Annotated in this window: 222 protein-coding genes and 1 tRNA gene (2 of these 223 only partly in view); 94 read left to right on the forward strand and 129 right to left on the reverse strand. The window is 70.9% G+C overall.

Features of this window, described 5'->3' with window-relative positions; all coding sequences use genetic code 11:
* Both EV186_RS12835 and EV186_RS12840 read right to left on the reverse strand, forming a co-directional pair.
* Positions 1–1835, reverse strand: the 5' portion of a protein-coding gene (locus EV186_RS12835; protein ID WP_133849444.1) for an ATP-binding protein. Its footprint begins 496 nt before the window's first position; the window shows 1835 of its 2331 coding nt (coding positions 1–1835); its start codon is at positions 1833–1835; the stop codon falls past the left edge of the window.
* Between the two features lie 208 nt (positions 1836–2043).
* A complete protein-coding gene (locus EV186_RS12840; protein WP_133849445.1) occupies positions 2044–4896 on the reverse strand; it encodes a helix-turn-helix transcriptional regulator in 2853 nt (950 codons plus the stop codon).
* Between the two features lie 489 nt (positions 4897–5385).
* Here EV186_RS12840 and EV186_RS12845 point away from each other — a divergent pair, with 489 nt between their 5' ends.
* Positions 5386–8103: an AfsR/SARP family transcriptional regulator gene (locus tag EV186_RS12845; RefSeq protein ID WP_133849446.1), complete on the forward strand. Its 2718-nt coding sequence runs from the start codon at positions 5386–5388 to the stop codon at positions 8101–8103.
* A 75-nt stretch (positions 8104–8178) separates the two neighbouring features.
* Here EV186_RS12845 and EV186_RS12850 read toward each other — a convergent pair whose 3' ends face one another.
* From EV186_RS12850 to EV186_RS12915, 14 genes are all read right to left on the reverse strand, one after another.
* Positions 8179–9444 carry a COG1470 family protein gene (locus tag EV186_RS12850; RefSeq protein WP_133849447.1) on the reverse strand — a complete coding sequence of 422 codons (1266 nt, stop codon included), beginning with the start codon at positions 9442–9444 and terminating at the stop codon, positions 8179–8181.
* A gap of 112 nt (positions 9445–9556) precedes the next feature.
* Positions 9557–11188: an NADase-type glycan-binding domain-containing protein gene (locus EV186_RS12855; protein ID WP_133849448.1), complete on the reverse strand. Its 1632-nt coding sequence runs from the start codon at positions 11186–11188 to the stop codon at positions 9557–9559.
* On the reverse strand, positions 11185–11751 hold the full coding sequence (locus EV186_RS12860) for a phage tail protein (RefSeq protein ID WP_133849449.1): 567 nt from the start codon (positions 11749–11751) through the stop codon (positions 11185–11187). Before EV186_RS12860 ends, EV186_RS12855 begins: the two co-directional genes overlap by 4 nt.
* Positions 11748–13700 carry a putative baseplate assembly protein gene (locus EV186_RS12865; RefSeq protein WP_133849450.1) on the reverse strand — a complete coding sequence of 651 codons (1953 nt, stop codon included), beginning with the start codon at positions 13698–13700 and terminating at the stop codon, positions 11748–11750. The genes EV186_RS12860 and EV186_RS12865 overlap by 4 nt, the downstream gene beginning before the upstream one ends.
* The gene (locus EV186_RS12870; RefSeq protein ID WP_133849451.1) at positions 13700–14107 is read right to left on the reverse strand and encodes a GPW/gp25 family protein; all 408 of its coding nucleotides are present in this window, start codon (positions 14105–14107) and stop codon (positions 13700–13702) included. Before EV186_RS12870 ends, EV186_RS12865 begins: the two co-directional genes overlap by 1 nt.
* Positions 14108–14115: 8 nt before the next feature.
* Positions 14116–16458 (reverse strand): phage baseplate assembly protein V, encoded by a 2343-nt coding sequence (locus EV186_RS12875; protein WP_133849452.1) that lies wholly within the window; start codon positions 16456–16458, stop codon positions 14116–14118.
* On the reverse strand, positions 16455–17360 hold the full coding sequence (locus EV186_RS12880; protein ID WP_133849453.1) for a LysM peptidoglycan-binding domain-containing protein: 906 nt from the start codon (positions 17358–17360) through the stop codon (positions 16455–16457). Before EV186_RS12880 ends, EV186_RS12875 begins: the two co-directional genes overlap by 4 nt.
* A complete protein-coding gene (locus EV186_RS40480; protein WP_133849454.1) occupies positions 17357–18679 on the reverse strand; it encodes a phage tail protein in 1323 nt (440 codons plus the stop codon). Before EV186_RS40480 ends, EV186_RS12880 begins: the two co-directional genes overlap by 4 nt.
* A 25-nt stretch (positions 18680–18704) precedes the next feature.
* The gene (locus EV186_RS12890; protein WP_133849455.1) at positions 18705–19178 is read right to left on the reverse strand and encodes a phage tail protein; all 474 of its coding nucleotides are present in this window, start codon (positions 19176–19178) and stop codon (positions 18705–18707) included.
* Positions 19179–19187: 9 nt separating this feature from the next.
* Entirely contained in the window at positions 19188–22877 is a 3690-nt protein-coding gene (locus tag EV186_RS12895) for an eCIS core domain-containing protein (protein ID WP_133849456.1), read from the reverse strand.
* Positions 22874–23062 (reverse strand): DUF6760 family protein, encoded by a 189-nt coding sequence (locus EV186_RS12900; protein ID WP_243754004.1) that lies wholly within the window; start codon positions 23060–23062, stop codon positions 22874–22876. Before EV186_RS12900 ends, EV186_RS12895 begins: the two co-directional genes overlap by 4 nt.
* Positions 23059–23451: a phage tail assembly protein gene (locus EV186_RS12905; protein WP_133849457.1), complete on the reverse strand. Its 393-nt coding sequence runs from the start codon at positions 23449–23451 to the stop codon at positions 23059–23061. The genes EV186_RS12900 and EV186_RS12905 overlap by 4 nt, the downstream gene beginning before the upstream one ends.
* Positions 23448–23954 (reverse strand): phage tail protein, encoded by a 507-nt coding sequence (locus EV186_RS12910; RefSeq protein WP_133849458.1) that lies wholly within the window; start codon positions 23952–23954, stop codon positions 23448–23450. The genes EV186_RS12905 and EV186_RS12910 overlap by 4 nt, the downstream gene beginning before the upstream one ends.
* A gap of 31 nt (positions 23955–23985) precedes the next feature.
* A complete protein-coding gene (locus EV186_RS12915) occupies positions 23986–25521 on the reverse strand; it encodes a phage tail sheath family protein (protein WP_133849459.1) in 1536 nt (511 codons plus the stop codon).
* Between the two features lie 56 nt (positions 25522–25577).
* Between EV186_RS12915 and EV186_RS12920 the strand changes: the two genes are divergently transcribed.
* The 4 genes from EV186_RS12920 to EV186_RS12935 all read left to right on the forward strand — a co-directional run bounded on the left by EV186_RS12920 (position 25578) and on the right by EV186_RS12935 (position 31171).
* Entirely contained in the window at positions 25578–26339 is a 762-nt protein-coding gene (locus EV186_RS12920; RefSeq protein WP_166659154.1) for a Pvc16 family protein, read from the forward strand.
* Positions 26340–26356: 17 nt separating this feature from the next.
* Positions 26357–29578: a CARDB domain-containing protein gene (locus tag EV186_RS12925; protein WP_133849461.1), complete on the forward strand. Its 3222-nt coding sequence runs from the start codon at positions 26357–26359 to the stop codon at positions 29576–29578.
* 102 nt (positions 29579–29680) lie between these two features.
* Positions 29681–30307: a helix-turn-helix transcriptional regulator gene (locus tag EV186_RS12930; RefSeq protein WP_133849462.1), complete on the forward strand. Its 627-nt coding sequence runs from the start codon at positions 29681–29683 to the stop codon at positions 30305–30307.
* Between the two features lie 141 nt (positions 30308–30448).
* On the forward strand, positions 30449–31171 hold the full coding sequence (locus EV186_RS12935) for a hypothetical protein (RefSeq protein WP_133849463.1): 723 nt from the start codon (positions 30449–30451) through the stop codon (positions 31169–31171).
* On the opposite strand, the gene EV186_RS12940 is transcribed toward EV186_RS12935, so the two are convergent.
* Together EV186_RS12940 and EV186_RS12945 are read right to left on the reverse strand one after the other, a co-directional pair.
* Positions 31146–32090, reverse strand: coding sequence for an alpha/beta hydrolase (locus tag EV186_RS12940; protein ID WP_133849464.1), 945 nt, complete (start codon positions 32088–32090; stop codon positions 31146–31148). The two genes, EV186_RS12935 and EV186_RS12940, sit on opposite strands and share 26 nt — an antisense overlap.
* Positions 32091–32143: 53 nt before the next feature.
* Positions 32144–34666 carry an ATP-binding protein gene (locus EV186_RS12945; RefSeq protein ID WP_166659155.1) on the reverse strand — a complete coding sequence of 841 codons (2523 nt, stop codon included), beginning with the start codon at positions 34664–34666 and terminating at the stop codon, positions 32144–32146.
* 277 nt (positions 34667–34943) lie between these two features.
* Here EV186_RS12945 and EV186_RS12950 point away from each other — a divergent pair, with 277 nt between their 5' ends.
* On the forward strand, positions 34944–35402 hold the full coding sequence (locus EV186_RS12950) for an HNH endonuclease (protein ID WP_133849466.1): 459 nt from the start codon (positions 34944–34946) through the stop codon (positions 35400–35402).
* 48 nt (positions 35403–35450) lie between these two features.
* Here EV186_RS12950 and EV186_RS12955 read toward each other — a convergent pair whose 3' ends face one another.
* Positions 35451–35834, reverse strand: a complete 384-nt coding sequence (locus EV186_RS12955) for a VOC family protein (protein WP_133849467.1) — start codon at positions 35832–35834, stop codon at positions 35451–35453.
* Between the two features lie 106 nt (positions 35835–35940).
* Between EV186_RS12955 and EV186_RS12960 the strand changes: the two genes are divergently transcribed.
* From EV186_RS12960 to EV186_RS12980, 5 genes are all read left to right on the forward strand, one after another.
* Positions 35941–36522, forward strand: a complete 582-nt coding sequence (locus tag EV186_RS12960; RefSeq protein WP_133849468.1) for a TIGR03086 family metal-binding protein — start codon at positions 35941–35943, stop codon at positions 36520–36522.
* A gap of 14 nt (positions 36523–36536) precedes the next feature.
* On the forward strand, positions 36537–38204 hold the full coding sequence (locus EV186_RS12965) for a DUF885 domain-containing protein (RefSeq protein ID WP_208115585.1): 1668 nt from the start codon (positions 36537–36539) through the stop codon (positions 38202–38204).
* A 241-nt stretch (positions 38205–38445) separates the two neighbouring features.
* Positions 38446–39744 carry an extracellular solute-binding protein gene (locus EV186_RS12970; RefSeq protein ID WP_133849470.1) on the forward strand — a complete coding sequence of 433 codons (1299 nt, stop codon included), beginning with the start codon at positions 38446–38448 and terminating at the stop codon, positions 39742–39744.
* A 7-nt stretch (positions 39745–39751) separates the two neighbouring features.
* A complete protein-coding gene (locus tag EV186_RS12975; RefSeq protein ID WP_133849471.1) occupies positions 39752–40771 on the forward strand; it encodes a carbohydrate ABC transporter permease in 1020 nt (339 codons plus the stop codon).
* Complete coding sequence (locus EV186_RS12980; protein ID WP_208115586.1) at positions 40768–41631, forward strand: sugar ABC transporter permease; 864 nt, start codon at positions 40768–40770, stop codon at positions 41629–41631. Before EV186_RS12975 ends, EV186_RS12980 begins: the two co-directional genes overlap by 4 nt.
* A gap of 51 nt (positions 41632–41682) precedes the next feature.
* Here EV186_RS12980 and EV186_RS12985 read toward each other — a convergent pair whose 3' ends face one another.
* Both EV186_RS12985 and EV186_RS12990 read right to left on the reverse strand, forming a co-directional pair.
* Positions 41683–42894, reverse strand: a complete 1212-nt coding sequence (locus EV186_RS12985; RefSeq protein WP_243754005.1) for an FAD-dependent monooxygenase — start codon at positions 42892–42894, stop codon at positions 41683–41685.
* Between the two features lie 113 nt (positions 42895–43007).
* Entirely contained in the window at positions 43008–44027 is a 1020-nt protein-coding gene (locus EV186_RS12990; protein ID WP_133849473.1) for a LacI family DNA-binding transcriptional regulator, read from the reverse strand.
* Positions 44028–44236: 209 nt separating this feature from the next.
* Here EV186_RS12990 and EV186_RS12995 point away from each other — a divergent pair, with 209 nt between their 5' ends.
* Positions 44237–44635 (forward strand): VOC family protein, encoded by a 399-nt coding sequence (locus EV186_RS12995; RefSeq protein ID WP_133849474.1) that lies wholly within the window; start codon positions 44237–44239, stop codon positions 44633–44635.
* Positions 44636–44637: 2 nt separating this feature from the next.
* Positions 44638–45507: a sigma-70 family RNA polymerase sigma factor gene (locus tag EV186_RS13000; RefSeq protein WP_133849475.1), complete on the forward strand. Its 870-nt coding sequence runs from the start codon at positions 44638–44640 to the stop codon at positions 45505–45507.
* Position 45508: 1 nt separating this feature from the next.
* On the opposite strand, the gene EV186_RS13005 is transcribed toward EV186_RS13000, so the two are convergent.
* Together EV186_RS13005 and EV186_RS13010 are read right to left on the reverse strand one after the other, a co-directional pair.
* Positions 45509–45991 carry an RrF2 family transcriptional regulator gene (locus EV186_RS13005; protein ID WP_133849476.1) on the reverse strand — a complete coding sequence of 161 codons (483 nt, stop codon included), beginning with the start codon at positions 45989–45991 and terminating at the stop codon, positions 45509–45511.
* A gap of 43 nt (positions 45992–46034) precedes the next feature.
* Entirely contained in the window at positions 46035–47252 is a 1218-nt protein-coding gene (locus EV186_RS13010) for an NAD(P)/FAD-dependent oxidoreductase (RefSeq protein WP_133849477.1), read from the reverse strand.
* Positions 47253–47424: 172 nt separating this feature from the next.
* On the opposite strand from EV186_RS13010, the gene EV186_RS13015 reads away from it, so the two are divergent.
* On the forward strand, positions 47425–47961 hold the full coding sequence (locus tag EV186_RS13015) for a phosphoribosyltransferase family protein (protein ID WP_133849478.1): 537 nt from the start codon (positions 47425–47427) through the stop codon (positions 47959–47961).
* A 19-nt stretch (positions 47962–47980) separates the two neighbouring features.
* Here the strand turns inward: EV186_RS13015 and EV186_RS13020 are convergent, their stop codons facing one another.
* Both EV186_RS13020 and EV186_RS13025 read right to left on the reverse strand, forming a co-directional pair.
* Positions 47981–48871 carry an NAD(P)H-binding protein gene (locus EV186_RS13020; protein WP_133849479.1) on the reverse strand — a complete coding sequence of 297 codons (891 nt, stop codon included), beginning with the start codon at positions 48869–48871 and terminating at the stop codon, positions 47981–47983.
* Between the two features lies 1 nt (position 48872).
* Positions 48873–49868 carry an NAD-dependent epimerase/dehydratase family protein gene (locus tag EV186_RS13025; RefSeq protein ID WP_166659156.1) on the reverse strand — a complete coding sequence of 332 codons (996 nt, stop codon included), beginning with the start codon at positions 49866–49868 and terminating at the stop codon, positions 48873–48875.
* Positions 49869–50191: 323 nt separating this feature from the next.
* On the opposite strand from EV186_RS13025, the gene EV186_RS13030 reads away from it, so the two are divergent.
* Complete coding sequence (locus EV186_RS13030) at positions 50192–51313, forward strand: HNH endonuclease signature motif containing protein (RefSeq protein WP_166659157.1); 1122 nt, start codon at positions 50192–50194, stop codon at positions 51311–51313.
* A 694-nt stretch (positions 51314–52007) separates the two neighbouring features.
* On the opposite strand, the gene surE is transcribed toward EV186_RS13030, so the two are convergent.
* The 3 genes from surE to EV186_RS13045 are packed head-to-tail and all read right to left on the reverse strand — an operon-like array spanning position 52008 to position 53567.
* Positions 52008–52760, reverse strand: a complete 753-nt coding sequence (gene surE, locus EV186_RS13035; RefSeq protein WP_133849482.1) for a 5'/3'-nucleotidase SurE — start codon at positions 52758–52760, stop codon at positions 52008–52010.
* 5 nt (positions 52761–52765) lie between these two features.
* Positions 52766–53401, reverse strand: coding sequence for a phosphoribosyltransferase (locus tag EV186_RS13040; RefSeq protein ID WP_133849483.1), 636 nt, complete (start codon positions 53399–53401; stop codon positions 52766–52768).
* 7 nt (positions 53402–53408) lie between these two features.
* The gene (locus EV186_RS13045; RefSeq protein ID WP_243754006.1) at positions 53409–53567 is read right to left on the reverse strand and encodes a DUF2795 domain-containing protein; all 159 of its coding nucleotides are present in this window, start codon (positions 53565–53567) and stop codon (positions 53409–53411) included.
* A 122-nt stretch (positions 53568–53689) separates the two neighbouring features.
* On the opposite strand from EV186_RS13045, the gene EV186_RS13050 reads away from it, so the two are divergent.
* The gene (locus EV186_RS13050) at positions 53690–54415 is read left to right on the forward strand and encodes an IclR family transcriptional regulator (protein ID WP_133849485.1); all 726 of its coding nucleotides are present in this window, start codon (positions 53690–53692) and stop codon (positions 54413–54415) included.
* Between the two features lie 182 nt (positions 54416–54597).
* Here EV186_RS13050 and EV186_RS13055 read toward each other — a convergent pair whose 3' ends face one another.
* From EV186_RS13055 to EV186_RS13065, 3 genes are read right to left on the reverse strand one after another with little or no spacing between them, the layout of a single operon-like run.
* Complete coding sequence (locus EV186_RS13055; protein WP_243754007.1) at positions 54598–55203, reverse strand: maleylpyruvate isomerase N-terminal domain-containing protein; 606 nt, start codon at positions 55201–55203, stop codon at positions 54598–54600.
* Between the two features lie 10 nt (positions 55204–55213).
* The gene (locus EV186_RS13060) at positions 55214–55885 is read right to left on the reverse strand and encodes an RraA family protein (RefSeq protein ID WP_133849487.1); all 672 of its coding nucleotides are present in this window, start codon (positions 55883–55885) and stop codon (positions 55214–55216) included.
* Positions 55882–56271 carry a cupin domain-containing protein gene (locus tag EV186_RS13065; protein ID WP_133849488.1) on the reverse strand — a complete coding sequence of 130 codons (390 nt, stop codon included), beginning with the start codon at positions 56269–56271 and terminating at the stop codon, positions 55882–55884. Before EV186_RS13065 ends, EV186_RS13060 begins: the two co-directional genes overlap by 4 nt.
* Before the next feature lie 53 nt (positions 56272–56324).
* Between EV186_RS13065 and EV186_RS13070 the strand changes: the two genes are divergently transcribed.
* Positions 56325–57299 carry a GlxA family transcriptional regulator gene (locus EV186_RS13070; RefSeq protein WP_133849489.1) on the forward strand — a complete coding sequence of 325 codons (975 nt, stop codon included), beginning with the start codon at positions 56325–56327 and terminating at the stop codon, positions 57297–57299.
* On the opposite strand, the gene EV186_RS13075 is transcribed toward EV186_RS13070, so the two are convergent.
* From EV186_RS13075 to EV186_RS13090, 4 genes are all read right to left on the reverse strand, one after another.
* A complete protein-coding gene (locus tag EV186_RS13075; protein WP_133849490.1) occupies positions 57286–58560 on the reverse strand; it encodes an alginate lyase family protein in 1275 nt (424 codons plus the stop codon). The two genes, EV186_RS13070 and EV186_RS13075, sit on opposite strands and share 14 nt — an antisense overlap.
* 78 nt (positions 58561–58638) lie before the next feature.
* Positions 58639–59904: a hypothetical protein gene (locus tag EV186_RS13080; protein ID WP_133849491.1), complete on the reverse strand. Its 1266-nt coding sequence runs from the start codon at positions 59902–59904 to the stop codon at positions 58639–58641.
* 21 nt (positions 59905–59925) lie between these two features.
* Entirely contained in the window at positions 59926–60984 is a 1059-nt protein-coding gene (locus tag EV186_RS13085) for a hypothetical protein (protein WP_133849492.1), read from the reverse strand.
* 83 nt (positions 60985–61067) lie between these two features.
* Positions 61068–61772 carry an SDR family NAD(P)-dependent oxidoreductase gene (locus tag EV186_RS13090; RefSeq protein WP_133849493.1) on the reverse strand — a complete coding sequence of 235 codons (705 nt, stop codon included), beginning with the start codon at positions 61770–61772 and terminating at the stop codon, positions 61068–61070.
* A 71-nt stretch (positions 61773–61843) separates the two neighbouring features.
* Between EV186_RS13090 and EV186_RS13095 the strand changes: the two genes are divergently transcribed.
* Together EV186_RS13095 and EV186_RS13100 are read left to right on the forward strand one after the other, a co-directional pair.
* The gene (locus EV186_RS13095; RefSeq protein ID WP_133849494.1) at positions 61844–62419 is read left to right on the forward strand and encodes a TetR/AcrR family transcriptional regulator; all 576 of its coding nucleotides are present in this window, start codon (positions 61844–61846) and stop codon (positions 62417–62419) included.
* A 194-nt stretch (positions 62420–62613) separates the two neighbouring features.
* Positions 62614–63237, forward strand: coding sequence for a cyclase (locus tag EV186_RS13100; protein WP_133849495.1), 624 nt, complete (start codon positions 62614–62616; stop codon positions 63235–63237).
* Between the two features lie 44 nt (positions 63238–63281).
* Here EV186_RS13100 and EV186_RS13105 read toward each other — a convergent pair whose 3' ends face one another.
* Entirely contained in the window at positions 63282–65546 is a 2265-nt protein-coding gene (locus EV186_RS13105) for a glycoside hydrolase family 3 N-terminal domain-containing protein (RefSeq protein ID WP_243754008.1), read from the reverse strand.
* 94 nt (positions 65547–65640) lie between these two features.
* Here EV186_RS13105 and EV186_RS13110 point away from each other — a divergent pair, with 94 nt between their 5' ends.
* Together EV186_RS13110 and EV186_RS13115 are read left to right on the forward strand one after the other, a co-directional pair.
* Entirely contained in the window at positions 65641–66063 is a 423-nt protein-coding gene (locus EV186_RS13110; RefSeq protein ID WP_133849496.1) for a hypothetical protein, read from the forward strand.
* The gene (locus EV186_RS13115) at positions 66060–66665 is read left to right on the forward strand and encodes an alpha/beta fold hydrolase (RefSeq protein ID WP_133849497.1); all 606 of its coding nucleotides are present in this window, start codon (positions 66060–66062) and stop codon (positions 66663–66665) included. The genes EV186_RS13110 and EV186_RS13115 overlap by 4 nt, the downstream gene beginning before the upstream one ends.
* On the opposite strand, the gene EV186_RS13120 is transcribed toward EV186_RS13115, so the two are convergent.
* Positions 66666–67289, reverse strand: coding sequence for a winged helix-turn-helix transcriptional regulator (locus tag EV186_RS13120; protein WP_133849498.1), 624 nt, complete (start codon positions 67287–67289; stop codon positions 66666–66668). It abuts the gene before it with no gap.
* A gap of 69 nt (positions 67290–67358) precedes the next feature.
* On the opposite strand from EV186_RS13120, the gene EV186_RS13125 reads away from it, so the two are divergent.
* Positions 67359–68279, forward strand: coding sequence for an SDR family oxidoreductase (locus EV186_RS13125; protein ID WP_208115587.1), 921 nt, complete (start codon positions 67359–67361; stop codon positions 68277–68279).
* Between the two features lie 13 nt (positions 68280–68292).
* Here EV186_RS13125 and EV186_RS13130 read toward each other — a convergent pair whose 3' ends face one another.
* From EV186_RS13130 to EV186_RS13155, 6 genes are all read right to left on the reverse strand, one after another.
* Positions 68293–69522: an MFS transporter gene (locus tag EV186_RS13130; RefSeq protein ID WP_243754009.1), complete on the reverse strand. Its 1230-nt coding sequence runs from the start codon at positions 69520–69522 to the stop codon at positions 68293–68295.
* Positions 69523–69550: 28 nt separating this feature from the next.
* The gene (locus EV186_RS13135; RefSeq protein ID WP_133849499.1) at positions 69551–70378 is read right to left on the reverse strand and encodes an SMP-30/gluconolactonase/LRE family protein; all 828 of its coding nucleotides are present in this window, start codon (positions 70376–70378) and stop codon (positions 69551–69553) included.
* Between the two features lie 9 nt (positions 70379–70387).
* Positions 70388–71839 (reverse strand): arabinofuranosidase catalytic domain-containing protein, encoded by a 1452-nt coding sequence (locus EV186_RS13140; protein ID WP_208115588.1) that lies wholly within the window; start codon positions 71837–71839, stop codon positions 70388–70390.
* 158 nt (positions 71840–71997) lie between these two features.
* On the reverse strand, positions 71998–72729 hold the full coding sequence (locus EV186_RS13145) for a hypothetical protein (protein WP_133849500.1): 732 nt from the start codon (positions 72727–72729) through the stop codon (positions 71998–72000).
* A 21-nt stretch (positions 72730–72750) separates the two neighbouring features.
* Positions 72751–74286: a D-alanyl-D-alanine carboxypeptidase/D-alanyl-D-alanine endopeptidase gene (gene dacB, locus EV186_RS13150; protein ID WP_133849501.1), complete on the reverse strand. Its 1536-nt coding sequence runs from the start codon at positions 74284–74286 to the stop codon at positions 72751–72753.
* A gap of 80 nt (positions 74287–74366) precedes the next feature.
* Positions 74367–77039, reverse strand: a complete 2673-nt coding sequence (locus EV186_RS13155; RefSeq protein ID WP_133849502.1) for a helix-turn-helix transcriptional regulator — start codon at positions 77037–77039, stop codon at positions 74367–74369.
* Between the two features lie 132 nt (positions 77040–77171).
* On the opposite strand from EV186_RS13155, the gene EV186_RS13160 reads away from it, so the two are divergent.
* Positions 77172–77834 (forward strand): esterase/lipase family protein, encoded by a 663-nt coding sequence (locus EV186_RS13160; protein WP_133849503.1) that lies wholly within the window; start codon positions 77172–77174, stop codon positions 77832–77834.
* Between the two features lie 42 nt (positions 77835–77876).
* Here the strand turns inward: EV186_RS13160 and EV186_RS13165 are convergent, their stop codons facing one another.
* From EV186_RS13165 to EV186_RS13190, 6 genes are read right to left on the reverse strand one after another with little or no spacing between them, the layout of a single operon-like run.
* On the reverse strand, positions 77877–79844 hold the full coding sequence (locus tag EV186_RS13165; RefSeq protein WP_133849504.1) for a hypothetical protein: 1968 nt from the start codon (positions 79842–79844) through the stop codon (positions 77877–77879).
* Positions 79841–80902 (reverse strand): glycoside hydrolase family 130 protein, encoded by a 1062-nt coding sequence (locus EV186_RS13170; protein WP_208115589.1) that lies wholly within the window; start codon positions 80900–80902, stop codon positions 79841–79843. Before EV186_RS13170 ends, EV186_RS13165 begins: the two co-directional genes overlap by 4 nt.
* Positions 80903–80908: 6 nt before the next feature.
* Complete coding sequence (locus EV186_RS13175) at positions 80909–81739, reverse strand: carbohydrate ABC transporter permease (RefSeq protein ID WP_208115590.1); 831 nt, start codon at positions 81737–81739, stop codon at positions 80909–80911.
* Positions 81732–82607 (reverse strand): carbohydrate ABC transporter permease, encoded by an 876-nt coding sequence (locus EV186_RS13180; protein ID WP_133849505.1) that lies wholly within the window; start codon positions 82605–82607, stop codon positions 81732–81734. Before EV186_RS13180 ends, EV186_RS13175 begins: the two co-directional genes overlap by 8 nt.
* Before the next feature lie 4 nt (positions 82608–82611).
* Complete coding sequence (locus tag EV186_RS13185; protein ID WP_133849506.1) at positions 82612–83913, reverse strand: extracellular solute-binding protein; 1302 nt, start codon at positions 83911–83913, stop codon at positions 82612–82614.
* On the reverse strand, positions 83910–84956 hold the full coding sequence (locus EV186_RS13190; RefSeq protein ID WP_133849507.1) for a LacI family DNA-binding transcriptional regulator: 1047 nt from the start codon (positions 84954–84956) through the stop codon (positions 83910–83912). The genes EV186_RS13185 and EV186_RS13190 overlap by 4 nt, the downstream gene beginning before the upstream one ends.
* Positions 84957–85105: 149 nt before the next feature.
* On the opposite strand from EV186_RS13190, the gene EV186_RS13195 reads away from it, so the two are divergent.
* A complete protein-coding gene (locus EV186_RS13195) occupies positions 85106–85573 on the forward strand; it encodes an SRPBCC domain-containing protein (protein ID WP_133849508.1) in 468 nt (155 codons plus the stop codon).
* 4 nt (positions 85574–85577) lie between these two features.
* Here EV186_RS13195 and EV186_RS13200 read toward each other — a convergent pair whose 3' ends face one another.
* Positions 85578–86750, reverse strand: a complete 1173-nt coding sequence (locus EV186_RS13200; RefSeq protein WP_133849509.1) for an LLM class flavin-dependent oxidoreductase — start codon at positions 86748–86750, stop codon at positions 85578–85580.
* Positions 86751–86944: 194 nt separating this feature from the next.
* Here EV186_RS13200 and EV186_RS13205 point away from each other — a divergent pair, with 194 nt between their 5' ends.
* Positions 86945–87598 (forward strand): putative Ig domain-containing protein, encoded by a 654-nt coding sequence (locus EV186_RS13205; protein ID WP_133849510.1) that lies wholly within the window; start codon positions 86945–86947, stop codon positions 87596–87598.
* A 57-nt stretch (positions 87599–87655) separates the two neighbouring features.
* Here the strand turns inward: EV186_RS13205 and EV186_RS13210 are convergent, their stop codons facing one another.
* Positions 87656–88534, reverse strand: coding sequence for a helix-turn-helix domain-containing protein (locus EV186_RS13210; protein WP_166659158.1), 879 nt, complete (start codon positions 88532–88534; stop codon positions 87656–87658).
* 264 nt (positions 88535–88798) lie between these two features.
* On the opposite strand from EV186_RS13210, the gene EV186_RS13215 reads away from it, so the two are divergent.
* Positions 88799–89194, forward strand: a complete 396-nt coding sequence (locus tag EV186_RS13215; RefSeq protein WP_133849512.1) for a hypothetical protein — start codon at positions 88799–88801, stop codon at positions 89192–89194.
* Here the strand turns inward: EV186_RS13215 and EV186_RS13220 are convergent.
* Entirely contained in the window at positions 89191–89421 is a 231-nt protein-coding gene (locus EV186_RS13220; protein ID WP_133849513.1) for a hypothetical protein, read from the reverse strand. The genes EV186_RS13215 and EV186_RS13220 overlap by 4 nt on opposite strands.
* Positions 89422–89655: 234 nt before the next feature.
* Between EV186_RS13220 and EV186_RS13225 the strand changes: the two genes are divergently transcribed.
* Positions 89656–89838 carry a DUF397 domain-containing protein gene (locus tag EV186_RS13225; protein ID WP_133849514.1) on the forward strand — a complete coding sequence of 61 codons (183 nt, stop codon included), beginning with the start codon at positions 89656–89658 and terminating at the stop codon, positions 89836–89838.
* A gap of 96 nt (positions 89839–89934) precedes the next feature.
* Here the strand turns inward: EV186_RS13225 and EV186_RS13230 are convergent, their stop codons facing one another.
* The 3 genes from EV186_RS13230 to EV186_RS13240 are packed head-to-tail and all read right to left on the reverse strand — an operon-like array spanning position 89935 to position 91677.
* On the reverse strand, positions 89935–90333 hold the full coding sequence (locus EV186_RS13230) for an ester cyclase (RefSeq protein WP_133849515.1): 399 nt from the start codon (positions 90331–90333) through the stop codon (positions 89935–89937).
* Positions 90320–90970, reverse strand: coding sequence for a sterol desaturase family protein (locus EV186_RS13235; protein ID WP_133849516.1), 651 nt, complete (start codon positions 90968–90970; stop codon positions 90320–90322). Before EV186_RS13235 ends, EV186_RS13230 begins: the two co-directional genes overlap by 14 nt.
* Positions 90967–91677 carry a FadR/GntR family transcriptional regulator gene (locus tag EV186_RS13240; RefSeq protein WP_133849517.1) on the reverse strand — a complete coding sequence of 237 codons (711 nt, stop codon included), beginning with the start codon at positions 91675–91677 and terminating at the stop codon, positions 90967–90969. The genes EV186_RS13235 and EV186_RS13240 overlap by 4 nt, the downstream gene beginning before the upstream one ends.
* Positions 91678–91768: 91 nt before the next feature.
* On the opposite strand from EV186_RS13240, the gene EV186_RS13245 reads away from it, so the two are divergent.
* Entirely contained in the window at positions 91769–92329 is a 561-nt protein-coding gene (locus tag EV186_RS13245) for a YceI family protein (RefSeq protein WP_133849518.1), read from the forward strand.
* Positions 92330–92347: 18 nt separating this feature from the next.
* On the forward strand, positions 92348–92665 hold the full coding sequence (locus tag EV186_RS13250) for a nuclear transport factor 2-like protein (protein WP_133849519.1): 318 nt from the start codon (positions 92348–92350) through the stop codon (positions 92663–92665).
* Positions 92666–92667: 2 nt separating this feature from the next.
* Here the strand turns inward: EV186_RS13250 and EV186_RS13255 are convergent, their stop codons facing one another.
* Both EV186_RS13255 and EV186_RS13260 read right to left on the reverse strand, forming a co-directional pair.
* Positions 92668–93018 (reverse strand): hypothetical protein, encoded by a 351-nt coding sequence (locus EV186_RS13255; protein ID WP_133849520.1) that lies wholly within the window; start codon positions 93016–93018, stop codon positions 92668–92670.
* Between the two features lie 82 nt (positions 93019–93100).
* A complete protein-coding gene (locus tag EV186_RS13260; RefSeq protein WP_133849521.1) occupies positions 93101–94234 on the reverse strand; it encodes an MFS transporter in 1134 nt (377 codons plus the stop codon).
* A 60-nt stretch (positions 94235–94294) separates the two neighbouring features.
* On the opposite strand from EV186_RS13260, the gene EV186_RS13265 reads away from it, so the two are divergent.
* The 6 genes from EV186_RS13265 (at position 94295) to EV186_RS13285 (ending at position 98575) form a co-directional block, all read left to right on the forward strand.
* Positions 94295–94885, forward strand: a complete 591-nt coding sequence (locus EV186_RS13265) for a CGNR zinc finger domain-containing protein (RefSeq protein WP_208115591.1) — start codon at positions 94295–94297, stop codon at positions 94883–94885.
* A gap of 189 nt (positions 94886–95074) precedes the next feature.
* Entirely contained in the window at positions 95075–95245 is a 171-nt protein-coding gene (locus tag EV186_RS38880; RefSeq protein WP_166659159.1) for a hypothetical protein, read from the forward strand.
* Positions 95246–95308: 63 nt separating this feature from the next.
* Entirely contained in the window at positions 95309–95815 is a 507-nt protein-coding gene (locus tag EV186_RS13270; RefSeq protein WP_133849523.1) for a MauE/DoxX family redox-associated membrane protein, read from the forward strand.
* Positions 95815–96345: a peroxiredoxin family protein gene (locus EV186_RS13275; RefSeq protein WP_133849524.1), complete on the forward strand. Its 531-nt coding sequence runs from the start codon at positions 95815–95817 to the stop codon at positions 96343–96345. Before EV186_RS13270 ends, EV186_RS13275 begins: the two co-directional genes overlap by 1 nt.
* A 2-nt stretch (positions 96346–96347) precedes the next feature.
* On the forward strand, positions 96348–98165 hold the full coding sequence (locus tag EV186_RS13280) for an ABC transporter ATP-binding protein (protein WP_243754010.1): 1818 nt from the start codon (positions 96348–96350) through the stop codon (positions 98163–98165).
* The gene (locus EV186_RS13285; protein WP_243754011.1) at positions 98162–98575 is read left to right on the forward strand and encodes a S26 family signal peptidase; all 414 of its coding nucleotides are present in this window, start codon (positions 98162–98164) and stop codon (positions 98573–98575) included. Before EV186_RS13280 ends, EV186_RS13285 begins: the two co-directional genes overlap by 4 nt.
* On the opposite strand, the gene EV186_RS13290 is transcribed toward EV186_RS13285, so the two are convergent.
* The 12 genes from EV186_RS13290 to ctaD form a co-directional block, all read right to left on the reverse strand.
* Positions 98521–99336 carry an isocitrate lyase/PEP mutase family protein gene (locus tag EV186_RS13290; protein WP_208115592.1) on the reverse strand — a complete coding sequence of 272 codons (816 nt, stop codon included), beginning with the start codon at positions 99334–99336 and terminating at the stop codon, positions 98521–98523. The genes EV186_RS13285 and EV186_RS13290 overlap by 55 nt on opposite strands.
* A gap of 53 nt (positions 99337–99389) precedes the next feature.
* Entirely contained in the window at positions 99390–100622 is a 1233-nt protein-coding gene (locus tag EV186_RS13295; protein ID WP_133849526.1) for a glycoside hydrolase family 16 protein, read from the reverse strand.
* Between the two features lie 83 nt (positions 100623–100705).
* Complete coding sequence (locus tag EV186_RS13300; protein WP_133849527.1) at positions 100706–101104, reverse strand: SRPBCC family protein; 399 nt, start codon at positions 101102–101104, stop codon at positions 100706–100708.
* Positions 101105–101108: 4 nt separating this feature from the next.
* Positions 101109–101438, reverse strand: a complete 330-nt coding sequence (locus tag EV186_RS13305; protein WP_133849528.1) for a DUF5313 family protein — start codon at positions 101436–101438, stop codon at positions 101109–101111.
* Between the two features lie 29 nt (positions 101439–101467).
* Positions 101468–103243: a complex I subunit 5 family protein gene (locus EV186_RS13310; RefSeq protein ID WP_243754012.1), complete on the reverse strand. Its 1776-nt coding sequence runs from the start codon at positions 103241–103243 to the stop codon at positions 101468–101470.
* 2 nt (positions 103244–103245) lie between these two features.
* Positions 103246–103596, reverse strand: coding sequence for a sodium:proton antiporter (locus tag EV186_RS13315; RefSeq protein ID WP_133849530.1), 351 nt, complete (start codon positions 103594–103596; stop codon positions 103246–103248).
* Complete coding sequence (locus EV186_RS13320) at positions 103593–104315, reverse strand: MnhB domain-containing protein (protein ID WP_133849531.1); 723 nt, start codon at positions 104313–104315, stop codon at positions 103593–103595. The genes EV186_RS13315 and EV186_RS13320 overlap by 4 nt, the downstream gene beginning before the upstream one ends.
* Positions 104312–104569: a DUF4040 domain-containing protein gene (locus EV186_RS13325; protein WP_133849532.1), complete on the reverse strand. Its 258-nt coding sequence runs from the start codon at positions 104567–104569 to the stop codon at positions 104312–104314. The genes EV186_RS13320 and EV186_RS13325 overlap by 4 nt, the downstream gene beginning before the upstream one ends.
* Positions 104566–104850 (reverse strand): monovalent cation/H(+) antiporter subunit G, encoded by a 285-nt coding sequence (locus EV186_RS13330; protein ID WP_133849533.1) that lies wholly within the window; start codon positions 104848–104850, stop codon positions 104566–104568. The genes EV186_RS13325 and EV186_RS13330 overlap by 4 nt, the downstream gene beginning before the upstream one ends.
* Entirely contained in the window at positions 104847–105101 is a 255-nt protein-coding gene (locus tag EV186_RS13335) for a monovalent cation/H+ antiporter complex subunit F (protein WP_133849534.1), read from the reverse strand. The genes EV186_RS13330 and EV186_RS13335 overlap by 4 nt, the downstream gene beginning before the upstream one ends.
* Complete coding sequence (locus EV186_RS13340) at positions 105098–105517, reverse strand: Na+/H+ antiporter subunit E (protein WP_166659160.1); 420 nt, start codon at positions 105515–105517, stop codon at positions 105098–105100. Before EV186_RS13340 ends, EV186_RS13335 begins: the two co-directional genes overlap by 4 nt.
* Positions 105507–107168 carry an aa3-type cytochrome oxidase subunit I gene (gene ctaD / locus EV186_RS13345; RefSeq protein ID WP_133849536.1) on the reverse strand — a complete coding sequence of 554 codons (1662 nt, stop codon included), beginning with the start codon at positions 107166–107168 and terminating at the stop codon, positions 105507–105509. Before ctaD ends, EV186_RS13340 begins: the two co-directional genes overlap by 11 nt.
* A gap of 109 nt (positions 107169–107277) precedes the next feature.
* On the opposite strand from ctaD, the gene EV186_RS13350 reads away from it, so the two are divergent.
* The gene (locus EV186_RS13350; RefSeq protein ID WP_208115593.1) at positions 107278–107673 is read left to right on the forward strand and encodes a hypothetical protein; all 396 of its coding nucleotides are present in this window, start codon (positions 107278–107280) and stop codon (positions 107671–107673) included.
* 64 nt (positions 107674–107737) lie between these two features.
* On the opposite strand, the gene EV186_RS13355 is transcribed toward EV186_RS13350, so the two are convergent.
* From EV186_RS13355 to EV186_RS13365, 3 genes are read right to left on the reverse strand one after another with little or no spacing between them, the layout of a single operon-like run.
* Positions 107738–108190, reverse strand: a complete 453-nt coding sequence (locus EV186_RS13355; protein WP_133849537.1) for a hypothetical protein — start codon at positions 108188–108190, stop codon at positions 107738–107740.
* 36 nt (positions 108191–108226) lie between these two features.
* Positions 108227–109237 (reverse strand): SDR family oxidoreductase, encoded by a 1011-nt coding sequence (locus tag EV186_RS13360; RefSeq protein WP_133849538.1) that lies wholly within the window; start codon positions 109235–109237, stop codon positions 108227–108229.
* A complete protein-coding gene (locus EV186_RS13365) occupies positions 109234–111036 on the reverse strand; it encodes a thiamine pyrophosphate-requiring protein (protein ID WP_133849539.1) in 1803 nt (600 codons plus the stop codon). The genes EV186_RS13360 and EV186_RS13365 overlap by 4 nt, the downstream gene beginning before the upstream one ends.
* A gap of 182 nt (positions 111037–111218) precedes the next feature.
* On the opposite strand from EV186_RS13365, the gene EV186_RS13370 reads away from it, so the two are divergent.
* Together EV186_RS13370 and EV186_RS13375 are read left to right on the forward strand one after the other, a co-directional pair.
* Positions 111219–111800 (forward strand): type 1 glutamine amidotransferase domain-containing protein, encoded by a 582-nt coding sequence (locus tag EV186_RS13370; RefSeq protein WP_133849540.1) that lies wholly within the window; start codon positions 111219–111221, stop codon positions 111798–111800.
* 19 nt (positions 111801–111819) lie between these two features.
* The gene (locus EV186_RS13375) at positions 111820–112368 is read left to right on the forward strand and encodes an SRPBCC family protein (RefSeq protein ID WP_133849541.1); all 549 of its coding nucleotides are present in this window, start codon (positions 111820–111822) and stop codon (positions 112366–112368) included.
* A 10-nt stretch (positions 112369–112378) separates the two neighbouring features.
* Here EV186_RS13375 and EV186_RS13380 read toward each other — a convergent pair whose 3' ends face one another.
* A complete protein-coding gene (locus EV186_RS13380) occupies positions 112379–113026 on the reverse strand; it encodes a UdgX family uracil-DNA binding protein (protein ID WP_133849542.1) in 648 nt (215 codons plus the stop codon).
* 96 nt (positions 113027–113122) lie between these two features.
* Here EV186_RS13380 and EV186_RS13385 point away from each other — a divergent pair, with 96 nt between their 5' ends.
* A complete protein-coding gene (locus tag EV186_RS13385; RefSeq protein ID WP_133849543.1) occupies positions 113123–113455 on the forward strand; it encodes a plasmid stabilization protein in 333 nt (110 codons plus the stop codon).
* A 14-nt stretch (positions 113456–113469) separates the two neighbouring features.
* Here the strand turns inward: EV186_RS13385 and EV186_RS13390 are convergent, their stop codons facing one another.
* The 3 genes from EV186_RS13390 to EV186_RS13400 form a co-directional block, all read right to left on the reverse strand.
* Positions 113470–113811, reverse strand: a complete 342-nt coding sequence (locus tag EV186_RS13390) for an STAS domain-containing protein (RefSeq protein WP_166659161.1) — start codon at positions 113809–113811, stop codon at positions 113470–113472.
* A 184-nt stretch (positions 113812–113995) separates the two neighbouring features.
* Entirely contained in the window at positions 113996–114694 is a 699-nt protein-coding gene (locus tag EV186_RS13395; RefSeq protein ID WP_133849545.1) for an SDR family oxidoreductase, read from the reverse strand.
* A 23-nt stretch (positions 114695–114717) separates the two neighbouring features.
* Positions 114718–115554, reverse strand: coding sequence for a helix-turn-helix domain-containing protein (locus EV186_RS13400; RefSeq protein WP_133849546.1), 837 nt, complete (start codon positions 115552–115554; stop codon positions 114718–114720).
* 101 nt (positions 115555–115655) lie between these two features.
* Here EV186_RS13400 and EV186_RS13405 point away from each other — a divergent pair, with 101 nt between their 5' ends.
* Positions 115656–116243, forward strand: coding sequence for an NADPH-dependent FMN reductase (locus tag EV186_RS13405; RefSeq protein WP_133849547.1), 588 nt, complete (start codon positions 115656–115658; stop codon positions 116241–116243).
* A gap of 1 nt (position 116244) precedes the next feature.
* Here EV186_RS13405 and EV186_RS13410 read toward each other — a convergent pair whose 3' ends face one another.
* Positions 116245–118092 (reverse strand): transketolase, encoded by a 1848-nt coding sequence (locus EV186_RS13410; RefSeq protein WP_133849548.1) that lies wholly within the window; start codon positions 118090–118092, stop codon positions 116245–116247.
* Between the two features lie 142 nt (positions 118093–118234).
* On the opposite strand from EV186_RS13410, the gene EV186_RS13415 reads away from it, so the two are divergent.
* Entirely contained in the window at positions 118235–118405 is a 171-nt protein-coding gene (locus EV186_RS13415) for a hydrophobic protein (RefSeq protein ID WP_133849549.1), read from the forward strand.
* Positions 118406–118425: 20 nt separating this feature from the next.
* Positions 118426–119433, forward strand: coding sequence for a cation diffusion facilitator family transporter (locus tag EV186_RS13420; RefSeq protein ID WP_133849550.1), 1008 nt, complete (start codon positions 118426–118428; stop codon positions 119431–119433).
* A gap of 18 nt (positions 119434–119451) precedes the next feature.
* On the opposite strand, the gene EV186_RS13425 is transcribed toward EV186_RS13420, so the two are convergent.
* Both EV186_RS13425 and EV186_RS13430 read right to left on the reverse strand, forming a co-directional pair.
* Positions 119452–121824 (reverse strand): ATP-binding protein, encoded by a 2373-nt coding sequence (locus tag EV186_RS13425; protein WP_133849551.1) that lies wholly within the window; start codon positions 121822–121824, stop codon positions 119452–119454.
* Between the two features lie 172 nt (positions 121825–121996).
* A complete protein-coding gene (locus EV186_RS13430) occupies positions 121997–123457 on the reverse strand; it encodes an MFS transporter (protein ID WP_133849552.1) in 1461 nt (486 codons plus the stop codon).
* 70 nt (positions 123458–123527) lie between these two features.
* On the opposite strand from EV186_RS13430, the gene EV186_RS13435 reads away from it, so the two are divergent.
* The 3 genes from EV186_RS13435 to EV186_RS13445 all read left to right on the forward strand — a co-directional run bounded on the left by EV186_RS13435 (position 123528) and on the right by EV186_RS13445 (position 124843).
* Positions 123528–123731: a hypothetical protein gene (locus tag EV186_RS13435; protein WP_133849553.1), complete on the forward strand. Its 204-nt coding sequence runs from the start codon at positions 123528–123530 to the stop codon at positions 123729–123731.
* Positions 123724–124251, forward strand: coding sequence for a DUF6328 family protein (locus tag EV186_RS13440; RefSeq protein ID WP_243754013.1), 528 nt, complete (start codon positions 123724–123726; stop codon positions 124249–124251). Before EV186_RS13435 ends, EV186_RS13440 begins: the two co-directional genes overlap by 8 nt.
* Positions 124252–124315: 64 nt before the next feature.
* Positions 124316–124843: a hypothetical protein gene (locus EV186_RS13445; RefSeq protein WP_133849554.1), complete on the forward strand. Its 528-nt coding sequence runs from the start codon at positions 124316–124318 to the stop codon at positions 124841–124843.
* Here EV186_RS13445 and EV186_RS13450 read toward each other — a convergent pair.
* Positions 124830–125657: an endonuclease/exonuclease/phosphatase family protein gene (locus tag EV186_RS13450; RefSeq protein WP_166659162.1), complete on the reverse strand. Its 828-nt coding sequence runs from the start codon at positions 125655–125657 to the stop codon at positions 124830–124832. The two genes, EV186_RS13445 and EV186_RS13450, sit on opposite strands and share 14 nt — an antisense overlap.
* Before the next feature lie 67 nt (positions 125658–125724).
* Here EV186_RS13450 and EV186_RS13455 point away from each other — a divergent pair, with 67 nt between their 5' ends.
* From EV186_RS13455 to EV186_RS13465, 3 genes are all read left to right on the forward strand, one after another.
* On the forward strand, positions 125725–126324 hold the full coding sequence (locus EV186_RS13455) for a flavodoxin family protein (RefSeq protein ID WP_133849556.1): 600 nt from the start codon (positions 125725–125727) through the stop codon (positions 126322–126324).
* Between the two features lie 21 nt (positions 126325–126345).
* Positions 126346–126759, forward strand: coding sequence for a CBS domain-containing protein (locus EV186_RS13460; RefSeq protein WP_133849557.1), 414 nt, complete (start codon positions 126346–126348; stop codon positions 126757–126759).
* Positions 126760–126838: 79 nt separating this feature from the next.
* Entirely contained in the window at positions 126839–127933 is a 1095-nt protein-coding gene (locus EV186_RS13465) for an FUSC family protein (RefSeq protein ID WP_133849558.1), read from the forward strand.
* Here the strand turns inward: EV186_RS13465 and EV186_RS13470 are convergent.
* The 3 genes from EV186_RS13470 to EV186_RS13480 are packed head-to-tail and all read right to left on the reverse strand — an operon-like array spanning position 127930 to position 131052.
* On the reverse strand, positions 127930–129114 hold the full coding sequence (locus EV186_RS13470) for a zinc-dependent alcohol dehydrogenase (RefSeq protein WP_133849559.1): 1185 nt from the start codon (positions 129112–129114) through the stop codon (positions 127930–127932). The two genes, EV186_RS13465 and EV186_RS13470, sit on opposite strands and share 4 nt — an antisense overlap.
* Before the next feature lie 17 nt (positions 129115–129131).
* Positions 129132–129935, reverse strand: a complete 804-nt coding sequence (locus tag EV186_RS13475; protein WP_133849560.1) for an SDR family NAD(P)-dependent oxidoreductase — start codon at positions 129933–129935, stop codon at positions 129132–129134.
* Positions 129936–129963: 28 nt separating this feature from the next.
* The gene (locus EV186_RS13480) at positions 129964–131052 is read right to left on the reverse strand and encodes a baeRF2 domain-containing protein (RefSeq protein ID WP_133849561.1); all 1089 of its coding nucleotides are present in this window, start codon (positions 131050–131052) and stop codon (positions 129964–129966) included.
* A 131-nt stretch (positions 131053–131183) separates the two neighbouring features.
* Here EV186_RS13480 and EV186_RS13485 point away from each other — a divergent pair, with 131 nt between their 5' ends.
* The 3 genes from EV186_RS13485 to ligD (EV186_RS13495) are packed head-to-tail and all read left to right on the forward strand — an operon-like array spanning position 131184 to position 133590.
* A complete protein-coding gene (locus EV186_RS13485) occupies positions 131184–131765 on the forward strand; it encodes a DNA polymerase ligase N-terminal domain-containing protein (RefSeq protein ID WP_133849562.1) in 582 nt (193 codons plus the stop codon).
* Complete coding sequence (ligD, locus tag EV186_RS13490) at positions 131762–132706, forward strand: non-homologous end-joining DNA ligase (protein ID WP_133849563.1); 945 nt, start codon at positions 131762–131764, stop codon at positions 132704–132706. Before EV186_RS13485 ends, ligD (EV186_RS13490) begins: the two co-directional genes overlap by 4 nt.
* A complete protein-coding gene (gene ligD, locus EV186_RS13495) occupies positions 132703–133590 on the forward strand; it encodes a non-homologous end-joining DNA ligase (RefSeq protein ID WP_133849564.1) in 888 nt (295 codons plus the stop codon). Before ligD (EV186_RS13490) ends, ligD (EV186_RS13495) begins: the two co-directional genes overlap by 4 nt.
* Here ligD (EV186_RS13495) and EV186_RS13500 read toward each other — a convergent pair.
* From EV186_RS13500 to EV186_RS13510, 3 genes are read right to left on the reverse strand one after another with little or no spacing between them, the layout of a single operon-like run.
* On the reverse strand, positions 133587–134699 hold the full coding sequence (locus tag EV186_RS13500) for an ANTAR domain-containing protein (protein ID WP_133849565.1): 1113 nt from the start codon (positions 134697–134699) through the stop codon (positions 133587–133589). The genes ligD (EV186_RS13495) and EV186_RS13500 overlap by 4 nt on opposite strands.
* A gap of 55 nt (positions 134700–134754) precedes the next feature.
* The gene (locus EV186_RS13505; protein ID WP_243754014.1) at positions 134755–136128 is read right to left on the reverse strand and encodes a cytochrome P450; all 1374 of its coding nucleotides are present in this window, start codon (positions 136126–136128) and stop codon (positions 134755–134757) included.
* Positions 136125–136409, reverse strand: a complete 285-nt coding sequence (locus tag EV186_RS13510) for a hypothetical protein (protein ID WP_243754015.1) — start codon at positions 136407–136409, stop codon at positions 136125–136127. Before EV186_RS13510 ends, EV186_RS13505 begins: the two co-directional genes overlap by 4 nt.
* Before the next feature lie 99 nt (positions 136410–136508).
* Here EV186_RS13510 and EV186_RS13515 point away from each other — a divergent pair, with 99 nt between their 5' ends.
* Together EV186_RS13515 and EV186_RS40705 are read left to right on the forward strand one after the other, a co-directional pair.
* Positions 136509–137003, forward strand: a complete 495-nt coding sequence (locus EV186_RS13515; RefSeq protein ID WP_133849566.1) for a hemerythrin domain-containing protein — start codon at positions 136509–136511, stop codon at positions 137001–137003.
* Positions 137004–137053: 50 nt separating this feature from the next.
* A complete protein-coding gene (locus EV186_RS40705; RefSeq protein ID WP_133849567.1) occupies positions 137054–137974 on the forward strand; it encodes a cob(I)yrinic acid a,c-diamide adenosyltransferase in 921 nt (306 codons plus the stop codon).
* A gap of 23 nt (positions 137975–137997) precedes the next feature.
* Here EV186_RS40705 and EV186_RS13525 read toward each other — a convergent pair whose 3' ends face one another.
* Positions 137998–138654 carry a hypothetical protein gene (locus tag EV186_RS13525; RefSeq protein WP_133849568.1) on the reverse strand — a complete coding sequence of 219 codons (657 nt, stop codon included), beginning with the start codon at positions 138652–138654 and terminating at the stop codon, positions 137998–138000.
* Between the two features lie 170 nt (positions 138655–138824).
* Here EV186_RS13525 and EV186_RS13530 point away from each other — a divergent pair, with 170 nt between their 5' ends.
* The gene (locus EV186_RS13530; protein WP_133849569.1) at positions 138825–139814 is read left to right on the forward strand and encodes a hypothetical protein; all 990 of its coding nucleotides are present in this window, start codon (positions 138825–138827) and stop codon (positions 139812–139814) included.
* On the opposite strand, the gene EV186_RS13535 is transcribed toward EV186_RS13530, so the two are convergent.
* Complete coding sequence (locus tag EV186_RS13535; protein WP_243754016.1) at positions 139771–141219, reverse strand: amino acid permease; 1449 nt, start codon at positions 141217–141219, stop codon at positions 139771–139773. The genes EV186_RS13530 and EV186_RS13535 overlap by 44 nt on opposite strands.
* A gap of 303 nt (positions 141220–141522) precedes the next feature.
* Between EV186_RS13535 and gad the strand changes: the two genes are divergently transcribed.
* Positions 141523–142932, forward strand: coding sequence for a glutamate decarboxylase (gad, locus tag EV186_RS13540; RefSeq protein ID WP_133849571.1), 1410 nt, complete (start codon positions 141523–141525; stop codon positions 142930–142932).
* A gap of 6 nt (positions 142933–142938) precedes the next feature.
* Here the strand turns inward: gad and EV186_RS13545 are convergent, their stop codons facing one another.
* Genes EV186_RS13545 through EV186_RS13565 form a run of 5 tightly spaced genes read right to left on the reverse strand, consistent with a single transcriptional unit; the run spans position 142939 to position 148583 of the window.
* The gene (locus tag EV186_RS13545) at positions 142939–143436 is read right to left on the reverse strand and encodes a GNAT family N-acetyltransferase (RefSeq protein WP_133849572.1); all 498 of its coding nucleotides are present in this window, start codon (positions 143434–143436) and stop codon (positions 142939–142941) included.
* On the reverse strand, positions 143433–143999 hold the full coding sequence (locus tag EV186_RS13550) for a dihydrofolate reductase family protein (protein ID WP_133849573.1): 567 nt from the start codon (positions 143997–143999) through the stop codon (positions 143433–143435). Before EV186_RS13550 ends, EV186_RS13545 begins: the two co-directional genes overlap by 4 nt.
* 14 nt (positions 144000–144013) lie before the next feature.
* Positions 144014–145360 (reverse strand): ATP-grasp domain-containing protein, encoded by a 1347-nt coding sequence (locus EV186_RS13555; protein WP_133849574.1) that lies wholly within the window; start codon positions 145358–145360, stop codon positions 144014–144016.
* Entirely contained in the window at positions 145357–146589 is a 1233-nt protein-coding gene (locus tag EV186_RS13560; protein WP_133849575.1) for an MFS transporter, read from the reverse strand. Before EV186_RS13560 ends, EV186_RS13555 begins: the two co-directional genes overlap by 4 nt.
* Positions 146586–148583: a PEP/pyruvate-binding domain-containing protein gene (locus EV186_RS13565; RefSeq protein WP_133849576.1), complete on the reverse strand. Its 1998-nt coding sequence runs from the start codon at positions 148581–148583 to the stop codon at positions 146586–146588. The genes EV186_RS13560 and EV186_RS13565 overlap by 4 nt, the downstream gene beginning before the upstream one ends.
* Before the next feature lie 215 nt (positions 148584–148798).
* On the opposite strand from EV186_RS13565, the gene EV186_RS13570 reads away from it, so the two are divergent.
* Positions 148799–149296, forward strand: a complete 498-nt coding sequence (locus tag EV186_RS13570; RefSeq protein ID WP_133849577.1) for a SigE family RNA polymerase sigma factor — start codon at positions 148799–148801, stop codon at positions 149294–149296.
* Positions 149293–150027, forward strand: coding sequence for a hypothetical protein (locus EV186_RS13575; RefSeq protein ID WP_133849578.1), 735 nt, complete (start codon positions 149293–149295; stop codon positions 150025–150027). The genes EV186_RS13570 and EV186_RS13575 overlap by 4 nt, the downstream gene beginning before the upstream one ends.
* On the opposite strand, the gene EV186_RS13580 is transcribed toward EV186_RS13575, so the two are convergent.
* Positions 149999–150904 (reverse strand): alpha/beta fold hydrolase, encoded by a 906-nt coding sequence (locus tag EV186_RS13580; protein WP_133849579.1) that lies wholly within the window; start codon positions 150902–150904, stop codon positions 149999–150001. The genes EV186_RS13575 and EV186_RS13580 overlap by 29 nt on opposite strands.
* 25 nt (positions 150905–150929) lie before the next feature.
* On the opposite strand from EV186_RS13580, the gene EV186_RS13585 reads away from it, so the two are divergent.
* Both EV186_RS13585 and EV186_RS13590 read left to right on the forward strand, forming a co-directional pair.
* The gene (locus tag EV186_RS13585; protein ID WP_243754017.1) at positions 150930–151577 is read left to right on the forward strand and encodes a GntR family transcriptional regulator; all 648 of its coding nucleotides are present in this window, start codon (positions 150930–150932) and stop codon (positions 151575–151577) included.
* Between the two features lie 144 nt (positions 151578–151721).
* Positions 151722–152885, forward strand: a complete 1164-nt coding sequence (locus tag EV186_RS13590; protein WP_243754018.1) for an amidohydrolase family protein — start codon at positions 151722–151724, stop codon at positions 152883–152885.
* Here the strand turns inward: EV186_RS13590 and EV186_RS13595 are convergent.
* Genes EV186_RS13595 through EV186_RS13605 form a run of 3 tightly spaced genes read right to left on the reverse strand, consistent with a single transcriptional unit; the run spans position 152882 to position 155169 of the window.
* On the reverse strand, positions 152882–153322 hold the full coding sequence (locus EV186_RS13595) for a cytidine deaminase (RefSeq protein WP_133849580.1): 441 nt from the start codon (positions 153320–153322) through the stop codon (positions 152882–152884). The genes EV186_RS13590 and EV186_RS13595 overlap by 4 nt on opposite strands.
* 9 nt (positions 153323–153331) lie before the next feature.
* Positions 153332–154003 carry a response regulator transcription factor gene (locus EV186_RS13600; protein WP_133849581.1) on the reverse strand — a complete coding sequence of 224 codons (672 nt, stop codon included), beginning with the start codon at positions 154001–154003 and terminating at the stop codon, positions 153332–153334.
* The gene (locus EV186_RS13605) at positions 154000–155169 is read right to left on the reverse strand and encodes a sensor histidine kinase (protein ID WP_133849582.1); all 1170 of its coding nucleotides are present in this window, start codon (positions 155167–155169) and stop codon (positions 154000–154002) included. Before EV186_RS13605 ends, EV186_RS13600 begins: the two co-directional genes overlap by 4 nt.
* Before the next feature lie 162 nt (positions 155170–155331).
* Between EV186_RS13605 and EV186_RS13610 the strand changes: the two genes are divergently transcribed.
* The 3 genes from EV186_RS13610 to EV186_RS13620 are packed head-to-tail and all read left to right on the forward strand — an operon-like array spanning position 155332 to position 157816.
* Positions 155332–155640 (forward strand): hypothetical protein, encoded by a 309-nt coding sequence (locus tag EV186_RS13610; RefSeq protein ID WP_133849583.1) that lies wholly within the window; start codon positions 155332–155334, stop codon positions 155638–155640.
* Positions 155637–156935, forward strand: coding sequence for a cytochrome P450 (locus tag EV186_RS13615; RefSeq protein WP_133849584.1), 1299 nt, complete (start codon positions 155637–155639; stop codon positions 156933–156935). Before EV186_RS13610 ends, EV186_RS13615 begins: the two co-directional genes overlap by 4 nt.
* 53 nt (positions 156936–156988) lie before the next feature.
* Complete coding sequence (locus EV186_RS13620) at positions 156989–157816, forward strand: endonuclease/exonuclease/phosphatase family protein (protein WP_133849585.1); 828 nt, start codon at positions 156989–156991, stop codon at positions 157814–157816.
* A gap of 260 nt (positions 157817–158076) precedes the next feature.
* On the opposite strand, the gene EV186_RS13625 is transcribed toward EV186_RS13620, so the two are convergent.
* Positions 158077–159198, reverse strand: coding sequence for an HNH endonuclease signature motif containing protein (locus EV186_RS13625; RefSeq protein ID WP_166659163.1), 1122 nt, complete (start codon positions 159196–159198; stop codon positions 158077–158079).
* 312 nt (positions 159199–159510) lie between these two features.
* Here EV186_RS13625 and EV186_RS38885 point away from each other — a divergent pair, with 312 nt between their 5' ends.
* Together EV186_RS38885 and EV186_RS13630 are read left to right on the forward strand one after the other, a co-directional pair.
* Entirely contained in the window at positions 159511–159666 is a 156-nt protein-coding gene (locus tag EV186_RS38885) for a hypothetical protein (RefSeq protein ID WP_166659092.1), read from the forward strand.
* Positions 159667–159704: 38 nt separating this feature from the next.
* Entirely contained in the window at positions 159705–160085 is a 381-nt protein-coding gene (locus EV186_RS13630) for a hypothetical protein (protein ID WP_133850237.1), read from the forward strand.
* Positions 160086–160093: 8 nt separating this feature from the next.
* Here EV186_RS13630 and EV186_RS13635 read toward each other — a convergent pair whose 3' ends face one another.
* From EV186_RS13635 to EV186_RS13655, 5 genes are all read right to left on the reverse strand, one after another.
* Positions 160094–164272: a SpoIIE family protein phosphatase gene (locus EV186_RS13635; RefSeq protein WP_133849587.1), complete on the reverse strand. Its 4179-nt coding sequence runs from the start codon at positions 164270–164272 to the stop codon at positions 160094–160096.
* A gap of 120 nt (positions 164273–164392) precedes the next feature.
* The gene (locus tag EV186_RS13640; RefSeq protein ID WP_133849588.1) at positions 164393–164668 is read right to left on the reverse strand and encodes a hypothetical protein; all 276 of its coding nucleotides are present in this window, start codon (positions 164666–164668) and stop codon (positions 164393–164395) included.
* An 83-nt stretch (positions 164669–164751) separates the two neighbouring features.
* The gene (locus EV186_RS13645) at positions 164752–166971 is read right to left on the reverse strand and encodes a heavy metal translocating P-type ATPase (protein ID WP_133849589.1); all 2220 of its coding nucleotides are present in this window, start codon (positions 166969–166971) and stop codon (positions 164752–164754) included.
* Positions 166968–167873, reverse strand: a complete 906-nt coding sequence (locus tag EV186_RS13650; protein WP_133849590.1) for a hypothetical protein — start codon at positions 167871–167873, stop codon at positions 166968–166970. The genes EV186_RS13645 and EV186_RS13650 overlap by 4 nt, the downstream gene beginning before the upstream one ends.
* 8 nt (positions 167874–167881) lie before the next feature.
* Positions 167882–168826 (reverse strand): LysR family transcriptional regulator, encoded by a 945-nt coding sequence (locus EV186_RS13655; RefSeq protein ID WP_133849591.1) that lies wholly within the window; start codon positions 168824–168826, stop codon positions 167882–167884.
* A 92-nt stretch (positions 168827–168918) separates the two neighbouring features.
* On the opposite strand from EV186_RS13655, the gene EV186_RS13660 reads away from it, so the two are divergent.
* Genes EV186_RS13660 through ligD (EV186_RS13670) form a run of 3 tightly spaced genes read left to right on the forward strand, consistent with a single transcriptional unit; the run spans position 168919 to position 173083 of the window.
* A complete protein-coding gene (locus EV186_RS13660; RefSeq protein ID WP_243754019.1) occupies positions 168919–170208 on the forward strand; it encodes an MFS transporter in 1290 nt (429 codons plus the stop codon).
* Positions 170153–171064, forward strand: coding sequence for a quinone oxidoreductase family protein (locus EV186_RS13665; RefSeq protein ID WP_133849593.1), 912 nt, complete (start codon positions 170153–170155; stop codon positions 171062–171064). The genes EV186_RS13660 and EV186_RS13665 overlap by 56 nt, the downstream gene beginning before the upstream one ends.
* Before the next feature lie 30 nt (positions 171065–171094).
* Entirely contained in the window at positions 171095–173083 is a 1989-nt protein-coding gene (gene ligD, locus EV186_RS13670) for a DNA ligase D (RefSeq protein WP_133849594.1), read from the forward strand.
* Here ligD (EV186_RS13670) and EV186_RS13675 read toward each other — a convergent pair.
* Together EV186_RS13675 and EV186_RS13680 are read right to left on the reverse strand one after the other, a co-directional pair.
* Entirely contained in the window at positions 173080–173601 is a 522-nt protein-coding gene (locus tag EV186_RS13675) for a DUF1360 domain-containing protein (protein ID WP_133849595.1), read from the reverse strand. The two genes, ligD (EV186_RS13670) and EV186_RS13675, sit on opposite strands and share 4 nt — an antisense overlap.
* Before the next feature lie 29 nt (positions 173602–173630).
* Positions 173631–174074 (reverse strand): MarR family winged helix-turn-helix transcriptional regulator, encoded by a 444-nt coding sequence (locus EV186_RS13680; RefSeq protein ID WP_133849596.1) that lies wholly within the window; start codon positions 174072–174074, stop codon positions 173631–173633.
* Between the two features lie 98 nt (positions 174075–174172).
* Here EV186_RS13680 and EV186_RS13685 point away from each other — a divergent pair, with 98 nt between their 5' ends.
* The 7 genes from EV186_RS13685 to EV186_RS13715 all read left to right on the forward strand — a co-directional run bounded on the left by EV186_RS13685 (position 174173) and on the right by EV186_RS13715 (position 182193).
* Positions 174173–175258, forward strand: coding sequence for an LLM class flavin-dependent oxidoreductase (locus tag EV186_RS13685; protein ID WP_133849597.1), 1086 nt, complete (start codon positions 174173–174175; stop codon positions 175256–175258).
* Positions 175255–175845 (forward strand): FMN reductase, encoded by a 591-nt coding sequence (locus EV186_RS13690; RefSeq protein WP_133849598.1) that lies wholly within the window; start codon positions 175255–175257, stop codon positions 175843–175845. Before EV186_RS13685 ends, EV186_RS13690 begins: the two co-directional genes overlap by 4 nt.
* An 84-nt stretch (positions 175846–175929) precedes the next feature.
* Positions 175930–176241 (forward strand): type VII secretion target, encoded by a 312-nt coding sequence (locus tag EV186_RS13695; RefSeq protein WP_133849599.1) that lies wholly within the window; start codon positions 175930–175932, stop codon positions 176239–176241.
* The gene (locus EV186_RS13700) at positions 176238–180665 is read left to right on the forward strand and encodes a DUF6531 domain-containing protein (RefSeq protein ID WP_133849600.1); all 4428 of its coding nucleotides are present in this window, start codon (positions 176238–176240) and stop codon (positions 180663–180665) included. Before EV186_RS13695 ends, EV186_RS13700 begins: the two co-directional genes overlap by 4 nt.
* A gap of 25 nt (positions 180666–180690) precedes the next feature.
* The gene (locus tag EV186_RS13705; RefSeq protein WP_133849601.1) at positions 180691–181131 is read left to right on the forward strand and encodes a hypothetical protein; all 441 of its coding nucleotides are present in this window, start codon (positions 180691–180693) and stop codon (positions 181129–181131) included.
* 191 nt (positions 181132–181322) lie between these two features.
* A complete protein-coding gene (locus tag EV186_RS13710; protein ID WP_133849602.1) occupies positions 181323–181712 on the forward strand; it encodes a hypothetical protein in 390 nt (129 codons plus the stop codon).
* Positions 181713–181752: 40 nt separating this feature from the next.
* The gene (locus EV186_RS13715) at positions 181753–182193 is read left to right on the forward strand and encodes a hypothetical protein (RefSeq protein WP_133849603.1); all 441 of its coding nucleotides are present in this window, start codon (positions 181753–181755) and stop codon (positions 182191–182193) included.
* An 89-nt stretch (positions 182194–182282) separates the two neighbouring features.
* Here the strand turns inward: EV186_RS13715 and EV186_RS13720 are convergent, their stop codons facing one another.
* Positions 182283–184460, reverse strand: a complete 2178-nt coding sequence (locus EV186_RS13720; RefSeq protein WP_133849604.1) for a fibronectin type III domain-containing protein — start codon at positions 184458–184460, stop codon at positions 182283–182285.
* A 96-nt stretch (positions 184461–184556) separates the two neighbouring features.
* Between EV186_RS13720 and EV186_RS13725 the strand changes: the two genes are divergently transcribed.
* Entirely contained in the window at positions 184557–185321 is a 765-nt protein-coding gene (locus EV186_RS13725) for a phosphotransferase family protein (RefSeq protein WP_208115594.1), read from the forward strand.
* Here the strand turns inward: EV186_RS13725 and EV186_RS13730 are convergent.
* Positions 185299–186123, reverse strand: a complete 825-nt coding sequence (locus EV186_RS13730) for a sigma-70 family RNA polymerase sigma factor (protein ID WP_243754020.1) — start codon at positions 186121–186123, stop codon at positions 185299–185301. The two genes, EV186_RS13725 and EV186_RS13730, sit on opposite strands and share 23 nt — an antisense overlap.
* A gap of 82 nt (positions 186124–186205) precedes the next feature.
* On the opposite strand from EV186_RS13730, the gene EV186_RS13735 reads away from it, so the two are divergent.
* A complete protein-coding gene (locus tag EV186_RS13735; RefSeq protein WP_133849606.1) occupies positions 186206–186547 on the forward strand; it encodes a DoxX family protein in 342 nt (113 codons plus the stop codon).
* A 4-nt stretch (positions 186548–186551) separates the two neighbouring features.
* On the opposite strand, the gene EV186_RS13740 is transcribed toward EV186_RS13735, so the two are convergent.
* From EV186_RS13740 to EV186_RS13750, 3 genes are read right to left on the reverse strand one after another with little or no spacing between them, the layout of a single operon-like run.
* A complete protein-coding gene (locus EV186_RS13740) occupies positions 186552–187172 on the reverse strand; it encodes a GNAT family N-acetyltransferase (protein ID WP_243754021.1) in 621 nt (206 codons plus the stop codon).
* Between the two features lie 30 nt (positions 187173–187202).
* Positions 187203–187502, reverse strand: coding sequence for a DUF397 domain-containing protein (locus EV186_RS13745; RefSeq protein WP_341814712.1), 300 nt, complete (start codon positions 187500–187502; stop codon positions 187203–187205).
* Positions 187408–188298, reverse strand: coding sequence for a helix-turn-helix domain-containing protein (locus EV186_RS13750; protein WP_133849608.1), 891 nt, complete (start codon positions 188296–188298; stop codon positions 187408–187410). Before EV186_RS13750 ends, EV186_RS13745 begins: the two co-directional genes overlap by 95 nt.
* A 111-nt stretch (positions 188299–188409) precedes the next feature.
* On the opposite strand from EV186_RS13750, the gene EV186_RS13755 reads away from it, so the two are divergent.
* Both EV186_RS13755 and EV186_RS13760 read left to right on the forward strand, forming a co-directional pair.
* On the forward strand, positions 188410–189555 hold the full coding sequence (locus EV186_RS13755) for an acyl-CoA dehydrogenase family protein (protein ID WP_208115642.1): 1146 nt from the start codon (positions 188410–188412) through the stop codon (positions 189553–189555).
* 99 nt (positions 189556–189654) lie between these two features.
* A complete protein-coding gene (locus EV186_RS13760) occupies positions 189655–190956 on the forward strand; it encodes a family 43 glycosylhydrolase (RefSeq protein ID WP_208115595.1) in 1302 nt (433 codons plus the stop codon).
* Between the two features lie 60 nt (positions 190957–191016).
* Here the strand turns inward: EV186_RS13760 and EV186_RS13765 are convergent, their stop codons facing one another.
* From EV186_RS13765 to EV186_RS13775, 3 genes are all read right to left on the reverse strand, one after another.
* Entirely contained in the window at positions 191017–191799 is a 783-nt protein-coding gene (locus EV186_RS13765; RefSeq protein WP_243754087.1) for a carbohydrate ABC transporter permease, read from the reverse strand.
* Between the two features lie 92 nt (positions 191800–191891).
* Entirely contained in the window at positions 191892–192782 is an 891-nt protein-coding gene (locus EV186_RS13770) for a carbohydrate ABC transporter permease (RefSeq protein WP_133849611.1), read from the reverse strand.
* A gap of 4 nt (positions 192783–192786) precedes the next feature.
* Positions 192787–194043 (reverse strand): ABC transporter substrate-binding protein, encoded by a 1257-nt coding sequence (locus tag EV186_RS13775; RefSeq protein ID WP_133849612.1) that lies wholly within the window; start codon positions 194041–194043, stop codon positions 192787–192789.
* Between the two features lie 95 nt (positions 194044–194138).
* Here EV186_RS13775 and EV186_RS13780 point away from each other — a divergent pair, with 95 nt between their 5' ends.
* Complete coding sequence (locus EV186_RS13780) at positions 194139–195038, forward strand: DMT family transporter (protein WP_133849613.1); 900 nt, start codon at positions 194139–194141, stop codon at positions 195036–195038.
* A 3-nt stretch (positions 195039–195041) separates the two neighbouring features.
* Here EV186_RS13780 and ppdK read toward each other — a convergent pair whose 3' ends face one another.
* A complete protein-coding gene (gene ppdK / locus EV186_RS13785; protein WP_133849614.1) occupies positions 195042–197744 on the reverse strand; it encodes a pyruvate, phosphate dikinase in 2703 nt (900 codons plus the stop codon).
* Positions 197745–197861: 117 nt separating this feature from the next.
* Here ppdK and EV186_RS38890 point away from each other — a divergent pair, with 117 nt between their 5' ends.
* From EV186_RS38890 to EV186_RS39955, 5 genes are all read left to right on the forward strand, one after another.
* Positions 197862–198224: an STAS domain-containing protein gene (locus tag EV186_RS38890; RefSeq protein WP_166659164.1), complete on the forward strand. Its 363-nt coding sequence runs from the start codon at positions 197862–197864 to the stop codon at positions 198222–198224.
* A gap of 79 nt (positions 198225–198303) precedes the next feature.
* The gene (locus tag EV186_RS13795; protein ID WP_133849616.1) at positions 198304–198696 is read left to right on the forward strand and encodes a hypothetical protein; all 393 of its coding nucleotides are present in this window, start codon (positions 198304–198306) and stop codon (positions 198694–198696) included.
* 70 nt (positions 198697–198766) lie between these two features.
* Positions 198767–199846, forward strand: coding sequence for an MFS transporter (locus EV186_RS13800; RefSeq protein WP_243754022.1), 1080 nt, complete (start codon positions 198767–198769; stop codon positions 199844–199846).
* Positions 199847–199856: 10 nt separating this feature from the next.
* Positions 199857–200378 (forward strand): S41 family peptidase, encoded by a 522-nt coding sequence (locus EV186_RS13805; RefSeq protein ID WP_243754023.1) that lies wholly within the window; start codon positions 199857–199859, stop codon positions 200376–200378.
* Complete coding sequence (locus EV186_RS39955) at positions 200375–200641, forward strand: S41 family peptidase (protein ID WP_243754024.1); 267 nt, start codon at positions 200375–200377, stop codon at positions 200639–200641. The genes EV186_RS13805 and EV186_RS39955 overlap by 4 nt, the downstream gene beginning before the upstream one ends.
* Here the strand turns inward: EV186_RS39955 and EV186_RS13810 are convergent.
* Positions 200638–201609 (reverse strand): magnesium transporter CorA family protein, encoded by a 972-nt coding sequence (locus EV186_RS13810; RefSeq protein WP_133849618.1) that lies wholly within the window; start codon positions 201607–201609, stop codon positions 200638–200640. The two genes, EV186_RS39955 and EV186_RS13810, sit on opposite strands and share 4 nt — an antisense overlap.
* Positions 201610–201695: 86 nt before the next feature.
* On the opposite strand from EV186_RS13810, the gene EV186_RS13815 reads away from it, so the two are divergent.
* Complete coding sequence (locus EV186_RS13815) at positions 201696–202118, forward strand: SRPBCC family protein (protein WP_133849619.1); 423 nt, start codon at positions 201696–201698, stop codon at positions 202116–202118.
* Here EV186_RS13815 and EV186_RS13820 read toward each other — a convergent pair.
* The 5 genes from EV186_RS13820 to EV186_RS13840 all read right to left on the reverse strand — a co-directional run bounded on the left by EV186_RS13820 (position 202087) and on the right by EV186_RS13840 (position 206478).
* Positions 202087–202971: an aminoglycoside phosphotransferase family protein gene (locus EV186_RS13820; protein ID WP_243754025.1), complete on the reverse strand. Its 885-nt coding sequence runs from the start codon at positions 202969–202971 to the stop codon at positions 202087–202089. The two genes, EV186_RS13815 and EV186_RS13820, sit on opposite strands and share 32 nt — an antisense overlap.
* Positions 202972–202974: 3 nt before the next feature.
* A complete protein-coding gene (locus tag EV186_RS13825) occupies positions 202975–203997 on the reverse strand; it encodes an NAD(P)/FAD-dependent oxidoreductase (RefSeq protein ID WP_133849620.1) in 1023 nt (340 codons plus the stop codon).
* Positions 203998–204097: 100 nt separating this feature from the next.
* Positions 204098–204457, reverse strand: a complete 360-nt coding sequence (locus EV186_RS13830; protein ID WP_133849621.1) for a PRC-barrel domain-containing protein — start codon at positions 204455–204457, stop codon at positions 204098–204100.
* A gap of 51 nt (positions 204458–204508) precedes the next feature.
* Entirely contained in the window at positions 204509–205507 is a 999-nt protein-coding gene (locus EV186_RS13835; protein ID WP_133849622.1) for a carbon-nitrogen hydrolase family protein, read from the reverse strand.
* 170 nt (positions 205508–205677) lie between these two features.
* Positions 205678–206478, reverse strand: coding sequence for an ANTAR domain-containing protein (locus EV186_RS13840; RefSeq protein ID WP_133849623.1), 801 nt, complete (start codon positions 206476–206478; stop codon positions 205678–205680).
* Between the two features lie 229 nt (positions 206479–206707).
* On the opposite strand from EV186_RS13840, the gene EV186_RS13845 reads away from it, so the two are divergent.
* Positions 206708–207052: a DUF6292 family protein gene (locus tag EV186_RS13845; protein WP_133849624.1), complete on the forward strand. Its 345-nt coding sequence runs from the start codon at positions 206708–206710 to the stop codon at positions 207050–207052.
* A gap of 4 nt (positions 207053–207056) precedes the next feature.
* Here the strand turns inward: EV186_RS13845 and selD are convergent, their stop codons facing one another.
* Positions 207057–208049, reverse strand: coding sequence for a selenide, water dikinase SelD (gene selD, locus EV186_RS13850; protein WP_133849625.1), 993 nt, complete (start codon positions 208047–208049; stop codon positions 207057–207059).
* Between the two features lie 53 nt (positions 208050–208102).
* Between selD and EV186_RS13855 the strand changes: the two genes are divergently transcribed.
* The 7 genes from EV186_RS13855 (at position 208103) to EV186_RS13890 (ending at position 217619) form a co-directional block, all read left to right on the forward strand.
* Positions 208103–208197: transfer RNA gene (locus tag EV186_RS13855), tRNA-Sec, on the forward strand.
* A gap of 12 nt (positions 208198–208209) precedes the next feature.
* Positions 208210–209496 (forward strand): L-seryl-tRNA(Sec) selenium transferase, encoded by a 1287-nt coding sequence (gene selA, locus EV186_RS13860; RefSeq protein ID WP_133849626.1) that lies wholly within the window; start codon positions 208210–208212, stop codon positions 209494–209496.
* On the forward strand, positions 209487–211229 hold the full coding sequence (gene selB / locus EV186_RS13865) for a selenocysteine-specific translation elongation factor (protein WP_133849627.1): 1743 nt from the start codon (positions 209487–209489) through the stop codon (positions 211227–211229). Before selA ends, selB begins: the two co-directional genes overlap by 10 nt.
* Positions 211230–211244: 15 nt before the next feature.
* Entirely contained in the window at positions 211245–214487 is a 3243-nt protein-coding gene (gene fdh, locus EV186_RS13875; RefSeq protein ID WP_243754026.1) for a formate dehydrogenase, read from the forward strand.
* Entirely contained in the window at positions 214487–215380 is an 894-nt protein-coding gene (locus tag EV186_RS13880) for a 4Fe-4S dicluster domain-containing protein (protein WP_133849629.1), read from the forward strand. The genes fdh and EV186_RS13880 overlap by 1 nt, the downstream gene beginning before the upstream one ends.
* A complete protein-coding gene (nrfD, locus tag EV186_RS13885; RefSeq protein ID WP_133849630.1) occupies positions 215377–216294 on the forward strand; it encodes an NrfD/PsrC family molybdoenzyme membrane anchor subunit in 918 nt (305 codons plus the stop codon). The genes EV186_RS13880 and nrfD overlap by 4 nt, the downstream gene beginning before the upstream one ends.
* 176 nt (positions 216295–216470) lie before the next feature.
* On the forward strand, positions 216471–217619 hold the full coding sequence (locus EV186_RS13890) for a S1 family peptidase (RefSeq protein ID WP_243754027.1): 1149 nt from the start codon (positions 216471–216473) through the stop codon (positions 217617–217619).
* A gap of 37 nt (positions 217620–217656) precedes the next feature.
* Here the strand turns inward: EV186_RS13890 and EV186_RS13895 are convergent, their stop codons facing one another.
* Genes EV186_RS13895 through EV186_RS13905 form a run of 3 tightly spaced genes read right to left on the reverse strand, consistent with a single transcriptional unit; the run spans position 217657 to position 220053 of the window.
* Positions 217657–218865: a cysteine desulfurase-like protein gene (locus EV186_RS13895; RefSeq protein WP_133849631.1), complete on the reverse strand. Its 1209-nt coding sequence runs from the start codon at positions 218863–218865 to the stop codon at positions 217657–217659.
* A gap of 41 nt (positions 218866–218906) precedes the next feature.
* Entirely contained in the window at positions 218907–219284 is a 378-nt protein-coding gene (locus EV186_RS13900; protein ID WP_133849632.1) for a VOC family protein, read from the reverse strand.
* A complete protein-coding gene (locus EV186_RS13905; RefSeq protein WP_133849633.1) occupies positions 219277–220053 on the reverse strand; it encodes an arsenate reductase/protein-tyrosine-phosphatase family protein in 777 nt (258 codons plus the stop codon). The genes EV186_RS13900 and EV186_RS13905 overlap by 8 nt, the downstream gene beginning before the upstream one ends.
* Positions 220054–220161: 108 nt before the next feature.
* Here EV186_RS13905 and EV186_RS13910 point away from each other — a divergent pair, with 108 nt between their 5' ends.
* Positions 220162–221325 carry an APC family permease gene (locus EV186_RS13910; protein ID WP_243754088.1) on the forward strand — a complete coding sequence of 388 codons (1164 nt, stop codon included), beginning with the start codon at positions 220162–220164 and terminating at the stop codon, positions 221323–221325.
* A gap of 4 nt (positions 221326–221329) precedes the next feature.
* Here the strand turns inward: EV186_RS13910 and EV186_RS13915 are convergent, their stop codons facing one another.
* The 5 genes from EV186_RS13915 to EV186_RS13935 form a co-directional block, all read right to left on the reverse strand.
* On the reverse strand, positions 221330–221827 hold the full coding sequence (locus tag EV186_RS13915) for a YflT domain-containing protein (protein WP_133849635.1): 498 nt from the start codon (positions 221825–221827) through the stop codon (positions 221330–221332).
* 117 nt (positions 221828–221944) lie between these two features.
* Positions 221945–222610 carry a hypothetical protein gene (locus EV186_RS13920; protein ID WP_133849636.1) on the reverse strand — a complete coding sequence of 222 codons (666 nt, stop codon included), beginning with the start codon at positions 222608–222610 and terminating at the stop codon, positions 221945–221947.
* Positions 222611–222634: 24 nt separating this feature from the next.
* Positions 222635–223240, reverse strand: coding sequence for a response regulator transcription factor (locus EV186_RS13925; RefSeq protein ID WP_133850244.1), 606 nt, complete (start codon positions 223238–223240; stop codon positions 222635–222637).
* A gap of 8 nt (positions 223241–223248) precedes the next feature.
* A complete protein-coding gene (locus EV186_RS13930) occupies positions 223249–224364 on the reverse strand; it encodes a sensor histidine kinase (protein ID WP_166659165.1) in 1116 nt (371 codons plus the stop codon).
* A gap of 13 nt (positions 224365–224377) precedes the next feature.
* On the reverse strand, positions 224378–224860 hold the 3' portion of the coding sequence (locus EV186_RS13935) for a class I SAM-dependent methyltransferase (RefSeq protein WP_133849638.1). It continues 93 nt past the right edge of the window; only the last 483 of its 576 coding nucleotides appear in the window; the start codon falls outside the window, past its right edge; its stop codon occupies positions 224378–224380.

Consider the following 224860-nt stretch of genomic DNA (forward strand, 5'->3'; position numbering starts at 1 on the left):
AACGCCACCAGCCACTGCTCGCCGGCGTCGGCACCGATGCGCAACGCCTGCATCGCGGGCCCGCTCGCGTCGCCGCGGTCGCGGCGGATGAACCGCTCGATGGCGTCGCACCAGGACAAGTAGGCACCCGTCACCGGGCTCGGGGTCGGGCGCAGCACCATCCGGGTCCGCTTGATCGCGGCCGCGGCTACCGCGTCGCCCGCGAAACAGCGGGCCATGACCCGCTGCAACGCCGAGGCCCGCAGCCCGTTCGGGTTACCGACTTCCTCGTGGCGACGCATGGCGTCGGCGAACCCGTCGACGGCCGCCGCGAACTCGCCGTCGAACAGGTCCGCGAGCGCCGAGAACTGGACCACGTACGCCATGGCCGGCGCGTCACCGAGGCGCTGCGCGAGTGCGCGGGCCTCGTCGAGCAACACCCGCGCGGCCGGGCAGTCGCCCTGCAGCAACGCGAGCCATCCGTTGACCCACAACGCATTCGCCCGGGCCGAAGTGGGCTCGGGCACCTGCGCGAGCACCCGGTCGAGCCACCGGCGGCCTTCGGCCAGCGAGGTGCACCCCCGGCCGTGCACGCACAACGAGGTGGCGAACTCGAGCGCGTCCTGCTGCCCGCCGTCCTCGTTCAGGCAGTAGTCCAGGGCCAGCCGCAGGTTCGGCCCCTCGGCGGCGAACCTGCGGTGCCAGGCGACCTGGTTCGGCCCCACCCACTCCGCTTCCGCCGTGGCCACCAGGTCCTTGAACCAGTCGCGGTGGCGGCGGCGCACCTCGTCGCGCTCACCGGCCTCGGTCAACCGGTCCATGCCGTAGCGGCGGATCGTCTCGAGCATCCAGAACCTGGTCCGCCCGTCGGTCTCCGTGCGCGCGACCACGGACTTGTCCACCAAGCCCGCCAACGCATCCACGATCGTCGTCCCGTCGAACCCGGTGCCGCTCACCGCTTCGGCGGCCGCGAGCTCGAACCCGCCGGTGAACACCGACAGGCGGGCCCACAGCGTGCGTTCCTCGGGCGTGCACAGCTGGTAGCTCCAGTCCATCAGCGCCTGCAGCGTCTGCTGCCGCTTCGGTGCGCCGCGGTTGCCCGTGGTCAGCAGCGAGTACCGGTCCTCGAGCCGGTCGAGCAACTGCGCCAGCGAGAACGACCGCAGCCGGGCCGCGGTCAACTCGATGGCCAGCGGGATCCCGTCCAGCCGGCGGCACACCTCGACCACCAGGTCGTAGTTGCGTTCGTTCAGGGTGAAGCCGGGCTGGATCGCCCGCGCCCGGTCGACGAACAACGCGATCCCGTCGTACTGCTCGAGCGTGCCCGGCCGGGACGCACCACCCGGGCCGGGCACGGCAAGGGCACCGACCGGCAGCGTCCGCTCCCCCGGGAGTTCCAGCGGCTGGCGGCTGGTGGCGAGCACCCGCAGCCCGGCGACGGTGGACAGCAATCGGTCGGCCAGCGCGGCGCACGCGTTGAGGACGTGCTCGCAGTTGTCGAGCACGAGCAGCAGGCGCTTGTCGGCGAGGAAAGCGGTGAGGGCAGCCAGCGGGTGCCCCGCGTCGGCGGGCAAGCCGAACACCGCGGCGATCTTGTCCGCCAGCGCGTCCGGGTCGGGCAGGTCGCCGAGTTCGGCCAGCCAGACACCGTCCGGGAAGGCCGCGCGAAGACCGGCCGCGGCATGCAACGCCAGCCGTGTCTTGCCCACGCCGCCGATGCCGGTCAAGGTCACCAGCCGCGCGCCGTTCAGGGATCGGCGCACCTCGGCCAGCTCGCGTCTTCGACCGACGAAACTCGTCACCTCCGACGGCAGTCGCCGGTCGGGTCGGCGCAGCACGGACGTCGCGGACGTCATAGGACGACCCCCTTCGCTTCGACACGAGGACCGGCGGTGGCCCTCGTGAGCGGCAAGCGAACGTTTTTGACGAATCGACCGCCCTAGGCTAATCGGACGAACCCGCTACGTCTACGGAGCGTGTTGATTTCAACGACATGGCCTAATTCGTCACCCAGGCGGCGCAAGGATTGTCAGGAATAATCTACTCGGTTGCCTTGCGTGTCGATCACCCTTCGGCACCACCGCCGTTCAGCGCAGTGGCCAGTTGATCGCGGTGCCGGATGCCGACCTTTCGGTAGGCACTCGTGAGGTGCACCTCGACCGTCTTCACGGTGATGAACAATTGCTCGGCGATGTTTCGGTTGGTGTTGCCCGCGGCGGCCAGTTCGGCAACCCGGCGTTCACTCGGCGTCAGTGCCGCCGGCCCGGCCGCGACCGGGGACCGGGGCCGGGCGCCGGCCGCGCGCAACTCGGCGCGGGCCTGCTCGACCAACGGCACCGCTCCCGCCGCCTCCGCGATGGCGAGCCCGTCGATCAGCGGCCGCCGCGCGCTCACCCGCGATCCGGCCCGCCGCAACGCCGAGCCGAGCTCGACCAGCGAACGCGCGTACTCGATCCGCGCGGGCGATCCCTCGAGGACCTCGACGGCCTCCTGCAGCAGGGCCAGGCCCGCGGGCCCGCGGCGCACCTGCCCCGCCACCCGCAAGGCCCGGCCGAGCGCACGCGGCGCACCCCACTGCCGGGCAAGCTCCAGGTCCTCGTCCGCGAGCTCCACGGCCTGCCGGCCGCGACCCAGTGCGTGCGCGCACAACGCGGCCTCCAGGCGCCACGAGCTGAACGACGGGACCCGTTGCGCGTCGTGCATCGCGAGGCGTTCACCGGTGGCCAGCGCCATCGCGTACGCCTCCGCGACCTGGCCACGGCGGCGCAACAGGCGCGCCCGCGAATCCAGGTACCAGAACATGGGACCGAAGTGCGGCACCGGATCGGGGAGCCCGAGCGAGTCCAGCGCGGCCTCGGCCTCGTCCAGGCGCCCGCGCTCCATCAGGGTGTCCGCGAGGAAGCACTGCGCCAGCAGGGTCGCGAGCTCCACCCGGGCCGCGTCGGCACTCTGGATACCGGCCTGGATGTCGGCCTCCGCCTCGACCAGCTGCCCGCGCCACAACCACGCGAGCCCCCGCAGCACGTGGGCCGTGGCGATGGTGTTGACGCTGCCGTTCTGGTGCGCCCGGGCCACCACGGCGTCGATGGTGGTGATCGCCTCGTCCCGGTCGGCGTGGATCAGCACGATCCAGCCCACCGGCATGGCGATCGTCTCGGGGTAGACCTGGTCGACGACGCCGCTGTTCAAGCCCTGCAACGCGAGTTCGACGCCGCCCGGGTCGCAGCGCCACGAGCGGTGCGCGGCGAGCAGGCAGTCCAGCGCGCCGCCGCCCGGGCTGGGATGACCGCTCATGGCCAGCGCGGCGTGCCGACGCTCGGCGAGGTCCTGCCGGTTCGGTTGCAGGATCGGGATGAGCAGGAGGTTGGCTTCCAACGGACCACGTTGCGCGGCGTCGCCCGGCGGCAGGTCGGCCAGCGCGTCGAGGCAGACCTGCTCCGCCTCGTCGAATCGCAGCAGGTAGATCAGCGCGGTGCTGAGCAGCACGGCGACCTGCGCGCGTCGTCCGGCCGTCGTGGCGAGCGCGAGCGCCACACGCAGGTCGTCGGCGGCGCGGGCCGTGTCGACCAGGGTCATGATCTTGCCCAGTTCCCACTGCACGTCCGCGCGGATGGCCACCGGTGGCGGCTCGGCCAGGCACCGGCGCAGGTACGTGGCCGCGCTGTCCGGCGAACCGTGGGCCAGGGCTTCCTCGGCGGCCTTGCGCAGGACCTCGACCACGCCGGCGTCGTTGGCCGGCGGCACCCGGAGCAGGTGCGTGGCCACGTGTTCGGCCCGTTCGCGCCGATCGCGCAGCAAGGCAGCCGCCCGGCGGTGCGCGTCCACGCGGTCGGCCGGGTCCATGCCTTCGTACAGGGTCGCCCGCACGACCGGGTGGCCGAACCGGACGCGGTGCAGCCCGACCGCGTGGTCACCGTCCACCTCGGTCCGGAACAGGTCGGCCCGTTCCAGGTCCTGGGCGGCGCGCAGGGCGTCCTCATGCGACAGGCGCGCCAGGTCGGCGGCGTTCTGCAGGGATGCGCCGTCGCCGAGCACCGACACCGCCTGCGCGAGGGCCGTGGCCGCGGGTGGCAGGCGGTTCATCCACAACGAAACGCGCCGCGACACCGCACGCGGGCCGAGGACGTCCACCATGGCCAGGCTCGCGGCGGTGGGGACCAGACCCTCGGCCTTGATCGTCACCGCGAGGTCGTGCAGCAGCAGCGGATTGCCTTGCGTGGCCGAATGGCACGCGTTCAGGAACGCCTGCTCACCGGCCCCGGCCAGCACGCCACGCACGAGGTGCCCGCTCGCCTCCTTGGTCAGCGGGGCCGGGCGCAGCACGGTGCACCCCGGGTCCGTGACGATCTGGTTCAGCAGGTGCTGCGGGGCGTTGTGCTCCCCGGGGCGCAAGGCGACCAGCACCGCCACCGGCAACGCACCCAGCCGCGGCAACAGGTACGCGAGGAACCGCAGGGACGCGGCATCGGCCCAGTGCAGGTCGTCGAGGACCAGCGCGATCGGGCGCGCCTCGCACAGGTTCGCCGTCAGCCAGAACAGGCCGTGCAGGATGGCGTAGTCACCTGGTGCCTCGCCGTAGTCGCCCGCGTCGGACAGCACCGCCGCGGCACCCTTGCCCGCGGCACCTTTGAGCAAGCGCGCGCGCTCGTCGGGCGCGGCGCGGACGAGGTGCGGCTCGTACAGCTGGCGCACCAGGCCGAACGCGATGTCCTCCTCGAGCTCCGACCCGCGTCCGGTGTAGACGTCGAAGCCGGCGGCCGTGGCGGCGCCGACCGCCTCGGCGAGCAACCGGGTCTTGCCGAGGCCGGCCGCACCGACGATCGCGGTGAGGCCGCCGCCGCCCCGAGCCGCGGCGTCCACTGCGGACGCCAAGGCCGCCAATTCGGCGTCTCTTTCCAGCAATTGCGGGGCGGCCATGACGAAATCCTACTGTCTTCGCCCGATCATGGTGCTTACTCACTGTAGTCATTTCTAGCGGGATTCCCCCATCATCGGGCAATAGGCGGCAGGAGTCGCCTCGCTCCGGAGCAAGTCGAGGAGCGTGACGAATCCACCCGGCGAAGAAGCCGCCGAATACCGCGAAGTCGCGTCCGTCCAATGGATTCCCAACCAATGGGACAACCGCGAGCGCCAGGTGCGTACCGGGCATCACCGGTTTGCCGCCGGCGGCGCACCCCGGACGGTCCTAGGGTGTCCCCGGGCTTGCTGACCTCAAGTCACCAAGACGAGCAGGCAACTGTGCATTTGGGCCGATCAGGTGGCTCGCGCCGCCGCGTCGAGCCCGTCGGGGTTGCCCCCACGGGTACCCCAACGTCCCTGGTCACACCCCTAGACGGGACCGCCGAACATACGTGTTCGCGTAGGTACTTTCCTGGTCGTGTCGGCACGTACGGCCCCATTTGACTCATGGCCGTGACTTTGGTGCCGTCTGAGTGGCTCGACTCCCCGATGACGCTGTCCCGGACCACCGGGCGGCTGCACCGGGACGAACTCATCGTCAAAGCGGATCTCCTCGCCTCCGCGCGGGCCTGTCTGGTGGTCGGCCCCGCCGGCTCCGGCAAGTCGGTGCTCCTGGAGCAACTCGCGATGCTGGCACCGCCCGGCCAGGTCGTGCTGTCGTGCCCGCTCGGCGCGCACGTGCGCACGGAGGCCGAGCTGGTCGCTCGCTTGGCCCGGGTCCTGCACGTGGTCGTCCCGCGGCGCGTGGATGCCCTGCTCGATGCCCTCGCGGGCACGGACATGGCGAACGTCGTGCTTCACCTGGACGACACGCACACGATCACCGCGACCCCGGCCGAGCACGCGCTGGCGCGGTTCATCGCCGAGGCGCCGCCGTCGCTGCGGTTCGTCCTCGCCGGACGCGACGAGCGGGTCGCGGGCCTGGGTGGCGACGTTCCTCGCATCGACCACGACGACCTCCGGCTGCGCGAGCACGAGGTGGCCCAGCTGTTCGCCCAGGTGTACCGGGCCCCGCTCGCCCCGGAGCTCGCCGCCGAGTTGTGCGACCGGACCGAAGGCCACCTCGGGATCGTGCGGTTGCTGCACGCCGACACGGCCCTCCTGCCTGCCGCCGAACGGATCGCGGCGCTCAAGGCGGCGCACTCCCCCAGCCTCGCGACGTTCCTCACCCGCGAGGTGCTCGACCCGTTGCCGACCGCGCTGCGGGAGTTCATGATCGCGGCGAGCCCGCTCGGCGTGCTGGACGGACCGCTCTGCGACGCCGCCCTGAGCCGCACCGACAGCCACCGCCTCCTCGCCGAACTGACCGCGCGGCAGGCGCTGACCTTCCGAGTTCGCCACGGCGGTGGCTCGCACCGGTTCCACGGCCTGCTGCAGCGACACCTCGAACAACTGCTGGTCGAGCGGACCGGCGCGCGGCGCGCCCACCAGGCCTACCGAAGCGCGGCCGTGCACCTCGCCGAGGCCGGCCGGTGGACCGACGCGTACCGCTGCCACGCTCGTGCGGGCGACTGGGTTGCCGCGGCCGGTGTCCTGCACCGCTTCGGCGCGCAGTCCGTCCAAAACAAGACCGACGACCCGTGGGTGGCACTCGCCGAGGCCCGCAGACTGCGGGGCGAGGGCCGGTTGGACGAGGCCCTCGAGAACTACGCGCGCGCCGAGACGGCGCTGCCGGATCCCGTGCAGCGCTGGCAATGCGCGCTCGAGCGATCCGGCGTGGCACGCTGGGCCGGCCGTCCCGTCCACCCGCTGGTGGGCGACATCTGCGGCCACGTCGCCGACGCCGTGCGCAGCCACCCGGCCAAGCTGTTGAACCGCGCGGTGCCCGCGCACAGTCCGGAGTGGACACTGGGCCGAGCGGTCGCGGCGATGCTGGACGGCAGGCCGTCGCTGGCCCTCGAGCTCTGCGGCCCGTTGACCGCGGGGCCGCCCGGCTTCGTCACGCTGGCGAGCAGGCTCCTGGTCGCCGCGCTGGGTGCGATCGCGCGCGGGACCGGCACGGTTTCGGACTTCGCGGAGCTGGCCGCTGACTGCGAACGCGCGGGCTGGCTGTGGCTCGCCCGCGTGGCCCGCGCCGCCACCGCCGTGATCGACCCGGACGGCTGCGCCGACGCCGCGGCCATCGTGGAAGAGTGCTCCGGCATCGGCGACAAGTGGGGTGCCTTGCTGGCCGGTGCCTTCCTTGCCGTAGGCCGGTTGCGGGCCGACCAGGACGCGATCGGCGCGCTCTCGACCGCGTCGATGCGCGCGCGTGCGCTGGACGCCCGGGTGCCGCAGGCTTGGTTGCACCTGGTGCTGGTCGACGAACTGGAGCGCCGCGGTGACCGCCGGGTGGCGGTGGAACGCGCGGAGGTCGAACGCCTGCTCGCCGCCGCCGTGCTGGACCGCGCCCGCGAGCACGGGTCGAAGCTGCTGGCGGTGTTGCGCGCGCCCGCCGCCGCTCCGGCGCCCTGCGCTGGGGGCGAACCGCTGGTCGTGGTGCGCTGCCTGGGCAGCTACACGGTGACCATCGGCGGGACCGAGGTCGACCTGAGCGGGCTGCGGGCCCAGGCCCGGCGCGTGCTCCGGATGCTGACGCTCCACTGTGGACAGCCGGTCCACGAGGAGCGGCTCGTGACCGCCCTGTGGCCGGACAGCCCGGCCGAGCGGACCAAGCACCGGTTGCAGGTGGCCATCTCCAGCCTGCGTGCGTTGCTGCGCAAGCACTTGCCGCCCGGGCACGGGATCGTCCGGCAGGGCAACGCCTACCTGTTGCGCCTGCCCGCGGGCAGCCTCGTCGACGTCCTCGAGTTCACCGACACCGCGCACCGCTGGCGGACCGCTCGACGAGCCGGGGACAATGCCACCGCGACCGCGCTGGGCCAGCGCCTGCTCGAGTTGTACCACGGCGAGCTGCTCACCGAGGAGGGCGCCGAGGAGTGGCTGCTCGCCCAGCGCGAGGCCCTGCGCGGCCTGGCCGCCGGTGCGGCGGTCGTGCTGGCCCACGCCGCCATGGCCGGCGGTGACTGGGGCGCGGCCATCGAAGCGTGCGAGCGCGGCGTCACCATCGACGACCTGGACAGTCGACTGTGGACAATGCTGGCCGCCGCTCGGCTGCGCACCGGCAACCACGCCGCCGCCGTCCGCGCCGAGGACACCTACCGAACCCTGGTGGCCGAGGCCTGACGCAGCCACGGGCGGGCCGAACCAAACCGCTCCCGGCGCCGATCCGGCGCCGGGAGCTCTCGTGCGGCAACGGGATCAACGGACCAGGGCGGCGGTGAACTGGCCGCTCGGCGTGCATGCGCCTCGCCTGTTCGTACACGAAACGGCCATGGTCACCCGATCACCCGGGGCCACCAGCGGCGGATCCGGCAACTGCACGGCGAACTCGCCGTGCACCTGCGCCAGGTCGTACGTGCCGAGAACCTGGTTGCCGTGGCGGAGCTGGACCTGGCCGGTGTCGGCGGCCGGGTTGTGCAGCACGACCGACGTGACCCGGTAGTTCGGGCCGGCGGGTACGACGTAGGAGAACAGCTGCGGGCCGCCGCCCACGTTGGGGTAGGCGCCGGAGTTGATGGTGAACGTCGTGGTGTTCGACCGGTTGGACGCGTCGTCGCCGCTGCCGTTGCCACCGCCGTTCCCGTTGGCGTTGTTGACTCCCCCGCCCGGCTTCGTCGGCTTGGCCGTGGTGGTGGGACGGGGACGCGTGCTGGTCGTGGTCGGGGTCGCCGACGTCGAGGTCGGGGTGCTGGTCACCGAGGGCGAGATGGTGGCGATCGAGACCGGCTTCTGCCGCAACAAGAAGGTGATGAGCAGGACGAGCATCAACATCAGCGTGAACAACATCGCGATGAGCCAGTACACCCGCCGCGGGATCAGCGGTCCCTGGTTGAACGCGCCCGGCACGTCGATGGGCTCGTGGTCCTTGGCGACGACGTGCGCGGTGAACGGCAGCAACCGTTCGGGGCCCTTCCAGAAGTACCGCTTCGGCCGGGCCCGGATGCGCACGAGCGTGGCCGTGCCCGGTTCGAGCATAGGGGCGTGCGGGCGCACCCGGAACGTCAGCTTCGCGTCCGGGTCCGTCGCGCTCACCTCGGCCCGGTGGCTGTGGTTGCCGTAGTTGTCGATGGCGATCGTGTGCCTGCCGGTCCGCCTTCCGTTCGAGGTCTCCGGCACCATCACCGCGTCGAGCTCAGTGAACGGGTCGACGGTCACGGTGCCCTCTTGCACCACCGAGCCGCCCGGATCCTCTCGCGAGGACACCTGCAGGGCGAACGGGTGCTCGCCGGCCAGCACCTCCCAGGACCGCGGCGGCATGAAGGTCAGCTCGACGCTGACCTCCTGCTGGGGCATGAGGTTCACCCGCGCGGGCTTGATCTGGGTCCAGTCGGCGACGTCGCCGCGCACGGCGAAGACGAACTGGTCGACGACGGCCGAACTGTTGCGCACCAGCACGTGGCACCGCGCCCCCGCGCCGGGGGCGACCCGGACCTCCGTCGTGCGAAGAGTCGCGCTCACTGCCATGGCACTCAGGCTCCCCGATGTCGGTCGCGTGATCAGCGCGGACGCAGCCAGCTCCCCGGCCAGGGAAAGCTGTCCTGGCGGGCGGAGACCGTTGCCCGCCAGGACACCGCACTCACTTGAGGGCGAAGAACTCCACCTCGCTGATGGCGACGGTGTCGCGCTGCGTGCCGTTGTAGACGTCCACCACCTCCAGGGTCACCGACGAGACGAGCGTGGTGTTCTTCAGCTGGATCGTCTGCGGTGTCGAGCTGTCGGTCGGGGTGACGGTCTCGCTCTTGCCAGTGTTGTAGGTCAGCCGCAGGATCGACGGCCGGCCGTCCTCGGCGAACGAGTTGCTCGAACCGGAGTACAGGATGATGTTGCGCAACAGGACGCTGTCGTCGAACCGGTAGGTGATCTTCGGCTTGTCGCGGTCCGCCTCGGCGATCCAGTACGTGTCCTTGTAGGTGTCCACGGTCAGGTTGGCGCCGTGGCCCGGGTTCGCCGTGCTCGACTGCACCACCGACGGCCGCACCGGGTCCATGGTGGGCACGATCTTGCGGTACAGCGCGACCGCGTTGTCCCGCACGGTCTCCCGGAACGGCGGGTACGCGATGAACATCAACCCGAGGAACACGCCGACCACCAACACGACCGCGCGCAGGCGGCGCACGAGCTGCCGGGTCTGACCCGCCCGGTGCTCACGCGTGCCCTTGGCCCCCGGCCGGGTGCCCAGCGGCAGCTTCTTCTTGCGGCGGCGGAAGATCCGCCGCCACCACACCAGGTGGACCACGCCGGCGTCGGCCAGCGACTCACCACAGCGGCTGCAGAAGTTGCGGGTGGGCGCGTTGCCCTCGCCGCAGACCGCGCAGACCAGGTCCCCCGGCTCGAGCCGGCGGGTGGGCTTGGTCCGCACGATCGCCCGGGTCTTCTTGATCGCGGGGGCGGGGGCGACCTCCGGCGGTTGCTCGGGCCGGGCCTCGGCCAACCCGCTCACCGGCACGGCGAGCGACGCGACCAGCTCCGGGTCCACCGTCGGCTTTGCCGCCTGCTCCGGTGCGGCCACGGCGATGCTCCCGCCGGGTGGGGGCGGAAGCGTCGACCCGCCGGGCAGCGACGGCTTCGGCGCCGCGGGCGGCGGCGGCAGCTTGGCCGCGGGTGGCGGCGGTACCGCCTTGGCCGCCGGTGGGGGCGGTGCCGCGGCGGGTGCCGGTGGCACGGCCGCACCAGGCGGTGGCGGCAGCGCTGCACCAGGGGGCGGTGGCAGGGCCGCCCCCGGCGGTGGCGGGAGTGCCTTGCCGGGCGGCGGTGGCAACGCCTTCGCAGCCCCGGGTGGCGGCGGCAGGGCGGCGGCCGCACCGGGCGGTGGCGGGAGCGCGGCCTTGGCACCGGGTGGCGGTGGCAGAGCGGGTGGCGCGGCCGCTCCTCCCGGCGGTGGTGGCAGTGGCGGTGGAGCACCGGCCGGGGCGGGCGCGGGCACCGGTACCGGCTCGCTCGACGCCCACGCGGCGACCGCCGTGGCCGTGTTGCCTTCGTGCCGCGGTGCCACGTAAACCCGCTCGGGAAACCAGGACTGGATACGCTTGCGCACCCGTTGCCACCACGTCAGGCGTTCCTCGACCGGCGGTGGCGGCTCCTCGACGACGGTGATGACCTCCGGTGGCGGCGCGACCTTCTCCCCGTTCCACTCGAGGAACTTCCCGCAGTCGCCGCAGAACGCGTAGCTGTCGTCGTTCTGGTTGCCGCACATGGTGCAGATGATCATTCGATCACCTCCAGGCTGTGCCTCACGTGCACTGGTTTCGCGGCTCGGATGACCGCGGCGACGGCCGCCTCGGACACCGTGCCCGGCTGAGCGGGCCGCACGATGACGTGCACCCAGTGGTCCACGTCGGTCGGCGGGTCCGGGCGCGGGCGCAGCGACCAGGAGATCCCGCCGCTCTCGCTGATCTCCACCTCGCCGTCGATCACGACGTCGAGGTGGCGGCGCAGGCCGGCCATCGTGCCGCGCATCCGGAACAGGTCGACCGCCTCGGCGACCACGGCCCGTTGCGCGGACATCGGCCAGCTGTCGTCCAGCAGCACGCCGAACCAGCTCGACAGCCAGCGCACGAACTCCTCCGGCGCGAGCATCGGGTCGATGTAGCCGTGCACGCAGTCGATCATGTTGATGAAGGGCGCGAGCACGTCGTCGAACCCCGCGGTCCACCGCACGGCGAACGGGCTGTCGGCGAAGACCGACGGCAGGTAGTTGATCAACGGGTACGGCGAGGGCAGGTCCGGCGGTGTCCACGCCCGGGGCACCCGGGTCAGGTCGGTGGCGGTCATGACGTCTCCACCCGGACCTGGTGGTCGTAGGAGAACACGAGCCCGCCCGGTCCGACCGGCAGCCGCTTGACCTCGGCGCCGCGTTCCCCGGTCACCGGGTTGGCGCCGTAGATCCGGACGTCCTCCACCACGTCGACCCCTTGCACCCGTTGCAGCAGCGCGAAGATCTCGCCGTGCGCGAGGCGGCGCCCGAATGCCCACCCGGCGCCCTCGTCCCCGCCGGTCAACGGGTTCAGGTAGCCGTAGAGCGCGTCCAGCGCCCGCGCGCGCACGACCTCCGGGTCGAGCCGGGTGCGGGCGATGAGCCGGGCGATCACCGTGACCCCTCGGTAGCGCGGCGGCTCGACCAGGACGCGGGTCCCGACCAACCGGACTTCCTCCAGGCGGCGCGAGATCCGTGCCAGGGTGCTCTCCGACGGCACGAGGTCGGCGAAGAGCAGTTGCCCGTTCTTGTGGGCGGCGGCCGGCACCACGAGCACCTTCACCGCGCCACTGGACACGTCGTCCTCGCCCGCGGTGAAGCAGTGGATGCGCGCGACCTCCGGCGCGGCCTCACGCGCGATCGCCTCGTAGTCCTCGGCGGTGACCGCGCGGCTGCGGGTGCGCAGCATGATCGGGCCGCGGGCCTTGGCCTGTTCCAGCGTCTCGCCGTCGACCCCGCCCGCGGACGGGTGCAGGTTGGTGATGCCCGAGACGAACGGGATCGACGACTTGAGCGTGTCCAGCGCGTGCCGGGCCACGTTGCCACGCACCCCGCCACCGCAGAAGTAGCGGCGCATCCGCACCCGTGCACCGCGTGGGGGCACGGCGCCGTACTGGTGCAGGCGCCGGTCGGGCAGCCGCACCGCGGGGCCGAACTCGATCTCGCCGCTGACCCCGTCGAGCACGAAGTGCCGGTCGTCGGGCCCGCTGGTGGCGAAGTTCTCCACCCGCGTCCACTCCTGCCAGCCCGCGTCGTCGACGACCTCGAGCACCGCGGGGTGCGCCCCGCCCAGCACCGGGGTACGCGCGAGCTGGAACCGTTGCCCGGGAACGCCTTCGGACTCGCCGAGGTCCTCGAACTCCACGATCTCGCCGTGCAGCGCCTTCGCCGTCGCACCCACCGTGGCCGCGGCGAGCGAGCGGACCCGCGGTGAGGAGCTGTAGGTGGGCTGACCCGGCAGTGGTTCGATCACGCGGACCCGCACCCACGCCGCCCGCTGGTCGTCGATGATGCTCGTCTCGTGGCCGCCGGGCAGGTGGATCACGATGCGGCCCGGACGGTTCAGACCGCCGGTCTGGTCGGTGGTCACCTCGCACTCGACCCAGTCCTCGCCGCACCACGCCTCCCAGACCAGCGGCGGGTGCAGCGGGTTGACGCCGACCCCGGCGCTGTCGCCGACGAAGTCGATGCGCAGCGCGCAGTTGGGCGCCGGCGCCACGAGCCCGAGCAGCAACGCGTCGTCGAGCTGCGGTGGTTCGTCGAACGCGTCGAACTCCTCACCCAGCTCGAAGGCCGGGGTCTGGTTGGTGCTCGCCACGTCCGACCCGGTCACCCGGCGCACGGCGCTGATCGCCGTCGGCACCACGGGGAGGTCGGCCAGCGTCGAGAAGATGATCGATTCCTCGCTCTCGGTGCGCGTCGTCGACACCTTGGTGCCCCGCCGGATCACCAGCGGCGCGCGGGCCGGGGTGGACAGCCAGAACGTCACCGGCACCTCGGCCGGCGTCGGCGGCATCATGCGCAACCCCAGCAGCTCCAGGAACTTCACGTACAGCCGGTCGGGCACCCGGTTGAGCCGGTAGCACAGGTGCTCGGTCATGAACGCGAACGTCTCGATCAGCGTCACGCCGGGGTCGGACACGTTGTGGTCCGTCCACTCCGGACAGCGTTGCTGCACGTACCGTTTGGCGTCATCCACGAAGTCCTGGAACCGGCGGTCGTCCAGGCTCGGGGCGGGCAGCACCATCAGTAGTCCCCCTCGTCGGGAATCGTGTAGAAGGGGTAGACCAGGTTTCGCCGGTCGTTCTCGCCCTTGACGACGTAGGTGATGTCGATCAGCAACAGGTTCTCCTGGTTCGGCGCCGGGTAGACGGTGACGTCACCGACGTCCACGCGCGGTTCCCAGATCCGAAGGGAGGCACGGACTTCGCAGTCGATCGCGGAGAAGGTCTGCTCGCTCGCCCCGTCGAAGGCGAAGTCGCGCAAGCGCGCGCCGAACGCGGGCCGGAAGGGCCGCTCCCCCGGGTAGGTGGACAGCACCAGCGCCATCGCCTGCTCCAGCTTGCGCGGCCCGCCGAGGGTGGCGATCGTGCCGTTGGCGGTCACGTCGAGCGGGAACGCCCAACCACGACCGATGAACTCGTCGTCGTTCATGCGGACTCCTACAGTGGGATCGGCACGCCGTTGATCAGCGGCAGGCCGACGATGTTGATCGTGGGGGCGTCCAGCGTGATGGCCGTTGCGGACTTGATGAACAGGGCGGCGCCGCCGTCTATCAGCATCGAGCCTTCCTCGCCGACCGCCATGTTCAGGAAACCGTTCTGCGCCACGATGTTGATGTTCGGCAGGATCGACTCCGGCGCCCCCAGCACGGGCGAGGCCGTGATGTTGATCCCGGCGCTCACCTGGTCGATGGTGACCGCGGTCTCGCCGGTCTGCGCCCCGATCCGCACCGCGGACGCCAACGCACCGGCCGCGGGGTCGACGATGTCGATGCCGCCGTCGCTGGTGCCGCCGCCGGCGTCGAGGTCCGCACCGGTGACCGAGCCGACGTCGGCGGCCGTGGGCAGCGGCGGGATCATCGGCACGTCGTAGAACAGCAACGCATTCCCGGTGCTGGAAACGAAGCCGCGGTGGTGGACCTCGCTGACCATCCCCGGGACGATGGCGTTGCCGGAGACCGCTTCGACGGCCTCGTTGCCCGCCTCCCGGGCCAGCTCGCCGCCGAGCGCGGCGCCGGCCATGCCGCCGAGCGGTCCGGCGACCATGCCACCGAGCGCGGCGCCGGCCATCTGCCCGCCCATCATCATCCCCTCGGTGGCGAGGCCCGCCAGGCCACCGGCGAAGATCGGCCCCGACTTGGCGATGCTCCACTGGGTGAAGTTGTTCATCATCCCGCCGAGCACGTAGGGCCGGCGCACGTCGCCGAACTCGAACGCGATCAGCACCTCGTCGCCGATCTCGGGCATGAAGATCGCGCCGCTGCGCGGGCCCGAGCAGAACTGGATGTTGGGCGCCCAGTCGGTTTCGAACGTCGGGGACAGCCACGGGAGCGTGGCCTTCACCCGGCCCTTGGCGAGCGGGTCGTTGCAGTCGCTGACCACGCCGCAGACCACGCCGCTCAGCACCGGGTTGCGGTCGCTCGACCGCGTGCCCTTGGACGTCAGGCCCAGCATCGTCCGGTCCTGGCGCCCGTGCGCGGAGAAGATCACCCGGTAGCCGTACTCGGAGTCGTCGAAGACGTGCCGGGCGCGCGAGACCTGCCACTTGCCCGTGAACAGGCCCTGCACCCCCTGCACGTCGATGTCCACATTGGGCTGGATGGCCGCGTTCCCCCGCGCCTCGCCCTCGCACTCGGCGTAGGTGCTGCCGAAGTCGGTGCCGAGCGCGCGGGCCACCATCGGCCCTTCGGTGGCGATCGTGTCGTCGTTGGCGATCGGCCGGTCGACCACGATGTGCGCGGTCGGGCTGGCCGTGGGGCCGAGGAACCCGACCGGTGAGCCGAGCAGGCCGCCGGAGGCCTGGGCGAGCGTGTCGTTGACGCTGCCCTCGACCGTGTTCACGGCCGAGTCGAGCCCGCTGAGGCTCAGCGAGTCGACCACACCCTCCGCCTGTTGCATGGCCCCGTCCAGCGCCGAGCCCAGGCCACCGGAGGTGAACATCCCGCCCAGGTACGCCGCGCTGTCCACGCCTTCGGCCGGGGTGCTCACGTCGTGCGCCGACGCGGTCCGCGCCATGGGATCCCACACCCGGACCTCGACGTCGGGCGTCAGGTTCCCGGCGGTGAACCGCGGCCGGAAGCTGAGCAGGTCGTCGGGGAACTGCACGGTCACCGCGCTCATCGCGCCGCTCGCCATCTGCAGGAGGCTGCGGGCCATGCCCAGTTTCCCGCCGCCGGCCTCGACGAAGCTGTTGACGCCCGGCCGGAAGTAGAACCGCCCGTTCTCCACACCCATCTCGAACCCGATCTCCCGGGCCCGCGCCTGCAGGAACTCCCAGTCGGTCTGGTTCACCTGGGCCAGGTAGGAGTGCGTGGTGCTGGTGGCGACGACCTCGCCGATCGTCAGGCCGTTCTGCCCGGCGATCAGGTTGGCCACGTCCGCGTCGGTGACGTTCATGAAGCTGCGGCTGCGGCGGGCCCGCTGCAGCCGGTGCGCGCCGCAGTACCCGCGCACCACGGTGAGCAGGGTCATCCCCTGCACCTGCCCCTCGATCGCGGTGACGTCGCCGACGATCAACGTGCACGCCCGGGCCATGTGGTCGACCGCGATCACGGTGACCTCCGAGCCCATCTGGATGCCCGCCTTGCTCACCGCGAGACCGTCGTTGTCCATGAAGGTCAGCTCGAACATGCCCGGCAGGTGCAGGTCGTTGTCGACCACGACCCGCCGCAACCGGTGCACGGCGTCGTCGGCCAGGATCTTGCCGTCGACCGTCACGGCCGGCCGGCCTGTGGGCTCGGTGTTGGCCACGAACTCCTCTTGCTCCGACGGGTCCGGGATCATGCCGTCACCTCCAATGCCTCGCCGGGGGGCGGGAGCATCAGCGTCCGGCCCGGTTTCACCCGCAGCGGGTCGTCGATGCCGTTGGCCTCGGCGACCCACCGCCACGCGTTCGGCGACCCGTACGCACGGGTCGCGATCTGGATGACGTTCTCGCCCTGGCTCACCACGTGCTTGCTCCGGCCGGTCACGCCACCGGAGGTCGGGTTCGTGAGCGGGGCCGGCTGGGAGAACTGGACGAGGGTGAGGCTCACCTTCGCCCAGACCGGGGTCCCGCTGAAGTCGAAGCGCTGGTAGTCGACGCTGACCTTTTCCAGGTTGACCAGCTCGTTGTTCAGCGGGGCACCGAAGCCCCACATGAACCGCAGCACCGGCAGCCGGTAGTACACCGGCATCTTCAGCATCGCGTCGGCCGGGTTGATGGTCGGCTTCTTCGTCGAGGGCGTCGACCAGCCACCCGCGGTGCTGTTGCCACCCGCCATGTTCTTCAGGTAGTTCTGCCCGGCTTGCTGGATGGCGTTGGTCATCGCGTTCACGTTGTTCGCCTTGAGCGCGTCCGTCGCGGACATCGGCCGCGGCGTGGCCCACCGGATGAGCTGCTCGACGGCCAGGGTGGTGAAGCCGGCACCGAGGAAGAAGGCCTCGCTGAGCTGGAGCCGGATGTTGCCCGTCGCGCGGAGCGCGTCCTGCAGGGTCGTGGCGATCACGCCCCGGTCGGACTCGGTCTTGTTCCCCTTCTCCAGCTTCACGCCTTTGGGGTTCATGCTGAACGGCAGGATCGGGAGCAGGTCCGGGGGCACGTTCGGGTCCAGCGACGGCGGCTCGGTCGACGTCAGCGACACCGGCACGTTGCCGGTGAGGAAGCCGAGGCCCGCGTTCGCGAACTGCAGCGGGTTGATGTTCATTCGTCGTCCGCCTTGCCGATCGCGCCACTTGCCTTACCGCCACTCGCCTTGCCGCCCGCGCCGCCCACCGCGCCACCCGTGCCCACCGCGCCACCCGTGCCCATCGCGCCGCCGGATCGGCTGCTCGACGGGCCGTTCGGGACGAGGGGCGCGGCCCCGCCCGCCTCGTCCGATCCGTGCCCCGAGCTCCGGCCCGCTCCACCGCCGATCGCCGCGCTCATCGCTGGGCCCGCAGCGCCGTCGCCACCCGAATGCCCGCTCCCGGAGTGGCCGCCGCCGTCACCCGTGCCTTCACCGCCGAGGATCGCCGCGCCACCGGAGTGGCCGCGACCGCCGCCGCCCGTTCCGCCGATCGCCGCGCCGGCCGAGGGCCCGTACCCCCCACCGCCGGTGCCCACCCCGGCTGTGCCGCGCGACGGGCTGCCCATCCCGGCCGCCATCGCCCCGCCGACCATCGCGCCGCCGACAGCGGCTCCGGCCCCGCCGACCCCGCTTCCCGATCCCCGGCTCCCCGCGCCGCCCGACGCCGCGCCCACTCCGGCGCTCCGGCCCCGGTCGTCCGATCCGCCACCGGATCCCGCGTTCCCGACGCCGACCCCGCCGGCCCCTCCGCCGGCGCCACTGCCACTGCCGCCGCTGCCGCCGCTGCCGCCGCTGCCCGAGCCGGCGTCGGCGCCGGAACCCGAACCAGAACCCGAGTCCGAGCCCGAACCGCCCAGCCCCAAGCCGCCCGCAAGAGCAGCCAAGCCGCCACCGGCCAGGCTCTCCAGCATCCCGGACAGCGGATTGCCCATCGAGATCCCGTCGAGGTCCAGGAAGCCTTCGTGGTCGATCTCCAGCCGCTCGATGGCGACCTTGCTGTCACTCGCCGACATGCTCGGGCCGTACCAGCCGGCCGGGTAGGCGTTGCGCAACGTCCACGAGGCGACCGCGTCCCAGGCCGCGTCGAGCAGGGTGATCGTCACGAAGTTGGGCGAGCCGAACATCTCGTGCGCCGGGCTGTAGCCCGACAACGGGTTGAACCCCGGCTGGGCCCACGGCTGCCACCACGTCGTCAGCCAGTTCTGCACGGCCTGGCTGCTTTCCTTCTCCATCGCCCGTTCCAGCTTCACCGTCGGGTAGCTGATGTCGGCGAACAGGATCCGCTCGTAGGAGTAGTTCCCGGGGTTGTACGCCTTGTGGATCTTGGTCTTCACCTCGAGGCCCTTGCACGAGGACCAGAGACCGAGGTTCATGGCGAAGGAAAGCGTCCACACCCTGACCTGGAACCGGGCCGCCATCCCCAGCGACGGCTGCGCACCCGGTGGTGGTGTTCCCATTGGTTCTCCTCGGTCTCGAATGCGGTCAGGCCTGGGCCCGGTAGGCGCCGGTCAGGAGTCCGGAGTGGACGACCTCCAGGGTCTCCACGTACGGCTTCGCGTTGCTCGCCTCGAAGTCCGTGACCTTCCACCGGATGGGGAACATCGCCTTCAGCGTCCACGTGAGCAGTACTTGACCAGTCGCGCTGTCGACGATGTCGACGGCGCCGTCCTCGGGCAGCGCGCCGAGCCGCTGCACGTCGTCGAGCCATTGCTGCACCAGTTTGGAACCCTCGGGATCGAGGGCACGGCGCAGTTTGATCGGCTCGTACTTCTGCACCATGGCGAACTTGAAGTACTGGTCGGAATCGCCCACCCGATGATCCGCGATGCCCCACTTCACCTCGAGGCCGCTGACCGCCGCCCAGTCGCCGAGCTCGTGCGAACCGGCGCGCACGACGAACCGCTGCGCCGTGCCTTGGGCCAGCACCAGCGGGCTCTTGTTGTTGGGTTTCGCCATGCTCGCTCCTCAGCCGAAATCCATGAGGGTGCCGGACCGCTCGCGCTCGAGGAGCACGTCGTAGCGCAGCCGGGATTGCAACGTGTTGTAGATGCGCTGGGCGATCTCGTCGTAGTGGTCGAGGTCGTCGAGGTCCAGCCAGCGCCGGGGCGGGCGATCGGCGATCGCGTCGACGATGGCCGCCACCAGGTCCGCCGGCGTGTTCCCGGCCGGCACCGGTGCGGTGCCACCGCCCTTCTTCGGGCCGACAACCGGTCCACCTGGACCCCCAGGTCCGCCAAGCCCACCCGGACCGCCAGGACCACCGGGGCCGCCCGAGCCCGCGGTCCGCGCGAACATCTGCTGCAGGCCCGCCGGCGACAGGTCCGACAGGTCCGGCATGTCGTCGCTGAGCTCCGGCTTCTCGAAGCCTGGCACGGCATTGGCGAACATTCCCCACATGCCGCCCGGTCCCGCGCCGGGGATCACGTCGTCCGGGACCTCGAACGACCACTCGCCGCCCGATTCCGCCTTCTTCTCGACGTCCGCGTCTTCGTTGTCTTCCTCGTCTTCTTCGGAGTCCTCTTTGGACGTACTGGCCTCGTCGTCCTCGTCGGCGAGCTGCACCCGCCCGCCGTGCCCCGACACGACCGGCGGCGCGCCGACGCTCCCCCCGGCGACCCACTGCTCGACCGCGACGGCTTCGGCCTCCAACTGCTTGCCCGTCGTCGTCTCCAGGCCGGGCAGCGTGACGCCGAAATGCCGTTGCTGCGCGGCATGGGTCAGTTCGTGCGCCAGCAGCGGAGCCGCGTGGCCGCTGTCCATCGCGCCCGCGCTGTCCGGCAGGTGCACGACCCCGCCCGCGGTGAACGCCCGCGCCCGCAACCGGTTCGCCGTCACGGAGACGGGAGCACCCCGCCGGACCGGCACGTCGGCGATGTCGACGCCGAGCGCCCGGCGCATGGGTGCGACGAGCGCGGGCGGCGCCACGCTTTCGACGATCGAGGTGGCCGCCCGCCCCAGCGCCGCACCCATCGCGGCGATCGCGGTGGGGGCGAGCTGCGGCGTGGTGGTCAAGTCGAGCCCGCCACCAGGGTGTGGCTCCGAAATCTCTGCCACGATCTCCGAGAGGCCGCCCTGTGCGGCCGATCCCCGGTCGGCCTCGACGGGCCGAACGGCCAAGGGCAAGCCGCCCTCAGTTCCTTGCGGTGCAACGTGATCCGCGCCGAGTGCCCGCGGCGGGCTAGCCACACTCACCGGCGTCACGACGGCACGCCCGGGCATCTCCACCGGATCGCCCTGGGGTGCCGCGGCCACCGGCTCGATCAACCGGCCGGACGCGACCACGTCGCTCGACCCGGTCGGCCGCCGATCAGCCACCGGCTCATCGACAGCAGGCCTTGCCTCCTTGGGGAGCGCTGGCTCGACCACCCGCGCCGGGACGATCAGCTCCCCCGACCCGGCCCATGGCGCTGACTTCTCAGTGGCGGGCCCGCGGTTGTCCGCCACGGCGATGGGGTGGTCCTGCGCCGGCACCGGCTCGATCAGCCGCGCAGCCACAACCGGCTCACCCGACCCGTCCACGGGTGCCTCGGCGCCGCGTCGGCCGTCCCGCACGACCGGCAGCGGCAGTGGATTTCCTTGCGCTGCCACCGGTTCGACTACTTTCGTAGCCACGACGGGCGCAGCCGCATCCGGGCGCTCCACCACCGGCTCCTCGGCAGCACGCTCGGCCCGGTCCTCCGACCGACCGTGCGACGCCGTGGCCACCGGACCTACCAATCGTGCCGGCCCAGCTGGGGCGTCCGACCCGACATCGGCTGGCTCAGGCTCAGCCTCCGGACCATGGTCGTCCGACACGTCCGCCGGATTGCCCGACAACGGGGCTGCCACCGGCTCAACCGATTCCGTCACCGGCTCCGCGCGCCCGGGCTCGTCCTCGGTGCGATCGTGTCGTACCGGCTCGACCACCCGCGCGGGCACGACCAGGTCAGTCCGCTCCTCGGCCGCCACCGGGGTGCTCGGCGCCGGCACCGGCTCGATCAGCCGGGCGGACACCACGGGGTCGGCTACCGACCCGCGCGCCGGCATCGGTCCATCGGCAGGCTGAGGCCGATCCGCCGGCACCGGTTTTCCTTGCGCCGCCACCGGTCCGGCCAACGGCAGCGGCTCAACCCGATCACCGGCCGCAGGCACCACCACCTCTCGGTGGCCAGTGGCCGGCCCGTCAGCCACTCGCCCACGATCCTCGGGCGCGTCCGCCGCCTGCGCCGACACCGGCTCGATCAGCCGCGTTGGCACAACCGGTTCGCCGACCGACTTCTCCGTGCCGGACACGATCTCCGGCCGCACCTGGTTCTCCTGATCCACCACCGGCTCCGGCACGACCACATCGCTCGACCTGATCGGCGCCACCACCGGACGCTCGGCCACCGGCAGGTCGGTCGGACCCTCCGGCGGCGCAGCCACAACCGGGTCACCTAACTCGGCCATCGGCTGACCGGCGTCCCGGCTGACCGGCACCACCGCCGGCACCACCTGGGTGGTCGTCGGGGCGATCAACCGTGATGGCGCAGGGGTTTCATCCGGCTCGTCCACGACGGCCGGCGGCTCGAGCGCGGGCCGGGCCGGTTCGGCCACGGCGTGTTCGACAAAGGGAAGCGGCGCCGGAACTGGCGGGTCTTCATGCGTCCTGCCCTGCGCCACCTCGACCGGAACAGCTTCAGTCTCCTGTGGACGATCGACGACCACCGGCGCCTGCATGACCAACGGTTCCGGCTCACCCGGCGCGGCCTCTCCGGGTGAGTCGGGTGAGCCGGGCGCGTCGGGCGAGTCGGTGCTCGCCGGAGCCGCGTCGGCGCCCTCGACATGCGGCTTGCGCGGCTTGATCCTGATCCCGGCCCGCCGGCTCTCGGCGAGGCTCGGCCTTCGCCTCGGGGTCGGTGGCGCCACGTCCGGCGGTTGCGATGCGGCTTCGAAAGTGTCCGCAAGGTCGGCGACCACCGGGGCCGCAGGCGCCACGTACTCGACTGGAGCCGTTCGCTGGTAGGTGTTCGGCTCCGGCGGTGGGGTTTCGTTCGCCTCCTCGTACATCTCGGCGAGTTGCATGTCCTGCTGCCGGTACGTGATGTGCAGGTACCTCGACGGCAACTCCGGGGTTTCCGGCAGCTGCGGGGGCGGTACCGCCGCGACGATCAGTGACGGCGACGGCGACGCCGGCTCGACCACGACCGCCCGCACGGGTGGCGGCGCCAGGTCCGCGGGCGTGACCAGCTCGGGCAGGTCCCGCTCGGGCGCGACCTCGACGACCTCGGCACCCACATCGAACCACGGCTCGTCGAGCCCCGGCTCGTCGACGAACTCCCCGGCCTGGGAGTCCGCTTCCGGCCGGTCGACGGGGCGCCGCAAGGGCAGGTCGACGAGGTCGCGGCCGACCGGGGTCGCCGTCACGATTCCCTTGACACGGCCCGGGAAAAGCGGCGCGGCGCCGGCCCGCACGTCGGCGACCCGCAGCCGCTGCACCACCGAGATCGGCGCCCGGCTCAGCGTCAGCGGGGCCGCCTCCGACACGCTGGTGTGCAGTGGTGGCAGCGACCGCCACGCCGGCCGATACCGACCGCCCGAACCACCCGAATGGTCCACAGTGGACTTGACAGGAGCAGGGGCGGCGGACTCGGTCGCCTTCGGGCGGGGACGCCGCCACGGCCAGCGGATCATCATGCCACCTCCTCTGCGGACTGCCGGTCCTGGTCGACGAGCCGGGTGTTGATGTCAGCGATCTCCTTGATGACCCGCGCGCGGGTCGGGTGGTCGAGCTCCAGGATCGAGTCGAGGGACCAGTGCAGGTGGTAGGCGATGTAGACGATCTCCTCCCACAAACGGTCGGTCGACTGCGTCCCGATCACGGCGATGCCTCTCCCGTCACGTCCACGAGGAACTGGTGCCCGCACTGCGGGCACCCGACTTCGGCCTCGGTGTTGCCCTGCTGGTTCACCCGCCGGTACAGGTCCTGCAGGAACGCGAGGTCCGAGGCGAACATGTGCTCGACCACGAACCGGTCGATCACGGGCACGGTGCCGAGCTTGGTCACCGTGCGCATGATCAGGTAGATCGACAGGTACGCCGGGTTCTGCCGGACCAGCGGCTCGGCCTGCGCGGTGAGCTCGTCCTTCGCCGTGGCGAGGCGGAGCAGACCTTCCCGGTGCACCCCGCCCTGCTCGTCCACGAATCCGCGCGGCAGCTGGAACGGGTATTCGGTGCGCAACCCGGACTGCTCGGCAACAGCGACGGTCATGATGTCGGCGGCTTCCCCTTGATCTGCTCATCAAGGTTGATCTGCTCGCAGGTGAGCGTGACCTCGGCGATGGCCGTGTCGCTGCCGCCCGCCTTCATGCCGCTGATCGACAGCTTCGTCGGCCACGCGTTCACGAGGTTGTAGGCCTGTTTCGGCGTGCCGAAGGTGTCGCACAGGGTCAGCGTGCAACCGCGGCGGGCGGTCGGCTTGCCGTCGAGCACGTCCTTGTGCCACTTCCACAGCGTCAGGTCCATGTCGACACCGCGCTTGAGCGTGACGGTCGGCGGCTTGTTCTTGCCGAACTGCTTGCCGAGCGTGACCCCGAAGGAGCCGCTGGACATGTATTCGGTCGCCTCGACTTCCGAGACGATGCCGGTCAGTTCGGCGAAGGTGATCTCGCCGCCGGTCATTCCATCGAACTGAAGGTAGAACCGCGCCGCGCTGACAAGCGTGTTCGTCGGGTCCAACCGGGCGCCCTGTTGGCGTCCACCGGGCAAAGCCATTGCTCACTCCTTGCTGGGTTGGGGTGAACGCTCACTCTTCGAGCGCTGCGCCGTGCGGCATCTGGGAGATCTGGAAGACGATGAACTCGGCCGGCTTCACCGGGGCGATGCCGATCTCGATGTAGAGGTGCCCCGTGTCCTGGGACTCCGGCGGGTTGTTCTCCTCGTCGCACTTGACGTAGTAGGCCTGGTCCGCCGACCGGCCGACCAGGGCGCCGGACTGCCACATGCGCTGCAGGAAGGTGCCGACCACGCGGCGCACCGCCGACCACAGGTACTGGTCGTTGGGCTCGAAGACCACCCAGTTGGTGCCGCCGAGGATCGACTCCTCGATGAAGTTGAACAGCCGGCGCACGTTGATGTAGCGCCATTCCGGGTCGCTGGACAGGGTTCGCGCGCCCCACACCCGGATGCCCTGCCCGGGGAACGCCCGGATGCAGTTGACGCCCATGGGGTTCAGCAGCTCCTGCTCGGCGCGGCTGATCACGGTCTGCAACCCGACCACGCCGCGCACGACCTCGTTGGCGGGGGCCTTGTGTACCCCGCGGGTCTGGTCGGTGCGACCCCAGATGCCCGCCATGTGCCCGCAGGGCGGCAGCGCGATCTTCTGGCCCGTGTCCGGGTTCATGGTCTCGACCCACGGCCAGTACAGCGCCGCGTACTTCGAGTCGTAGCCCGCGATGTCGGTCCGCCAGGCCCGCACCTCCTGGGAGTTCAGCCCAGGCGGCGGGTCCAGGATGGCGACGCGGTCGGACATGAGCTCGCAGTGCGCGATCATCGCCAGCTGGACGGCCTTGAGGCCGTCGTCGTCGATGAGGCCCCGCTCGTAGGCCGACATGAGGTCCGGCGCGGCCACGATGGTGATCTCGTCGATGGCCTCGAAGCCGCCGATTCCGGTGCGGTCCAACGGATTGCCGATGTAGGTCGAGCGGGGCACCGGCGTCGGCTCGGGCGCACGGGTGGCGAGCGCGGTGACGGTGTCCTTGCGCGGCGCGGTCAGCGTGCCACCCTTGGTCTGGTCCAGCGTGATCAGCTTCGACTGCTTCTGCACCACGGTGGCCACGTTGTTCGGCCCGCGCTTCACGGTGACGTTGTCGAAGGACTCCTGGACCTTGCCGTTCTGCAGCACGTCGAGGCGGAAGTTGCCGTCGGCGGGCTCGCTCGCCTCGCCGACCGAGACGGTCAGCTCGCCCTCGTTCGCCGCCGAGATCGCCCGAACCTCGAACGCGGGGCGGCCGTCGTCGCCCGAGGCGGCCGGGATCGCGGCCTGGCCGGGCACCGGCCCGTCGCCGTTTTCCTCCATACCCGAAGGCAGTCGCATGATGAATGCGGACCCACCGCCGTTGAGGAAATAGGCGTACACCGAGTGCGGCAGGTAGGCGCCTTCGACGAACCCGCCGAAGGTGCGGGTGTACTGGGTCCAGTTGGTGATCAGGGTCGGTTCGGAAATCGGTCCCTTCTCGGCGAACCCAATGAATCCGGCCACCGCGGTGCCGACACCCTCGATGGGTTTGGACCCCGACGACACCTCTTCGACATACACACCTGGAGCCAAGTAGTTGGCCATCGAGTCTCCCAGTTCGAGCAGTTCCGACGTGAATTGAGACTGGGATCAGGTTCGCAGTGGCCCGCGCCGTCGCGCGTGGCGTCGACGCGCAACGTCACGGCCAGCCACGGCTGCACTCGAAGGCAACCGCGACTGACCGCGCGGCGGGCCACGACCACGCTGTCCGCGCCCGCGCCGCGACCGACACTCATGGCGTGCTGGCCGACCTCGCGTCCTCGATCCGCAAGTGGCTGACGGCAGAACTGCCGCCGGGCACGGCTGTCGGCTTCGAGCAGCCCATCCAGCTGGCGAAGGCCCAGCGCCCACCGCGGGCCGGGCTGGTCAACGTGTTCCAGTACGGGATCGCCGACGCCCCGGTCGGCATGCCGGCCGCCCGGATAAGGATGCGCAACGAGGACGGCCGGGTCACCGGCTCCATGGCGCCGGTCCACTTCTACCACGTGTCGTACCTGGTCACGACGTGGGCGACGGACACGGAGAAGGAGCAGGAGCTGCTGGGCGCGGTGCTCGAGGCGCACGCCGACGAGGACGTGCTGGGCCCGGACCACCTCTGCGGGAGCCTCGCCGGTCAGAGCGCCGGGCTCCCGGTGCGGCTCGGCTGGTCCCCGGTCAGCGGCGGTCCCGACCTGTGGGGCGCGCTCGGCGTCCCCATGCGTTCGGCCGTCGACATGACGATCACCGCCCCCGCCCTGCCGTCGCGGCTGCGCAAGCCCGCGCCGCTGGTGGAGGCGGCCGTGCTCGACGTGCACGACTCCGTGCAGAGACCGCTGGAGACGCCCCAGCCCCGGTGGCGCCGAACGTCCATCACCGAGCACTGACAGCTCAGGGAGTGCCCATGCCCCGGTACACGGTCGTCTTCTTCCTGCTGCTGTTGCTGGCGGCGCCGCTGGGGCTCACACAGTCCACACCGGACTCCTCGCGAGCCCCGGCCGAGCACGTGGCGGACGAGAGCACCGACCCGCTGAGCCCCACCGTGCAGCCGACCTACCGGGACGCGGTGTACGGCGACGTCGTCATGGCGGGCAACAGCGTGCTGCGCTGCCCGACCGGCGACGAGACCGCGGGCGACAACTCCCCCGCCGACTGCAAGGCCGCGACCCGGGGCCAGGGTCCGTCGAGCAGTGCGTTGCTCGACAACAGCGGCAACAACGACGGCTACTACATGTACCTGGCCGACCGCGACGACCGCGCGGAGACCTTCGACTCCAGCAGTGCCGAGGTGACCATCCCCGACGGCGCGACCGTGAAGTACGCGCAGCTCAACTGGGGCGGGCACACCGGGACCTTCCTCGGCTTCGCCGGCATCAACTGCATCCGCCCGATATTGCTGCAAGGCGAGGCGCCGCCCCCGCCGGCCGCGCCGTCACCCGAGACGCAGCAGGTGGACCTCTCCGTCGACGGCGGCGATCCGATCACCCGCGGCCCCGACCATTTCCGGACCACCGACGGGCTGGCCGAGCCGAGCCGGATCTACACGGCCTGGTCCGACGTGACGGACGCGTTCGCGCACGCGCCCACCGGCAAGGCGATCACGCTGTCGGTGAGCAACGTGTGGGCGCCGACGGGACCCGGGTGCGCGGGCGGCTGGTCGATCGAGGTGGTCTACGACTACGGCCAACCGCACGGCGACCAGCAGGCCCCACGCGTGATCGACATCTACGCCGACGACATGCCGAGCAGCTCGGCCCTGCTGGCCGGGCTCATCGAGCCACTGCTGCCCGGCGTCCCGCCGCTGGTGGACAACCTGCTACCCGGCCTCACGCCCGCGTTGACCGGCACGAGCGTCACCCTCCCCGGGGTGGCCCGCAACCGGTCCACGGCGGCCACCGTGCTCGGGGTGACGGCGTTCGACGGCGACTGGCGCCAGGGCGGCGACACGTTCACCGTCGACGACCAGCCCGCCACCGAGCCCTGTTCCGGCCAGTCCACTTCGGACTTCTTCCGGTCCTGCGCCCTGGGCGCGCTCGACCCGCTCGACCCGGCGACGCACCCGGTCAACAACATGAGCGTGGACGCGAAGACGGTGCAGCCGGCGCTGACCGACAACGGCAGCGGCGACATCAAGGTGGGCGTGAACAGCGTCGAGGACTTCGTCGTCGTGCAGAGCATCGTGCTGGCCGAGACCGTCGCACCGCAGGTGTCGGTGCAGATGACCGGGCCCGCGCAGGCTGTGACCCAGGGCGACCTGGCCACCTTCCAGGTGCAGGTGAGCAACACCGGCTCGCTCCCGTTGAGCGATCTCAGCCTGCACCTGGTCACCCGCGACGACGGCAACGCCGACAGCGACGACGACGGCATCCGGTGCACGCCAACGACCCTGCCCGCGCTGCAACCCGGTGAGTCGACCCCGGTCACCTGCGTCCAGCCGGCCCGCGTGCAGCCCCAGTTCACCACCGAGGCGACGGTGACCGGGACCTACCTGACCGGCACGACCGGCGGCAAGAACACCGTGAGCGCCACGGCGAGCGCGACCGTGCAGGTGCTGCCCGCGCCGTACACGGTGGAGCGGGTGCCGGACAAGCTCGCGGTCGGCGAGGGCAAGCCGGTGACGTTCTCGGTGCGGTTGACCAACAACACCGAGAGCGACCTGACCGACGTCGTCTACCAGGACGTGGTCGGCGGCGCGGCGACGGACTGCAAGGCGCCGGGAACCACGCTGTCGCCGGGCAAACCGATGGTGTTCGACTGCGTCACCCTTGCCCCCGCACAGAACTTCGACAGCTACGGCGTCATGACCGGGACCGGGCAGGGCCAGCCGGTGACGGCGCGGAGCCAGCAGGTGACCGTGACCGTCATCCACCCGGCGGTCACCGTCAAGACCACCGCCGACAAGGACACCCTGTACCTCGGCGACACGGTCGGCCTGACGTTCGACGTGACCAACACCGGGACGCAGGCCTCGGAGACGCTCACGGACATCGCGGTGTCCATTCCGGACACTTGCAAGGCCCCCGTGATCCCGTCGCTGGACCCGGGCGCGTCGGTCCAGGTCAAGTGCACGGCCCGGCCGACCAAGACCGGGCAGGTCGAGCTGACCGCGAAGGCCGCGGCCGCGGACATCAACGGCGACCCGGTGACCGGCACCGCGGACCCGGTGACGCTGACCGTGCTGCAGCCGTTGATCACCCTGGCCCAGGCGGTCGACCAGCCCATCGTGCGACTCGGCAACCAGGCCAAGGTGACCTTCACCGTCACGCACACCGGCACCGCCGCGGACGGGCCCGTGACCGGCGTCAAGGTGTCGAGCCCGACCCTGCCGGACTGCTCCCCCGCCCCGCTCGCGCAGTTGGAGCCGGGCAAGAGCGCCACCTTCGAGTGCACGGCCAAACCCGACCGCACCTTCGACAACCAGGCCGTGGCCACGGCCACCGACGGCGCGAACCGCGCGATGCGGGTCGGCACCAAGCCGCTGCGGGTCAACGTGATCAACCCGTCGCTGACCATCAGCACGACGGTCGACCCACCGCAGGCCAAGCACGGCGAGCAGGTCGACTTCTCGGTGACCGTGCACAACGTGGGCGACGTGGCCATGGACGTCGACGTGCACAACGACACCGCCAAGGACTGCGACTTCCCGCCGCTGCACGGCGACACGAGCCTGCACGCGGGTGCGGCCTACGGCATGAAGTGCACCGTCACCACGCCGGCCGACGAGAGCGTCACCGAATTCAACGACACGGCGTCGTACACGGCCGCGCCCGTGGCGGCCCTCGGGGACACCGGTGAGCCGCTGACCGGGGCCGACGGCGCTACGGTGACGTTGGAGCCGGGCAAGGCCGCGCCCAAGCCCGGGACGGGGGTGGACCCGGTGACCGGCGCCGGCGCCACCGGAGGCTCAGGCGGCACCGGCGGTTCGGGTAGCTCCAACGGCGGCTCGGGCGGTTCGAACGGCTCCGGCGGCTCGGGCGGTCCTGGTCACCTGGCATGGACGGGCGTGTCGACCACGATGCCTCTCGTGGCGGGTATCAGCTTGCTGGCCATCGGCATCATCACCGTCGCCGTGACCGCGCGCCGGCGCGACGACTCGTTCTGGTCGCGGTGGTGGCCCGGCAACTGACCACACCGGACTGCTCGGCTCGTGTTGAGCGCTTGTTGAGCGGCCGCCGAAGAATGTTCCCCAGCGGGCAAATTCGGCGGCCCTTGACGGCGGAGGTGGCACATGCTCGAGCGAATCCCGGTACAGGTGCGTGGTCTGGACCCGATCTCCGAGGCCGGGGTCGTCACCCAGCTCAAATCGCGTCCGGAGCTGTCGGTCATCACCGGAACGGACGAACGGACCCCGTCGGTCGCGGTGGTCGTGGTCGACTCGATCACCCCGTCGGCGCTCGACCTGATCCGCGCGTTGCGGGCTCGGGGCAGCGAACGCGTGATCGCGGTCCTGTCCAGCGCCGACGACTCGTCGTTGTTGTCCGCGGTCGAGGCCGGCGTGTGCGGCGTGGTCTCCCGCGCCGAGGCGACGCCCGAGCGCCTCACCAACGCCATCGAGCACGCGGCGGCGATGGAAGGCGTGTTGTCCCCGCGCCTGCTGGGCCGGCTGCTCAACCAGGTCTCGCGGCTGCAGAACCACGTGCTGGCCCCACGGGGCTGGCGGCTCACGGGGATCTCCGACCGGGAGGCGACGGTGCTGCGGCTTATCGCGCAGGGCAAGGAGATCAAGGAGATCGCCGCGGAACTGTCCTATTCGGAACGCACGATCAAGAACACCTTGCACGACGTGGTGACCCGGTTCCACCTGCGCAACCGAACCCATGCCGTGGCCTTCGCTTTGCAGGAAGGCTTGATTTGATCGGCGCGGTCCGAGTAACGGCGGCGCGCTTGCGAGCGAGTACCGGCTAGCGGGTAAACCGCAGCATCGGAGGACGCCATGACACACACGGCACCACCAACCCAGGCCGGCGAGAGTCCCAACGGCGAGAAAATTCCGCGGGTGGTGCCGCCGAAAGGCCCCGACACCGAGGACGAACCGTCCGAGCGCAGGCCGAAGCTCCTCTTCACCCGGCGCCAGTTGGGCATCACGGTGCTGCTCGTCCTGACGTACTGGATCATGGTCTTCATCCTGCCGGAGCACCGGCTGGACGAGGCGTGGCCCATTCAAACCCTGGCCTACCTCGGCGCAGCCATCGTGATGGTGATCTCCAGTGCGGCGATGCGCCAGGGCGGCAAGTGGCGGGCACCCGAGATCCTGGCGATTCCCGCCTTCGTGCTGTTCCTCGACGGCCTGCTGGTGCTGGGATTGACCGGCGTCGTGCACTTCGTCCCGGAGCTGAAGTTCGCGATGGCCGTCGGTGGTGGCGCGATCGCCGCCTTCCTGCTCGGGATCGTCATCTTCGACACGGTGCGGGTCGCCGCATCCTTGCCGATCGTGGTGCTGTTCATCGGCATGGTGACCTACCCGGTCGAGATCGCGGGCTTCGCCGACAACCGGTCGCAGGTGATCATCTGGATGGGCGTCATCCTCGGCGTGTCGGCGGCCGCGGAGGGCGCCACGCAAACGGCCAAGGTGATCGGGCGCGCACAGATCACCAAGGCCATGATCGCCGACAAGAGCACGCCCACACCCGATCTCGGCAAGACGCTCTCGGCTTACGCCGACGACACCAGCGGCGATCTGGTCGCCTCCCACCTCAAGAGCGTGGCGCAGGAGAACTGATCTGCCGCAGCAGGTCGGCGACGTCGCGGGCGAAGCGATCGGCAGCCTCGCCCGCGGCCGGCGAGATCTCGTCCAGCATCAGGAAGTTGTGGATCAGGCCGGGTTCGTCGCGGTAGCGGACGAGAACGTGCTCCGCGGCCACCCGGTCGGCGAACGCCTTGCCCTCGTCGTGCAACTGGTCGTGTTCGGCGGTCACGACGATGGTGGGCGGAAGGGTGCCCAGCGCGTCACTGCGCAGCGGGCTCACGCCCGGCGCCGACCACTGGGCCCGGTCGGGCACCCACTGGTGGTTGAAGAACTCGGTCACCTCGAGGTCCAGCCCGAAGCCGTGTCCTTTGTGGACACGCGACGGGTAGTCGCCGGCCAGGTCGGTGTTGGCGTAGCAGAGCGCGAGCACATCGGGCCGGTGCGCCGGCATCTCGCGCGCCAGCCGCAGCGTCGCCTGCGCCGCGACCGTGCCGCCCGCGCTGTCCCCGCCGACCGCGACCGCGCTCGCCCGGAAGCCGAGTTCGGCGGGCGCCGCGGTGAGCCACACGATCGCCTCGACGGCGTCGTCGATGGCGGCGGGCCAGGGGTGCTCGGGCGCGAGCCGGTAGTCCACGAGGAACACCGACACCCCGGATGCGGCGGCCAGCCGCCGGCACACCCGGTCGAAGGGTGTGACACCACCGATCGACCAGCCGCCCCCAATCGACCAGCCACCACCGTGCAACCACACGAGCACCGGACCTTCGGCCGTGTCGTCGGGCCGGTAGACCCGCCCGGCCGGCACGTCGAAGACCCGGGCGAACTCCGGGCCGCGGCCACGCGCCCGGGCACGCGCGTCCACACCCGCTCGCATGGCGGCTACGTCGAGCGGGCCGAGCGAGGCATTGGCGACGAACCCGGCAATGCCCGAGTCGGCGAAATCCGAAGGCACGCCTGGAGACCCTACCCCGTTCTCGAACGCACCCAGCGGATCCACTGTGGACCTCAGCGCAGGCCCAGCGCGGCCTCCGTGACGCCGAGTTCGGCCATCAGTTCGGCACACCGCCGCTCGTACCGGCGTGCCCCGTCGACGTCGCCGGCCCCGCCCCGGGCGAGTTGCAGTCGGGCGAGGACGGTGAGCACCTGGATGGGTGCCCCGATCTCCTGCCAGACCGCCAGCGATTCGTCCAGGGCGCTCGTGGCGTCCTCGTAGCGCTCTTCGGCGAGCGCCACCTCGCCGCGGGTGCGCAGGGCCGCCGCGCGCAGGTAGCCGTTGTCCAGGACCCGCGCCGCCACCAGCACCTGGTCGACCAGCTCGGCGGCCTCGGCCAGCTGCCCGGCGCGCAGGCGTTGGTCGGCCCGGACGAGCTCCATGTACGCGGTCCCGGTGTCGTCGCCGATGGACGTGGTCAACCGCATCGCCTCGTCCAGGATCCGGTCGGCCTGGTCGAGCAGGCCGACGTGCACCGACGCCTCGGCGTAGCGGTGCAGGACGAGTGCGCCTTCGCGCGAGTCGCGCAGGGGCCCCAGCACCGTCAACGCTTCCTCGTAGAGCGGCAGCGCCCGCCGCGTCTCGCCGATGTCGAAGTACACGTTGGCGAGGCCCGTCAAGCAGCCGGCCAGCAACTGGTCGTTGACCGGTCCCGCCCGGGCCGCGTCCCGCGCGGCGACCAGGTACTCGGTCGCGGCGCCGAAGTCGCCGAGCATCCGGGCGGCCCGCCCGGCCTGCCACAACGCCTCGACCTCCGCCTCGCGGTCCCCGAGGCGGCGCGCGAGCGTGCGGCGTTGTTCGGCGATGCCCGGCAGGTCGTCCAGGTGGTCGAGCTGCGCACAGGCCTCGTACCAGGCCGACAACACCCGCAGCGCCAGCGGACCGGTGAGTTCGCAAGCGGCGGCCCGGCGGAACATCCGCTCGCGTTCGGCGTCGTACGCGCGCAACGTCATGAAGCCGGACAGGCACAACGACAGCGGACCCGCCAGCTCCGCCACCCCGCGCTCGCAGGCGTCGTCGAACGCGGCGAGGAGGCCGGGGAGCTCGAGCTGGAACCACTCGTCGTCCAGGGTCGCGATCGCCCCGCCGGGGCGGTCGGGCAGGGTCAGGCCGTCGGCGTAGTGCGTGCCGTGCGGGACCGCCTTGTCCGCGCGCCCGGCCAGGGCCAGCCACCCGGCGACCAGCCGGTTCGCCGCCGCTTCCCGTTGCGGCGCGGGCTCTTCGGCATCGCACCGCTCACGCGCGAAGTCGGCCAGCAGGTCGTGCAGCTGGTACCGCGCCTGGCCCACGCCGTCGCGGCCGGCCGGCTCGACCAGATGCACCTCGACGAGCCGGTCGAGCACGTCGTGGGCCGGCGCGCCGAGCAACTCCCCCGCGACCCAGGCGGGCCAGGTGGCGACGCGGATCAGGCCGAGCAACCGGAACAGCCGCCGGGCGCGGTCGTCGAGCAGTTGGTAGCTCAACGCGAGCGTGGCCCGGACGTCGAGATCGGCGTGGGCGAGCTCGTCGAGCCGGCCGCGGACCTCGGTGAGCCGCTGCTCGAACTCGGCCAGCGTCCAGTCCGGGTGGGTGGCCAGCCGCGAGGCCGCCACGCACACGGCCAGCGGCAGGTTCCCGCACAGGTGCAGGATCCGCGCCGCGGCACCGGGTTCCGCGGCCACGCGGTCGGGCCCGAGCAGCCGGGCGAACAACGCGAGCGCGTCGGCGTCGGCGATCGTGGAAACGCTCCACCGCACCGCGTCGAACAGGCCACCGAACGCCCGTCGTGACGTGATGAGCACCCCGCAGGTCGGGCTGGCGGGCAGCAGCGGGCGCACCTGCCGTTCGTCCGCGGCGTCGTCGAACAACAGCAGGACCCGCTTGCCCGCCAACGCGCTGCGGTACATCCCGAGCCGCTCGTCCGGGTCGTCCGGCACCTGCGGCCCGGGCACGCCGAGGGCCCGCAGGATCCGCCCGGCGACCACGTGGCTGTCGACCGGATCGGGGTGCGCGCCGCGCAGGTCGACGTACACCTGGCCGTCCGGGAACGCGCCGCTGACCGCGTGCGCGACCGCCACGGCCAGCACCGTCTTGCCCGCGCCACCCGGGCCGACGAGGACCACCGGCCGGACGACCTCGTCGTCGTTGTCCTGCACCGCTTTCGCGAGCGCCTCGACGTCGACCTCCCGGCCGTGCAGCCGGGTGGCCGGCGGCAGCTGGCGCGGCACGAGCAGCGGCGCCGCGTTCGCGGCCCGGCCGCCGGTGGCGCCGGTGACCCGGAACCACGCCTCGGCCCACCGCGCCTGGTCGTCCTCGGCCGCGCCGAGCGAGATGACCAGTCGGTCGAGCACGTCGACCGGGATGAGCGTGCGGCCGGTCATGTAGTTGTGCATGGTCGAGCGGGGCAGGCCGACCCGCTCGGCGAGGTCGCTGAGGCTGAGCTTCGCCTTGCCGGTCCCCTGCGCCGCCCGGCGCCGCAGCGCGTCGAGCTCGCGGACGAGGTCGTCGTGGCTCTGAACCGAGTCCAGGTCCAGGCTGCTCACCACGCGCCGGTCCACGTCACACGCTCCTCGCGCCTCGTCCGAGACACGCATCCTCGCATTGCCCACCGACGAACGCGGACCGGCTCGGTGGGCCCGCCCGGTTCGTCGGCCATGCCGAGACCGCCGGACAAGAGGTAGCGCGGCTCGAGCAGAACGGATTTCACCCGCTCGTCATGCCCGCCACCTGCGAAATGACATTGACGGTATTCCGGGAACGGGACAGAATAATAACCGGTAAATGGATTTGACAGGCGATGGGAAGTCGATTTCGGGCGAATGGGAGGTGTCCGCCATGGGGGTACTCGTGCTCAACGCGGGCATGGAACCGCTGCACACCGTGTCCGTGCCGCACGCGGTGCGGATGCTGATGCGCAACGTGGCCGAGATCCACGAGGCCGAAACCGGCTCCAAGTTCGGTCACTTCCCGCTGCCCAAGGTCGTCCGCCTCGTCCGCTACGTCGTGATGCAGTGGCGCTACAAGCACCCGCCGCGGTGGTCCAGACGCGGGGTGCTGCGCCGTGACGACTTCAAGTGTGCGTACTGCGGCAAGCACGCCGACACCGTCGACCACGTCGTCCCGCTCTCGCGCGGTGGTGAGCGGACCAGCTGGCTGAACACCGTCGCCTGCTGCGGTGGCAGCTCGCGCAGCTGCAACGCCCGCAAGGCCAACCGGCTGCCCGCCGAGGCCGGCATGCACCTGCGCGTGAAGCCGCGCGTGCCGGCGTGGACCGAGGTCTACGGCCCGGCGTGACGAAGGCTCCCGGCCCGCCACCACCGCGGGTCGGGAGCCGTCCGGCCGTCAGTCCCGGCGGATCTCCTGCAGCGACCAGCCGTTGCCGTCCGGGTCGGTGAAGAACGCGAAGCGCGAGCCCGGCGCGCCCTCCGGGCCCAGCTGCTGCACGTCGCTGATCGGCACGCCGCGACCGGCCAGCTCGGCCCGCGCCGCGTCGATGTCCGACACCACGAGCTGCGGGCCCTTGGTGCTGCCGGGCTCGCCGAGGGGCATGCCCTCGCCGATCACCACCGAGCAGGGCGAGCCGGGCGGCGTCAGCTGCACCACCCGCATGCCCGGGCCGGGCGCGATGTCGTGGTCGAGCCCGAAGCCGACCTTGTCCACGTAGAACTCCTTGGCCCGGTCCACGTCGGAGACCGGGATGCCGATGACTTCGAGTCGCATCTCCATGGGCGCATCGTGTCAAGCGAACGGCCCGCGAACCAGGACATTTCGGTCCCGTGTCCCCTCGGCTCCGCGATCTCCATGCCGTAGCCCGGTGCCGTAGTTTCGTGCCGTGACTGATTTCGTGATCACCGACGACCTGGCCCGGGCGTCCGCCGCGATGACCGAACTGCTGGACCGGATCGCGCGCGACCAGTGGGACGCACCGACCCCCTGCACCGAGTGGACCGTGCGGGACGTCGTCGGCCACCTCGTCGGCGCGAACCTCGGGTTCGTCGCGATGATCGAGGGAGACCCGCCGCCCGATCGCGACGCCGATCACCTCGGCGACGACCCGGCCGAGGCGTGGCGTCGCGCGGCGGCCGCGTTGCAGGAGGTCGTGACGCGGCCCGGCACCCTCGACAAGACGCAGGAATCGCCGCTGGGCGTCACGACGGCCCGCGAACGGATGCGGTGGCGCATCGCGGACCTGCTGACCCACGCCTGGGACCTGGGCCAGGCCACCGGCATCGCGCCGAACCTGCCGGACGAACTCGTCGAGCAGGCGCTGGAGTTCGCCCGGCAGCAGTTGCCGAACCAGTCTCGTGGCGGGCGGTTCGGCCGGCCACAACCGATCGACGACGACGCACCCGCACTCGACCGGCTGGCGGCGTTCACCGGCCGGCGGGTGCCGTGGACGCGACCGGCGCCGTGAACACCCTGAACACCGTGAGCACCGCAAGCGCCGACGAGCGGCTCCGGGCGCTCTACACCGAGGAATGGGACTGGCGGGTCGAGCAGTTCGGCCGCCAGGTCTTCGACGCCACCGGCCCGGTCGACGCCTTCCTGCCGGACGTCGGCGAGGAGGCCCGCGCGGCCCGGCGGCGGCGCTGGCAGTCCACTGTGGACCAGGTGACGGCCATCCCGGACGCGCACCTCTCCCCCGCCGAGCAGACGAACAAGGCGGTCTACCTCGATCAGCTGCGGACCCTGCTCGACCAGGAGGCGTTCCACTGCGAGCAGTGGCCGGCCAACGCCGACACGGCGTTCTGGAGCCGCGTGAGCGGCCGCGCCGCCCGGGTCCTGCGCACGGACGCCGAACGCGAGGCGTACCTGGCGCAGCTGGCCGACCTCCCGCGCCACTTCGCCCAGCAGATCGCCAACATGCGGGCCGGCGTCGCGCGCGGGTTCGGCCCGGCGAAGATCACCATGCGGGGCCGGGACGCCACCATCCGCAGCGTGGCACAGGCCTCGTCGGCCGAGGAAACGGTGTTCTACAAGGCATTCGCCGGTTCCCCGCAGGCGATCCTCGATGCGGCGAAGCGCACCGTCACCGACGCGGTGATGCCCGCCTACGCGGGCCTGCTCGAGTTCTACCTCGGCGAATACCTGCCCGCGTTGCCCGAGGGCATCGCCGCGTCGGACCTGCCCGATGGCCGCGAGTTCTACCGCGCCCAACTGCGCGAGTACACGACCACGACGCTCGGCCCCGAGGAGATCTTCGAACTGGGCCTGGCCGAGGTCGCGCGGATCCGCACCGAGATGGACGAGATCGTCCGCGCCACCGGGTTCGCCGACCTGCCCGCGCTGCTGCACCACCTGCGCACCGACCCGTCGTTCTACGCCACGACCCCGCAGGAACTCCTGCGCGCCGCCGCGTGGCACGCGAAGGAGTTCGACGGCGTGGTGCACGACTACTTCGGCCGGGTGCCGCGGATGCGCTTCGGCATCGAGGAACCACCGGCCGACCTCGCGCCGTTCTACACGTTCGGCCGCGGCGGCGCCGGTCGCTATGTCGTGAACACCTACGACCTGAAGTCGCGACCGCTCTACTCGCTGCCGTCGCTGACCCTGCACGAGGCGGCGCCCGGGCACGCGTTCCAGATCCCGTTCGCCATGGAGCAGGAGCACCTGCCGCAGTTCCGGCGCCACGTCTACCTCTCCGCCTACGGCGAAGGCTGGGCGCTCTACGCCGAGCGGCTCGGCGTGGAGATGGGCATGTACCACGGCCCGTTCGAGGTCATGGGCATGCTGAGCTTCCAGATGTGGCGCGCGGCCCGGCTGGTGGTCGACCCGGGGATCCACGCGCTGGGCTGGTCGCGTGAACGGGCGCGGCAGTTCCTGCGCGACAACACCGCGATCGCCGAGCACGAGATCGGCACCGAGATCGACCGCTACATCGCCTGGCCCGGCCAGGCGACCGCCTACCACCTCGGCCAGCTGTGCATCCTCGACGCGCGCCGCAAGGCCGAGGCCGCCCTCGGCGGCCGCTTCGACCTGCGCGCGTTCCACGACCAGGTGCTGAGCCTGGGCAGCGTCCCACTGACCGTGCTCACCGCCGAGGTGGACCGGTTCATCGAGCGTGGCGGCCGCTCGCCGTTCTCGAACGACGCTTGACCGCAGTTCTTGCAAGAACTTGCAGCAACCGGCCATCAGTCGGCACCACCCATGCCGTCGACGAGGTGACGACCGCAGGTCAGCACGCACTTAGGTGGGGAACCGTCTCACTACCCGCGCACGAAAGAGTTTGCTGACTCGGCCTTCACAGCGCGAGGCACCCTTGCTACCGTCTGCACCTGCCCAGTAGTGGCGCGTGAGCGGCGTCACAGGGCATCCCTCGAGCAAGGAGATCAGTTTCATGCGCCGTGCTTTAGGCAGCGTTGCCGCGGCATCCGCACTCGCGCTCGCCCTCGCAGCGTGCGGCGGGAGCGACACCCCGACCGCGCAATCAACGCCCACAACCCAGGCCGTCGACCCCGCGACCGTCAAGGCCGACCTCACCTGGTGGGACACCTCGGACGCGACCAACGAGGCACCCGAGTTCAAGAAGCTGATCGCGCAGTTCAACAAGACGTACCCGAACGTCCACGTCAACTACCAGTCGGTGCCCTTCGGCGAGGCGCAGAACAAGTTCAAGAACGCCGCCAAGGCAAAGTCCGGCGCCCCGGACATCCTGCGCGCCGACGTCGGCTGGGTGTCGGAGTTCGCGTCGCTGGGCTACCTCTACAACCTCGACGACACCGAACTGGTGAAGGACCAGCAGGACTTCCTGCCGGTGCCGCTGGCCTCGACCAAGTTCAACGGCAAGACCTACGGCGTCCCGCAGGTCACCGACTCGCTTGCGTTGATGTACAACAAGAAGCTGCTCCAGCAGGCTGGTGTGCAGCCGCCGAAGACGTGGGACGAGATGGTCACCGCGTCGGCCACCATCAAGCAGAAGACCGGCAAGGACGGCACGTTCCTCAACCCGGCCGGCTACTACCTGCTGCCCTTCATCTACGGCGAGGGCGGGGACCTGGTCGACGCGCAGCAGAAGAAGATCGTGGTCAACGCGCCCGAGGCGGTGGCCGGGTCCAAGAAGGCCGCCGAGCTGGTCAAGAAGCCCGGCTTCACCAAGCCGCCGGCCACCGACGCCTACAACGCGATGATGACCGCGTTCAAGTCGGGCAAGGTCGCGATGATCGTCAACGGCCCGTGGGAGCTCAACAACATCAAGTCCGCCGACGGCTTCGGCGGCCTGGACAACCTGGGCCTCACCACGGTCCCGGCGGGCACCAAGAAGTCCGGCTCGCCGGTCGGCGGCCACGACTACGTGGTCTGGTCGGGCATGCCGCGGGAGAAGGCGGCCGCCGCCATCGCGTTCATCAAGTTCATGACCAGCGCCGACACCGAGGCCCAGGTCGCCAACGACATCGGCCTGCTGCCGCCGCGCGCCTCGGCGTACGCCAAGGTCACCAACCCGGTGATCGCCGAGTTCAAGCCGATGATGGACTCCGGCGTGGGCCGGGCGTGGATCCCCGAGGCGGGCCAGCTGTTCGCGCCGATGGACGAGGCCGCCACGAAGATCATGGTGCAGGGCGTGGACGCGCAGACCGCGCTCGACGGGGTCGCGAAGACCTACAAGTCCGAGGTCGTCCCCGACTACGCCGGCGGCTGACCCGGCGATGACCACCGTCACCGAAGCGGTGACCCCGCCGGCCCGCCCCAGCAAGGGGCGCGGCCGGCGGGCCTCGTCATCGCGCACGTCGCTCAGGACCGCCGTCGGCCGGCACTGGTACGCGTGGGCCATGGTCACCCCGGTGGTGGTCGTGCTCGCCATCCTGGTGCTCTACCCGATGGTGCAGGCGATCTGGCTCTCGCTCACCAACACGACCGAGGCCAACCAGGCGGAGCAGATCTGCCAGCTCTCCCTTGGTGGCGGCCAGGTCTGCACGCCGAACCCGAACCACGCCCACTTCGTCGGGCTCGACAACTACGTCAAGCTGCTGACCGGCCAGATCGGCCGGTTCTGGTCGCAGTTCGGCATCACGCTGATCTGGACGTTCGCGTGCGTGATCTTCCACTACACGATCGGGCTCGGCCTCGCGATGCTGCTCAACCGGCCGCTGCGCGGCCGTTCGGTCTACCGGATCGTGCTGATCCTGCCGTGGGCCGTGCCCGCGTTCGTGTCGGCCTTCGCGTGGAAGTTCATCTTCGACCGCGACGCCGGGCTGATCAACAAGCTGCTCGGCTCGACCAACGACTGGTTCGACTCGACACCCAAGGCGCTCACCGCGGTGATCATCGTGAACGTGTGGCTCGGCGTGCCGTTCATGATGGTCGCGATCCTCGGTGGCCTGCAGTCGATCCCGGCCGAGCTCTACGAGGCCGCGTCGATCGACGGCGCGACGGCGTGGCAGCGGTTCACCAACGTGACGTTGCCGGGACTGCGTTCGGTCAGCGCGACGATCATCCTGCTGGGCACGATCTGGACGTTCAACATGTTCCCGATCATCTACATCGTGTCCCGCGGCGGCCCGGCCGGCGGCACCGAGATCCTCGTGACCGGCGCGTTCAAGGAAGCCTTCGAGGGCATCAGGAACTACTCGATCGCGGCGACGTACGGCGTGCTGATCCTGTCGGTCCTGATCGCGTACTCGGTGGGCTACCGGTACTTCCTCCGCAAGCAGGGTGAGGTCTGGTGAGCCAGGCAGTGCGTGGGCAGAAGGTCCACAAGCGACCGATCGGCAAGTCGCTGGCGTTGCACGCCGCGCTGATCGTGGCGAGCTTCATCGCGGTGTTCCCGATCCTCTGGATCCTGCTGTCGTCGTTCAAACCCAAGCAGTGGATCCAGTCCGACGAGATCACACTGGTCAAGGAACCGACGCTAGCCAACTACTCGAACCTGTTGGGGAACACGGACTTCCTGCGCTGGTTCTGGAACTCCACGATCATCGCGGCGTTCACCATGATCATCGGCATCGCCATGGCCGCCTCGGCGGGGTACGCGATCTCGCGGTTCAACTTCCCGGGCAAGCGGCCGCTGATGTGGACCTTCCTGGTGACGCAGATGTTCCCGGTGGCCATCCTCATCGTGCCGATCTACTCGATCATGGCGTCGCTGGAGCTGATCAACACGCCGACGTCGCTGGTGATCGCGTACTGCACGGTGGCGGTGCCGTTCTGCACGTGGATGCTGAAGGGCTACTTCGACACCATCCCCGCGGAGATCGACGAGGCCGGACGCGTCGACGGACTCGGCCCGTTCGGCACGTTCTGGCGGCTGATCCTGCCGCTGGCCCGGCCGGGTCTGGCGGTGACGGCGTTCTACACGTTCCTCACCGCGTGGGGCGAGGTCGCCTACGCCAGCGCGTTCCTCAACACCAACGACCAGTTCACCCTCGCGTACGGGTTGCAGACGTTCGTGCCGCGACCGCCAGCGCTGCCGCTGTGGGACCTGCTGACCCCGGCGGCGGTGCTGATCACGATCCCGGCGGGCATCGTGTTCTTCTTCGCGCAGAAGCACTTGGTGGCCGGGTTGACCGCGGGTGGGACGAAGAGCTGAAGCCGGCGGAAAGCCCGTGTGCGGGGCACTCGGGCTTTCCGCCGACACGGCCTACGACGTGGCGGACGACGCCGCGGCCCTGGAGTCCGGCACCCCGGCGTAGTCGGGCAGCTCGACGCCGTTGATCGCGCGGTCGATCAGCGCGGTGAACGCGTCCATGTCCGGCTCGGCATCCGACCCCTCGTCCGATCCGGGGGCCCGGCTCTGCACGTGCAGCCGGCCGATCTCCTGGTTGGCCTCGACGAACGAGCGCATCCGCGCCTCGTAGCCGGCGAACCCGGCGGCCGGGTCCCAGTCGGCGGCGGCCAGCTCGCCGGCCAGCAGGTAGGCACCGACCAGGGCCAGCCCGGTGCCCGCCCCGGACATCGGCGACGCGCAGAACGCCGCGTCACCGATCAGCCCCACCCGCCCGTTCGACCAGCGGTCCATCACCACCTGCGCGACCTGGTCGAGGTAGAAGTCCGGGGTGTCGTCCAGGTGCGCGAGGATGCGCGGGCTCAACCAACCCAGGTCGGCCATCTGCGCCCGCAGCAAGCGCTTCTGCGCCTCGATGTCGCGGTGGTCGACCTCGAAGTCGGCCGCCGGGAAGGAGAACATGGCCATCGCCCGGGTGGCGTCCGGGATGGGTCGCAGTCCGGCCGAGCGCCCGGTCTCCTGTTCCTGGTAGTCGATCATCCAGCGGTCCAGCCCGAACTCGTTGGGCACGCTGTAGAAGGCCAGCACCAGCCCGAGGTGGCGGATGAACTGCTCACGCGGCCCGAAGACCATCGCGCGCAGTGCCGAGTGCAGCCCGTCGGCCCCGACCACCAGGTCGAAGCGCCGCCGCTCGCCGCTCGCGAAGGTCACGTCAACCCCGTCCGCCTCCTGCGTGAGCTCGGCGATCCGGTCGCCGAAGACGTAGTCGACACCGTCGCGGGTGTCGTCGTACAGCACCTGGGACAGGTCTCCGCGCAGGATCTCGATGTCCGCGATGAACCCGTCGCCGCCGTCGTCCTCGGCGCTGAAGGTCTGCAGGATGTTCCCGTCGACATCCACGTAGTGCGCGCCGGCGGTGTCGGTGCGGGCCGCGCGCACCGCCGCGTCCAGCCCCATCCGCCCGATGACCTCCTTGGCCACCCCGCGTGCGTCCACCGCCTGACCACCGGGACGCAACCCCTCAGCCCGCTCCACCACGGTCACCTCGGCGCCCCGCCGGCTCAACCAATGCGCCAGCGCGGGCCCCGCGATGCTTGCCCCAGACACCAATACCTTGTTACCGCTCACCGCGACCCCCAGTCGCTCATCCGGATAGTGGTCCGGAGTGTACGGTCATGCACCGCCGCCAGGGCCATATCAGTGCGGTATCAGTGCCGTCCCAGTGCCGCCTCAATGACGTCTCAGTGCCGACGAGCGCCGGTCGAGCCCCGGACGACGAGTTCGGGCATGAACACGAATTCCGAGTGCGGGGCCGGATTGCCGGTCAGCGCCTCCATCAGGGCGTTCACCGCGGCCTGGCCCATCGCCTCGACGGGCTGGCGGACGGTGGTCAGCGGTGGGTCGGCGAACACGATCAGCGGCGAGTCGTCGAAGCCGACCACCGACACGTCGGCGGGCACCCGCAGCCCGCGGCCACGCGCGGCACGGATCGCGCCGAACGCCATCAGGTCGCTGCCGCAGACGACCGCGGTGCAGCCGTCGTCGATCAGTTCGGTCGCCGCGGCCTGCCCACCCTCCACAGTGAACAGTGAGTGCCGCACCAGGTCCTCGGCGTCCACGTCGAGCAGCGCGCGCATCTGCTCGACGAAGCCGTCGATCTTGCGCTCCACCGGCACGAACCGGCGTGGCCCCACGGCAAGGCCGATCCGCTCGTGCCCCAGCTCCACGAGGTGCTTGACCGCGAGGTGCATGGCCGCCCGGTCGTCGGTGGAGACGAAGGGCGCCGAAACCTTCGGCGTGTAGCCGTTGATCATCACGAACGGCACGCCGCGCCCGGCGAGCGTGACGTAGCGGTCCATGCTCGCGGTCGTGTCGGCGTGCAGACCGGAGACGTAGATGATCCCGTTGACGCCGCGGTCGACCAGCGTCTCGGTCAGTTCGTCCTCTGTGGACCCACCGGCGCTCTGCGTGCACAACACCGGCGTGTAGCCGCGGCTGGTCAGCACACGCTCGACCACCTGCGCGAACGCCGGGAAGATCGGGTTGGAGAGCTCCGGCGTGATCAACCCGACGAGCCCGGCGCTGCGGGCCCGCAACCGGACCGGCCGCTCGTACCCGAGCAGATCCAGGGCGGTGAGCACGCTCTGCCGGGTGCGCATCGACACACCCGGCTTGCCGTTGAGGACCCGGCTCACCGTGGCCTCGCTGACCCCGGCCTGGGCCGCGATGTCGGCGAGCCGCGCGGTCGATGCTTGTGCCATACCGGTCCCTTCCTCCCTCGTGACGATACCTGGTTGGAAGGGCTTGCAAGGGATATGACCGGTCCAGACCACCTGTGGATCGAGCGCTCTGCAAGTGCTTGCGCAACGCCTGCGAGGTGTGGAGCGAGCCCCGCGACCGACCACTGTTACCTTCTCGCGCCCCTGCTCGTCACACGGACACAACCGATGAGGCGAAGCAGGGAGTCACCATGTTGAACAGCGTCTTGTTCGTCACGGTCTACGTCACCGACCAGGACCGCGCGCTGAAGTTCTACGAAGAGGGCCTCGGCCTGGAGAAGCGGATCGACGTCGAGGGGCAGGACGGGCGGTTCCTGACCGTCGGCATCCCCGACAGCCCGGTCGACATCCTGCTGTGGTCCGACCCGGCGAGCGCCGGAGCGCCGGCCCAGCGCGGCGCGGGAGCCGGCCCGGTGCCGGGTCCGCTGATCCTCGGGTCGGCGGACCTGCGCAAAGATGTGGAGGTGTTCCGCGAACGAGGTGTGACCTTCGACGAGCCCGAGGTGCAGGAGTACCCGTTCGGGCTGCGCATCGAGGCGGTGGATCCGGACGGCAACCGGATCTCCCTGCGCGAGCAGCGGAGGCCGTGACGATGGCCGACGGGACGGACCTGGTGGCCCAGGCGTTCGAGGCCCAGCGCGACCGGCTGCGCGCGGTCGCGTACCGGATGCTCGGCTCGCACGCCGACGCGGAGGACGTGGTCCAGGAGGCCTGGCTGCGCCTCGCCCGCCAGGACACCGCGGCCATCGACAACCTGGCCGGCTGGCTGACCACGGTGGTCGGCCGGATCAGCCTGGACGTCCTGCGCTCCCGCCAGGTCCATCCCGAGGCGTCCTACGACGCCAAGCCCGAACTCGTGGTGACCGCGGACGAGGGTCCCGCGCCGGACGAGACCGCGGCGCTCGCCGACTCGGTGGGGCTGGCGCTCGTCGTCGTGCTCGATTCGCTGGCGCCCAGCGAGCGCCTGGCGTTCGTGCTGCACGACATGTTCGCGGTGCCGTTCCAGGAGATCGGCCAGATCCTCGGCAAGTCCACCGACGCGACGAAGATGCTCGCGAGCCGCGCCCGCCGCAAGGTCCAGCAGACCGACCGGCCGGCGAGCATCGGGCGGGAGCAGCGCTCGGTGGTCGACGCGTTCCGCAAGGCCGCCCACGCCGGCGACTTCGAGGCGCTGCTGAGCGTGCTCGACCCGAACGTGAAGCGCACGGTCCACGCCCCGGACGGCGTGGTCGTGACCCTCGGCGCCACCGAGGTCGCCGCGGGCGCGAAGAGCTACCGCGAGGCGTCGGCCCGCCAGCTTCGTGTGCTGGTCGGCGACCGGCTTGGCGTCCTGGCCTGGCGTGCGGACGGCACCCCGCAGTCGCTCATCGCGTTCACCGTCACCGGCGACCGCATCACGGCGATCGAGATCTTCGTCGACCCGGCCGAGCTCGCGGCGATGCGGCTGCCCGAACCCGCGTAGGTCAGTCGCGGCCGTAGGCGCGGCGGGTCATGCCGGCGACGGCGGGGGCGTGCAGTTCCGCCTCCGTCCGCACGTCGGCGATCGTCTGCGACGCGAGGGACTTGCGCCACGCCAGTTCCGCGCGCTGCATGGACGTGTTCACCGCGCAGGCGACGCGGAACTGGCTCTCCGGCGCGTCCGCGCCCATGCCCCGGCGACGGATCTCCGTGCACTGGAAGGCGGGCTCTGGCCCCTCGATGGCCATGACCACGTCCATCAGCGTGATCTTCTCGGGGGGCCGGGCCAGCCGGAACCCGCCACGTGCACCGGGCACGGACTCGAGCAGGCCGGCTCGCACGAGCGCCTGCAGCTGCTTGTTCAGGTACGCCTGCGGCAGCTCGTAACTGGCCGCGAAGCGGGCGGTGGACACGGGCTCGCCGTCGTCCAGCCAGGCCAGCGCGAGGAGCACGTGCACCGCCCACTCGACACCCTGGTTCATCCGCATGAACCAGGATGCTAGACATCCAGGATCTGTGGTGTCAAAGCGCTCAGCCGGCCACGAGGGTCGCCGGCGGGGTGTACTCCGGCCTGGTCGCTCGCGGGCCCGCCACGGCGAACAACGCGGCGGCGTCGTCGACGGGCGGGTAGATCCACTCCGTGTTGATCGTGTTCTTGAGGTGCTTGGCCGCGGGTCCGGTCATCCGCACCTCGCGGTCCCAGCCCGAGGTGACGACCGCGCCCGCCGGACCCAGCGACAAGCAGGTGACATAGGGCACCGGCTGGAAGGGGACCTGCTCCGCGCCGAGCAGGTCGGCGGCCACGTTGTGCCCGGCGAACTTGCCTTGCGGCGACGCGTGCTGGCAGCTCTGCAGGACGATCCGGCCCTCGTCGGGCGACAGCGCCGCCGCGGTGTCCCCCGCGGCATACACCTCGGGGGCGCCGCGCACCCGAAGGTATTCGTCGACGTCGAGCCGGCCGAGCCGGTCCCTGGCCGCCGGGATGAACGCGGTGAGCGGGCTCGCGGCCATGCCTGCCGTCCACACCACGGTCGCGGCCGGGACGACCGACCCGTCCGAGAGCCGGACCTCGTCGCCCGCGACCTCGTCCACGCTCGTCGCGAGCCGGACCTCGACGCCGAGGTCGGCCAGGGCCTTCGCGATGGCCGGGCGTGGTCCCGCGCCGAGCTCGGGTCCGATGGCGTCCATCCGTTCCACCAGCACGACCTTGCCCTCGGCGGGCAGCCGCCCGACCAGCTCGGTCGCGATCTCCAACCCGGTGAACCCGGCGCCCACGACGACCGCGGTGAACCGGCCCGGCCCGGCCGGCCGGTCCGGGAGGCGGCGCAGGTGCGCGTCGAGCGCGGCCGCCCCGGTCAACGTGTCGATGTCGAAGACGTGCTCGGCGCCGGGGAGCGTCGGGCGGACGACCTGGCTGCCCGAGGCGAGCACCAGCCGGTCGTAAGTCAGCTGGGCCGGCGTGCCGTCGCGGCCGATCGTCGTGACGGTCCGCGCCGCGGTGTCGATGCCGGTCACGGTGCCCGCGACGCGCCGCACGCCGATCGGCCCGAGCACCCGGTCCAACGGGACCCGCATCCGGTCGGGATCGGCCTCGTAGAGCCGTGGCCGCATGACCAGGTCGTCACCGGCGCTGATCAGGGTGATCCGCAGGTCCGTTTCGGACAGTCCGTGCTGCGCGCGGAGCTTGGCCGCGCTCGCCGCGCTCCACACCCCTGCGAACCCGCCGCCAACGATCAGGATCTCCGACATCTAGGTTTCCTTCCTCCCACTCGAACCCTCCGGCGCAAACGTAGGGAACCTGGATATCTCATGTCAAGATTCGGTCGAGCGCCTCACGACGACGCAAACCGCTTGCGACCGGGCCGACCTGGCGGCACGCTGATCAGCCGGCGCGAGTTGCCGATGGTCTGAGGGAGAACGGATGGGCGTGCGAGCCCGCGAGATCGTGCTGGACCGCTTCGCGTGGATCGATGGTCATGCGGACGTGTGGGCGATCTTCCGCGACGCGGACGCGCTGCGGGCCGTGGTCAAGGCGCTGGCGGATCCGTTCCGCGGCGAGCGGATCGCGGCGGTGTGCGGAATCGAGTCCCGCGGGTTTCTCCTGGGTGGCGCGGCCGCCGTCGAACTCGGCGTCGGGTTCGTACCTGTCCGCAAGGCGAACGGCTTGTTCCCCGGCGCGAAGGCGACGCGTGCGACCGCGCCGGATTACCGCGGCGTGGTGAACACCCTTCGGCTGCAACGCGCCTCGCTGACCCCAGGCGATCGAGTTGTCCTGGTGGACGACTGGATCCAGACCGGCAGCCAAGTTCAGGCGGTGCACGCATTGGTCGCCGAGTGCGGTGCGCGGTTGGTCGGCTGCAGTGTGATCGTCGACGAACTGACCGATGAGCGACGATCCGAACGCGGCCTGGTGCACGCGCTCGTGCGTGCTGACGAGCTTCCCCGCGACGGTGGTTGACCTCGCCTGATCGGGCGGCTTACGTCCGCAACGCGGCGGCCCGCTCGCTCAGGGCCGCCAATGCGGCCTCGTCGTAGTCCATGGGAGTGAACGGGACCAACGAGCGGGCGCTGTCGTCTTCGACCACTGCCTCGTTGGCCATCGAGCCGATCAGGGCGCGGGCGGTTCTGAGGTCGATGTCGGTGACGAGCGCGAGCCCCAGCGCGGCCAGGCGCGAGTGGAACACCGGCGCCGGGACGAGCCGCAGTGACCGGCCCTGGATCGCGGCCAGCCGGCGCAGCATGTCGCCGTACTCGAGGACTTCGGTACCGCCGATCTCGAGCGTGCGGTCGAACGCACACTGATTCCCGAGGACGCCGGTGAGGTAGCGAATCGCATCGGCGGCGGCGATGGGTTGCGTGCGGGTGCGCACCCACGGCGGCGTGAGCATGACCGGCAGGTGCTCGACCAGTTGCCGGGTCATCTCCCACGCGGTCCCGCCGTGCCCGACGACGACAGCCGCGCGCAGCGCCGTGACCGGGACACCCGTCGCCGCCAGGCGGTGCTCGACCTGGTGCCGGGAGCGCACGTGCGTCGACAAGTCCTTGCCGTCGCCGAGGCCGCCGAGGTAGATGATCTGCGGCAACCGCACATCGCCTGCCGTCAGCGCGAAGTTGCGGGCAGCCTCGGCGTCGAGCCGCGCGAAAGCCGGTTGGTCCAACGAGTGCACCAGGTAGTACGCGGCTTCGGCGCCACGCAAGGCATCGACGAGCGAGCCGGGATCGCGGACGTCCGCCGCGACCGGTTCGCCCGCACCCGCATACCGATCCGGCCTGCGGGTCAGGGCGCACACCGTGTGGCCCTGCTCCGCCAGCGCGGCGCACAGCCGTCGCCCGATGAACCCCGAGGCACCCGCGACCGCGACCCGCATGTCAGGCAGCCAACGGCGCGGTGGCCTGACCGGACCCGCGGACCAGGCCGTCGACCACCGACCGGAGCGCGGCGATCGCGTCGTGCCGGGGCCGCCAGTCCAATGTGGAGCGGGCGCGGCGGGTGTCCATCAGCACCACCTGATCGGCGACGGCCAGCCAGCCGGGGTGCAGGCGGTGCAGCCCGAGCCGGCCCGAGGCGCGCGCGGCCGTGGTCACCACCCGCTTGGGCAGCTGCAGCGGGACCGCGCCGAACGCCTCGGCGACGTCGGGGGCCGTGAGCACCGGCGCCGCCGCGATGTTGAACGCGCCGGTCGCCCGTCTGTCCACGATGGACCGGAACGCGGCCGCGAGGTCGTCGGCGTGGACGACCTGGCCGCGCAGCCCGGCCCAGAACGGCAACGGAACCGGCCACCGGCGGCGCAGCACCCGGGTCAGCACCGGCCCCAGCAGCCACCGGCCGAACTCCCCGGCCGCGGCCGGTTGCAGGATCGTGCCGGGGCGCACGACCGCCACCGACGTGCCCGACGGCGCGAACCCGGCCAGGGTGCGCTCCAGCCACACCTTGTCCTCGCTGTAGTTGCTGCCTGGAATCCCTTCGCACGGCCACCGTTCGTCCACGGCGCGGTTGCCCGCCGGTGCGTAAGCCGCCACCGACGAGCAACACACCAGGTGCGGCACGCCAGCGGCGGCAACCGCACGCAGAACCCGCGAGGTGCCCACCCGGTTGGCTCGGCGCATCGGCTGGTCGTCCCGGCCCGGCTGCACGGCCCACGCCAGGTGCACCACGGCGTCTGCCCCATGCAACACGGACCTGAGCACCCGGTCGGCGTCGTCGGCCAGCAGGTCACACGCCACCCAGTCCGCCTCGTCGAACGGCGCCCCACTGGTTTCGGGCAAGCGCCGCGCGAGCCCGACGACCTCGACGCCACTGCCGCGGAAAGCACGCACCAGCGCGCTGCCCGCGTTGCCGGTCGCACCGGTGACGACGATCCGCACATGCAGAGGAATACCCGGTTAGCGGCGGAGTATTCGGCTCTTTGCGGGGCTCTCGATTGGTTCTCGATTAGGAGCGGCTGCCGCGAGTGTTCGCCGCCAGGTGGCCGGGTTGACCTCGGGGCGGGGCGGCGAACACCCTTGCCCACGATGCCGGCGGTTGGCGTTGCGCGGGTGGCCGGTTTGAATGGTTGCGTTGCGTTGTTCCCTGCCGTTTGTTGGGTGGCCCCGGAGGTGGCCGGGTTGCGTCGAAGATGGAATATTCCGGCGATTGTTCCCTCGTTCGTGTTAGACCATTAGTTCGAATGGCGTGGTATGATCGGGGTATGGAGCTGGGGGAGCTTAACTCGACCGTCGCGCAAATGCGGCAACTGGAGTTGAAGCTGCTCGACGACATTTCCCAGATCGAATGGAAAGAGTCCGGGTACCCCCAGTTGTGGCGGTTCCTGCAAGACGTCCTGCACGTCACCGCCCAGGAGGCCAAACGCCTCGAACACCACGTCGAGTTGCTGTGTCCAAAGATCGGGATCACCGGACAGCCCATCCCGCCCCGACTGCCTTCCGCGCGAGCAGCGATGGCCGCGGGAGAGATCTCCGGCGCGCATGTCGACAAGATCGCCACCACAGTGGAGTCGGTCCCGGTCGAGCACGCCGAGCAGGTCGAGGCAGACATGACCGGGCTGGCGCGGAAGTTCAACCCGACCCAGCTCATCCGCCTGGGCGAGCGCATCGTCGACGCCCTCAACCCCGACGGTCGCAAACCCATCGAACGAATGGTGGTGGATGCGCAGAACACGCTGGACCTCTACGAACACCGCGACGGGTCGCTGTCAGGCCAGTTCCGTTTCGGCGGGGAGGACGCGAGCGTGCTCCGCAGCCTGCTGTCCCCGTTGGCCAAGCCGCAGACTGGGGATGACCGGACTTTGAGCGAGCGGCAGGGTGACGCCCTGGCCGAGATCATCGGCTTCGCCGCCGACTCCGGCCACGCCCCAGCAGAGGGTGGCGAACGCCCGCACATCGCGGTGACGGTCTCCTTGGAGACCCTGCAGACCCGCATCGGTCGCGCCATCCTCGACGACGCCCGCACCCTGACTCCGGAGCAGGCCCGCCGCGTGGCGTGCGAGGGGAAAATCATCCCGGTCGTCCTCGGCGGCCAATCCCGGCCACTGGATATCGGGGAAACCCGCCGCCTGGCCGACAAACGATTGCGCAGAGCCCTCGCCATCCGAGACCAAGGCTGCGCCGCCCCGGGTTGTGCGCGAACACCACACCAATGTCACGCCCACCACATCCAACATTGGGCCGACGGTGGGCTAACCACACTCGACAATCTAGTGTTGGTTTGCCCATATCATCACCGGCTACTGCATCACACCGAATGGACGGTGCATATGGATAACGGGCTGCCGGTGTTCACCCCACCACCCTGGTTGCAACGCACCGCGTAAATTCCTGTAACTCAGCCACCGCCGGAACCACCCCAGTAGCCGCCGGCTGCCCTCGCAACGCAACCCATCAACCCGACCACCCACGCCACGCAACCACCGGCCACCGGTGGCAAGGGTGTTCGCCGCCACCAACCCCGAGACCAACCCAACCACCGGCGGCGAACACCCGCGGCAGCAACACCCACACGAGAGCAACCGCGAACGATCACTCAACCAACATCAGTCACCCAGTCCCAGCCACCAACGACGCACGCAACTCCACCGCGAGAGCAACCACCGCGCCCGCTCACCCCACCGCCCTGGCTGCAACACGCCGCGTAAATCCTGTAACTCAGCCACCGCCGGGACCACCGGCGAACCGCAGCCTGCCCTCGCAACGCAACCCCTCAACCGGGCCACCCACGCCACGCAACCAGCGGGCACCGGTGGCAAGGGTGTTCGCCGCCACCACCCCCGGGACCAACCCAACCACCGGCGGCGAACACCCGCGGCAGCAACACCCACACGAGAGCAACCGGGAACGACCTGTCAACCAACATCAGTCATCCGGTCCCAGCCACCTCCCCACGGCAGCCGCCTTCAGTCGAGGGCACCAACTTCCAGCACCACCCCCGACAAGCAACCACCGACCCCGTCAGCAGCGACCCAACATGTGCACTGGAACCAGTCAGCCCAGCGAATCAGCGCCGGCGCATTAGCTCGTCGAGCGCACCGGAAAGAGCTCAGGCGCCTCGGCCACCGACCGCAGCGGTGTGATCGTCGAGTACCCCTGCGCGAGCAGGGCCGCGTCGGTGCCTGGTTCGAGTTCGCCGTCCACGACCACGCTCCGCACCGCGATTTTGCCCTCACGCAAGGACGTGACGCTGCTCTGCACGCGCCCGGAGGTCGCGAGCGTTGCCCAGCGCAGGTCGCCCGGCGTGGGGGCGTTCGGCACGTTGAGGTTGAAGGTGGTGCCGGGGTCGGCGTCGAGCATGAGCGGCAGCACGTCGGCGACCACGGCCGTGGCGGCAGACCAGTGCACCTCGCCCGGGTAGTCGAGCGGGAGGTCCACCGACATCGCGAGCGCCCTGGCGCCGTTGATGCCCGCGGTCAGCGCGGCGCCGACCGTGCCCGAGTGCAGCACGCCGCGGCCCACGTTGCCGCCGCGGTTCACGCCCGACAGCACCACGTGCGGGCGCGGCCCGAACCCGTCGTGGCAGGCGATCAACGCGATCAGGCCGGGATGGGCGGCCACCGCATAGCCGTAACCGGCTCCCGGCACCGCGCGACGTTCGACGGCCACCTCGCGGTGGTCGGTCGCCGCCATCAGCCCCGCGCCGGTGCCGCTGACCTCCGTCGCCGGCGCGGCGACCAGCACGTCGCCGAACGGCAGGGCGCAGCGCGCCAGCGCATGCAGGCCCGGCGAGTCGATGCCGTCGTCATTGGTCACCAGGATTCTTGGACGCACACGCCTCACCCCGTCGCCGAATCCAGTGCCGCGATCACCTCGTCGTCGGTGGTCTGCCGGAAGTTCGCGTACCACTCGCCCACCGCGGCGAACCGGGCCGGCGAGCGCACGCAGATCACCACGTCCGCGTGGGCGGCGACCGTTTCCACCCCCATCGGCGCGCACACGGGAGCCGCGAAGACCAGCCGCCGAGGGCGTCGGGCGCGCAACCGCTGGAGGGCCGCGACGGCCGTCACGCCGGTGGCCAGCCCGTCGTCCACCAGGATCACGTCGCGCTCGGCCACGGCCACCCGCCCGGCGCGGTACCGCTGCTCGCGCCGCACCGCCTCGGCCCGCTCCGCCTCGACCGAGGACGCCAGGTGGGCGGGCACCAAACCGAGGGAAGCCAGGGCGCTGTCGTCGAAGAACGGCGGCCCGCTCGCGCACACCGCGCCGACGCCGAACTCGGGCCGTCCCGGCGCCCCGATCTTCCTGGCCACCACGACGTCGAGCGGCGCGCCCAACCGCAGGGCCACCGGCAACGCGACCGGCACGCCACCGCGGGCGACGCCGACCACGACCGGCCGGTGCCACGTCTGGACGGCCGTCAGCGCGGCGAGCGCCTCGCCCGCCGCCGACCGGTCGGCATACCGCCCGCGCATCCGCCGCTCAGAGCGCGGCAAGCACCCTGGTCACGTCGCCGGTATCCGCATAGGTGCGGGGCGGCAGCCGCCTGAGCGTGTCCTTGGTCGTGGTCGCGGCGCCGTAGAGCTCGGCCTGGACCAGGATCTGCCAGCGTTGTGCGGGGTAGTCCAACCCATCGAGCACCGGGAGGATGACCCGTCCTGCCTGTGCCAAAGTCATACCTGTTGTGTTCCCGCTCACCCGCGGTCGAAACGTGGCGGTCGACCGGTGCGATTATCGCACGTGGCGGTGCTAACTTGGCTCGCATGCCGACGTTGCCCCAGAGCACCCAGCCTGGCGCGCAAACCCTCGACCGGGGCCTGCAGCTGCTCGAGTTCATCGCGATGACCTCCGGCCCGGTCACCGTCGCCGAGGCCGCCGCGGCCCTGGGTGTGCACCGGACCATCGCGCACCGTCTCGTCGCCACCCTGACCGCGCGCGGCTACCTCTACCGCGAGCCCGGCGGCGGCTACCGGCTCGGCGGCACCTGCCTGACCCTGGCCGCGGCGGTAGCCGACCTGCGCACGATCCTGCGTCCGGCGCTCGAAGAACTGGCTCGCGAGACCGACGAGACCGTGGGGCTCGCGGTGTTGCGAGGCACCGAGGTGGTGTTCGTCGACAGCGTCGAGAGCACCAGGTCGTTGCGCGTGGCGGGACGGACCGGCCAGCGGCTGCCCGCCCACCAGACCGCGGCCGGGATCGCATGGCTCGCCGAACTTCCCGCGGACCGGCGGTACGAGTTGTTCCCCGACGCCGACCTGGACCGCGCGGTGGCCACCGTCCGGCGGCACGGCTACGCCCACGCCACCAACGAGGACGCCGACGACCAAGGCTTCGGCTCGTTCGGCGCCGTCGTGCGCTCGCCCGCGGGCGAGCCACGGGCGGCGGTCAGCGTGGCGATCCCCTTGGCCCGCCTGACCCCCGCGACCCGGCAGACCGCCACGAAGGCCCTCACCCGGATCGCGGCCGCGATGAGCGTCCGGTTGGCTTAACACGCAGCGGCCTCGGCACCGGGAGCGCGGCGCGTAGGCGTGTCCCACGTTCGCGCGGGGTGTGTCCCACCGTCGGAGCGGGTGTGTCCCACCATTCACGTCGGGTGTGTCTCACACTCGAGCGCGGGAAGCGGGAAGCGTTGACATTCCGCTCGCCCGCCCAAGCCCGGCCGCCGACCGGACTAGAACGCGGCGATCGTCGCCGGAGCTCGTTCGGCGCGGGCCAACGCTCGCACGACCGCCACCGCGCCGTGGCGGCGCATTGCCAAGCGGGACAACAGGTCCACCACCGCCTCCTGCACGGCGGGCGGCAGCGGTGGGGTCGGCACCCCGACGCTCACCGCCAGGTCGTCAGCGTGGACGGCCAGTTCCATCAGGCGGGTCAGCAGCATGTCGTCGAGGGTCAGCGACCACGGTCCCCACAGCGGGATCCGCACCGGGCGGTCGGTCTCGGCGAGCAGCCGGGCCAGCGCACCGATCGCCGTCGCCAGCCGGTCGGCCAGGTCCGAAGGACCGTTGGCGGCCAACGACTCGCCGCCGTCGCGGATGCGGACGTTGATCTCGGCGTCGCGGTCGGCGCCGATCCAGGCCACGCGGGCGTAGTGCTCCAGGACCGGCACCACGGGCTCCGTGGGCACCGGCGCCGCCAACGCCTCGGGCAGCGACAGCACCTGGTAGGCGAGGTGCCCGGCCAGCCCGCCGACGCTGAACTCGGGCAACGCGCTCGGTCCGGCCCACGCCGTGGTCACGGCCGGGTCGCGCAGCAGGGCCAGTGCTGAGCGCGCCACGGTCAGAAACTCATTCCTCAATGGCGCCGCCCACCTTCCGCAGGTGCTCCCGGAACGTCACCGCCGGGCGCGCGGCGAGGAACTCGTCGAACCGCACCTGCGCGCGCAGCGACTCGCCCCCACGGATGCGAGCCGCTTGGCGGCGTTCGGTGTCCCTGATGGACGCCGCGAAGGCCAGGACCTCGTCGACCCGTTGCGCCGGCACGAAGATCACGCCGTCGTCGTCGCCGAAGACCACGTCGTCCGGGGTGACCGTCCACTCCCCCACCTGAGCCAGCGTGAGCGCGTCGGGCGGGCGCGGGTCGAGGCGCAGCGGTCCGGTCGGGAGCGGGCCCGTGCTGAACACCGGCAACCCGATCGCGCGGATGTCGGCGGTGTCGCGGTGCCGCCCCCAGATGACGACCCCGGCAAGCCCGGCGTCGAGGGCCTCCAGCACCACGAGGTCGCCCACGCAGGCCTCGTCGAGCCGCCCGCCGTTGTCGACCACCAGCACGTCGCCGGGCGACGCACCGTGCAGGGCTTCGAGGAACACGTCGACGCTGCCCGCGTGCCGAGCCGGCACGACACGTCCGGCGACCCGGCTGCCGGCGACGACCGGGGTCAGCGCGGCACACCGGACCGCAACCCCCGCGCGGAGGCAGCCGTCGGCCACGTGGGCCGTGGTCAGGTCGTCGAAGTTCACAGGGCGTGCCCGGTGGTCACGTCGACGTGGTCGGGCACCTCGTCGTGCGTGTCGCCGACGGTCAGCGTGCCGCTCGGCTCGACCAGCAGGACCAATGCTCCGTCCTTTGCGGACGGTTTGTGGAACGTCCCGCGCGGCACCACGAACACCGCGCCGCGCGGCACGGTGACCACGCGCTCGTCGCCGTCCTCGCGCAGGGCGATGTCGATCTCGCCGTCCACCACGAGGAAGAACTCGTCGGTGTTCTCGTGCACGTGCCACACGTGCTCGCCCGCGAACCGGGCCAGGCGCACGTCGTAGTCGTTGATCGTGGCGACGATGCGCGGGCTCCAGATGTCGGTGAACCGCGCGAACGCGTCGTCGAGGCTGATGGGCTGGGTGCTCATGCGGTCGATCATCGGGGCTGGCCGGCGGCGACCGTGAGTGCTAGGAATCGCACATGTCGCAAGAATCCTCGCACCGGGTCGCGGTGATCGTCGACGAGGGCTCGAACCCGTTCGAGCTGAGCGTCGCGACCGAGCTGTTCGGGCTGCGCCGCCCCGAACTCGGGCGCCCCTGGTACGAGTTCACGGTCTGCGCGCCGCGGCCGAGCGTGCGGATGCACCTGGGGATGTTCACCATGACCGGCGTCGCCGGGCTCGCCGTGGCCGACGCCGCGGACACGCTCATCGTGCCCAACCGGCCGGATCCGCAGCACCCGCCGTCGCCCGCGGTGCTCGCGGCCATCACCCGCGCCGCCGCCCGCGGTGCCCGGCTGGTGAGCTTCTGCACCGGTGCCTTCGCCCTCGCCGAGGCGGGCGTCCTCGACGGCAGGCGGGCGACAACGCACTGGCGCTGGGCGGACGAGTTCACGGCCCGGTTTCCGCAGGTCACGCTGGAACCCGACGTGCTGTTCGTGGACGACGGCCCGGTGCTCACCGCCGCGGGCAGCGCCGCCGCGCTCGACCTCGGCCTGCACCTGATCCAGCGCGACCACGGCGCCGAGATCGCGAACGCGGTCAGCCGTCGCCTGGTCTTCACCGGCCGCCGTGACGGCGGGCAGCGCCAGTTCGTCGAGCGCCCGGTGCCCGCCGTGCCCGACACGTCGCTCGCGCCGGTGCTCGAGTGGGCCCGCGAGCGGCTCGGTCACCAGCTGACCGTCGCCGACCTGGCCGATCGTGCCGCCACGAGCCAAGCCACGCTGCACCGCCGGTTCCGCGCCGAGCTCGGCACGACGCCGCTGGCCTGGCTCACCGCCGAACGCGTGACGCTCGCCTGCCGCCTGCTCGAACGCGGCGAGCGCCAACTCGACCGGGTGGCCCGGGCCAGCGGCTTCGGCACGGCCGCGAACCTGCGGATCCAGCTGCGCAAGCACACGGGGCTCAGCCCGTCGGACTACCGCCGCCGGTTCGCCGGCTCGCTCACGACGTCGTAGCGATGTCGTCCAATTGCTCGGCCGCGGGCCGCACCGGGTAGAGGTCACCGCCGGGCTCCACCGGGACGTCGGGCAGGGCCGCCCGCGCCTTGGCGTCGCCCGCGTCGGCGGCGGCGTGCAGGACGTCGAGGGCCGCGTACTGGCGGAAGTCCAGCTCCGGGTCCGGCCACACCGATTGTCCTTGGGTGGCCCCGGGAATCAGGTAGTCGGCCGCGGTGAACAGACCGGCGCCGGACGGGTTGACGTAGTGCCACAGGTCCACGTGCACGTGCTCGCCGATCTGCGCGAGCCGGGTCAGCGCCACGAGGTTGAACGTGAAGTAGTGCCAGCTCCGGGTCCACGTGCTCTCCAGCGGCTGGTACCCGTCCGCGCGGATCTGCACGTTGATCCGCTTGGTCTCGGTGCCGCGCACGATCGCGGCCGCCAGCTCGCGATCGCCGGTGCCCAGGGCGAGGGCGGCGGTCATCATGTCGTAGAAGCTGCCGTGGTTGTTGGCCGCGGCGGCCTCGTCCTTGCCGTTCTTGCTGTCACGCAACCAGCCCAGGAACGCCCGGTACCAGTCGGTCATGCCCTGCTGGTCGGCCCGCGACCAGCCTGGCGCGCCCGAGCCGAGGATGGACGTCGCGTCGATGACCTGGGTGAACGCGTAGGAGAACTCGATGATGCCGATCCCGCGACCGTCCACTTTGCACGGGATGCCCTGCGCGAAGTTCATGTTCGGGTTCATCTTCGTCGCCGGGTCGAGGAACCACGTGCGCAGGTCGAGCGCCGCGCGCTCGGCGTAGCGCGGGTCGCCGGTGTAGTACCAGGCGAGGGTCAGCCGGTAGATCGCGCCGAACGCCGCACCGCGGGCGGCGTGGTCGGGAATGCTGTCGACCAATGGGTTTCGCTGGCCGTCGCGTTGCACGTACGGGCAGCCGTACGGATTGTCGTCGGTGACCGGCGAAGTACCCCACCAATAGGGTGCCAAGCTCAAATAGTCGTGCTTGTCCCCGCTGGGCGGCAACAACGTCTTGTCCGTGACCGCCCACGGTCCCGCGGTCAGGTCGGCCCGTGCCTGGGTCAGCAGGTTGCCCAGCGCGCGGCGCGCGGTCGGGTCACCGGTGAGCACGGCGACCTTGGTGCGCAGCAACTGTTTCCCGTCCAGCACCACGGTGTTCGGCACCGCTGGGACGCCCGGCCAGGCATCGGCGGGGGCGACCGCGGACGCGGTCAGCCCGAGGACGGCGAAGGTGGTCAAGACCACTCGGCGCAGCAGCATGCGCGAAACGCTACGCGCGCCGACAATGGCGAATCAATACCATTCGCATTCTTGAATGTTCACAACCATGAATGGCCGTTAATCGGGTTCGGCAGCCTCATTTCGACCAGACCGGACGAGGCGACCGAGCAGCCACAGCAGACCGAGCAGGGCCACGACCACGGACAGGCGGAGCCCCAGCGTGAGCACGCCGACCGGCCAGCCCGAGAACGCGTGGTGCCGGGTCCAATGCGTGGTCTTCGGGATGTCGAGCCCCGGCACCGCGTTGACGAAACCCCAGACCTGGTCGCCGATCCCGGCGGTGAGCGGTGCGTCGGGCGGCAACGGCGGGGTCGCCGTCGCGATGCCGCCGCGCACGAACAGGATGACCACGGCCGCGGTCATGATCAGGGCGATGTGCATCCAGAGCAGCGTCATGAGGACGGCCGCCGCCATGGCGGTGACCGACTCGAACCGGGCGAACAACATGATGATCAGGTTCATACCCAGGAACACGCCGAACATCAGCAGCAGGCCGCCCACCAGCCACTGCACCGACGGCGTGACCCAGGCCAGCGGGAGGTGCCGCCCGGCCACGTCGACCGAGGCGGGGACGAGGTCGTCGAGCAGCCGGGCGAGCCATGAATCCGATGGCCAGAGCCAGATCAGGAAGGCGTACGCCGCGGCCGTCACCCCGAGCAGGGGCATCAGGAAGCCGGCCGGTGAGTCCAGCCAGAACTCGTCGCCCGGGGTGCGGCTTTCCTTGGCCCGCAGCCACCAGAAGGCCGACACCAGCAGCCGTGCCAACGGGATCAGGACGAGCAGCTTCAAACCGACGACGATCCAGCTCGGCGCGCCGCCCGCCAGGTCGGTCGGTTCGCCCCAGCCGAAAGTATCGCCGATCTCCAGGAACGGAATCGCGTCCAAGGTGTGCCAGAGGAAGAAGCGCTCGCTCGCCCAGAGTCCGGGAGCGGCGCCGTGCGCGGCCACGATCGCGCCGTGGCGCCACAGCAAGGTGACGATCCCGGCCGTGGCCTCGACGGCCAGGACCGGCGCGAGGACCGAGACGAGCAGACCGACGCCGTAGGCACGGGCGCCGGCCTGCTTCGCCGACCCGAAGGCCCAGATGACCGCCACCAGGCTCACCACCGCCAGCACGAACCCGGGCAGCACCCCGAGAACGCCGAGCCAGAGCCGGGAACCGGTGACGGTGAACATCTGGACGACCCGGACCAACCCGGTCACCGGGATAGCGAGCACCGCGGACATCAGCGCGAAGACGGGCAGGTTGGCCTCGTAGGTCTCACCCAGTCCCAGCAGCCGGTTCCGGTACCGGATGACCAGCCGCTCCTGCGCTTGCGCCACCGCAGCAGCGTAGGGCTCAGGTCACTGGCCGTTCCAGGTGTTGAGGACCCGGAGCTTGTCCCACGGGATGTCGGCGAGGGCACCGGTCGAACCGTCGAGGCCGGCCAGGTCGAGGATGCCGCCGTCGCGCATGCCGTTGCCCGGCGTCTGCCACGGCGCGCGGTCCGGGTCGGTCAGGTCGTCGCCCGCCACGCCGATGCCGCTGAGCGGGCCGGGGCCGCCGCTGTCCAGGACGTAGCCGCCGTAGCGCTGCATGGTCACGCAGATCATCTTCTCGCCGTCCGACGCGCCCGGGAGCCCGGCGCAGTCGACCGACGGGTCGAGCTGGATCCGGGCGCCCATCGGCACGCAGCTCGCCCCGCCACCGTCCCCATCGGACTTCCCGGCCGGTGCGCGGAACGTCGAGCAGCTGGTGGTCGAGGTGAAGTACAGCGCGTGGTTGATCGCGCCGGACTGGATCTCGCTGTTGAGGATGAACCCGGTGCCTGCCTGCACTTCCGCGCCGGTGCCGACGCCCTCGGTCTTGGCATCGGCACCGCCGCCGCTCGCGGCCGGCCACACACCACCGCAGGAACCGTTCCACTGCCCCGATTCCTTGCTGGCACCCCAGATCGACTTCACGGTTCCGTCGTCCTTGTTGTAGACGACCACCCACTCGTCACCAGGCGAGGGCACCTCGCGGGTGGCGTAGTCCGGGATGTGGATGCCGTCGCCGACCGAGCAGCCCCAGTCCTCGCTGAACTCGGGGTGGTACAACGGATCGCTGTTGCTCGCGGTGTAGATGGTGATCTGCCACTGTGGACCGTTGAGCCGCGGTGTGTTGTCGCCCATGCTCGCGACGATCGCGTCGGAGTTCGGGTCCAGCGCGGGGTTCGCCGGGATCGGCGACCGGAAGTAGTTCGTGGACCCGTCCGTCGCGGTGAAGAGGTCGTCCGGGCCGGGCTGGCGCGCGTCCCATGCCTGCGAAGGTGCGACCGTCGCCCCGACCGACGGTGCCCACACCACGGCACCCGCGACCACGGCCGCCGCGGCGAGCACCCATGGTGCCCGGCGCACGGCCTTGTTCCGCCACCCCGACATGACGTTCCCCTCCGTTGGCTTTCGGTTGTGCCGCAACACCACCAACGATCACGCGGGAAAGCCAGCGTGGTGACCGGTTCCGGTCAGCCGAGCAGGCCTTCGGGGTGGATGACCTCCGGACGCCGCGTGGCCTGCATGGTCCACACCAGTTCAGCCAGCTCGTCGGGGTCGGCGATGGCCAGATCCGGCACCGGCTCCCCCGCCGCCTTGGCCGCCACGTGCGCGGCGTGGAACGGGCTCTTCTCGATGGCCGCGCCGATGTAGAGCCCGCCGACGTGGACGCCTTGGCCCGCGACCTCGGCCCGCAGGGACTGCAGGTAGTTGCGCTGGGCGGCCAGCGCCGGGCCCGGCCCGCTGATGTACGGCATGCCCCGCACGGCGCTGACGCCCTGAGCGGTGAGAATGGCACCGTCGTGGCGGTCCAGCATCGACGGGAGGAACTCGTGCACGAGGGCGACGAGCGCATCGACGCTGAGCGGCAGGAAGGCCCGGAGCCGCTCGGCCGTCAGGTCGGTCGCGGGCGTGAACCCGCCGGAGCAAGCGCCGTAGTAGAGCGTGTCCAGCTCACCGACGAGGTCGCGCACCTGCCCGGCCAATGCCGGCAGGCCGTCGAGGTCGCTCAGGTCGGCGGCGATGGCGTGCGCGCCGCCGAGCTCGGCCGCCAGCTCGTCGAGCCGCTCCCGGTCGCGCGCGACGAGCACGACGGTGTAGCCCTCCTTGGCGTAGCGGCGGGCAACGGACGCGCCGAGCGCGGGACCGGCGCCGAACACGGCAATGGACTTCGACATGGCTTTCCTCCCTCGAGCAAGCAACTTGACCCTATAGTCAACTTGACGGCACCGTCAACTTCCGGAGCGGCATGACCGGCACCTCGAAGTCCGCGCTGCGCGCGGACGCGACCCGCAACGTCGCGCAGATCCGCGCCGCGGCCCTGGACGCGTTCCACGGGCGCGGGCTCGCCACCCCGCTCGAGGAGATCGCCAAGATCGCCGGGGTCAGCAAGGCCACCATCTACAACCGCTTCGGCGGCCGGGACGGCCTGATCGACGCGGTGATCGGCGAACTGGTCGCCACCGAGATGTACGCGATCATGGAGAGGGCACAGCAGGTGGCGGATCCGTGGGAGTGCATCGCGACCTACGTGAGCGACCGCCGCGACCTGCAGTACCGCGAGCCGGCCTTCACCGACACGCTGCGCATGGCCTACCCCGAGTCGAAGAACCTCATCGCCCTCGCGAACAAGGCGACCGACGTGACGACCGAGCTGCTCCACCGGGCCCACGAGGCCGGAGTGGTCCGCCGCGACTTCACGGCCGCGGACCTCTACTACGCCGACATCGCCAACGGGCTGGCGCTCGCGGCCATGCCGAAGCCGGCCCGCGCGGACTACGACCGCAGGACCGGATTCTTCCTCGACAGCCTGCGCCCCCAGTGACACCCGGCCGCCGCCGGCCGAGATGACCTGCCAGAACCGTTCAGGAGACCGAGTGCGCAGCGCACTCATCCGGGTACAAGCGGTAACCGGTAATTGTTGACGGTCCTACCTACCCGCCGGTAGAGAGGGATTGGTCGCGATGTTCCACCCGGTACCGGAAACCCTGTCCCTGCAACGGTTCCGAAGGTAGGACGATGAGTTTCGCCTTGCTCAAAACCGGATTGGCCGCAGTCGCCGCCACGGCGTTGACCCTGGTCGCGGCGCCGAACGCGCTCGCGGCCACCGACATCAACTACGCCTGCCAGGCCGACACACCGCTCGGCCCGCAAGCGGCGAGCCTGACCCAGACCGTCGACGCGACGGCACCCGCCACCGTCGCCCCGGGTGGCGCGCTCGACGTGGTCGTGGACCCCGCACCCAGCACGGTCCCGTCCGACGTCTCGGGCTTCACGGTCAAGAACGTCAACACGTTCACGCTCAAGGTGCCGGTGCCGGCCAACTCGACACTCACCGGCGTCGACCTGACCGGTGGCACCAACCTGGGTGGCACGCCCACGTGGACGCAGGACGGCAGCCTCGTGGTCGTCACGTTCCCCGGCCCGATCGCGGGCGGCTCGGCGTTCGAGCTGCCGACGATCACGGCACACCTGACGGCGGGGGCGTCAGGTGTGATCGAGTCCGGGCTCTACGGGACGAGCTTCGACGACCCCGGGCTGACGTTCACGACGGTGGCCTCGACCATCCTCGGCAACATCTCGGCGCCGACGTCGTGCTACCCCGACCCGAACCCGGTGCTCACCTCGACGACCATCGGGTGAGCTGAGCGCCCTCCCGGCCGGACGCGGCCGGGAGGGCGGTTCGGTCAGCCGACCGTGAAGGTGTCCATCAGTTCCGCCGACGAGGTGTTGCCGACGTAGACCTCGATCTTGCCCTTCTCCACGCGGAACTTCCCGGCGTTGTCGTAGAAGCCGACGTCCTCGGTGGTGAGGGTGAACGTGACCGTCTTCGCCGCACCCGCGCCCAGCGACACCCGCTGGAAGCCACGCAGCTTGCGCACCGGCTGCACGATCGAGGCCACCGGGTCACGCAGGTACAGCTGGACGACCTCGTCGCCGGAGCGCTTGCCCGTGTTGGTCACCTGGACGCTCACGGTGATCTTCCCCCCGTGCGTGGACATCCGCGTGCCGGAGAGCGTCAGGCCGTCGATGGTGAACGTCGTGTACGACAGCCCGTGGCCGAACTCGTAGAGCGGACCGGTCGCCAGGTCGAGGTACTTCGACGTGTACTTGTTGTTCGGATCGGCCGGGCGCCCGGTGTTCTCGTGGTTGTAGTAGATCGGGATCTGCCCGACCGCGCGCGGGAAGCTGACCGGCAGCTTGCCGCCCGGGTTCACCGTGCCGAACAGGATGTCGGCGATCGCGTTGCCGCCCTGCACGCCCGGCGCCCACGCCTCGAGGATCGCTGGCGCGTTCTCGGCCAGGTACGGGATCGTCAGCGGCCGGCCGTTGATCAGCACCACCGCGAACGGCTTGCCGGTCGCCTTGATCGCGGCCACCAGCTGCTGCTGCACGCCCGGCAGGTCGATGTTGCTGCGTGCCGCGGCCTCACCGCTCATCGCCGCGGTCTCACCGACCACGACGACGGTGAAGTCGGCGCCGCGGGCCGTGTCCTGTGCCGCGCCGAACCCGCTGGTGTCGTCGCCCTCGACCTCGCAACCCTTGGCGTAGGTGACTTTCGCGCCCGGCGCGGCGGCCTTGATGCCGTCGACCACGGTGACCGGCGGCGTGGTGGACGCGCCGGTGCCGAGCCCGGACCAGGTGCCGTTGAGGTCGTAGGTCGCCGTGCCGAGCGGGCCGACCACCGCGACCGAGCCGATCGACTTGGCCAGGGGCAGCACCGGGCCCCCGTTCTTGAGCAGCACCATGGACTTGCCCGCGACCTCGCGCGACTTGGCCATGGCGGCCGCCGACGGCGCCTTCACCTCACCGGCCTCGTCGGTGTACGGGTGCTCGAAGAGGCCCAGCCGGAACTTGACCAGCAGGATCCGGCGGACGGCGTCGTCGACCTGCTCGCGGGTGATCCGGTGCTGGGCGAGCAGTTGCTGGCCGAAGTCGACGTAGTTGGTGCTGACCATCTCCATGTCGACGCCCGCGGGCAGCGCCGCCGCCGCGGCGTCCGCGCCGTCCCCGGCCAGCCCGTGGTTGATCAGCTCCTGGATGCCGGTGTAGTCGCTGACCACGAAGCCGTCGAAACCGTAGCGGCCCTTGAGGATGTCGTGCACGACGTAGCCGTTGCCGTGCGCGGGCACGCCGCTGATCGTGTTGAAGCTGGTCATCACGGTCGCCACGCCGGCCTCGACCGCGGCCTTGAACGGCGGCAGGTAATGGTTGTGCAGGCGCTGCAGGGAAACGTCGACGGTGTTGTAGTCCCGCCCGCCCTCCGCGCCGCCGTAGGCGACGAAGTGCTTGGCGCAGGCGGCGAGGCGGTCCGGCGACGAGATGTCGCCGCCCTGGTAGCCGACCACCTTCGCCGCGGCCATTTTGCTTGCCAGGTAAGGGTCTTCGCCCGAGCCCTCGGCGATGCGGCCCCAGCGCGGCTCGTGCGTCACGTCCATCATCGGCGCGTACGTCCAGTGGATGCCGCTGCGCCGGGCCTCCTTGGCCGAGATCGTGGCGTCGTCCGCCGCCGCGGTCGGGTCGAAGCTCGAGCCCTGGGCGAGCGGGATCGGGAAGTTCGTCGTGTACCCGTGGATCACGTCGAGGCCGAAGATCAACGGGATGCCCAGGCGGGTCTGCTCGACGGCGATCTTCTGCAGCGCGTTGAGCTTGGCCGTGCCGACGACCGAGAAGACGCCGCCGAGCTGACCCTTCGCGAGCGCCTTGCGCGCGTCGTCCTCGTTGCCGATGAGCTGGAGCTGGCCCAGCTTCTCGGCGAGGGTCATCTTCTTCAGCAACGCCTCGACCCGGTGGTCGTGCGGCGCTCTGACCGCAGGCGCGGCGGAGGCGGGCGCGGCCAGCAGCCCGCTCGACGCCGCACCGCCCGCGGCCAGGAGGCCGGCGAGCATGCTCCGCCGGCTCAGCCCGTCGGCGGGGCCGGCTGTCTGGTTCTCCGGTAACTGAATCGTCATGGGTCAGGACCCTTCGCGAGAGAAACCGATCCGCCGAGCCTACTACTTGACGACTGCCGTAAAGTACTTGACGATAGGCGTCAAGGAGGTGGCCATGCTCGCGGACCAGATCGCGGGGCTCATCCGTTCACGGCTGCTCGACCCGGTCGAGATCCTGTTCGGCGACGCGGCGGATCTGCCCGCACGGGCCGATGATCTTGCCCGGCAGCTCGCCGCGACGATCGAGGGCGAGGACGAGCAAGCGGCGGTCTACGCGATCGCACGGCTGGTCGGCGCGCTCTACCCGAGCGACGGCCCGTTCGACCCGCCCATCGACTGGTGGCGCACCCCGCTCGGCCGCGCGACGGCCCGGCGGATGGGCCACCCGGCGGCGCGGGCCGTGTCGTACTCCGTGGCCGGGGCGATGTTGGGCGTCACCAAACAGGGCGTCTTCGACCTCGTCCAGCGCGGGAAGTTGACCAAGGACGCCGACGGCGGCGTCACCACGGAATCGGTGAAAGCGAGGCTGAACTCATGAAGGTGCTTGCGTTGCACGGCGCCGGCGGTTCGCCGCAGGACTGGGAGAAGGTGGTCACGGAACTGGCCGGCGAGCACGAGGTCGTGCCGCTGCCGGTCGAGGGCCCGTGGGACTGGGAGTCGGTGCTCGACCGGCTCGAGCCGCACGCCACCGGAAACCCCGCGGTGCTCGGGATCTCGATGGGCGGCATGGTCGCGGCGCTGTGGGCGCGGCGGCACCCCGAATGCCCGGCGGTCATTGACATCGACGGCCACGGCGTGCCCACCCAGGCGCAGCGGCACGTCGACCCGGACCTGGCCGCGATCGCCGCGCTCCGCGAGGCGTTCAAGCAGTACGGCGAGCCGGAACTGCAGCAGGCGTTGGAAGACCTGGACTGCTTCGAGGTCTTCGCGGGGGTGCGTTCGCCGATGTTGCTCGCCGTGGCCACGCGCGCGATGCCGGGCCAGTTGCTGTTCGAGAGCTACCAGGCGGGACTCGCCCGCGATCTGCCGTCGTTGCCGCCGAACATCACCGTCACCCGCTACGACGGTCCCCACAACATCCTCGCGACCGACCCGCACCTGGTCGCGACACTGACCCGGGAGTTCCTGGCCGGGCGCTGATCAGGTCACGGCGGCGACCAGGCGCCGCACCGCGTCCTCGTCGCCGGTCAGGTCGAGCTCGCGCTGCTGCCCGGTCACGAACACCGCGCGGAAGTTGTCCGGGTCGGCGCGGATGGTCGCGTCCGGGTCCGCCGGTTCGCCGCGCTGGATCACCAGCTCGTCACCCGCGCGGACGGTGAAGACGTCGTCATCGAGTTCGACGCCGTAGACCGCGGGCGCGCCACGCCACCGGCCGGGGTCGAAGTGGGTCTTGAGGGCCAGCAGCAGCGAATCGGTGCCGATCCGGGCGTCGCGGCTCATGAGCGGGGAGCGGCGCCCCCAGTCGCCGAGGGCGAGCAGGATCGGTTCGAGTTCCTGGCCGCGTTCGGTCAACTCGTACACCTGGGCGCGGGCCGGCGGGCCCAGCTTCCGGCGCCGGACGAGGCCGGTGCCTTCGAGGTCGCGCAGCCGCTGGGCCAGCATGTTCGGCCGGGCGTTGGGCACGCCGGCCTGCAGATCGCTGAACCGCTTGGGGCCCAAGAGGAGTTCGCGCACCACAAGCAACGCCCAGCGTTCGCCCACGAGGTCGAGGGCGTGCGCGATGGCGCAGCCGTCGCCGTAGGTGCGGGACAACGCATCGGTCATGCGGCGATCTTAGCTCAAAGCAAGTTGCTACTTGTTTTTTCGAAGTAGTTGCTTTTAAGCTGCTACCACATGATCAATCGGAAGAACTGGGGTGAGCTGATGCTCCTCGTGACCGGCGGAACAGGGATGAGCGGAGCGGCGGTGATCCGGGAGTTCGCGCGCCGCGGGATCCCCGTTCGCGCGCTCGTGCGCAGCGACGACAAGGCACGGGCGCTGGCCGCGATGCCGACGGTGGAACCCGTCGTGGGCGACATGCTGCGCCCGGAGACGTTGCGGGCGGCCTTGCAAGACGTGCACCGGGTGTTGATGATCTCCTCGCCCCGCGAGCGGATGGTGGACACCCAGTGCACCTTCATCGACGCGGCGAAGGCGGCCGGGGTGCCGCACATCGTCAAGTTCAGCGGCAAGGAGTCCGGCGTCGGCTTCGACGCCGAGGTCTTCCGCGGCACCCGGCAGCACGGGCAGATCGAACAGCACCTCGAACGCAGCGGGCTGGCCTGGACCCACTTGCGGCCCAGCCAGTTCATGCAGTTCTACCTGCCGGGCACGCTGACCGGCGTCGACGCGGACGAGCGCGCGCTCGTGCTGCCGGCCGGGGCGAGCCGGCTGGCCCCGGTCGACATCGAGGACATCGCGAAGGTGTGCGTGGCCCTCATGACCGGCGAAGGGCACGAAGGCCGCAGCTACGACATGACCGGGCCAGAGGCCCTGACGATGCACGAAGTCGTCGAGCGCATCACCGCCGCGACGGGGGTGCCGCACCGCTACCGCGAGGTCTCCCCCGAGGAGTACCGGCGACGGCTGACGGCGGCGGGCCATCCACAAGGGACGGTCGATCTGCTGGACGAACTGTTCGCCGAACGGCGCCGCCGCCCCGACTCCGAGCTCAGGCTCGGCGCGCACCGCCGGTTCGGCGTGGAGCCGACGACGCTCGCGCAGTTCGCGACCAGGAACGCCGCCGCGTTCCTGACCCCGGCGCTGGCGGCGTGACTTCCAGCGCTGGTCAAGCACTGTCCTTCAGCGAACGCACGAGCACCGGAAGCGCCGCGCCCAGCGCCACGGCCCGGATCGCGCCCGCGACGGGATAGGGCAGGCGGAGGCCGAAGCGAGCCGCGACCACTCCCCCGGCCAACGCGCCGACCGGCATCAAGCCCCATGCGATCATCCGGTAGACGCTGTTGACCCGGCCGCGCAGCTCGCTCGGCACCCGCTGCTGGCGCAGGCTCACCACGAGGACGTTCCACATCGTCGTGGCGAAGCCACCGACGGCGAGCAGTGCCGCCAGCACCACGGTGTTCGGTGCCAGACCGATCGCCACGAAGACCACGACGGTCGTCACGAGCGACACCAGCAACGCGCGCAACGATCCCAGCCACGCCACCAGGTGCGCGTTGACCAACCCGCCGACCGCGCCGCCGAGCGCGGTGGCGGTGAGGAGCACGCCGTAGCCGAGGCTGCTCGTGTGCACCTCCTGGGTGGCAAGCAGAACCAGGGTCGCGGTGCCCATCGCGAAGCAGAACGTGTTGGCACACGACAGGAGCGCGAGTGTCCTGAGTAGACGGTGATGCCACAACCAGACCAGACCGTCGACGATCGCCCGGCGCATCGGCTCGCCCCCGGGCCGGGCGAGCCGGGCGCCGCGCTCGGTCCGGCGGCCGGCGATCAGCGCCGCGGAACCGAGGAAGGACAAGGCGTTCAGCCCGAACGGCGCCGCCGCCGCGGCGGTGAACAAGAAGCTCCCGACCGGCGGCCCGACGAACTGCCTGCCGATGAACGTGGCCGTGTTCTGGTAGCCGTTGGCCTGGTGCAACTGCCGATCGGGCACGATGTCCGGCAGGATCGCCTGCGAGGAGTTGTCGAAGACCACCTCGCACACGCCGAGGGCGAAGGCCATGACGACGAGCAGGCCGACGTTCATGCCGCCCAGCACCAGGAGCACGGTCACCACGGCGAGCACGGCGGCCTGGGCCAGCTGCGACGACACCATCAGCAGCGTCCGGTCCCGCCGGTCGACCAGCGCCCCCATCGGCAACGACACCAGCAGGTACGGCAGGAATGCCGCCGCCGACACGGCCGACACCAGCACCGGCTCGCTCGTCAGGTGCAGGGCCAGCAACGGAACGGCGGTCGCGAAGGCGCCATCGCCCACGTTGTCGATGGCGCCTGCCCACCAAAGCCGCCAGTAGCGCTTCGGCAGCCCACGGGGTTCAGGTTCGCTTGGTGCGTCGGCCACCGTTCCGATTAGAACACACGTTCGAACGTCACGGCCACCCGGCGGCCGGCACGTCGACCTCGACGGCGAGCACCTGGCCGCTGCCCGGAGCGACCATTTCGGACATACCGCGCCACTGGGCGGTCACCACGAACAAGGTCGAGCCGCCCAGGACACAGGCGAACCCGCCGCGGTCCAACTCGACCGTCCGCAGCACCTCGCCGCCCTCGGCCACGCGCCTGCACCACTTGTTCGGCACGTCCGCGAACCACACCGCGCCCTCGGCGTCGATGCAGATGCCGTCCGGCGTGCCTTCGCCGAGATCCGCCCACACGCGCCGGTTCGACAGCCCGCCGTCGGCGTCGATGTCGAAGCCCACCAGGCAGTGCCGGTAGGAGTCGGCGACGATCAGCGTCCCGTTGTCCGCCGTCACCGCCATCCCGTTGGGGAACGCGATGTCGTCGGCCACCTCGCGCACCACGCCGTCCGGGGTGACCAGGCAGACGCGCCCCGGCTTGGGCTCCTCCCCCGCGGTCGGGTCGAACCCGGCACCGTTGACGTACGCGTTGCCGCGTCCGTCCACGACGATGTCGTTCCAACCCGACCGGCCGAGGTCCGCGTACGTGCTCAGCGCACCGTCGGGCTCCAGGCGCAGCAGCTTCCCTTGCGCCGACGCGACGATGAGCATCCGGCCGTCAGGCAGCCACCCCGTGCACAACGGCAGCGACTCGACCCGCGCGACCACCTCGGCCCGACCGGCGGGGTCCACCGAGAGGACCTCGCCGGCCGACCAGTCCGAGAAGTACAACCGGTCACCGTGCCAGCGTGGTGACTCCACCAGCCCGCGACCGGTCAGCAACGTGCGTACCTGATCCATCCGCACACCCTAGGCGTGCAACCGGAACTTCTGTGCCGCGCTGCCGTTGCAGTCCCAGATCCGCAGCCGGGTGCCGTTGGCCGTCGCACCGTTGGGCGAGTCGAGGCAGCGCCCGGACTGCGGGTTCAGCAGCGACCCGTCCGCCTGCTGCACCCACTGCTGACCGCCGACGCCGTTGCAGTCCCAGAGCTCGACGAGCGCGCCCTGCGCCGTGCCGTTGTGCTCGATGTCCAGGCAGCGGCCGATCGTGGACAGCGAGCCGTTGCGGTGGTGGTGCCAGAACTGGTCCTCGGCCCACGACTGGCAGTCCCACAGCTGCACGGGCGCCAGGTTCACGCCGGTGTCGTCGGCGGCCACGTCGACGCACTTGCCCCCGGGGCCAGTGATCGTCCCTTGTGGACCGTTGGGCACGTTGGTCTCGCCGGTGTAGCCGACCGAGACGACGTTGGCCTGCACAGCGTTCTCCGCGGCGTTGCTCGGGTAACCGGCCACCATCGCGCCTTCGAAGAACGTGCCCCGGTTCCAGTTGCTGTTGTCACCACCGGTGCCCAGGATGATGCCGCCCTCCTGGTGCATCGGGATGTAGCCGCCCCGGTTCGGCAACGCGCCGTCCCACCACGTCGTGAGGCCGCCGCCCTGGCCGTTGCCGCCCTTGAGCGCGTACCTGGTCTGGCCGTCGTTCTTGAGCGTCGCGGTGACGTACGTGCTGGGGTTGCCCGTGTTCGCGGTGTTGGATCCGTTGGCGCCCTGGAACATCCCGTTCTCCAGATCCGCCTCGACCCACGGCCCGGCGCCGGAGCACGGCGCGAAGTAGCACGTGGTCGCGATGCTCACCGCGTCCATGTGGCCGTTGCCGGTGTCGGCGGGCGTGCTTTCCGCGTTGCCGTAGTCGAAGCAGCACGCCGACCCGACGTGCGTGCCGCTCGCCACCATGTACACGCCTTCGGGTTGCCCATTCACCGCGACACCCGATCCCGCGCCGTTGTTGCGGTAGCCGACACCGGGGGAAACCCAGATGCCGTAGACCTTGTGGCCACCCGCCGTCACCGCGAGCTCCGCCGCGTCCGCGCCGCGGTCGGCGCCCATGCCGGACGTGCCGGCGGGTCCGGGGAAGAGGTCGTTGTGCCTGCTCGTCTGGTCGTAGATCTTGTTGATGACGCACGTGGTGTCGTCGCAGAACGCGTCCTGGTCGGCGGCGTTCGCGTAGCCGCCCGCCGACAGCAACCCGATGTTGTGCGTCGCCCCGTCCGAGCGCCGGGTCACCTGGTACAGCGGGCCGTTGTAGCCCGCGAACAGCGCACGCGTGGTGCTGTGCGCCGCGACGCACGGCGTGCCCGCGGCGCCGTAGATGTCACACGGCAGCGACGCGTCCAAGGCGGTCGCGCTCGGCGCCACCACCACGATCCCGGCCAGCACGGCCAGCGCCGCGCCTAACCGACCCAACCATGATCGAACAACCATGTCCGGCCTCCTCCGACCTGGGTTTCCCAGGCGACCATGCGCCGACGGGCGATCCGAGGTCCAGAAGAAGGCAACAAGACTGCACGAGATTCACCGAAAACGACCAACGTTCGACCTCGCGAACCTGCCAGTCATTGACAAAGACCGGCGGTCGTGCGTCAGACGGCCTGAACGACGATGCCGCCGAAGCGGTGCTCCCCCATCGACGCCTCGCGGCCGTCGATCCAGCAGCGACCGGTCTGCGTGACCTCGACGCAGACCTCGTGCGGCGGATCCACGTAGTGCGCGACGAAGCCGCCGCTGAAGCTGGTGTTCGAGCCCGCGACCCGGCGCCCGCCGCGGTCGGTGGTGCGCTCGTGGCAGGCACCGCACACCGCGCGCGGGTACCGGTCCTGGTGGATGGCCGGGCGCCCGCAGACGGGGCACGCGTGCGTGTACCGCCGGCCGGCCTCCGGGGGCCGGAGCAGCGCGTCCACCCGCGCCAGGACGGACTTCCCTTCCCGTTGCATGAAGATCAACAGGTACCGCGCGTAGTCGACGGTCGCGTCGTCCAGGTGGCCGTCCGCCTCGAGCGCGGCGAGCGCGAGCCGTTGCGGCAGGCCGAGTTCGGCTTCCGGGATCTCCCGGTGATCGTGCGCCGCCTTGGCCAGGTGCGCGGCGACGACCGTCGCCATCGACTCGCCCTCGGTGAAGATGCCCGAGGCCATGCCGCCGTCCGCGCCGATCAGGACGTAGCCGTCGATGTCGCCGCGGTCGGTCGGAACCAACTGCCGGAACGCGTAACCACGGCCGTGCCGGGCGTTCTCCAGCTCCGCGTGCGCGAACGGCGTGACGCTCGCCGCGTTGCGGGAGAACTCCCGTGCCTTCGCCAGCGCTTCTTCAGGAGTCACGGAGGAAGGCTACCGGCGTGATCAGCAGCTGTGGGTCCAACTGCACTCCAAGTCGGCATCGGGGTTGCCGGTCCGGGCTGGGGTCGCCGGGATCAGGTGCGTGATCGTGCCGCCGTTCTCGGCGAGCCGGACGCCGACCGCGTCCTGGATGCTGGTCGGCGCGCCGCCGAGGTAGTTGTTGCTCAGCATCGAGAACACCAGGTGCTGGCCGTTGGCCGCCGTGACGTAGCCCGACAGCGAGCTGACCCCGGTCAGCGAACCGGTCTTGCCGTGCAGGTTGTTCGCGGCCGCGGTGTTGCGCATGCGGTTGCGCAGTGTGCCGCCGACCATGCGGTCGGGGTTGCCCGCGATCGGCAGCGCCTGGTACCAGACGTTGAACCACGGCTTGGCGCGAGCCGCCGTCAGCAGGTCGCACAGCTCGTCGGCGGTCAGCGAGTCCATCCGGGACAGTCCGGAGCCGTCGTTCATGCGCAGTGCCTTGGGATCCACGCCCAGGCTCGGCAGGTCGGCCTTGATCCCGGCGATGCCCGCGTCCCACGAGCCCTGCCCGGACTTCGCCCGGCCGATCGCCTTGGTGAGGATCTCCGCGTGCATGTTGTTGCTGAGCTTGAGGAACGGCGTCAGCAGCTGGCTCAACGGCATCGACTGGTGGCTGGCCACGGTCTTGGCCCCGGCCGGGGTCGCCCGGAACTCGGTCCGGCCGAGGACGTGGACCCCGTGGCGCGCAAGGGCGTTGCGGAACAGCCGCGCCACGTACGCGGTCGGATCCCAGACGGTGACCCATTCCTCGTCCGGGTCGGCATCGGCAGCAATGGTGCCGCTGACCCGGATCGTGTTCACGCCGTGGTCGCGATCGACGTTGACCGAGGTGTCCGAGCCGGCCGCGCCCGTGGTCGCCGTGTTGACGATCTTCAGCGTGCCGTTGTCGGGGGTGACGGTGAGCTTGGGGGCCTCGCCCACCTTGCCCGGCGTGATGGTGACGATCACCGAGCCGGCGTCGTAGTCGGTGTCCGGCGACATGGTCAGCGCCGAGATCTGGCCGCTGTAGTAGTACGGCTCGTCGTCCCACGACCAGCCCGTGCCCAGCCGCGTGCTGTCGAACCAGGTGTCGTCGGCGACCAGGTCACCGCGCACCAGCCGCACCCCGCTCGCGGCGACCTGCGCGGCCAGCGCGTCGTAGTCGGGGCCGAGCATGGTCGGGTCGCCGGTGCCCTTGAGGTAGAGGTCGCCGTTCAGCGTGGCCGCGCTGGTCGTGAACCGGTAGTCCGGGCCGAGGATGTCCAGTGCCGCCGCCGAGGTGAGCAGCTTCTCGTTCGACGCGGGCAGGAGCTGCTGCCCGCCGCCGCTGTCGAAGAGCGCGGTGCCGGTGTCGGCGTCCCGCACGACCAGTGCGACCTCGGCGCCCTTGAGCGCCGGGTTGGCCAGCAACGCGGTGAGGTCCTGCGGCAGGTCACCGGCGGCGCTCGCGCCTGCCGGCGCCGACGCGCCCGCCACCACGATGAACGCCGTCGAGATCAACGCGACCGATGCGGCGAGGGCGGAACGGAACCTGAACATGTGTCCTCCGGCGGAACTCGGCACCTTGCGAGCCTCGCCATCCAACACCCAACCCACTGGTTCAGACCAGAGTGCGGGGTTTAGCGGAGGAAGGCGACCAGTTCGACGCGGGAGCGGACGCCGAGTTTGGCGAAGATGTTGCGCAGGTGGTGGTCGACGGTGCGGTGGCTGATGAACAGCCGCGCCGCGACCTCGCGGTTGGTGGCGCCCTCGGCGACGAGGCGGACGATCTCGGCCTGCTGCGGCGTGAGGTCCTTGACGGTCACCGGTGTGGTGCGGGTGGCCTGCGGTGCCGCCTCGCCGGTGGCACGCAGTTCGGTCAGCGCGCGGCGCGCCCAGTGGGTGGCGTCGTAGCGCTGGAAGATCCGCAGCGCGTCGCGCAGCTGGTCACGGGCGAGCTTGGGCCGGCGTTCGCGGCGCAGGTGGTGGGCGTAGAACAGCTCGGTCTTGGCCAGCTCCAACGCGGTGCCGCTGGCCCGGTGCAGGTCGATGGCCGCGCGGTAGCGCTCCTCGGCGTCGGCCGGGTTCGCGGCGAGCAGGGCGTGGCAGCGCGCGGACAACGCCAGGCGGGCCGTGCTGCCGGTCGCGCCCGCCCAGTCGTCGAACACGTGCAGTGCCTTGGCTGCCGTGCCGCGCCGGCCGCACTGGACCGCGGCCTCGATGTACTGCGGCGCCGCCATCACCCGGATGCCCGGGTGCACGCCACCGGCGCCGGATGCCATGGTGCGCAACCGGTTCATGGCGTCCTCGGGGTGCTCGTCGACCAGGTCGACGCACGCGGACGCCCACGACGCGAGCGCCCCCGGCCGGCCGAGCCCGCGGCTGGCGACGTCGTGCAGCGCGGCGTCGAGCCGCCCGGTCGCGGTGTCGCGGTCGCCGCGCAACGCCGCCTCCAGCGCCAGGATGCTGAGGTGGTCGGCCACGCTGTTGGGCTGGCCGAGCGCCGTGGCCGTCCGCACCCCCTGCTCGGCCGAACCCAGCGCGCACGAATGCCGGTCCAGCAACAGTTCCGCCATCGCCACGTAGACCAGCGCCCACGGCAGCAGCGCGGCCATCCCCCGGTTGCCCGCCGTGCGCACGGCCGCCACCGCGAGGTCGCGGGCCAGCTCGGCGTCGCCCAGGGTGTAGGCGGCCTGGCTGGCCCAGACCTTCAGCGTCGGCTCGTCCAGCCCCGCCGCCGTGCGCAGCACGCGCCGCAACGGCGGGATCGCGTCGGCGTGGCGGCCCCGGAACGTGGCCGCCATGCCGCGGAAGTGGTCGACGGCCGCGTGCACGTACGGCGGGTCGTCCGCGGTGGCGAACCGCTCGGCGCGCTCGGCGATCGCGAAGTAGCGCTCGCTGTCGCCCGCTAGGCAGCTCGCCTCGCCGGCCAGGACCAGCGCCGTCGCGGCGTGTTTGCGCGACCGCAGGCGCTCGGCCGCGGCCAGCAACGTCTCGACGGCGAGCGCGGGCGTGCGATCGCGCAGCGCCAGTCCGCCGAGCAACAGGTCGGCGAGCCCGCGGGCGTGCGGTGCCGTGGTCAGCGGCAGCACCTCGCGCACGAGCACGCGTGCGTGCCGCGGGCGACCGCCGAGCCACGCCTGCGTCGCGGCCGCCAGCAATCGCCCGGCTCGGTCGTCGGGCTCCCGAGCCAGCGCGGCCGAACGCCGATAAGCCGCGGCCGCGGCCAGGTTGTCCCCGGCGGCGCGTGCGCTGTCGGCGACCGCCAGCAGCTCGTCGGCCAGCTTCGGCGCCGGGCCCGCGGCGAGCGCGGCGCGGTGCCACGTCCAGCGGAACCGGTCGTGCTCCGGGTCGAGGGCCTGCACGACGAGCTGGTGCGCGAGGCGCCGGTCGGCGACCGAGGCCTCGGCCCGCAGGCTCGCCCGCAGCGCCCGGCCGGGCACGTCGACTTCGTCGTCCTCCACCCGCACCAGGCCGCAGCGGCGTGCCTCGTCCAGTGCCGCGAGGTCCAGCCCGGCCGCCTCGGCGACCCGCACTGCCGTCGCCAGGTCGAGGGTGGCCGGTCCCGCGCCGTCGCCGTCGAGCGCCGCGAGCAGCACGAACCGGCGCGCATCCGGGCCGAGCGCACCGAGGCGGGCGGCGACGGCCGCGCGGAAGCGACCGTCCGCGGGTGGCGCGGTGGGCGGTGCCGCCTGCCCGGCGAGCTGAGCAGGGGTGAGGGCCTCGGCGAGCTCGACGAGCGCGAGCGGCACCCCGGAGCCGAGGTCGACCAGGTCGGCGAGCAGGTCTTCCCCGGGGTCGCGGCCGACCCGGTCCTTGAGCAGCGACGCGGCGGCGGGCGGGGCCAACGGCGGCAACGGCACACGGGTGATCCCGGCCAGCGCGTCCGGCGGGTCGTGCACGGCGAACACCACCACGACCGGCAAGGCCGCCACCCGGCGGGCCGTGAACGCCAGCGCACGCAGCGAAGGCCGGTCGAGCTGATCGGCGTCGTCGACGAGCACCAGCAGCGGCCTGGCGTCGGCGGCCGCCCGGACATTGTCGAAAACCGTGGCGCAGAAGGAGAAATCGTCGCTCGTCGCGGCGACGGGCAAGCCGAGCTGGTGCAGGCCGGCGAGCCCGAGGTCACGCTCGGCCGCCGATCCGGTGGCGCGCAGCACCCGGAACCCCGGCGCGTCGAGCGCATCCAGCACGCTCGTGCGCCCGCACCCGACCCCGCCGACCAGCACGAACGCCGACCCACGCCCCTCACCGACGTCGGCCAAGGCCGTGTTCAGCATGGCCAGCTCGGTATCGCGCCCACGGAGAAGCATCCACCCAGTGTGGCGGCCGGACCACGGTCCGTACAGGAGATGCCGGTGGTGGACTGGTGATTTCACCGATGTGGCAGCCGCGCCGCGCTTCCGACACTCGGGAGGCACCATCCCCAACGACGAGGAGCTTCGATGCGCCGAATACTCGGCATTGTGGCGGCGGTTGCCGCACTGGTCCTGGCCCCGGTCGGCACCGCGCACGCCGCCGGTCACACCCCGGTGGTGTTCGTGCACGGTTACTCCGGGAACTCGAGCAACTGGACCACGGCCGAAGCGGTGTTCGCCGCCCGCGGGTACAGCGCGAACGAGATGTACGGGTTCAACTACAACTGGGCGGGCTCGAACAAGACGAGTGCCGCCGCCCTGTCCGCCTACGTGGACAACGTGCTGCGCACGACGGGGGCGAGCCAGGTCGACATCGTGAACCACTCGATGGGCGGGCTGGTCAGCGACTGGTACATCAAGCAACTCGGCGGCCAGCCGAAGGTGCGCCACCTCGCGTCGATCGCGGGCGCCAACCACGGCACCACCTTCGCGAGCGGCTGTCTGGTCAACGTTTCCTGCCAGGAGATGCTGCCGGGGTCCTCCTTCATCACCACGGTCACCTCGGGCGACGAGACGCCGGGCTCGACGAAGTACGCGACCTGGTACTCCCCGTGCGACGGCGTGATCATCCCGTACACCAGCACCCGGCTGAACGGTGCGACCAACAACCTGGTGGCCTGCCAGACCCACATCGGCTACCTGACCGACACCTTCACGCTCGGTGCGGTGGCGACCTTCCTGGCGAGTTGATGGGGCTGCCCGCCGACCCTTGATGGGTCGGCGGGCAGCGCGTCACCAGCTCAGGACGGTGAACCCGCCCGGCGCCACGGGGACCTCGACCGTGGGGCCGGGCGCGGTCGTGTGCCGCACGGTCCGGCCGCGGCCGTCGTAGCTGGTGACCGACACCCGGGCACCGGCCGGCACGGTCACCGCACGGGTCCGCGGGCCGGTCGCCGCGCTCTGCAGGACGGCCGTGTGGTCGTAGACCACCTGGCTCACCTCGGGCCGCAGCAGCAGGGCGTCCACATCGGACTCGCCACTGGTGGCGGTAGCGGTCAGCGTGTGTGCGCCAGGGGCCAACGTCTTCGACAGCGTCACCGGCAGCAACGCTCCCGGAGCGGGCGAAACCCCTTGCGGCCCACCATCCCCGTTCACCACCCCGAGACCGTGCCCGTCGGCGGACCACGTCGTGCGACCGCCGCCAGGCACCTGGTTCACCACCGGGGAAACAAGACGGGGCTGGTCCGCCGACGGGATGGACCACGTCGCTGTCGACGCAACGGTCACGTACTTGCCGCCGCTCCACTGGGACTCACCGGTCCACGCCGACGCCGGGGTCACGACCGTGCCGCCGGTGGCCGACTCGCCTTCCACCACGGTCGCCGACTCGCGGTGGCGGATGGCGGCGCTCGCCCGGGCCGTGGCCGCGAGCGACGGGTCGGCGTCCAGGGCCAGCATGGTCAGCAGCCCGTGGATCGTCGACTCGGCGCCGGAGTTGCGGTTCACCACGCCGTCGCCGCTCACGCCGTCGAAGGTCCGGCCCGTCGCCGGGTCGTACACCGGTGCACCGGCGGTGTTCGCGCCGAAGAACCACCCGGCCGCGATCCCGGCCAGGTCGTGCAGGCCGCGGCTGCCCGTCGCGGCGGCCGTGGCCACCAGCGACTCCACGCGCGCGTCCGCGCCATAGGCGATCTGGGTGCGGTCGATGGGCACCGGCAGCCAGCCGTTGTCCGGGCCGCCCGTGGTCAGCAGGTACGGCGTGAACACGGCGGCATCCGTCACCGCCGGGCGCAGCAGGTCGGGGCGGTGCAGGACGACCGAGGCCCGGGCCAGCGCGGACGGCATCTGCGCCGCCCACGCGTGCCAGTCCGACCGGGATACGGCCCAGGGCAAGATCGCGCCGTAGGGCCACTCCCCCGCGCTCGAACTGCCCGGCATGTGCGCGATGCCCTCGGCCAGCTTGGTCAACGCCGACCGCGCGGAGCTACCACCGCCGGCCCGCACGTACGCGGACAGCCCCAGCACGGCCTCGGCGCTCGCGTCGGCGCCGTCCACGATGAGCCACGCGGGCACGTGGACACCGTCGACCAGCTGCCACTGGCCATAGCGGTCCAGCACCTCGCGGTTCAGCGCCCCGATCGCGAGCTCCATGCGGCCCTTGAGGAATCCGGCGAAGGCCGGATCGGTGTCACGGAAGTCGGCGTAACCCTCGCCGAGCGCCCAGATCGACCGGGCCAGCCAGTAGGACGCGCCGGAGTCCGACGGATCCGGCTGCTCCGGCGGCAACGCGCTCGGGTGCAGGGTTCCGTCCGGCTGCATCCACAGCACGACGTTGCCCGCATCCGGCCCGCTCGCCGTCTGCAGGTAGGTCAGGCCACGCAGCAGCTCGTAGGCGTGGTCGCGGCTGCCCTGATCGCCCGTCAACCGCCAGTGCCGCAGGTAGACCACGCTCGCGCGGGCGATGTCGTCGGCGTTGTACGCGCCTTGGGAGTACGTGTTCGTGGCCGCGTCGTAGGCGCCGCCGCCGATCCGGTCGTAGTGGCCGTCGTCGCGGCGGTCGGCGTAGGTCCAGAGCACCCCGATCGAGGGGTCCTCGGCCAGCCGGTAGGTGGTGTGGCCGGGCTGCGCCGGCGGCGTGGTGCGATCGCCCAGGAAGTTGAGGTGGGCCAGGTTGGTCAGCGGTGCCGGCGCAGCGGCCGCGGCGGATGCGGGCACCACAGTGGACAGTCCGACGAGGACGGCCACGGCTAAGGCTCTCATGAGGCACTCCTGTCCAGCCGGGCGACGCCGATCTTCGTGTCGGCCATGCCGTAGAACACGTAACGCACGCCCTCGACCTCCTCGATCGCCGTCGGGAACACGACGTTGGGCACGGTGCCGGATTTCTCGTCCTCGGTCTCGGCGGTGAGCATCGGCTCGGTCGAGCGGTCCAGCACCCGGCTCACGTCGTTCGGGTCGAGGATCATGGCGCCCGCCGCGTAGGACACCTTCTGCTGCTGCGGCTCCCACGGACCCTCGATCTTCCCGGTGACGCCGTGGTGCAAGAGCAGCCAGCCCTCGTCCACCCGGATGGGCGCGGGCCCGGCGCCGATCTTCAGCTCCTCGAACGGGTGCTGCGACAACGCGACCAGCCGGTGATCGCCTTGCCACACCAAAGCCCGCAGGTCCTTCTCGACATCGCGAGCGGCCACATAGGACACCCAGATACCGGGACGGTCGTCGGTGACGCCCGCGGGCAGGTGCACGCCCTCACCCTCGCGGAACCAGCCGAGGTCCCACATCGGCCGGTGCAGCATCGCGTAGCAGGGCGTGCCGTCCGGGCCGGGCACCGGCTCCGGGAAGAACACCGCGTCCTTGTTGGGGAACAGGTTCAGGTCGGTGTCCAGCCCCGGCTGGTAGCGGAACTGCACCGGCCCGAGCCTGCGCCAGCTCGACAGGTCCTCGGACACCGCGAGCGCGAGCCGCGGCCCGAGCGGACCGTAGGCGACGTAGGTCATCACGTGCACGCGCAGCCGCGGCACCCACGTGATCCGCGGGTCCTCGACACCGGCGTTCATCTTGCCGCGCTCCCAGCCCTCGTCGGGCGCGAGCACCACGCCGCGGCGGGTGACCGAGGTCGGCACGCTGTCGGTCAACTCGACCTCGGCGAGCCCCACCCGCGAGACGTTGCCCTCGGCGACCAGGCGCGGCAGCAGGTAGAGCTTGCCGTCCGGGCCGAACCCGCTCGCCGGGTTGAGCACCCCCTCGGCCTCGTGCGGGTTGCCCGGTTCGGGCGTCATGAGCACGCCGAGGCGGGTCAGGGTGTACGGAGGAGTCAACAGAGATCAGCCCTTCACGCTGGATCCGATGTCGGTCGCGGTGAACCGCTTCTGGAAGGCGATGAACAGCACCACCACCGGGGCGGCGAGCACGCACGCGCCGGCCAGCAGCGCGCCGTACGGGTTGGCCGCGCGGGCGGCCACGTTGGTCATGTAATTGGCCAGCGCGACCGCCAGCGGCTGCATGTCCGCCCGCTTGGTGATCAGGAACGGCCACAGGAACTCGTTCCACGGCCCGATGAACGTCAGCAGCACGGCGGTGAGCAGCGCCGGTCGCACCAGCGGCAGCGCGACGCGCCACAGGATCGTCAGCTCGCTCGCGCCGTCGATGGCGGCCGCCTCGAACAACTCCTTGGGCAGCTGCATGAAGTACTGCCGGAAGATGAACACCGCCGCCGAGTTGATCGCGTACGGCAGGATCATCCCGAGGTAGGTGTCGCCGAGGCCGTAGGTGCGCACGATCAGCACGTACAGCGGGATCGTGAGCAGCTGGAACGGCACGACCTGCACCAGCAGCATCAGGTTGAACACCAGCGTGCGACCGCGGAAGTGCAGGCGCGCCAAGGCATATCCCGCCAGCACACCGAACACCACTGTGCACAGCAGCACGCCGCCGGTGAAGATGCCCGAGTTGAGCAACGCCGTGCCGAGGTCGACGCGGGAGTCGATGTCGGCGTAGTTGCCCAGGGTCAGGTTGCCGGTGGGCAGGGCGCCCTTCGGCGTGGTGTCCGGTTCGGCCTGCAGGCTGCCGATCAGCATGTAGTAGAATGGGAACAGGAACGCGAGCGCGCCGACGATGAGCGCGATCAACCGGACCGGGTGGCGCACGTCAGTCACGCTCCAGCAGGTAGCGGTTGATCAGGGAAATGACCAACACGACGATCACCAGCACCATCCCGATCGCGGCACCGACGCCGGCGTGGCCCTGCTCGATCCCCTTCTGGTACATGACGAGCACCGGCGACGCCGACGCGCCGTCCGGTCCGCCGCCGCCGGTGAGCAGGTAGGGCTCGGTGAACAGGTTCGCGCCGGTGATCGTGGCCAGCAGCACCACGAGCGTGGTCGCCGGGCGCACGCCCGGCACGGTCACCGTCCAGAACGACCTGATCCGCGATGCGCCGTCCACCGCGGCCGACTCGTAGAGCTCCTTCGGCACGTTCTGCAGCGCGGCCAGGTAGAGCAGGATGAAGAAGCCGAGCTGCTTCCAGGTCACGTAGACCGCGATCAGCGGCATCGTCAGCCCGGAGTTCACCAGCCACGACGGCTCGGGCGCGAGCCCGCCCAGCACGTTGTTCACCAGGCCGTCGGAGTTGAACAGGAAGAGCCACACGCCCACCACGGCCACGCTCGCCGTGACGTAGGGGACGTAGAAGCTCACCCGGAAGAACGTCCGAAAAGGAATCGCCGCGTTCAGCGCGGTCGCGAGCACCAGGGACAACCCCACCGTGAGCGGCACGTTGATCACCAGGAAGATCGCGATGTTCAGGAACGAACGCAGCACCGCCGGGTCCTGGAACACCGCGACGTAGTTGTCGAATCCCACGAACGGGCGGTCCACCTTCGCGCCGGGCGCGGCGAAGAACCAGTCGTAGAACGACATGTACACCGCGATGCCCAGGGGGTAGGCGAAGATCGCGGCCAGGAACACCACATAGGGCGCGATGAACACGAGCCCTATGGGGTGCCTGCCGAGCAGCGTGCGCATGGGCTCAGGACCCGGTGGCCAGCTTGTCGATCTTGCCCGCGGCGTCGCGCAGCGCGGCGTCCGGCGCGGACTTGCCGAAGATCACCGAGGAGCTGTAGGCGTCGCGGAAGGTCTGCCAGATGGTGATCGAGTTCGGCACGTTCGGCACCTCGACCGTGCGCGCGTTCAGGTCGGCGAACATGGCGTAGGCGGGGTTCTTGGCGAAGTAGTCCGGGTAGGTGGTCTGCAGGTTCTGCCGCATCGGCATCTGCCCGGTCTGCTCGAGCAGCTTGCCGTCCTGTTCCGGGCTGGTGACGAACTTGGCGAACTCCCACGCGGTGCCGCGGTTCTGGCACGCGGAGTAGATCGCGATGTTCTTGGCGTCGCTGAAGGTGTGGATGGCGTTGGCGGGCATGCCCTTCGAGGTCGGCACCGGCACCGAGCCCCACTCGACCTTGCCCTTGTAGACGGGGATCGCCCACGGGCCGACGATCGCCATGGCGGCCTTGCCGTCGGCGAACGCGTCACCGTTGTACTTCTCCTGCCCGGCCAGCTTCTCCCGGTACATCGTGTTCCAGAAGTTCAGCACGGCCGTGCCCTCGGGACCGGTGAACGTCGACTTCCCGTTCTCCACCAACTGCTTCCCGCCGGTCTCGGCGGCGTAGAGCGGGTAGAAGTCGAACCACGACTGGAAGAACTCGCTCGTCGGGGCGGGCAGGATCGCGTACTTCGCGCCGCCCTTCTGCACGACCTTGCGCGAGGTGTCGAGGAACTGGTCGAAGGTGGCCAGCGGCGGGTTGTCCGCGTCGATGCCCGCCTTCTTGAAGGCCTTCTTGTTGTAGAAGATCACCACCGGGTTCGACTTCCACGGCAGCTGGTAGTACTTGCCGTCCGGCGACTTGTACTGCTGAGCCTGCTGCCCGGTCCGTCCCTCCACATAAGACTTGCCGTCCGGGAAGTCGTCCAGCGGGACCAGCCCGCCCTGCTTCTGGAACTGCGGCACCGCCGCCGGCGCGGTGTTCAGCACCAGGCACGGCGCGTTGCCCGCGGTGATCGCGGCGCCGATGACCTCTTCGGAGCTCTTGCCGGCCGGGATCTCCTGCCCGGTGACCTTCTCGTCAGGGTGCTGGGCGTTCCACTGCGCGACGGCCGCCTTGCCCCAGGCGAGTTCGTCGGTGTTGTTGGAATACCAGATGGTGATGGGCCCGTGCTTGGCCGCGGCGGCGGACGCGTCCTGACCGCCGCCACCGCCCCCGCCGTCGTCGATGCCGCAGGCGGACAGGGCTAGGGCGGCGCCCGTGACGAGGGCGATCAGGGTGCGCTTCATTGCGTCTCCTGTGGGGTTGGCGGTGTGGGTGCGGTCGAGTTGCGCAGGACGAGTTCGGCGGGCGGCAGCGCGGTGTCGGTGACGTCCGCGTCCTCGGGTCCGTCGATGAGGGCGAGCAAGGTGCGGGCGGCGACCTCGCCCCAGCCGCCCGCGTCGGCGCGGACGGTGGTGAGCGCGGGGTGGACGTAGCCCGCGAGGTCGGTGTCGTCGAACCCGGTGATCGACACGTCGTCCGGGATGCGCAGGCCCAGCTCGGCGGCCACGGCGATCGCAGACAGCGCCATGACGTCGTTGGCGAACACGATCGCGGTCGGCCGGTCCGGGCCGGTCAGCAACCGGCGGGTGGCGTCGCGGCCGCCCGCGGCGGTGAAGTCGCCGTCGACGACGCGCCCGTCGAGGCCCGCTTCGCCCATCGCGTCGGTGAAGGCCTGGCGCCGCGCGGCCGCGTGCAGGTAGGGCTCGGGCCCGGCGACGTGGGCGATCTTCGTGTGGCCCTGGTCGACGAGGTGGCGCACGGCCGCGGCGATCCCCGGCCGGTCGTCGAGCACCACGGCGGGGAACGGGCTGGGTACATCGGGCCGGTTCAACGTCACGGCGGGCAGCCCGATCTCCTCGAGCAACGCGATCCGCTCGTCGTCGCGCCGCAGGTCGACGACGAACACGCCGTCGACCCGGCGGTCGCGGGCCAGGCGCCGGTATCCCTCGCGCTCGGCCTCGGGCGTGGTGACCACCTGCAGCACGAGGGCCTGATCCCGCGCGGCGAGGACCTTCTCGACCCCGGCGATGAAGGCCGGGAAGAACGGGTCCGCGCCGAGCAGTTCGGGAGCGCGGGCGAGCACGAGGCCCAACGCCGACGCGCGAGCGGTCGACAAGGCACGCGCCTGCCGATTGGGCACCCAGCCCAGTTCCGCGGCCGCGGCCAGGATGCGCGCCCTCGTCTCGTCGCTCACGCCGGGCCGCCCATTGAGCGCGAACGACACCGCGCCCTTGGACACGCCTGCCCGGCGCGCCACGTCGGCGATGGTGAATCGGCGCTCGGCCACCGGGCGGACCTCCACACGAGATAAACCGCTTTAGTCGATCCGTGCACTAAACCGCTTTACCCGAATGGAGTCAAGATCGTGACCGGTTCAGACACCCAGGGTGGCCAACGGCCCTGCCGGGCGGCGCCACGAGCACCGACGATGTGCGGATGACCGGACGTGACCTGCGCACGAGCCATGAATTCAGGGGCTTCACCCCGGCGTGCCCCGAGCGCGTCTGGGCCGCCCTCACCGGCCCGGAGACGACGTGTTACCTGCACGGCCTGTCACTGCGCACGACCTGGGTGGTCGGCGACGCGATCACGTTCACGGCGGACACGGCGGACATGGCGGACATGGCGGACACCGCCGCCGATCCGGCCGGGTCCATGCAGGGCGTGGTCCTCCACGTGACGCAGGCGGCTCGCCTGACTTACTCCATGCAGTCCGGTCCGGACGACCCCCTGGTCTTCGTGACGTGGCGCCTGCGCGAGTGCGCGAGCGGCTGCGCGATCACGTTGGTCGTCGACGACCTCGACTGCCCGGAAGACCCCGACGACGCCGAGGCGGCGTGGCTGCCGGTGCTCGCCGGCCTGCAACGCCACCTCGACGCCGACCAGGCACAACGGCCGAGTTGACCGGCTACCCGTCGAGGTCCGGGATCAGCTCGCCGATCAGCCGGATGCTCGTCGACACCGCGTCGTCGGCGAGACCACCCATCTGCTGCAGGCACATCAGGCGGTCCACGCCGAGGTCGGCGTAGGCACGCAACTTCTTCGCACAGGTCTCCTGGCTGCCCACGATCAGCGAGTCCTGCGCGCTGAGCACCTCGAAGATCTCCTCGTCCGGGATGGCCTCGCCCTCGAGGATGCGGCCGATCAGCAGCTGTCCGTCGGTCAGCTCGCGTGACGCCTCGCCGCGGACGAAGTCACCGGTCAGGCCGCCGCCGTCCGGGGCGTCGAGCAGGTCCTGCTGGATCCGCGTCATCCGCGCGAACTCCTTGGCGGCCTGGAAGAAGTTGAGCGCGGTCACCGTGTACCAGGCGGCGGCCGCGGCGGCCCCGTTGCGCATGGCCTGTTCGTCGGTCTCCGCGCAGTGCACGAACGTGAAGTACGCGACCTGGTTGTTGACGAAGGAACCCACCGGAGCAGTGCACTGCGCCGCGGCCTGCCGATAAAGGGAAATCATCCGGGACGCACGCTCGGTCGACTCCCAGATCGTCGTGCCGAGCACGCCGACCCCACGCCTGCCCGCGTCCTCGAACGACTTCGGGCTGGCCGCCGCCTGCCACAACGGCGGGTGCGGCTGCTGCAACGGCTTCGGCCCGATCGACACGTCGTCGATGTCGAAGTGCTCGTCGTGGTGGGAGAAGTGGTCGCTGGTCCACATGCCGGGCACCATCTCGAACGCCGCCTGCGTCTGCGCCAGCACGTCGGCCTCGTCGATGTTGAACAGCTTCCACTCCGGGAAGCCGGACCGGGTCAGACCGAGCTCGACCCGCCCGCCGCTGAGGTGGTCGAGGGTCGCCGCACGCTCGGCGATGCGGATCGGGTGGTTGAACCGCGCGGGCGCCAGCGCCGCCGCGTGCCCGAGGCGGATCCGCGAAGTGTGCTGGGAAATGGCGGTCAGCAACAACTCCGGCGCCGACGACAGGCTGAACTCCCCCGCCCCGTGGTGCTCGACCTGCCACCAACAGCCGTACCCGAGCTCATCGGCGAGCCTCGCCTGCTCGATCGCCTGCCGGAAGCGGTGCTGCTCGTGATCGGCGCGCCAGGGCTTGGGGCTCTGGATCTCGTTGAACAGATCGACCTTCACGTGGACCTCCATCGACAAACCCGGTCACAGGGGGTCAGCGAAGACCCGTCGACTGTTACGACGGCGGCCATGAAACACCGGAATGGCTCAACACCAACCGAATTGCGCCGTTCGGGTGACCTGCTGAACCGAACGCGATCTTCGGCGCGTAGAGCGACTCGGCTCCTCCATTCATTGGCACACAAGGAGAATCGATGACCCGCAACCGCCTGCTCGCGTTCACCGCCGCCGCCTGCCTCGCCACACAGATCCTGCTCACGGGCACCGCCGACGCCGTCACCAGCAGCAAAGCCGACCTCAGGGACGGCCAGCTGCGCCTGGAAGGGACCAGCGCACCGGGCGTCTTCGTCATCGCCGAGTCGACGACGAGCGCGGCGGGGGCCAGAGCCGACACCAGCGGCCGCTACAAGATCCAGGCCGGCGGCTTCACCGCGCCCGACTGCAAGGTGACCATCCGCGACGGCCGCACGCCGACCGCGACCGTCGCCCTCACCGGGTGCACGCCGTCGGTCGTCCCGGTACCGCCGGTCCCGGCCCCGCCGACCGGGAGTTGCGTGATCACCTCGGTGTTCCCGCTCAGCGTTCCAGCCGGCACCGCGACGGCCGTCAACTTCACCACCAGCGGCTGCGACACGACGACCGGCAGCGGCGCAACGCCGACGCCCGTGCGCTGGTCGGTGGTCGCGGGCGTGATCCCGACCGGCATGACCGGCCCGAACTTCCAGGGCACGACCGGTGGCAACATCATCGGTACGCCGAGCATCCCTGGCACCTACACCTTCACGTTGCAGGTGTCCGATCAGATCGGCGCCACCGATCAGGAAAACGTCACGCTCACCGTGGCCTGAGCGTCCACGCGCGGAAACCCGGGTCCAGCCGACCGCCGGCCCGGGTTTCCCCCGTTCTCACTCGAACCGCGAACCCACGACCTCGTCGAGGACCGTCTCGAAGTCGCCGCAACTCTCGGCGATCTCCTTGAGGTGCACGAAAAGCTCCTGGTAGCGCTTCAGCGTGTCCTCGTCCTCCCGGCTGACCGAGAGCCGCTCGGCGTTCTCGAGGTAGAGCACGTCGGGGTCGTCCTCGCTGGCGAACTGCAGGATGGTGAACGCCTCGCCCAGCCCGCGGTGGGCGCCGGCGGAGAACGGCAGCGCGTAGAGGTTGATGTCGTCCTCGCGCACGTACCGCCGCAACGCGGCGATCTGCTCGGCCATGATCTCCTTGCTCCCGGCCGGCCGGACGAGCGCCGCTTCACCGATGATGAAGTTCAGCTCCGGCCGGTCCTTGCGCTCGAGCATCACCTGCCGCTCGATCCGCGCCGCGGCCTTGCGCGCCGCGCCCTCCGGGGAGTCGCCGAGACTCATCAGCAACGCGTTGGCGTAGTCGCGCGTCTGCAGCAACCCCGGGATGATCGTCGGTTCGTGCTTGTAGATGACCTGCGCCGCGCTCTCGCTGCCGAAGAGCTCCAGCGCGGTCGGCGAGTAGATGTCGGCGTACTGCTTGAAGCCCTTCATCTCGCGGGCTTCCGCGGCCAGCGTCACCAGCGACTCGACGCGTTCTTGGTCGGTCACCCCGTAAAGGAACAACATGGCACGCACGTCGGTCGGGGCGACGGGAACGGTGCCTTGTTCGATCCGCACGATCTTGCTGGGACTCCAGCTCAACTTCTTGGCTGCGATGTGCTGAGTCAGCTTCGACTCCCTGCGCGCGTCACGCAGCGCAAACCGCAAGCGCCGCCGTTTGACCTCGGGGGTCTCGGCCGGCGATGTCGCCTGGTCGGCCACCACCACTACCACCTTCCTGGTGAGCTATGCAGCTCAGAGTAATCTCGCATGAAGCTATCTCGCTTCTGGGTATATCGCTCCAGGCGTGTTGCCGTTAAGCTACCTGTATAGATGCTATCTCGTCTCGTGCGAGATGGATCCATGCGACTAGGACTCGAGGTGTCAGTCATGGCGACACATGGCAGCAGGCCAAGCAGCCGACGCAGGATCGCCCGACACGAGCGACCAGGTCCCCTACCGCCGAGTTGATGCCCGAAGGGAGGGCAGGTGACCGGGGAGAGCAGCGACGAGAAGTCCGCCCGGTCGGCCCCAGCCCCGGTGCCCGATCGGAAGAGACGTCGCCAGCGGCGCACCAGGCCGTTGACGTTCTTGGAATTCCTCCAAAGCGTCCTGAGCGACGACGACATGACGAGGAACTTGAGGCGCCTCGTCTTGACGGCAGCGACGGCGATCGCTTTGGTCGTCGGGATCGTCTGCTTGGGCCTCGTACTCGCACACGTGCAGATCACCTTGGGGATCGCCGGGATTTCCGCGGCGACCACCGTGCTGGGCATGACTGCCCGCGCGTTCGTCATGGGCAAGCGGGCCAAGCGAAACCCGATCGATCGATCAGCCGATCGAGAAGACCCTGACGCCGCCCCGTCCGACGACGGGGCGCGCTAGCGCGCGCGTACGGCCACGCGCCGCAGGAAACGGATCACGTTCGGCGACCACCACCCGGCCGCGCCCGCGACGACGATCGAGATCGCGAGCCGCAGGGCCAGCGGTGCTGCCCCATCCGGGGACAGTCCCGACAGCCCGGCCAGTCCGGCCAGTACGGTCCCCGCGAGCATCGCGACGACGCCGACGACGATCGCGTAGCCCCAGAGCCGGCCGAGCAAGGGCCACACGGGCGCTCGGGGACGGCGAAGGTCCCCTTCGTTGCGTCCCGGCGCCATCGCCCACCTCTCGGTCCGCGGATCTCAAGTCTGGTCCCACAACCCCATGCCAGACAAGGGCACAACCGGCTCCAGCTGCCGAGTCGGCCGGAAGATCGAAGCGTTACCCCTCTTCGCGGTGTTGCGTCTATCGTCGGGAGAGCGAAGTCGCAGCGGGGTGCACACCAGGAGGGGCAGATGCGATCAATGGGTGCGAACAAGCCGGCAGGGTGGCGCAAAAGCTCGGCGAGCGCGAAACAGGACTGCGTCGAGTGCCGGCCCGACGGCGACGCCATCCTGGTGCGAGACAGCAAGAACAGCGTCGGTCCGCACCTCGCGGTGCCGGCCGCCGGCTGGGCCGCTTTCCTGGCCTCCGTTACCGCCGACTGACCGATCGGCAATCCGCCGAATGGTCTCGTCGGCGCTGAATACCACCGGCCTAACAATTGGCATGGGACGCTTTCACCGACATTTACCGATCGGTTTTCACCGCAGCTGGGCGTGCAGGCCGTGCAGGTCGCCGAGGACCCACAGGTCGGTGATCTGCACGTCGGCGAAGGTGAAGAACGCCGCACCGGCCCAGGACACCCGGCGACCTGTGGGCGGGAAGCCCTGGAACGGCGCGCGGTGCACGCCGGAGAACACCATCCGCGCGGCCGCTTGGTTCCCTTGCACCACAAGGGTTTCCGTGTCGCAGCGGTAGTCGGCCAGCGCGTCGGTCACCTCGCGGACGTAGGCGATGAACTCCGCGTGCCCGCTCCGCACCGCGCCCAGCGAGCCGCGGAAGGTGACCGTCGGCGCGAGCACGGCGGGCACCACGTCGAGGTCGATCCGGTTCCAGATCTCCTCGTAGAAGCGGCGGACCAGGACCTCAGGCGTAGTCATGCAAGGCCTTCGCCGTGGGCGAGTTCGCCACCGTGGACGGGTCGGGGTAGGTGCCGAGGACGCGGTCCGCGGTGCCCGTCGTGGTGACGGTGAACCAGTAGTGCTCGTTCTTGAAGTGGTGCAGCCGGTGGTTGCGCCAGACGGCCCGGAACAGGCGCGTGCGCGGCTTGTAATCGGTGTGGATCAGGTGGTGCGTCCACTCGTAGCCGAGCCCGAGCAAGCCCAGCACCACCAGGAACGTCAGGCCGCGGGCGAGCGTCGGGAACGCCAGCAGCCCGATTGCGGTGACCACGGGCAGCAGCCACAGCAACGTCTGCCACGGGATGAACACCAGCGGCACGTCACGCGGGTCGGCGTGGTGTTCGCGGTGTTTGCGGGCCAGCAGCGAGTCGATCTTCACCCGGCCGATCCGGCGCGGGCGCCAGTGCAGCACGCACACGTGGATCACCCACTCCGCCAACGGGAACACGGCGATCATCACGCCGACGAGGACCAGGTCGCCGAGGCGCCAGTCGGCGAGAACGATCCGGGCGACGATCGCCGCCACCAGCAGGGCACCGATCATCCACGGCGATGGTTGGCGGCGGAAAACCCTTGCCGCTTCGGCAAGCGTGACCTTCGGGCGGCGCTCGGTCATGCGTCCTCCTCCAGCTTCGCGAACTCGGCCTTGGTGATGGACAACAGTTCGGCGGCGAGCTCCCCTGCCGACGACGGATCGCCCGCCCCGATCGCGTCGGCGAGGGCCTGGTACAGCGACACGCGACCGACTTCGGGGGCGAGCATGGTCGCCAGGGCCGGCAGCGCGGGCTCGTAGGCGGCGCGCAGGCTGTTGAACATCAGCCGGAACACGATCGAGTCCGCGCCGTCGACGACGTGCTCCCAGTAGGTGAGCGCATGCCGTTGCTGGGCAACGGGATCCTGCTCCTCGCGCAAGGCGGCCACCGCTTCGTGCAACCGGGGGGCCAGCGCCGCACCACCCCGTCGGGCGGCCAGTTCGGCCACCTCGCGACCCACGAGCAGGCGCGCCTCGAGGATGCTGGCGATCACCTTCAGGTCCAGGGTGCCGCCCAGCAGCAACAGCCTGGGCAACAGGTCGAGCCCGGCGTGCCGGCGGAAGTCGCGGACCGTGGTGGTGTCGCCCTGGCGCACCTCGATCAGGCCGGCCTGCGAGAGCCGCTGCAAGGCCTCACGCACGGCCGGTCGCGAGACGCCGAGCACCTCGGCGAGCTTGCGCTCGGCCGGCAACGCCTGCCCCGGCGCCAGTTCGCCGCCCAGGACGTCACCGAGCACCTGGTCGAACACCTCGTCCGGCACCGACCGCTGGGACACCCGCTTCAAGGCCACCCCAGCACCGTAGGTCGCTGGCGGCCAGGCGGTCAAGTGGTCAGACCAGTTTGCCTTGTCCCCTTCCGCCCCGCTCGTTCGTCATGCCGGCATGAGCGAATCACTCGACACCATCGCGATCCCCGGTTACCTCGCGGGCACCTGGACGGCCGATCCGATCCACTCCGAGGTCGGCTTCGCGGTGCGGCACCTGGTCAGCAGGACCCGCGGCCGGTTCACCGGGTTCGACGTCACGATCACCACCGGCGAGGACCCCTTGGCCTCGTCGGTGACCGCCACCATCGACCTGGCCTCGGTCGACACGGGCTTCGCGGCACGCGACGCGCACCTGCGCTCCGTGGAGTACTTCGACGTCGAGAACCACCCGACGATGACCTACCGCTCGACCGGCGTCCGCCTTGCCGACGACGGGTGGCTGGTCGACGGCGAACTGACGCTGCACGGCATCACCCGGCCGGTGCCGCTGGCCATGACCGTGAACGGGTTCGGCCCGGACCCCTTCGGCGGCTACCGGGCCGGCTTCTCCGCGACCGCCCAGCTCAGCCGGCGCGAGTTCGGCATCGACCTGACCGTGCCGATGGACGGCGGCGGTGTCGTCGTGGGCGACAAGGTCTGGATCGCGCTGGAGATCGAGGCGGTCCGGCAGGGGTGAACGGTCTATCTTGGACACATGACTGCTGAGGTGACCGACCCGGTCGTGCGCCGGTTGATCGACGCGATCAACGCGGGCGACCGCGACGCGTTCTTCGCCGTGCTGACGCCCGACGCCACCATGTCCGACGACGGCCGCGACCGGGACCTCACCGAGTGGGTCGACCGCGAGATCTTCACCGTCAACGGGCACATGGACGTCGAGTCCGTGACCGACGGCGGCCGGTCCCTGATCGCCAACTACCGCAACGACACCTGGGGCGCCATGCGCACCCGGTGGCAGTTCACTGTGGACGGTGAGCGGATCAGCCGGTTCGACACCGGCCAGGCCGGCTGAGCTCAGGGGTAGATGAAGTAGTCGGTGACCGCCCAGCCGGTCACCTTCGTGCTGCCGTTGTAGCCGTACCCGTATTGCCAGTAGTGGCCGTCCTGGTAGACGGCGTTGCGCAGGATGCAGAACGCGGCGCCCCGCGGGATCTGGCCGACCACGGCGCTGGACAGGCTGTGCTGCGTGTGGATCTTCAGCCAGTCCGCCGAGTACACGTGCGCCGTGCCGAGTGAGGAGCTGCAGCTGAACGCCAACGGCTGCACTGGCTGAACCGTGGCCGCGCTCGCGACGGCGGGCACAGCCAGCGCCGCGGCAGCGGCGGTCGCGACAGCGGCCACGATGAAGGCCGGCTTGCGGATCATGTTCGTCTCCCCCTTTGGTTGGTTGGTCGCGCCAGTCAAACAGCGCGCCCTCGGCCCCGGCCAGGAGGTTTGTTCGGCAGTTTCAGACTTCCGCGCCGGCCCGTCGTTGCCGGGTGACGGGGATGATCAGGGCGACGATCGCCGCCGCGATGCAGAGCAGGAGCGCCGGCGGCAGCACGCTGTGCAGGGCGGTCACGACGTAAGGCGCGACCATACCGGCGTATGCGAGGCAGTAGTACACCGCCGTGGCGCCGGCGAGTTCGTCCGGCGCGGCCAGCGCCTCGACCTGGCCCAGCCCGGCCACCAGCAGCATCCCGTAGCCCGCGCCGAGCACGGCGGCGGTGGGCACGAGCATGATCGGCGCGCCGAGCCGGATCGTCAGCGCGCCAAGGAGAAACCCGGCGGCGGCCAGGCCGAGGCCGAACACCCGGGTGCGGTGCCGGTGCAGCCGGCGCGCCACCGGCTGGACCGCGACGCCGGCACCGAGGGTCAGCCCGGCGATGGCGCCACCCGCGGCGATGCCGATGCCGTGCACCGGGACGAGACCCGGCAGCACCGCGAAGCTGACGGTGGCCGTGCCGAAGACCAGCGGCGCCGCGGGCGCCACCACGCGCCGGAACACGGGGTGGCGCAAGGCATCCCGCAATCCCGCGCGCGGGCGGTCACCGCGGACCGCGGTCTCGGGCGCCCGCCAGACGAGCGGGATGACGACCAGCATCAGGGCGATGTGCGCGGCGTAAGGCAGCACTGCGGGCGCGGGCAGCCATTGCGCGAAGATCCCGGCGACCAGCGGTCCGCCGCCGAACCCGGCCGAGAGCGCGATCGCGGCCCGGCGGGCGCCGGCTCCCGGCCCGGCGTCGGCGGACAGTTCCTTCACCCACGCGGTCCCGGGCCCGAACGCCGCCCCGGACGCGATCCCGGCCAGCAGCCGGCCCGCGGTCAGCAACCACACGTCGTCCCCGGCGATCAGCAGCACGGCCGAAGCCAGCAGCGACAGCACGACGACCGGCCGCATCACCCGCTGCCGGCCGAGCCGGTCGGAGTACGTCGCGCCGAGCAGCAGGGCGGGGATCAGGCCGATCGCGTACGCGCCGAAGAGGGCCGTGACCACGGTGTCCGGGAGCCGGTCGCGGTAGACCAGCAGGAGTGGGGCGAACTGGTTGGCACCCCAGCCGATGCCGAACAACGCGAGCGCCACCCGGATCCACGACCGCATCGGCACTCCTCGAGGTTCGTCCACGACCTTAGTAACCGTTTAATGGGTTACTCTAGCCGCGTGGCCACCACCGACCAACGGACAAGGACGCGGATCACAGCGCAGCTGCGCGCGCTGCGGTTCGACGCGGGCTCGCTGTCGCTGAACCTGGCCGCCACCGTCGCCCGCCGCGGCGAGACCGAGGTCGAGCGCCTGACCGGCCCCGAACGGTTGGCCGAGTGGTGCGCGGGCGTCGGGGTCGACCTGCGTGCGGCCGACCGGACGCCGGAGTTCGTGGCTCGGCTGCACGAGCTCCGCGCCGCGGTGTACGACGTGCTGGCCGCGTCCGTGCGGGATCGCTTGCCCGACAAGGCATCCGTGGCGTTGGTGAACGAGGTGGCGGCGGTGGCGCCACCCGCGGCGACGCTGCGCGGGACCCGGGTCGAACCGCCGGTGCTCACCGGTGCCGAACTGCGGTCGCTCATCGCCCGTGATCTGCTCGACGTGCTGGCCGATCCGTCGCGGTTGCGGGAATGCGACTCGGAGCTGTGCCGGATGATCTACGTGGACAGTCCGGGCGGCCGGCCGCGGAAGTGGTGCTCCATGCAGCGCTGCGGCAACCGGGCCAAGGCCGCGCAGCACCGTCGCAAGGCCGGTGCCGCGCCGGCCTGAATCGGGGCGTCGGTAGCCCGTGTTCACCCCGCCGAGGCCGGCCGCGTGGCATTTGCGCCCCTGGTTGGTACGTGTGGCGCAGCGCCCCCGGACGCCGTCCAGGAATTTCCAGGAACGTCCAATATCGCCGATTGCTCCCCCGGCCCCGGCGATGCTGCGCGGGCACTGCCAGCCGTCGAAGGGAGAACCATGAGCCGGCTCATCGACCGGGTCATCGATCGGATCGTGCCGCGCGCCAAGGCATCCGCCTGCAGCTCGGGCTACTTCTGCAACGCAGGTGGCCACCCTGGCTACTGGTACCGGTTCTGCTGCTTGGACACCGGCTGCGAGTGGAGCAAGGTCAGCACCCGCTGTCCCTGATCCGGTCCACGAATCGTGCCGGGCGGCGCTCACCGCGCCGCCCGGCACCGATGGAGCCTTGACATGGAGTACGTCCGGGCGGGTTGTGCCGCCTTGTTCGCCGTCGTCTTCGCCGTCTCCGCGTTCTCGAAGCTGCGCGACTTCGGCGGGTTCGCGCGTTCGGTGCCGGACTTCGCGCCGGTGCCCACGCGCCTGGTCAACACCGTCGCGGTGGCGGTCGTAGCTGCGGAAACCGCCGCGGTCGTGCTGGTCCTGGTGCCGGCCACGGCCACCTTTGGCTTCGCTCTGGCGCTGGCGTTGATGCTCGCCTTCACGGCCGGGATCACCCACGCGCTGCGCCGCGGTCGCCGGACGTCGTGCCGGTGCTTCGGCGCCTCGAACACCCCCGTCAGCCCACGCCACATCGTGCGCAACCTGGCCCTGGCGCTCGCCGCCGCACTGGGCGCGAGCGCGCCCAACGCCGCCTTGCCCCTCGCCGGGCTCGCGCTCGCCGCGCTCACCGGCGTCGTGGCGGCCGTGCTGGTCGTCGCGATCGATGACATCGCCGTAATCCTCGTGAGGAGTCCCTGATGCCCGTCCTGGTCGCGGCGGTCGTGCTGCTCAGCCTGTTGTGCTTGCTGAACCTGCTGCTGACGGTGGGGATCCTGCGCCGCATGCGCGCGGGCACGCAGTCCACCGGGCCGTCCACCGGGCAGCCCACCGACCTGCCCTTCGAGCTGAAGCCGGGTGGCTCCATCGACACGTTCACAGCGACGACGACCGCGGGTGAGGAGCTCACCGCGGACGCGCTGGCCGGCACGGTCGCGTTCTTCTCGGCGGACTGCGACGCCTGCCACGACATGCTCCCCAGCTTCATCTCCTATGCGGCGAGCCACGGTCGCGACAAGGTGCTCGCCGTGGTCGGCGGCACCGACCCGCAGACGGTCGCCGCACTCGAGCCGGTCGCCCGCGTGATCGCCGCCGACCCCGACGGCGGTCCGGTCGCGCGGGCGTTCCGCAACACGTGGACGCCCGCGATGTACGTGATCGCCGACCGCACCGTCGTCGCGACCGCGGGGCGGGTGGACGAACTGCCGAAGCCCGCGCTGAGCGGACGCTGAGCGTGCCCGAGACCCGGATCGACGCCCGTGAGCTGCGGGCCGCCGGTGCCGAGGCGGCCGGGTTGTTGTGGCGCAGCGGCGCCGGGCGGGTGGCGGGGTTCTTCGCCATCACGGCGGCGGCCGCGGGCGCGCCCGTGCTCACCGCGTGGCTGACGAAACTGGTGCTCGACCGGCTGACCTCCCCGTCGGGTGCCGTCGGCGGGCTCGCCGTGGGCCTGGCCCTCGCCGGGCTCGCGGCGGCCGCGTTGCCGAACGTCACGCACTACCTGCGGGCGCAGATCGGCCGGACCGCCGGGCTGCTGGCGACCGACCGGCTCTTCACCGCGCTCGGTCGCCAGGTCGGCATCCGCACGTTCGAGGATCCCGGCTACCAGGACCGGTTGCGCCTGGCGCAGGAAAGCGCGGCCCGGGTGCCGGAACTGGTCGACGGCGTCGGCGGCACGGTCAGCGCGGTGCTCTCGCTGGCCGGGTTCCTCGGCTCGCTGCTGGTGCTCAGCCCGGCGATGACCGGCCTGGTGCTGGCCGCCGCGATCCCCGCCTTGCTCGCCGAGGTCGTCCTGGCCAAGCGGCGGTCCACGATGGAGTGGCGGATCGAACGCTTCCACCGGCGGGAGTTCTTCTACACCCAGCTGCTCACCGGGATCTCTGCCGCGACCGAGATCCGGTTGTTCGGCACCGGCGCGTTCCTGCGGGCGCGGCTGCTCACCGAGCGCCGGCACGCCAACGACGCCCAGCGCAAGATGGATCTACGCGAGCTGTGGACGCTCGGCGGCCTGACCGGGTTGAGCGCCGCGGTGGCGGGCGCCGGGCTGTGGTGGGCGATCACCTCGGCGCGCACCGGTGCGTTGAGCGCCGGTGACGTGGCGATGTTCGTGGCCGCGGTCGCCGGGGTGCAGCTCGCCGTCGGCACGCTCGCGTCCGCGATCTCCAATGGTCAGGCGCGGCTGCTGGCGTTCGCGCACTACGTCGCCGTCACGCGCGCCGATCTCGACCTGCCCCGCGTGACCGCGGGGGAAGCGAAGCCACTGCGCACGGGCATCGAGCTGCGCGACGTGTGGTTCCGCTACGACGACGACCACCCGTGGATCCTGCGTGGCGTCGACCTGACCATCCCGCACGGGCAGGCCGTGGCCCTGGTCGGGCGCAACGGCGCGGGCAAGAGCACGCTCGTGAAGTTGTTGTGCCGCATGTACGACCCGACCAAGGGCCAGATCCTGTGGGACGGCGTGGACCTGCGCGAGCTGCCGCCGGAGCTCCTGCGCGCCCGGATCAGCGCCGTGTTCCAGGACCACATGAACTACGACATGACCGCCGCGGAGAACATCGCGCTCGGCGACCTCGACGCCCTCGACGACGAGCAGCGGCTGACCACGGCGGCCCAACGCGCGGGGGTGCACGACAAGCTGGCCGCGCTCCCCCGTGGTTACGCCACTCCCCTGACCCGGATGTTCATGATCGGCACCGAGGGCGAGGAGGCCGCGACCGGGGTCGTGCTCTCCGGCGGGCAGTGGCAACGGCTGGCGCTCGCCCGGTCGCTGGTCCGCGAGGGACGCGACCTGATGATCCTCGACGAACCCAGCTCCGGTCTCGACCCGCAGGCCGAGCACGACGTGCACACGCGCATCCGCGAGCTGCGCCGCGGCAGCACCAGCCTGCTGATCTCGCACCGGCTCAGCGCCGTGCGCGACGCCGACCTGATCGCGGTGCTCGAGGACGGCCGGATCGGCGAGCTGGGCACCCACGAGAGCCTGCTCGCCGAGGACGGCGGCTACGCGAAGCTGTTCCACCTGCAGGCCTCCGGCTACCAGGCGGCCACGTGATCCGCCTTCTCCTGCTGGTTTCCACTCTCCTCCTGGTGGTCCGCCGGTCGCTCGTGGTGACCACAGTGGACGGTGACAGCATGGCCCCGGGGCTGCGCTCCGGCGACCGCGTCCTGGTGCGCCGCACGCGCAGGGTCCGCCGTGGCCAGGTGGTCATGCTCGGCTACCCGCCGGTGCCCAGCGGCGCCGACACGACCGGCCAATACCTGCTCAAGCGGGTGGTCGCGGTGACCGGCGACCGGCTCGACGACGGGTGGGCCGCACCGGATGTCGCGGGCTTGGGCGGACAGGTCGTGCCGCCCGGGTGTGCCGTGGTGCTGGGCGACAACCGCCCGTCCAGTTGGGACTCCCGGCACTACGGGTTCGTGCCGGGCGAGCGGGTGGTCGGGGTCGTGGTGCGCAAGCTGTGACGCGTGGTCATGGCTTGCACCTCCGGATAGCTGAACGCGGGACCTGGTGACGCGTCGTCGCGGGCCGCGAGCGCGGCCCGCACCCCCGCGTGCAACGCCACCCGGAACGGCAGCGAACCGGTGCTGATCCGGCACACCCCGAGGTCGGCCAGCTCGGCGACGGTGTGGCGGCCGGGCTGGTAGAGGACGTTGAGCGGCAGTTCCACGGCGTCGGCCACCGCGCGGATCGCCGTGCTGTCGGGCAGACCGGGCACGAAGACGCCGTCGGCACCGGCCTCGGCGTACCGCACCACCCGGTCCATTGTGGAGTCCTCGGCGACCCCGAGCCAGTGCGTGTCGACCCGGGCGTTGAGGAACAACGAGGGCGCGGCGGCCTTCACGGCGCTGATCAGCTCGACCTGGCGCGCCGGTTCGGCGAGGGTGCCGCCGGGCCTGCTGTCCTCGAGGTTCAGCCCGGCGGCACCGGCGTCGACCAGTTCGAGCGCGAGCGCCGCCACCTCGTCGGGCCCGCCACCGAACCCGGACTCGACGTCGACCGTGACCGGCACCGGCAGGCGGGAAAGCTTGCGGGCCAAGTCGATCGTCTCGGCGCGGACCAGGCCTTCGCCGTCGGGCAGCCCCGCCGCCGCGGCGACACCGAGGCTGGTGGTGCCGACGGCGGCGAACCCGGCATCGACGAGCGCGGCACCCGAGGCGAAGTCCCACGCGTTGGGCAGCACGAGCGGGTTCCCCCGCCGGTGCAGATCACGAAATCTGCTCACCCGGCCAACCCTAGGCCTGCGACACTTCGGCGCCCGCCGAACCCAGGCAGGGATCAGGTCAGGGCGTAGACCCGGGCCCAGTCGACGTCGAAGTAGGCCGCTTGCATGGCGCAGCCGCAGAAGTTGTCCAGCTGGATGGTCTGGTGCATCGGACCGGGCGCCTGCACGTCCGGGTCGGTGTCGTGGAACCAGACCTGGCCGTCGAGGTAGCCGGTGAGCCCGTCGGGCGCCCACTCGAAGCCGTAGTTGTGCCACTGGCTCAAGTCCACGCCGTCGTGGTGGTACTCGTCCTGCACGACACCGGAGTCCGTGGGGTGGTGCAGGAACGCGGTCGCCGCCGAGTCGCCGACGTTGACCTCGAAGTAGTCGTACTCGCCACCCTGGGGCCACTCGTCGGAGTCCGGCCAGGTGATCAGCACCGGGTGGTAGGCATACCCGCTGCCGCCCGGCGTGGTGATCCGGGCGCGGACCTCCCAGCGGCCGTAGCGCTGGCCGTACCGCATGGCGATCCCCGCGGTGTCGCCGTTGGCGTAGCCGGTCTGGCGCAGGTAGCCGTCCTGCACGGTGTTGGTGTAGCCGCAGCGCTGGCCGTTGCCGGCATGGCCGGGGCCGCAGCCGTCGACGCCGCCGTAGATGCCCCACTTCGACTGGTCGGGTGCGCCCGTGTAGTCGAACTCGTCGCTCGCGGGCAGCGGGCTGCCCCAGCCGTAGTTGCCCGCGGCCGTGTCGCCGTCACCGGTGCCCGGGTCGCCGGGATCGCTGGTGGCCGTCTCGTAGTCGGCGTTGGTGGCCAGCCAGGTGCCGGACGCACCCGTGACGTACTCGAGCGGGTGCGAGTTGGTCGCGCCCGAAGGCGCGGTGAACCGCGCCGACACCGTGGTCCACGACCCCGCGTTCGTGACGACCGGCCGGCCCGCCGAGGAGCCGATGAACCCGTTGGGGCCGTACCAGTCCATCTGCATGTGCGCGGTGCCGGCGGTCTTGGTGTCGACGGCGATCGTGTAGCTCGCGCCGCCGGTGACCGCCTGCTGCGGCAGGTAGATGCCCGCGCCGGTACCGCTCAGCCTGACTTGGTAGGCGAACTGCGCGCTCGGGTGATCGCTGACGGCCACGCGTGCGCCGGAGCCGCCGGAGAGCACGCCCCAACCCTGCGCGTCGCCGGCGAGCACCGGGTTGGCGGCCAGATTGCCGTCGGCCGCACCGGAAACCCCGGTCGAGACCACCGCGAACCCGGCGGCGGCGCCCACCACCACGACCGCGGATGCCACTACCGACCAACGCCGCATGCTCGTCTCCATCCCCGACGACAACCTTCGGCAAAGAACTACCGAACCATGGTCGCTTCAGGAAGATGGTTGACCGCATCCGGTCACGAGGTCTGTTGCAGGGACAGCTCGGGAAGGCGCACGGCCTCGAAGGCGAAGTCGCGCAAGGCGTCCTTGAGCCGGCGGCGCAGCGCACGCGCGTGCCCGCCGTCCCAGGCGACCTCGATGACCACATCGGTGCTCGCGCCCCGGGGCTTGAACCGCACCACACCGGTGTGCCGTTGCCCGGACAGCGCGCGCCACCTGATCAGGTGCTTGTCCCCCGTGGGCAGCCGGAGCACGTCGAACTCGGTCTCGCCGACCGCCCAGCGGGTCCGGTCATCGCCGAGCCCGGCCACGACCACGCCGTCGAGCCAGTGGCTGAGCAGTTCCGGGTCCTTCGCCATCTTGGCCGCACGATCGGCCGGCACGTCCACCCGGCCCGCCACCTTCAGGTACGCCATTCGGTCACCTCCGCAGCCGCATGTGGTGCTGGACCAACCAGGCCCGCCGGAACTCCCCCGCCGAGGTGAGCGTCATGTACAGCACGAACAGCAGGGCGATCAGCACCGCGCCGACTGCGGCCCCGCGCGGGACGGTCAACGCGACCATCAAGAAGTACGCCCCCACCAGCAGCGGCAGGGTGCGCACCAGCATGCGCAGGCCGTAGCGCACCACCCACCCGCGTGCGGTCGCGTCCCGCCACACCCACTCGTGGTAGCGATCGGGCAACCGGCCACCGAAGGCGAACCACAGCCAGTGCAGTGGGTCGGGTCTCCTCGGTGCCTCGGATTCCATGACCACCGGTTACCCGGCGAGCGCGCGGTTCATGCCATCAACAGCGCCGCGACCACGACGGCACCGACGGTCAGCCACGCGGCGTAGTCGCCCGTGTGGCCGGAATGTGCGCGGTGCAGGACGGTGAGGACCGGGCGCAGCCACCGGCCCGGCCACCGCGAAATGCCGTGACCGCGGACGGCCAGTAGCGCGAGCAGCACCGCGCCCGCGGTCGTGCCGAGCCCGGTCAGCACGGCGAGCGCCGACCATTCCGCCGGTTCGGGCAGGGCAACGGTGGTGACGACGCCGTGCAACGCCTGAGCGACGTAACCGGCGTGATCGGTGAACGTCGCCCCCGCGCGCCGGGCGTACTCGGCGACGGCCGGGACCACGCCGACGGCCAGCCCGGCTACGAGCAACCCGATCGCGGCGCCGGCCATGGTCATCGGCGTCCGCGGCAGTTCCTCGCCGGTGTCGGGGGTCTCGTCCTCGCCGCTCGTGGTGTCGGGGTCGACCTCCGGCGCGGGCCCGAGCCCGAGGAACACCCGCAGTCCGGCCCGCAGCACCGCGGCGCCGGTGAGGATCGAGACGAGGGCGAGCACGACCGCCGTGCCCGGGTGGTGGTGGTCGAGCACGTCCTTGCCGAGCGACACGCCGAACGGCGGGAGCCCGGCCAGGGCCAGCGCCGCCACCAGCCACACCACGGCCGCGACCTTGTCCGCCCGTGCCCGGCCGTGCAGTTCGGCCTCGTTCACGCTGGCGTAGCGGGCCAGCAGGATGCCGGCCACGAGGAACAAGGCGCCTTTCACCCCGGCGTGCCCGGCCAGGTAGAGCCAGCTGCCCATGGCCCCGGTTGAGTCCAAAGCGGACAGTCCAATGAGGAACACGCCGGTGTGCGCGATGGTCGAGTAGGCCAGCATGCGCTTGAGGTGCTGCTGGGTGAAGCACATGACCGACCCCAGCACCGCCGTGACGATGCCCAGCACCAGGAACAGGTGCCGGGCCGACGGCAGGTCGCCGTACACCGTCCAGTAGACCCGCCCGATGCCGTAGACGCCGAGCGGCGCCATCACCCCGGAGAACAACACGCACACCGGTGACGGCGCGGCCGCGTGCGCGTCGGCGAGCCAGAAGTGGAACGGCACCGCCGCCGCCTTCACGAGCCAGCCCACCGAGATCAGCCCGAACGCCGCGAGCGCGGGCAGGTCGTGCCCGGGCCCGGCGGCGCCGAGCGCGGCGAGGTTGAGCTGTCCGGTGCGGGCGTAGAGCAGCCCGATGCCGGTGAGCGTCAGGTAGGCGCCCAGCGAGTTGAGCACGCCGAAGGTGAACCCGGCCTGCACGGATTCCGGCTCCTCGACGTGGAAGCCGGTCAACGCGTACGCCGCGGCGCCCATCAGCTCGAAGAACACGAACATCGTGAAGATGTCGCCCGCGAACGCGAACCCCAGCATGCCGGTGGTGAAGAGCAGCAGCAGCGACCGGTAGTGCGCCTGCACCTCCTCGAAGTAGCGCCAGCCGAACACCGACGCGGCCAGGGCGAGCACGCCGATCACCAGCGCGAGCCCGGTCGACGTGCCGTCGGCGACCAGCGCGATGCCGACGGTCAGCCCGTCACCGCTCGGGTGCCACCCGCCGGACCACTCGATCGCCCGGCCGCCGGACACAACCGGCAGCAGCAACGCGATCAGCACCACCTCGGCGGCGAACGCGACCAGCGCGATCAGGTCCAGCGCCCACCGCGGCAGCCACTTCGCGGTCGTGATCAGCACGCAGGTGACCAGCACCGGGATCAACAGGATCAACGGCAGCAGCACGCGGGCGGCCACGCTCAGCCCCGCAGGCTGTGCAGCTCGTCCGGGTCGACCGTGCCGTGGCGGCGGTGCACCTGGATGGCCAGGGCGAGCAGCAGCGCCGTCACGGTCGCCGACACGACGATGTCGGTCAGGCTCAACGCCTGCACCACCGGGTCGACCACGGCCGTGCCCGGCGGGGTCGTGGCGCCGAAGATCGGCGCGGTGGCACCGTTCTGGTAGCCGATGCCCAGCAGCAGCACGTAGGTCGAGGACTGGGCGATCGACACGCAGACCACGGTGTGCACGAGGTGGTGGCTGGTCACGACGCCGTAGAGCCCCACCACCAGCAGCCAGGCGGCGACGAGGTAGGCGAGCCAGCTGGTCATCGCGTCGCGACCTCCGCCTCGAGGAACGCGGCGAGCAGCACGACGACCCCGGCCCCCACCCCGATCCCGACGGCGACGTTGAGCAGCGGCACGGTCCCGGTGGACAGCAGCGAGCCGAAACTGCCGTGCGGCAAGAGGTTCGAGAGCAACCCCGTGCCCGCGACGACGCCGGCGAGCCCGGTCAGCGCGAACAGGCCGCTGCCCGCGGCCTCGCCGTACTCGTACCAGTCGAGCGGTCGCAGCCGGCGCAAGGCGGGATAGCTGCCCGCCACGTAGAGCAGGTGCAGGCCGGTCGCCAGCACGACGCCGCCCTGGAAACCGCCGCCCGGCGTGAGGTGCCCGTGCACCACCACGTCGAGGCCGAGCACCAGGGTGACCGGCAGCATCAGGTACCCCGCGAGCACGGTCGAGGGCAGCGAGCGCGGTGCTGGTGGTTCACGCCTGCGTTCCGTCCGCGTGGTGCGCAGCAGCGTGGCCGCGCCGAGCACGGACGCCAGCAGGATCAGCTCCTCGCCGAACGTGTCCAGGCCGCGCAGGTCGAAGTTGACGCTCGCGACCACGTTGGGGGTGCGCTGAGCGAGTCCGGCCGCGACGGCCCGATCGCGATAAGGGTGCAGGCCGCCGCCGAAACCGGGGATCCCCGCCATGGCGATGACCAGCACCACGAGCAGGCCGAGCCCGCCGACGGCGAACACGAGCAACCGGGTCCGCCGGGTCACTTGGCGTCCCGGCCCTTGCCGACGCCCTTGCCGACCGTGCGCACGGCCAGCAACACCATCAACGGCACCAACGCGCTGCCCACCGCGATCTGCGACAACGCGACGTCCGGCGCCTGCAAGGCGAAGAACAGCAACGCGAGCACGAGCCCGTACACCGACAACGTCACGGCTTGGGCCTTCGGGTCGCGGGTGGTCACCACGACCGTGCCGGTCACGGCCACCAGCACGAGCACGGCACAGACGAGGATCGTCACCGGTCCTCCTGCTCGGTCGCGGCGATCATGTTCGCGATCGCGCCGGTCAGCGGCGGGCCGGTGACCGCGAGCAACACGACGATGAGCACCACGGTCCCGGTGGTCCAGGTCCAGCTGGCGGTGATCGCCACCCCGAGGCCGAGCAGCGGCACGCCGAGCGCGGTCACCGGTGCCAGCATGTGCAGCCGCACCAGGTCGTCGCGTGCGGCCGCGGCCCGGACCGCGCACCCGATCACCACGAGGATGCCCAGGGCGACAAGGACTGCGGTCAGCACGCTCATCCGCCCGCCTTGAGCAACCGGGTGTACACGAGGGTGCCCGCGAACGAGGCGGCGACCAGGACCACCGGCACGATCAAGTAGGACGACTGGCCGAAGGCCATGCTCAGCAGGATCAGCTCCGGCACCAGCACGACCACAGCCAGTTGCAGCCCGATCAACCGGCGCACGGCCGGTCCGGTCGCGCCCAGCCACAGCGCGGGCAGCAGGCCGCCGGCGAGCAGCACGAGCGCGGCGACCAGCCAGCCGTTCACCGCGTGAGCTCGCGTTCCAGCGTGGATGCCTTGTCCCCCAAGGCGTGCAGGACCAGGGTGTCGTCGCGGGCGTCCAGCACGACGGTGCCCGGGGTGGCGTTGACGACCGCCGCGGCCATGGCGGCGTCACCGGCCACCCGCACTTCGCGGGTCGTCGGCCGCGACCGTCCGAACAGGACTCGAATGCTGTCGGCCAGCAAGGTTCCCGGCAACCGGGCCGCCCACCGCAGCCACCGCCGCGCCGGCGGCCACGACGCGTCCAGCGCGCGGCGCGCCACCACGGCAGCGACCGCGCCCAAGCTCGCACCGGCCACGCCGACGGTGATCTCCATGGGGTTGCCGGTGGCCAGCGTGCCCAGCCAGACCAGGCTCAACGCCGCCCACCACACCAGGAATTCGACCGCCCTACCGCTCACGCGCTTCGGCCTCCTCCGGGTAGTGCAGGTGGAAGGCGGGGCGCTCGGAGCGGATCTTGGGCAGCTCGTGGAAGTTGTGCCGCGGCGGTGGTGACGTGGTGGCCCACTCCAACGAGTTCCCATAGCCCCACGGATCGTCCATTGTGGCCGATTCGCCGTAGCGGTAGCTGCGGGCGAGGTTCCACAGGAAGGGCAGCACCGACGCGCCGAGCAGGTACGAACCGATCGTGGAGATGAGGTTGAGCGTGGTGAACCCGTCGGAGGCCAGGTAGTCGGCGTACCGGCGGGGCATGCCCTCGTCACCGAGCCAGTGCTGCACGAGGAACGTCATGTGGAAGCCGAGGAACGTGGTCCAGAAGTGGAACTTGCCCAGCCGCTCGTCCAGGTACCGGCCGACGATCTTGGGGAACCAGAAGTAGATCCCGGCGTAGGTGGCGAAGACGATCGTGCCGAACAGCACGTAGTGGAAGTGCGCGACGACGAAGTAGGTGTCGTGCACGTGGAAGTCCAGCGGTGGCGAGGCCAGCAGCACGCCGGTCAGCCCGCCGAGCAGGAACGTGACCATGAAGCCGACGCTGAACAGCATCGGCGTCTCGAAGGTCAGCTGCCCCTTCCACATGGTGCCGATCCAGTTGAAGAACTTGATGCCGGTCGGCACGGCGATCAGGAAGGTGGTCAACGAGAAGAACGGCAGCAGCACCGCGCCGGTGGCGAACATGTGGTGCGCCCAGACCATCACCGACAGCACGGCGATGGCGATCGTCGCGAAGATCATCCCGCGGTAACCGAAGAGCGGCTTGCGGCTGAACACCGGCACGATCTCGGTGATGATCCCGAAGAACGGCAGCGCCACGATGTAGACCTCGGGGTGGCCGAAGAACCAGAACAGGTGCTGCCACAGGATGTTCCCGCCGGTGGCCGGGTCGAACACGTGCGCGCCGAGGTGCCGGTCGGCCTCCAGCCCGAGCAGCGCGGCGGTCAGGATCGGGAACGCCATCAGCACCAGGAACGCGGTGATCAGGATGTTCCAGGTGAAGATCGGCATCCGGAACATGGTCATGCCCGGCGCGCGCAGGCAGACCACCGTGGTGATCATGTTGACCGCGCCCAGGATCGTCCCGAGCCCGGACACGACCAGGCCCATCGCCCACAGATCACCGCCGACGCCGGGCGAATGCGCGGCCTCCGAGAGCGGCGTGTAGCCCGTCCAGCCGAAGTCCGCGCCGCCGCCCGGGGTGGCAAACGCGAACAGCACGATCAACCCGCCGAACAGGAAAAGCCAGTACGAAAAGGCGTTCAGGCGCGGAAAGGCCACATCGGGCGCACCGATCTGCAGCGGCAGCACCAGGTTCGCGAACCCGAAGACGGTCGGTGTCGCGTAGAGCAGCAGCATCAGCGTGCCGTGCATGGTGAAGAGCTGGTTGTACTGCTCGGGCGACAGGAACTGCAGACCCGGCTGCGCCAGCTCCGAGCGCATCAGCAACGCCATCACGCCCGCGGCCAGGAAGAACCCGATCGCCGTGACCAGGTACATCACGCCGAGCTGTTTCGGGTCGGTGGTCCGGGTGAGACCGAGGAGAACCGCGCCCTTCGGCGCCCGTCGCGGCTTCAGCACCAGTGGTTCGGGAACCCTTGTGGTGGTTGTCGCCATGATCGGCCGGCCCTCACTCTCACGCGCGCGCTCGCGAAGGGAGGTACCCCGGATCGGATCATGTCAACCTCGTCGTTTCCCGCGGCTGCCTGCTGGGCAACCGACCGGCATGACGCAGGACGACTACTTGGGGCAGGATCCGGCGGCGCTCAGCAGCGCCGAAGACCTCGACGAGGACGAACTGCGGGTGGACCCGCTGGAGAAGGGCATGGATCCGCCGGAGCAGTGGAGCCCCGCGATCCGGGAGGCCGGCACCACGCCGACGCAGGAGGACCGCCTCAACGCCGAGCAGCCCGACGTCCAGCCGCTGGTCGGCGACGCCCTTGAGGGCACCCACACCACTGACACCACCGACACCACTGACGACGCCGAAGGCGCCTACGAGGGTCCGACGCGCCGGACCGAGCCGGACGACCTGCCGGAGGAGGCGCGTCGCGGCCAGTCCGCCGACGAAGGTGGCGGTTCGGTGGCCCGCGACCTGCGCACGCCGCCGCCTGCTCGATGAGACCCTGCCCATGAGACGCCGTGCGGTAGGGGCGCGGGTGGCGCCCCTACCGTTCGTGCACTCCTCACCAGGAATCGTTGCGCGACAACGTGTCCATTGCCCACACCAACGCCGTGGAGAGCACGTCCGCGGCGTCTTTGCGATCGGCGGTGGCAAGCGCCATGTCGAGTTGGGCGGCCACGTCGTCCTCGTGCCCGGCGAGCCGGGCCAGCAACGCGCGGATCACGGCGCGCTGGGGCGGGTCCACCCGGTCGATGTCGGTCGGCACGCCCTCGGCGTCGCAGAGGTCGAGCATGTAGGTCGCGTCCGGGCCGGGCTCGCCCGCGATCGCGTGCACCGCGGCCGCGCTCAGCTGCAGCAACTCGTCGACGACGGCCCGCAGCAGGGCGGCGTGCTCAGGCGCGGTGAGTCGGTCCACGGTCGCCGCGACCGACTCGTCCGACCCGTGGTCGATCTCGTCGATCAACGCGCACACCGTCGCCATCGCCTGAGCTCGTTCGTCCCGCATAGGGGTCACGTACCCAGCCTGCCCGCGCTTCACGCCGGCCGGTGGTCACCGCATGCGCATCCGGACGACCGCGGCCGTCGCGGCGACCGCGGCCCCGGCCAGCGCCAGCACGCCGTGGTGCTGGCTGGCCCACAGCTGCGGGCTGCGGTACTTGGGGTCGTCCTCGTCGAACTGGCCGTGGGCGCCGAAGTCGTGGCCGGACTCGTCGTCGGCCGGTTCCCACAGGTTGGCCGGCTGCCGCGGGTCGCGCGGCTGGTCGGTCTGCTGCGACTTGAACCCCGTGCGGGCCAGGTAGCGGTCGAGCAGGCCGGGCGCGACCGCGTTGGCGATCAGCGTGCCGACCGTGCTCCCGCCGACCCAGTACTCCCGCCGCTTCGGGTGGTCGGCCGCGTACAGCACGGCCTTCGCGGCCACCTCGGGCTGGTAGATCGGCGCCACCGGCTGCGCCTGGCGGGGCAGCCGCGAGAGCACCCAGGAGAACTGCGGGGTGTTCACGGCGGGCAGCTGCACCATCGTCGTGCGCACGGCGCTGCCCTCGTGCAGCAGTTCGCAGCGCAGCGCCTCGGTGAAGCCCTGGATCCCGTGCTTGGCCGCGCAGTACGCGGTCTGCAACGGGATCCCGCGGTAGGCCAGGGCCGAGCCGACCTGGACGATCGCGCCGCGGTTGCGCCGCTTCATCCGGGCCAGCGCGGCCATCGTGCCGTACACGTAGCCGAGCAGGTCGACCTCGACCACCCGGCGGAACTCGTCCGGCTCGACGCGGTCGAACGGCGCGAAGACCGACGTGAACGCGGCGTTCACCCACACGTCGATCGGGCCGAGCTCGGCCTCCACGCGTTCGGCGACGCCTTCCACCTCGTCCGCGTGCGCGACGTCCGCGGGCACCGCGAGCGCCGTGCCGCCACAGGCCTCGATCGTCTTCGCCGCCGCGTCGAGCCCCTTGGACCCGCGCGCCACCAACGCGACCTTGTCCCCGCGGCGGCCGAACGCCTCGGCACAAGCCCGGCCGACGCCGCCGCTGGCGCCGGTCACCACCACCACACGTGGCCCGGTCATGACTTGCGCCCCGGCAGCGCCTCCTGCGCCTTGGTCTTCAGGCCCTCGAAGACCAGGTGCAGGGCATCGGGGTCACCCTTGAGCACGGCCTGCGCGGCCGACTTGATCTGCTCGAAGGTGGCGTGGGGCGGGATCGGCGGCACCTCGGGGTCGCAGTGGACGTCCAGGACCGTCGGCCGCGCCCCGGACAACGCCTGGTCCCAGGCCGGGCCGAGCCCCTCGGGGTCCGTCACGGTCATCGCGTTCAGCCCGATCGACCGGGCGAACGCGGCGTAGTCGACGTCGGGCAGCGACTGCGACTGCTCGAACTTCGGCGCGCCGCCCATGGCCCGCAGCTCCCAGGTCACCTGGTTCAGGTCGTTGTTGTGGAACACGCAGATCACGCACCGCTGGTCGGACCACAGCTCGCGGTAGCGCGCGATGGTGATCAGCTCGGCCATGCCGTTCATCTGCATGGCGCCGTCGCCGACCAGCGCGATCACCGGCCGGTCCGGGTGGGCGAACTTGGCGCCGATCGCGTACGGCACACCGGGTCCCATGGTGGCGAGCGTCCCGGACAGCGAACCCCGGATCTCCTCGCGGATGCGCAGGTTGCGCGCGTACCAGTTGGCGGCCGAGCCGGAGTCGGCCGTGACGATCGCGTTGCCCGGGATGCGCTCGGAGAGCTCGGACACGATCCGCATCGGGTTGATCGGGTCCGCCGCCACGGCGGCCTCGCGCTCCATCGTCTCCCACCACCGGCGCACGTTCGCCGTGACGGTGTCGTGCCAGTCCCGGTCGTCGTGGCGGGAGAGCTTGGGCAGCAACGCTTGCAGGGTCGCCTTGGCGTCGCCGATCAGGTTGACCTCGGTCGGGTAGCGCAGCCCGATGAACCGGCCGTCGATGTCGATCTGGATGGCCCGTGCCTGGTCGAGGGCGGGCAGGAACTGGGAGTACGGGAAGTTCGAACCGACGATGAGCAGGGTGTCGCAGTCACGCATCAGCTCGTAGCTCGGCCGGGTGCCCAGCAGACCGATCGCGCCGGTGACGTACGGCAGATCATCAGGCAGGACATCCTTGCCCAGCAACGCTTTCGCCACCCCGGCACCGGTCAGCTCGGCCACCTGGCGTACCTCGGCGGCAGCCGAGCGCGCGCCCTGGCCGACCAGGATCGCGACCTTCTCCCCTGCGTTCAGGATCTCCGCCGCCCGGGCGATCTCCGCCTCCGGCGCGACGAGCATGGGCTGGTGGTCGGCCAGCGGATCCGGTGCGCTGGACGGCACGTGCTTGAAGGCGTGTTGTGGCGGTGTGTATTTCTCTTCTTGCAGGTCGGCGGGGATGATCACGGTTGTGGGGGCGCGGGAGGCCAGTGCGGTGCGGATGGCGCGGTCGATGGCGTTGGGGAGTTGTTCGGCGACGTTGACTTCGACGAGGTATTCGCTGGCGACGTCTTTGAACAGGGCTTGGAGGTCGACTTCTTGCTGGTAGCTGCCGCCCATGGCGCTGCGTGCGGTCTGCCCGACGATGGCCACGACGGGGACGTGGTCGAGTTTGGCGTCGTAGAGGCCGTTGAGCAGGTGGATGGCGCCGGGGCCGGAGGTGGCCATGCACACGCCGACCTTGCCGCTGAACTTGGCGTAGCCGACCGCGCTGAAGGCGGCCATTTCCTCGTGGCGGGCTTGGATGAACGTCGGCTTGTTGTCCGCGCGGCCGAACGCGGTGACGATGCCGTTGATGCCATCGCCGGGGTAGGCGAAGACCTGTTCGACACCCCACTCACGCAGCCGCTGCAGGACGTAGTCGCCGACCGTCGTGGCCATGGGTCCTCCTAGGAAGTCGGGAACCGGTTTCGTGCAGTCCGGCGGTGTCGCATGCGCGCGGGGTACCCGTGGCACCGGATTCCAAGCGTGGCCAGCGAATCGGTGTGGTCTGGGTCATGGTGACCGGTTTGGCCGCCGCCCACCGGGGTAGTCAACCGGCGACCACACGGAGGTGAGCGAAGATGACCGATGAGTTGCGCGGCCGCCGGGTAGCGGTTCTGGCCGCGGACGGCGTCGAACAAGTGGAGTACGAGCAGCCGCGCAAGGCGGTCGAGGACGCCGGTGGGCAGGTGGCGCTGGTGTCGCTCGACGACGGCGAGATCCAGGCCATGAACGGCGACATCGACAAGGGCGACAAGTTCCGCGTCGACCACAAGGTCGCCGAGGTCGGCGTCGACCAGTTCGACGCGTTGATCCTGCCGGGCGGCACGATCAACCCCGACAAGCTGCGCCTGGACTCCGACGCGGTCGCCTTCGTGCGCGGGTTCGTCGAGGCGGGCAAGCCCGTCGCGGCGATCTGCCACGGCCCGTGGACGCTGGCCGAGGCCGGTGTCGTGAAGGGCCGGACGCTGACGTCCTACCCGAGCATCCGCACGGACCTGCGCAACGCGGGTGCCACCGTGGTCGACGAGGAGGTCGTCACCGACCACGGCCTCGTCACCAGCCGCAACCCCGATGACCTGCCTGCCTTCTGCGCCAAGCTCGTCGAGGAATTTGCGCAGGGGGATGCGACACAGCGCAAGCACCAGGTCGCGACCGGTTGACCTTGGAAGGAGGTCGAAGATGAAGACGATCGAGAAGACAGTGGACGTGCAGGCGCCGGTGAGCGCCGTCTACGACCAGTGGACCCAGTTCGAGAGCTTCCCCCGCTTCATGGAAGGCGTCGACCGCATCACCCAGCTCGACCCGACGCACACGCACTGGGAGACCAACATCGGTGGCGTGCGGCGCGAGTTCGACGCCGAGATCACCGAGCAGCACCCGGAGGAACGCATCGCCTGGCGCTCCACCGACGGCCCGCAGCAGGCGGGTGTGGTGACGTTCCACCGCCTCGACGACACGCACACGCGTGTGTCGCTGCAGATGAGCTACGACCCGGACACCGCCGTGGAGAAGGTCGGGTCGGCGCTGGGCGTGGTGAGCCACCGCGTGCAGGGCGACCTGGAGAACTTCCGCGAGTTCATCGAACACCGCGACGAGCCGACCGGCGCGTGGCGAGGCGAGGTGCCGCGTTCGCCGCAGCAGGGTGAGCCCAACCGCGGCGCGCCCGGCGGCACCGCCGGCAACAGCGTCCCGCCGGGTGGCCTGGGTGGTGGCACCCAGCTTCCCTAGCTGATCCGGATCACGACCGCGCGCGGTGGCCCTTCGCGGCCACCGCGCGCAGGTCTGTCACGAAGGCTTCGTATGCCTCGTCGCGGTCGGGGGCGCGCAGCACCGCCGACGGGTGCACGGTGGGCACGATCGCTTGCCCGGCAATGCCTTCGGGCGGTTCGAGGCGCTCGCCGCGGTGCTTGGTGAGGGTGAACGACGGGCCCATCACCGACTTCGCGGCCGTGGCCCCGAGGACCACCACGACCTCGGGCTCGATCACGTCCAGTTCGGCGAGCAGCCACGGACGGCAGGCGACGACCTCGGTGCGCGAGGGCGTCTGGTGGATGCGGCGCTTGCCGCGGGGCGCGGGCTTCCACTTGAAGTGCTTGACCGCGTTGGTGATGTAGACGGCTTCGCGGTCGATACCGGCCTCTTCGAGCGCGCGGTCCAGCAACCGTCCCGCCGGTCCCACGAACGGGTGACCTTCGCGATCTTCGCGGTCACCGGGTTGCTCGCCGACGAGCACCACCGAGGCGTCGGACGGCCCTTCGCCGAACACCGTGTCGGTGGCGTCCTGGTACAGCGGACAACCGCGACAGTCGTGCGCGGCCTTGCGCAACCCGGGCAGACCAGCTCGGGACGGCACGAATTCCTCTGCTCCCACTGCCTTTTCCGCCATGGGATGCGGATACCCACCGCGCTGTCCGGCCAAGCCGTCGGTTTGACCCACGGCTTGCGGGGGTAACCGCGGTCCAGGAAGGACGGAGGTGGCACGATGCCGCAGTCAGCGTGGAGCAACAAGCGCGAGCGCCAGTACGAGCACATCAAGTCCTCCCAGCGCGAGCGCGGCACCAGCGAGGACCGGGCCGAGGAGATCGCGGCGCGGACGGTGAACAAGAACCGGGCACAGTCCGGTGAGTCCAAGAGCGCCAGCAAGACCTCGACGCGGGACAAGTCGCCACAGCAGCGTGGCGGGCAGCGGTCGGGCCGCAAGGGCCCCAAGGGTCCGACGCGCGATCAGCTGTACAACGAGGCCAAGAAGCGCAACATCAAGGGCCGTTCGAACATGACCAAGGACGAGCTGAGCAAGGCCCTGGGCAAGAAGTAGGGCCTGTCAGCCTGTCAGCACGAAACCTCGGTGAGCAGGTGGTCGCGGGCCTCGTCGACGGTGTCGGCGAGGTCGAACAGGGCCCGGACGTCCGCGATGTCCATGACGCGCAGCAGCCCGGGGCTGCAGCCGGCCAGCACGGTCTGCCCGGGCTCGGCGACCTCGCGCTGGAACTCGAGCAACATGCGCACGCCGGCCCAGCCGCAGAAGCTCACATCGGTGAGGTCCACGATGAGCTGCCGGGGCTCGCGCGCCAGGCTGAAAAGGGTTTCACGAACGGCTTCGATCGTCGCGATGTCGAGTTCGCCGTGCAGCGTCACGATCGCGGGGATCGCGTTGGCCACGGCCATTCGCATGGGGGAAGTCCGACGAGCCATGGGTTACCACTTGTCCTGTGGTTTCACGCCATCCGCGGCAGCGGGCTGGTGGACTCAACCCAGGCTGTCCGCGCCCATTGGAGACATGGCGCTTGCTTCCCTGTCACGGTAGGCGACCCGGCGGCAATGCACAACCTTGCCGCCGGGCAACGCGCTGACCAGCTCACATGACCTGACCGGTGGGCCGGAGCATGATTTCGTTGACGTCAACACCGGGCGGCTGGCCGAGCGCGTACAGCACGGCTCGCGCCACGTCCTCTGGGGCCATTTTCGGTTTCGTGCGCTGTTCGGCGTTCAGGATCTCGGTGTCCGTGATGCCCGGTTGGATGACCGTGACGCGCACGCCGGTACCGACCGCCTCTTCGCGGATCCCGGCGGCCATGCCCGTCACCGCCCACTTGGTCGCCGAGTAGAGGTTCCCCTTGCGCGGGTAGCGGCCCGCGACCGAGCCCGTGATCACCAAGTGCCCCTTGGTTTGCGCGAGCGCGGGCAGCGTGGCCCGCGCGGTCAGGGCCGGCCCGAGCACGTTCGTGCGGACCATGTCCTGCCACTGGCCGGGGTCCGCGCCGCCGTTGCCGAAGAACGACACGTCCAGGCTCATCCCGGCGTTGGCGAACACGGCGTCCAGCCGGCCGAACCGCTCGAGCACGCGGTCCACGGCGGCCGAGATCGCGGCCCAGTCACCGATGTCGGCCCTCACCGCGAGCGCGCGGTCCGTGCCGAGTTCGGTGACGAGCGGGGCCACGGACTCCTCGCGACGGGCCAGCAACGCCAGCACGTAACCGGATTCCGCGGCCAGGCGCGCGGTCGCGGCACCGAGACCGCGGGACGCACCGGTGATCAACAGCACTCGGTCGGTCATGATCTCGACCTTACGGTGCGGGCTCAGGAGATGGAGCGCAGGCGGCCGTGGGCCTGGCGCGCCAGGCGTTCCACGGCTTCGGCCGTGGCCTCGTCGGCGGGCAGGAAGACGACCAGCTGCTGGCCGTCCGCCGCCACTTCGAGGATTTCCCGGGTCAAGGCCAGCGCACCCGCGGCCGGGTGGTTGAGCCGCAGCACGCCCCGCCGCGGGACGACGTGGCGGTTCACCCGGCTGGTGAAGTCCGGCCCGGCGACCTGGGCCATCTCGGCCCGCAACCATTCCGAGTTCTCGATGGACGGTGCGCGCCACAGGTCAAAAGCCTGCTCGTCGGCGACTTCGCCCCAGTCGGCAAAGAACGTTCGGGCGCGGTCGTCGGTGAACGCGTAGCGGGTGAGGTTCGGCTGGTCGCCGTCGAGCAGACCACTCGCCGCGTAGACGGCGTCGAACGCGCTGGTGCGGGCGAGCACGTCGCCGAGCCGGTTGGTCACCGCGGCGATGCCCGGTTCCAGCAGGCGCAGGGTCGCCAGCACCGAAGCCCGCACCTCGCGTCGCGGCGGCACGGGCCGCGGGTGCGCCGAGCACTCACCGCCGGTGATCTTGGTCAGGTAGCGGACGTGTTCGCGCTCCGCGGTGTCCATGTGCAGCGCGTCGGCGAGGGCGTTCACCACGGCCACCGACGGGTTGCGGTCGCGGCCCTGCTCGATGCGGGTCAGGTACTCCACGCTGATCCCGGCCAGCGCCGCCAGGTCCATCCGGCGCAGACCCGGCGACCGGCGCCGCCCGCTGTCCGGCAGGCCCAGCGCCTCGGGCTGGGTGCTGTCGCGTTTGGCCCGGATGAAGTCACCCAGCGGTGTGCCCATACGTCGAGCATAGGGCGGCGCCGCCGGCGGAGGGTGGCCCTGCCAGGGCCAGCCTGGACCGGGTCTGGTTGCGCTCGCGGCGGCGCGGCACCGTCGTCGGCATGAACCTCGAATTGCTGGTCATCATCGCAAGCGTCCGCGAAGGACGGTTCGGACCCGTTGTGGGGCACTGGTTCGCCGAGCAGGCCCACACCCACGGCGGCTTCGACGTGACCGTGGCCGACCTGGCCGACCTCGATCTCCCGTTGTCGTTGCCCGCCGAGTCGCCGAAGTTCGCCGGCGACGACTACCCGCGGCCGACCGGGCTGGCGCCGCTGACCTCGGCGCTGGCGAAGGCCGACGCGGTGGTCATCGTGACCCCCGAGTACAACCACAGCTACCCGGCCTCGCTGAAAGCGGCCATCGACTGGCACTTCACGCAGTGGACGGCCAAACCGGTCGCGTTCGTCAGCTACGGCGGCGCCTCCGGTGGCCGGCACGCGGTGCTGCACCTGGAGAACGTGCTCAGCGAACTGCACGCCGTGGCCATCCGCGACCGGCTCGCCTTCCCGAACTACTTCACGGCGTGGCAGGACGGCCGGCCCGTCGACGGCGAGGCGCCCGGGTACGCCAAGCAACTGCTCGACCAGTTGGCCTGGTGGGCGGCCGCCCTGCGCTCGGCCCGCCGGGCGGCGCCCTACCCGGCGTGAGTCAGGAGCCGAGCCCGCGGCGCACGGCGTCGGCGATCGCGTCGGCGTCGATGCCCGCGGCGGCCATCAGCTCCGCCGGGGTGCCGGAGGTCGGCATTTCCCGCACGGCCAGGCGGATCAACGGCGGCCCACCGGTGATCGGCGACACGACCTCGGCGACCGCGTCGCCGAGCCCGCCTTCGGGCCAGTGGTCCTCGACGGTCAGCAGCACCTCGGTGTCCATGGCCGCGCGCCGGATGGCCACGGCGTCGATCGGCTTGACCGAGTAGCAGTCCACGACGCGCACCGCGATGCCTTCCTCGGCGAGCTTCGCCGCCGCGGCGACGGCCTCGTCCACGGTGACCCCGCAGGCGAACACGGTCGCACGGTCGGCAGCCGCCTGGCGCACGGTCCGGCTGCCGCCGATGTGCACCGGCTCATCCGGTGGCGTGCGCACCTCGGTCTTGCCGCGCAGCGTGCGCAGGTAGGAGATCCCGGGGCGGTCGGCCATCGCGGCGACCAGCTGGGCGGTCTGGTTGGCGTCCGACGGGTGCAACACCGTGCTGCCGTGCACCGCACGCAGCGATGCCATGTCCTCCAACGCCATCTGCGACGGGCCGTCCTCGCCGATCGACACGCCCGCGTGCGAACCGCAGAGCCGCAGGTTCGCCCGGGAGATGGCGGCCATCCGCACGAAGTCGTAGGCGCGGGACAGGAACGCGGCGAAGGTGGACGCGAACGCCGTCCAGCCACGCACCTGCATCCCGACGGCGGCGGCGATCATCTGCTGTTCGGCGATGAACATCTCGAAGTAGCGCTCGGGGTGCGCCTTGGCGAACAGGTCGCTGTGCGTGGAGTTCGACACCTCGCCGTCCAGGGCCACGACGTCACCGCGCTGGGCGCCGAGGGCGGCGAGCGCCTCGCCGTAGGCCTCGCGGGTGGCGACGCTCTCCCCCACCGCCCAGGTGGGCAGCTCGCCGCCGCTCGTGGCGAACTCGTGCGGCTGCGCGTCGCTGGCCGGGCGCGCCACCTCGACGGTCAGGTCGCGCTCGCCGCCGAGTTCGGCGATGGCCTGGTCGGGATCGGTGAGCGGCTTGCCGTGCTTGCCCGGCTGGTTCTCCACGGCCGCGACCCCGCGACCCTTCATCGTCCGGGCAAAGAGGACTGTCGGCTTCCCCTTGGTGGCGGTGGCCTCGCTCAGGGCCGCGTCGATCGCGTCGAGGTCGTGGCCGTCCAGCGTGATCGCGTGCCACCCGAACGCCGTCGCCATGGCGGCGTAGCGGTCGAGGTCCCAGCCCACCATCGTCTCGCGGGTCTGCCCGAGGCGGTTCACGTCGACGATGACCGTCAGGTTGTCCAGGCCCGCGTACGCCGCGTGCTCGAATCCCTCCCAAATGGACCCTTCGGCCAGCTCGGAATCCCCGCACAGCACCCAGATCCGGTACGGCAGCTGGTCCAGGTCGCGGCCGGCGAGGGCGAGGCCGACGCCGATCGGCATGCCCTGCCCGAGCGATCCGGTCGCCACGTCGGTCGGTGGGATCCGCGGCGTCGGGTGGCCTTCGAGCCGGCTGCCGAAGCGGCGGAAGCTCAACAGTTCGTCGTCGGTGATCGCGCCGACCGCCTTGAGCATCGAGTAGTACAGCGGCGAGGCGTGCCCCTTGGAGAAGATCAGGTGGTCGTTGCGCGGGTTCTCGGGCTCCGCGTAGTCCAGCCGCAGGTGACCGTCCAGCAAGACGGCCATCAGGTCCGCGGCCGACATCGACGAGGTCGGGTGACCGGAGCCCGCCTTCGCGCTGCAACGCACCGAGTCCACCCGCAACTGCTGGGCGAGTTCGTGCCGGAACGGCGTGTTCCGCTGACGATCAGTCACGGCGTTGCTCCTTCCGCTGGGTTCGGGCACGGCAGATGGCCTACCCAGGGCCCAGGTTCGACAATCGTCGTTTCACCGCTCCGAACCACGGGTATCTGAAAGCCAAGACACGGAACCCATTTCGAACCGAGGAGTGGATGTAATGCTTGTCATCGCCCTGGTGCTGTTGCTCGCCTTAATTCTGGGCGGTGCCGGTTTCGCGTTGCACTGGCTGTGGATCATCGCCGGCATCGTCCTGGTCGTCTGGCTGCTCGGCTTCCTGTTCCGTGGCGTGGCCGAGGGCGGTGCCCGGTCCCGCTGGTACCGGTGGTAGCCCGCGCAAGGAGGCTTTAGGTGGGTAGGGGGCGCGAGCACGACCAGAGTGCGTTCACGGTCGTGCTCGCGCTCGCTGCCAACGCCGGGGTCGGCCTGCTGAAGCTGGGGGCCGGCCTGCTGACCGGGTCCGGCGCATTGCTCTCCGAAGCGGCCCACTCGGTCGGTGACGTTTCGACACAATTGATGTTGTTGACGGCAGTCCGCCGGTCGGCGAAACCCGCTGACCGGCGGCATCCGTTCGGTTACGGCAAGGAGCGCTATTTCTGGGCGCTCCTTGCCGCTTGTGGCGTGCTCGTTTCGGGCGCCATCTTCTCGGTGTACGAGGGCATTCGGACCATCACGGAGGGCAGCGAGGAGAGCTCGTTGCTCTGGGTCAACTACCTCGTGCTCGGGCTCGCGCTGGTCATGGAGGGCACCTCGTTGGTGCAGGCCGTGCGCCAGGTGCGCCGCGACGCGGCCGAGCACGACGAGTCCGTGCCGCGCCGGCTCGCGGGCACCGACGACCCGGCGCCACGGGCGGTGTTCGCGGAAGACCTCACCGCGGTGATCGGCATCGGCCTGGCCGCGGCCGGGGTGGCCTTGCACCAGCTCACCGGTTCGGCCGTGTGGGACGGCGTCGCGTCGCTGGCCATCGGCGGGCTGCTCACCGTCGTGGCGTTCCTGCTGGCGCAGTCGACCAAGACGCTGCTGATCGGGCGGCAGGCCGACTCACGCACGCTGCGCTCGATCGAGCTGTGGCTCGAGGAGCAGCCGGAGATCGACGACGTCGTCGACTTGATGACCATGCTGACCGGCACCGACCAGGTGCTGGTGTGCGCCCGGGTCGACGTGGTCGACGACTACCGGGCGGGCCAGCTCGAGGAGGCCTTCGCCCGCATCGACGTCGAGCTGCGCAAGGAATTCGCCGACGTCCACGAGGTGTTCATCCAGCCGGTTCCGCGCACCAACCGCGAACTGCGCGAGCGCGTGTTGCACCGCTACGGCCGGGAAATGGCCGACCAGCCCGAGGACCTCACTGCACGGTAGATGTCACTGCACCGAACTTCACTGAATGGTGAGGCTTTCGGTGAACTCGGCGACCATCCGTTCGGCCAGCACCCGCACCTTGACGTTGCCGTTCTTGGACAGCTCGGCGAGCTTGTTGAACGCCGTCTCGGCGTCACAGCGGTGCAACGCCATCAGCAACCCGACGGCCTGGCTGATCGTGCTCCGGGTGTCCAGCGCACGGCGCAGGGTGCGCGCCTGGTCGTCGCTGCTGGCGATGAGCGACTCCCGCAACCGCGAGAGCTCCAGGTGGACTCGCACCCGTGCGACGAGCTCGGCCGGGTCGAACGGCTTCACCACGTAGTCGTCGGCGCCCAGGCGCAACCCGTCGGTCGCCGACGTCGCACCCGCACGTGCGGTCAGCAGCACCACCGGGACCCGGACCAGGCGCTGGTCCTGCCGCACGGTGCGCAACAACTCGAGCCCGTCCGTGCCGGGCAGCATGATGTCGCTGAGGATCAGGTCCGGCGGGTTCGCCTCCGCGTGCGCAAGCGCGGCGGCGGCGTCGGAGACGGCATCGACGGTCCAGCCCTGCTCGTGCAGCAGCCTGCTGAGGTAACCACGCATGTCCGCGTTGTCCTCGACCAGCAGGATCCGGCCGTCGCCGGGGTCGCCACCCGGGATGGTCCGGGCGTTCTCGGCCTGCCACCGCTGCGCCTCGGTCAGGTACGGCGCGCCCAGCTCGGCGACGTCGAACTCCTTGGCCACCGACGAGTCGCTGGGCTTGCGCGGCACGGTGACGGTGAAGGTGCTCCCCTGGCCGGGCGTGCTGTGCAGCGACACCGAGCCGCCGAGCGCGCGGGCGAGGAGGGACACCAGCGAAAGGCCGATGCCCACGCCCTCGCTGCTGCGGCCCCCGGACCCGGCCACCCGGTGGAAGCGGTCGAACACCCGGGGCTGTTCCTCGGCGGCGATGCCGACGCCGGTGTCGGCGACGGTGAGCCGCAGCTCGCCGTCGGCCGCGTCGAGCCGCACGGTGATCGTGCCCGCCGGGGTGTACTTGACCGCGTTGGACAGCAGGTTCAGCACGATCTTGGTCCACATGTCCTGGTCGAGGGCGACGGGCTCGCGGGCGTCGTCGTCGAGTTCGAGCAGCAGCTTGAGCCCCGCCGCCTCGGCCGCGGACCGGAACATCGACGCGCACTCCTTGGTGAGCGCCACCGGGTCCGTCGGCTCCGGCTGGACGTGCAGCTGGTGCGCCTCGGCGCTGGCGACGTCGAGCAGCCCGTCGACCAGTCTTCGCAGGCGCAGGGCGGCGCGGTAGGCGGCGGCGATGGCGCCGCGCTGGTCCTCGGTCAGGTGCCCGTCGTGGTCGAGCAGGTCCTGGATCGGGGCCAGCAGCAAGGTCAGCGGGGTGCGGAACTCGTGGCTGACGTTCTCGAAGAACCGGGTCTTCGCCGCGTCCAATTCGGACAGTTCGGCGAGCCGGCGCCGTTGCGACTCGTAGACGCGGGCGTCGGCCAGGGCCGCGGACACCTGCCCGGCCACCAGGTGCAGGAACGCGGCGTAGGCGTCGTCGAACGCCCGGTAGGGCGAGATGCCGGCCACCAGCGCGCCGATCGGGCGCGGTTGCTCGGTCACCACGAGTGGCAGCACCAGCGAGTCGCCCACGCCCGAGTCCATCCGCTCGGCCGCACTCGTCTCGGCGACGCGCCGGACCACGCTGCCCTCCCCCGCCGGGATGGTCTGCTCGGTGCCGAACGACGCGGCGAGATCGAGGCGGTCCGCGTCCCTCCAGAGGTAGGCCGCCACGAACGGCAGGTCGGCGCGGCTCTCGGCCAGGCGGGCGACAGCCGAGCGGCACGCGTCGGCAACCGAGTCCGCCTCGGTAACCGAGACGGTGCTGAGCCGCCGCAGCGTCCCCAGGCGCCGGTCGCCCAGCACCCGCGTGGTGACGTCGGTCGTGGACACGAAGATGCCCACCACCCGGCCCGCCTCGTCGGTGACCGGGCTGTAGGAGAACGTCCAGTAGGTCTCCTCGAGGTAGCCGTGCCTGCGCAGCATCAGCTGGTGGTCCTCGAGGTGGATGGCACCTTCGCCGCGCAGCACGTGGTCGGCGAGCGGGCCGAGCTGGTCCCACACCTCGGCCCAGCACTCGGCCCCGGGCTGGCCGATGGCCGCCGGGTACTTGTCGCCGAGCACGGGCGTGTAGGCGTGGTTGAAGATCTGGACCAGCCGCGGACCCCACCACAGCAACATCGGCCGGCGCGAGGGCAGCACGGTCCGCACGGCGGCGCGCAGCTCGACCGGCCAGGTTTCCACCGGTCCCAACGGGGTCGCCGCCCAGTCCGCCGCCCGCAACGCCGCCGCAGTGTCATCGGATCCGGCGAACAACCGGTCGGCGGTCCAGACATCAGCGGAGCCGTACGCCATTCGTCACGACCCTCTCGGCCATGCGAGACAGGCCCACGCACACGAGCGGACCTGCCCGCGGGTGGATAACGCAAGTAGGTGGCGGCTCGTGTGTTCGACCGCGAGTGGTGATCCTAACCAGCACTGATCACCCGGACGCGGTGAGGTGGGGCCACCACACCGCGTCGGGTGATCAAGCGGACACCTTCGCCGGCTGCGCCGAGAGCGGGGCGGCCAGGTCCTCCAGCGACTTACCCTCCGCCTTCACCCCGAAGATCAATTCGACGACCCCGGCGAGCGCCATCACCGCGGCCGCGACGTAGAACCCGACCGCGACCAGACCGCGGCTGCCGGAGTCGATGAACGCGCCGAACAGCAACGGTCCCACGATGCCGCCGAGCCCGGTCCCGACCGCGTAGAAGAACGCGATGGCCAGCGCGCGGGTCTCCATCGGGAAGATCTCGCTGACCGTGAGGTACGCGGCGGACGACCCGGCCGAGGCGAGGAAGAACGTGGCGAGGAGCAGCACGGTGAACCACACCGGCGACCCCGTCTGGCCGAGGAACACCAGCGTCAACGGGATCGTGAGGATCGCCGAGCCCAGGTAGGTTCCGGTGATCATCGGGCGCCGGCCCACGGTGTCGAAGAGCTTGCTCAAGGTCAGCGGGCCGAGCATGTTGCCCAGCCCGTAGAACACGAGGAACAGCGGCGCGATCCCGGAAGCGACGCCGTAGTAGTTCGAATACAGCGTGCCAAGGTTGAACGTGATCCCGTTGTAGATGAACGCCTGCCCCACGAAGAGGGCGAGCCCCAGGATCGTGCGTCGCGGGTACGTCCGGAACGCGGTCGCCGCGATCTCCCGGAACGGGATGGTCTTGCGCTGCCGCACGGTCATCTCCGAATCCGGCTCGGGTAGCTCCGCCCCGGTCCGGTCGCGCACGTCCCGCTCGATCTCGCCGACCACACGCTCGGCTTCGCGTTCCCGGCCGTGGATGAACAGCCACCGCGGGCTCTCCGGCACGTGCCTGCGCACCACGAGGATCACCAGGCCGAGCACGGCGCCGAGGCCGAACGCGATGCGCCAGCCGACGTCCGCCGAGAACACCGAAGTGTTGAGCAGCAACAGGGAGAGCGCGGCGCCGGCGGCCGCACCTCCCCAGTACGTGCTGTTGATCACGAGGTCGACCCGGCCGCGCACCCGCGCCGGGATCAGCTCGTCGATCGCGGAGTTGATCGCCGCGTACTCGCCGCCGATCCCGGTCCCGGTGAGGAACCGGGTCAGGAAGAAGTACCAAGGGGCGAAGGCGAACGCGCACAACACCGTCGCCACGAGGTAGACCGCGAGCGTGATGATGAACAGCTTCTTGCGGCCGAACCGGTCGGTGAGCTGACCGAACACCAGCGCGCCGACGCAGGCGCCGAAGACGTAGCAGGCGGCCGCGATGCCGATGTCGGAATCGGTGGCGTGCAGCCCCGACCCCGGTTCGGTCAGCCGCGACGCGATCGAGCCGATCAGCGTCACCTCGAGGCCGTCGAGCAACCAGACGGTCCCGAGCCCGAACAACACCCGCCAGTGGAATCGCGACCAGGGCAGCCGATCCAGCCGGGCGGGCACCCGTGTGGTGATCTCGTTTCGCTGCGTCACCACCGGCATGTACCCAAACGTGGTGTGCGACAACCCTTTTGTGGGTAGTCACCAGTCATAGGCTTGTGTGCTGGGAGGCATGATGACGCTCGCACAAGGAAATACGCCGCAGAAGTCGCAACGGACCTGGATCCGGATGGAGTGCCCGGGCATCGCGCCGCCGGCGCCGAGGGTGTCCGACGAAGGCATGGGCGGCATCGGCGGCCGGGGCGCGGGCTGGCCGGGGCCGCTTCCCGAGGAGGAAGACGGGTTGGAGCCGACCATTGTCCGCGGGCGTGAGTGACCGCGTGTCCGAGCAGACCGGCGGTGACGACGAAAAGCCCAGGCTCGACCGGAACTTCGCGGAGCTCCTGCAGGAGATCCGGGTCGGCCAGGCAGGCGTGCAGATCCTGTTCGGCTTCCTGCTGTCGATCGCGTTCACCAACACCTATTCGGGCGTCGGTACGCACATCCGGGTGATCCACCTGGTCACCGTGATGTTCGCGGCCGCCGCCGTGGCCCTGCTCACCGCGCCCGCCGCGTGGCACCGGATGTTGTTCCGCCAGCGGCGCCGGCCGGTGCTGGTGGCCGCCGCCGACGTGCTGGCGTCCTGGGGGCTGGCGTGCCTCGCCGTCGCGATGACCGGCACCATCATCGTGCTGACGGCGGTCGTGGCGAACATGACGCTGGCGATCATCCTGGGCGCGGTCGCCGCGGCTGCGTTCGCCGTGCTCTGGCTGGCGCTGCCCATGCGGTACCGGCGGGCCAAGACGCTGCCTGCGGACTCGAAGGCGGACACGGCGGCCCACTCGATGGAGACGTGACGGTTACCGACCGCCACGTTGTGGGTACTCCACCCCTGTCGCCTACCGTCGACCCTGGAGGCAGGTGAGCGCCGTGGACAACGGCAGCTATGTGGCTTTCCTGATCATCGGCATCGTGCTGGTCGCGATCGATGGTCACCTGATCTACCGCAGCGCGGTGCGGTACCTGGCCAACCGCTACACCGAGCGCGGCTCGGCCACCTCGATGGCCCGGCTGGTGTCCGTGCTCTTCCACCTGGTCGTGCTGGGCGTGCTGGCCCTGGTGTCGGTGATCGACATCGACGCGGGCGGCCAGTTGCAGACCGTGGTGCTGCGCCTCGGCGTGCTGCTGCTGATCCTGGCGGCGGCACACGGCCTGACGATCACCATCCTCAACCGGATGCGTGACCGCCTGGACACCGAGGAGCTGACCATGGAGCGCATCGAGGCGCGGCGAGAAAACCCGCCGGCCCCGGTCACCCCGACGACCCCGGTCACGCCGGCCACGCCCGGCACCCCGGTCACGCCCGCGGCTTCGACGACCGCCGCGGCCACGCCGCAGACCCCGGCCCAGCAGCGCCGGGAGATCAAGCGCGAGATCAAGCGGGCCTGAACTCGCGCAGCCACTGCGTTGATCCGGGCGCCCGCGCCGGGCGCCGGAGGTCGGCGACCACCGCGAAGTGATCGCTGCACCACCGGCCCCGGCGCGGGCGGTCGAACGCCCGGTCGCAGGCCGCGACCTCCAGCCCCGGACCGTGCGAGCCGGACCGGACCATCACGTAGTCGATCCGCCGACCCGGGTCCAGCGGCATGTCTCCGTTGTGCACCAACGGGTTCTCTGGGGTGAAGGTGAACCCGTCCGCCGAGTCGTGGACCGCGGCCCACGCGTCCTGGAAGCACGTGCTGACGCCGTCGAGCGACTGCTTGCCGGTGAGGAACCGGATGCTCGCCGCGTCCGGCGTCGCGTCGAGGTCGCCGAGCAGGACCAGCGGGGTCGAGTCGGGGTAGCGCTCGAGGAACCGCACCGTGGCAACGGCTTGCAGTTCCCGCTCACGTTCGAGGCCGAAGGCCCAGTTGGGTTTGTGGTTCACCACCACGACCGGCCCGAGCGGCGTGTCCAGCTCCGCGACCACCGCTCCCGCCCACGGAAAACCCCTGCTGCGCTCGGTCACGTGCAGGTCGACGACGTGCACCGCCCGCACGGGGAATCGGGACGCCAGGCAGGCCCCGATGCCGTCGTCGTCGGTGTTCGGGTGCGGCGCCAGGGCGTAGCCCTCCCCCACCAGGTCCGCCACCCGCTCGATCGGCACCTCCTGCAGGGCGATGACGTCGGCGTCGAGTTCCCGCAGCCCCTCGGCGATCCGCTCATAGCGCGCGCCCCCGTCGGCGTACTGCTCGGCCAGCACGTTGTAAGTCAGCACTCGCACGACGATCAGTTTGCCCGTGCGAGCGGTGGGTAGCCATCCGGGAGAACCGGAACGCGAAGGGAATCCGATGCGTGCGCTCGCCCTGGTCTGCAGCCTGAAGCCATCGCCGGCCCCGTCGAGCAGCCAGCTGTTGGCCCAGCAGTTGCTGGACGAGCTGGCCACGCACTCCGTGACGGGCGAGGTGATCCGCGTCGTCGACCACGACGTGCGCCCCGGCGTCGAGACCGACATGGGCGACGGCGACGCGTGGCCCGGCATCCGCGAGAAGATCGTGGCCGCGGACATCCTGATCGTCGCCACGCCCACCTGGGTCGGCCACATGTCGAGCGTCGCCCAGCGCGTGGTGGAACGCCTGGACGCCGAACTGTCCCAAACGGACGACGAGGGCCGCCCGGCCATGTTCGGCAAGGTCGCGCTCGTGGCGGTGGTCGGCAACGAGGACGGCGCGCACAAGATCATCGCGGACCTGTTCCAGGCCCTCAACGACATCGGCTTCACCATTCCGGCGCAGGGCGCGACCTACTGGAACGGCGAGGCGATGACGCCGGGCGACTACAACGACCTGGACGAGACCCCCAAGGCGGTCGCCGCCACGAATTCCACCGCGGCGGCGAACGCGGCGCACCTGGCCGCGTGGCTCAGGGCGAACAACTACCCCGCTTCCTGATGGCGTAAGGAGGAAACAGAGATGAAGACCGCACGCGACATCATGACCCCGGACGTGACCTGCGTCCGCAGCAGCGAGACGGTGCGAGACGCGGCCGACCGGATGGCGCAGCTGTCCGTGGGCTCGCTGCCCATCTGCGGTGAGGACAACCGCCTGCAGGGCATGCTGACCGACCGCGACATCGTGGTGAAGGTGGTGGCCGAGGGCAAGGACCCCCGCTCGGTGCACGCCGGTGAGCTGGCCCAGGGCGAGGCGGTCACCATCGGCGCCGACGACTCCGCCGAGGAGATCATGCGCACGATGAGCGACCACAAGGTCCGGCGCCTGCCGGTGATCGACGGCCACGACCTGGTGGGCATCGTCGCCCAGGCGGACGTCGCCCGTGCCCTGAAGGACCCCAAGGTCGGCGACCTGGTCACCGCCCTGTCCGAATAACGCTCACCCCGATGCGCGAGCCGGTGCGCCGGCTCGCGCATTGTTCTGTCCTCTGTGGAGGTTGCTCGACCGGCATGGAATGGCGAGAACGGTGTTCGCGCCGGCGCGCTGGCTCAGCCGAGCCGTCCGCGTGCCCGGCACCGAACGGCACGCGCTCACCCAGGCGCTGAAGGCCGGGCTCGCCGCCGCGCTGTCGTGGGTCGCGGCGGTGTGGCTGCTGCACCTGCCGCAGCCCTTCCTCGCGCCGTACGCGTCCCTGTTCGCCGTCGAGGCCACGGTGTACCGGTCGTTGCGCACGGCGACCCGCCAACTGGTGACCGTGGTGCTCGGCGTGGTGCTGGCGTGGCTGGCCAACCAGCTGCTCCCGATGCCGGTGGCGTTGCCGCTGGCGGTCCTGGTGGGCCTGCTGGTCGCCCGGTGGCACTGGTTCGGGCCGGACGGGATCTGGATCGTCTCCACCGCGGTGCTCGTGTTGTCGGTGAACGCGGCGAGCGGCCCGCTGCTGCTCGGCCGCCTCGTCGAGACGCTGCTCGGCGTGGTCGTCGGCACCGTGCTCAACGCCGTGCTCTTCCCGCCGGTCTACCGCGACCGTGCGGTGGCCGCGACCGCGCGCCTGGGCGAGGAGATGGCCGGGCTGCTGCACGAGATGGCCAAGAGCCTGCGGGAGGACACAGTCGCCGACCGGGCGTCGGACTGGGTGCGCTACGCCGAGGACATGCGCAGCCTAGTCGAGCAGGTCGGCGAGGCCTCCGAACTGGCCGCCGAGAGCCGGCGGCTCAACCTGCGCAAGGCCCGGCCGCGTTACCGGGCAGTCGCGCCCCAGGACGACGCCCGGCGCCTCGTCGCGGCGTGGCCGCACGTGCGCACGATCACCCAGTCACTGCGGCACGTCGCCACCGGCGCGGGCGCGGCGACGACGCCGGATCGGGATTCCGCGGCGGGCTTGGCCGACCTGCTGGACAGCATCGCCGAGGCCGTCGAACTGGCCACCGAGCCCGGCGGCTGCGGCGATCGGCTCGCCGTCATCGTGGGCCGCAACCACGAACAGCTCGACGAACTCGAGCGGCGCGCCGAAGGGCTTGCCCCGCACGCGTTGGCGGTGACGCTGGGCCTCGGCGGCCTGGCGCCACCGCTTCGCGGCGTGCTGAATTCCCTTGGCCAGGACGGCGCTTAGGGCCGGAAGAGGATCTTCACGGCACCGTCGCGCTTGTGCTGGAACATCTCGTACGCCGCCGGTGCCTCGGTCAGCGGCATGTGGTGGGTCGCGAACGTCTCGGTGCCCAGCGGGTCGCCGTCGGTGAGCAGCGGCAGGATGTCCGGCACCCAGCGGTGCACGTTGGCCTGCCCCATGCGCAGCTGGATCTGCTTGTCGAACATGGTCAGCATCGGCATCGGGTCGGCCATCCCGCCGTACACACCGGACAGCGAGATCGTCCCGCCACGGCGGACCATGTCGATGGCGAGCATCAACGCGTTCAGCCGGTCGACGCCCGCCTTGCGCATGAAGGACGCCGCGATGCTGTCGGGCAGGAAGCCGACGACCTGCTGCGCCACCTTGGTGACGGCGCTGCCGTGCGCTTCCATGCCGACGGCGTCGATCACCGAGTCCGGGCCGCGGCCCTGGGTGTGGTCGCGGACGACCTGCGTCACGTCGTCGCCGAGTTCTTCCAGGTCGAACGCCTGCACGCCGTGGGCACGGGCCCGGGCCAGCCGCTCGGGCACCAGGTCGATGCCGATGACCTTCTCGACGCCCTGGTGCTGCGCGATCCGCGTCGCCATGTCCCCGATCGGGCCAAGCCCGAGCACGACGAGGCTGCCGCCCTTGGGCACGTCGGCGTACGCGACCGCCTGCCACGCGGTGGGCAGCACGTCGGAGAGGAACACGAACCGGTCGTCCGGCGGCCCTTCCGGCACGACGATCGGCAGTTGGTCGGCGAAGGGCACCCGCAGGTACTCGGCCTGACCGCCGGGCACCTGGCCGTAGAGCTTGGTGTAGCCGAAGAGCGAGGCGCCGGTGCCCTGTTCACGCACCTGGGTCGTCTCGCACTGCGAGTGCAGGCCCTGCCCGCACATGTAGCAGGTGCCGCAGGAGACGTTGAACGGGATGACCACCCGGTCGCCGACCTTCAGCTTCGACGCACCGGCCCCGACCTCCTCGACGATGCCCATCGGCTCGTGGCCGAGGATGTCGCCGGGGTCGAGGAACGGGCCGAGCACCTCGTACAGGTGCAGGTCCGAGCCGCAGAGCCCGCTGGAGGTGATGCGGATGATGGCGTCGTCCGGGTCCTTGAGCGTCGGGTCGGGCACGTTCTCGACCCGCACGTCACGTTTTCCTTGCCAGGTAACGGCTTTCATGGCTTCTCCTCGGGTGGTCAGCGGCGCCCGCTGCCGGGCATGGTCATGCGGCGGTGCACGGCGGCGAGCAACGGGTCCGGCAGCAGGTGCCCGGCGACGGACTGGACCTTGTTGAAGAACGAGCCGGCGACGACGTGGTCGGTGCCCTTCATCATCGCCGAGAAGCCTTGCTCGGCAACGGTCTTGGCGTCGTCCTTGGAGCTCTGGCCGAGCTTGGTGTCGTGCATCTTGGCGCGGTCGAAGAACAGCGTGTCCGTCGGGCCGGGCATCAACGTGGTCACCGACACGCCGCTGCCGCGCAGCTCGTCGCGCAGCGCCTGGGCGAACGACGACAGGAACGCCTTGCTGGCGTTGTAGACCGAGTTGTACGGCCCGGGCGACACGCCCGCGATCGACGACGTGATCAGCACCCGGCCGTGACCGGCGCCGACCATGCCGGGCACCAGCAGCTTGGCCAGGTGCACCACCGACCGAACATTCACGTCGACGACCTTGAGCTGCTCGTGCAGCCCGGTCGCCGAGCCGGCGAAAGCCCCGTTGACGCCGGTGCCCGCGTTGAGCACCAAGGCGTCCACCCCGCCCGCGACGTCCTGCGTCCAGGCGGCGAGGCGGTCGACCTCGTCGGGGACGGCGAGGTCGAGCCGGTGCCCGTCGACGGCCGCGCCGGTCGCGCGCAGCTCGTCGACCGCCTTGTCGAGCAGGTCGTCGTCGGCGGCGAGCAGGACCCGGTAGCCGTTGCGGGCGAAGATCTCCGCGAGCTCACGGCCGATGCCGGACGACGCGCCGGTGATCAGCACCCTGGGGTTGGTGGCGGTGGTCATCGTGTTCCTTGTCCTTTCCCGTTTGGTCTCAGGTGTGCCTGCGCAGCACGCCGATGCCGTCGCGCAGGGTGATCTCGTCCGCGACCGGCACCAGCTGGGCGCCGATGGCGACGGCGGCCGACGGCACGACCTCGTCCGCGCGGTGTTCGCTGTGCTCGCCGGCGAGCCCCATGAGGTCCTTCTTGTCCAGCGCCAGCAGGTTCGGCGTGTCACCGGTCCACATCGGACGGTCGGCGGGCAGGCTGTCGGCGAGGAACACCAGTTCGGCGTTCGCCTCGCGCAGCGCCTCGACCGCCGCGGCCATCCCTTGCACGGCAAGGCCGTCGCCCTCGACGCGGAACCGGTCGAGCTGGGCGTCGTAGTCCTGCGCCGCGACCCGCTCCAGCACCGCGTGCGCCTCGTCTTCCACGGCGCCGGGTTCCGTGCCCGCCGCGCGCCCACCCGACTCGAGCTGGACGACCTGGTCGGCGAGGTGGCGCGGCAACGCGGCGGCCAGCCCCGTCCGGGCCTGCACCTCACCGGCCACGAGCACCACCCGGGCGCCGACCCGCTCCGCGAGCTGGCCGACCGCGTCCGCGACGATCTTCATGGTCCGGTGGACCTGCTCCTCGATCCGGTGCTGGATCGAGTAGTGCGACCAGCCGCCCGCCCGGACCTTGTGCAGCGGCTCGTCCGCGCCGGCCACCGGTTCCGGCTCGTGGACCTCGCCCGCCCGGTCGACGGCCTTGAGGTCGGCCCCGGTCCGGTCGACGACGACGAGCACGTGCGGCACCAGCGGCGTGCTCCGCCGCAGGACGGGCAGCAGGTACGGCAGGTCGGACACGCGGGCCTGCAGGCCGGCCGGCGGTTCGGCGGTCGGGGTGGCGACCACGTGCCGCGTGGTGGCCACGAGCGCGCGGCCGGCCCGGCCGACGGCGGGTCCGCCCGCGCTGACCGCCTCGTCCACGGCCCGCACCAGGTCGTCGTCCGCGCCGAGTTCGGCGAGCCGGGCGCGCAGGTCGCGCCGCCGGGCCTCGAGGGCGGCGGCCCCGTTCTCGGTGTCCTGGGACACGTCCAACCAGACCGAGGCGAACGGCCCGGCGTCCTCGAGCAGCGGACGCAGCGTCTCGGTGTTCATCGTCAGCGACTCCTTTCCCTCGGGCGAGGGCTACCCACCGCGAGGGCGACGACACCTCCTCACGCCGATCGAGTGGCCCGCACGCCGCCCTGACGGCGTTTGTCGACGTCGCACGGCGGGTAGTCCCCGGCGTGACCAAGCAGGACCGGCTCGCGGAGTACCGGGCCAAGCGGGGCGACGCGACGCCGGAACCGGCGGGATCCGGTGGCCGGCGCCGAGGCAAGCGCTCGCGCCCCAGGTTCCCTTCACGCCCCCGATTCACCGTGCAGCGCCACGATGCGTCCAGCCTGCACTTCGACTTCCGGCTGGAGATCGACGGCGTGCTGGTGTCGTGGTCGGTGCCGAAGGGCCCGTCGCTGAACCCGGCCGAGCGGCGCCTGGCCGTGCGCACCGAGGATCACCCGATCGAGTACGCCGACTTCGAGGGACGGATTCCCGAGGGCCAGTACGGCGCGGGCACGGTGGTCGTCTGGGACACCGGCGAGTTCGACTCGCTGACCGACGAGCCCGCCGTCGACGCCCTGGACGCGGGACACCTGCGGGTCGAGTTGCACGGCGAGAAGCTGACCGGCGCGTTCTCGCTGGTGCACACCGACGGGAAGAACTGGCTGCTGATCAAGAAGGACGACGACGGCGCGGACCGGCGGCGCAAGCCCGCACGCACCCAGCCGGAGTCCGTGCTCACCGGGCGCACCAACGAGGACCTGGCGTGAGCGCGCCCGGCTGGCGCGAGCCGATGCTCGCGGTGCTCACCGACGACCGGTTCTCCGACCCGGACTGGCTCTACGAGCGCAAGCTCGACGGCGTGCGGGCGATCGCCGGCCGCGACCGCAAGGACCTGACGCTGTGGTCGCGCAACCAGAAGTCCATGAACGCGTCCTACCCCGAACTCGTGGCGGCGCTCGCCGAACACGGTCCGAAGCGCTTCGTCGTCGACGGTGAGATCGTCGCCTTCCACGGCCCGCAGACCAGCTTCGCCGCGCTGCAGCCCCGGATCCACCTGGTCGACCCCGAGCGCGTCAAGGCGTCGCAGGTGAAGGTCTACTACTACCTCTTCGACGTGCTGCACCTCGACGGCGAGGACGTGGCGGACCGGCCGCTGCGCGAACGCAAGCAACTCCTGCGCGATGCCTTCCACTTCGTCGACCCGCTGCGGTATTCGCAGCACCGCATGGCCGACGGCGAGGCCTATTACCGCGAAGCCTGCGCCCACGGCTGGGAGGGCTTGATCGCCAAACGGGCCGACGCGCCCTACCACCGCGGCCGGTCCGCGGACTGGCTCAAGTTCAAGTGCGTGCGCGACCAGGAGTTCGTGGTCGGCGGGTTCACCGACCCGAAGGGTGCGCGGTCCGGGTTCGGCGCGTTGCTCGTCGGCTACTACGAAGGCACCGACCTTCGGTACGCGGGCAAGGTCGGCACGGGCTACAACGAAAGCGTGCTGGCCGAACTGCGGTCCACCATGGACAAACTGGAGCAGGACACGTCGCCGTTCACCGACCCCGTGAAGGAACCCGGCGCCCACTGGGTGCGGCCCGAACTCGTCGTCGAGGTCGGGTTCACGGAGTGGACCAGGGACGGCAGGCTCCGCCACCCGCGGTTCACCGGCCTGCGGGTGGACAAATCGGCCGCCGAAGTGGTGCGGGAGAGCGCATGAAGGTCGAAGACTTCGAGATCAGCAAACCCGACAAGGTCCTCTACCCCGATGACGACGTGACCAAGGGCGACGTGGCCACGCACTACGCGGCGGTAGCCGAGGCGATGCTGCCCCACCTGCGCGACCGCCCACTGACGCTGCGCCGCTACCCCGACGGCATCGGCGGCGAGGGCTGGTTCCAGAAGCAAGCTCCCGACCACCTGCCCGACTGGATCCGGGTGGCCGAGGTGCCCCAGCGCAGTGGCGGCAAGGGCCACTACATCGTGTGCGACAGCCGGGAGACGCTCGCGTACCTGGCCAACCAGGCGGCGCTGGAACTGCACGTCTGGGCGGCGACGGTCGCCGCACCCGAGCACCCCGACCTGGTGGTCATCGACCTCGATCCGCCGGATGGCATGGCGCTCAAGGAGTTGCGCGCCACGGCCCGGCAGGTGCGCGACCTCTACGAGGCGGTGGGGCTGACGCCGTTCGTGCAGACGACCGGCGGTCGCGGCTACCACGTGGTCGCGCCGCTGGACGGCGACACCGGGGTCGACGAGGTCCGCGAGTTCGCCCACGAGGCCGCCGACCACCTCGCCGCACAGCACCCGGATCGGCTGACCACCGTGCTGCGCAAGGAAAAGCGCGGCGATCGCCTGTTCCTCGACGCCAACCGCAACGGGTACGGGCAGACGTTCGTCACGCCGTACTCGTTGCGTGCCCGACCGAGCGCCCCGGTCGCGATCCCCATCGAGTGGTCCGAGCTCGGCAACGCCGAACCGGCGGGTTGGACCGTCCACACCGCACGCCGCAGGCTGGCGCAGAAGGCCGACCCGTGGCGAGACATGCACCGCCACGCGGCATCGGCGCAGCGGGCGCGCGAGCGGTTGCGCAAGCTCGGCTAGCGGTCAGGCTCTCCGTCGGCCGGGCCGAGATCGCCGCGGCGCGCGACCAGCGTCGTGGCCAGGGCGGCCAGTCCCACGTTCAGGTTCCGCGACATCTTGTGCAGCAGGTCGAGCGCTTCGGCGGCGCCGCAACGCCTGCGAGCCATGATGATGCCCTTCGCCTGGCCGATGACGTCGCGCGAATCCAGGGCCGCGTGCAGGCCGGCCTGCTCGAGTGCGCTGCGGCGCAGGACATCGGCCTCCGCGATGGCGAACGACGCGTGGTTGGCCAGCAACCGCACGATGCCGGGGTCGGCGTCGACGAGGTCTCCGGGGACATGGGAGAACACGTTCAGCGCGCCGGCCGGGTCGGGCGCCTCGGCGGGTGCCACCAGCGCGCTCGCCAGGGCGCCGTGCCAGCCGCGCCGGACCGCTTCCGGCGACCAGTGCGGCCACGCACACCCCGCGCCGAGGTCGGCGCACTCGACGAACTCCGGGGAACCGGCCATCGCGACGTCGTGGCACGGGCCCTCGCCGAGCGCGTACTGCAGTTCGTCCAGCTCGGTGGCCGCGTCGTCGCTCGCCGCCGCGGTGCGCAGGCTTCCGTCCGCATCGCGCAGGGTGATCGACGCGACGTCCGCCGGCGCGACGGCGGCCACCGTCGCGGCCACGACGCGGTTCAGCGCCTCGTCCACGGTCGCGGCACGAAGCAGGGCCTTGGTGAGGGGGACGAAAAAGGTCCCGAATCCCTCGTGAGCCGTGAGCGACGCCCGGAGTGCGGCGACGGCGCCGTCGACCGAGTCGTGCACCGGCCACGCGGAGGGCGCCAGCGTGAAGTCGAGCGCGATACGTGCGGGGTGTCCGGGCGGGCAGACCAGCACGGCGCGCAATTCCCGTGCGGTCAAGCCGTTCAGCAAGCCGGTGACGGCCCGGGCCCCGGCGGCGGTGAGCAACTCGACGGCGGTGAGGTCCACGACGATCCCGGTGTCGGCTTCGACCGCCTCGATGAGCTTCGCGCCGCGTTCTTCCACCTCGGCGGCCGATTCCGCGTCCAGCGGGCCGCAAAGGCGCAGCACGGGCACCGGCTCCCCCAACCCGCCGTCGGTGGCCGCCAGCGTCGGATTCCGCATGATCACCGCGTCCCTTCGCCGCTCCTGCCCCTGGTTACTCACGCCCTTCCGGCGCTCACGCCATTGCGCAGGCCCGGAACCGCAGGCTGAAGTTGTCCAGCGAGGCGGGCAGCGGCCGCTCGGCGCTCACCAGGTCCTTGTCGACCAGGCGGAACTCGTGCTCCTCCACCAACACCGCCAGCATCGTGCTGGCCGCGAGCAGGACGATGCCGCGCCCCGGGCACTGCGCGGGTCCGGCGCTGAACGGGACGAGCGCCGGGTTGTCCGAAGCGGTGCCGTCCAACCAGATGCCGGGCCGGAACGAGTCCGCATAGGACGTTTCCCGGTCGCGGTGGAAGAACGGTGAGTAGATGAACTGTGTCGTGCCACGCGGGCTCCCGTCGGCGTCGCGGGTGTTCTCCCGCAACACGACCGGGGTGGTGGGCCACAGCCGCACCGACTCCAGCACGCACGAGCGCAGGTAAGGCAACTGCTGCGGGCGGGTCAGGTCGAGCCCCTCGAGTTCCGAGCGAACCGGCACCTCCTGATCCGGGTGCGTGGCCAGCAACGCGAGCGCGCGGAACGTGGCGATGGAGACCGCGTCGAAGGCGAAGAGCCAGTGCGGGATCTGCCCCGCGCGGTCGACACCGGGCGACGCGGGCGTCTCGGCGACCATGGCGGCGAGGCTGCCCGGCCACGCCTCGTCCACGTAGCCTTCGACCCGGCGCAGGAACTCCGCGCGGGCGGCGCGGCGCCGTCGGTGCAGGTAGGCCCAGTTGGCGTCCATGCGCAGCGAACCGAGCAGGTCGGTGAGCTCGTGGTCGTCGCGGGCGTGATCGCCGAGCACGATGCGCCGGATCGCCGCCCAGAAGTGCCGTGCGTAGCAGTCCCAGCCGAATTCGCCGGTGGCGTCGGCCTCCGCCAGCATGCGACGGCCTTCCTCGTTCAGCACGGTGACGAACCCCGGCGCAAGGTCGTGCATCGGCTGTTCCGGCTCCAGCGCAGCCTCGTTGAAGGCCCGCCGTTCCTCGCGCTCGGCGCCCTTGCTGATGAGCACGCCGTGCGGCTGGAAGTGGCGCAGCGCGGCCCTTTTCTCCAGCGTCGCGGCCGTGAACGGGTCCGGGGTCCCGGCGAGCACGCGGCCGACGTCCGCTCCGGCCGTGGGCACCTCGACGTGGCGGATCGGCGTGCGCAACAGGACCGGCCGACCGTCGTAGCGGCGCCGGAGGTGGCGCATGGTTGCGATGGCCGCCCGGTCGAGGCGCAGCTTCTCGGCGAGCCACATCATGCGTGGCCGCCGCTTGATGACACCGGTGAGCAGCGCCGGCCCCACGACCGTCCCGATCGCCCGCACGGTGTCGAGGACGCCCGCGGGTATCGGCGGGGCCTCGAGGGCAGTCTGCGCGTAGGCGGACAGGTTCGGGGTGCTGGTCGGCTGCGCGCGGGTCACGCCGAGTGCTTCCCGTTCGCGCCTCGCTGCGAGCGGGCCTCGGCGCCGGTCTCCCCCGCGGCACCGACGTCGTCGTTGCCCGCGACGCGGCCCACAAAGGTCTCGTTCTCGCCCGGCCCCGTGGTCCCGGCGCTGTCGCCGCGGTCGAGGTCCGGGTCGCCGCCGGTGCTCCTGGTGCGGGCGACGTTCGGGTCACGCTCGGTGTCCTGCTCCCCGGGCGCCTTCTCGGACGTGCCCGTGCCGAAGAGCGATCGCAACCAGTCGCCGAATCGTGTGCTCATGCACGTCGGTTACCCAATGCCCCACGTGCTACTCATGGGTTCGATCGGCGACACCCTGGGTATTCACTTGGTCAGCAACCGTGGCGAAAGGACTGCCCCGTGTCGACTGATGCCATCGTCGTGCTCAAGGACGAGCACAAGGAGATCCGCAAGCTGTTCCGCAAGTTCGAGGACACCACGGCCCCGGCCGCGCGGGGCAAGCTGGTCAACCAGATCCTCGAACTGCTCACCGTGCACACCTACATCGAGAACGAGGTCATGTACCCCGAGGTGCGCAAGCTCATGCCCGACCTCGACGACGACATCCTCGAGTCCTATGAGGAGCACCACGTCGCGGACGTGCTGTGCATGGAACTGGCCACCATGACGCCCAGCGACGAGCGCTTCGAGGCGAAGACCACCGTGCTGATCGAGAACGTCACGCACCACATGGACGAAGAGGAAAAGGAGTGGTTCCCCAAGGTGCGGGAGGGGCTGGGGCGCAAGCAGTTGCAGGAGATCGGCGCCCGCATGCTGGAGGCGCGCAAGAAGGCGCCCCGCAAGCCCTCCCAGCCCAGCGCCCTGAAGAAGGCCATCGACGCACTCGTGAAATGACCGCGGCCGGGGCTTGATTCGGACGCCGCGTCAGGTCCTAGCGTGACGGCATGGCAAGCGAGTCGGTCGGGATCGGCGCAGCCGCGCGGCAGTTGGGTACCACCGTGCGCACCCTGCGCTACTACGAGGCGCGGGGCTTGATCCGGCCGAGCAGCGTGAGCGAGGGCGGGCACCGGCGTTACGACGCGGTCGCGATGGCCGGGGCCCGCCGGGCGCTGGCGTTGCGTGCCCTCGGCCTGCCGGTCGGCGAGCTCGGCGCGGTGCTCGACGCCGACGGTCCCGCCGCCGCCCGCGTCCTGCGCGAGCAGCAGCACCGGCTCGCCGGGCGCATCGCCGAGCTGCACGCCTTGCGGGACCGGCTGGCCGCCGCCGTGGCGGACGTCGAATCGGACGTGACGGCGGTGCCGCTGGACACCCTCGTCGCGCTGGCTGAGGAGGTCGCGATGTCGGTGGTCATCAACAAGGTCTACACGCGGACCGGGGACGACGGGACGACCACCGCGGCCGCACCCGGCCGCGTGTCCAAAGCGGACCCCAGGATCGAGGCCCTCGGCGACGTCGACGAGCTGGTCACAGCCATCGGGCTGGCGATCGCCGCCCCGGCCGCGTCCCACGTGACCTTGTTGCGGCAGTTGCAGAACGAGCTCTTCGACTTGGGCGCGGACGTGGCCGGCGGCGGCGACCGGGTGGGTGAGGACCACGTGCTGGCGCTCGAGGAGCACTGCGACGAGCACAACGCGGGGTTGCCCGCCCTGCGCTCCTTCGTGCTCCCCGGCACCGACCCGTACTCGGCGGCCCTGCACCACGCTCGCGCCGTGTGCCGGCGGGCCGAACGTCGCCTGTGGACGGTGCCCGGCAGCGAACCCGCGGCCCGCTACCTCAACCGGCTCTCCGATCTGTTGTTCATCCTGGCGCGCGCCGCCACCAGCGAAGAACCGACCTGGACGCCGGGCACCCGCGGCCCCGGATGAGCCGAGCGGGTGCCCGTCGCCGGTCAACGACGATCGGCGCGTGCCACCGCGATCGCGGCGACGAGCGTCCACGCCATGCACAGCAGCCGGCCCAGCAGGATCAGCGCCGCGCCCTGGAACACGACGAGCGAGACGACCGACGCCACGGCCGGCACGAAGGCCACCCAGGCGAACACGCGGATGCCCTTGCCGAAGCCACCGGCCTTCGCCGCCAGCAACACGAACACACCCAGCAGCGCCACGTGCGCGGTGCCGCCGGTGATGAAGTTGGCCGTGCGCAACGCACCCAGCGTCTCGGCGCTCACCGACCCCGCGTAGGCGGCCATCGCCCAGGACAGCAGGCACGACAGCACCATCATGGCCACGGCGGCGTAGGCCCAGCGGGCCTGCTTGTCGATGCGTCCCGTGCGGCGCAGCACCGCGGCGTAGAGGCCGAGGCAGAGCACCGACAACAGCTGGCAGATCGCGGACACCGTCGCCGACAGGCCGTTGCGCACGTACCAGGCCTGGGCTTCCGCGCCGGACGCGTTGGGCAGCGGCAACGCCGAGGACGCGAACGCACCGCCCACGAACCCGACCGCTTGGTAGCACAGGATGAAGCAGAGCGCGGCGGCGATCAGCCGCCACGCGCCCGTGCTCGCCGCACGGGCCGTGGTGATCGTGTCCGGGTTCTCGGACATGTGGTTTCTCCCCTTCGATTGCTCGACCGATGGGAAGAACCCTGATGGTGCACACGGGGCCCGGTCGTCGTCCGGGCTACGGCACCTGGCGTACGTCGGCGCGCGCAGTCCCCGGTCGTCTTGTCGCGTTCCGCCCACGCGGCCGGCCGGGAGCCAATACGGTGCGGGGCATGGCGAAGGACGTGGTCAGGCTCGACGGGAACACCCTGGTCATGCCGGGCGAGGTACGGGTGCGGTTCGTGCGCACGCTGCGCCTGCCCGAGCAGGGCACGCACCCGCTGCCGCCCGGGCTCGGCGACTTCCCGGTGCGCATGGTCAGCGACTACGCCGACACGGTGCCCGAGGAGTGGCGCAAGCGCGGCGGCGTGCTGCTGCCGATGTACCTGCGCGAGGCCATGTGGCTCTCGTTCAGCGCCGCCGAGACCGCGGCCCTGCAGGTCGGCGTCGGCAAGGTGTGCGCCGTGTCCGGCCGGCCGTGGACCGACAAGCTCTCCCAGGACCCGCAGAACTACGTCGTGCTGCCCGACCAGCCGTGGCTGGACGGCATCAACTCCGGCGAAGGCACCATCCGCCAGTTCGTCGCCGTGCCACTGGGCCTGGGCGCCACCGTGGAGGGTCAGGTCACCGGCGCGGAGGTGTGGGGCGGCATCCAGCTGCAGAACTTCGCCGCCAAGCACCCGGTGCCCGCTCGCGCGACCTCGTACTCCGGTTACGACGCCGGGTACGGCGGCATGCAGGGCGGGTACGGCGGCCCGCCCGCGCCCGCGCCGGGCTCCGCCAACGCCATGGGGCTCGGCGTCGGCGGCACCATGCGCCAGGAGATCTACAAGGACAGCCGCGCGCTGTCGGAGTGGAAGGCCAAGCCGGCCGGGCGCGTGTTCGTCCACCTGGTCACGCCGCCGGACTGGCGGCGCATCACCGGCGAGGAGCCACCGGCCTCCCCGGTCAGCCGCGCGTCCTACACGCAGGCCGGCCTGCCCTGGTACGACTACTACGACGCCGACGGCACCGATCTGCAGCCCGCGCAGCCGCTGCAGGACGTCGTCCCGGTCGGCGACTGGCTCGGCCAGGACCACGACCCGTGGCACCCGGTCGCCCACGACCAGACCGTCGTGCTCAATGACCCGCGTGGTCGTCCGGTGCAGGACGGCGACTGGTAGCCAGCCGCGAGCGGCTGCGGCTGTAGCCGAAGTAGACGATCAAGCCGAGCACGAACCAGACCGCGAACCGCAGCCAGGTCTCGACGGTCAGGTACGTGACCAGCCACAGCGAGAACACGATGCCGACGGCGGGCACCACCGGCATGCCCGGGCAGCGGAACGTGCGCGGCAGGTCGGGCTGGCGGTAGCGCAGCACGATCACCGCGGCGCACACGACCACGAACGCCAGCAGGATGCCGATGTTGGTCAGCTGAGCGGCCTCGCCGATCGGCAGGAACCCGGCGATCACCGCCGAGGCGACGCCGAGCACCCACGTCATCCGGCTCGGCACGTCGTAGCGCCGGGAGGTCTTGCCGAACCACGCCGGCAGCAGGCCGTCGCGGCTCATCGAGAAGCCCACCCGGGACGCGCCCATCATGAACGTGAACAGCACGGTCAGGATGCCGAGGATCGCCCCGACCGCGATGATCGCGCCGAGGGCGGAGAGCCCCACCGACTTGAACGCGCTGGAGAAGGCCGCGGTCGGGCTGATGTCGGTGTACTTCACCATGCCCGTGAGCACCAGGCACGCGAGCACGTAGAGCACCATGGCGATGGCCAGCGAATACATGATCGCCCGGGGCATGTGCTTCTGGGCGTCCTTCGACTCCTCGGCCGCCGTGCTCATCGCGTCGTAGCCGAACACCGCGAAGAAAACCGTTGCCGCGCCGGTGAAGGCGCCGCTGAGCCCGAACGGGAAGAACGGGTTGTAGTTGCCCGTGTTGATGTGGAAGACGCCCACGGCGATCACCAGCAGCACGACGGCGACCTTGAGGAACACCAGCGCCGTCTCGAACCGGGCGGCGTTGCGCATGCCCAGGTTGAGGATGTAGGCGATGAGCAGGCACAGCACCACCGCGAACAGGTTGATCTTGTAGCTGCCCGCGGCCACCCCGTCCGGTTCGGTGCCGGGCGCACCGGTCATCCACAACGGCAGGTGCACGTCCAGGAACGACAGCAAGTCGTTGAAGTAGCCCGAGATCCCGATCGCGACCACCGCGACGATCGCCGTGTACTCGAGCAGCAGGTCCCAGCCGATCGCCCAGCCGACGACTTCGCCGAGCACGGCATAGCCGTAGGTGTAAGCCGACCCGGCGCGCGGGATCAGCCCGGCGAACTCGGCGTAGGAGAAGGCCGCCGCCGCGCTCGCGATGCCGGCGATGAGGAAGGAGATCAGGACCGCGGGCCCGGCGCTCTTGTTGGCCACTTCGCCGGCGAGGGAGAAGATCCCGGCGCCGATGATGCCGCCCACGCCGATCGCGGTGAGCTGCCACAGCCCCAGCTCGCGTTTGAGCCGGACACCTTCGCCGGGCTCGTCGATCTGCTCGATGGGCTTGCGACGGAATATCGAGGTCGAGGGATCCATGTCCGCTCCCATCGAGTGGGTTGGCCGAATCCCGTGGGATTCTCCCCCATCACAGCGCCGGTCGCACAGGTCCGAACGTGGGGTTGATCCACTGGGTGTGTCCCACACTCGGACTGGGTGTGTCCCCCACTCAGACCCGGCGTGTCCCACACTCGGCGCTGCCGTGTCCGCACTCCACTGTCGAACACACCCCACGGGAACGTGGGACACACCCGGCGCGAACGTGGGACACGCCCGGTGCCAGGCAAGACACGGCTCAGCCGGATAGCGTGGGGCTCACCCACAGCCAGGGAGGACCAGCGCATGCCGCTCGCACACCCGCACGGCCCGGCGGAACCGACCAGGGCGGACATCGCGGTCAACCCGGTGTTCATGCGAGAGCCCGTGCAGGTGCCCCGCAACCGGATGCCCGAGGGCGAACTGGACGCCGACATCGCCTACCAGGTGGTGCACGACGAGCTGATGCTCGACGGCAACGCGCGGCTGAACCTGGCCACTTTCGTGACCACGTGGATGGAGCCCACCGCGCGGACCCTGATGACCGAGACAGTCGACAAGAACATGATCGACAAGGACGAGTACCCGCGCACCGCCGAACTCGAGCAGCGGTGCGTGCGGATGCTCGCCGACCTGTGGCACGCGAGCGAGCCGGAGGCCACGATCGGTTGTTCCACAACGGGTTCGAGCGAGGCGTGCATGCTCGCCGGGCTCGCGCTCAAGCGCCGCTGGCAGCACAAGCGCCGCGCCGAGGGCAAGCCCACCGACCGGCCGAACGTCGTCATGGGCATCAACGTCCAGGTGTGCTGGGAGAAGTTCGCCAACTACTGGGACGTCGAGGCGCGCCTGGTGCCGATGTCCGGCGACCGCTACCACCTCAGCGCCGAGGAGGCCGCCAAGCACTGCGACGAGAACACGATCGGCGTCGTCGCGATCCTCGGGTCCACTTTCGACGGTAGCTACGAGCCGGTCGCGGAGATCTGCGCGGCGCTGGACGCGGTGCAGCAAGAGCACGGCTGGGACATCCCGGTACACGTGGACGGCGCGTCCGGCGCGATGATCGCGCCGTTCTGCGACCCGGACCTGGACTGGGACTTCCGGCAACCGCGGGTCGCGTCGATCAACACGTCCGGGCACAAGTACGGCCTCGTGTACCCGGGCGTCGGCTGGGTCGTGTGGCGCGACACGGCGGCGTTGCCGGACGACCTGGTGTTCCGGGTGAACTACCTGGGCGGCGAGATGCCGACGTTCGCGTTGAACTTCTCCCGGCCGGGCGCGCAGGTGATCGCCCAGTACTACACGTTCCTGCGCTTGGGCCGGGAGGGCTACACCCGGGTCCAGCAGTACTGCCGCGAGGTCGCCGCCCGCCTGGCCGACCGGATCGCCGCCCTCGGCCCGTTCCGCCTGCTCACCGACGGCCGCGAACTGCCGGTGTTCGCGTTCACCGTGGCCGACGACCAGGCCGGGTTCAGCGTCTTCGACGTGTCGGCGGCCATGCGCGAGCAGGGCTGGCTGGTGCCCGCGTACACCTTCCCCGCCGACCGCGAGGACCTGGCGGTGCTACGCGTGGTGGTGCGCAACGGCTTCAGCCACGACCTGGCCGATCTCTTCCTCGACGCCCTGACCCGGACCCTGCCTCGCCTGCAAAACCAGGACAAGCCCCAGCACGGCGCCGAATCCGCCGCCTTCTCCCACGGCGCGGAGAGCAAGAGGTGAGCAGGTTCAGCAGTCGCGCTGGTACTCGACCTGGGCGAGCAGGTGGCCCTCGCCGAAGTCGTGGGTGCGGGTCGCGCCGGTCTCGGCGAAGCCGCACTTGGTGTAGAAGCGGCGCGACTGCGGGGTGTCCCGCGCCGTCCACAGGTGGGCCACCGCGAAACCATTGGCACGCATGTGTTCCAGCGTCGCGGTCATCAGCGCGGCCGCGATCCCGCTCCCCCAGCCGTCCGGGTGGCCGTAGAAGCCGATCACCTCACCGAGCCCGTCGCGGGTCGGGGACGGACCGAACCACGACAGGGCCAGCGGCCGGCCGTCGAGCGCGGCGAGCAGGATCTCGCCCGGGTGCTCCGCGATGCGCTTGTGCCATCGCGTCAACCGGTCGGCGACGTTGGCCGAAGCGAACTCCGGCGGGAAGAACGGGGCGTACGCCGCCGCCCACCCGGCCGCGTGGATCTCGCCGAGGACGTCTCCGTCGGCGGCCTCGGCGAGACGAACCTCGATCACGCCCGCGGGATGTCCTTGCCGGTCGGCCGGTACTCCAGCAGCACGATGCGGCCATCGAGCACACGGTGGTCGACGAGCTCCAGGTCGGCCGACGACGCGAGCTGTTCGAACGCCGGCTCCCGGCCGGTCGGCCCGACCAGCAAGGGGAAGGTCATCAACCGCAACCGGTCCACGAGGCCCGCGGAAAGCAGTTGGCGCACCAGGGAAAGGCTGCCCATGGTGCGCATCGGCAGGCCGCCTTCGGCCTTGCGCCTGCGCACCTCGGCCACCACGTCCTGCTTGCACAGCTCGGTCTTCGGCCACGCCACCGAATCGAGGGTCCGGGAGAAGACGACCTTGTCGAGCTCGGTCACCCACGTCCCGTCGTGCGCTTCCACCGGCATGCCCGAGAGCAGCTCGTAGGTGCGCCTGCCGAGCAACGCCACGTGTGGCACCGTCGACGATTCGTCGATCCACGCCATCAGATCCGGCCCGCCGTAGCCGAAGTAGCCGGGCGAGTCGGTGCTGCCCGCCCAGCCGTCCACGGACACGAACAAGTCGGCGATAACTTCCCCAGTAGTCATCGACCCACCCTAACTCAGGCCAGCGCCCCCTCCATCCCGTCCAGCACGGCGCGGCAGTCGCGCAGCAGCGTCGGGGCGTCCACGGCGGTCACCAGGAACACGCCGAGCCAGTTGCGCGACCCGCCGGACGGGTCGAACGCGGGCACCGGCGTCCCGGCCGGGAGCATGAAGGCCGGCACCGGCTCGATAGTGCTGCCCGGCGAGAGCAACGCGGTCCAGTCCACCCGGTCCGGGTCCCACGAAGGCGTTGTGCGCCAAGGGTTACCGTCCGCGTCGGCCGGCACGACGGCGACCGACGCAGCGGCGCGGCCACCTGCGACCAGCATCCGCTCCGGGTACTCCACCGGCTCACCGAGCTGCTCACGCACCAGCATCCCGATCGGGTCGAGGCCGAAGACGACCTCGAGCTGCCGGGTGGTCAGCAACCCGCCGAAGCGCGCGGCGGTCTCGATCACGGCGACCTCGCCGTCGGCCCGCAGCATCAGCTCGGTGTGCGTGCCGCAGGTGTCCAGCCCCAGCGCGTCGACCGCGCGGCGCGACACCTCTTCCAGCTTGCGCTGCAACGGTTCCGGCAGCACGCACGGCGACGTGCTGGCCACCTCGACGCACGGCGGCACGGTCGGCAGCTTCGCGGTGATCGCCAGCGGGTGGTAGGTGCCGTGCGCGACGATCCCCTCGACGCTGAGGTAGTCGCCGTAGCCGGGCTCCGGGTACCACCCCTCGACGGTGCCATCCACGATCTCCTCGACCAGCCGGTCACCGTCGGTGTTCGGCTCGTACAACTCGTTCATGCCGACCTGGCCGCCACGCTCGAGCGCCTGCTCGATCTCGGCCCACGCGCCGGGCACCTGCGCGGCGTCGGTCAGCACCAGCTGCGCGACCGAGCCCGCGCCCCAGGCCGGCTTGAGCAGCAGCGGCGGGGTCAGGTCGGTGAGCGCGGCGCGCAGGTCGGCCTCGGTGTCGACGCGACGGAACCGCGGGATCGGCACGCCCGCAGGTGCCCAGGCCTCACGCATGAGGCGCTTGTCGCGCGCGGTACGGATGCCAGGCCCTGCCCCGACGAGCCCGAGCCGCTCGGCGGCGTGCGCCACTGCCAGCACCGCGAACTCCGACAACGTGAGCACCGCGTCGGCGCCGAGCCGCGCGGCGTGCTCGACGATCAGGTCGACGACGTCGTCGCCGGGCTTGAGCACACCCTCGTGGCGGGTGATGCTCGCGCAGCACGGCGCCCACACGTCCTTGCCGGCCTCGGGCATGGGTGACAGCGCGAGCACGTGCAGCTCGCCCTGCGCCGCGATGGACGGGAACGCCGTCTCCAGCGGGGCGCCACCCTTGACGTAGACGTACAGGATCTTCTTCACGCGGGGATCTCCTCGGCGACCGCCGCGCGGTCGCTGGTTCGGTGGACGAGGGCGGCGATGAGCAGCATCGCGACCGCGACACCCACCGCCAGCAGGACCAGGAAGCTCGCCATCGCGCCCCGAGCGAGGAACCCGCCCATGACGAACACGACCAGAGCGCAGACCGCGCGGTCGGCGAGCGACTCGATGGACAGCAGCGTCGCGCGGTGCGCCGGGTCGGTGATCGCCCGGTTCACCAGCTTGCGCTGCACCGGGAACGCCAGCCCGGACGCAAGCGAGAACAGGGCCAGGCAGCCGATCGTCCCGGCCAGGCCCATCGGCACGACGAAGGCGAGCGCGACCGCCATCACCACGGTCAGCACGAGCACGACGCGGACCGGGCCGAACCGGTTGAGCAGGCGGGAGCGCGCGGCCCCGGCCACCTCGAACACCGTCGTCGCGGCCATCACCACGCCGAAGAGGCTCAGCGGCAACGACTTCGACTCCAGGATCGGCTGGAACAGGTTCGCCTGGCCGATCCGCACCAGGGTGAACACCGCGATGCCCTGGGCCATCAGCACCATGAGCCGCGGTGCCGACCCCAGCGAACGCAGGGCGGCACCGAGCGCCGGCAACACCGGCACCCGCGCGACGGCACCGGCCGAAGGCAGCTCCGGCAACCGCAATGCGATGGTCACCGCGACGCCGCACGAGACGGCCGACAGCAGGTACGGCGACGGTGGCCACCACTGCATCAGCACGCCCGCCGCGGGCAGGCAGACGATCCGCCCGACCAGCGTCCACGCCCGCGCCGAACCCTCGGCCTGCTGGTAGGCCTCACCGTTACCGGTGCGGTGCAGGTACTCGTAGAGGTACGCGCTGCCCGCGCCGGAGAAGAGCGAATGCGCGAGCGCGATCATCAGGAACTGCAGGAGGAACCCGCCGAACGTCGGCTGCCACAACGGCACCAGGTTCGCCGCGGTGAGCACGACGGCCCCGGCCTGCAGGCAGCGGCGGTAGCCGAACCGGTCGGCCAGCGCGCCGGTCGGGATGTCCAGCAGGCAGAACGCGAGGTAGAAGATGCTCTGGATGGTGAAGATCCGGTCGTCGGCGAGCCCGGCGGAGCGCTGGTAGACGTAGAAGATCGGCAGCCAGATCAGCAGGCCCGCGGACAGCTGGAACGCGTTGTAGCGGCGGATGACCCGCTCGGCGCTCACGGTGTGGTTCACGGTGTGGTTCATGGCGCTCATGCGGCGAGCTGGTAGGGACGGCACTGCAGCAGCACGATGGTGTCGCCGTCGACCAGCCACTCCACGTCCACCGGAAGGTCCGCGCCGCCGCAGGCCCCATCCGTGGTTTCGGCGAAGTGCGCCTGGAGCAGCCGGCCGACCAGGGCCAGCAAGCCCAGCGTGGCCTTGGTCGAGTCGTCCACATCGGACTTCTCCGCACCCAGCGCCACCGTGCGGCTGCCGCCCTCCATCGTGTTGTAGAGGTGCTGCAACGGTTCCCGGGTCCCGGACACGACGTCGTCGACGGAGTTGCGGGCCATGTTCATCAGGACGTTGCGGAAGTCCTTGGGCTCCACGGGGTTCGCGGTGACCATGACGCCGCCGAGCGGCGCGGCGAGCTGCTCCTGGATGACAACACCCATGAAGCAGTCGTCGAGCCCAAGCCCGGCCTCGGCCCGCAGCAGCACGCCGCGGGTGGCGACCAGCGAGGACCACACCCGCTTGACCGCGGCGATCACGGCGTCGACCGAGTCGACGTGCGGGACGGATTCGTAGATGCCCGCGGCGGAGAACCCGATCAGGTCCTCGGCGTTGGACGAGCTGCGCACCACGACGCGGTCCACCCCGGCGAAGTGGCGGGCGATGGCGTCCTCGACGAGGGCACGCAGGTCGGCGGGCAGCGGGGTGTCGCGGATCAGCGCGCCCAGCTCACCGCACAGCTCGTCGACCGGACCGCCCAGCGCGAGCGCCATCTTCAGCTTGCCGATGGCCTGCTGGATCGCCGGCGACGACTCCAGGAACCGTTGCTGCAAGGCGAACGGCAGGGCGATCCCGCGCGGCACGACGACGTGTTCCTTGACCGTGCGCAGGGCCACCTCGGACAGCTCGGCCACGTCGGTGGTGGTGACGCCCAGGCGGCGGGCGAGGTAGCCGAGCAGGTCGGCGCGCGGCGGGCGCGGCGCCTGGTAGAAACCGAGCCAGTTCGGCGACCCGGCCCGCACGACGTGGGTGAGCTCGCCCAGGTTCGCGGCCTTGGTGCCGAAGCGGTGGGCGTCGCTCGCGCGCAGGGTGTCCAGCGCGGCGATGTGCGCGGCGGCGAGGTCCGGCTTGTGCAGGTCGACCCGGGTGGCGGTCCACGGCGGGGTGTCGCCGACGGACTCGGGCCGCTCGACCGGGCGCACGGCCAGTTCGGCCGCGGCGGGGTCGACGGTCAGCTCGACCCACTGGCCGTCCAGTGCGGCCAGGTCGGTGAGCGCGCCGAGCTGGATGGCGTTCGGGATGCCCCAGCCGGCGGCGAGCACGTTGGTGTGCGACAGCGGCGTCGTGTGCTCGGCGTTGACGAGGCCGGACACCCGCGGGATGTCGTCGGGCATCCGGGACATGACCAGGATGTCGTGCCAGCGCACGGGTTCGGCGGCCCGGCGGTAGTCCGATTCGGACGCGAAGACGCGCAACCGGCCGGTCACCGTGCCCGGGTTCAGCGGGACGTAGGGCGCGGTCGAGTAGAGCTCGTGCGCGAGGATCAGCGGCACGTCCGCGTCGGCCAGGTAGGCCTCCTGCTGGTGGTTCGCCGGCTTGAGCAGCACCGGCACCGACGCGTCGACCAGGGCGCGGACGGTGCCGTAGAACTCCAGCAGCATGGCCGCGTCCATCGTGTCGACCTCGACGGTCTCCAGGGAGAAGAACCGCTCGTCGCGCTCGTGCAAAGCCAGCGTTCCCAACAGGAAGCGGCGGTCGTCGGCGCGGTAGACCGAGTCGTTGAAGGCGTCCAGGTTGCGGGCGAGTTCGGCGCGGGTCATGCCGAGGATCGACTCGGCGACGTACTGCACGTGCAGCATTCCCAGGGCGCCGTCGATCAGGTGGACGGTCGACGTGGTGCGGTCGAGGACCAGCTTCACGTAGGGGTAGCCGGCGACGGTGGTGGCCAGCCGGGAGAACTCCGCCGGGGTCAGGCGGGGTCCGGACAACGCGGGGGTGACCGCGGGCGATCCGGATGGGGAGGAGGAAAGGGTCACGAGAAAGCAATCTTACGCACCGTGGACCACTCACCGTAACCGGTGGTCACCATATGTGGTTTCGATCACAGAGCGCACTCGAATGGCGTATTCAGTATAACTGACCGTGTCTGATTGCCCGCTGTGGGAAATTCTTCGGGGCTCGATGCAGCGGATCGGCGGCCCGGCGCGTTGAGGGTCCGCAAGCACAGGCCGAGCCGTGATCGGGGTGGCGGATGGAGTTCGCGGACTACGTGGCGCAGCGGCGTCCGGCGCTGATGCGCTTCGCCACGGTCCTGACCTGCCGGACGTGGCTGGCCGACGACATCGTCAGCGATGTCCTCGGCCGCGCGTTCGAGCAGTGGGACCGGATCTCGGCGATGGCGGAACCGCACGCGTACGTCCGGCGGATGATCGTCAACGACTACCTGTCCTGGCGACGCCGGCTCTTCCGCACCGCGCCGCGCGCCGAGGTGGAGGACCACGCCGCCGAAGTCGGCGACGGCGCGGACGAACGCGCCGAACGCGACGCCATGATCCGCCGGCTGGCCCGGCTGCCCAGACGGCAACGAACCGCCGTGGTCCTTCGCTACTACGCGGGACTGCCCGACGCGGAGATCGCCGCGCAACTCGGCTGCGGGCAAACCACCGTGCGCAGCCAGATCGCGCGCGCGCTCGCCGCGTTGCGGATCGACCTGTCCGCTTCCCCGCGCGCCTACCAGGAGACCCGATGAACGACCTCAAGGCCCTCGAAGACGCCTTCGCCGAGTTGGAGCGGCGGGCGGACAACGCAGTACTGCGGGCCGGTGCTTCGAAGTCACGCCGCCCCCGGCTCGTTCCGGTGGCCGCCGCCGTGCTGGTCGCGGGCGGGCTGGTGGCCGGCGTCGCGGTGCTGACCGGTGGCAGCGGCCCCGGCGGGTCGTCCTCCGTGCGGGAAGGCAGCCCCAGCACGCCGATGACGACACTGCCGGTGCGGCATTCGCTGATCCCGACCAGCGCCAAGGAACTCGAGGACCGGTTCCGCGTGGTGCTGGGCGACACCGCCACGTTCACCGTCACCGACACCGGCGGGTCGGTCGAGACCGACGGCGACGGCAACGTCAAGCCGGGTTCGGGCGTGGCCATCGTCGGCGTGCTCACCGTGGCCGGCCACAGCGGCGGCTACGACCTGCAGATCATCAAGTCGAATCCCGCGGTGGGGCCGCATTGCGAGGACCTGGACCGGGCGAACTGCAACATCCACAAGCGGCCCGACGGCTCTTCGATCGCGGTGAGCACGGAACCGTTGGCAGGCCCCGGCAACGGGGTGACGCACATGATCGACCTGGTGCGCAAGGACGGCGTCGAGGTCCTGATGCACGTGAGCAACGAACGCGATCCCAAGGGGGAAAGCCAAATCCTGAGCCCGAAGCCGCCGCTGAGCACCGATCAGATGATCAAGATCGTGACATCGCCGCAGTGGTGAGCACCGCGTCGGCGAACGCGGCCGGCGCCTCCTGCGGGACGTTGTGGCCGACGCCGGCCAGCAGGCGGTGCTCGTAGGGACCGGTGAAGCACTCGCGGTCCTCGGCCGCGCTCGGGCCGCCGACGCCGTCGGCACCGCTTTCCAGCACCACGGTCGGCACGGTGATCGGCGGCTGCCGCGCGATCAGGTCCTCGAGCGGCTGGTAGCGCGGATCGCCGTCCACCAAGGTGAACCGGTGCCGGTAGGAGTGGATCACCACGGGCACGAAGTCCGGTGCGTGCAGGCTCGGCGCGCTCGCCGCGAAGGCCGTGTCGGCGCCGGTCCACGTCGGCGACCAGGTGCGCCACAGCAACGCGCACAGCTCCTCGCGGTGGCGTTCCAGGCCGAGCCGCCCCCGCTCGGAGTGGAAGTAGTACTGGTACCAGTAGGTCCGTTCCCACTCCGGCTTGGCCGGCTCGCCCGCCGACGCCAGGTGCTGGACGTTGTAGCCGTCGACCGTGACCAGCCCGCGCACCCGGTCCGGCCACAGCGCGGCGGCGATGCAGGCGGCCCGTCCGCCCCAGTCGTAGCCGCCGAGCACCGCGGACGCGAGGCCGAGCGCGTCGAGGAAGTCGAGCAGGTCCTGCGCGAGCGCGGCCTGCTGGCCCGAGCGCATCGTGGCGTCGTCGAGGAACCGCGTCGGGCCGAAGCCGCGCAGGTAAGGCGCGTAGACGCAGGTGCCCGCGTCGGCGAGCAGCGACGCGACCTCGTCGTAAGCCCGGACGTCGTAGGGAAAACCGTGCAGCAGCACGACCGGGACACCGCCGGGATCGCCTGCCTGTTCGTACCCGATCTCGAGCAGCGGTGTGGTCACGCTGCCGCGCGAACTGAACCCCATCGGCCAAGCATCACATAGTGGGATCATGGGCGTCATGACCAAGGCGGGGAGCTTCGAGCCGGAGTCGGAGCGGGTCACCAGGCAGCTGCGCGACGAGATCCTCGATGGCGCCCGCGCGCCCGGCGACCGGCTGGTCGAGCGCGACCTCGCCGCCGATCTGGGCGTGAGCCGGGTGCCGGTGCGGGACGCCCTGCGCGTGCTCGTCGCCGAGGGTCTCGTGACGCCTCGACCCAGGTCGTGGGCCGTGGTCCGCGCGTTCACGGCCGCCGACGTGGCCAACCTCAACGAAGTGCGTGCCGCGTTCGAGCCGCTGACGTTCCGGCTGGCCGCGCAGCGTCGCACCGACGAGGGGGTGGAGCGCCTGCGCGCCTTGGTCACCGACGAGCTCGCCGCGGCCCGGGCGGGCGACGCCGTACGGGCGCGCCGGGCCGCGGCCGACTTCCACGAGGCCGTGATCTCGTTGGCGGGCAACGACTTGCTCGCCGAGCTGCACGGGGTGTTGCGCAGCCGGCTGCGCTGGCTGCTCGGCCAGCACGACGACCTGATGGCCGTCGCCGAGCAGCACGAGCAGCTGTGCGCCGCCATCGCCGCCGGCGACCTGGCCCTGGTCGACGAACTCGCCGCCGCCCACCTGGCCGACGGCCAGCGCATGGCCACCGCCCGCCACACCTGACCCCACCCATTCATACCTCATGAATACGTGACCCTGCCTGGCGATCGTGCAGGTCAGAGGCGCTTTGCCGCGTCCTCCGCACGGGAATTAGCCCGCTTAATCCCGCCGAGGAGGAGCACGGGAGATTTGGTATACCATTTGGAGGTGATTCTGAGTGATGTGCGGCCGTGGGGCGGGGCTGGGATGGATGTGGTGATCGCCGATGGGGTGATCACCGAGGTGGTGCCCGCCGGCATTGCGGGCGGGGACGAGCGCCTCGACGGCGGCGGTCTGCTCGCGTTGCCGGGCTTCGTCAACGCGCACGCCCACGTCGACAAGAGCTGGTGGAACCAGCCGTGGGTGTCCTTCGGCGGCGAGCGCACGACGCAGGGGCGGATCGCGCACGAACGGGCCGAGCGCGACAAGTACGGCATCCCGAGCGTGGACGGCGTCGTGGCGGTGCTGCGCGAGTTCCTGCGGCACGGCACCACCGCGACCCGCACGCACGTGGACGTCGACCTCGGCATCGGACTGCGCGGCATCGAGTCGGTGCGCGAGGCGGCCGCCGTGCTCGACGGTGCGATCGACGTGGAGATCGTGGCGTTCCCGCAGGACGGCGTGCTGCGCCGCCCCGGCGTGCTCGACCTGCTGGACCAGGCCGTCGCGGCCGGGGCGAGCCACATCGGCGGCATCGACCCGGCGGGCATCGACCGCGATCCGGTCGGCCAGCTGGACGGGCTGTTCGAGATCGCGCGCCGCCGCGGCGTCGGGGTGGACATCCACCTGCACGACCACGGCGAGCTCGGCGCGTTCCAATACGAGCTGATCGCTGAGCGCGCGCAGGACACCAAGGTCACCGTGTCCCACGGGTTCGCGTTGGGTGAGGTGACGGGCGAGCGGCAGGAGGCGCTGCTCGATCAGGTTGCGACGGCGGGGATCTCGCTGGCGACGGTCGCACCCGTCGGCTCCGCTCCCCTGCCGTGGCGCGGCATGCGCGATCGCGGCATCGCCACGGGCCTCGGCACCGACGGCATCCGCGACTTGTGGTCACCCTTCGGCGACGGCGACCTGTTGCGGATCGCGTTGGGTTACGCGCGGCTGCACGGCCTGCGCACCGACGAGGAGCTGACCTACGCCGTCCGGCTCGCCACCACCGACGGCGCGTCCTATGTGGACCGCCAGCGGCACGACATCACGCCCGGCGCCCGCGCGGACATCGTCCTGATCGACGCCGAGAACGTGCCGGACGCATTGGTGCGTGTGCCATCGCGGAAGCTCGTGCTCGCCGGTGGCCGGGTGGTCGCGCGGGACGGCGAGGTGCTGGTCTAGGAGGTGTGCACATCCTTGGATGGCCATTCGCCGTCACCGAAGTGCATGCCCCAGTAGTGCGGGTACAGGTCCCGTAGCGTGCGCGCCGCCCAGCCGGTCGGCCCGCTCCCCTGCGCCACGGCGACCTGCACGTCCGGCCCCCACAACGCGAGCCGTTCCTGGCACATGCCGCACGGCGCGAGCACGGAGAGCGCGCCCTGGTCGTCACTGCACACGCAGGCGGACGCGGTCACCGCACGGTCCATTGTGTACGCCTGGCAGTACGCCCCGGTCTCCGCGCAGAGCGTGGCGCACGAGTTCAGGTTGTCGAAGCTGACGCTGGTGAGGATCTGGCCGTCGTCGAGGTACACGGCCGCCGCCACGTGGTAGCCGGGCTCGGCGAACCGCCGGGTCAACTGGTCAACGGCGGCGTCGACGAGCCGCTGGTCGAGGGTCACGCCGTCAGGCTAGCGAGCGTTCGGCGAGCGCACGATGCCGTTGTCGAACGCGTAGACGATGGCGGCCGCGCGATCACGCAGGTCGAGCTTGGCGAAGATCCGCCCGATGTGGCTCTTCACGGTCAGCTCGGAGATCACCAGCGAGGCCGCGATCTCGGCATTCGTCAGCCCTTGCCCGATGGCCCGCAACACGTCCAGTTCGCGCGCGGTCAGCAGCTCCGGCGTCGTCGCCGGTTTCGCGGGCGCGGCCTGCCGGTAGGTGGCCAGCACCCGCGCGGTCACCGTGGGGTCGAGCCAGCTGTCGCCGGCCGCGACGGTGCGGACGGCGCGGATCAGGTCCTCGGCCGGCGAATCCTTGAGCACGAAGCCCGCGGCTCCGGCCCGCAACGCCCCCGAGAGCAACTCGTCGTCGTCGAACGTGGTCAGGGCCAGCACCGGCGGGCGGTCGCTCTCGCGGCGCAGGCGGTGGGTGGCTTCGATGCCGTCGACGTTCTTCATGCGCAGGTCCATGACGACCACGTCGACCTCGTTGGCGGCCAGTGCGGCGGGCACGTCCGCGCCGTCGGCGCACTCGTCGACGATGTGGAACCCGGCCCGCTTGCGCAGGATCCGGCGCAGCCCCGAACGCACCAGCTCCTGGTCGTCGACCAGCAGGACGCGCACCTCGCCCTCGTCGGTCATGGCGCGCTCACGGTCAGGAGGGGAACGGTGACGTCGATGACCCAGTCGCCACCACGTGGTCCCACCGTCAGCTCCGCGCCGAGTTGGGCAGCCCGTGTGGCCATCCCATCGAGCCCGTTGCCGCTCGTGCCGCGCTTGTTCTCCACTGTGGACAGAGTATTGCGGACCGTGAGCCGGGCGATCCGCGGGCCGACCACCAGCCGCACCTCGGCCTTGCTTTCCGGCGCGTGCCTGATGATGTTGCCCAGTGATTCCTGGGCTATCCGGTACAACCCGAGCCCACAGGCCGGTTCGACCGCCGAGAGGTCGCCGCTGGGCACGTAGCGCACGTCGACCCCCGCTCCCCTGGTGCGTTCGACGAGCGTCGCGATTTCCTCGATGCCGGGCAGGGCATGGGTGTTCGGGCGGTTCGAGGGCAGCAGGCCGACCGAGCGGCGGATGTCGGCCATGGCGCTGCGCCCGATCCGTTCGGCCTCGGCCAGCGCGTCGATCGCCTCGTCGACGTCGCCGTCGTGCTGCAACGCGTGCCGCGCGGCGGTGACGTGCAACAGCGTGATGCTCAGCGAATGCCCGACGACGTCGTGCACCTCGCGCGCGATGCGCTGCCGTTCCTCGGCCGCCGCCTGGGTGCGTTCGATCAGGCGCTTGGCCCGCTCGGCGGCCAGCGCCCGGATCTGCCAGCGCAGCGTGACCCCGACCTCGAGCCCGAGCAGCACCCCGACCACGTGCACCGGCGCGGCGGGCAACGTCCCCAGCACGCCCGCGACAACGGGCACCGTGGCGCCCATCGCCGCCACCACCAGCGCGACCCAGATCGGCGAGGTCGCCGCGACCTCGCCCGCGACCACCGTGAGCATCCAGGGCGCGAGGTCGAGGTCGAGCGGGTGGGTCATCAGCAGCACCACGCCGGCGGTGACCAGCACCGACTCCATCCACGGCGCCAGCAGCCGGCCGGTGACCAGCCAGATGAGCAACGGGCCGAGCGCGAGCAGGCCGGCGGGCACCAGCAGGCCGATCGGCATGTCCCGGCGCTGGATCAAGGCGGCGGCCGCGAGCACCGTGCCCGCGCCGGTCGACCACGCCGGCACCCACCACGGGTACGGCACGCCGAGGCGGGCGCACGAGTTCTCGATGCGCCGTTTCGCCTGGCTCAGCACGGTCGTCACCTCATCATCGTAGGAACGGGCACGCCCGGCGGCATCCGTCCGTGGCCGGGAGGTCGCCTCCTACCACGGTAGGAACGCGATTCCCGTCCGTGGCGCGACGCGAAGGACCCCGCATCCGGCATAGCGTTCTTCTCGGCGGGTCGACATGGGGAGGGATTCGCGATGGGGTGGCCGGAAACGCACCGCTACTACGCGGCACTGCGGGAGATCGAGAACACGCTGGACCGCACGGAGCGCCTGCCGTGGCACGCCGGCTACCAGGCGATCTTCGGTGACCGCCACACGTTGCTGCTCGCGTTGTGGCGGCGCTGGGAGATCATGGTGCAGGCGCAGGGCGACGACGTCACGGCGGCCGAACTCGCCGCGGCGCACCCTGGTCTGGTGCGCGTCCTGCGAGCACACGCGACGGAGTTGGCACCACTGCGATTCACCGATCCCGTCGGCGAATTCGCCTGGGGAGGAGCGGCATGACGGCAGCGACGACGGTGCGCTCGGCGACCGTGTGGGCGATCCGGTACGGCCTGCCGGGCTTCGCGATCCGGGCGGCCTCCCGGCGTGGCGACCTGATCGCGCGGCTGACCGGCGACCCGGTGCTGCGCGACGACCCCTTCGACGCCTACGACCAGCTGCGCGCGCAGGGCGGGCTCGTCACCAACAACTTCATCTCGGCGACCGCGACGCACCAGGTGGCGAGCAAGGTGTTGCGGGACAACAACTTCATCGCCAGTCCCGGCGGCGCGGCATCGGAGTTCCTGGACCGGGTGCTGCTCGCGGCGCTGGACCCGAGCGCGATCGGTCCGGTCGACCCGCCGTCGCTGCTGACGATCCACCCGCCGCAGCACACCCGGCTGCGCAAGCTGGTGGCGCACGCGTTCACGCCGAGGGCGATCGGGGCTTTGGAAGGCCGGATCCAGGCCGTGGCCGACGGCCTGGTCGACCGGTTGCCCACCGACGGCACGCCGTTCGACCTGGTCGAGGACTACGCCGCGCAGTTGCCGGTGACCGTGATCGCCGAGATCCTCGGCGTGCCCGCCGCGATGCACGCCGAGTTCCTGAACTGGGGCAACGACGCCGCCGCCACCCTCGACCCGGCGCTGGGCTATCGCCGTTACCGCCGTGCCGACCGGGCGTTGCGCGAGCTGAACGCCTGGTTCGACCAGCACCTGGCCCGGCTGCGCCGCGATCCCGGCGACGACCTGCTCAGCCAGCTCGTGCACACCGTCGAGGACGGCGACCAGCTCACCGACCTCGAACTGCGGACCACCGCGTCGCTGCTGCTCGGCGCCGGCTTCGAGACCACGGTCAACCTGATCGGCAACGGCGCGCAACTGCTGCTCGCCCACCCCGAGCAGCTCGACAAGCTGCGGGCCGACCCCACCGGCTGGCCGGGTGCGGTCGAGGAGGTGCTGCGCTACGACTCGCCGGTGCAGATCACCGCCCGGATCGCCGGCAAGGCCACGGAATTGGCTGACCGGCCGGTGCCGAAGGGGCGCGGCGTGGTGGTGATGATCGGCGGTGCCAACCGCGACCCCGACGTGTTCACCGACCCGCACACGTTCGACGTGACGCGGTCCAACGCACGCGAGCACCTGGCGTTCGCGGCGGGGATCCACTACTGCCTGGGTGCGCAGCTCGCCCGCCTCGAGGGGCAGGTCGCCCTGCGCACCCTGTTCGAGCGGTTGCCGAAGCTGCGCGCGGCGGGTACCCCGGTGCGACGGGAGACCAGGGTTCTGCGGGGATTCGCGGAGTTGCCCGTTCGCGGCTAGCTGACGGCCACCACCTCCTGGTAAGAATTCACCAACTGCCATCGGAGGTCGCCATGTTCTGTCGTCGGGTGCTCCCCTTCCTCGCCGCGGGTGTCGTGCTCGCCGGGCTGGCTTCGGCGGCGGATGCGTCAGCGGCCGGGCCGCCGCAGCGGGACCTGACCGTGATGAGCTTCAACATCCACCACGGCGGCGGCACCGATGGCGTGGTCGACCTCGACCGGATCGCGTCCGTGGTGCGGGCGAACCACGTCGATGTCGTTGCCATGCAGGAGGTCGACCGGCACTACTCCGCGCGCAGCGGCTGGGCCGACGAGCCCGCCGAGCTGGCGAAGGCCCTGGACTACCACGTGGTGTTCGCGGCCAACATCGACCAGGACCCGCCCGCGCCGGGCAAGCCGCGCGTCCAGTACGGCACCGCGATCCTGTCGCGCTACCCGATCGTGCACTGGTCGAACACGCTGCTGTTCCGCTCCCCCGACCAGGAACAGCGCGGCCTGCTGCGGGCCGACATCGAGGTGCAGAGCGTGCGGGTGAGCGTGTTCGACACGCACCTCGAGGCCTACAGCACCATCGACCGGCAGACCCAGGCGTTGCAGGTGGCCGACCTGGTCGCCGACGCGCGACCCAGCATCCTGATGGGCGACCTCAACGCCGAGCCGGACGCGCCGGAACTCCAGCCGCTCTTCGGCGCGCTCACCGACGCGTGGCCGGCCGCAGGCACCGGGCCCGAGCTGACCTATCCCGCCGAGGGACCGGTCAAGCGCATCGACTACGTGCTCACCGGCCCAGGCGCGCAGCCGCGGCAGTGCACCGTGGTGACCACGAACCCGGTGGCGAGCGATCATCTGCCGATGGCGTGCCAGGTGACCGTCAGCCGGTGACGTGCCGTGGGTGTGCGCCTGCCCAGTCGGAGTAGAAGCCCGCGCCGCCGTCCTCACCCGTCATTGATGGTTGTTCTTGGCAGCCGTGTGGGGTGGGTTCGGTTTGACACGGGGACCCCCACGGCGGCCAGCAAGCGCGAAACAAGGGGCAGGCAGGCCTGCCCTTGCTTGCCGGACAGCGTACGGCCGCCGTGCCCCGTGTAAAACCGAACCCAGCACGCCGCGTTTGCTTGGTCTCGCTGGCGGCCGCCGCCTGAGGATCAGGCGGCGGTTTGCGCCCACGGTGGTTTGGTGAAGACCGGCAAGCCGTCGTCCATATGTACCGTCCACCCGGCATGATGAATCAGGCGATGGTGGAATTGACACACCAACACCATGTTGTCCAACCTCGTAGCACCGCCATCAGCCCAATGTTGAATATGATGGGCGTGACATTGGTTCGGTGTTCGCTCACACCCCGGGACCGCGCAACCTTGATCCCGGATCGCTAGCGCTCTGCGCAATCGTTTGTCGGCTAGGCGTTTCGATTCGCCGATGTCGATCGGCTGGGACTTGCTACCCAGCACCACCGGAATGATTTCCGCATCGCAAGCGAAACGGCGGGCCTGCTCCGGAGTCATCCACCGGGCGTCGTCGAGAGTGGCCTTGCCGATAGCCGTCTGCAGAGTCTCCAGAGAGACCGTGACCGCGATGTGGGGACGCTCGCCACCCTGTACAGGGACTTTGCCAGAGTCGGCGGCGAAACGGATCACCTCCGCCAGCGCATCACCCTGGCGTTCGATCAGCGTGCGGTCATCACCGGGCTGCGGCGTGGTCAACGAGGACAGCAGGGGGCGCAGGACCGCAGCCGTCTCCGCGCCCAACGTGAACCGGCCCTCCAGCGAGCCGTCCTCGCACTCCTGCAAGTCCAGGATGTTCTGGGCTTCGACCACGGTGGGGTCGGCAGGTTTGGCGCCATCCGGGTCGAGGGCGTCGACCATGCGCTTGCCCAGCCGCGTGAGCTGGGCAGGGTTGAACTCCTTGGCCAGCTCGGCCAGGTCCGCTTCGACCTGGTCGGCGTGCTCGGCGGGCACCGCCGCGACCGTCTTCGCGATCCGGGTGACGTGCTCAGTAGAGATAACCCCTTCGGCCATCGCCGCCCGGGCGGCGGGCAACCGCGCCGGGATCGGCTGACCCGTGATCCCTATCTTCGGGCACAGCAACGAAACCTGAGTCTCCAACTGCTTCGCTTCGCGTCGACCCACCCGCAACGCGTCCATCAGGAACTGCCACAAATGCAGATACCCGGACTCACGCCAATCAACCCGAGAAATCGAATCCAGGATCGCCAAATCAAGCCGCCGCCGTTCGGCGACAAGCGACTGAAGCTCCCCCAGATCCATAACCCAATCATACCACAACATACCACCAAACGGCCTAACAACAAACGGGCTCAACCCAACAAACCAACGACACAAACAACGCAACCGCAACCCGGCAACACAACCCAAAGAAAGGGCGAACACCACACCGCCCCCTCAACCTCGTCCGGGCGCCCTTTAGCACGCTGCGGTCAGGGTCAAGGGTTGCGAAGCAATCGGCGAAGCCGACGCCGAAGGCGCCCTTGATGCTGACCGCAGCGTGCTAAACAATTAAGCCAGAGGTTGAGACCGGCAACAGAACGGCAACAGAACGACAACCGTAGAATGGGAGGCATGACAGAAGAGGGTGGCGAGTCGGTGTGCTGGCTGGACCGCGTGTGCCCGGACTGCGGCCTGCTGGTAGAGGACGTGGACCTGCCCGCGCCCTGCCCCAGATGCGGCGCCACCGTCCCCTCCGATTCCCAGGAGCGCCCAGGAGAACTGACGTGACCCAGCTGCTCGTCGCCGTCGTGTTCCTCTGGCTCGGCATGGTGCTGGCCATCTCGTTCCTGGAAGCGCCGCTGAAGTTCCGCGCACCCGGCGTCACCGTGCCGATCGGGCTGGGGATCGGGCGGCTGGTGTTCCGCGCGCTCAACGCGGTCGAGGCGATCTTCGCCGTCGTCGTGGTGGTGACCCTGGTCGCGGGCACGCCGACGACCGCGGTCTTCGTCACGGCGGTGCTCGCCGTCGTGGTGCTGGCGGTGCAGCTCGGCGGGATCCGCCCGGTGCTGAACCGGCGCTCGGACCGGGTGCTCGCGGGCGAGGAGCTGCCACGGTCGCGGGCGCACCTCGGCTACATCGCGACCGAAGTGATCAAGGTGGCCGCGCTCGTCGTCACCGGCGTGCTCGCGGTGACCGGCCTGTCCTGACGCCGGGTTTACGAACCGGTGTCGTAGTCCAGCAACACCCGCATCGTCACGGTCGTGCCGTCGGTGGTCTGCCCCAGCTCCACTTCGTCCATCACCGCACGCATCAAGACGATTCCCCGGCCGCGGAACGGATCCGCGGCCGGATCGGGTTTGCGCCAGGCGCCGTGGTCAGCCACCGAGATGGTGAGGTCGCGGCCGGTGATCTTGCCTTCGATGGTGAAGTCGGCGGTGTCCGGGCGGTCGGGCGGGTAGGCGTGCTCGACGGAGTTCGTGCAGGCCTCCCCCACGGCCAGCAGCACGTCCTCGGCCTGCTGGTGCGGGACCTCGTTGTCGGCCAGCCACGCCCGCAGCACGCCGCGGGCGGCGCCGACCTCGTCGGGCGCGGCGTGGAACGTGCGGCGCAGCGGTGTCGGCGGCCGGACCACGAGCATCGCGACGTCGTCGGTGAACCCGTCGCGCGGCGCCATGGCGGTCATGATCAGGTCGGCGATCTCGTGCGCGGGCCGGGCCCGGTGTTCGGCCAGCAGGGCGCTCGCCTGGTCGACGCCGGCGTCGAAGGGGCGACCGCGGCGCTCGACGAGCCCGTCGGTGTAGAGCAGCAAGGCCGCGGCGTCGCCGATGTCGGTGCGCGCGTTGCTCCGGCTGTTCTTGCCGACCACCCCCAGCACCGCGCCGTGCCCGGCGGTCAGCACCTCGATCACGCCGTCGTTCTTGGCGACGAGCCCGGGCGGGTGCCCGGCGTTGCTGTAGACCAGTTCGGCCGCCACGGGGTCGAGCACCGCGCAGAACACCGAAGTGCACCAGGCGTCCTCGATGTCGCGCGCGAAGCCGTCCAGCGCGGTCAGCGTGCCGGCCGGGTCGGCGGTGTGCAGCAGCATGGCGTGGCACGCGCTGCGCAGCTGTCCCATGACCGTGGCGGCGGCGAGCCCGTGCCCGACGCAGTCTCCCACGACGATGCCGATCCGGCCGTCGGTCAGCGTCACCACGTCGTACCAGTCGCCGCCGATCTCCAGTGGCGGGCTGGCCGGCTCGTAGTGCACGGCGAAACGCGGCGGCAGGTGCGCCGGGCCGAGGATCGCGTGCTGCAACGCCAGCGCGGTCTCGCGTTGCTGGTCGATCTCCTGTGCGCGGCGCAGGCCCTGGGCGAGGTGCCCGGCGAGCAACGCCAGCAACGTCTCGTCCTCCCGGCTGAACCGCCTGCGTCCGCCGAGGTCGACCACCAGCACCAGCCGGCCGAGCGGGTGGTCGATGGTGATGCCGGTCAGGTCGCCGTGTTCGCTGTACAGGGACACCGGCAGCTGGAACGGCCGGTCCCGCAAGCGATCGGCGGCCTCGCGCAGGTCCGGCGCCACGTCGGCCCACACGCGGTCGGCCGGCTCGCTGTCGCCTTCGCCCGCGTAGACGGCGGTCGGTGCGCCGCCACGGGTGACGTAGGTGGCGGCGAGCACCCGCTTGGCGTGCCACAGCGCGCGGAACTCGGCCATGGCACCGGCGAGCGCGCCACCGAGGCTGCCCGCGCTGACCAGCCGCCAGCCCAGCGCGGACAACGCGCCCTCGCGCTGCACGGCGTAGTGCTCGGCGGTGATGTCGCGGAAGGTGCCGACGATCAGCTGCTCGCCGGTGTCGGGGTCGAAGGTGCGGCTGAACGTCACGCGCACCCACACCCGGTGCCGGTCCCGGTGCGTCACGGGCACCGTGATCGTGCCGCTCGGTGCCTCCAGCAGCGTCGCGAACGCGGTCCGCGCCTGCTGCTCCGCCTCCGGTTCGGACTCCGCGTCGGGCAGCCACGGGTGCCGGACCCGGTAGGGCAGGCCTTCCGGGCCGAAGCCGAGGATGGTGTCGAACGCGGCGTTGACCTCGATCACGGTGCCGTCGCCGCGGCAGACGAAGAAGCCCTCCTGCAAGGAGTCCACCATCGCGGTGCGCCACTCGTTCTGCCGGTTGCGCAGCCGTGACAGCTCGATCGTCGTGCGCACGCGGGCGAGCAGCTCGACCGACGAGAACGGCTTGACCAGGTAGTCGTCCGCGCCCGCGCGCAGGCCCGCGACGGCGGCCTCCTGCCCGGCGCGGGCGGAGAGCAGCACGACCGGGATGCCGGCTGTGCGTGGCGATGCCCGCAGCGCCGCGAGCGCGGCGAGCCCGTCCACCTTCGGCATCATGATGTCGCTGATCACCAGGTCGGGCAGGTCGGTGCGGGCCCGGTCCAGCAACGCCTGCCCGTCGCCGACGGCGGTGACGGCGTAGCCGGGCGCCAGCAGCCGGGTCAGGTAGTCGCGCATGTCGGCGTTGTCGTCGGCGATCAGCACCCGGGCGAACGCGTGCTGCACCGACGTCCCGTCCGGCTGCGGCGCGTCGGCGTCGTCGGGCAGCCAGCGCAACGCCTCCTGCACGTACGGATCGGCCGGGTCGGTGGCGGTCCGGCTGTCCTCGTGGCCCGTGGCCACCGAGTTCCGCGGCAGGTGCGCCGAGCCGAAGGGCAGCGTGAGGGTGAACGTGGTCCCCTCGCCCTCGGTGGACTCGGCGTCGATCGTGCCGCCGTGCAGGTGGACCAGCTCCTGCACCAGCGCGAGCCCGATCCCGCTGCCCTCGTTGGAACGTCCCTGCGCGGACGGGATGCGGTGGAACCGCTCGAAGAGCCGCGGCATCTCGGCCACCGGGATCCCGATCCCGGTGTCGGACACCGTCACCACGGCGTGGTCGCCGCGGGCGGACACGCGCAGCGTGATCCCGCCCTCGAAGGTGAACTTCACCGCGTTGGAGAGCAGGTTCAGGATGACCTTCTCCCACATGCCGCGGTCGACGTGGACCGGCTCGGCCAGCGGCGGGCAGTCCACGGTGAACCGCAGCCCGGCGCGGGAGACCGCCGACCGGAACAGCCCGGCCAGCTCCGCGGTGACCGCCGCGAGGTCGACCGGCTCGTAGTGCGCCTCGACCCGACCGGCCTCGATGCTGGCGAAGTCCAGCAGCGTGTTCACCAGCTTGCCCAGCCGCAACCCGTTGCGGTGCACGAGATCCAGCTCGTCGAGCACCTGCTGGTCGCTGCCGGAGAGCATGTCTCGCAGGTGCTGCACGGGGCCCATCATCAACGTCAGCGGGGTGCGGAACTCGTGGCTGATGTTGGAGAAGAAGGCGGTCTTGGCCCGGTCGAGCTCGGCCAGCTCCTCGGCTTTGTGCTGCTGTGCCTGGTAGGCGACGGCCGCGTTGACCAGTCCCGCGGTCTGCCGGGCGATCAGGTACAGGAAGTTCTCATAGGTCCGGTCGAGTTTGCGCCCGGCGCTCGCCCCGAGCACCAACACCCCGATCGGGTCGGCACCGGTGGCACCGAACAACGGCAGCACCACGGCCTCGGTCGGGGTGGTCTTCCAGCCGCCGGTGGGCAGCCGGTCGAACTGCTCGCCCAGGTCGCGCACCACCAACGGGGCGCCCTCGGCGAAGACCTGCTCCACGGGCCAGCGCTCCGGCTGCCACCAGTCGGTCCCGTCCTCCGGGGTGGCGGTCACCGCCGGGAACTGCCCGGTACCGGGGTCGCGCAGGTACAGGGCGGCGAACGGCACGTCCAGCGTCGAGCGGGCGAGCACGTCCATGACCAGCCGGCACGCGGTCGTCACGTCGGTCGTCTTGCCCGCCTGCGCGCCCAGTTCGCGCAGCACGGCGAGGCGCCGTTGCCCGATGAACCCCTCGGTGGTGTCGGTGACGGCGGTGAACACGCCACGCACGTCGCCGTCGTCGTCGTAGAGCGGGCTGTAGGAGTAGGTCCAGTAGGTCTCTTCCCAGTAGCCGTGCCGGTCCATCGGCAGCAGCAGGTCCTCCGACCAGGTGGAGGTGCCGGTGGCGAGGACCGACTCGAGCATCGGCCCGACGATGTGCCAGATCTCGCCCCAGACCTCGGGGCCGGTCTTCCACAGACCGGGGTGCTTGCTGCCCATCAACGCGATGTAGGCGTCGTTGTACATGAACCGCAGGTCCGCGCCCCACCACACGATCATGGGGAACCGCGACGTCAGGACGATCTGGACGGCGGCGCGCAGGCCTTCGCTCCACCCGGACGGCGCACCGACGTCCGTTTCTTCCCACGGGAAGGCCCGCATGCGGGCAGCCATCTCGCCGTCGCCGGGGAACACTCGCGGCAACGCGGCGGACCCGGACTCGTCGGCGTCGTCGGCGTCGTCCGCCGGTGCGGTGCTCATTGCCACTCGATGCCGCGCATGACTACCCGTCCTTCCACGCCGGGTTCCAGCATCACACAAACCGGCAGCGGAGGAACACGCCTGAGCGATCGTGTCGCTTTTCGCCGACCTGTGGCGCCGTCAACGCGTGGGCCGCGCCGGCCGGTGCACGGTGGGCCGGTGCACCGGGGTGCCGCGGCGAGCCCGCGTGGACGCGGTCGCCACCACCGCGCGCCGAACCGCCCGCCGGTGCGCGATCAACCCGGCGAGGCCCGCGATGACCAAGGCCACGGCGAACACCCCCACGGCCGACTCCACCAGCGGCGCGCGCACCGTGGACGCCTGCGCCCAGGTCGCCGCCAGGACCAGCAGCAGCGTGCCGGCCACCACGCACAGGGCGCTGTCGGCCCTGGTCACGCGTCGATCGTCTCGCACCTGAAACCCCGTTCCCCGACGTGTAGGAACTCAGATACCCGGGGAACGGGGCGACCAAACAGCGGTCAGGCGAACCGGCGCAGCCGCAGGCTGTTGCTGACCACGAACACCGACGAGACGGCCATCGCGGCGCCGGCGAGCATCGGGTTCAGCAGTCCCATGGCGGCCAGCGGCAGCGCGGCGACGTTGTAGGCGAATGCCCAGAACAGGTTGCCCTTGATGGTGCCGAGCGTGCGCCGCGACAGGCGGATGGCGTCCACGGCCGCGCGCAGGTCGCCGCGCACCAGCGTGAGGTCGCTGGCCTCGATGGCCACGTCGGTGCCGGTGCCCATCGCCAGGCCCAGGTCGGCCTTGGCCAGCGCGGCGGCGTCGTTGACGCCGTCGCCGACCATCGCCACGACCCGGCCTTCGGCCTGCAGCCGCGCCACGACGTCGACCTTGTCCTTGGGCAGGACCTCGGCGATCACCTCGTCGATGCCGACCTCGGCGGCCACGCTCCTGGCCGCGGCTTCGTTGTCGCCGGTGAGCAGGACCGGCCGCAGCCCGAGCGCACGCAGGCCGCGCACGGCCTCGGCGGAGGTGGGCTTGACGGTGTCGGCCACGGACAGCAGCGCACGCGCGTGCCCGTCCCAGGCGACGAACACCGCCGTGTGCCCCTTGTCCTCGGCGATCGCCTTGGCGTGCGCGAGTTCCTCGTCGATCGCGATCCCCCGGTCGGCCAGCAGGCTCGCCCGGCCGACCAAGACGGTGCGGCCGTCGACGACACCCTGCACGCCCAACCCTTCGATGTTGCGGAAGTCGGTGACGTCCGGGAGGTCCTCGCCCGCCGCCGCGCTGACGGCCTTGGCGATGGGGTGCTCCGAGGCGTGTTCCAGGGCGCCCGCGATGCGCAGTGCCTCGTCCGGATCGACACCGACGCCGGCCCGGGTGTCCACAAGGGACATCTTGCCGGTGGTGACGGTGCCGGTCTTGTCCAGCACGATGGTGTCGACCTGGCGGGTGGACTCCAGCACCTCGGGTCCCTTGATCAGGACGCCGAGCTGAGCACCACGCCCGCTGCCGACCAGCAACGCGGTCGGCGTCGCCAACCCCAGCGCACACGGGCACGCGATGATCAGCACGGCGACCGCCGCCGTGAACGCGGCCGTCGCGCCGGAGCCCGCGCCCATCCAGAAGGCGAACGTGCCGACGGAAAGCGCGATCACGATGGGCACGAACACCGCGGAGATCCGATCGGCCAGGCGCTGCACGGGCGCCTTGCCCGTCTGCGCCTCTTCGACCAGCCGCGCCATCTGCGCCAGCTGGGTGTCCGCGCCGATCCGGGTGGCCCGCACGACCAGCCGGCCGCCGGCGTTCACCGTCGCGCCGACCACCGCGTCGCCGACGCCGACCTCGACCGGCACCGACTCGCCGGTCAGCATCGCCTCGTCGACCGCCGAGCTGCCCTCGACGACCACGCCGTCGGTCGCGATCTTCTCGCCGGGGCGCACGACGAACTCGTCGCCCACGACCAGTTGCGCCACCGGGATCCGCTGCTCGCGACCGTCGCGGCGGACGGCGACGTCCTTGGCACCAAGGTCGAGAAGGGCCCGCAGCGCGGCACCGGCGCGGCGCTTGGCCCGTGCCTCGAAGTAGCGCCCGGCCAGGATGAACGTGGTCACCCCGGCGGCGACCTCCAGGTACAGGGTGCTGTCCCCCGCCATCCGCTCGATGGTCAGGCGGAAGCCGTCGCGCATGCCCGGCGTGCCCGCGGTGCCGAAGAACAAGGCGTAGAGCGACCAGCCGAACGCGGCGGCGACGCCGAGCGAGATCAGCGTGTCCATGGTCGCGGTGCCGTGGCGCAGGTTGGTGAACGCCGCCTTGTGGAAGGGCAGCGCACCCCACACCACGACCGGCGCGGCCAGGGCCAGCGAGAGCCACTGCCAGTTGGTGAACTGCAACGGCGAGACCATCGCGAGCGCGATCACCGGCACGGTCAGCACGGCGGAGACGACCAGCCGCTGCCGAAGCGACGCGGCCGGGTCGTGCTCGGCTTGCGCCGGTTCGGACTCGTCCTCGGGCGACGGCGGCAGCTCGGCGGTGTACCCGGCGGCCTCGACGACCTTGACCAGGTCGATGGGCGGCATGGTCGGCGGGAACACCACGGCCGCCTTCTCGGTGGCGTAGTTCACCGTCGCGGACACGCCTTCGACCTTGTTGAGCTTGCGCTCGATGCGGGCGGCGCACGAGGCACAGGTCATGCCGCCGATTGCCAGTTCGAGCCGCTGCTGCGCGGGCGCGGTCATCGGTGCGCCTCCTCGGATGAGTCCACAGTGAACTGTGCGGTGTGGACTGTGCCATGGTGCTGGAAGTCCAGGTAGAGCCGGTACCGGCCGGGCGTGGGCACCTCGGTCATGAACTTGACCTCCGGTCCCGCGGTGGTGGACTCCTGCGGGTGGACGTGCAGGTAGCCGAGGTCGGTGGCCCGCAGCACGACCAGGTGCCCGTAAGCCCCAAGATACGTCTGCAGGTCGGTGACCGGGTGACCACCTCGGGTGATGGTCGCCGTGAGCTCGGCCTCCTTGCCCGCCTCGAGGTGCCCGTTGATGGTGACGCGGTATCCGTCCACGGTGGTCGAGGTCACCTCGGGACCGTCCGGTCGCGGCTGGAACGTCCCCGGCACCTGCAGCTCCGTGCCGAGCACCGTCGCCTCGCCACCCTCGGGCACGAAGTCGGTGAAGAGCCGGTAGCTGCCCGGTGCGGTGAGCTTCAGCGGGATGCGCCAGGTGCCGTCGGCCGCCATCGTCGGGTGCACGTGCTGGAACCCGGCGCCGTCGCGGCGCACGAGCACCAGGTGCAGCCGCTTCTCGTGCTTGAGGGCGAACTTCGTGATGGCCGTGCCGTGGTCGTCGACGATTCGGAACGTGAACTGCTTGGTCATCCCGGAGGCCAGCGTCGTGGTCGGCGTTTCCAGCCGGTAGCCGTTGCTCGCCGACGCGAGGCCTGGCAACACGTCCGTCGCGCCGCCCTCGTGACCGCCGTGCTCTTCCATGCCAGGCATACCCGTACTGGGCATGTCCGGGGCCATCGCCGCCATCGGCGGCGGCTCCGTCTGCAGCGGACCGACGCCCGCCCCGATCGCCCATGCCCCGCCGAACACGACAGCGAGCGCGAGGCCGTAGCCCGTGAGCTTCGTTCCGGTCTTCATGCTCCGATTTATACCCCTTGGGGGTAGGGGTAGGCAACCGGTGTCCAGGTCGATCCAGTCCAGGTCGGTTCGTCGAAAGTGGCCTTCGTGCGCAGGCAATGCGCCCGCAACGCGGCCAGCGCCGGGTGCGGGTTGCCGATCCGCCAGACCAGCGAATGCGGGTACACCGGCATCGGCGCGCGCAGCGGGATGCGGCGCAGGTCGTAGTCGGCCGGCCACAACAACTGCGTGTGCTCGCCGACCAGGGTGGTGAGCGTGGCCGAGTCCGCGATGACGTCCAGCAGCGGCTCGGTGCCGTAGTGCGGGCCGACCACGTCGATGGTGAGCCCGAACGCCTCGGCGAACGCGTCGTAGTAGGCGGTCCACTCGGTGCCGGCCACGAGACCGGGCATCCAGATCGGGTACGGCGCGAGGTCCGCGGGCGTGAGCGTGCGGGCATCGGCGAGCGGGTGGCGTGGGCCGGTGAGCAGCTGGATGGGTTCGTCGTAGACCCGTTCGGCGGCCAATCCCTCCGGCAGGTCGGGCACCGCGCGTACGGCCGCGTCGATGGTGCCGTCGGCCAGCGCGGCGAGCGCGGCGCGCCCGTCGACGAGCGTGACCACGTCCAGTTCGGTGTCCGGCTGAGCCCGGTGGAATTCCCGCAACAGCCGCGCCGGGCCGAGGCGCCGGCCGACGATCTCCACCCGCAACGGGCGCCCCCCGGGACGCACCGAATCGGCGGCGCGCCGGGCCACGCGCAACAACTCGCGGGCGTGAGGCAGGAACGCCTGCCCGTCGATGGTCGGCACGGCCCCGCGGCCGGTGCGGGTGAGCAGCCGCACGCCGAGTTCACGCTCCAGGGCCGCGATCCGTTTGGACACAGCCTGTTGCGTGATCCCGAGGTCGGCGGCGGCATCGGCGAAACGGCCGGTCTCGACGACCGCGGCGAAGGTCTCCACAGCTGACAGATCCACGCGAGCCGATGGTAGGCACAACCACTGGTTGTGACGCGCCCAGGTCGAGGTTGTTTGCGCCGACGGTCCCGGGATCGCTTGGATCTCGGCCCGTGGGGACGACATCGCTGGGCAGGCCGTTCGGCTGGTACTGGACTTCGTACGCGGTCAGCACGGTGGGCACGTACCTGGCGTTCGACGCCTTCCCGCTCATCGCGATCCTGGTGCTGCACGCGGCTCCGGCCGCGGTGTCGGCGCTCGCCTCGGTCGGGCTGGCCGCGGGTGCCGTGCTCGCGGTGCCGCTCGGGCCGTGGATGGAGTTCCGGCGCAAGCGCCCGGTGATGATCGCCGCGGACGTGGTCCGGTTCCTCGCCGTGCTGAGCGTGCCCGCCGCGTTCGCGTTCGGGTTGCTCACGTTCGGGCAGTTGCTCGTGGTGACGGTCGTGGTCGCGGTGGCGGACAACGCGTTCCGGGCCGCGGCGGGCGCGTGCCTGAAGTCGCTGGCGCCGGGGCCGAACCTGCTGGTGGCCAACGGGCGGATCGAGTCGACGATGTGGACATCGGCCGCGCTCGGCCCGCCGCTGGGTGGCGCGGCGATCGGCCTCCTCGGCCCGGTGACCACGGCCGCGGCCAACGCGGTCAGCTACCTGCTCTCCGCGCTCGCCATCCGGGCCATCGGCCCCTTCGAACCCACGCGGCCAACGCGACCGACGAAGAAGCTGCGCGCGGGCGACCTGCTCGAGGGCTGGCGGTACATCCTCGACCACAAGGGGCTGCGCCTGCTGTTCACCAACACCCTCGTGGTCAACGCGTTGCTCATGGCGACCGCCCCGCTGATGGCCACGCGTATGCTCGGCGAACTCGGGTTCTCGCCCTTGCAGTACGCCATCGCGTTCGGCCCGCCGTGCGCCGGCGGCTTGGTCGGCGCCCGCCTCTCGCGACGGCTCACGGCCAGGATCGGCGAGCGGCAGGTCTTGCGGGTTTTCGGTGCGCTGCGGGCGTGCTGGCCCATCGGCCTCGCCTTCCTCGGGCCGGGGATGGGCGGGCTGGCGCTCGTCTTGATCGTCCAAACCGGACTCGTGACGACCATCGGCGTGTTCAACCCGGTCTACGCGACCTACCGCCTGCAGCAGACGCCGGACGACCGCGTGGCCCGCGTGCTGGCCGCGTGGAACGTTTCCAGCAGCGCCACGACCGCCACCGTCACCGCCTTGTGGGGTGTGCTCGCCGGGTTCACCAGCCCCGGCTTCGCCGTCGCGGCGGCGGGCGTGGTGCTGCTCACCACGCCGCTGATCCTGCGCGGCCTCCCGGGCACACTGGCGGCTCCAGAAGAGATCAAGGAGCACGATGCGGTCGATCCAGTTCCCGGTGGGCGGTCCGCCGACGGTGGCGCAGGCGCCTGACCCGCGACCCGGGCCCGGCCAGCTGCTGGTCCGCACCGAAGTCGTCGGCGCGGGCATCGGCCTGGTCCGGATGCTGGCCAATGCCGACGAGCCGGTCTCCCCCGGCGCCGAGGTGGTCGGCACGGTGGTCGACGTCGGCGACGAGGCGAGCGCCTACGCCGTCGGCGACCGGGTGGGTGGCGTGGTGTTCGCCGGTGCCTACGCCGAACTGGTACTGGCCGATCCACGTCTGGTCAGCCGCGTGCCGCCGGAGGTCGACGCCGCCGACGCGCTCGCGCTGGTGCGGGGCGGGCTCGTGGCGTTGAGCGCGCTGCGCGCCGGGCGGTTCGAGGCGGGCGAGTCGGTGCTAGTCAACGCGGCGGCCAGCGGAGTCGGACACCTCGCGGTGCAGCTGGCGTCGACGCTGGGCGCGGGCCGGGTGGTCGGCGCGGTCGGGTCGGCGGACAAGGCGGCGTTCGTCCGCGAGTGCGGCGCCGACGACGTGGTGACCTACGACCAAGCCTTGACCGAACCGGTCGACGTGGTGCTCGACGGCGTCGGCGGTGACCAGGTGCAACGCGGGGTCGCCGCGCTGGCGCCGCACGGCCGGCTCGTGGCGTTCAGCGCGGGCGGCGGCAGCGTCGACGCGGGCAGCCTGCTGGGCGAGCTCAAGACCGTGACCGGGTTCTCGGTGGGCCTGCTGGCCCGGACCCAGCCGGAGCTGCTCGACCGGCGCCGGGCCCAGCTCTGGGAGCTGCTCGCGGCGGGCCGGCTGCGCCCGCGACACGTGGTGTACCCCCTTGACCAGGTGCGATCGGCGATCGACCTGATCGCGACGCGCGCCAATTCGGGTCGCGTCGTGCTGCGCGCCGGGTAGCGTCCCCACCGACGAACCGGGGAGGCGAGGATGGCGGACAACGGCGGCATGCCGGCGTGGATCAAGCCCATGCTCGCGTCCCCGGACGGCGGCACGCTGCCGGTCGGGCCCCGCTACGTCTACGAGTACAAGTACGACGGGTACCGCGCCCACCTCGGCATCTCCGCCACCGGCGTGGCCCAGTTGATCAGCCGCAACGGCAACGACCTGACCCCCGAGTTCAACGTCCTGGCCAAGGGCGCCGGGAAGGTGCTCGCCCCGCTGCTGGACGGCACGCCCGCGGTGTTCGACGGCGAGATCGTGGTGCGTGACGAACGTGGCCGCCCGAGCTTCTCGCTGCTGCAGCACCGCCGGGGCGGCTACCCCGGCCGCAAGCTCAAGGCGCACCCGGACGCGGTCGCCGGCACCCTCGAGTTCCTCCTGTTCGACCTGCTGCGCCTCGGCGACCGGAGCCTGCTGGACGAGCCGTACACGACCCGCCGCGACCTGCTGGAGCGGTTCGACGTCGCCGCGCCGGTGTCCCTGGTCCCCGCGTTCACCCACGACGACCTGGTCGCCGCCGGACGCACGCCGCACGACCTGCTCGCCGAAGTGGCCGAGCTGGGCTACGAAGGCCTGGTCGCCAAGCAACGCGACAGCACCTACCGCCCCGGCACGCGCACGAAGGCGTGGCTCAAGCACCCCCTGATCAGCACGCAGGAGGTGATCATCTGCGGCTGGCGCCCCGGCCAGAGCGACAGCTCGGTGCGCTTCGGCGGGCTGCTGCTCGGCGCGCACGACCCGGACACCGGTGAGCTGACCTACCTCGGCGACGTCGGCACCGGGTTCACCGAACGGGTCCGCCGCGACATCTTCGCCAAGCTCAAGCCGCTCGCCCGCAAGAAGCCCCCGTTCCCCGCGAAGCTCGACGCCGACGACCTGCGCAACGCCCACTGGGTGCAGCCTGAGCTGGTCGGTGAGGTGGTGTACCGCCAGTACACCCGCACCGAACGACGGCTGCGCCACACCAGCTGGCGCGGCCTGCGACCGGACCGCGACCCCGAGGAGATCACGGTGCCCCGTCTGGACGACGCACCCCCGCCGCCCGCGCCGGAACCGCCGCAGAGCAAGGTCACCGTCCAGGTCGGCGACCGCCGCCTTCGTCTGTCCAATTTGGAGAAGGTGCTCTACCCGGCCGACGGGTTCACCAAGGGCGAGGTGATCAACTACTACAGCCGGATCGCGCCGATCCTGCTCCCCCACATCGCCGACCGCCCGGTGACGTTCATCCGCTACCCCGACGGCGTGGACGCGGAGCCGTTCTTCGAGAAGAACGCGCCGTCGCACGCGCCCGACTGGTTGCGCACGGTCCGGCTGCCCAGCAGCGGCGCCCGCTCCGGCCGCGGCCCCGGCTCGGTGACGTACCCGTTGCTCGACGACCTGCCCGGGCTGGTCTGGTCGGCGAACCTGGCCGCACTGGAACTGCACGTTCCACAGTGGACGGTGACGGCGGAGCCGGAGCGCAATCCACCGGACCGCTTGGTGTTCGACCTCGATCCGGGTCCGGGCACCACCGTGGTCGACTGCGCCCGGGTCGCGTCACGGTTGCGCGACGCGCTGGCCGAGGACGGCCTGACCGCGTACGCCAAGACGTCGGGTTCCAAGGGCATGCAGCTCTACTGCCGGATCGCCACCGACGATCCCGGCGCGCCGTCGGGCTACGCCAAGGCGCTGGCCGAGCGGCTGGCCAAGGAGACGCCCGACCAGGTGACCGCGGTGATGGCGAAGGTCCAGCGCAAGGACCGGGTGTTCATCGACTGGAGTCAGAACAACCCGCACAAGACGACGATCGCGGCCTATTCACTGCGTGGGCGCACCTACCCGACCGTGTCCACGCCCGTGACGTGGGAGGAGGTCGAGGAGGCCGAAGCGGTCGAGGACCTGACCTTCACCGCCGAGGACGTGCTCGACCGCGTCGACGAGCACGGCGACCTGCTCGAGGACCTGCTCGACAAGGACGCTCCCCCGCTGCCCGGCTAGCCCTCGACGCTCTGCTTTGCCTTGTCGTAGGCCAGGTGCAGCGCGTCGGCGGCGGCGAACGCGGTGAGCACGAGGGTGGCCAGCCGGGTCAGCCGTGGCACGAAGACCATGCCCGCGCCGAGCGCGCCACCCACCCACACGTTCGTGCAGAACGGGCAGACCAGCAGCTCTCCCACCGCGTGTTGCACGCCGGTGCCCCGCACCGACTCGTTGACCTCGCCATCCCCGGCGGGACCCTCGAACTTGGTGAAGGGCGCGCGCAGCGGGCTGGTCACCGCATCCTTGGTCAGCAGCCGGCTCGCCTTGAACGTCGCCACGCCCAGCATCGCCGCGTCGCCGACGGTCCAGCGGTCCGGCAGCCGCGCCCCGGTCGCCTTGCCGAGCGCGACCAGCCCGGTCGCGACGCCGCCGTAGGCGCCCATCACCGCGAGGTAGCCGCCCAGCGGCCGCTCCTCGCTGCCCGCATACGCCTGCTGGACCTGGTGCGCGGCCTTCTTCACTCGCTCGGCGATGCCCATGCCGACCGTTTACCCAGCGACGCGACCGGTCATGCCAGGTGGTCGCGCAGCTTGCCGAAAATCCTGGTCACGTCGGCGAGGTCGCGGTCGTCGAGCAGGTCGACGAACAGCGCCCGCACCACCGCCGCGTGCTTGGGCGCGGCCCCCAGCAACGCCTCCAGCCCGGTCGCGGTCAGCACCGCGCGGGAACCACGCGCGTCGTCGGGGGCGGGCTCGCGCACGACCAGGCCGCGCTTGCTCATCGAGTCGACCTGGTAGGTGACCCGGCTGCGGGAGAACACGAGACGGTCGGCGAGCTCACGCATGCGCAGGCGGCGCTGCGGCGCCTCGGAGAGCAGCACCAGCACGTGGTAGTCGATCAGGCTGAGCCCGCAGGTGGCACGCAGGTCCTCGTCGAGCCGGGTCTCCAGGCGCAGGCTCGAGTCGATGTAGGCGCGCCACGCGGTCTGCTCGGCCCTGGACAGCTCGGCCATCGCGCTCCTCTCGTACAGATTCAGCCTACGGGAATAACATCGGCAGCGACGCCGTTGACGGGCGTGTGGTTCAGATTTGAACTACCGAAGGAGCGGAAATGCAGTTCGGCATCTTCACCGTCGGCGACCTCACCGAGGACCCCACCACGGGCACCACGGTGAGCGAGTTCGAGCGGATCAAGAGCATGGTCGCGATCGCGCGCAAGGCCGAAGAGGTCGGGCTCGACGTGTTCGCCACCGGCGAGCACCACAACCCGCCGTTCGTGCCGTCCTCGCCCACCACCCTGCTCGGCTACATCGCCGCGCAGACCTCGACCCTGCAGCTGTCGACGTCGACAACGCTGATCACCACGAACGACCCGGTGAAGATCGCCGAGGACTTCGCGATGCTGCAGCACCTGGCCGACGGCCGCGTCGACGTGATGCTCGGGCGCGGCAACACCGGCCCGGTCTACCCGTGGTTCGGCAAGGACATCCGCGAGGGCATCCCGCTGGCCGTGGAGAACTACGCGTTGCTGCGCAAGCTGTGGGACGAGGACGTGGTGAACTGGGCGGGCAAGTTCCGCACGCCGCTGGAGGGCTTCACCTCGACCCCGCGCCCGCTCGACGGCGTGGCCCCCTTCGTGTGGCACGGCTCGATCCGCAGCCCGGAGATCGCCGAACAGGCCGCGTACTACGGTGACGGCTTCTTCGCCAACCACATCTTCTGGCCCGCCTCGCACACGAAGCGGATGGTGGCGCTCTACCGCAGGCGCTACGAGAACTACGGCCACGGCACCGCGGAGCAGGCGATCGTCGGCCTGGGCGGTCAGGTCTTCATGCGCAAGAACTCCCAGGACGCGGTTCGTGAGTTCCGCCCGTACTTCGACAACGCGCCGGTGTACGGCCACGGACCGTCCCTTGAGGACTTCACCGAGCAGACGCCGTTGACGGTGGGCAGCCCGCAACAGGTGATCGACCGCACGCTCTCCTTCCGGGAGTACGTCGGCGACTACCAGCGCCAGCTGTTCCTGGTCGACCACGCGGGCCTGCCGCTCAAGACCGTGCTGGAGCAGTTGGACCTGCTCGGTGAGGAAGTGGTTCCGGTGCTGCGCAAGGAGTTCGCGTCCCTGCGTGCCCCGGGCGTCCCGGACGCCCCGACGCACGCCAGCCTGGTGACAGCAAAGGAAATGGTGGCCTCATGAACAAGATCGCTGTGGTGTCGGCGGGCCTGTCCAGCCCGTCGGCCACCCGCGTGCTGGCCGACCAGCTCGCCGAGGCGACCCGGCTCGCCCTGCCGGGCACCGAGGTCGAGGTGATCGAGCTGCGCCCACTGGCCCACGCGCTGGTGGACCACCTGCTCACCGGCTTCCCGTCCGAGCCGCTGCGCCACGCCATCGAGGCGGTGACCGCGGCGGACGGCCTGATCGCCGTCACGCCCGTCTTCACCGCCTCGTACAGCGCGCTGTTCAAGGCGTTCTTCGACGTCCTGGACCACGAAGCGCTCGCGGGCATGCCCGTGCTGATCGCCGCGACCGGCGGCACCGAACGGCACTCGCTCGCGCTCGAACACGCGCTGCGCCCGCTGTTCGGCTACCTGCGCGCCCACGTCGTGCCGACCGCCGTCTACGCGGCCACGTCGGACTTCGGAGAGCACGCGGGCGCCCTCGCCGAGCGGATCAACCGCGCCGCGGGCGAGTTCGCCGCGCTGGTCACCGGCCTCGGCCCGCGCAAGCCCCCGGCCGACGACTTCGAGGAGCCGACACCCTTTGACCGGCTGTTGTCCGATTAGCCCATTCCGGGGACGGACCGGATGACGTTCGGCTAGCGTTGCCCGCGCCGGGGGACAAGCGCTGGGCGAACACGAGGTGCAGGGGTGTCAGGCTTCCACGTCGAACCCGAGGAGTTGAAGGGCTACAGCGGTCAGCTCGACCGTGCGGTCAACCACTTCTCGGCGATCAAGCAACACGCGTCGACCAAGGGCGCGGACACGAGCGGGTTCACCGGCCTGCTGGCCCTTCTCGTGCCGATCGTCGACGGTGTGGTCGGCCTCTACACCGACGCCCTGCAGTCCGGTCACGACAAGCTCGCCAAGGTCAAGACCAACCTTGACGCCGCGGTCACCGAGTACGAGAAGCACGACACCAACGCCAAGAAGACCATGGACAACATCAAGGCGGGGTCGTGACCGGATATCAGGACACCCAAGACCCCGTCGCGCTGCTCAACCGCGAGCCCGACACCTCCGGCGGCCCGACCGTCGAGCAGGCCGTGCAGGACGCGGGCATCGAGGTCCAGGCCGTCGACTGGGTGTGGCGCAAGGTCGTCGGCGAGAGCCTCGTCAAGACGATCGTCGAGCCGATCACCGGTGACTTCGAGAAGATCGCCAAGCAGGCCGGCGAGTGGGAGAACGTCTGCGACGCCCTGCAGGCCGTGCGCAACAACCTCAACTCCGGTCTGCAGGAGCTCGACCAGGCGTGGACCGGCGACGCCGCGCAGGCGTTCAAGGGCCTGATCGGCAACCAGTGGACGCTCGCGATCGAGGCCGACGCGCAGGCCGCGAAGCTGATCGGGATCGCGCTCAACAAGGTCGCCGACGGCTCGAACAAGGCCTGCGGCAAGATCCTCGACCTGATCAAGAAGCTGGTCGACAAGCTCATCGAAGCCGCGGCCATGCTGCCGATCCCGGTGGTGGGCTGGGCCCGCGCGGTCAAGCTCGTCTACGACGGCATCGAGCTCTACAACGCCATCATGTCGTTGATCAACGGCATCAAGTCGATCATCGAGGGCGCGCAGCAGGTCATCCAGGGCATCAAGCAGGTCGGCTCCGCGCTGTCCAAGCTCAAGGACGTCCGCAACCTCAACGACCTGGTCAACGTGGCCAACGAGACCGGCGAGGGCGTCGCCACGGCCAAGGGCGGCGTGGACAACATCAAGGACGGCTTCGGCGACGTCAAGGACGGCGCCACCTCGGCCGCGTCGGCGGCGAGCAACGCCCACACCCACGCGCACGAGCCCACGAACCCGCACGGCAACACCGACAAGGGCAGCAACAACAACGGCGACGGCACGGTGCCGGCGAGCACCACGACCAAGCCGGGCGACCCGAACTCGACGCCCAAGAACGACCCGAACGCCTCCCCGAACCGCCCGGCCGATCCGAACGCGACCCGGACGCCGGACGACTGGCGGCCCTGCGAGAACGACCCGGTGGACGTGGCCACCGGCGACGTCGTGCTCACCCAGCTGGACGCCGAACTGCTCGGCGTGCTCCCCCTCGTGCTGCGGCGCACGCACGTGTCGAGCTACCGCGCGGGCCGCTCGTTCGGCCGCAGCTGGGCCAGCACGCTCGACCAGCGCCTCGAGGTCGACCGCGAAGGCGCTGTGTTCGTCGCCGAGGACGGCATGCTGCTGGTCTACCCGACGCAGGGCGTCGGCGAGACGGTCCTGCCCCAGGCCGGCCCGCGCTGGCCGCTGACCAGGTCCGCGACCGGCTACGAGCTCACCCAGCACGAGACCGGCCGGACCCTGCACTTCCCCGAGCGGCCCACGATCGACCGGCCGCTCACCGCGGTCGTCGACCGCAACGGCAACCGGATCGACTTCGACCGCGCGCCGGGCGACGTGGTCACCGCGGTGCGCCACTCCGGCGGCTACCGCGTGGACGTCCTCAGCGACGCGGGCCGGGTGACCGAGCTGCGGCTGAACAACCCGGCGGGCCGCGACGTCACGCTCGTCAAGTTCGGGCACGACGACGCAGGCAACCTCGCCACCGTCACCAACTCCTCCGACCGCCCGCTGGTGTTCACCTACGACAGCGACGGCCGCATCACCCAGTGGACCGACCGCAACGGCCGCTGGTACCGCTACCTCTACGACCAGAACGGTCGCTGCATCGCCAACGAGGGCTCCGACGGCTTCCTCAACGGCACCTTCGTGCACGACCCGGTGCGGCGCACGACGCGGTTCACCAACGCGCTGGGCAACACGACCATCTACCTGATGGACGAACGGCACAACGTCGTGGCGGTGACCGACCCGCTGGGCAACACCACCACTTCCGTCTGGGACGAGCACAACCAGCTCGTCAGCCGCACGGATCCGTTGGGCCGCACCACCCGCCGCGACTTCGACGCCGATGGCCGCCTGGTCCGGGTCGTGCGCCCGGACGGCACGGAGTCCAGGGCCCAGTACAACGCGTTCGGCCAGCCGACGACCGTGGTCGACGCCGACGGCAGCACGTGGCGCCAGGAGTACGACGAGTGCGGGAACCTGGTGGCCCGCACCGATCCTGCCGGTTTCGTGCGCCGCTACGAGTACACCAAGGCCGGGCACCTCGTGCGCGCGGTCAACGAGGCGGGCGCGGTGCGCACCGTGCGCACCGACGCGGCCGGCCTGCCGGTGGAGATCACCGACCCGCTGGGCGCGCAGCTGCGCCACGTGCGCGACCCGTTCGGCCGGATCGCCGAGACCATCGATCCCCTGGGCGGGCGCACGCGCTACCAGTGGAGCATCGAAGGCCGGATGATCGCGCGGACCGCCCCCAACGGCGGCACCGAGCAGTGGCGCTTCGACGGCGAAGGCGCCCAGCTGGAGTTCCAGGACGCGAGCGGCGCGGTCAGCCGGACGATCACCACGCACTTCGACCTGCCACGGCTGCAGACCCTGCCCGACGGGTCGACGCTGGCGTTCAGCTACGACACCAACCTCAACCTGACGCGCGTGACCAACGGCGCGGGCCAGAGCTGGGTCTACGAGTACGACGCCGCGGATCGTCTGGTGCGCGAGACGGACTTCGCGGGCCGGCCGGTCTCCTACGAGTACGACGCGGCCGGTCAGCTGGTCGCCCGGGTCAACGGCGCGGGCGAGCGCTGGGAGTACGCCCGCGACGCGATGGGCAAGGTGACCCGCAAGCAGAGCGGCGACCTGGTGTCGGAGTTCGAGTTCGACGCCATGGGCCGGCTCGTGCGCGCGGTCAACGCCGACGCCGAGGTGACCATGACCCGCGACCCGCTCGGCCGGGTCGTGGCCGAGGCGGTCAACGGGCGGGTCAGCACGTACGGCTACGACCCGGCGGGCAACCGGGTGCTGCGGCGCCTGCCCAGCGGCAGCGAGACGACCTGGCAGTACGACGCCAACCGCCGTCCGGTGGCGATGAGCACCGCCGGGCGCACCATGACCTTCGCCTACGACGGCTCGGGGCACGAGGTGCGCCGCCAGGTCGACGCCGTCACCTTCGACCAGTCGTGGGACCCGACGTTCGGGCTCACCGGTCAGACGATCACCTCGGCGGCGGGGACGGTGCGCCAGCGCCGCTTCCGCTACCGGTTCAACAGCCAGCTGACCGCCATCGAGGACCAGCTCGACGGCGACCGCACCCTGACCCTGGACGATCAGGGCCGCGTGACCGCGGTCGACGGGCCGAGCTGGCAGGAGCGCTATCGCTACGACGCCACCGGCAACCTGGCCGAGGCGTCCTGGCCGGGCGGCGACGACACGGCGGGCGACCGCGAGTACGTCGACAACCGGCTCGTGCGTGCGGGATCGACCCGCTTCCAGCACGACCGCAACGGCCGGGTCGTGCTGCGCCAGGCCAAGCGCCTGTCGCACAAGCCCGCGACGTGGCGCTACACGTGGAACGCCGAAGACCGGCTGACCGGGGTCGTGACACCCGACGGCACCCGGTGGCGTTACCGCTACGACGCGCTGGGCCGCCGCATCGCCAAGCAGCGCCTCACCGAGCACGGCGAGGTGGCCGCGGAGACCACGTTCTGCTGGGACGGCGACGTGCTCGCCGAACAGACCGAGTCGGGCGGGACGACCACCTGCTGGACCTACCACCGTGGCAGCTACAAGCCGCTCACCCAGGTGGTGCGCCGGCAGGACCAGGTGGACGAGCAGTTCTTCGCGATCGTCACCGACCTGGTCGGCACGCCGACCGAGTTGCTCGACACCGACGGCAACGTCGCGTGGCACCAGCGCCGTTCGGTGTGGGGGCACGTGGTCGGCACGTCGGGTGCCGACGGCGTCGAGATGCCGTTGCGGTTCCCCGGCCAGTACCACGACCCGGAAACCGGCTGGCACTACAACTTCCACCGCTACTACGACCCCGAGTCGGCCCGCTACGTCAGCACCGACCCGTTGGGGCTCACGCCGTCGGCCAACCCGAACGCGTACGTGAACAACCCGTTCGAGTGGCTGGACCCGTTGGGCCTGGCGCCGTGCAACACCTACCACGCCACGCGTGATGACGCGCTGAACGCGGCGTACGACCGGGCGGGCATCCCGCGCGGCACCGAACCCGACCAGGTGTGGGAGGTCGGCGACGACCACAACCGCCACGGCGACCCGAACTACCGCTACTCCGAGGACCGCGGCTCGCACGGCGTGTACCGCCAGTTCGAGACCGACAACGGTTCGCGGGTCATCGCCGAGCACACCAACGACCCGAACGCGCCCGGACCGCACTTCCACGCCGGTGAGCCGAAGGGCGACCCGTCGCGCAACTTCGTGGACTTCGGCTGGAGCGACGCGCACAACCGGGACGTCGAGCGGTACGGGCAGATGGGCGGCAAGCACCACATCTTCTACGGTGTGACCCCGCCGTCCTGATGACCGGCCGAGAGGAGAACCGCGGATGACGACGCCGATCGACGTGCCCGCGACGCTGACCGGGCTCGGGTTCACCGTGCTCGGCTCGTCCGCCGACGTCCACGGTGTCACGCCGTGGCAGGCGTTCAAGTCGGTCATCAACCTGGCCGTGGAACCGGACGAGCGGGTGGACTCGGATGCGCCTGACGAGCTCGGGCGCACCGAGCAGGCATGGCGCACCCGGGCCCGCGCGGCCGGGGTGCTGGACGAGAACGACGCATGCCACCTGCTGATCTCGGGGCCGGGGACGAGCAGCATGCCGTGGTACCACGTGCGTCTGCCCGCCGAACCGTTCCTGGAGCGGCTGCAGGAGCGCACTGGCAAGATCGACTTCGTGGCGATCGCCGCGGGCGGCTCCCCGGTGGTCGGCCTGACCGAAGAAGAAGACGAAAACTGGATCGTCGTGACCCACCCGACTCCCGGCTAACGCCAGCCGCCCGAACAAGGCGTGTCCCACACTCACGCGGGGTGTGTCCCACACTCAAGCAGGGTGTGTCCCACACTCACGCGGGGTGTGTTCCACAGTCGAATGTGGGACACAGGCGACGCGAGTGTGGGACACACCCGTGTCGGATGTGGGACACGCCCGGCCAGGCCAGACATCGACGAAGGACTGACATGACCGACCCGTTGCAGCACCCCGAGATCCGCGCCGCGATGGAGCGGTTGACGGCCGCGGAGGCGAGCCTGGACGAGGCCATCGCCAAGGCGGAACAGGTGGAGCAGCGCACCAACCGCCCCGGCCTGTCCGGCCGCGACATCGAACGGATCGAGGAGTACGCGAAGAGCGCGGACGCCCCGAAGGCCATGAAGGACCTCCAGAAGAAGGTCGACGACGGCGAGCTGACCTGGCGCGACATCACCAGCCCGCGCCACTTCAACGATCCGGAGGTCCGCGCCGCCTTCCAAGGCAGCGCAACGGAAATGGGCCGCGCCTACGCCATGATCCAGGAAGGCCTGAGCGTCGACGACATCATCGACTCGGGCAACGACCACCAAGACGACTGAGCCACCGGGTCAGGGCCGCTCGCAACCCGGAAGGACAGCAGTGGTCAGCACCGTCGGCGAGCTCGCCGACTACCTCGTCGCCCGTGGCATCGCCACCCCCCAGACCCTCGTCGGGTGCACGCCCGACGAGGTGGCGGAGGTGCGCGTGGCCCAGCGGGTCGACGCCCTGCCCGAGCAGTACGAGCAGTTCCTGCTGCGGATGGGCCGCAAGACCGGCGACCTGATGCGGGGCACCGACCTGCGGTACCCAAAGGTGGTGGAGCTCGCCGACGAGATGCACGAGCTCGTCGAGGAGCTCGGCTGGGGTTCCTTCATCGTCCCCGGCTCGACCATGGTGGCCATGCACGGCGGCTACCAGCTGTACTGGGTCGAACCGGGCGGGGCGGCGCACCTGGCCGAGGAGATGAAGGAGAACCCGGTTCGCAGCTGGCCGTCCCTTGTGGACTGCTTGGTCTTCGAAGCCGACATGCAACGGAAATGAGCCGCGCCTACACCGTGTCCAGGAAGGCCTGAGCGGTCGACGACATCATCGACTCCGGGAACGACCACCGAGACGACTGAGCCACCGGGTCAGGACGCCGTCCACGTCATGTGGTTGGACTCGATGGTGTTGCCGTCGTAGCGAGCGGTCACCCAGACCTCGTCGCCGACCCCGTAGTACTGGAACGTGTCGAAGGTGACGCTGCCCGACGAGTCCGTGGTCTCGTGGTCGTCCCCGGCGTCGTAGCCGTCGTTGCTGGAGTGCGGCGTGATCGCGTACCGGGTGTTCGGCGCGAACCCGGTCATCACCACGTGCATCTGCGCGCACGTCGGCTCGTCCGGGTGGTCGGGGCAGTTCTTCGGGCCCCGCGTGATCGTGATGTTCGTGGCACTGCCGTGATCACCCGGCCACGTGTACGAGCCCGCCGCGCCGGTGACCGTCTTGCCACCGGAACTGGTCATCGCGCGCACGGTGAACGTGACCGCCTGCCCGTTGTGCGGCAGGTCGGTGTACAGCATGGAAGTGCCCGTCGACGTCCGCTGCGCCATGCCGGTCGCGTCGATCGTGTAGTGCACGAGGGTGCCACCGCCGAGGGCGGGCTGCTTCCAGCTCACCAGCGCGGTGCCTTCCTCACCGTCGTACAGGGCGCTCACCTGGGGTGCCGACGCCGCGCCGACCGGCGTCACCGAGGCCGACGCCGCCGCGCCCCGACCCGCGTCGTTCTGCGCGGTGACGCTGAACGTGTAGCGAACGCCGTTGCGCAGCCCCGACACGGTCACCGATCGGGAGCCGCCATCGACGTCACGCGACCCGCCGCCCACCGACGACCTCCACGTCACGTGGTACCCGGTCACCGCGGCCCCGTTGGCCGATGCCCCGGACCACCGGACGGTCGCCGACGCCGAACCGGCGGTCGCGCTGACCCCACCGGGAGCGCCCGGCGGACTCGCCGACACCACTGGCGGCTCGTGGGACGGCGGCGGCTCGTGCCGCTCGGTGGCCGGCGGGGCGTGCTGCTCGTGCGTCGGCGGCGGCTCCTGGCTCCGAACGTCGCGATCGGGAGGATCCGGTGTCTCCACAGGGACATCCGGCTTCTCGGGGACACCCAGCTTCTTCCCGGGGTCCTGAGTGGACGGACGATCGGGCGCGTGGTCCAGCGGCACGTCGTCGACCGCACCGTCGTCCCCGACGACCATCACGTGCGTGCCCTTGTCACCCTCCACGTACACCCGGTTGTCGTCGCCCTTGGTCAGCCGCGGCTTGCCGGCCTCCTTCGGCATGACCTCGTGGTCGCGTTCCTTGCCCTGGCCGTCGTAGGTGAGCACGGTGTTGGTCGACCGATCGACCACCGCGACGATCGACCCGCCCGCGGTCGGTCCGTCGAACTCGCCCTTCTCGGGCAGGTGCACGACGACCGGCGCGGCCGACGGCGCGTTCGGATCGACCAGGCGCAACGTGTGCGTGTCCGGGTCCAGCAACGCCAGCCGCCCGGAGACATCGGTGTCCGCGGCCTTGAGGTGCGGGCCGGTTGGTCCGCCGAGGCCGATCGCGGGCCCGAAACCGTTCTCCCCCAGCGAGTACAGCGTTCCTTGGGTGGTGTCGACGTAGTTCGGCTTCCCGGACAGCAAGGACAAGGCACCCTGATGTCCGGCCGGCGCTTGGGCCGGGCAAGTCGAGACCGTCGAAGCGCCCGGCAGCAGCTCGCACACGCGGCCGTTGTCCTTGCGCAGCAACCACATCGTGCCGTCGGCGGTGAGCACGGGGTCGGTCAGCGGACCACCGACCGGGATCGCCACGGGCTGGTCGCCGAGCCGGGTCACCTTCCCGGAGTGCCGGTAGACCAGGTAAGGCCCGCCCTCGCCCTCGATCGCCAGCGGCACCTCGCCGGCCGGCGCCGCGATCGTGCCATCGACATTCAGGTCGGACTTGCCGAACACCGTGACCTTGCCGGAGTCGACCACGTACCCGGACGACTCGCCCTGCACCACCTGCGAATCGGCGGCCGCGTTCACCGGCACGCTCGCGTCGATCGAACCCGTCGCACCGTCCACGTGCACGGCCGCCCGCAGGATCGTGCTGTAGACCCAGTGACCGGGTGAGACGAACCCCAGCGCCGGCAGGGGCACGGCCGCACCGGTGATCGCGGCGGCCAACGCGGCCACGGCGCCGATCACGACGAGCGCCGTCGGCACCCGGCGCAGCCGGCGTCGGTGTACCGCGGTGCTCGCCACCAGCTTCCCGCACTTCGGCGGCGTGGGCGTAGGCACTTGAACACACTAAGCGACCGAATACAGCAGCGATACATTCCACGCCCCGGGTAAACCGGATGACGCCGGCCATTCGTGCTCGCGACAATGGCCGGCATGGTCAGCATGGTTGACGTGCCGGAGATCGAAGTCGTCGTCGCCCACCAGCAGCGGGCGACGCTGCGCGTCGGCGACGTGTTCCTGAAGATCGACGTCGATCAGGCCAACATCGACGTCGAGGTCCAGGCGATGGCGATGGCGCCCGTTCCCACGCCGGAAGTGTTGTGGCGCAAGCCGCCCGTGCTCGCGCTCGCCGCCCTCCCGGGGAAGGCGCTCGGCCGCCTCGGCGAGCCGTCGACCACGTCTTCGGCGGCGTGGGCCGCGGCAGGTGCGGCCATCCGGAAGCTGCACGAAGCGCCGCTGCCGCCGTGGCCCGGCCGCAGCGTCGACGAGCTCACCGCCAGACTCGACGGCGAATGCGAGTGGCTGCTGACCCACGGCGTCCTGCCCGCCGATCTGGTCCTGCGCAACCGCGAGATCGCCGAGGCCGCGCTGCGGCCGTGGACCCCGGTGTTCATCCACGGCGACCTGCAGGTCTGCCACGTCTTCGTCGGCGAGGGCGACGAGGTCACCGGCGTGCTCGACTGGTCCGAAGCGGCCCCGGGTGATGCCCTGTTCGATCTCGCCATCTTGACCCACGGACACGAGGAGCGCCTCGACGACGTCCTGGCCGGATACGGCACGGGCGTCGACGTCGACGTGATCCGCGCGTGGTGGTCGATGCGCAGCCTGGTGGCGATCCGCTGGCTGTCCGAACACGGCTACGACCCGGCCACGCCAGGCTGTGAGGTCGACGTCCTCAAAGCCCGGATGCGGGACTGACCCAAGGCGTGATGTCGATCCGGGTGACCAGGCCGTCTCGGAGCCCGAACCGGACGAGGGCCCACGGGTGTCCGCCGGGCGCGATGACCGCGCTGGGCGCACCAGCGACGAGCAGCGGCACGGCCACGGAGATCCGGTCGGCGAAGGACCTCGTCTCATTCGCGACCGCGGTCGCGCCACGGACCTCGGCCGGCGTCCCGGTGGGCAGCAGGCGGACGTCGGCCGAGCGGACCGCGTCGGGCGCCATCAAGGTCACCAACCGCGCGATGTCCCCGCCCCGCGCGGCCGCCAGGAACGCGTCGATCACGGCGAAGTCCCCGCTGACATGTTCGGGCGGCTCCGCCTCGGCGAGGCTGCGCCGGGCCCGGCTGGCCAGCTTCTTCGCCGACGCCGGCGCGGTGTCGAGCACAGCCGCGACCTGGTCGAACGGCACCGCGAAGAGGTCGTGCAGCACATAGGCCACGCGCTGGCGGGGCGACAGTTCGCCGAGCAGCACGAGCAGCGCTCGGGAGACGTCCTCGCGGCGCAGGAACTCCTCGTCGGCGGTGAGCTGGTCGGCCGGGAGGTCGGCGGCGAGCAACGGCAGCTCGCCACGCCGCCGGCGAGATCGCAGCAGGTCGAGGCACAACCGCGTCGCCGTCGTGGTGAGCCAGCCGTCCGGGTTGGTCAGCTCCGCCGGATCGACCGATCGCAGCCGCAGCCACGTGGCCTGGACGACGTCCTCGGCGTCGTGGTGCGAGCCGCAGATCCGGTGCGCCAGCGACAGCAGCCGAGGTCGGGCCGCCTCGAAAAGATCTTCCACGGGGAGGGTCACCTTTCGTGCGTGCGTGGCGTCAGGAGGGGCGGGAACGACCGCCTGACGAGCACCACCCGAAGGGACACCCATGATCGTACTGCTCGCCGCGACCATCGGCTGCGTGCTGGCCAACGCGTTCGAAGTGGTCGCCAAACTCGCCCGGGCCCAGTTCATGTTGAAGAACGCCGCCGAAGTTGGCGTGCACGAACGGTGGATCCCCTACCTGGCTGTGCTGGAGGGCGCAGGCGTCGCCGGGCTGGTGGCCGGGCTGCTCGGCCTGCGGGGGTTGGGCCTGGCCGCCGCGATCGGCCTGGTGTTGTTCTTCGTTGGGGCCGTGGGCGCGCACGTCCGGGCGCGGGTGTTCCACAACATCGCGTTCCCGGCGGCGTTCCTGGCGCTGGCGGTGGCCGCGCTCGGGTACTTCGCCTAGAAGCCTAGAAATCGATGCGCATGACCACGCGGCGTTTGGTCGGGTGGCTGACCTCGACCAGGCCCGCGTCGGCCAAGGCGTTGACGCTGCCGACATGCAGCTCGCCCCAGGTGATCTCCTTGCCCGGCTCGGTGATCATCCCGTAGGCCTCGAGCGCCTTGGCGCCGCGTGAGCGGGCGAACTCGACGGCGCCCCTCGCGAGCTCGTACATGACGCCGCGGTGGCGGTACTCCTTGCGCGTGACGAAGCACGTCGCCGCCCAGACGGTGTCGTCTTCCTTGTCCTCGTCGCGGCCCTTCCAGTAGACCGGGCTGCGGCCGGCGACCAGGCGCAGGTAGGCCGTGCGGGGTTCGACCGCGCACCAGCCGACCGGCTCGCCGTCGAGGTAGGCGACGATGCCGCTGGTGGTCTCGGCGTCCGGGTCGCCGCAGTGGGTCTGGGCTTGCAGGCGTTCGACGCGGGCGTCGTGGCCCAGCTCGGCCCAGTGCCAGCCCTGGGTCTTGAAGGCCTGACACAGGCAGCGGGGCGCGTAGTCGGTCTTGCCGAAGACGGCGAGCAGGTCGTCCCAGCTCGCCTCGTTGGCGGGCACGATCGTGATCTTCCCCGGGTCAACCGTCTCCCTCACGCCGAGCACGGTAACCCGAGATCCGGACGATCAGCTTCCGGAAAGCGGCTGGTGGAGGAACGTGTGCCAGGAGGTGACCGGAAAGTGCAGCTCAGGCCCGGCGTTCTTCGAGTCCCGCACAGCGGTTTCGAGGTGGCGAAAAGCGACCTCTACACAGTCGCTGCCGCCACCGTTGCTGTAGCTGCTCTTCCGCCAAGCCACCTCAACGCAGTTGCCGCCGCCGCCTCCGCTGTAGCTACTTTTCCTCCAACTTGCCGTCGGCATGGGCGATGCTCCCTCGTTCGTACTTGTCCGCCAAGGCGGCAAAGGACGACCGAGATTCTTCCGCATCGACCGAGATGTCGGCGAGTCCAGCTAGCAAGCCACGGTATGGCTCTACAAAGCCAGGCTCCTCCAACCACAACGTGGTCGCGAACAGATCGAGGTGGACAAGGGGGCTGTGATCTTCGAACTCGAACAACCCGAAGGCCTCCCCCAACACCGACCGCTCGCCAGCCGAGTTGGGCACGATGTGAACATCGACATTCGGTGCTGCGCTGAGCAGGGTCAGCGTCACCATCTGCTCGTACATGACGGCAGGGCCGCCCACCTCGAGGTTGAGCGCATGTTCATGGACGTAGAAGACAAAGCTGCAGTCGCTCCGAGCAAGGACGTCTTGTCGCTCAAGGCGAACCTCGACCGAGGCGTCCACATCGGCGCCCTTTCGCCAAGTTTCCCGGCTGATCAGCGCCCGCGCGTAGCCCTCGCTCTGCAGTAGCCCTGGCACCAGCAGCGGCTCGTATTGAATCGACACGCTGGCTTTGGACTCGTGGTAGATCAGGGAGCTGAGGGTGTCTGGCACCCACTCACCATGCGGGCTCAGCCAGTGACCTCTGTCCTCCTTGGCGCGGCGGCACAAGTCGATCAGGGGCAGGGCGACCTCCTTGTCCACCCGCATGATGCCCAGGTACCAAGTCAACTCCGAGACCTCGATGTTGATCTGGCCCCACTCGATCCGCGAGACCCGGCTGGGATCCCAGCCCGTCTTTCGCGCCACCTGCCGTCCGGTCAGGCCCGCCGCTTGCCGAATCCGTCGCATGGCCGCGCCGAGCTCCCGGTAGCCGGCCGCGGCTTTCTCTCTGCCCATGGGCCAACGCTAGAACGTGATCGACCCGATGCGGAGGGTCACACGCCCAATCCCACCCCAAAGGATCACCCGTTGCCGGGTGGGCATGTCCTCCCCCACGCTGGGCCTGTGATCAGCGAAGAAGAGCAAGTCGTCGTCTCCGTGGTCCGCGACTTCGTCGAGCGCGACGTCCGCCCGAGCGCCCGGGAACTGGAGCATGGCAACACCTATCCGGCCGAGCTCATCGACCGGATGAAACAGCTCGGCATCTACGGTCTCGCCATCGCCGAGGAACACGGCGGCACGCGCGTTTCCGCCGAGTGCTTCGCGATGGTCACCGAAGAACTCGCCCGCGGCTGGATGAGCCTCGCGGGCGCGATGGGCGGCCACACGGTCGTCGCCACGCTGCTCGGGAAGTTCGGCACCGACGACCAGCGCGCCGCCTACCTCCCGCGCATGGCCACCGGCGAGATCCGCGCCACCATGGCCCTCACCGAGCCCGCCGGCGGTTCCGACCTCGCCCACCTGGCGACCAACGCCACCCGCGACGGCGACCACTGGGTGATCAACGGCGCCAAGACGTGGATCACCAACGCGAGGCGCGCCGGCGTCATCGCCCTGCTCTGCCGCACCGATCGCGATGCTCAGCCACCGCACAACGGCATCAGCGTGCTGCTCGTGGACGCCGAGACCCCTGGCCTCACCATCGGACGCGACCTGCCCAAGCTCGGCTACAAGGGCGTGGAGAGCTGCGAGGTCTTCCTCGACGACTGCCGCGTCCCGGCCACCGCCGTGCTCGGCGGCGAACCCGGGCACGGCTTCGCGCAGATGATGAGCGGGCTGGAGATCGGCCGCATCCAGGTCGCCGCGCGAGCCACCGGCGTGGCCAAGGCGGCCCTCGACGACGCGCTTGCCTATGCGCGGCAACGGGAAACGTTCGGCAAGCCGATCTGGCAGCACCAGTCGGTCGGGAACCTGCTCGCCGACATGGCCACCCAGTACAGCGCGGCCCGCCAGCTCCTGCTGCACGCCGCCCGCGTCCACGACTCCGGCGCGCGCTCGGACCTGGAGGCCGGCATGGCCAAGCTCTTCGCGTCCGAAGCGGCCATGAAGATCACCGTCGACGCGATCCGGGTGCACGGCGGGTACGGCTACTCGACCGAGTTCGACGTGGAGCGCTACTTCCGGGACGCGCCGCTGATGATCGTCGGCGAGGGCACCAACGAGATCCAGCGCGGGGTCATCGCCCGGCAGCTGATCGCCCGCGACGGCCTGTAGCGCTGGTACATCCGGGCAACTTCCAGGCACGGCTCTGGTCCGCGGGCACCCCCGCGCGGTAGTTGTTAGACAACGATTCCCAGAGCCTGGGGGTACACCGTGAAGATTTCACGTGCGTTGGGTGCGCTGGTCATCGTCGCGGCCGCGTTGCTGGTGGCGCCGGGCGCCGCGTCGGCCACCACGGTCGCGCCGAAACTGGTGATCGGCGAGGACTTCCCGGACCCCGAGGTCGACCAGTTCGGCAGCACGTTCTACGCGTACTCGACCAGCTCCGGGCACGGGCGCACGCCGTACGCCACGGCCTCCGCCCCCACTGGCCCGTGGACGATCCGCGGTGACGCCCTGCCGACCAAACCGTCGTGGGCGGGCAGCGGCGGGTTCTGGGCGCCGGACGTCTCCCAGCGCGCCGACGGCAAGTACCTCATGTACTTCACCGGCCCGAGCGTCGCGACCGGCCGGATGTGCATCGGCGCCGCGCTGTCTTCCTCGCCGACCGGGCCCTTCACGCCGACGTCCAGCCAGCCGTTGGTGTGCAACGCGGGTGAGGGCGGCGACATCGACCCGTCGAGCTTCGTCGACGGCTCCTCGCGCTACCTGCTGTACAAGAACGACGGCAACGCGATCGGGCAACCGGCGATCATCTGGCTGCAGCCCGTGGCCGCCGACGGCGTGACGTTCACCGGCGGCCGGGTGGAGCTGCTGCGCAACAACCAGGCCTCGGAGCAGGGCGTGATCGAGGCGCCGCGGCTGGTGAAGCGCCCGTCGCAGTACGTCCTGTTCTACTCGGCGGGCGTCTACACGACGGGCAACTACCAGACCAGCTACGCGGTCTCGGGTTCGCTGGCCGGCCCGTACACGCGGGCGTACCGGCCGCTGCTGACCACCGCGAGCCTGAACAACGCGGTCAACGGTCCCGGCGGGGAGGACATCTCGGGCAGCTACATCTTCTTCCACGGCCACCTGAGCACCGGCGGGCGCGGGATGTACGTGGCGTCGCTGGGGTGGGCCAACGACTACCCAGTCGTGCGTGGTTCGCGGGTCCGCTACGAGGGCGAACGCGGCACGCTGAATGACTGCGTCGTCCGCACCGGCGCGGCCAACGCTTCCCAGGGCGCCGTCGCCGCCAAGATCGACAACGCGGACAGCTGGGTCCAGCTCTCGGTGTTCGCGCCGGTGGCGGGCAGCTACACCGTCTACATCGGATACGCCGCCGGCTACGGCGATGCCCAGCACATCCTGACCGTCAACGGCGGCGCGGCCCAGGTCGTCAACTACCCCGACCACGGCTGGGACAACTGGACCCAGGTACCGGTGAACGTGACCCTGCAGGCGGGGTTCAACACCGTCCGCCTGCAACACCTCACCAAGTGGGCCGAGATCGACTACGTAGAGGTCGCCTGACCCAAGCCCTGAATGTCCCATTCGAGACGCTCAACGCCCCGGATGGGACATTCAGGGCAGTTAGCCTCGCAGGCCCGTTTCCGTCACACCGCGCACCAAGTACCGTTGCAGGACAACGAACACCAGCACGATCGGCAGGATCGACACCGCGGCCGCGGCGAACAGCAGGTTGATCTTCGGGTTCTGCGACGACAGCAACGTGGACAGGGCGACCTGGACGGTCCACGACGACTCGTCCTGCCCGATGATCAGCGGCCACAGGAACTGGTTCCAGCTGCCGATGAAGTCGATCACCGCGATGGCGGCGAAGAAGCCGCCGCAGTTGGGCACGACGACGCGCCAGAACACCCCCCAGCGGTTCAACCCGTCCAGCCGTCCGGCCTCCTCCAGTTCCACCGGGAAGTCCAGGAAGTATTGGCGGAACAGGAAGACGTTGAGGGCGCTGAACAATCCGGGCACGACCAGTCCACGCAGATCGGAGATCCAGCCCAGCGAAGACACCACCACGAAGCTGGGCACGAACGTCACCGCGGTCGGCACCATCAGGCTCGCGATCACCGCGTACAGCACCTTGTTCGCGTGCCGGTACGGGATGCGCGCGAGCCCGTACCCGGCCAGCGAGCACAGGAACACCTGCCCGACGGTCTGCAACACCGCCACCACAACGGAATTCCACAGGCTCCGCAGCAGCGGGACCTCGTCGCTGTCGAACACGTCGGCGAAGTTCGACCAGTGCAGGCTGCGTGGGAACAGCGACCAGTCGCGTGCGGACAGTTCGCCCTGGGTCGCCAACCCGTTGCGCACCAACAGGTAGAACGGCAGCAGGAACAACACGGCGCCGATCACCAACGCGATCCAGCGCAGCACGACCCCGATGCGTCCCGCCGTGGTCTGCCGGTACCCGACCGGAACGGGCACCCCGTAGTCGCGCCCCATCAGGCCCTCCCGAACCGGAACACGCGGCCCTGCAACAAGGTCACCGCCGCGATGATCACCGTCAGGATCATCGCACCCGCGCTGCCCCGCCCGAGGTCCTGCCCGCCCGACCCGAGCGAGGTGTAGTACAGGTACACCAACGGCGGCCGCGCGAACGGCGGGTACCCGCGCGAGTCGCCGAGGATGTTGTAGAACTCGTCGAACGCCTGGAAGGCGTTGATCAGGTTCAACGTCAGCACCGCGACCGTCGCGCCGCGCAGTTGCGGCCACGTGATGTACCGGAACGTCTGCCAGCCGGGGCTCGCGCCGTCCGTCCACGCCGCTTCGTACAAGTGGTCCGGGATCCGTTGCAGCGCGGCGATGAACAGGATCATGTAGAACCCGAGCTGCAGCCACAGCCGCGCGGTGACCAGCACCAGCCAGTACCACGGCGGGTCCACCGTGCCGGTCCACGCGATCGGGTCGCCGCCGAACACCGCGAGAACCTTGTTGGCCACGCCCGTTTCCACGCCGGAGAACAGCGACATCTTCCACACCAGCGAGGCCACCACGTAGGAACACGCGAACGGCAGGAAGAACACCGACCGGAAGAACGCACGCGCCACACCGATCTGGTTGACCGCCATGGCGAGCGCGAGCGACAGCACGAACGTCAGCGGCACGATGAACACCGCGAACGCCAGGAACGTGCCGAGGCTGCGCAGGAACGCGTCGTCGGTGAGCATGTCGGCGTAGTTCTTCAGGCCGAGGAACACCGTCGGCGTGACGGTGTTGCGTGCCTCGAACAGGCTCAGGTACGCGCTCCACCCGATCGGCACGAACGTGAAGAGCGCGAGCCCGATCAGGAACGGCCCGACGAAGAGCCAGAACGCCCGGGTGGTTCCCTTCACCCGGTCAGCCGCGGGCTCGGGCGAGCTCGGCCTTGGCGACCTCGAGTGCCTTCTGGGTCTCCTGGGTGGGATTGGCGCCTTCGCGGGCGATGCGGGCGACCGCGTCGGAGAGCGCCGTGTTGGACCGGGCGCTCCACCAAGCCGGGCTCGCGATCTTGCCACCGTCGGCGACGAACTTGACCACCTGCGCGCCGACCCCGCTCTGCAGCTTCGGCGCCTTGGCCGACAGGCTCGCCCGGGCCGGCAGGTGAGCGCCGAACGCGGTGGCGAACTCGACCTGGTCCTGCACCTGGTCCACCCACAGCCACTTGACGAACGCCTTGGCGGCGTCGACGTTGCCGCTGCGGGCGTTGACCATCGCGCTGTAGGCACCGACCGGGACCGAGGGCTTGCCGCTCGCGTCCATGGCCGGGAACGGCAGGACGCCGATGTCGTCGCCGAGCGCTTCCTGGATCTTGGGCAGGTTCCAGAGGCCCGTCCACTGCATTGCGACGCGCTTGCTGGTGAAGGCGCCGGGATCGGACCAGTCGGTCGGCGACCCGAGCAGCAGGCCGCCGCTCTTGTTGATGTCGCGCAACTTGCCGAACGCGGCCGCCGCGCGTGGGTCGTCGAAGCCCACCGCCGTGTTGTCGGCGTTGAGGTAGTCGAGCCCGGCCGACCAGAGCAACGGTCCCATGAGGACGGACACACCGCCGTCGTTGCCGGCGAAGAGACCCTTGACGCCGTCCTTGGTGAGCGCCTTGGTCGCTTCGACCAGTTCGTCCACTGTGGTCGGTGGGGTGATCTTGGCCGCCTGGAGCAAACTGGGGCGGTAGAAGAGAACCTGGGTGTCGATGGCCTGCGGGATACCGTAGAGGTGGCCGTCGACGGTCTGGGACTTCAGCAGTTCCGGGACGAAGTCGGCCTTGGCGTCGCCGAGGAGGTCGTCGAGCGGGACGACCTGCTTCTGGCGGACCCAGTCGAGCTTGACCTGGGCTTCGAAGACGTCGGGGATGGCGCTGCTCTGCAGGGCGGTGAGGATCTTGGAGTCGTAGTCGCCGGGGTTCCACTGAACCTCGACATGGCCTCCTCGGTAGGCGGCGGCGTAGCGCTTGACCGCGGCCTGGACGCCGTCTTCGCCGTAGGCGTGGTACCACTGGTGGAGCGTGGTGTCGCCGCTGCCGCCGCGCCCGGTGTTGGAGCCGCAGGCCGCCAGCGCGGAGCCCGCGGTCAACATGCCTGCCAGGGTCAGGAACGAGCGACGGCTGTGCTGTGCGGCCATCTGGCTCCGCCTTCCGGTTGGATCATGTGGAGGGCGGGAATTATCTAACCCCGGTGCGGCGCTGTCGAGTCGTCCCAACTGACAGACTGGCGGTTGTGCGCACGCGGGGTCTGCTGCTCGTCTGCCTCGCCGGCGTGGTCTGGGGCACGATCGGGCCTGCCGTCCAGGTCGTGCACGACCGGTCGGGACTGTCCCCTTTCACCATCGGCGCGTACCGCGCGGCGGCGGCTGTCCTCGTGCTCGTCGTGGCCGCCGTCGGCGTCGGTCGACTGCGTGAGTGCCTCGACGAGGGCTTGCGCCACTGGCGTCGCATCACCGCCGCCGGTCTCTTCACCGCGGGGTTCCAGCTGCTGTTCTTCGTGGCCGTGCTCTGGGCCGGGGTCAGCGTGGGGACGATGGTGTGCCTGGGTTTCGCGCCGGTGCTGCTGCTGGTCCTCGGCAGCGTCCAGCGGCGGCGGCCGCCGTCGGCGAGCCAGGTCAGCACCGTCGTGCTCGCGGTGACCGGCCTGCTGCTGGTGAGCCTCGCGGGCGGCGCGCACATCGAGGCCCCGCACCCGGCGCTCGGCCTGCTCGCCGCCGTCGGGTCGGGGACGTGTTACGCGTTGTCGACGGAGACGTCTGCCCCGTTGTCGCGCCGACTCGACACGCTGACCATGACCACCACGACCACGTTGGTGGTCGGGGCGGCCCTGATCCCGGCTGGGCTGATCGTGGGGCACGCGCACCTGGTGACCGCGGACGTCACGTCGTGGTTGCTGATCGGGTACCTGGGCGCGGTGACGCTGGCGTTGGGCTACGCGTTGCTGTTCACCGGCCTGCGCACCACGCCGAGCGGTGCGGCCGTGGTGGCCACCCTGCTCGAACCGGTCACCGCCGTGCTGATCGCGGTGGTGTTCCTGGGTGAACGGCTGACCGTCGCCGGGGTTGTGGGCGCCCTGATGATCGGGGTGGCGATCGGGAGCCTGGGGCGCAAGCAAGAACCTGCGCCCCAGTAACCCTCAGTCGAGCATGGACCGCCCGGCCTCCAACCGCGCCACCGGGATCCGGAACGGCGAACACGACACGTAGTCCAGCCCGATCTTCTCGAAGAAGTGCACCGAGTCCGGGTCACCGCCGTGCTCACCGCAGATGCCGAGCTTCAGGCCATCCCGTCGCGCCCGGCCCTTCTCGGCACCGATGCGCACCAACTCCCCCACCCCGGGGGCGTCGATGGTCTCGAACGGGCTGATCCCGAAGATCCCCTTCTCCAGGTACGCCGAGAAGAATGCCGCTTCCACGTCGTCACGCGAGAAACCCCACGTCGTCTGCGTCAAGTCGTTGGTACCGAAGGAGAAGAACTCGGCCGACTCGGCGATCTGGTCCGCGGTCAGGGCGGCACGGGGCAGCTCGATCATCGTGCCCACAAGGAACTCCAGGTGCGTGCCCGTCTCGGCCCGGACTTCGGCCGCCACGTCCGCGATGTCGTGCTTGACCGTCTCGAACTCCTGCACGTTCGCGACCAGCGGCACCATGATCTCCACGCGCGGGACGCCACCGGCCTTGATGCGCTGCGCCGCCGCCTCCAGGATGGCGCGGGACTGCATCTGGAACAGCCCGGGGATCACCACGCCCAGGCGCACACCGCGCAAGCCCAGCATCGGGTTCTGCTCGTGCAGCTTGTGGACGGCCTGCAGCATGCGAAGGTCGTTCTCGCGCTTCTCGCCGCGTGCTTCGGCCACGGCCACGCGCACCGACAGGTCCGTGATGTTGGGCAGGAATTCGTGCAGCGGCGGGTCCAGCAACCGGATGGTCACCGGCAGCCCGTCCATCGCCTCGAAGATGCCGATGAAGTCCTCGCGCTGCAGCGGCAGCAACTCCGCGAGCATCTTCTCGCTCTCGGCATCGGTGTCGGCGAGGATCAGGCGCTCGACCAGTTCGCGGCGCTCGCCGAGGAACATGTGCTCGGTGCGGCACAGGCCGATGCCCTGGGCGCCGTAGCGACGGGCGCGGGCCGCGTCCTCCGCGGTGTCCACGTTGGCGCGCACCGCCATCCGCCGGGCGCCGTCGGCGTGGCGCATGATCCGGTCGACGGCGACGACCAGGTCGTCGTCCTCGGACAAGGTGCCGTCCTCGAAGTAGCGGGCGACCGGCGAGTCGACCACCGGGACCTCGCCGAGGAAGACATCGCCGGAGGTGCCGTCGATGGAGATGACGTCGCCCTCGTGGATCTCGATGGTCTCCTCGTGGCCGTGCGGACCCTGCCGGACACGCAGCACGCGCTGCTTGGTGTTGACGTCGAGCGCTTCGGCGCCGCACACGCAGGTCTTGCCCATGCCGCGGGCGACGACGGCCGCGTGGCTGGTCTTGCCGCCGCGCGAGGTCAGGATGCCCTTCGCCGCGATCATGCCGTTGAGGTCGTCCGGGTTGGTCTCGCGGCGCACGAGGATCACGTCCTCGCCCGAACGCGACCACTTGACCGCCGTGTAGGAGTCGAAGACGACCTTGCCGACCGCCGCGCCCGGCGAGGCGTTCATGCCCTTGGCGATCTTCTTGCGCTTGGCCTTGGCGTCGAACTGGGGGAACATCAGCTGGGCCAGCTGCGCGCCGGTCACCCTGGACAGGGCCTCGTCCATGTCGATCAGGCCCTGGTCGACCAGCTGCAGGGCGATCCGGAACGCCGCCCCCGCGGTTCTCTTGCCGACGCGGGTCTGCAGCATCCAGAGCTTGCCGCGCTCGATGGTGAACTCGATGTCGCAGAGGTCGAGGTAGTGCTCCTCGAGGGTCTGCATGATCCCCAGCAGCTCGTCGTAGGACTTCTTGTCGAGCTTCTCGAGGTCGGCCAGCGGCACCGTGTTGCGGATGCCGGCCACCACGTCCTCGCCCTGCGCGTTCTGCAGGTAGTCGCCGTAGATGCCCTGCGCGCCGGACGCGGGGTCGCGGGTGAACGCCACGCCGGTCCCGGAGTCCATGCCGAGGTTGCCGAAGACCATCGCGACGATGTTGACCGCGGTGCCGAGGTCCGACGGGATGCGTTCCTGCCTGCGGTAGAGCACCGCGCGCTCGGTGTTCCACGAGTCGAACACCGCGTGCACGGCCATGTCCATCTGCTCGCGCGGCTCCTGCGGGAAGTCGCGGTCGGCGTGGTCGCGCACCACCTGCTTGAACGTTTCGACCAGCGCGCGCAGGTGCTCCTCGGTCAGGTCGACGTCGTTCTCGACGCCGGCCGCCGACTTCGCCGCGTCGATCGCGTCCTCGAAGTGGTCGCCGTCGATGCCCAGCACCGTCTTGCCGAACATCTGGATCAGGCGCCGGTAGGAGTCCCAGGCGAACCGCCCGCTGCCCGCCTGCTCGGCCAGGCCGTGCACGGATTCGTCGTTGAGGCCGACGTTGAGGACCGTCTCCATCATCCCGGGCATGGAGAACTTGGCGCCCGAGCGCACCGAAACGAGCAGCGGGTCGTCGGACTGGCCGAGCCGCTTGCCCATGGTCTGCTCGAGCGCGCTCAGGTGCTCGGAGACCTGTTCGGCCAGCTCATCGGGCTGCCGGCCGTCCCGCAGGTAGGCCCGGCAGGCCTCGGTGGTGATGGTGAAGCCGGGCGGCACCGGCAAGCCCAGGTTGGTCATCTCGGCCAGGTTCGCGCCCTTGCCGCCGAGCAGGTCCTTCATGTCCTTGTTGCCGTCGGCGAAGTCGTAGACATATTTGGTGCTCGTGGGTTCGGACATCCCGCCACCTCCGCGAATGTTCATCAACCAAACGATGCTCGCAGCGTGGAGGCGGTCTCGCATAGTGACCAAAGGGCGGTAGGATCTTTCTCTCAGGCGTATCCGAGAGGCAGACGTGTGACCACACCGGTGTTGCTGGCCCATCGCTCCAACCGTGGCGGCGCCGTTGTCATCACCGCCGAAGGCGAAGCGGATACGGTGACCGCGCCCGTTCTGCGTCGTGAGCTCACGGCGGCCCTGGAGGAGATCGGCGAGGCCGGCACGGTGCTGGTGCTCGACGCGACCGGGGTGACCTTCATCGACAGCACGGGCCTGGCCGAGCTGATCCGCGCCAACCAGCAGTGCGAGACCAAGCAGATCCCGTTGCGCCTGGTCACGTCGCCGGAGCTGTACCGCATCCTCGAGCTGACCGGCTTGATCGAGATCTTCGCCATCGCCGATTCGGTCGACGCCGCGGTGGAGCCGGACGGGATGTCCTGAGCTCCGCTGCCCGGTCGTGAGATGCTGACGCCAGCGTGTCTTCCCCCTCGTGTGTGCCGCTGTGCGAAAGGCGATGAGAGTGACCACCTGGACCGATGTGATCAACTACGTCAGGGTTCGGTACGAGGTCATGGAGGACACCGACGGCTGGGTGCGGTTCCGCCTCGACACCAGGGACGACCGCAACCAGCAGGTCACCATGCACCACGTGACCGGCGACGACCACGTGGACTGGGTGGAGCTCTCCTCGCCGGTGGGCTGGGCCGACAAGATCGACCTGCGGAAGTTCCTGGAGCTCTCGGGTTCGTCGATCATCGGCGGCGCGGCCGTCGTCGACGGCGTCGCGCTGCTCAAGCACACGGTGCCGCTCTCGGACATGAGCATCCAGGAAGAGTTCGTCGCCCCGCTCGAAGCGCTGGTCCACCGGGCCGACGCCATGGAGCACGAGCTGACGAGCTCCGACCAGTTCTGAGCGACCCCTTCTGAGCAGCCCCGTTCTCGACGTTCGCACCGCGCGGCGCGCGATCGCCGCGGTCTTCTGCGTGCACGGCGCGGTCACCGGGTCGTTCGCCACCCGGGTGCCGTGGCTGCAGGACCACGCGGGTGTCAGCGCCGGTCAGCTCGGCCTCGCACTGGCCTGCCCCGCGATCGGTGCCGCGCTCGCGATGCCGGTGACCAGCGGGCTCACCCACCGCTTCGGCACGCGGGCGACGCTGCGGGTGCTGCTCGCGATGTGGACGTTGTCGCTGGTGCTGCCGTCGCTGGCCACCGGGTTGCTCACGTTGTGCCTGGCCCTGCTGGTCTACGGCGCGTCGTCCGGGCTTTCCGACGTGGCCATGAACGCGCTGGGCGTCGAAGTGGAGAAGCGTGCCGGGAAGTCGATCATGTCCGGGCTGCACGGCATGTGGAGCGTGGGCACGCTGATCGGCTCGTCGGCGGGCGCGCTCGCCGCGCACCTCGGGCTGAATGCCCAGGTCCACCACGCCATCGCGGCGTTCGCGCTGACGGTCGCGGGCCTCATCGCGGTCCGGTTCGTGCTGGACCTGCACCCGGAGGAAGACGACGTGGCACCGCCGCCCTTCGCCCTGCCACCGCGATCGGCGATCCTGATCGGTGCGGTCGGGTTCTGCGCCGTGTTCGCCGAGGGCGCGAGCCTGGACTGGTCGGCGGTCTACCTGCGTGACGTGCTGAGCGCGTCGGCCGGGATGGCCGCGGCGGCGACCGCCGGCTTCACCGTGACGATGGCCGTGGCCCGGATCTGCGGGGACGCGGTGGTGAACCGGCTCGGTGCCGTGCCCACGGTGCGAGTCAGCGGCGTGACGGCCGCGGTCGGCGGGGTCCTGGTCGTGATCGCGGGACAGCCGTGGGTGGCAATGGCGGGCTTCGCGTTGCTCGGCGTCGGCGTGGCGGTGGTCGTGCCGCTGGCCTTCGCCGCGGCCGGGCACCGCGGGCCGAACCCGGGTCAGGCCATCGCCGGCGTCGCCGCGATCACCTACACGGCGGGACTGGTGGCGCCGTCCGCGGTGGGCGCGATCGCCCAGGGCAGCAGCCTGTCGGTGTCGTTCATCCTGGTCACCGCCTTGACCGTCGGAATCGGGGTGTTCGCGCGCGTGCTTCGTTAGGTTGAGCCCCATGGACTGGGGCGAACAGATCGAGGCAGTGCGGACGTTGGTCGGGGAGCGGTACGTGTTCCCGGCCCAAGGCGCGAAGATCGCGGACGTGCTGGCGCAGCGGCTGGCCGAGGGCGCCTACGCGGACCTCGCCGACGAGGCGTCGTTCGCGGCCGTGGTGACCGCGGACCTGCAATCCCTCAACGGCGACAAGCACTTGCGGCTGCGGTACCGGGCGGCGGAGATCCCCGACCGCGAGGAGTTCTTCGACGAGGCGGAGTACCGGGCCGAGGCCGAGCTCGACGGTTTCGGGATTGCCGCCGTGCGCCGCCTGGCGGGCAACATCGGGCTGCTCGACCTGCGCGCCATGCACATGGCCGCCATCGCCGGACCGGCGATCGTCGCCGCGATGAACCTCGTCGCGAGCACCGACGTGCTGATCATCGACCTGCGCCGCAACGGCGGCGGCGACCCCGCGACGGAGGTGAGGAGCTGGCGAACAACCTGCGTGAGCTGGAGCGCGCGACGCTGGTCGGCGAGGTGACCGGCGGCGGCGCGAACCCCTGCGACTCGCACCGCGTGAGCGCACACCTCGAAGCGACCATCCCGATCGGGCGCGCGATCAACCCGATCTCGGGCACCAATTGGGAGGGCACCGGCGTGCAACCACATATCGAGGTGCCTGCTTCCGAAGCGTTCGACGCCGCCTACCGGCCGGCGCTGCGGCACGTGCTCGACCTGGGTGAGGACGGGCCGCGGCGGAAGATCGCCGAGCAGGCGCGGAGCGCGTTGGCGGAGCTCGGCTAGAGCCAGTCGCGCTTGCGGAAGACGAAGTAGAGCCCGACCGCCAGCACCACGATCACGGCCGTCGACGTCCAGAACCCCGACGCCGCTTGGAAACCCGGGTATGGGACGTTCTGGCCGTAGAAGCCGGTGACGGCCGTCGGGATCGCGATGATCGCGGCCCAGCTCGTGACCTTCTTCATGATCATGTTCATCCGGTTGCCCTGCAGGCTCAGCTGCGTCTCCCGGACGGTGTTGATGAGCTCGCGCAGGCTGTCGGTCCACTCGGCCGCGCGCAGCGCGTGGTCGTGGACGTCCTGGAAGTAGGGCATCATCACGTCGTCGACGATGCGCAGGTCGTGGCGCATGGCCGCGCTGATGACCTCGTTCATCGGCAGCACGGCACGGCGCAGCGCCGTCAGGCTCTTGCGCAGCCGCAGCGAGCGGCGCTGCATCGCGCCGTACTGGGTGCTCTCCTCGAACACGTCGTCCTCGAGACGCTCGATCTGGTCGTCCAGCGCCTGCACCGCTTCGAAGTGCCCGTCGACGATGTAGTCGAGCAGGCCGTGCAGCAGGTACGCGACCCCGCTCTTGGCCAGGTCGGCCGCGCCGTCCCAGCGGGCCACCACCTCGTCGATCGGGAAGCCCTCGTCCTTGCGCACGGTGACCAGGGCGTTGGGCGTGACGAACGCGTCCACCTCGGCCTTGCTCACCTCGCCGTCCTCGGCGTGGAAGTTCACGCAGTAGGCGGTGAGGAACGAATGCGACTCGTAGCGGTCGAGCTTGGGCCGCTGGTGCTCTTCGAGCGCGTCCTCGACGGCGAGGGCGTGCAGGCCGAGTTCGTCGGCGATCTCCGCGAGGTCGGCCGCGGTCGGGCGGCAGAAGTCGACCCACACCACGACGCCGGGATCACCGAGCCAGTCGGAGACGTCCTTGACCGGGAAGCCTTCGGCCTCGACCGTGCCGTTGCGATATGCCCGCGTTCGTGCCATCCGATCACCGTAATGACGGCTCAGCCGAATCGCCGTCCAGCCCCGCTCACATGTTCCGGACAGGCGGGTCTGGGTAACCCCGGCCCATGGGTGACTACGACAACACGATCACCGTCGACGTCCCGCCTGCGCGGCTCTTCGACTACCTGGCCGACGTCCGGCACCTCCCGGACTACATGCCCCGGCTGACCTCGGCGAAGCCCGCCGGCGGCGACAAGGTCGAGGTGACCGCGCACCTCGAGGACAAGGACACGCCCGGTCCCGGCGACCAGGACGTCGAAGGCGAGGCGTGGATCCACGTGCTCGAACAGGGCAAGACCCTGGAATGGGGCGCCCCCGGCCCGCACGACTACCACGGCAAGCTGCACGTCTCCCCCGGCTCCAGCGAGGGCACCTCGACGCTGGAAGTGGAGCTGCACACCGAACGCACCGAGGGCGGCCGGGTGGACGACGGACTGCGGGAAACGTTGCAGGGCATCAAGTCCGCGGTCGAGCGGGCCGAGCGCTGAGGACCTGGTCGACCACGTACCTGGCGTTGGCGACCAGGCCCGGGTTGGTGTCCCAGTAGTACGGCAGTTGCAGCAGCGCGATCGACAGGGCCCACGCCCGCCCGCGCTCCCACGTCACGTCGTCGACGGCCAGTTCGGCGCGGAACGCCGCGCGGGCGTCGGGTCCCATCAGGTTCCAGGCCGGGATCAGGTCGACCGTGGGGTTGCCGGTGCCCGTGGTGCCGAAGTCGATCACGGCGGCGAGCCTGCCGTCGTGCGTCAGGAGGTTGCCCGGGGACAGGTCGCCGTGCAGCCAGGCGACCTCGTCGGTGTCGGGCAGGAGCAGCGCCGCGTCCCACACCTCGGTGATCGCGGCCGTGTCCATGCGGCCGTCGAGTTCGGCGATGGCCGCGCGGACGTAGGAGTCGCGGGCGGCGAGGGCTCCGCCGCGGCCCGCGCGGGGGCCGTCCGGCTCGATCTCCCGCAACGCCAGGACGAACCGCGCCAGGTCGCGGGCGAAGGGCACCGTCACCGAACCCTCGACGGGATTCGTCCCGTCCAGCCAGCGGTAGACCGACCACGGCGCGGCGAACCCGGCTGCGGGCGTGCCCTCGTGCACCGGCTCCGGCACGGTCACCGGCAGGTGCGGCGCGAGCCGGGTCAGCAGGTCGCGCTCGGCGATGATCGCGTCGATCGCGCGTGGCAGCCGCGGCAGGCGGGCGACCAGGTCGTCGCCGATGCGGAACAAGGCGTTCTCCGTGCCCGAGGAAGCCACCCGGCGCACCGGCCGGTCTGCCCATTGTGGACACTGGGTGGCGAGCAGGCCGACCACCAATTCCGGCGTGATGTCGAACTCGTCGGCGTGCATCCGCATGCGTCAGAAGCGATCCGGCCGGTAGGGCGTGAGGTCGAAGCCGGGATCGCGACCGAGGACGAGGTCGGCGACCAGCCGCCCCGCGTACGGCGCCAGCGTCAGCCCACCGGGGCCGAAACCCGTTGCCACGTAGAGGTTTTCGTCGAGCTGACCCAGCAGGGGTTCGCCGTCCGGGCTGGCCGGGCGGAACCCGACCCTGGTCTCCAGCAAGGTCGCCGTGGCCAGCCCGGGGGCGACGGCGAGCGCGTGGGACAACACCTCGGCCTGCCCCGCCGCCGTCACCCGGTGGTCGAAGCCGGACCCGGTTTCGCGGGTGGCCCCGGCGACGACCCGCGAGCCGGGGAACGCCAACAGGTAGTGGCTGGACACCGGCAACACGACCGGCCATGAAGCGGTGTCGGTGCCAGGCAAGGAGAAGTGGCTGATCTGCCCGCGCTGCGGCGCGACCGGCAGGTCGACCAGCTCGCTCGTCCAGGCACCCGCGGCGAGGACCACCGCGTCGGCGCCGTGGGCGACGCCGTCGACCCGCAGGCCGCCGTCGAGGGTGACCCGACCGGAGATCAACTCGGCGCCGGAGGCCGCCAGCAGCGCCGAACGCAGCCTGCGACCGTCGACCCGGCCCGCGCGGGACACGTGCACGGCCGCGAGCGACGGTGCCAGCGGCGGGAACAGTTCGCGGGCTTGCTCCGGGGTCAACCGCGTCACGGCACCGGCCGGGCGCCCGGCCAGCCGCTGCTCCGCCTCGTCCAGCTCGTCCGGCGAAGCCGAGACGACCAGCCCGCCGACGACTTCGTAGGAGGTGCCCGGCACGGCCGCGGCGAGTTCCGGGTAGTAGGCGCCGGCGGCCTCGGCGAGCGGGTAGCCCTCGTGCCGCCGCGATGTCCAAGGGCTGACGATCCCGGCGCCCGCAGCAGTGGCGGCGCCCTCGCGACCCGCGTCCACGACCTGCACCGAGACACCGGCTTTGGCCAGGTGCCAGGCCACCGACGCCCCGGCGACCCCACTCCCCACGATGATCACGCGCACCCTCGTCAGCGTGCCACACGCGACTACCGCCGACCGAGCCGTTAACGGCAAGGCAACCGGCGACCCGCGCACCGGCGACCGGCAGCCGAGGCGTCGATGGCTACCGGCGGCCGAGGCGTCGCTCGCCGGTCGCGCCCGGCCGGTACGTCAGCCCGTAGTGGGCGTAGACCTGCGGTTCCTCTTCGCTGGTCAGCTCGCCGTCCACGTCGATCGACGGTGCGTCCTTGATCATCTTCTTGGCCGGGGTCACCTTGAGGTGCTTCGGCGTCACCACCGCGCCCGCCAGCGGCGCGAACACCAGCCGGTGCTTGCCGAGCATGCCGACCTTGATGGTGCCGAACGCCGGTTCGTCGCTGCTCGTGTCGAAGTAGACCGCCTCGAGGGTGCCCACCTTGTCCTCGGCAACGTCGACCACGGGCAGGCCGACCCAGTCTCGGATGTTCTCCGCCGGAAACGTCATACCCGCTGGCTACCCTGGACCGGCTGTTCGTGAACCCACCCGTCGGGGTGATCAGACGACGCCGCGATCCTGGCTGCGGGGATCGGTGACGACGTGGTCGGCGTAGACGCCCGAGCGGGCGGTCCGCCGCCAGGGCCGGGCCTTGAACACCGCCACCTCCACCGACTCGGCCGACTCGTCCAGGTCGGTGACCACCACAGCGGCCGAACCGTCGGCCGGGCCGCGATCCACCCACCGCCCGTCCGGTCCGGCGAGGCCGGACGGCGCGCTCGACCCGGCCAGCGCCGCATAGCTCACCCAGTAGCTGTTGGTGGCCGCGTGCGCCAGCGCTTCCGCCGCGAACACTTGGCCGTCGGGTTCGCCAGTCGTCGAGAACAGCACGCAGTCCACGTCCCGGCGCTCGTACTCAGCGAAAAGCTCGGCGAAGTGCGATTCCATGCCCAGCGCGCAGCCGAAGCGGACGCCGTCCACGGTGAAGGTGATCGGTTCCGTGCCCGGCGCGTACATATGCGACACCTTGGTGTTGGACAACATCCGCTCGTCGTAGCGCGTGACGATCGAGCCGTTGTCGGACACCACGTACAGGCTGTTGTGCGGACGGTGCGGCGGGGTCAGCGGGTGCACCGACCCCAGCACGGTCCACAGGCGCAGTTCGCCAGCCAGCGCCGCGATCGCGGTCAGCTCGCGGCGCAACGCCGCCCAGTCGGCACGCGACCAGTCGGCCGGGCCGATCCGGTCAGGACCGGTCGACGACATGATCGCCTTGTGCGGCGAGCACAACGCCCCCTCGGGCAGGTGCAGCACCCGCGCCCCGCGCTGCGCGGCCTGGCGCATCAGCAGCCGTACCACGGTCGCGGTGTGGGCGAGCGCGGCGGTGTCACCCGGATCCGCGCAGAGCGGGCTCTGCGCGATCGCGATACGCACTCGTTTCGGCTCCGGCGTGGCCACTTCTCCGGTCGTGCGGAGGTGCCGCAGGGCCGCGGTGTAGGACTCGCCGGTCTTGGCCGCGCGTGCGCGAACCCGGCGCTTCAAGCTCTTGTTGGCAGTCATCGGGCCTTCCAAACGCCTCGCGCGCCCATCCCCCAGCGACACCGCGCGAAGCGGCTGGTCGGTGACCGCGACCCGAGACGACGAAGGTCCCTTTGCCCCGAAGGATCCTGGCCGCGCTGGGGGCGGCCGGTGCGGGGTTCGGCGTTAGGTCACGCCGGACCCGAGAGTACTTACTCCACCGGCGGGAGGTCCAGTTCCGTGTGGCGGGTGGCGAGGGTGAGGGCCAGTTCGGCCAGTTTGACGTTGAGGTCCTGCGACATCCGGCGCAGCAGGTCGAACGCCTGGTCGCCGGTGATGCCGCGGCGGTCCATCAGGATGCCCTTGGCCTGGCCGATCACGTCACGCGAGTCGATGGCCTTGCGCAGTTGCTCGGCCTGCAGTTCGGCGTACTCGACGGCCTGGGTGTGCGCCAGCGCGAGCGATGCGTGCGTGGCGAGCAGCAATGCGGTGGTGTGGTCGGCCCGGTCGAGGCCGTGTGCCTTCCAGGAGTAGACGTTCAGCGCGCCGGTGGATCTAGGAGGGCGGGCGCTGGGCAACAGCGTGGTGGCCAGGACCGAGCCGACGCCGGCGCTCAGGGCGATCGGGCCCCACTTCGGCCACTTGCCGTCGTCGGCCAGATCCGCGCTGTAGGCGAGCGCGGGGCCGGTGGGTTCCGCGCAGGCCACGCACGGTCCCTCTTGCGCCTCATACTGCACGAGGTCGAGTTCGACCGCGACCTGGTGGGTCGCGACGGGCGTGTGGAACGTGCCGTCCGGTGAGCGCAGGGTCACGCTGACGAAATCGGCGCCCGGCAACACGGCCACGGCGGCCTGAGCCACCTGCTCGAGCGCGCCCGCCACGGTGGGCGCCGACAGCAACGCCCTGGTCAGCTCGGCGAACTGGCCCGCCAGCGGACCGGTGTCCACGCTGTGGTGAGCCAGGAACTCCGCGCGCTCCAGTTCCCACTCCCGTTCGTCGAACTCGGTGGTCATGGTCGTCCTCTCACCTGCACCGATGGTCCCCAGATGAAGTTGCAGCTTCCCCCGAAAGGGTTACGCTAATTCCCACGGTTGAGCAGCGAGCCGTTCCCCCGGGCGGGTGCCCGCGTCGACCGACTCGACCATCGGCCCCTGCCCCGAATCGCCGGGAGCCGCCCGCATGACAGCGATAAGACCACACTTCGCCACCGCATTGAACGGTGACAGCACCGCTTTGCGTGCCTTGACACGTTACGTCCACCGAGTCGGCGAGGGCCTCGGCGTCGGGCCCGAGTCCACTTGGTGCGAACTGGGCGACGAACCGACCGCCTACGTGGCGCTCGAACAACACCGCGGGCGCAACGACATGGCGCTCGTGTGGGACGTACGGCACGGCTGGGCCGCCGTCGTGGAGACGCACTCCGGCGAGGACATGCTGGTGCTCGCCTACTTCGGCCCCGACCCGCTGCCGGTGTCCGCGGACGTCGTCGCGTTCACCAAGCGGGTGCTCGCCGGCGAGCCCGCCGGTCAGCTGGACCCGCCCGTGTGCGCGCCCGCCGACTTCGGCCGGCTGAGACAGTTCATCTGACCACTCATCTGACGACGACCGCGTGCTCGCCGCGCGGGACCAGCTCGCCGATCACCGGCGCGCCCGGGATCTCCCCGGCCAGCAGCAGCCCGCCCGAGGTTTGCGCGTCGGCGAGCAGCAGCGCCTCGAGTTCGTCCACCCGGGACAGGTCGGTGTACGGACGCACCCAGTCGAGGTTGCGGCGGGTGCCGCCACTGACGAACCCGTCCGCCGCGGCCGCGCGCGCCCCGGCCAGGTACGGCACGGCGGCCGCGTCGAGCACGGCGGTGACGCCGCTGGCGCGGGCCATCTTGTAGACGTGACCGAGCAACCCGAAGCCCGTCACGTCCGTGGCGGCCCGGATGCCCGCGGCGAGTGCCGCTTGGGCGGCGTCCCGGTTCAACGCGGCCATGGTCGCCACCGCCTCGGCGAAGATCTCACCGGTGGCCTTGTGCCGGTTGTTGAGCACGCCCACACCCAGCGGTTTGGTCAACGACAACGGCAGGCCGGGGCGCGCGGCGTCGTTGCGCAGCAACCGGTCCGGGTCGGCGGTGCCGGTGACGGCCATGCCGTACTTGGGTTCCGGGTCGTCGATCGAGTGCCCGCCCGCGACGTGGCACTGCGCCTGCGTGGCGACGTCGAGCCCGCCCCGCAGTACCTCGGTCATCAATTCGAGCGGCAGCACGTCCCGCGGCCACGCGAGCAGGTTCAGCGCGACCAGCGGGCTGCCGCCCATGGCGTAGACGTCGGAGAGGGCGTTGGCCGCCGCGATCCGGCCCCAGTCGTACGGGTCGTCGACCACCGGCGTGAAGAAGTCCGTGGTCGCGACGATGGCCAGACCCGGCCGCAGCGAGACGACGGCCGCGTCGTCGCCGTCGTCGAGGCCGACCAGCAGGTCCCCGCGGCCGGTCGCGGGAACGAGACCGGCGACCGCCTGCTCCAGTTCGCCGGGCGGGATCTTGCACGCGCAGCCACCGCCGTGGGCGTACTGGGTGAGCCGGATCGCGGTCGTCGTCATGCCCCAATGCTGCCCCGCGCCGAGTCTGTTGGCACTATTGGCCCATGTCGCGGGGAGGCGTATCCGGCCTGGTGACCGGCGCGGTCTTCAAAACCGTTGAGCGGCAGCAGCTGTCGCTGGCGGGTTCGATTCCCGTCCGCCTCCGCCACGGTGGACGGTCGTGACCGACGCCAGGCGTGCGGTGCCCGGCACCGACAAGGTGCTCGCCGACCCCCGCCTCGCGCCCTACCTGGAGACACGCGGCCGTGACGCGGTGAAACGGGCCATCCACGCCGCGCAAGGCCGCGCCCGCACCGGGGTGCTCGCACCCGATGACGTGGTGACCGCCGTGCTCGACGACCTGGCCCAGCCGACCGGCGCCCGCCCGGTGATCAACGCGACCGGCGTCCTCGTGCACACGAACCTCGGCCGTGCGCCGTTGTCCGCCGCGGCCGTCACGGCGATCCAGGACGCGGCCGGAACCACCGACGTCGAGTTAGACCTGGCCACCGGCAAACGGGCCCGGCGCGGACGCGACACCGTGGCCGCGCTGGCCGACGCGGTGCCCGACGCCGGCGGCGTGCACGTGGTCAACAACAACGCCGCCGCGCTCCTGCTGACCGCGCTGACTTTGGCGCCAGGCAAGGAAATCGTGCTGAGCCGGGGCGAACTGGTGGAGATCGGCGACGGGTTCCGCATCCCGGACCTCCTCACCTCCGCCGGGGCCCGGTTGCGCGAAGTCGGCACCACGAACCGCACCACGGTGGCCGACTACGCCGGGGCCATCGGCCCGGACACGGGGTTCGTGCTCAAGATCCACCCGTCGAACTTCCTGGTCACCGGCTTCACCGCGAGCGTGCCGACCAGCGAACTGGCCGAGCTGGGCGTGCCCCTGGTGGTGGACATCGGCTCCGGGCTGCTGCGCCCGCACCCGCTGCTGCCCGACGAACCCGACGCGGCGACGGCCCTGCGCGACGGCGCCACGCTGGTCACGGCCAGCGGCGACAAGCTGCTCGGCGGGCCCCAGGCCGGACTGCTGCTCGGCGACGCGGACCTCGTGGAGCGGCTGCGGCGACACCCGGCCGCGCGGGCCATGCGGGTGGACAAGCTGACGCTGGCCGCCCTGGAGGCGACGTTGCGTGGCCCCGAACCGCCGGTGCTCGCCGCCTTGAACGCCGAACTCCCGGCCCTCGAACAGCGCGCGCAGGCGTTGATGGACCGGTTGTGGGAGCACGGGGTGCCGGCCGCGGTCGTGCCGTCCCGTGCCGCCGTCGGCGGTGGCGGCGCGCCGGGCGTGACGTTGCCGAGCGTCGCCATCGCGGTGCCCGCGCACTACGCGCCACTGCTGCGCATGGGCGCGATTCCCGTGGTGGGCCGGGTCGAACAGGGCCGATGCCTGCTCGACCTGCGCACGATCCGGTCCGAGCAGGAGGACGCGCTCGTCGCCGCGGTAGCCGCATGCGCGTGATCGCCACGGCGGGCCACGTCGACCACGGCAAGTCCACGCTGGTGCGGGCGCTCACCGGGATGGAACCCGACCGGTGGGCCGAGGAGCGGCGCCGCGGCCTGACCATCGGGCTCGGTTACGTGTGGACCGACCTCGACGGCGAGCGGGTCGCGTTCGTGGACGTGCCCGGGCACGAGCGGTTCGTGCCCACCATGCTCGCCGGGGTCGGGCCGGTGCCCGCGGTGCTGTTCGTGGTCGCCGCGGACGGCGGGTGGATGCCGCAGACCAGCGAGCACCTCGCCGTGCTGGACGCGTTCGGCGTGCGGCACGGGCTGCTCGCGATCACCCGCGCCGACCTCGCCGACCCCGAGCCGGCCCGCGCGGATGCCTTGGAACGCATCGCCGCGACGAGCCTCGGCACCGTCGAGTCGGTGGCGGTCAGCGCGGTCACCGGCGCCGGCCTGGCCGAGCTGCGCGCGGCGTTGCGGCGGCTCACCCTGCCCGACGCCGACCCGGACGCCGACGTGCGGCTGTGGGTGGACCGCGTGTTCAGCGTGTCCGGGGCGGGCACGGTCGTCACGGGGACACTCGCCGCCGGGTCGATCGCCGTGGGCGACAAGTTCGCGCTGCCCGCCGGGCACACGGCGATCGCACGGTCAGTGCAGTCGCTGGGCGAACCGGTCGAAGCGGCGGCCGCGGTCGCGCGCGTCGCGGTGAACCTGCGCGGCGTCGAGGCCGGGCAGCTCGCCCGGGGCAGCGCACTGCTCACGCCGGGCGCGTGGGACCACACGGACACGATCGACGTCCGGCTGACCAAGCCGGCCCGGCTGCCGTCGGAACTGGTACTGCACATCGGCTCGGCCGCCGTCCCAGTGCGAGTGCGGGCGCTGGATCCCCGCGCGGCGCGGCTTCAGTTGCGGTCGCCGTTGCCGCTGCGGATCGGCGATCGCGTGGTGTTGCGTGATCCCGGACAGCACGCGATCGCGGCCGGGGCGGACGTCCTGGACCTCGATCCCCCGCCGTTGCGGCGTTCCGGGGCCGCCGCCCGCCGCGCGGCCGCACTCGCCGACGTCACCGATCCGGCCCGGTTCTTGGTGGCGCAGCACGGTTTCCGGCACGCGGATCAGCTCCGCCGGGCCGGGCTCACCCCGCCCTCCGAGCCCTTCGTGGGCGACTGGCACGTCGATCCGGACGCCCTGCGCGACCGGATCGAGAGGGCGGCCCCTGCGTTGGACGCCTGGCTCTCCGAACACCCGCTGCGGCCCGGCATGCCGCTCGAAACCCTGGCCGGCCGGCTCGACCTGCCCGACGTCGCGCTGGCCGCGCCGATCGTCGAACGAGCGGGCCTGGCCGTCTCGGGTGGACTCGTGCGCAAGGAACCGGATCGCGCGCTGCCCGCCGCCCTGACCCGCGCGATCGACCAGGTCCGCGCCCAGCTGGCCGACGACCCGTTCGCCGCGCCGGACGTCGAGCGGCTGCGCGAGCTGGGCCTCGGCGTGGCCGAACTGGCGGCCGCCGAGCGAGCGGGTTTTGTGACGCGGGTCACTGACACCGTGGTGCTCCTGCCGGACGCCCCGGACCGCGCCATGGCGGTGTTGCAAGCCCTGGACCAGCCCTTCTCGGTCAGCGCGGCCCGCATGGCGCTGGGCACCAGCAGACGGGTCGCGGTGCCGCTCCTGGAGCTGCTTGACCGAATTGGCCGGACCCGTCGCGACGCGCTGGGCAACCGGACCTGCGTGATTGCCCCGGAGTGACTAAATTCCTCAATCGTGGGTGCGCGCCAGTGGTTTCTCGGCTGGCCGGTGGTCCGTCAGGCCACCGGTCCCGACAAGCTGGGACGCGGCGCCGCGGTGCAGTCGCAGCGCTCCGCCGCGCTGACCCCGCGCACCAGCACCGCCGACAAGGTCGTCAAGTCCGTCTGCCCGTACTGCGCGGTCGGCTGCGGACAGCAGGTGTTCGTCAAGGACGGCGAAGTCACCCAGATCGAGGGCGACCCGAACTCGCCGATCTCGCGTGGTCGCCTGTGCCCCAAGGGTTCGGCGAGCAAGCAGCTGGTCACCAGCCCGTCGCGGATCAGCGAGGTCCTCTACCGGCGCCCGCACGGCACCGACTGGGAGCGCCTGCCGCTCGACAAGGCCATGGACATGATCGCCGACCGGGTCATCAAGACCCGGCGTGAGGTCTGGCAGGACACCAACGACGACGGCTGCACGCTGCGCCGCACCATGGGCATCGCGAGCCTCGGCGGCGCGACGCTGGACAACGAAGAGAACTACCTGATGAAGAAGCTCTACACCGCGCTCGGTGCGGTGCAGATCGAGAACCAGGCCCGTATTTGACACTCCGCTACGGTGCCCGGTCTGGGTACTTCCTTCGGTCGCGGCGGCGCCACGACGTTCCAGCAGGACCTGCAGAACGCTGACTGTATCGTCATCCAGGGCTCGAACATGGCCGAGTGCCACCCCGTTGGGTTCCAGTGGGTGATGGAGGCCAAGCGGCGCGGCGCGAAGATCATCCACGTGGACCCGCGGTTCACCCGCACCAGCGCGGTGGCCGACGTGCACGTGCCCCTGCGCGCGGGCAGCGACATCGTGTTCCTGGGCGCCCTGGTCAACCACGTGCTGCAGAACGAACTCGACTTCCGCGAGTACGTGGTCGCCTACACCAACGCCTCGGCGATCCTGCGCGACGACTACGCCGACCCCGAGGACCTCGACGGCCTGTTCTCCGGCTTCGACAAGGACAACCGGACCTACGACCACACGACGTGGGCCTACGAGGACGCCGAGGCGGCGGCCGCGGCGGGTGACCGCCAGGACCACCCCGGCGATGATCACCCTGGCGATCACGGCGGCGAGCAGCACGGCGAGACGGCACGGTCGGAGTCCTACGGCAGCGGCGGCGCCACCATGCGGGCCAAGCCGCACCACGACCCGACGCTGCAGCACCCGCGTTGCGTCTACCAGGTGCTCAAGCGCCACTTCGCCCGCTACACGCCGGAACTGGTCCAGGACGTGTGCGGGGTGCCGCCGGAGCTCTTCGCCGAGGTCGCCGACGCGGTCACGCGGAACTCGGGCCGCGAGCGCACGACCGCGTTCTGCTACGCGGTCGGTTGGACCCAGCACACCGTGGGCGCGCAGTACATCCGCACCGCGTCGATCCTGCAGTCGTTGCTGGGCAACATCGGCCGCCCCGGCGGCGGCATCCTGGCCCTGCGCGGGCACGCCAGCATCCAGGGGTCGACCGACATCCCGACGTTGTTCAACATCCTGCCCGGCTACATCCCGATGCCCCACGCCGAGAAGCACCTCGACCTGGACCGGTTCGTGGCCGAGGACTCGGGCAAGACCGGGTTCTGGGGCAACATGCGCGCCTACACGGTCAGCCTGCTCAAGGCGTACTGGGGCGAGCACGCCACGGCGACGAACGACTACTGCTTCGACTACCTGCCGCGGATCACCGGCAACCACGGCACCTACGACACCGTGATGCGCCAGATCAAGGGCGAGTGCAAGGGCTACTTCGTCGTCGGGGAGAACCCGGCGGTCGGCTCGGCCAACGCGAAGATGCAGCGCCTGGGCATGGCCAACCTGGACTGGCTGGTGGTGCGCGACTTCCAGCTGATCGAGAGCGCCACGTTCTGGAAGGACGGGCCGGAGATCGAGACCGGCGAGCTGACCACCGAGGAGATCGCCACCGAGGTCTTCTTCCTGCCGGCCGCCGCGCACACCGAGAAGGACGGCAGCTTCACCAACACCCAGCGGCTGCTGCAGTGGCACCACAAGGCGGTCGAGCCGCCCGGCGAGGCCCGCAGCGAGCTGTGGTTCTACTACCACCTCGGCAAGATCATCCGGGAGAAGCTCGCGGGCAGCACGGACGTGCGCGACCGGCCGCTGCTGGACCTGGCGTGGGACTACGGCGAGGAGGGCCCGCTGGCCGAGCCGTCGGCCGACCTGGTGCTCGCCGAGATCAACGGCTCGGGACCGGACGGCCCGCTCTCGTCGTACACCGAGCTCAAGGACGACGGCTCGACCAGCAGCGGCTGCTGGATCTACTGCGGAGTGCGGGCCGAAGGCGTGAACCAGGCGGCCCGGCGCAAGCCCGGCAAGGAGCAGACGTGGGTGGCCCCGGAGTGGGGCTGGGCGTGGCCGGCCAACCGACGGATCCTCTACAACCGGGCGTCCGCCGACCCCGACGGCAACCCGTGGAGCGAGCGCAAGCGCTACGTGTGGTGGGACGCCGAGGAAGAGAAGTGGACGGGCGCCGACGTGCCCGACTTCGAGCCCACCAAGCGACCGGACTACGAGCCGCCGGTGGACGCGAGGGCGCAGGACGGGATCGGCGGCGCCGAGCCGTTCATCATGCAGACCGACGGCCGCGCCTGGCTCTTCGCGCCCGCCGGCCTGGCCGACGGGCCGATGCCGACGCACTACGAGCCGTTCGAGTCCCCTGTGGACAACGCGCTGTACGGCCAGCGGGAGAACCCGACGCGTGAGGCGTACGACCGGCCCGACAACCGCTACAACCCCGCGGGCAGCGACGTCTTCCCGTTCGTGTTCACCACCTACCGGCTGACCGAGCACCACACCGCGGGCGGGATGAGCCGCACGCTGCCCTACCTGTCGGAGTTGCAGCCGGAGTTCTTCTGCGAGGTCTCCCCCGCCCTCGCCGAGCAGCGCGGGCTCGAGCACATGGGCTGGGCGACGATCGTGTCCGCGCGCACCGCGATCGAGGCGCGTGTGCTGGTGACCGAGCGCATGAAGCCGCTGCGGGTGCGGGGGCGCATCATCCACCAGGTGGGCCTGCCGTACCACTGGGGCCCGAATGGACTGTCCACAGGGGACGCGGCCAACGAGCTGCTGTCCGTGGTGCTCGACCCGAACGTGCACATCCAGGAGGCGAAGGCGGCCACCTGCGACATCCGGCCGGGCCGGCGCCCGCGTGGCCCGGGGTTGTTGACGTTCATGGACGACTACCGCAGGCGCGCCGGTGTCCCCGAGGAAGGACCGTGATGGGCAACCGGCTTTCCGGACCGCTCGACGACCCGGCGCAGGACGCCGGCTACCCCGGCGGGCACCCGCCACGCATGGGGTTCTTCACCGACACCTCGGTGTGCATCGGCTGCAAGGCCTGCGAGGTGGCGTGCAAGGAGTGGAACTCCGTTCCGGAGGACGGGATCGACCTGCTCGGCCTGTCCTACGACAACACCGGCGAGTTGTCCGCGAACACGTGGCGGCACGTGGCGTTCGTCGAGCAGAAGGTCTCCGCCCCCGCCGTGGACATCGGGATGCCGACGATCGGCGCGCCCAAGCAAACCGACGACCAATCCGGCGACCGCGACGGTGTGCGCTGGCTGATGTCCAGTGACGTGTGCAAGCACTGCACGCACGCCGCGTGCCTCGACGTCTGTCCCACGGGTTCGTTGTTCCGCACCGAGTTCGGCACCGTCGTGGTGCAGGACGACATCTGCAACGGTTGCGGCTACTGCGTTCCAGCCTGCCCGTACGGGGTGATCGGCAAGCGCGAAGGCGATGGCCGGGCGTGGAAGTGCACGCTGTGCTACGACCGGATCGGCGACGGGCTCCAGCCCGCGTGCGCGACCGCGTGCCCGACCGAGTCGATCCAATATGGACCGTTGGACGAGTTGCGGGAACGCGCGGACCGCCGCCTGGAAGAACTGCACGAGAAGGGTGTCGAACAGGCGCGGCTGTACGGCCGCGATCCCGACGACGGCGTGGGCGGTGACGGCGCGTTCTTCCTGCTGCTGGACGAGCCGGAGGTGTACGGCCTGCCGCCGGATCCCGTCGTGACGACGCGCGACCTGCCGGCGATGTGGAAGCGCGCGGCCGTGGCGGCGGCGAGCGTGGCGGCCGGGGTCGCCTGGGCGTTCCTGGGGCGCTCATGAGCCCCAAGCGCGAGAAGGCGATGGTGCCGCAGGCGGAATTCCGGTCCTACTACGGCAAACCGATCCTCAAGCCGCCCGCGTGGAAGGTGCCGGACGTCCCCGGCTACCTCTTCCTCGGTGGCCTGGCGGGCGCGTCGGCGACGATGGCCGCCGCCGCGACGCTGACCGGCCGCCCGGAACTGGCGAAGATCGGCCACCTGGCCGCGGCCGGTGGCGCGCTGGGCAGCGTCGGCGCGTTGGTCCACGACCTGGGGCGCCCGGAACGGTTCCTGAACATGTTGCGGGTGTTCAAGGTGACCTCGCCGCTGTCGGTGGGGTCGTGGATCCTGGCCCCGTTCAGCGGGCTGGCGGTGGCCGCCGCGGGCTCGCAGCTCACCGGGATCTTCCCCCGGCTCGGCGCGCTGGCGGGGTGGGGCGCCGGGGCCCTGGGCCCGGCGATGTGCACGTACACGGCGGTCCTGCTGGCCGACACGGCCGTGCCCGCGTGGCACGAGGCGCACCCGTACCTGCCGTTCGTGTTCGCCGGCAGCGCGATGTCGTCGGGCGCGGGCATGGCCCTGGTCGCCGCCCCCGTGGCGTCGACCCGGCCGGTGGTGCGTGTCGGACTCCTCGGTGCGGCCATGGAGACGGCGGCGCTGACCACCGTGGAGCGGTCGCTCGGCGTGGTGTCGGAGCCCTACCACAGCGGCCGGCCGGGCACGCTGCTCAAGGCGGCGAAGGTCCTCACGGCCACCGGCGCCGGCCTGTCGTTGTTCGGCAGGCGGAGCCGGGTCGCCGCCGTGGCCGCGGGTGCCGCGTACCTCGCGGCAGGCATCTGCACCCGGTTCGGGGTCTACCACGCGGGCGTGGAGTCCACTAAGGACCCGAAGTACGTGGTGACGCCCCAGCGCGAGCGGCTCGCCGCCCGGCACTGACGACCGCACCCGCTCCTCAGCCCGTTCGTTCGGCCTTCCTGCCCAAACGCACCCACCCCTTCGGCGGTATGTCCCGGCGGGTGAACGACTTACCGTACATGTCGGGAATTCCCCGACAATTGATCAATTGTGTTCTCCCCCAACGGAACCCCTGCACCGAGGGAAGGGATCACCCCATGATCAGAAGAAGGATGGCCTGCGCCCTGTTGGGCAGCATGGCCGTGGCCGCCGCCATGACCCTGCCGGCCGCCGCCGACGCGACACCCAGCGCCGACGCCGCACCCAAGGTGAGCGCGAGCGAGATGGCCGCCATGCAGCGGGACCTGCACCTGACCGCCACCCAGGTGAACACCCGGCTGGCCCAGGAAGCGACCGCCGCGCAGCAGGAGAAGACCGCCCGCGACGCGCTCGGCGCCGCGTACGCCGGGTCGTGGTTCGACGCGGCCAGCGGTCACCTGGTGGTCGCGAGCACCGACAAGGCCAAGGCCGCCGGGCTCGCCGACGTCAAGACGGTCACGGTCAGGCACAGCGCCGCCGAACTGAACGCCGTGAAGAGCCGGATCGACGCGCTGGCGGGCAAGGCAGCACCCGCCGGGGTCACCGGCTGGCACGTCGACAGCCGCACCAACAGCGTCGTGGTCACGGTCAACACCAAGGCCCGGACCGCGGCCGTGGACTCGTTCGTGGCCAAGGCGACCGCGCTGGGCAACGGCGTGGTGCGCACCGAGACGGTCACGGAATCCCCGCGCACCAAGGCCGACATCATCGGCGCGCTGCCGTACTACATCAACTACGCGGCCCGCTGCTCGATCGGCTTCACGGTCTACAACGGGTTCGTGTCGGCCGGGCACTGCGGCACCCCGGGCTCGACCGCGACCGACTCGAACGGCGCGCTGCTCGGCACGTTCCAGGCCTCGACCTTCCCCGGCAACGACTGGTCGTACGTCGCCGCCGCGGGCGGGGTGAACCTGTACGGCTACATGTACGGCTACGACGGCTATTACTACTACGTGTCCGGCTCGAACGAGATGCCCGAGGGTGCCTCGGTGTGCCGGTCCGGCTCCACCACCGGCATGCACTGCGGCACGATCCAGGCCAAGAACCAGACCGTGAACTACCCGCAGGGCACCGTGTACGGGCTCACCCAGACCAACGTCTGCGCCGAGCCCGGCGACTCCGGTGGTTCGTGGCTCTCGGCCAACCAGGCCCAGGGCGTGACCTCCGGCGGTTCGGGGAACTGCACCTACGGCGGGACGACGTTCTTCCAGCCGGTGAACCCGATCCTGGCCACCTACGGGCTCACGCTGGTGACCACGGCGCCGTGATGTCGACCCTGATCACCTGAGCCGGCGACGGCCCGGTTCACCGCTCGGTGAACCGGGCCAAGCCGGCCAGCAACCGGTCGATGTCTTCGTCGTCGGTGTAGGGCGCAAGGCCGATCCGCAGGCCGCCCTCATCCAGACCCAGCCGGCGCGCCGGTTCGATGGCGTAGAAGGAACCGGCCGGCGCGTTGATGTTCAGCTCGGCCAGGAACACGTGTGCGTCGCGCACCGCCTTGCCGTCGAACGTGATCAGCAGGGTGGGCGTGCGGCTGGCGGCCTTCGAGTGCAGCGTGACGCCGGGCAGTTCGGCCAGGCCCGCTTCGACCTTCTCGCGCAACCGGTCCTCGTGCTCGGCGACGGCGGTCATCGACTCGACGATCCGGGCCCGCCGGGTGCCCGCGGTCGAGGCGAGGCCGCTCAGGAAGTCCGCGGTCGCGGTGCACCCGGCCAGCAGTTCGTAGGGCAGCGTGCCCAGCTCGAAGCGCTCCGGGACGTCGTCGGTGGCGGGCAGGAGCTTGTCCGGGTGGATGGTCTCGAGCAGGTCGGGCCGCGCGACCAGCACACCGCAGTGCGGGCCGAGGAACTTGTAGGGCGAGCAAGCGAAGAAGTCGGCGCCGCACGCGACCACGTCCACCGGGTGGTGCGCGGTGAGGTGCACACCGTCCACGAAGAACAGCGCGCCGGCGTGGTGGACGAGGTCCGCGATCGCCGCCAGCGGCGGCCGGGTGCCCAGCAGGTTGGACGCGCCCGTGACCGCGACCAGCCGGGTCCGCCCGGACAGCACCGCGGCGACGTGGGTGGTGGTCAGCTCGGTGGTCTCGGGGTCGAAGTCGATCCACCGCACGGTGGCGCCCACCGCCTCGGCGGCCTGCACCCACGGCCGGACGTTGGCGTCGTGGTCGAGCCGGCTGACGACGACCTCGTCACCAGGGCCCCAACCCTTGGCCAGCGCGCGGGACAGGTCGTAGGTCAGCTGGGTCATGCTGCGCCCGAACACGACGCCGCCGGGCTCGCCGTTGAGCAGGTCGGCCATGGCTTGCCGGGCACCGACGGTGATGTCGTCGGCGGTGCGCTCGGCCGCGGTGACCCGCCCCCGGTTCGCCATCGGCGAGACCATGGCGTCGCGGACCGCGTCGGCGACCACGTCAGGCACCTGGGAGCCGCCGGGCCCGTCGAAGTGGGCGGCACCGGCACGCAAGGCGGGGAAATGCGCCCGGATCTTCTCGATGTCGTACCGCTGTTCGTTCACTGGACCGACGATCGCAGCTGAGCGTGCCCGTCGGCAAGCGTTCAGGAGCCGGCCGGCTGGAACAGCTCGACGAGGTTGCCCGCCGGGTCGGCGAGCAGGATCTGGCGCCCGCCGGGCCCGGACACCAGGTCGCTGCGGAACCCGAGCCCCGCAGCACGCAGCCGGTCGATCTCCGCGTCGAGGTCGTCGACGATCAAGTGGATGCGGTTGCGACCGGCGGCCGCGGCGTCGGCCGGAGTCGCCTTGGCGCCGGAACTGGCCGGGCCGGACAGCAACAGGCGAAGCGGCCCGCGCACGACGTCGGCGAACGCCGGCGCGACGTTGGTGCGCACGACGAAACCGAAGTGGCCGGTGTAGAAGTCGACGGCGGCCTGGACGTCGTCGACGACGTAGCGGACGCTGGCCAGCTGATCAGTCACGGTGACCTCCCGAGTGGTTGGCGGCGAGCACCGGAAGCAGGTGCCGCACCCTGGTGTCGATCTCCACGGCGATCCGGGCGAACGCCTCGTAGTCGTCCGACCCGCTCGCCGTGGCCGGGTCGGGGATGCTCCAGTGGCTGCGCACGGTGGCATCGTCGAACTCCGGGCAGACCTCGCGGACCTTGTCGCACAACGTGATCACGTAGTCGAACCGCCGACCGGCCACCGAATCCAGGTGCCGTGGGCGCATCCCCGCGAGGTCGAGGCCGAACTCCTTGCGCAGCACCAGAATCGCCGTCGGGTGGAGTTCGGGCTTGGGGTGGCTGCCCGCGCTCGTCACGTCGAGCCGCCCGTCGGTGCGGTGGCGCAGCAGGGCCTCGGCCATCGGCGATCGCGCGCTGTTTCCCGTGCAGGCGAACAACACCCGCGCACCGCTTGGGACGGCGGGGGTCGACGGCCGCAACGCCGGGTGCAGCGAAGATGCCGTGGTGCTCAGCGCGCCAGCGCACTGGTCGAGGTCCAGGTGGTAGTAGCTGTCCCGCGCGTCGAAGCTGCTGCGCCGCGTGGTGACCAGCCCGCCGTCGCGCAGCAGGCGCAAGTGGTAGGAGACAAGGTTCTGCGGCTGACCCAGCCGCTCGGTCAGCTCACGCACGCGGTGATCGCCCGCCGCCAGCTCGCCCAGCAACCGCCACCGCACCGGGTGCGCGGCCAGCCGCACGAACACCGGCACAGCTTCGCTCGACGGCACGACTTGACTCGACGGCACCATGCCGACACGATACATCAAATCAGTTTGATGCATTAGGGAGGCACCGTGAGCGGGCCGCTCGCACGGCGACTGGGTACCGGCGACGCGGTGGTCATCGGGCTCGGGTCGATGATCGGCGCGGGCGTGTTCGCGGCCTTCGGGCCCGCGGCCCGCGCGGCGGGCACCGGCCTGCTGATCGGCCTCGCCATCGCCGCCGTGATCGCCTACTGCAACGCCACCGCCTCCGCGCAGCTCGCGGCGGTCTACCCGGTCTCGGGCGGGACCTACATCTACGGGCGCGAGCGGCTCGGCGCCTGGTGGGGCTTCACCGCCGGGTGGGGGTTCGTGGTCGGCAAGACGGCGTCGTGCGCGGCGATGGCGCTCACCTTCGCCACCTACGCGGTGCCCGGGCCGTGGTGGCTGCAGCGGATCGTCGCCATCGGCGGCGTGATCGCCTTGGCCGCGCTCAACTACCGCGGGATCACCAAGACCGCGACCGTGACCCGGGTGCTGGTCGCCACCAGCCTCGTCGCGCTGGCCATCGTCGTCGTCGGGGCGTTCGGCCGTGCCGACGTGCGGAATCTGGAGCCGGTGAGCGGCGGGGTCTACGGCACCCTGCAGGCGGCCGGGCTGCTGTTCTTCGCCTTCGCGGGGTACGCGCGCATCGCGACCATGGGCGAAGAGGTGCGCGACCCGCGGCGCACCATCCCGCGCGCCATCCCGATCGCGTTGTTCATCGCCGTCGCCGTCTACCTGGTCGTCGCCGTGGCCGCGTTGCTGGCCGCCGGGCCGCAAGGTCTTGCCCACGCGAGCGCGCCGTTGACCGCCGCGGTCCCCAGCGGCTTGGCGCCCGTGGTGCGGATCGGCGCCGCGCTGGCCGCGCTCGGGGCGTTGCTGGCGTTGATCGCGGGCATCGGCCGCACCAGTCTGGCCATGGCCCGCCACCACGACCTGCCCGGCTGGCTCGCCGCCGTGCACCCGCGCCACCAAGTCCCCCACCACGCCGAGATCGCGCTGGCCGTGGTGGTCAGCGCGATCGTGGCGGTCGTCGATCTCCGTGGTGTCATCGGGTTTTCGTCGTTCGGGGTGCTGGTCTACTACGCCATCGCCAACGCGGCGGCGTCCACCCAGCCCGCCGAGCAACGGCGGTGGCCGCGGTGGCTCAACCTGCTGGGTGTCGCGGGGTGCGTGACCTTGGTGGTCACGCTGCCGTGGCAGTCGGTGGTGGCCGGTCTCGTGATGTTCGCGATCGGGCTGACCGGCCGGGCCGTGCTGGCGCGGCCCGGCCGGTGAGCCGTCAGACGATCTGGAGCAGCAGGTCCCGCCCGCGCTCGGCGTTGGCCGGCGCGGTCAGCACGTCGTAGCGACGGGCCACGAGCTGGCTGTGCGACACGAAGTCGCGCTGGCCGCGAGTGGCGCCGTAGCGCATGGCCGCGAAGGCCGTGCCGAACACGACACCGGTGATCAAACCGGTCAGGATCGCGTAGAGCCCGCTGCCCACGGTGAAGAAGCTCAGCAGCAGACCAACGAAGAGGCCGAACCACGCGCCGGACGCCGCTCCCGCCCCGAGCACCCGGCCCCAGGTCAGCCGAGCCGAGACACGCTCGACCACCATCGGCTCGATCCCCACGATGGTGACGCCCTCGACCGGGAAGTTCTTGTCGGCGAGGTGGTCGACCGCGCGCTGCGCCTGCTCGTAGGTGTCGTAGGAGCCGATCGGCCAGCCCTGGGGCAGCGTCGGCAGGCCGGTCACCGGCGAGTACTGGGTGAAACCAGGGTTGAATGCGGTGGTCATTGGTCCTTCCTTTCGCTTGTGCGTCCACCCCGTACAACCGCTGTGAAGCCCGGTTCGTGCCGGATGCCGGAAACCCACAGGCGACTCTCAGCCCACGCTCAGGTGCGCCCGGCAGGCTCAGCGGATCGCGGTGAATACCTCGTCCACCACGGCGGCGACCTGATCCGGGTGCTCGCCGAGGGTGCCGCCCGCGGTCGGGACGCGCACGGTCAGCCCGCCACCCGTGCGCTGGCAGTCGGTGGCGACGACCTGGGTCGGGCTCTCGCTCTCGGCCGCGCGCGCCTGGACGTGGACGATGCACTGCACCGCGCCGAACGTCTTCACGTCCTGCTGCGGCTCGGCCAGGCCGAGGGTCTTCGGGTCCTGGTAGGGCACGTAGAGGCCCGGCGCGTTCGCGCGGACGACCTGCACCTGGAAGATCACGCTGAGGTCGGCCTTGGCGTAGGTCTGGACGGTGGCGGCGGCGCCGTCGTACGCGGTGGAGATGCGCTGCGCGGTCTGGCTGTCCCACGCCGACATCCGCTCGGCGGTGGCCTTGCCGGGGCCCGACGCGTTGCCCGGCACCTCGGCGAACCGCTGGTACTCGCCGACCTTGGCCGGGGCGGTGATCGGCGCGGAACCGCCGCCACCGATGGCGTCGTCGTCGGAGCCGCCGACGGTCAGCCACAGCAGGCCGACGACCAGGGCGCCGACCACGAGGCCGATGCCTGCGGCGAGGTAAAGGGGAACGCGGGACGTGGACGTGGACGTGGGCACGGGCGCGGGCGCAGGTTCGGTGGTCACCCGGGCATCCTGCACGGTCGTGGTTCAGAGCCAGCCGTGGGTCCGGGCTTGCAGCAGGGCTTCCATGCGGTTGCGGGCCCCGGTCTTCCCGATGGCCGAGGACAGGTAGTTGCGCACGGTGCTCGCCGACAGGTGCAGCCGCCCGGCGATGTCGTTGATGGTCGACCCGTCGCCGGACGCGGCGAGCACGTCGCGTTCCCGCTCGGTCAACGGGTTCGGGCCCGCGGTCAGCGCGGCGGCGGCGAGCGCGGGGTCCACCACCGACCCGCCGCCATGCACGGTGCGGATGGCCGCGGCCAGCCCTTCGACCGGCCCGTCCTTGACCAGGAACCCCTTGGCCCCCGCTTCCATGGCGCGACGCAGGTAGCCGGGCCGGCCGAACGTGGTCACGATGATCACCTGGCACCGCGGCAGCGCGGCCCGCAGCGCGACGGCGGCGTCCAGGCCGCTCGCCCCGGGCAGCTCGATGTCCAGCAACGCCACGTCGGGCTGGGCCGCACGGGCCGCCGCGACGACCTCGTCGCCGCGCGCGACCTGACCCACGATCTCGATGTCGTCCTCGAGGTCGAGCAGCACGGCGAGCGCGCCGCGCATCATGGCCTGGTCCTCGGCCAGCAGCACGCGGATCACCGGACTGGTCACGAGACCGGCACGTCCACGCTCAGCCGGAAACCCCGCTCGGCCGGCCCCGCCTCGAGGCTCCCACCCATCGCGCCGACGCGTTCGCGCAGTCCGACCAGGCCGCTGCCACCGCCGGCAGGCTGGCCGCCGACGCCGTCATCGGTGAGCTCCAGCCGCGCCCGGTCCCCGTTGTGCCGCAACACGATCCGACACTCGCGCGCGCCGGAGTGGCGGATCACGTTGGTGGTGCCCTCCCGCACCACCCAGCCCAGCAGGCGGTCCACCGCCGCCGGCAGCGCGGGGTCGGTGTCGCATGTGGACACCTCGATGCCCGCCGCCGCCAACGCCTTGCCCGCGCGGTCCAGTTCCCCGGCAAGGCTTTCCGCCCGGTAGCCGGACACGGCGTCACGCACGTCCTGCAACGCCTGCCGGCCGATCTCCTCGATGTCGCGGGCGTGCTGCTCGGCCGCGTCCGGCTTGCGCGGGATGAGCCGCCGCGTCGCCTCGGCCTTGACCACGATCACCGACAACGTGTGGCCGAGCAGGTCGTGCAGGTCCCGCGAGAACCGCACCCGCTCGGCCGACACGGCGGCCTCGGCGAGGGCCGTGCGGGTCCGGTTCAGCTCGGCGATCACCGCGAACAACCGCTGGAACGCGAACGTGCCCATCCCCGACAGGAACACGATCAAGGCGCACCCCCAGCCCGCCTCGCCCCACGTCCCGCCGTGCCCGAGCACGGTGGCGGCGCCGACCAGGGCGGCGACGCCGATCGCCGTCGGCGCCCACCCCTCGAGGGTCACCGCCAAGGCCACCGACAACGTCACGTAGAGCGACGACCAGTGGGTCGAGTACGCCACCGTCGCGGTCACGGTCACCGCCGCCAGAGCCGCCACGAAGGCCAGCGACGCCGGCCGCGAGGCAACCCGCGGCCAGGTCGCGGTGAGCACCGCGCCCACGCTCAAGGCGAACACCGCGGCGAGGATGAGCCACGCGAGCCAGCCGAGCCGGGCGTCGATCGCGTCGTTGACCGGGGCGATCAGCAGCAACGGCGTCCAGAACAGCACGGTGAACGGGCCACCGGAACGCTCCCACCACGCGCGGTGCGCGCACTGGTCGTCGACGGTCGCGGTCATGTCGGCCATCGTGCTACACCTGGCCCGTTCCGGCGATCAGCGGGATGGGCACGCCCGCCCAGCGCAGGCCCGCGTACCGCTCGATCGTGACCTCGGCGAAGCCGGCGCGCCGGATGGCCCGCTCGGTGTCCCGCGCCGGGTCGCAGCCGCGGTCGAGCACCCGGCTGAACGGCGCGCTCAACCGCTGCAACCGGCGGGGCCAGGTACCCACCGGCGCGGCGACGTGCTCGAAGAACACGAACCGGCCGCCGGGTCGCAGCACCCGGATGACCTCGGCGAGCGTCGCGTCCTGGTCGGTCACCGAGCACAGCACGACCGTGGCCACGACGGCGGACACGCTGGCGTCCGGCAACGGGATCCGCTCGGCGGGCGCGTCGAGCACCTCCGTGTCGTGGCCGTGGGCCCGCGCCACCTCGCGCAGCGTGGCCCGGGCGCGGCGGTTGGGCTCCAGCCCGGTCCAGCGCACCTCACGGCGGAAATAGCCGAAGTTGGCCCC

Origin of the sequence: Labedaea rhizosphaerae (genome assembly GCF_004362825.1) — a bacterium.
GTDB lineage: Bacteria > Actinomycetota > Actinomycetes > Mycobacteriales > Pseudonocardiaceae > Labedaea > Labedaea rhizosphaerae.

What these genes read in the sequence shown, in the direction of transcription:
- EV186_RS13615 (WP_133849584.1), top strand. Translation starts at nt 155,637, where the DNA reads ATGACGGCAGCGACGACGGTGCGCTCGGCGACCGTGTGGGCGATCCGG.
- EV186_RS13815 (WP_133849619.1), top strand. Translation starts at nt 201,696, where the DNA reads ATGGGTGACTACGACAACACGATCACCGTCGACGTCCCGCCTGCGCGG.
- EV186_RS13890 (WP_243754027.1), top strand. Translation starts at nt 216,471, where the DNA reads ATGATCAGAAGAAGGATGGCCTGCGCCCTGTTGGGCAGCATGGCCGTG.
- EV186_RS40480 (WP_133849454.1), bottom strand. Translation starts at nt 18,679, where the DNA reads ATGGGAACACCACCACCGGGTGCGCAGCCGTCGCTGGGGATGGCGGCC.
- EV186_RS13750 (WP_133849608.1), bottom strand. Translation starts at nt 188,298, where the DNA reads ATGGGCAGAGAGAAAGCCGCGGCCGGCTACCGGGAGCTCGGCGCGGCC.
- EV186_RS13415 (WP_133849549.1), top strand. Translation starts at nt 118,235, where the DNA reads ATGCTTGTCATCGCCCTGGTGCTGTTGCTCGCCTTAATTCTGGGCGGT.
- EV186_RS13010 (WP_133849477.1), bottom strand. Translation starts at nt 47,252, where the DNA reads ATGTCGGAGATCCTGATCGTTGGCGGCGGGTTCGCAGGGGTGTGGAGC.
- EV186_RS13185 (WP_133849506.1), bottom strand. Translation starts at nt 83,913, where the DNA reads ATGAAGCGCACCCTGATCGCCCTCGTCACGGGCGCCGCCCTAGCCCTG.
- EV186_RS13745 (WP_341814712.1), bottom strand. Translation starts at nt 187,502, where the DNA reads ATGCGGAAGAATCTCGGTCGTCCTTTGCCGCCTTGGCGGACAAGTACG.
- EV186_RS13380 (WP_133849542.1), bottom strand. Translation starts at nt 113,026, where the DNA reads ATGGCGGAAAAGGCAGTGGGAGCAGAGGAATTCGTGCCGTCCCGAGCT.
- EV186_RS12995 (WP_133849474.1), top strand. Translation starts at nt 44,237, where the DNA reads ATGTTGAACAGCGTCTTGTTCGTCACGGTCTACGTCACCGACCAGGAC.
- EV186_RS13000 (WP_133849475.1), top strand. Translation starts at nt 44,638, where the DNA reads ATGGCCGACGGGACGGACCTGGTGGCCCAGGCGTTCGAGGCCCAGCGC.
- EV186_RS13625 (WP_166659163.1), bottom strand. Translation starts at nt 159,198, where the DNA reads ATGGATCTGGGGGAGCTTCAGTCGCTTGTCGCCGAACGGCGGCGGCTT.
- EV186_RS13910 (WP_243754088.1), top strand. Translation starts at nt 220,162, where the DNA reads ATGATCGGCGCGGGCGTGTTCGCGGCCTTCGGGCCCGCGGCCCGCGCG.
- EV186_RS13390 (WP_166659161.1), bottom strand. Translation starts at nt 113,811, where the DNA reads ATGCGAATGGCCGTGGCCAACGCGATCCCCGCGATCGTGACGCTGCAC.
- EV186_RS13160 (WP_133849503.1), top strand. Translation starts at nt 77,172, where the DNA reads ATGCGCCGAATACTCGGCATTGTGGCGGCGGTTGCCGCACTGGTCCTG.
- EV186_RS40705 (WP_133849567.1), top strand. Translation starts at nt 137,054, where the DNA reads ATGGCAAGCGAGTCGGTCGGGATCGGCGCAGCCGCGCGGCAGTTGGGT.
- EV186_RS13275 (WP_133849524.1), top strand. Translation starts at nt 95,815, where the DNA reads ATGCCCGTCCTGGTCGCGGCGGTCGTGCTGCTCAGCCTGTTGTGCTTG.
- nrfD (WP_133849630.1), top strand. Translation starts at nt 215,377, where the DNA reads ATGAGCCCCAAGCGCGAGAAGGCGATGGTGCCGCAGGCGGAATTCCGG.
- EV186_RS13840 (WP_133849623.1), bottom strand. Translation starts at nt 206,478, where the DNA reads ATGACCACCGAGTTCGACGAACGGGAGTGGGAACTGGAGCGCGCGGAG.
- EV186_RS13600 (WP_133849581.1), bottom strand. Translation starts at nt 154,003, where the DNA reads ATGACCGACGAGGGCGAGGTGCGCGTCCTGCTGGTCGACGACCAGGAG.
- EV186_RS13140 (WP_208115588.1), bottom strand. Translation starts at nt 71,839, where the DNA reads ATGGTTGTTCGATCATGGTTGGGTCGGTTAGGCGCGGCGCTGGCCGTG.
- ctaD (WP_133849536.1), bottom strand. Translation starts at nt 107,168, where the DNA reads ATGGCGACAACCACCACAAGGGTTCCCGAACCACTGGTGCTGAAGCCG.
- EV186_RS13430 (WP_133849552.1), bottom strand. Translation starts at nt 123,457, where the DNA reads ATGCCGGTGGTGACGCAGCGAAACGAGATCACCACACGGGTGCCCGCC.
- EV186_RS13350 (WP_208115593.1), top strand. Translation starts at nt 107,278, where the DNA reads ATGACGCAGGACGACTACTTGGGGCAGGATCCGGCGGCGCTCAGCAGC.
- EV186_RS13050 (WP_133849485.1), top strand. Translation starts at nt 53,690, where the DNA reads ATGCCGACGTTGCCCCAGAGCACCCAGCCTGGCGCGCAAACCCTCGAC.
- EV186_RS13510 (WP_243754015.1), bottom strand. Translation starts at nt 136,409, where the DNA reads ATGAGCACACGATTCGGCGACTGGTTGCGATCGCTCTTCGGCACGGGC.
- EV186_RS13120 (WP_133849498.1), bottom strand. Translation starts at nt 67,289, where the DNA reads ATGACCGATGCGTTGTCCCGCACCTACGGCGACGGCTGCGCCATCGCG.
- EV186_RS13710 (WP_133849602.1), top strand. Translation starts at nt 181,323, where the DNA reads ATGACCGACCCGTTGCAGCACCCCGAGATCCGCGCCGCGATGGAGCGG.
- EV186_RS13180 (WP_133849505.1), bottom strand. Translation starts at nt 82,607, where the DNA reads ATGCGCACGCTGCTCGGCAGGCACCCCATAGGGCTCGTGTTCATCGCG.
- EV186_RS13295 (WP_133849526.1), bottom strand. Translation starts at nt 100,622, where the DNA reads ATGCGGCGTTGGTCGGTAGTGGCATCCGCGGTCGTGGTGGTGGGCGCC.
- EV186_RS13905 (WP_133849633.1), bottom strand. Translation starts at nt 220,053, where the DNA reads ATGGTGCCGTCGAGTCAAGTCGTGCCGTCGAGCGAAGCTGTGCCGGTG.
- EV186_RS13385 (WP_133849543.1), top strand. Translation starts at nt 113,123, where the DNA reads ATGCCGCAGTCAGCGTGGAGCAACAAGCGCGAGCGCCAGTACGAGCAC.
- EV186_RS13330 (WP_133849533.1), bottom strand. Translation starts at nt 104,850, where the DNA reads ATGAGCGTGCTGACCGCAGTCCTTGTCGCCCTGGGCATCCTCGTGGTG.
- EV186_RS13155 (WP_133849502.1), bottom strand. Translation starts at nt 77,039, where the DNA reads ATGCTTCTCCGTGGGCGCGATACCGAGCTGGCCATGCTGAACACGGCC.
- EV186_RS12840 (WP_133849445.1), bottom strand. Translation starts at nt 4,896, where the DNA reads ATGGCCGCCCCGCAATTGCTGGAAAGAGACGCCGAATTGGCGGCCTTG.
- EV186_RS13665 (WP_133849593.1), top strand. Translation starts at nt 170,153, where the DNA reads ATGCGGTCGATCCAGTTCCCGGTGGGCGGTCCGCCGACGGTGGCGCAG.
- selD (WP_133849625.1), bottom strand. Translation starts at nt 208,049, where the DNA reads ATGACGACGACCGCGATCCGGCTCACCCAGTACGCCCACGGCGGTGGC.
- EV186_RS13915 (WP_133849635.1), bottom strand. Translation starts at nt 221,827, where the DNA reads ATGACCACCGCATTCAACCCTGGTTTCACCCAGTACTCGCCGGTGACC.
- EV186_RS13225 (WP_133849514.1), top strand. Translation starts at nt 89,656, where the DNA reads ATGGGTGCGAACAAGCCGGCAGGGTGGCGCAAAAGCTCGGCGAGCGCG.
- EV186_RS13930 (WP_166659165.1), bottom strand. Translation starts at nt 224,364, where the DNA reads ATGACCGCGACCGTCGACGACCAGTGCGCGCACCGCGCGTGGTGGGAG.
- dacB (WP_133849501.1), bottom strand. Translation starts at nt 74,286, where the DNA reads ATGTTCAGGTTCCGTTCCGCCCTCGCCGCATCGGTCGCGTTGATCTCG.
- EV186_RS13675 (WP_133849595.1), bottom strand. Translation starts at nt 173,601, where the DNA reads ATGGGCATCGCCGAGCGAGTGAAGAAGGCCGCGCACCAGGTCCAGCAG.
- EV186_RS13525 (WP_133849568.1), bottom strand. Translation starts at nt 138,654, where the DNA reads ATGTCCGAGAACCCGGACACGATCACCACGGCCCGTGCGGCGAGCACG.
- EV186_RS13610 (WP_133849583.1), top strand. Translation starts at nt 155,332, where the DNA reads ATGGGGTGGCCGGAAACGCACCGCTACTACGCGGCACTGCGGGAGATC.
- EV186_RS13805 (WP_243754023.1), top strand. Translation starts at nt 199,857, where the DNA reads ATGGACTGGGGCGAACAGATCGAGGCAGTGCGGACGTTGGTCGGGGAG.
- EV186_RS13635 (WP_133849587.1), bottom strand. Translation starts at nt 164,272, where the DNA reads ATGAGCACCGCACCGGCGGACGACGCCGACGACGCCGACGAGTCCGGG.
- EV186_RS12915 (WP_133849459.1), bottom strand. Translation starts at nt 25,521, where the DNA reads ATGGCCAACTACTTGGCTCCAGGTGTGTATGTCGAAGAGGTGTCGTCG.
- EV186_RS13470 (WP_133849559.1), bottom strand. Translation starts at nt 129,114, where the DNA reads ATGAAAGCCGTTACCTGGCAAGGAAAACGTGACGTGCGGGTCGAGAAC.
- EV186_RS12875 (WP_133849452.1), bottom strand. Translation starts at nt 16,458, where the DNA reads ATGATCCCGGACCCGTCGGAGCAAGAGGAGTTCGTGGCCAACACCGAG.
- EV186_RS13005 (WP_133849476.1), bottom strand. Translation starts at nt 45,991, where the DNA reads ATGCGGATGAACCAGGGTGTCGAGTGGGCGGTGCACGTGCTCCTCGCG.
- EV186_RS12890 (WP_133849455.1), bottom strand. Translation starts at nt 19,178, where the DNA reads ATGGCGAAACCCAACAACAAGAGCCCGCTGGTGCTGGCCCAAGGCACG.
- EV186_RS13835 (WP_133849622.1), bottom strand. Translation starts at nt 205,507, where the DNA reads ATGACTGCCAACAAGAGCTTGAAGCGCCGGGTTCGCGCACGCGCGGCC.
- EV186_RS13570 (WP_133849577.1), top strand. Translation starts at nt 148,799, where the DNA reads ATGGAGTTCGCGGACTACGTGGCGCAGCGGCGTCCGGCGCTGATGCGC.
- EV186_RS12855 (WP_133849448.1), bottom strand. Translation starts at nt 11,188, where the DNA reads ATGATCATCTGCACCATGTGCGGCAACCAGAACGACGACAGCTACGCG.
- EV186_RS13425 (WP_133849551.1), bottom strand. Translation starts at nt 121,824, where the DNA reads ATGGCGTACGGCTCCGCTGATGTCTGGACCGCCGACCGGTTGTTCGCC.
- EV186_RS13165 (WP_133849504.1), bottom strand. Translation starts at nt 79,844, where the DNA reads ATGAGAGCCTTAGCCGTGGCCGTCCTCGTCGGACTGTCCACTGTGGTG.
- EV186_RS13105 (WP_243754008.1), bottom strand. Translation starts at nt 65,546, where the DNA reads ATGACGATTCAGTTACCGGAGAACCAGACAGCCGGCCCCGCCGACGGG.
- EV186_RS13305 (WP_133849528.1), bottom strand. Translation starts at nt 101,438, where the DNA reads ATGGAATCCGAGGCACCGAGGAGACCCGACCCACTGCACTGGCTGTGG.
- EV186_RS12990 (WP_133849473.1), bottom strand. Translation starts at nt 44,027, where the DNA reads ATGGCACAAGCATCGACCGCGCGGCTCGCCGACATCGCGGCCCAGGCC.
- EV186_RS12955 (WP_133849467.1), bottom strand. Translation starts at nt 35,834, where the DNA reads ATGGAGATGCGACTCGAAGTCATCGGCATCCCGGTCTCCGACGTGGAC.
- EV186_RS12970 (WP_133849470.1), top strand. Translation starts at nt 38,446, where the DNA reads ATGCGCCGTGCTTTAGGCAGCGTTGCCGCGGCATCCGCACTCGCGCTC.
- EV186_RS12845 (WP_133849446.1), top strand. Translation starts at nt 5,386, where the DNA reads ATGGCCGTGACTTTGGTGCCGTCTGAGTGGCTCGACTCCCCGATGACG.
- EV186_RS13830 (WP_133849621.1), bottom strand. Translation starts at nt 204,457, where the DNA reads ATGACGTTTCCGGCGGAGAACATCCGAGACTGGGTCGGCCTGCCCGTG.
- EV186_RS13250 (WP_133849519.1), top strand. Translation starts at nt 92,348, where the DNA reads ATGACTGCTGAGGTGACCGACCCGGTCGTGCGCCGGTTGATCGACGCG.
- EV186_RS12905 (WP_133849457.1), bottom strand. Translation starts at nt 23,451, where the DNA reads ATGACCGTCGCTGTTGCCGAGCAGTCCGGGTTGCGCACCGAATACCCG.
- EV186_RS38880 (WP_166659159.1), top strand. Translation starts at nt 95,075, where the DNA reads ATGAGCCGGCTCATCGACCGGGTCATCGATCGGATCGTGCCGCGCGCC.
- EV186_RS13735 (WP_133849606.1), top strand. Translation starts at nt 186,206, where the DNA reads ATGATCGTACTGCTCGCCGCGACCATCGGCTGCGTGCTGGCCAACGCG.
- EV186_RS13575 (WP_133849578.1), top strand. Translation starts at nt 149,293, where the DNA reads ATGAACGACCTCAAGGCCCTCGAAGACGCCTTCGCCGAGTTGGAGCGG.
- EV186_RS13205 (WP_133849510.1), top strand. Translation starts at nt 86,945, where the DNA reads ATGACCCGCAACCGCCTGCTCGCGTTCACCGCCGCCGCCTGCCTCGCC.
- EV186_RS13030 (WP_166659157.1), top strand. Translation starts at nt 50,192, where the DNA reads ATGGAGCTGGGGGAGCTTAACTCGACCGTCGCGCAAATGCGGCAACTG.
- EV186_RS12910 (WP_133849458.1), bottom strand. Translation starts at nt 23,954, where the DNA reads ATGGCTTTGCCCGGTGGACGCCAACAGGGCGCCCGGTTGGACCCGACG.
- EV186_RS13070 (WP_133849489.1), top strand. Translation starts at nt 56,325, where the DNA reads ATGTCGCAAGAATCCTCGCACCGGGTCGCGGTGATCGTCGACGAGGGC.
- EV186_RS13775 (WP_133849612.1), bottom strand. Translation starts at nt 194,043, where the DNA reads ATGGCCGCACAGCACAGCCGTCGCTCGTTCCTGACCCTGGCAGGCATG.
- EV186_RS13650 (WP_133849590.1), bottom strand. Translation starts at nt 167,873, where the DNA reads ATGAAGACCGGAACGAAGCTCACGGGCTACGGCCTCGCGCTCGCTGTC.
- EV186_RS13315 (WP_133849530.1), bottom strand. Translation starts at nt 103,596, where the DNA reads ATGACCAGCTGGCTCGCCTACCTCGTCGCCGCCTGGCTGCTGGTGGTG.
- EV186_RS13090 (WP_133849493.1), bottom strand. Translation starts at nt 61,772, where the DNA reads ATGTCGAAGTCCATTGCCGTGTTCGGCGCCGGTCCCGCGCTCGGCGCG.
- EV186_RS13530 (WP_133849569.1), top strand. Translation starts at nt 138,825, where the DNA reads ATGGCGAAGGACGTGGTCAGGCTCGACGGGAACACCCTGGTCATGCCG.
- EV186_RS13820 (WP_243754025.1), bottom strand. Translation starts at nt 202,971, where the DNA reads ATGCGGATGCACGCCGACGAGTTCGACATCACGCCGGAATTGGTGGTC.
- EV186_RS13400 (WP_133849546.1), bottom strand. Translation starts at nt 115,554, where the DNA reads ATGGGCACACCGCTGGGTGACTTCATCCGGGCCAAACGCGACAGCACC.
- EV186_RS12975 (WP_133849471.1), top strand. Translation starts at nt 39,752, where the DNA reads ATGACCACCGTCACCGAAGCGGTGACCCCGCCGGCCCGCCCCAGCAAG.
- EV186_RS13620 (WP_133849585.1), top strand. Translation starts at nt 156,989, where the DNA reads ATGTTCTGTCGTCGGGTGCTCCCCTTCCTCGCCGCGGGTGTCGTGCTC.
- EV186_RS13685 (WP_133849597.1), top strand. Translation starts at nt 174,173, where the DNA reads ATGCAGTTCGGCATCTTCACCGTCGGCGACCTCACCGAGGACCCCACC.
- EV186_RS13125 (WP_208115587.1), top strand. Translation starts at nt 67,359, where the DNA reads ATGATCAATCGGAAGAACTGGGGTGAGCTGATGCTCCTCGTGACCGGC.
- EV186_RS13100 (WP_133849495.1), top strand. Translation starts at nt 62,614, where the DNA reads ATGAGTTTCGCCTTGCTCAAAACCGGATTGGCCGCAGTCGCCGCCACG.
- EV186_RS13255 (WP_133849520.1), bottom strand. Translation starts at nt 93,018, where the DNA reads ATGATCCGCAAGCCGGCCTTCATCGTGGCCGCTGTCGCGACCGCCGCT.
- EV186_RS13065 (WP_133849488.1), bottom strand. Translation starts at nt 56,271, where the DNA reads ATGAGCACCCAGCCCATCAGCCTCGACGACGCGTTCGCGCGGTTCACC.
- EV186_RS13075 (WP_133849490.1), bottom strand. Translation starts at nt 58,560, where the DNA reads ATGCTGCTGCGCCGAGTGGTCTTGACCACCTTCGCCGTCCTCGGGCTG.
- EV186_RS12870 (WP_133849451.1), bottom strand. Translation starts at nt 14,107, where the DNA reads ATGAACGACGACGAGTTCATCGGTCGTGGTTGGGCGTTCCCGCTCGAC.
- EV186_RS13405 (WP_133849547.1), top strand. Translation starts at nt 115,656, where the DNA reads ATGAACCTCGAATTGCTGGTCATCATCGCAAGCGTCCGCGAAGGACGG.
- EV186_RS13680 (WP_133849596.1), bottom strand. Translation starts at nt 174,074, where the DNA reads ATGGCCGAGCTGTCCAGGGCCGAGCAGACCGCGTGGCGCGCCTACATC.
- EV186_RS13110 (WP_133849496.1), top strand. Translation starts at nt 65,641, where the DNA reads ATGCTCGCGGACCAGATCGCGGGGCTCATCCGTTCACGGCTGCTCGAC.
- EV186_RS13585 (WP_243754017.1), top strand. Translation starts at nt 150,930, where the DNA reads ATGGGCGTCATGACCAAGGCGGGGAGCTTCGAGCCGGAGTCGGAGCGG.
- EV186_RS12865 (WP_133849450.1), bottom strand. Translation starts at nt 13,700, where the DNA reads ATGGTGCTGCCCGCCCCGAGCCTGGACGACCGCCGGTTCCAGGACTTC.
- EV186_RS12950 (WP_133849466.1), top strand. Translation starts at nt 34,944, where the DNA reads ATGGGGGTACTCGTGCTCAACGCGGGCATGGAACCGCTGCACACCGTG.
- EV186_RS13020 (WP_133849479.1), bottom strand. Translation starts at nt 48,871, where the DNA reads ATGCGGGTCGCGGTCGCGGGTGCCTCGGGGTTCATCGGGCGACGGCTG.
- EV186_RS13455 (WP_133849556.1), top strand. Translation starts at nt 125,725, where the DNA reads ATGCGTGCGCTCGCCCTGGTCTGCAGCCTGAAGCCATCGCCGGCCCCG.
- EV186_RS13260 (WP_133849521.1), bottom strand. Translation starts at nt 94,234, where the DNA reads ATGCGGTCGTGGATCCGGGTGGCGCTCGCGTTGTTCGGCATCGGCTGG.
- EV186_RS13500 (WP_133849565.1), bottom strand. Translation starts at nt 134,699, where the DNA reads ATGCGGAATCCGACGCTGGCGGCCACCGACGGCGGGTTGGGGGAGCCG.
- EV186_RS12860 (WP_133849449.1), bottom strand. Translation starts at nt 11,751, where the DNA reads ATGACCGCCACCGACCTGACCCGGGTGCCCCGGGCGTGGACACCGCCG.
- EV186_RS13480 (WP_133849561.1), bottom strand. Translation starts at nt 131,052, where the DNA reads ATGAACACCGAGACGCTGCGTCCGCTGCTCGAGGACGCCGGGCCGTTC.
- EV186_RS13040 (WP_133849483.1), bottom strand. Translation starts at nt 53,401, where the DNA reads ATGCGCGGGCGGTATGCCGACCGGTCGGCGGCGGGCGAGGCGCTCGCC.
- EV186_RS12895 (WP_133849456.1), bottom strand. Translation starts at nt 22,877, where the DNA reads ATGATGATCCGCTGGCCGTGGCGGCGTCCCCGCCCGAAGGCGACCGAG.
- EV186_RS13465 (WP_133849558.1), top strand. Translation starts at nt 126,839, where the DNA reads ATGGCGAGAACGGTGTTCGCGCCGGCGCGCTGGCTCAGCCGAGCCGTC.
- ligD (WP_133849594.1), top strand. Translation starts at nt 171,095, where the DNA reads ATGGCGGACAACGGCGGCATGCCGGCGTGGATCAAGCCCATGCTCGCG.
- EV186_RS13115 (WP_133849497.1), top strand. Translation starts at nt 66,060, where the DNA reads ATGAAGGTGCTTGCGTTGCACGGCGCCGGCGGTTCGCCGCAGGACTGG.
- EV186_RS13085 (WP_133849492.1), bottom strand. Translation starts at nt 60,984, where the DNA reads ATGTCGGGGTGGCGGAACAAGGCCGTGCGCCGGGCACCATGGGTGCTC.
- EV186_RS13270 (WP_133849523.1), top strand. Translation starts at nt 95,309, where the DNA reads ATGGAGTACGTCCGGGCGGGTTGTGCCGCCTTGTTCGCCGTCGTCTTC.
- EV186_RS13230 (WP_133849515.1), bottom strand. Translation starts at nt 90,333, where the DNA reads ATGACTACGCCTGAGGTCCTGGTCCGCCGCTTCTACGAGGAGATCTGG.
- EV186_RS13580 (WP_133849579.1), bottom strand. Translation starts at nt 150,904, where the DNA reads ATGGGGTTCAGTTCGCGCGGCAGCGTGACCACACCGCTGCTCGAGATC.
- EV186_RS13015 (WP_133849478.1), top strand. Translation starts at nt 47,425, where the DNA reads ATGGGCGTGCGAGCCCGCGAGATCGTGCTGGACCGCTTCGCGTGGATC.
- EV186_RS13365 (WP_133849539.1), bottom strand. Translation starts at nt 111,036, where the DNA reads ATGGCCACGACGGTCGGCGACTACGTCCTGCAGCGGCTGCGTGAGTGG.
- EV186_RS13550 (WP_133849573.1), bottom strand. Translation starts at nt 143,999, where the DNA reads ATGACTACTGGGGAAGTTATCGCCGACTTGTTCGTGTCCGTGGACGGC.
- EV186_RS13195 (WP_133849508.1), top strand. Translation starts at nt 85,106, where the DNA reads ATGACCGGACGTGACCTGCGCACGAGCCATGAATTCAGGGGCTTCACC.
- EV186_RS13645 (WP_133849589.1), bottom strand. Translation starts at nt 166,971, where the DNA reads ATGACCGCGCCCGCGCAGCAGCGGCTCGAACTGGCAATCGGCGGCATG.
- EV186_RS13725 (WP_208115594.1), top strand. Translation starts at nt 184,557, where the DNA reads ATGGTCAGCATGGTTGACGTGCCGGAGATCGAAGTCGTCGTCGCCCAC.
- EV186_RS13460 (WP_133849557.1), top strand. Translation starts at nt 126,346, where the DNA reads ATGAAGACCGCACGCGACATCATGACCCCGGACGTGACCTGCGTCCGC.
- EV186_RS13370 (WP_133849540.1), top strand. Translation starts at nt 111,219, where the DNA reads ATGACCGATGAGTTGCGCGGCCGCCGGGTAGCGGTTCTGGCCGCGGAC.
- EV186_RS13435 (WP_133849553.1), top strand. Translation starts at nt 123,528, where the DNA reads ATGATGACGCTCGCACAAGGAAATACGCCGCAGAAGTCGCAACGGACC.
- EV186_RS13375 (WP_133849541.1), top strand. Translation starts at nt 111,820, where the DNA reads ATGAAGACGATCGAGAAGACAGTGGACGTGCAGGCGCCGGTGAGCGCC.
- selB (WP_133849627.1), top strand. Translation starts at nt 209,487, where the DNA reads ATGCGCGTGATCGCCACGGCGGGCCACGTCGACCACGGCAAGTCCACG.
- EV186_RS12850 (WP_133849447.1), bottom strand. Translation starts at nt 9,444, where the DNA reads ATGGCAGTGAGCGCGACTCTTCGCACGACGGAGGTCCGGGTCGCCCCC.
- EV186_RS12930 (WP_133849462.1), top strand. Translation starts at nt 29,681, where the DNA reads ATGCTCGAGCGAATCCCGGTACAGGTGCGTGGTCTGGACCCGATCTCC.
- EV186_RS38885 (WP_166659092.1), top strand. Translation starts at nt 159,511, where the DNA reads ATGACAGAAGAGGGTGGCGAGTCGGTGTGCTGGCTGGACCGCGTGTGC.
- EV186_RS13095 (WP_133849494.1), top strand. Translation starts at nt 61,844, where the DNA reads ATGACCGGCACCTCGAAGTCCGCGCTGCGCGCGGACGCGACCCGCAAC.
- EV186_RS13360 (WP_133849538.1), bottom strand. Translation starts at nt 109,237, where the DNA reads ATGACCGGGCCACGTGTGGTGGTGGTGACCGGCGCCAGCGGCGGCGTC.
- EV186_RS13690 (WP_133849598.1), top strand. Translation starts at nt 175,255, where the DNA reads ATGAACAAGATCGCTGTGGTGTCGGCGGGCCTGTCCAGCCCGTCGGCC.
- EV186_RS13475 (WP_133849560.1), bottom strand. Translation starts at nt 129,935, where the DNA reads ATGACCACCGCCACCAACCCCAGGGTGCTGATCACCGGCGCGTCGTCC.
- EV186_RS13235 (WP_133849516.1), bottom strand. Translation starts at nt 90,970, where the DNA reads ATGACCGAGCGCCGCCCGAAGGTCACGCTTGCCGAAGCGGCAAGGGTT.
- EV186_RS13560 (WP_133849575.1), bottom strand. Translation starts at nt 146,589, where the DNA reads ATGAGCGCCATGAACCACACCGTGAACCACACCGTGAGCGCCGAGCGG.
- ppdK (WP_133849614.1), bottom strand. Translation starts at nt 197,744, where the DNA reads ATGTCCGAACCCACGAGCACCAAATATGTCTACGACTTCGCCGACGGC.
- EV186_RS13880 (WP_133849629.1), top strand. Translation starts at nt 214,487, where the DNA reads ATGGGCAACCGGCTTTCCGGACCGCTCGACGACCCGGCGCAGGACGCC.
- EV186_RS13245 (WP_133849518.1), top strand. Translation starts at nt 91,769, where the DNA reads ATGAGCGAATCACTCGACACCATCGCGATCCCCGGTTACCTCGCGGGC.
- EV186_RS13535 (WP_243754016.1), bottom strand. Translation starts at nt 141,219, where the DNA reads ATGGATCCCTCGACCTCGATATTCCGTCGCAAGCCCATCGAGCAGATC.
- gad (WP_133849571.1), top strand. Translation starts at nt 141,523, where the DNA reads ATGCCGCTCGCACACCCGCACGGCCCGGCGGAACCGACCAGGGCGGAC.
- EV186_RS12880 (WP_133849453.1), bottom strand. Translation starts at nt 17,360, where the DNA reads ATGAACATCAACCCGCTGCAGTTCGCGAACGCGGGCCTCGGCTTCCTC.
- EV186_RS13135 (WP_133849499.1), bottom strand. Translation starts at nt 70,378, where the DNA reads ATGGATCAGGTACGCACGTTGCTGACCGGTCGCGGGCTGGTGGAGTCA.
- EV186_RS12925 (WP_133849461.1), top strand. Translation starts at nt 26,357, where the DNA reads ATGCCCCGGTACACGGTCGTCTTCTTCCTGCTGCTGTTGCTGGCGGCG.
- EV186_RS13300 (WP_133849527.1), bottom strand. Translation starts at nt 101,104, where the DNA reads ATGGCGTACCTGAAGGTGGCGGGCCGGGTGGACGTGCCGGCCGATCGT.
- EV186_RS13810 (WP_133849618.1), bottom strand. Translation starts at nt 201,609, where the DNA reads ATGGCACGAACGCGGGCATATCGCAACGGCACGGTCGAGGCCGAAGGC.
- EV186_RS13705 (WP_133849601.1), top strand. Translation starts at nt 180,691, where the DNA reads ATGACGACGCCGATCGACGTGCCCGCGACGCTGACCGGGCTCGGGTTC.
- EV186_RS13395 (WP_133849545.1), bottom strand. Translation starts at nt 114,694, where the DNA reads ATGACCGACCGAGTGCTGTTGATCACCGGTGCGTCCCGCGGTCTCGGT.
- ligD (WP_133849564.1), top strand. Translation starts at nt 132,703, where the DNA reads ATGAAGGTCGAAGACTTCGAGATCAGCAAACCCGACAAGGTCCTCTAC.
- EV186_RS13630 (WP_133850237.1), top strand. Translation starts at nt 159,705, where the DNA reads ATGGTGCTGGCCATCTCGTTCCTGGAAGCGCCGCTGAAGTTCCGCGCA.